The following is a 230,686-nucleotide window of genomic DNA, read 5'->3' on the forward strand; positions in this document are numbered from 1 at the left end:
ACCAGCGTGATCGCGGCTTCGGGCAGGCCGGCTTCGCGCAGGCCCTGCACCAGGCATTCATGGATGGCGCGGCAGGAGCGGAAACTGTCGGAGCCGCCGCGCAGAATCACGGCATTGCCGGATTTCAGGCACAGCACGCCGGCATCGGCGGCAACGTTCGGCCGGCTCTCGAAAATCACGCCGACGACGCCGAGCGGCACGCGTACGCGCTCGATGGTCATCCCGTTCGGCCGCTGCCAGCTCTCGGTGACGATGCCGACGGGATCGGCAATGCCGCGCACGATGCCGATTCCCTCGGCCATCGCTTCGACCCGCGCCGGCGTCAGTGTCAGGCGATCGATGAAGGACGTCGTCATGTTGCTCGACGCGCGGGCCTCCGCGACGTCCTCGGCATTGGCGGCGAGAATCGCTGCAGAGCTCGCGCGGATCGCCCGCTCCATGGCTTCCAGCGCCCGGTTCTTCTGCTCCGGCGGCGCCAGCGCCAGCACGCGCGCGGCGGCGCGGGCACGGGTGCCGAGATCGGTCATCAGCGCCAGGAGATCGCTGGTACGATCGGCGTTGCCATCGACGGCTTTGAGGTGGGCGGCCATAGGAATTTCAACCTTCTGCTAAGGCAGTGTCCTAGCACGGAAATCCCGGGTTTGGCGAGGCTGGGAATCACCCCTGCAGGGGCCGCAAGGCCTCGATCGGGGCTTTGGGTCGCCGGCATCAGGCTCGGTCGGCCGCCAAAGCGAGGCGGGCGGAGCCGGGCGGCTCTGTGCTCCGCGTGCACCAGCATGGAGGAAATCATCGCGTGAGACGCTGAGCGCATTGCCCGCATGGACAACCTGTTACCCCTCGGCGGCGTCTTGCGACGTCGCGTGCCCGACTTGCTGGCAGGCGCTGCAATGCTTCTGCTTGAGGGTCGCGACATTGAGGCCTACCGGACTGCCGCTGCGCTTCGCGCTGCTCGCCACCACGCTCGGTCTCGCCTGCCAGGCAAACGCAGCCACGCTGTTGGTGACGAGCACGGCCGATAGCGGCGCCGGGAGCCTGCGGGCGGCGATTACCAGCGCTGGCAATGGCGACATCATCATGTTCCAGACCGGCGGCACCATCACGCTTGCGAGCGAGCTGCCTGTCATCGCCAGGAATCTGACCATCGACGGCAACGGCAACAACCCCGTCATCAGCGGCGGCGGGATCTATCGTCCATTCTTCATCGGCGATGCCGGGACGACCGGCTCGACCTATTCGGTCACGATCGCGAATCTTTCCATCGCCAACGCGGCGGCGCAGGGCGGCCTCGGCAATGACGGCGGGGGCGGCGGCGCCGGTCTCGGCGGCGCGGTGTTCGTCTCGAGCAACGGTGCGCTGACGCTCAGCAATGTGGGCCTGAGCAACAACCAGGCGAGCGGGGGTGCGGGCGGCGCCTTCACCAACAACCTCGCCGGTGGTGGTGGCGGCATGGGAGGAAATGGCGGAAGCAGCCCAAGCTCCGCGGGCAATGGCGGTGGCGGGCTGGCCGTAGGCAGCAACAGCGTGAGCGGTCTTGGGACCAACGGTGGCGGCGCCAACGGCGGTATCGGCACAGCCCCCAGCGGCGGCACCGGGGCCAACGGAGGGTTCGGTGGCGGCGGCGGCGGTAGCGAGAACAGTCTTACGTCAAGCAACGCGCAGGGTGGCAACGGAGGGTTCGGCGGTGGTGGTGGCGGCGGCGCCAACTTCCTCATTGGTCAAGGTATCGGCGGCGCAGGCGGGTATGGTGGCGGCGGCGGCGGCGCATTCAGCGGAACCAGCGCCGCCGGTGGCAATGGCGGTTTCGGTGGCGGCGGCGCCGCCGCTTACTCGACGACGCGCACCGGCGGTGCCGGTGGCTTCGGCGCTGGGGCCGCGAATGTCAGCCTGCTCGTCGCGGGCGGTGCGGGCGGCGGCGGCGGGCTCGGCGCCGGTGGCGCGGTCTATGTCCAGGCGGGCGGCACCGTCACGGTCACCGGTTCGTTGACCGTCAATGGCAACGGCGTTGCCGGCGGTGGTGGTGGCGGCGGCTACGGCGATCCCGGCAGCGCCTTCGGCTCCGGCATCTTCTTCCAGGGCACCGGCGGCACCCCGACCACACTCGCCTTTGGCGCCGGCAGCCAGTCGATTGCGAACGGAATTGCCGACTACATCGGCTCGGGCGGCACCAATCCCGGCGGCGGCACCAACGCCGCGGACCAGGGCGGCAGCGTCGCGCTCACCAAGAGCGGCGGCGGCACTCTCATCCTTGCCGGTCCCAACACCTATAGCGGTGGCACCACCATCAACGAGGGCACGACGCTCGTCGTCGGCAATTCCGGCGCGCTCGGCAGCGGCGCGCTGACGCTCAACGGCGGCGTCACCGGCGTCACCGTGAACTTCAACGGCAGCTTCACTATCGCCAACGACATCATGGCAACAGGCGATCCGACCTACAACGTTCTCACCGGCAACACCGCCAACCTGAGCGGCGTGCTGTCGGGGTCGGGCGATGTCGTCGTCAACAACCAGAGCGGCTATGCCGGAACGCTCGTTCTCTCGGGCCTGAACAGCTATACCGGCCCGACAATGGTCGAAGCCGGCATGCTGCAGGCCGGCTCGACCAGCGCCTTCGGCAACAATTCCGCAATGACGGTCTTGGGCGGCGCGGTGCTCGACCTCGGCGGATTTTCCAACGCCGTGGGATCGCTGGCCGGCGCCGGCACCGTGACCAACAGCGGCGGCGCTGCCGTCCTGACTGCCGGCGGGGACAACAGCTCGACGGTGTTCTCCGGCACGATCCAGGACGGCACGGGAGCGATGGCGCTGACCAAGACCGGCAGCGGCCTGCTGGTGCTCACCGGTGTCAACACCTACAGCGGGGCCACCGCTGTCGGCGGCGGCGAGCTGCGGGTGAATGGCTCGATTGCGTCGTCGAGCCTGACTACGGTCGGCAGCGGTGCCATCCTCAGCGGCAGCGGCACGCTCGGCAATACGCTGATCCAGGGCGGCGCGCTCTTCGCGCCCGGCTCGGGGACGCCGGGCAGCGCAACGACGATCGTCGGCAATCTCGCCTTCCAGTCGGGAGCGGTCTATCTGGTGCAACTCAATCCGGCCGCTACGACCGGCGCCATCGTCACCGGCGCTGCGACGCTCGCGGGCAGCGTGACCGCAGCGTTTGCGTCCGGAACGTATCTCACCCGCAGCTATTCGATCCTGCATGCTGGGTCGATCAGCGGCAATTTTACCGCCTTCTCCACTGTCGCCCTGCCGGCCGGATTCAGCGCCGGCTTGCGGACCACGGCAACCGACGTGCTGATCGACCTGACGGCGCAGCTCGGTGCGCTCTCCCCCGGCGGGTTGAACCGCAATCAGCGAAACGTCGCCGATGCGCTCAACGGTTTCTTCAACGGCGGCGGAACGCTGCCGCCCGGCTTCGTCGCACTGTTCGGGCTGACCGGCACGCCGCTGGCGGGCGGGCTGACCCAGCTCTCCGGCGAAACCGCGGCCGGCGCGCAGCAGGCGACCTTCGATGCCATGGACCAGTTTCTCGGCGTGCTCACCGATCCCTTTGTCGACGGGCGCGGTTCGCGCGGCGCGGACGCCGATGGTGCGATGGGCTATGCCGCCGCTTCTGGCAAGCGCCGCGGCGCCGAGCGCGAGGCCTACGGCATGATGACCAAGGCGCCGTCGCGCGCGAGCTTCGATTCACGCTGGAGCGTTTGGGCCGCGGGCTTTGGCGGGTCGCAGACGACCGACGGCAATGCGGTGACCGGCTCCAATACCGCCACCAGTCGCATGGCCGGCACAGCCGTCGGTGCGGATGTGTGGCTGTCGCCGCGCACGGTCGCCGGTTTCGCGCTGGCCGGCGGCGGAACGAGCTTCAACGTCGCCGCTGGCGGCAGCGGTCGCTCCGACCTGTTCCAGGCCGGCGCTTTCGTGCGGCATACCGCCGGGTCGGCCTATGTCACCGCGGCGCTCGCCTATGGCTGGCAGGACGTCACCACCGACCGCACCGTTACCGTGGGCGGCAGCGAGCGGCTGCGGGCACAATTCGATTCCAATGCCTTTTCCGCACGCGCCGAGGCCGGCTACCGTTTCGCGACGCGATGGCTCGGCGTCACGCCTTATGCCGCGGCACAGGTGACCGCGTTCGATCTGCCCGTCTATGCTGAGCAGGCGTTGGCCGGCTCCGGCACCTTTGCATTGAGCTACGCGGCGGAGACGGCGACTGCGACGCGCAGCGAGATCGGCCTGCGTACCGACAAGTCGCTCCTGATCGATCAGGCGGTGCTGACCGTCCGCGGCCGAGCGGCGTGGGCGCACGAATACGGCGTCGATCGCAGCATCGTCGCGACCTTCCAGACCTTGCCCGGCGCAAGCTTCGTCGTCGGCGGCGCATCGCCCGGTCCCGACGCCGCGCTGACCAGCGCCTCCGCCGAGATCGCGTGGCGCAATGGTGTCTCGATCTCGGCGTCGTTCGAAGGGGCGTTCTCGGACGTCGTCAGCAGCTACGCCGGCAAAGGCAGCGTCCGCTATGCGTGGTAAGCCATGATCGTCAGATGGGATCGGTCGGGTTCTACCCGCCCATCACCAGATCGTCGCGGTGGATCATCTCCGAGCGGCCGCTGATGCCGAGGATCGCCATCACGTCCGGGGAGGAGCGGCCCTTGATCCGCTCGGCATCGTCGGCGTCGTAGGCGATCAGGCCGCGGCCGACCTCGCTGGTGTCGGGGCCGCGCACGATCACGGCGTCGCCGCGGGCGAACTGGCCCTCGACCTTGATCACGCCGGCCGGCAGCAGGCTGGCGCCGGCCCGCAGGGCCGCGACCGCGCCGGCGTCGATGGTCAGCGTGCCCTTCGGCTCCAGCGAGCCCGCGATCCAGCGCTTTCGCGAGGTGACGGGATTGGCCGGCGTCAGGAACCAGGTGCAGCGGCCGCCATCGGCGATCGCCTGCAGGGGATGCTCGATCTTGCCGGAGGCGATCAGCATATGCGTGCCGCCCGTGGTGGCGATCTTGGCCGCCTCGACCTTGGTGCGCATGCCGCCGCGCGACAGCTCGGACTCGGCGTCGCCTGCTACCGCCTCGATCTCTGAGGAGATACTCTCGACCACCGGAATGAGTTTTGCGTTCGGATTGTTCTTCGGCGGCGCGTCGTAGAGCCCGTCGATGTCGGACAGCAGCACCAGCAGGTCCGCGCTGGCCATGGTGGCGACGCGCGCGGCGAGGCGGTCGTTGTCGCCGTAGCGGATCTCGTTGGTGGCGACCGTGTCGTTCTCGTTGATCACGGGGATCGCGCGCCACTCCAGCAGCTTGCCGATGGTGGAGCGGGCATTGAGATAGCGGCGGCGCTCCTCGGTATCCTGGAGCGTGACCAGGATCTGGCCGGCGCCGATGCCATGCGCGCCCAGCACCTCCGACCATATCCGCGCCAGCGCGATCTGGCCGACGGCGGCGGCGGCCTGGCTCTCCTCCAGCTTCAGCGGGCCGCGCGGCAGCTTGAGCCGGCTGCGGCCGAGCGCGATCGAACCGGAGGAGACGACGAGCACGTCGCGGCCCTCGCGGTGCAGCTTGGCCATGTCGTCGGCGAGTGCGGCGAGCCAGGACGCCCGCACCTCGCCCTTGTCGGAATCGACCAGCAGTGCGGAGCCGACCTTGACGACGATGCGGCGGAATTGGCTGAGTTCGGGGCTGGTCATGGCTGTATGTGTTGGCGCGTGTGACGAATGGCTCTGCACGGAAAGCGGCGGAGCGACAGGCGGCGCCGGTTCAGGCCTGCTTTTGCAGCAGGACGATGGCCGGCGCAAGGCGGCCGGAATGGTAAACGCCTTGTCTTGAGCGCCCCGCCGGTTCTAATGCCTGCAACCAAAAAATGGGGCTGGAGAGGAAAGAATGGATCGCCGCAAATTCATGGCCGGATGTCTGGGGCTGCCGCTGCTCGGGCAGGCGGGAGGGGTAGAGGCGCAGGCCGGGCTGACGAAGATCATCTTCCCGTTCGCGGCGGGGGCGGGCGGCGACACGCTGTGCCGGCTGATCGCGCAGGAGATGGCCCCGGTGCTGCAGCGGACCATCGTGGTCGAAAACCGCACCGGCGGCGACGGCCTGATCGGCATCAAGGCGGTGAAGGGCGCAAGCCCCGACGGCAGCATGGTGCTGGTGACGACGGGTCCGACCATGTACCTGCTGCCGATGGTGGAGACGGCGCCGAGCTTCGATACGGCCAAGGACTTCATGCCGGTGTCGCTGCTGGCGCGGTTCGAGTTCGCCGTCGTGGTCGGTCCGGCGGTCGATGTCGCCGATTTCAAGTCCTTCGTGGCGTGGCTGAAGGCGCATCCCGACAAGACGTCGTTCGGCGTGCCGAGCAACGGCACCATTCCGCATTTCATGGGCTCCCGGCTCGAGAAGGATCTCGGCATTCCCCTGACCCGAGTGCCCTATCGCGGCAGCGCGCCGATCCTCAACGACCTCGTCGGTGGGCACTTGTCGTTCGGCATCGTGACATTGGCCGATGCGCTGCCGCAGCATCGTGCCAAGGGCGTGAAGATCATCGCGGCGAGCAGCGCGGAGCGTTCGCCGTTCGCGCCTGAAGTCCCGACGCTGAAGGAGAGCGGCATCGATCTGGTTGCCGACGGCTGGTACGGCATGTGGCTTCCCGCCGGCAGCCCGCCGGACTTCGCCGGCAAGCTCGGCGCCGCCGCGAGCGCCGCGCTCACCAGGCCCGAGGTGAAGGAGAAGCTCACCGCGATCGGCCTGATCCCGGTCGGCAGCAATGCGGAGGGGCTATCGAAGGAGCTCGCCGCGAACACGGCGTTCTGGCAGCCGATCGTGACGGCGACGGGATACAAGATCGAGAATTGAGTCTTCTCCTTCGCCCCGATTGCGGGGAGAGGGGCGGGGTGAGGGGGAGTCTCCGCAAACGCGGTGGAAGTCGGACTCGCGGAGAGTCCCCCTCACCCGCCGCGCTCCGGACGATACTTCGCATCGCTCGGCGCGCGTCGGCCTCTCCCCGCAAACGGGGAGAGGCGAAGAGCAACTCACATCTTTGCGCGCTGTTCGATCCCCTCTTTGATCGATGCCAGTTCTTGCTCGTCCCAGATGCCGATCAAAATCCCGCCCTTCACCTGGAGCTGGTTGTCGGCATAAGCCGCGATCTTCTCGCGCGGCGTGGTAATGTGGCCGCTCGGATGCAGCGCCCAGTCGAACAGCTCCGCTTTCAACCGCGCGATGATGCCGGCGCATTCCGGATCGTCGCCGCGATCCAGAAATTCGTCCGGATCGGTTTCGAGATCATACAGCATGGGACGGAAGCCGGAGGCGTGGATGTATTTCCAGCGGCCGTCGAACACCATGAACAGGCGGCAGCGCTCGATCGGCGGGTTCAGCTTCAGCCGCACGTCCTGCATGGCATAGTCGTATTCGGAGAACGCGACCTTGCGCCAGTCGCCCGGTGTCGGGCCGCGCAGCAGCGGCAGCAGCGAACGGCCTTCGAGGATGTGGCCCGGCACCTTGCCGCCGAAATAATCGACGAAGGTCGGCGCGAGGTCGATGGCCTCCACCAGCGCATCGCTGCGCGTGCCGCGCGTCGCATCGGCTTGGCTGGACGGATCGATGACGATCAGCGGAATCTTCGCCGACTGTTCGTGGAACAGGTCCTTCTCGCCCATCCAGTGATCACCGAGATAATCGCCATGATCGGACGTGAATACGATCATCGTGGTGTCCAGCAGGCCGCGCGCTTCCAGAAACGTCATCAGCACGCCCATCTGGTCGTCGATCTGGGTGATCAGGCCCATATAGGTCGGGATCACTTTCTCCCGGGCATCGTCACGCGCCATGTTACGGGAGTAGCGCATGTCCATATAGGCGCCGAACACCGGATGCGGATTCTGCCGCTCGCGCTCGGAGCGGATCACCGGGATCATGTCTGATGTCGAGTACATGCTCGCATAGGGCTCTGGCGCGATGTAGGGCCAGTGCGGCTTGATGTAGGACAGATGCAGGCACCACGGCCTGCCGTCGGTCTCGGCCTCGCCGATGAAGTCCATCGCGCGGCGCGTCATGTAGGGCGTCTCGGAATGCTCGTCCGGCACGCGCGCGGCCTTGTCGGCGTGCACCAGCAGCCAGCCGTTGTGCAAGCTACCGTCGTCCGCTGCGCCCGAGTTCGCCCAATGCTCCCAGGGATTGGTGGCCTCATATCCCTGCTGTCGCAGATATTCGTCGTATTTCGGCCGCGGCCGTCCGGTTGGATGCAGGCCGTCGTCGCGCTCGTAAGGTTCGAACCCGCATTCGGCGACATGCACGCCGATCATCGATTCCGGCGGGATGCCGAGCGCCTTCATGCCTTCGAGGTCGGGCGCCATGTGGGTCTTGCCGACCAGCACGTTGCGCACGCCGATTTTCTTGAGATGATCGCCGAGCGTGGGCTCGCCGACGCGCAGCGGCCAGCCGTTCCAGTGCGAGCCGTGCGAGCGCATGTAGCGGCCGGTGTAGAACGACATCCGCGACGGCCCGCAGATCGGCGACTGCACATAGGCCTTGCTGAACAGCACGCCGCGCCTCGCCATGGCGTCGATGTTCGGCGTCTTCAGGGTGGGATGGCCGGTGCAGCCGAGATAGTCATAACGAAGCTGGTCGCACATGATCCAGAGAACGTTCTTCGCGCGCGCCATGCCCTGTCCCTGCCGTTTCTTGATCTTTCAATGCTGCGCTATCAGAGCCGCGATGACAACATGCCAGTGACGCGCGTGCCCTCGGCCTCACACTCCGCTGTCGTCCCCGCGCACGCGGGGACCCATAACCACAGGGAGAGGTTTGGCGAAGACTGGTCACGCGGTACTGTGAGCAACCGCAACGGATAGATCACGCGGTATGGGTCCCTGCGTTCGCAGGGACGACCGCTGAGGGAGTCTAGGCCGACCAGGGCTCCGCTTCAGCCGTGCTCTTGGCCTTGGCGGACACCGGGGCCTCGCCGATCACATCCACCAGCGCGCGTAGCGCTTCCTTGACGCCCTCTCCGGTCGCGCCTGACATCAGCAGCGGCGTCTTCTTGGCGGCGCGCTTGAGCCGGTCCTTCTGTTTCTTCAGCTCGTCCGGCTCGACCGCGTCGATCTTGTTCAGCGCGACGATCTCGATCTTGTCGGTCAGCAGCCCGCCATAGGCGTCGAGCTCCTTGCGAACCGTCTTGTAGGCCTTGCCGGCATGTTCGCAGGTCGCGTCGACCAGATGCAGCAGCACGCGGCAGCGTTCGACATGGCCGAGGAAGCGGTCGCCGAGGCCGGTGCCTTCATGCGCGCCTTCGATCAGGCCGGGAATGTCCGCCAGCACGAATTCGCGGCCGTCGGCATTCACGACGCCGAGCTGCGGATGCAGCGTGGTGAAGGGATAGTCGGCGATCTTCGGCTTGGCGGCGCTGACCTTGCTGAGGAAGGTCGACTTGCCTGCATTGGGCAGGCCGACCAGGCCGGCATCCGCGATCAGCTTCAGCCGCAGCCAGATCCAGCGCTCCTCGCCGGGCTGGCCGGGATTGGCGTTGCGCGGCGCGCGATTGGTCGACGACTTGAAATGCGCGTTGCCGAAGCCGCCATTGCCGCCCTCGGAGAGCACGAATTTCTCGCCGACGTCGGTGAAGTCGTGGATCAGGGTCTCGCGGTCCTCGTCGAAGATCTGCGTGCCCAGGGGCACTTTCAGCACGATCGACTTGCCGTTGGCGCCGTGGCGGTCCGAGCCTGAACCGTTCTCGCCCTTCTGGGCCTTGAAATGCTGCTGGTAGCGGTAGTCGATCAGCGTGTTGAGGCCGTCCGCGACCTCGATGATGACATTGCCGCCGCGGCCGCCATTGCCGCCGGAGGGACCGCCGAATTCGATGAACTTCTCGCGGCGGAACGCCACGCAGCCGTTCCCGCCGTCACCGGAGCGGATATAGACCTTTGCTTCGTCGAGGAATTTCATGGGCCATAGGTAGGCCAGCCGGTCCCGCGCGGCAACCCGGGCTTACCCGTGAATCGGCCGAATTTCCGCGAATATCGGCCCTTGCTTAACCCGGGATGACGTCAGGCAGGCCGGCGCCGGATCAGGAATTTCTGCATCCCCTCCAGCACCAGCTCCTTGCGCTGGTTGAACACGGTGCTTTTGAGCGTCACCACGCCGGTCGTGCGTCCCGGCACCAGTTCGGTGACCTCGAGCGCGGGGTAGATGGTGTCGTCGGCGAACACGGGTTTAAGGAACCGGCTCGATTGCTCGAGGAAGCCGACCAGGGAATCCTCGACCATGAACGGAAACAGGCCGGCGCCGGGCGCGGTGTGGATCAGGGTCTGGAAGCCGTGGGCCAGCAGATGCGGCATGCCGCGGCTGCGGCAATATTCGACATCGTAGTGCACCGGATGGGTGTCGCCGCTCGCGGTCTGGAACGCTGCGAACACCGCCGGGGTCTGGGTGCGGCTCGGGATCACGAAGCGTTCGCCGACGACGAAATCCTCAAACCAGCGTTGCGCGGGGATCATGCGATGCTGGGCAGGGTCGAAGTCGGTCATGTCCATCTCTTTCGTTCGCAGGCGCCTATCGCTACCGCGACGCGAAGAGTGCGACAATCCGTTCAATTCGTCTTGCGTGGGCTTGTCGCGGGCGCCAGCACGATTAAAACGGCGCCAATGCCCCTCTTCAAAAACCTCTCCGCCTATGACGAGCGCTCCGCGCGCCTTGCCGGCATTGCGCTGATGGTGCTGTCGATCTTCATGTTCTCGTTCGGCGATGCCATGGGCAAGTTCCTGGTCGGGACTTATTCGGTGGGGCAGCTCTTGTTCCTGCGCGCCTGCGCGGCGCTGCTGCTGCTGCTGCCGATGATCTGGAAGCAGCGTCATCAGTTCCTGCATCTGGAGCGGCCGCGCCTGCAGCTGTTTCGCGTCGTGCTGTCGACGCTGGAAGTGGCGGCGTTCTTCCTCGCGACGGTCTATCTGCCGCTCGCCGACGTCATCACCTATTATCTCGCCGGCCCCATCTTCGTCACCGCGATGTCGGCGATTGTCCTGCGCGAGAAGGTCGGCTGGCGGCGCTGGACCGCGATCCTGATCGGCTTCTGCGGTGTGCTGATCGCGCTGCGGCCGTCGGCGCAGACCGTCAGCCTGCCGGCCCTGATCGCGCTCGGCGGCAGCCTGTCGTTTGCGACCTTGATGCTGATCACGCGCAGCCTGCGCAAGACGCCCGACATCGTGATGGCATCCTCGCAATTCGTCGGCACGTTCCTGCTCGGCGCCGTGCTGTCGGCCTTCAACTGGGTGCCGCCGACATCCGGCAGCCTCGTGATCTTCGCGATGGCCGGGCTCATTTCGGTCACCGCGCTGTTCTGCGTCAACCGCTCGCTGAAGCTGGCGCCGGCCAGCGTCGTGGTGCCCTATCAATATTCGATGATCGTCTGGGCCGTGATCTTCGGCTTCGTCGTGTTCGGCGACGTCCCGCAGGTCGCCACCATCGTCGGCGCCGCCATCATCATCGGCGCCGGGTTCTATATCTATCTGCGCGAGCGCGATCTGGGACGCCCGAGCGCGGACGTGAATCCGCCGGTGTAAACGCCCCCGTCATCCCGGGCTCGCGACTTCGTCGCGCCCCGGGACGACAGCTGTTTATGTGGCGCGCCTCCGCCTACCTCACGCGCCGCGCGCTGCTCCAGCTCTTCAACGAAGCCCACACCCCGCGTGACAGCCGGAAGCAATCGACCGGCGTCGAGGAGCCCAGCGCCAGGAAGCGGTGCAGCTGCACGCCGCTCCACTGGAAGCCGCACTTCTCCAGCACGTTGCGCGAGGCCGGGTTGGTGACGCGCGCGCCGGCGTAAAGATGATCGTCCTCGAACTCCTCGAAGAAGAAGTCGATCGCGCCGCGCGCGGCCTCGGTGGCGATGCCCTGGCCCCAATGCTCGACGCCGAGCCAGTAGCCGAGCTCGGCATTGCCTGGCGTGGAGCAATCGATGCCGACCATGCCGACCGGCCCGCTGTCGTGCTCGATCAGGAACGCGGTCTCAGCTCCGAGCGCGGCGGTGGCGCGGATGAATACGACGGCGTCGTCCTGCGAATAGGGATGCGGCAGCCGGCGGGTGTTTTCGGCGACGCGGCGGTCGTTGGCGAGGCGGGCGATGGTCCTGACGTCGGCGAGGGTCGGCCGCCGCAAGGTCAGTCGTTCGGTGGCGACGACGCTTGGTCTCGCCTCAGCCAAGGTCGCGCTCGAGAAATCCTGCAACATGTCCGGCTCCGTCAAAGTCACCAAGTCAAAAGTGAACTCGTCAGACGAAAGGGGAGGCCGGTTTCCCTGCCTCCCCTGGAGCCTTCGATCGCTATGATCTCAAGGACTCCGCCGGTTCGGTCTAAGGACCCGGCGGACTCCAAATTTGATCCACCGTCTATTCAGCCGCCTCTGCGAGCGGGAGTACCGATACAAAGGTGCGGCCGTTGGCTTTGGCCTGGAACGTGACGCGACCCTCGATCTTGGCGAACAGAGTGTGGTCCGTGCCCATGCCGACATTAAGGCCGGGATGCCAGGTGGTGCCGCGCTGACGCGCAATGATGTTGCCGGGAATGACGACTTCCCCGCCGAACGCCTTGATCCCGAGGCGCTTGCCCTTGGAATCGCGACCGTTGCGCGATGAACCGCCTGCTTTTTTGTGAGCCATGGCTCGTCTCCAAATCCTGCGTAGTTCTAGATCAATTCCTTGACGGAATCATTTCACAATTTCTCACGCATCAATTCGTGAATTGGCGTGATCAATTTATGCGGCGTCGGCTTCTTCCTTGGCCGTCTCCTTGACGACCTTCTCCCGCTTCGGACGCGGCCCCTTGGTGGGCTTGGCGCCGTCGGTCAGGATCTCGCTGATGCGCAGCACCGTGATCTCGTCGCGGTAGCCGCGCTTGCGGCGCGAATTCTTGCGGCGGCGCTTCTTGAACGCGATGACCTTCGGTCCGCGCTTGTGGTCGAGCACCTCGACGGCCACGGATGCACCGGCAACCGTCGGCAGACCCAGGATCGGCGTGTCGCCGCCGACCACCAGAACTTCAGTCAATTGGATGATCGAGCCGACTTCGCCTTCGATCTTGCCTACTTCCAGGACATCATCCGGAACGACGCGGTACTGCCGGCCGCCGGTTTTGATGACTGCGAACATCGTTGTTTTCCTTCGTGTTCATTCCCGGCCTCGCGACAGTTTGTCGGGGCCGGCTTTTTGTCAGTCGCGATGGGTTTATTGCGAGTTTTGTGCGGGCGGGAGTTATCCCTTTGAAAAACCGCGCAAAAACAAGCGGCGCGAGAAACGCCCCGCGCCGGTTGTGGGACTTATAGCCGCCGATCCCGGGGAGTCAAGGAAAACCGGGCGAAAACGGCCCGGATTTGAAGGATTTGGCCGTCTCTCGGGCCTGCGATCGAATCTCGGTCCGCGCTGCAACCAACGGGTTCCCGCGCCGTTGTCCCGGCCGGAACAGGTAACCGGGCAAGGGCTTCCATGGCAACGGACGAGTTGGTCAAAACGACGACGGGCATCGCCCATCACGGCGCCGAGCGGCTGCCGTCGGTGGACGTCGACAGCTTCAACATCGAGATGAAGGACGAGGATGGTTTTCTCGGTGACCGCGCCAGCAAGGGCGCGTTCCGAAAAATCCTCGACCGCTGGCGCAAGCCGCTGCGCAAGACCGGCGAGGATCCGTTCGGCAAGGAGCCGTCGGACGAGATCAGCAAGAAGACGCTGGACGCCATCCTGGTCGGCGACGACACCGAGGCCTCCGCGGTGGTGCACAGCGCGATCGAGGATTTTGCCCAGGAGCTGGCTTACGTCACCCGCCGCTTCCTCAAGACCAAGGCCTGGGGCAAGACCGAACGCATCGTGGTCGGCGGCGGCTTTCGCGATTCCAGGCTCGGCGAGCTCGCCATCGCGCGGACCCAGATCATCCTGAAGGCCGAGGATTTCAAGATCGACATGGTGCCGATCCGCGCCCATCCCGATGAAGCCGGCCTGATCGGCGCGCTGCATCTGGCGCCGTCATGGATCTTCGAGGCCCATGACAGCATCCTCGCGGTCGACATCGGCGGCACCAATATCCGCTGCGGCCTGGTGGAAACCAGCTGGAAGAAGGCAAAAGACCTGTCGAAGGCCAAGGTCGTGAAATCCGAGCTGTGGCGCCATGCCGACGACGAGCCGACCCGCGAAGGCGCGGTGAAGCGGCTCACCAAGATGCTGAAAGGGCTGATCACCGAAGCCGAGAAGGACGGCTTCAAGCTCGCGCCCTTCATCGGCATCGCCTGTCCGGGCGTGATCAACGAGGACGGCTCGATCGAGAAGGGCGCGCAGAACCTGCCGGGCAATTGGGAGAGCAGCAAGTTCAACCTGCCGGCGAGCCTGATCGAGGGCATCCCGGAGATCGGCGAGCACGACACCGCGATCCTGATGCACAATGACGGCGTGGTTCAGGGCCTCTCCGAGGTCCCGTTCATGCAGGATATCGACCGCTGGGGCGTGCTGACCATCGGCACCGGCCTCGGCAATGCCCGCTTCACCAACCGCCGCAAGGACAGCGGCAATGGCAACGGGAAAGAGTCCTCGGAGAACGGGAAGAAAAAGGGCAAGGAAAGCAGCAAGTCAGACAAGGAGTAACCTTGACTGGTTAGGTTAAGGGACGGATTGCGTTGCGGCGCACAGGGCGCACGCTACGGTCGAACCGTCGCCTCACCTGGCCGGCGAAGCCGCCCTTCCCAGCCAGTATTTCAATGAGCGGCACGGGACCGCCAGTGTTTACCGCGTCTGGCGGTCCCACCCTGTCTTCAGCTCCAGCCGATCCGTTGAAAAAACGCCGCGATCTCCGCGGCCGCGCGATCCGGATCTTCCCGATGCGGGAAGTGTCCGACATCGGGAAACATCGCAACATCGGCATCGCTGAACGTCTCGCCCAGCCGGTCGGTCCAGGCATAGGGAAACAGCGGATCGTGCTCGGCCCAGCGCACGCAGGTTGGCACGTCGATCGGTGGCAGCCTGGGCGCCTCGCCCTTCATCATCGCGACCCGCCCGGCATGGGACGCGCGATAATGCGCAAAGCCGCCGGCGAGGTTGCCTTCTCTGAAGAAATTGTCGGCGAAGTCGTCGAGCACGTCGTCGAAGGCGTTCTTGCGATGCGCCCAGCCCTTGAGGAAGTGGCTGATATAGAGCCGGCAGCTCTCGCGGCTCGCGCCGACAAGCTGCGGCGCCATCTCCATCTGGTGGAAGGACTGGTACCAGATGTGGTTGAGCCGATCAGGCGCCGCCATGCGCGGCCCGATGCCGGGATAGACGAAATCGAAGAAGAACAGCCCCGCCAGCCGCCCGGGCGCCTGCCGGGCCAGCGGCTGAATCACGGCGCCGCCGACGTCGTGGCCGACCACCCCGAATCGCTCGATGCCGAGCCCGTCCATCACCGCCAGCATGTCCGCGGCATGGCCGTCCGGACCAAAAGGCCCATCCGGCTTGTCGCTGTCGCCGAAGCCGCGCAGATCGGGCGCGATCAGCATGAAGCGGTCCGAAAGCCTCGATATCACCGGCTCCCAGGTCAGCCAGAATTCCGGCCAACCATGCAGCAAAAGCAGCGGTTTGCCGCTTCCAGCCCGGACCAGATGGAAATCAGCGCCATTGGCCTTGATGGTCAGGTGCTCCACGGCAGTTCCTCCCGGCTAGAAGCGTTTTCAAGCGAAGTGGACCCCGGTTCGCGCCAGGAAAACGCGTCAAACACGAATTCAACTGGTGCGGGGCTGGAAGGCGGCGGATTTTCCCCTTTCGCGCCTTGTCTGGCCAGCCATCCTCGCCTATTAACGCCCCCAACCACAGGGGCCCTGCCCCTACCATGGCGCCTTCAGGAGAGGTGGCAGAGTGGTTGAATGCACCGCACTCGAAATGCGGCATAGGTGCAAGCCTATCGGGGGTTCGAATCCCTCCCTCTCCGCCATTCAGGTCTAACAGTCGTACAGTTCAGGGCTTCGGACGTGGGTGGTTCGACGGCCCATATTTTCGCCCACGCTTCGCAGTTGATGAAGAAACTGCTTATTTTATTCGCTACCGGTTCGAGTGCGGCCAGCACTCACAGGTTTGCATTGGCTAAGCGGCACGAACATCCGGCTTACCGTCATGCGGCCTAGTGCGCAGCGTGAGCATGCATAGACGCAGAAGCGGCAATGCGAGCGCCGCATTAATAAGATCGATGGTGGCCTACCACTCTTCGTCCGAAGGCGTATGGCCACGCTAGCTCAGCGGCGACTCCAAGAAACTTAGCTATCTCTTGCCGTAGCGCGGCGTGCAGGCGGCGACCGGCCGATATAGGTAGTCGTCATTTATGCTTTGAGCATTGGGGCGAGCAACGGCCTTCACGGATTGCCAAGCCGGCGGCTCGAACACCGAATACGACTCGATGCTCAGAAGCGCTGACCAACGAGTTCGAAAGTTCTCGATTGCGGCAATGACGAGCGGGGCAAGAATTTGAATTGGTATTCCGGCAAAGGACCAACCTAGGACACCGCCGACCGGTCGAAAAGTGTTGCTCAGGCACATAAGTAAGTTCAATAATTTTTAGATAATCTATATATATTAGTATGTTATCGGCAAATTATTCGCAATATATTTCAAATGTTGATAACATATCAGATATTTTGCTAACATATGGCTCAAGATTTTGATTTCTTTTCTATGTAATCAATACCGTTGAGGTTGGCGTGAGCGAAAAGCGCGAAAAATTCGTGAAGCTGGCTGAGGCGCGAGTAAACCGCGCCATTCAGGACATTCGCTTGATCGGCAATCTTTCTAACAGGGGCGCTTACGAGTTTGACGAGAGCGACGTGAAGAAGATGTTCCGCGCGATCCAGAAAGCCACCGACGCAGCGAAACAGCGCTTCGGCGAAGACGGCGGAAGCCGCGACAGTGATTTCAAGCTGGGAGATGATTAATGGCTGACTGGGAATTTGAAGAGTTGCCCGCGTCGCTTGTCGAACAAGAGCCAACGCAGCGCGACCAGTTTAATAATGATGACGTTGAACTGGCGGAAGCGCTGGTTCGGGAGGTGATTCAGAACTCGACCGACGCGCCGGCCGGGGCGGGTGCGGTAAAGGTGCGCTTTGCGATCCGCAGTCTCGGACAGAACCAGACGCAGCAGCTCGGTTCCCTCTTTGCGAACCTTCGCCCGCACCTACAGGTCTGTGGCGTCGACGCCTCCGCCATCGACCAAGCGAGCGTGCGGGTTCTCGTCATCGAAGATTTCAACACGCGCGGGTTGACGGGCAACCCCGAAGCGCTTGATGGAGAAAACTTCCACAATTTCTGGCGGCGCCACGGCAAGTCTGGGAAGGGAGGCAAGCAGGGCGGCCGCTGGGGTCTCGGCAAGCTTGTGTTCTCTACGTCCTCGCAGATCAGGTCGTTTTTCGGACTGACACTTCGCTCGGGTGATGCCGCGCCCCTGTTCATGGGCCAAGCTGTGCTCTCGAACCACGTGTTCGGCGGCAAACGGCGTGCCGCGCACGGTTTCTGGTTCGGTGCACGCGGGATCGACAGGCTCCAGCATCCGGTGAGTGACGCGGGCACGGTGCAGGCGATGCGCGCACTGCTCGGGATCGCGCGGACGACCGAGACGGGTCTTTCGATCGCGATTCCCTATCCCAACCAGGACATCACCGAGCAGTCGATCATCGGCGGTGTGGTGAGGAACTACTACTTTCCGATCCTTGCCGGACGTCTCGTGGTCGAGGTCGGGAGTGTCCTGATCGACGACAAGACGTTTCATAAGGTCGCGGCGGCGACTTCGAGCGGTGGCGGCGCGGCTGGTGCTCGAATTCCTCTCGGCTTCGTTGAAGAAGTCAGCAACAGGCTCGGTGCCACTCCGCCGGTCAACGCGCAGGGTGCAATCAACGGTAACGGGCTGGCAGTTTCAAATTTCGTCGAAGCGGACATCGCGTCGATGAAGTCGGCGTTCGCGGCGCACAAGCTTCTTCACGTGCGAGTGCCTGTCCGCCTGAAGCCGAAGGCCGGTGGTGATGCGAACAGCTTCATCGATCTGTTCCTGAAGCCACTGCCGGACGGCGAGAAGCCGTTTGCTCTGTTCGTAAGAGGGGCAATCACGGTACCTGGCGAGAACAGGTACTTCAGCGGCACACACGCGTACGGGGCCATGGTCGCATCGGACGGCGATATAGTCGACTTTCTCGGCGACGCGGAGAACCCTGCTCATACGGCTTGGAACGCCAATGCCGAGAAGCTTTCGCAGCGGTGGCGTTCGCCAGCGCAGACCCTGCGACATGTCCGTTACGCGCTTCGGGACCTGTATTCCCTTGTTGCCGAGCGCGTCGAGCAGGAAGACCGTGATGCACTTGTCGATTTCTTCTCGCTGGCCGACAAGGCGCGCTCTGTGCAGGGACCGAAGAAGCGCGTGAAAGTCGTCGTGCCGGTCCTTCCGAAGCGGGCGAAGGCAATCAGCATCCAGTCGCGCAAGGGCGGTTTCACGATTGCGCCGGGGCCGGGCGCTTCAGCTTGGACCTACCCGAAGACCGTCGATGTCCGGGTCGCCTACGACATTGTGCGCGGAGACGGATTCAAAGCGCACAGCCGGCTCGACTTTGACCTGAACGAGGGGGAGCTGGAGATCGAGCTGAAGAACGCGGACGTAACGCCCGTGCGTTCGAATAAGCTGCGTCTCCTAGTGGCATCGCCGGACTTCGGGCTCACCGTGTCCGGCTTTGACGAGAATCGCGATCTGCTCGTTGATGCGAGGACTGTCTGATGGCAACTGCAAAAAAGCGTATCAACTCGACTGGCCGCAAGCGGATACAGCGCGAGCGCGTCGATATCCGCATTGCGAACGCCGAGGACGGGGCACCGCAGGCCGCGACGGCCCGCTTCGACCTTCAGGGTCTCGGATTTCCGGATCAGTCCGGAATTGTACTCGAAGCCTATCAAGGGTCTTTTGGGATGCGCTTCAACTGCGGGACGGTCGGTACGCCGAACATCCCAGCCGTGCTGCATCTGAACGAACTGGATCGAGACACCACTACCCTTTTCCGTCTGAAGGTCGTCGAGGCAGGCGGTGGCGGAAAGCTTCTCGGCTCGGCAGACCGCATCCGCTCGGCGGGTAACGACAATGAGGAAGGCAAGCGCAGCATATTTCCGATCCGGGAAAGCGATCTCGGGGATGAAGTCTGGCGCGTGGAGATCGACGACAGCGGTCCATGGCTGCTGCTCAACTACCGTGTGCCGGGCTTCAAGCACAGGCTCTTGGAAAATCCGTTCCTGCGGGGAGCGATTCTGCCCGCGGCGCTCCGGGTGGTGCTTGAGCGGCTGGTTGTTGATAACACCCCAGACGATGACGACGAGGAAGACTGGCGCGGGATGTGGTTGCGGTACCTGCGCGAGAGCTTCGGCATTGACGACGAGCTTTCCGAGATTGGTGATGAGGATCGGGCTAGCTGGGTGGAGGCAACGATAAGGAAATTCTGCGAGGCCCACGGATTTGTTCAGGCCATTCGCACGATGGTCGAGGGAGGTGCATGATGCAACTCAGGCGCTTGAATGAAGAAGGAATCTTGCAGTTCGGCGACTGGATTGCCGGGGGAGCCAGCGGAGCGCTTCCCCTGCATCTCCTGACCAGTCCGGAAACTTCGGCGCCGCTCGGCGCTGCGATCATTGCGGAAAAATTCGTATTCAAGGACAGGTATGAGTTCGGAAAATATCTGAACACACTGCTCGCGTCGTTGGAGCCCGCATCGCTCGCGCGTGATCGCGGTCTCTGGACGGCGCTCGCCCTCCTCTGGTTTGACCAGCTTTGTCCGCCTGACGGTAACGGCCATCGCAAGCCTGAAAAGGAGTACAGGTACATTCTATCGAGGGATTTTCGGCATTACTACCGACAGCTCGTGCGGTCGGCGTGGCAGACTGTCCATCAGCATGGAGAAGATGCGCGGCTATTTCTGCTCGCGTCCAGGGAAGAGGACGATCGCCTCGGCCGTCACGGAGATATCTTGGAACAGCTGGGAAGCCGTCAGTTTCTCGTCGGGAGCCGCCGGACCATTGCCGAAGCCAGCAGGCTCTACTGTGACCCTGTGACGGGGCGGCCGCGAAGGGGCGTAACCGGCGGCAAGAATACCGGTGGAAGCGTCCGCCGGCTTGCAGCGGTCATGCAGCAGTTTGATCTGACTTTCGATTCCGAGAACATGGCGTCGGGCAGTCTTCTGGCGCTGCTGCCAAAGGAGTTCGCGAAGTGGAAAAGCGCGCCGAAAGCAGCGGCGGCGAAGGGTGTTGTGACGGCGGCAGCCGCGCAGCCGTAATGACGTGCTAAGGCGCTCCAAAGTCCATGGCGGCTCCTCTGCTCCCGCAAGTTTGGTGTAGCTGTCGCGCCAACGCCGGGCGGTCTGAACGCGAACGTGCGGGTAGTGCGTGCCGGGGGAGCGCGTACAGCTCGCTGCTAAAGACCGCCGGCATTCGCTCTCCAACAATAATTCTCGTCCGCGCCTGGATAGGGAATCAAGGTGCACCGGTCCAACACCGCCATCGGGCGCCCGGAGCAGCAGAGCCGGGTGGTCCACAATGCGGCTCCTGCAGATGCTGGACAGCCGCCTTTAGCCGCGACGAAAAGCTAGGACGACGACTTAGCGTTGGGCCTTTTCCACCAGATTGACAAACTCGCATAGCGCTAGGAGATATCCTTGCTGAGCCGGTTTGTAGGTTTCATGGAGATTCTTGGGTAGGACGAGCTGCAATGATTTGGTGCGCATCTCCGACGTTTGATTCTCCGAGATTCCTGGCTCCAGTGTCAAAAGATGCTTCCTTTTGATCCGGTTCGCTTCAGTCAAAACCTGACGCCAGCGGTCCTTACAAGTTGACTTCGCTCCCAACATCATGAGACGATTCGCAGAAAAGGCTGATGACGCATATTCTTTTGCACCCGGAAAGAGAAAGTCGGGCTTATTGTTATTCTCAGTCCTTACCCCTCTTTCGAATTTGAGCTTTCTCGCTGTAAAAATGGCGGCGAGATGATTTTCGAGTGCCGACCCGGCTCGTGACTTGCGTCGGTTCTGAACGCTCAAGGAAAATTTGATGAAACCCTCAACATCGGCCTGCTTGCCTGACATAAAGCCGTTGGCCAGTCGCTCCGATACAATGTGCCGTTCCAAGGTGCGGAATAGCCTTTCCTCGAATTCGATCCATGTCGTGAGAGCATGATCGGGATCGTCTCGAACGCTTGTCTCGGGAGCGTGCTTTCTCGCGAATTCGGAGAACAGGCTTGTCGAGGGAAATTTGGAGCCAAACTTTTTTAGGATCGCTTCGAGCCACTCGTCCTCAGTGATAATAGCTTCTATCTCGATCAGCTCGAGAATATAGCGGGCGGTAAAGGACAATTCCTGACCACGCTCTCGACGCAGGTCACGCTTGTTATCGCCGAAACGATCGCCAGTCGCGTGCAGGCCGAAGAGCCAGCAAAGTTGTTGCTCAATTGCGCTGCCCGCGGCGCAACTCATCGCCAATAGTGGACCAGCTTTCGGCTTGCAAAAGAAGAGTGTGTCTCCAGCTCGTGCCTTACGAACCACTTCCTCCGCTGTGGCCGGATAATAGAGCCGATATTCGGGTTCTCGGTGAGGCTGGTTCTTTCGGCTGTTATACCAAGTGCCGTCGAGTTCGAGCCTGAGCGGCGGTTCGTCATCATCCAAACGAATGTACGTAACGTCGATCTTCTTTTTGGTATCGGGTGAGCCAAGAAACTCGCGGAAGGCGTCAACGCCTTGGTATTCGTGACCACGGGAAGTCTCTGGGTCAACTTCGGTCGCAGCCAACGTCTTTGCGGCGACACCTACGAAATACTCCGAAAGATACCCCCGCTTCATCTTCCACGTGCTCCCAGTAGCTCATACGAGCGTCGCTTTGAACGAAGCCAGCTTGAACATCGATCAAGGAGCAAGTCGACAGGCATGGCCTCGCGTCCCTTGAGGCCGCATTCCCAAATAACGCAGTAGCGCCAACCGGCGTCCTTGATGGCGACAATTGCGTTACGATCTACTTGTTGATTGCGGTTGATCTTCTTTTGCCAGAAGTCTCGTCGCGTACTTGGCAATTTGAACAAATGACAACAATGGCCGTGCCAGAAGCAACCGTGGACGAATATCACGGCGCGATGCTTGGGAAACACCAGGTCCGGCCTTCCCGGCAGACGATTGTCGTGCAGAACATAACGAAAGCCCCTTGCATGAAGACCTCGCCGGATAATCAATTCTGGCTTCGTATTCTTGCCCCGGATGCCGGCCATCATCCGGCTTCGCACCGCGGGTGATACGACATCAACCATAGACAAACGCTCGATCTGATTCCTTCACAAAGGGCAATTCCGATTGCTGCGTCGCCTTGCGATGTGACCGATTTTCGACCGCAGCCAGAATGTGAGGCTTCATCAACTGAGCGATTGCCGCGACGACAGGCACTACCACAGCGTTCCCGAATTGCCTGTACGCTTGGGTGTCTGAAACAGGGATCCGATATTCCGACCCGTCCACGTGACGGAAGCCCATGAGCCTTGCGCACTCGCGTGGCGTCAAGCGACGCGGCCGGTTGCCTTGTTGGGCAATCAAGACTTCTGAACCGTCCTTGAAGTATCTGGCTGAAAGAGTGCGGGCGACATCATTTGGACCGAACAGGCTGTAGCCGAATCCGTTGCCTTTCGACTCGTGCTTTTCCTTGTACCCCTTCAGATATCTCCAGAGATGCGCAGTCAGCGTATATTTTGGGTCGACTGCTCCATTAGGGTCTAAAATCGAACCAAGTTTCGGCCCTTCTTCAGGAATGACGAGTCGATCAAAATCGAAATTGCTTTCGGTCTTGAACCCTACAATGAAAATGCGTTCGCGTTTCTGGGGGACCCAAGGAGCAGAGCTGACGACACGATGATGAATTTCGTAGCCCAGCTCGTTTCTGAGGACATTCACAATAGTCGCAAAGGTGCGCCCCTTGTCGTGCCGCTGGAGGTTCTTCACGTTTTCCAGCAAGAAGACCGAAGGCTTATGGTGCGCGATGATCTGCGCGAGATCAAAAAACAGTGTGCCCTGCGTGTCGCAAAGAAATCCGTGCGGACGCCCTAGTGCGTTTTTCTTGGAGACGCCGGCAATCGAGAACGGTTGGCAGGGGAAGCCAGCGAGCAGCACATCATGCGCTGGTATCTGTGCCGGGTCCATTGAATATTCCCTGATGTCTCCGGCGATCGGATGGTCGCTGCCAAAGTTTTCGCGGTACGTGATTTGGCTATACTTGTCCCACTCGGACGTGAATACACACTGCCCCCCGATCGCATCGAAGCCGATCCTCAGGCCGCCGATACCTGCGAACAGATCGATGAACCTGAACGTGGCCGGTCGTCGACGTTTTTCGGGTATCCTTGCCAAGTACTCTTGAAGCCATTTCAAGGCGATCGGAGAAGGACGAGAATCGCCGCTCTCATATCGAATGACGGTCCGCTCCGTGACGCCGAGGAGACTGGCTGTCTCGACCCGTGATAATCCCGTCTTCAGTCGAAGAGCTTCGAATTCGACTGAGTGATGCGAGCGGGGCATGGCTTTTCATCCTGGGACAATCAACTGACAGCTTGTCATCGATTCGTCCCAGAATGTATAGTTGTTCACGGTATGTTCCGTCAAGCCAGCTTGGCCACCGAGCTACCTGATCCAGCCCTCCCCTAACCCATTGATCTTGCAATTCCCGTCTACGATGCATGGGGTTGTTTTCGAATTTTTGTCGTCCGGCCCCCGGGTGTTACGGTGACAGTGCACTAAACTGAACTGTTTGGTGGCGAAAGTCCGGGCAATCAAAAGGTCCGAACTAGCGTCGACCGTGCCACTCTGTCGCCCTCGGGAGGCCGGCGAGAACTCTGCCGATCCGAACGCGGCCGGCGGCGACACGCGGACGGCCGGATCAGACGGGAAGCAACGTATTTCGGAATTTTGGCATAGTGCCACTGTTTTGCCCGACGAGTCAAGCGACGGGCGATGTCATCCGAAACTCGCCGCGACGACGATCGCCGCTTGTCGCTGCCGACCGCCAAAGGGCGCCTGGAAGCCCGGCCGGAGCGTCGGCCATCGCGCGATCCAGCACCGATGCAGACCAATAATCACTCCATGCGCATCGACTCGCCTAAGTCGTTGATCTTGCAGCCGCCGTCTACTGTGCATGGGGTTGTTTTCGACATTTGTGTTATCCGGTCGCCGAATGCTCCCGCAAAGCAGTGCCAGCTTGAACCTGCTACCGCTACGGTCCGACCAACAGCATCCCGCCAGCCGGCTGGGAGCGAGGTAATTCACGACGATGTTCGACAAGACCTACCGGCAGCGCCTCGAAGCTGATCTGGCGCAATGGGAGGCCGATGGCGTGATCGCGCCGGCGGCTGCGCTCTCCATCCGCAATGCGCTGCCGCCGCTGGCGCCCGGCATCAACATCGCGGTGGTCGTCGGCATCGTCGGCGGGCTGCTGATCGCCGCCGCCTTCCTGGCCTTCGTCGCGGCGCACTGGACCGAGATCGCGCGGCTGGCGCGGTTCGCGATCCTGCTCGCAGGGATGGTCGTCGCAGGCACCCTCGGGGCTTGGTTCGCAGCGTCCGGCCGCGATGTTCTGGCCGATCTCTGCGCCAGCATCGGCGCCATCATCTTCGGCGCCGGCATCGCGCTGGTCGGCCAGATGTATCATCTCGGCGACGACTTCGCCGGCGGCATGCTGCTGTGGTCGATCGGAGCGTTCGCCACGGCGCTGCTGACTGGCTCGCGCGGCGCGCTCGCGGTCGGCCTCGTGGCCGCCTGCATCTGGAGCTGCATGCGCATCTATGATGCGCCGGATGTGCTGCATCTTCTGTTCGTGATGGTCTGGCTGATCGCCGCCGCGCTTGCGCTGGCGTGGAATTCCCGCGTCGCCGCCCACCTCGTCGCGCTGGCCGTGCTGCCGTGGTGGATCGCGACGTCGGTTCGCTTCGACCTCGACGGCGCCCAGCCGTCCTTCGTGCTCGCGAACGGCGCGGCCCTGCTGTTCGGTGCCGGGCTCGCGATCGCGGCTGCGCCGTCGCCGCGGACGCTCCGGCTCGGGAGCGTTCTGTCGATCTACGGCGCGTTTGCGCTGGCCGTGGTCGCTTTCCTGGAGGTGACGACGGTCGACGACCTCTTCCGCTTCCGGACCGGCACCGAGTCAGCCCAGCCGTTGTGGGCGATCCTGTGCGGGGCTGCGGGCGTGATCCTCGCCCTCGCGTCCGCCGCGCTCACCAGGCGCGCCGGTGAAGTTCTGGCGGGATGTTCGATCGGGCTCGTCCTGCTCGCGCCGCCGATCTGGCCGGCCTCCGCGGCCGGCGAGCCCTGGTTCGCCTATGCCGCGCTGCTCTGCGCCATGCTGTGCCTCGTCGTCTCCGGCATGCTCGATGATGTCCGTCCGCGCATCGTCGCCGGCTGGCTCGGCATCGCCGGCGTCATCGCTGCTATCACCTGGGCGGTGAAGGGCTCGCTGCTGCGCCGCTCGGCCTTCCTTGCCGCGGCCGGCATCGTCGCCGTCGTGTTTGCCACCGCGCTCAATCGCGCGTTGCCGAGGGCTGAGCGATGAACGAGATGATCGCATCCGTCGCAAGGCTCTGGCAGCGCATCCCGAAAGCCGTGCTGTTCGGCGCCGCCATCCTGCTGCAATGCCTGCTGCTGGTCCTGATGGTCGCCGATCGCATGCAGATCCTGCGCGAGGGACGTGAGGTGACCCTGCAGACGCAGCCGGTCGATCCGCGCGATCTCCTGCGCGGCGACTATGTCGTGCTCCGCTACGACATCTCGCAACTGCCGGCAGGCGCGCTCGCCGGCACGCCGGCCCCCGAGCGCAAGCCAATCGTGTTCGTCAAGCTCGCGCCCAATGCCAATGGGCTTTACGAGGCCGTCTCGGTGCATGCCGCGCCTGTCGCGGTCACGGCTCCTGAAGTGCTGATCCGCGGCCGCGTCAATTATTCCTGCGGGTCCGGTCGCACCTTCTGCGACAAGCTGACGATCAAATACGGGCTCGAAAGCTATTTCGTGCCCGAAGGCGAGGGCAAGACGCTCGAGCAGGCCCGCAACCAGCAGAAGCTGCGGGTCGTCGCCTCCGTGCTTCCCTCAGGCCGCGCCGCCATCAAGCGCCTGCTGCTCGACGGCGAACCGGTGTATGAGGAGCCGTTGTACTAGCGGCCGTTCATTTCGGCCGCGTCTTCAACGCCCGCCGCAGCACGTCCCACATCCGCGGGTCGTTCATGTGCGCGACGTTGAAGCGCATGAACTCCGCCGCAGTCTGCGCCACGCTGAACACGTTGCCCGGTGCCAGCACCACGTCCTCTTCGAGCGCCGTGCGCGCCAAAGCCGTGGCGTCCTGTCCGCCGGTGAGGCGGCACCAGAGGAAGAATCCGCCGCGCGGCATCAACCACGGCTCGATGCCAAGCGCCTGAAGCCTACGCGCCACGTCGCGACGCGTGCGTGTGAGCTTTTGCCGGAGCTCGTCCATGTGCTTGCGATAGCTGCCGCCGGCCAGCACGTTGGCGATGATCTCGGTCGCAACCGGACTCGGGCCGCCGAAGCTGGTTGCGACCTGGAGGTCGACGAGGTGCTCGACCCAGTCGGCGCGCGCCGCGATGTAGCCGCAGCGCACCGAGGCGGACAGCGTCTTGGAGAAGCTGCCGATACGGATCACGCGGTTCAATCCGTCGAGCGCGGCCAGGCGCGGCGAGCGCTCCGGCTCGAAGTCGCCGAAAATGTCGTCCTCGACGATGGTGAGGTCGTGCGCGGCGGCCGCGGTCAGGAGCCGGTGCGCGATCTGGAGCGACAGCGTCGCGCCGGTCGGGTTGTGCAGCGCTGAATTGGTGATGTAGAGCCGCGGCCTCTCATCACGAAGGATCTGCTCGAAGCGCGCGACATCCGGGCCGGACGGCGTGTAGGGCACGCTGACGATTCTGGCCTGATGCGCCCGCAGCAATGCCCGAAAATTGAAGTAGCAGGGATCGTCGACCAGCACCGTGTCGCCGGGGCGGAGCAGGAAGCGGCAGATCAAATCGGTGGCCTGCGTGCCCGATCCCGTCAGCATCAGCTGGTTGATCGAGGCCTCGATCCCGTCCTCGGCGAGGCGGGCAAGCAGCAGCCGGCGCAATGCGAGGGAGCCGGATGTCGAGCCGTAGTTGGTCAGCACGCCGGCATCGCTGCGGGCCAGCGCGCGCGTGGCGCGACGCAGCGCTTCCTCCGGCATCCTCGCCGGTGGCAGCCAGCCGCAACCGGGCTTTGGCACCGCCGCGTCGGTGTCGAGCGATTGCCTGGAGACCCAGAACGGATCGACCGCCCGGTCGCGGCGCGGTTCGACTTCGGTCAGTGCCAGCGGCGGCGTAACGGTTGGCGAGACATAGAAGCCCGAGCCGCGGCGGGCGCGGATCAGGCCCTCCGCGGCGAGGCGATCATAGGCTTCGACCACCGTGGAGGGCGAAACCTTCAGCGTCGCAGCCAGGCTGCGGATCGAGGGCAGGCGGTCACCGGCGCTGAGCGCGCGACCGGCGACCTTGGCGCGGATCGCGCTCATCACGTCGATGGTCCGCGTTCCGCCTCGGCCTCTGGTTTGCGTCTCGCCGTCCAAAGTGTGTGCCCTTCCATACCCATACAGTTTTGCCAGATTGTATTGAATTGTCGCTGGTCCCGCCATCGCCGAAGCCCGACTATCGCGTCTCAAAAAGATCGGGACGGACATGCAATCTGCGGGCGGCGGCTGGGGCAACGGGCTTCTGGGCGTCATCATCTTCAGCGGCTCGCTGCCGGCGACGCGGGTTGCGGTCGGCGGCTTCTCCGCGTTGTTCCTGACCTCGGCGCGCGCGGTCATCGCGGCGCTGATCGGTTTGGCCGTGCTCGGCCTGCTTCGTCAGGTGCGACCGCAGCGGGGGGATCTCGTCTCGCTTGCCATCGTCTCCATAGGTGTCGTGGTCGGCTTCCCGCTGCTGACCGCGCTCGCGCTTCAGCACATCACCTCGGCGCATTCGATCGTCTTCATCGGCCTCTTGCCGCTGTCGACCGCGATCTTCGCCGTGCTGCGCGGCGGCGAGCGGCCGAAGCCGATGTTCTGGCTGTTCGCAATTCTCGGCAGCGCCACGGTGGCGGGCTTCGCGCTGTCGAATGACGGCACGGCCTCACTCACCGGCGATCTCCTGATGGTCGCCGCGATCGTGCTGTGCGGCCTCGGCTATGCCGAAGGCGCCGCGCTGTCGCGCCGCCTCGGCGGCTGGCAGGTGATCTCCTGGGCGCTGCTGCTCGCCTTGCCGCTGATGCTGCCGGTCGCGCTTCTGACTTGGCCGCCGACATGGAGCGGCGTCGGTGCGCCCGCCTGGATCGGGCTCGCCTACGTCTCGATTTTCAGCATGTTCGTCGGCTTCATCTTCTGGTATCGCGGGCTCGCGAGCGGCGGCATCGCCCGCGTCGGTCAATTGCAACAGCTTCAACCATTCTTCGGCCTCGCGCTCGCCGGCTTCCTGCTGCACGAGCCGGTCGCATGGAGCATGATCGCCGCGACTGCGCTCGTGGTGGTCTGCGTCTTCTTCGCGCGGCGATATGCCTGAGGCCGCATCTCACGCCTGTCCCATCACCGTCTTCGTCAGCGCGCCCCTTGCGAACTTCTTCAGCGGCATCGGCTTGCCGAACAGAAAGCCCTGCACGAGGTCGAAGCCGAGCTCGTTCGCGGATACGAGGTCGGCGCGACTCTCGACGCCCTCGGCGACGGCGCGCACGCCGTAGCCATGTGAAAGCTCGACGATGTGACGGCACACCGTGCGCTTGAGGCGGTCACTGCCGCTGCCGGTGACGAAGTGCCGGTCGGCCTTGAGCTTGATGAAGGGAATCTTGTCCAGATCCATCAGCGACGGCCAGTTGGCGCCGAGATTGTCGATCGACAGGCCGATATTGTGCAGGCGCACCTCGCGCGCGACCTCGGCAAGGAGATCGAGATCGCGGATCGCCTCCTCGCTGTCGATTTCGATCGTCAGTCCGCCGAAGGCCGGATGCGTCGGCACGCGGCGGCAGAGATCGCGCACCGCCTGCGGCTCCTTCAGATACGACGCAGGCAGGTTGATCGACAGATCGACCTGGCTCTGCTGCTCCAGCAGATAGTGCCAGTCCTGTACGGCGCGCTCGATCACGAACTCCGAGAGGTCGCGCAGGTGCGGATCGTGCTCCTCAGGGATGAAATAGGCCGGCGGCACCACGCCCCAGGTCGGATGCCGCATCCGCACCAGCGCCTCGGCGCCGCAGCGGATCAGCGTGCGCGCGTCGATCTTGGGCTGGTACCAGAGCTCGAGCCAGCCGGCATGCAGGGCCTCGCCGACATGCACGGCCGGGCTCGGCGCCGGCTCGTCCGGTAGCAGCATCGCGACGCGATCGCGCAGCGTCTCCGCGGCAAAGGGCGTCGTCAGCGGCGGCAGCATCGCAAGGCCATATTCCTCGCCGACCTGCTGCACGGCCCTGACGATGATCGACTCGCGAGCGCCGACGGCCAGAACTTTGCCGTCGAACGCACCCCGGACCAGCGTCTCCAGAAATTGTCCAGGCTCGATGCCGTCGGCGGCAATGCCGAGCAGGATCAGGTCCGGCAGGTCGCTCGTCAGCACGGCCTGCAGCTCGTCGGCGCTGGCGCATTCGCTGGTGACGAAGCCGAGATCCTCCAGCACCTCCGCGAGGAAAGCGCGCAGATGGCGCTTGCCGTCGGCGACGCACGCGCGCGGCGTTACCTTTCGCCGACCGAAGGTCCTGGGCCTTCGTCCGGCGAGCTCAACAATTTCATCGTTCATCGCAAACCACTCCCGTTCCGCGACCGGTGTTAGCGAGGGGAGCAGTTTCAAATATGGAGGGCTTCAGCCGATCGTTGAATTATCTGGGTAACGTTAAAGCCCGCATCACGTCTAAAATTGTCCGGATCTAGTTGCAGAAGTTTTTACGTCTGCCCGCGTGCCGGCGCGCTTGCGTGCGACAACCATACGAGATTTTCGTGCGGCACAGTTTTCGAGCGCGGCCGGGCGGTGTCCTGCAATTGGACGAAGCCACGCGCGCTTCGCCCAATTGAATAACGCGCACCTCAATTGCCTGTGCCTAGTCGTGCGGAACCGTACCGCCTGGCCGCCAGACTCATGTCACGTGATGCGCGCATGCTTCGGCGTGACGCGTGACGGATCAGTGACAACGCATCAGGGCGTGCGGGCGCAAATGTGAAGCACATCACATGCGTATTGCTGCACCTGCGCTAATGCTCCGCGCAGCCGGTGGTGGGCTGTCGAGGATTACAGCTATGTCGATGCGGCGGATGATGCATTGGTGGTTCAGATTCGTGCTGTCAGGGCGATTTCTCGATCGCTTCCTGTGCCTGCCGCGTTAGCCGTGCGGTATCAGGTCTGCCCGATCAATTTGCGAAACGCCGCCGCGCCATCCTGCACCGCGTCGCGTCCCTTCCAGGCCAGATAGGACAGCTTGCCGCCAAGCGTGTCGTGGCTGCGCAGCCGGCGTGAGCCGAGAATGTGTCCGACGTTGGAGGGGAAGCGGCTGACCTCGGCGGACACCAGCGCCGCGATCGCGTCCATCAATCGCTGCAGCCGGACACCCCATTCGCAACTCTCGATGCCGTCGATGCGGACCTTGAGCGCATATTCGGTGTCGTAGATTTCGGCGAGCAGGTCGCGGGCGACCAGCACCCGGTTGTGCCGGAGCGCAACCCTGAGCGCGAGGCGCTTGTCGTCGAGCCGGTCGAGCACCATGGCAACCACGCAGGCATAGGGCGTGGCGGCGACGTCGGCCGCGCTCTTGCTGGCGGCGGCTTTGGTGGCGAGGCGCACCAATTGCCATGACGTCTTCAGTCGCCGCGCCACCAGCGCCAGTGCGAACGGCAGCGCTTCGGGATTGGACTTCTTGAAGGCGTCGAGCTGCGCGGTGATCTGGGCAACCTGGCCGTCGTCGAACTTGGCGATCGTCGCGGGCAGCTTCTCGTTGTACTTCGGCAGCGCGTCGCCGGCGCGCAGCACCTGCTGCATCTTCCTGACGTCGTCGAAGGCGGTGCGCGATGCCGTGTACTGCGCGAGCTTGGCGCGCGCGAACTCGGTGCTCTCCGCTGATGCCAGGGTATTCTCGAGAACCTTGATGACCTTGGTCTGGAAGGTCGAGGCGGTCTTCAGCACTTCCTTCGGGTTGTTGGCTGCGACCTGGTCGTTGATCGCCTTGATGTAGTCGCGCGCCATGGTCGGCAGCAGGTCGCGGCAGATCCACTCCCAGATCGGGGTGAGCGTGTTGCGCGAAATCCGCCCCATGTTGGGATGCTCAGGCGCGCCGTCGATCAGCAGCAGCTCGAGCGGAGCGAAGAAGTAGCGTGAGGGCTGGTGGCGCGCGCCTGGGTCGATCCGTCCTTGCGGAACTCGGCGCGCAAGCGGGCCTGGACGGCGGCCGAGCCCGGCATGTCGATGCCGCACAGCTCGAGCCGCTCGAGCTCGCTGAGCAGACAGCTGCGCGACAGCGGCGTCAGCTTCTGCAAGAATTCCGATAGCTGGTCGATTTCGTTCATGGCACGCAGTCTTCCGCAACGATTCCAGCAGACCTACCGGCCTAATGCGTGGAGGCATTTGCGCGCTCTCAATTGTGACATAGAGAAGCAAGTCGCCGTTAATTTATCCGTAAAATCCGGGGCCCGCGGACTTCCGGTCTGGAGGCGACCGTTAAGGAGGCTTTTGCCTGATTGCGCATAATTTGGGCAGATTTATCAACCCTGACATAGTCAGGGGTGCTGTCACACAAGCACAAATTGTGCCTATTTCAACTTTTTAGCACAAAACTGCCAAAATCACCGTAGTCTTACGGAGAAAAAAGTTAACCACAGAATGCCATGAGTTCCGCTAAACGAGTCACATGGGGTCACAGAACGATACGGCCACTGATTCGCGGCCGTCGGAATGGTTCGAAAGCAGCACCGCTCCGACCGAAGAGCTCGACTACGTTCGCCTGAACGCGGCTCGCGCCAAGGCCGCCGACGAAATGGCCGCCGCCATCGCCCGTGAACTCAACGGCCCCCTGACCGCGCTCCTGCTCTACATGGGTGAGATCAAGCATCACAGCGATCAGCTCGCGCCTGTGACGGGCGACCGTGCCTATCTGCAGCGGGTGATCGAGAATGCGCTGGCGCAGACCGAGCGCGTTTGCGGCGTGGTCAAGCAGCTTGCCGGTCCTCACAAGGCCGGCTTGCCGATCCCGTCCAGAGCCGATGACGCCGAAACGCAGGCCGCCCGTGCGCCGCAGCCGCAGCGTACGCCGAACGCGGAGTTGTCGGGCCAGAAGCGGCTGACCAAGCGCGAACGCGAGGTGCTGAGGCTGATCAGCGAGGGTTACTCGAACAAGCAGGGTGCGCTGCGGATGCAGATCAGTCCGCGCACCTTCGAGAGCCATCGTGCCGAGGCGATGCGCAAGCTCGGTGCGCGCAACACCGCGGACCTCGTCCGTGCGGCGCTGCTCTATTCGATCGACTGAAGGTCTGTTCTTGCGCCGCCGCTGGCGGCGCAGGCCGGCTTCGAGGCCGCTTGCGTTCAGAGATAGTCTTCGGCGAAAGGACGCGCCCGCGAGCCGGGCCGCAGCGGCTTGATCGATTCCTTCGGCGCGTTCGGGATGATCGTGATGGTCCAGCGCGGAGGGGTGCTCGATTCCTGCTCCAGCACCGAGCGCACGAAGCCTGTCACCGTCGACTCGCCTGCCTTCACCGTGGCCATCCGGCCGTTGAACTGGGCGATGCGGAAGCGGCGAACCTCTTTCTGGTCCGCGGTCTCATAGGTGAACATGGAAACCCTCCTGGTTTCCGGTGAATATCGCCGCCCATGATTAGCCATCTGTGAAAATCCCAAACCGTAGAAGTACGGCGGGTTTTGCACGCGTTTCGCTAGGCCTGCGGCTCCTGCACGCGCGCGGCGGCATAGGCGGCATCCATCCGGTCGAGGAGATCGCAGAATTCGGCTTCGCCGATCGCCTCTGCTGATGTCTCCAGCCGCAACGCCAGCGCTGCCAGCCTGAGATAGCCGAACGTCCCGGCAGCGCTCTTCAGCGAATGCGCTTCGCGCGCGATCCTGGCGTGGTGTTGCGCGAGCGAGAGCGTGCGGAACAATTGCAGCCGCGCGCTGGTCTCGCTCCAGAACACGGCTCGAACTTCGCTAGCGCCGTCGTCGCCGATCTCGCGCACCAGCGCCTGGTATGCGCCCGGCTCGCGCGCGGGTTCGGCATCTAGCGCCTTTTGCGCAGGCGCAACGGTCACTTCAAACATGGCTTTGTCGATCTTGATCACGGGTGGTCTGTCGCGCAGCCGGTCCGGCGCGAGGCACGCCTCATGTCTACGGCATTCGGATTTCAGTTCCGGTAGCAGGACAGCAGGTGTTTGCGGGCTCGCGTTAGCTGCCGGTTTACCACGCAGCCGTGGCGGTCAGCGCGCCCCGAGCAGCCGGTCGTACTGGCCCTTCACGGTGGCGTAACATTCGCACGCGGTCTGGCGCAGGCCTTCCAGGTTGAGGATCTGGATGTGCCCGCGGCTGTAGTGAATGAAATTCGCCTGCTGCAACGTATTGGCGACCAGCGACACGCTGTTACGCCGCGCTCCGATCATCTGCGCCATCGCCTCCTGGGTCAGCAGCAGCCTGTAGTCACCCGACAGGTCGTGAGTGTGCAGCAGGCAGCGCGACAGCCGCGATTCCACCGGATGGGCGGCGTTGCAGCCCGCGGTCTGCTGGACCTGTGCGTAGACCGCCAGCCCGTGACGCGTGAGCAGCGTCCGCAGAGTGCTGCTCTGGTCGGCTATGACTCGCAGCCGGTCGAGGTCCATCACCGAGGCGGCGCCGGGAACCAGCACGATCGCCGTGTTCAGCGCACAGGCATCGCCCATCGTCGAGAGCGTACCGAGCAGGCTGTCGCGGCCGACCATGGCGACCTGCACATGTTCGCCCTTGGCGAGTTTCACCACCAGCGAGATGACGCCGCGGTGGGGAAAGTAGGCGCGCTTGAGCGTCTCGCCGGTTTCGACCAGGACCGCTTCATGCGGCAGATCAATTGTGCGCAGATGTGGGCGGATCAACTCGTAGTCGTCCGCCGACAACGCGGCCAGGAATCCGTTGGATGGGCGCACTATCGTTTCCAAAGCTGCCTCCCGTCTCGTCAGCGAAGCGGGTCTGCTGATCCCCCGCGCCGTCAAGTTCCATCATGTTCACGTCGGGATATATTGGCAATTGGTACTTTGTTATCCGGGTAATTACGCAATCGTCAGATATGGCCTGTGTGCACGTCGGCATGCAGCCGGGAGCGTCCTCCGCCAGCGTCATTGCCGGATTCCGATCAAGGCTGCGTGGCGTGCCTTCACGACCGCATGACAATTACAGGACGTCGTCTCCAACGCGCGCAGGTCGATGATCTCGATCTGGCCGCGGGTGTAGTGAATGATTCCGGCGCGCTGGAGTGCGTTTGCGACGAGGGAAATCGCGTTGCGCCGTACGCCCATCATCTGCGCCAGTGTCTCCTGAGTCAGCGGGAGGATTTTGCTGTCGGACAGGTCGCGGGCGCGCAACAGCCAGCGCGCCAGTCGGGCTTCGACCGGATGCAACGTGTTGCAGAGCAACGATTGCTGCGCGTGCGCGAGCATGACTTGTTCATGGCGAACCATCAGGTTGCGAAACTGTGCGCTTGCGGCGGCGACCGCGCGGAAAGCCGCAATTTCCAGCATGGCAGCAGCGCCTGGGAACAGCACGATGGCGTCCGCCGGAGCGACGCCATCGGCGAGTGCCGCTCCGCCGCCCACGACGCTGTCGCGGCCCAGCATGGCAATCTCGATCATCTGTCCCTCGGAAAGGCTCACCGTGATCGAGACGGATCCGCTGTGCGGGAAGTAGACGTGGCGTAACGTCGCGCCCGCTTCTCCCAAGGCAGTCCCCCTGACCAATTCAACCGTCGCAAGATAGGGGCGCAGCAGATCGAAGTGTGCCACGTCGAGCATTTGCAGCAACTGGTTTGGCGGCTGGCTTGCGCTCATGCAGAGATTCATCCGGTGCGTTCATCGACAAATCGATGCCGCGCATCTCTTCGTGATCAAGTTGCACAGCTATTCAACCATATTGTAAAGGTTGTAGTGCCGTTCATATACCCGTTGGAGGGCAGACAGGCCGTCGCATTTACGGCGGAAATGAGAACGGCGCGCTGATCCGCTCATGAACGCGGAGCGCCCATCCCGCTCTGATCGGCGGGACAAAGCGGCAAGGGGGCCATCATGAGCAGGAACCATCGCATCCGTGCCGTCATCGGGCATCGGCCGACATTTGCGGCCATACTTCTCAAGCGAAGCATTTCAATCATCAGGGACTGGTCTGCAACGCGGGTTGTCGGCGCCGCGAATGTCGCATCCCCTCTCCACAATTTCTCGACGCGGCCGGCGACGTTTGCGGCCATCAATGTTTCGATTCCAGCCAGAGGAGAACGGCGTGCCCCACGGTTCAATTTTTGAATCGCCAAAACGGGAAGCTCAAACGGGGACGGGAGATCTGCACCATATTCTGGTTGTCGACGACGATCCGATGGTGTGCATGGCCATCGAGATCTATCTCCAGCGGAATAATTTCCAGGTGACGATCGCCGAAGGAGGAGAAGCCGGATTACGCGCTCTCGAAAACGGGCGGTTCGATCTCATGATGATCGACATTTTCATGCCCCACATGCGAGGTTTCGAGTCGATCCGGATCTTTCACGAACGCGCGCCGGCCATTCCGCTCATCGCGATGTCCGGCTACGCTTTCGCAAATTTGAACTCGCCCGCGCCCGACTTTCTCCGTATGGCGCTGGAGCTCGGTGCGGCGCGTTGCCTTCGCAAGCCGTTTACGCCGGATGCATTGCTCGCCGTCATCAATAACTGCCTCGCCGAGCACCGGGCCGCCGCCGCGCGATTGGGTTAGCGCGTTATCAATCGCGGCTTCGGCGCGACAAGTTTCCGTTTACCGCAATCGCAGGTCCTGCGGACTCTGGCGGGCGAGCAGCAGGCGGTCGTGTGAGCGACCCTGATTGCGCGTGATTTGATTCAATTCGCGCGGTCCGTGCATATGCTGCCGCAATGACAGGAGTTTTCGCGCACGTCGTAACGTCGTTATCGGAGCGTTTACCCAGGGCATCCGATGCGTGAGACGTCGCGGGGCTCTTGCCGGAAAACGCTATCGCATGCGGTCGAACGGCAAACTTCTCTTCAATATCCGTATTAGCACGGAGGCTGAAATTAACGGGACCGTGAAAGGGGATGTCTAACGATCCAGACGAGGACTTCCGTCTGATCCAGCTGCGGCACAGGCATCGAAGTCCAGCTCAGTTAAGGCGTAGCTCATGGATGATCTGTTGCGGGAGTTTTTGACGGAGACCAGTGAAAGCCTGGACACCGTCGACAATCAGCTGGTGAAGTTCGAGCAGGAGCCGAACAACGCCAAGATCCTGGATAACATCTTCCGTCTGGTCCACACCATCAAGGGCACCTGCGGCTTCCTCGGACTGCCGCGGCTGGAAGCGCTGGCGCATGCCGGCGAGACGCTGATGGACAAATTCCGCTGCGGCATGCCGGTGACGGCGGCGGCGGTGACTTTGATCCTCGCCTCGATCGACCGGATCAAGGAGATCCTGGCGGGCCTCGAGGCGACCGAAGCCGAACCCGAGGGCAACGACCGCGATCTCATCGACAAGCTGGAGGCGATGGTCGTGCAGGGCATGGCGGCAATGTCAGCGTCGGCTTCGCCGATCGCGTCAGGCTCGGCGCAGCCGATGCCGGCTGCTGCAGCTGCTGCTCCCGTTGCGGAAGCGCCGCCGCTGGTGCCGGAAGCGCCGGCCGCCGCTGCGCCTGCGCCCGCAAAGGAGATGACCTCGGGCACGCTGATCGACCAGACTTTGGAGCGTCCGCTGCGTCCGGGCGAAGTGTCGCTCGACGAGCTCGAGCGCGCCTTCCGTGAGACCCCGATCGAAGCGCCGGCCCCCGTTGCCGAGGTCAAGGCCGAGCCCGCCGCTGAAGCGCCGGCGCCGGTTGCCAAGGAGGTCGTCAAGGAAGCCAAGGCCCCCAACGAAAAGGCCTCCAACGAAAAGGCGCCCAAGGAAAAGGCCGCGCCGAAGAAGTCGGCGGCCGACGAGGCCGCAGGCGAGGGCGACCGCGTCGCCAACCAGTCGATCCGCGTCAACGTGGATACGCTGGAACATCTGATGACCATGGTCTCCGAGCTGGTGCTGACCCGCAACCAGCTGCTGGAGATCTCCCGCCGCAACGAGGACACCGAGTTCAAGGTGCCGTTGCAGCGCCTGTCCAACGTCACCGCCGAGCTGCAGGAAGGCGTCATGAAGACGCGCATGCAGCCGATCGGCAATGCCTGGCAGAAGCTGCCCCGCATCGTCCGCGACCTCTCGAGCGAACTCGGCAAGCAGATCGATCTGGAGATGCACGGCGCCGACACCGAGCTCGACCGCCAGGTGCTCGACCTGATCAAGGACCCGCTCACCCACATGGTGCGCAACTCCGCCGACCATGGCCTCGAGACCCCGGCCGAGCGGCTGGCGAACGGCAAGGGCGAGCAGGGCACCATCCGCCTGTCCGCCTATCACGAGGGCGGCCACATCATCATCTGCATCGCCGACAACGGCCGCGGCCTCAACACCGACAAGATCAAGACCAAGGCGATCTCCTCCGGTCTCGTCACCGAGGCCGAGCTCGAGAAGATGAGCGAAGCCCAGATCCACAAGTTCATCTTCGCGCCGGGCTTCTCGACCGCGGCCGCCATCACCTCGGTCTCCGGCCGCGGCGTCGGCATGGACGTGGTCCGCACCAATATCGACCAGATCGGCGGCACCATCGACATCAAGTCGGTGGCCGGCGAGGGCTCCTCGGTCACCATCAAGATCCCGCTGACGCTCGCCATCGTCTCCGCGCTGATCGTGGAAGCCGCCGGCGACCGCTTTGCGATCCCGCAGCTCTCGGTGGTCGAGCTCGTCCGTGCCCGCGCCAACTCGGAGCACCGCATCGAGCGCATCAAGGACACCGCGGTGCTTCGGCTGCGCAACAAGCTGCTGCCGCTGATCCATCTGAAGAAGCTCCTGAAGATCGACGACGGCGCCGTCTCCGATCCCGAGAACGGCTTCATCGTGGTGACGCAAGTCGGCAGCCAGACCTTCGGCATCGTCGTCGACGGCGTGTTCCACACCGAAGAAATCGTGGTCAAGCCGATGTCGACGAAGCTGCGTCACATCGACATGTTCTCCGGCAACACTATCCTGGGCGATGGCGCAGTCATCATGATCATCGACCCCAACGGCATTGCCAAGGCACTCGGCGCCGCCGGCTCCTCGGCCCATGACATGGCCAACGAGAACGGCGCGCATCATATCGGAAGCGGCGAGCAGACCACCTCGCTGCTGGTGTTCCGCGCCGGCTCCAGCCAGCCCAAGGCGGTCCCGCTCGGGCTCGTCACCCGCCTGGAAGAGCTCCCCGCCGACAAGATCGAGTTCTCCAACGGCCGCTACATGGTGCAGTACCGCGAGCAGCTGATGCCGCTCGTCGCCATGGAGAGCGTCACCATTGCAAGCCAGGGCGCGCAGCCGATCCTGGTGTTCTCCGATGACGGCCGCTCCATGGGCCTCGTCGTCGACGAGATCATCGACATCGTCGAGGAGCGGCTCAACATCGAGGTCGGCGGCGCCAGCCAGGGCATCCTGGGCTCGGCCGTGATCAAGGGCCAGGCCACCGAAGTGATCGACGTCGGCCACTTCCTGCCGATGGCGTTCTCCGACTGGTTCACCCGCAAGGAGATGAAGCCGTCGATGCACTCGCAGTCGGTGCTGCTGGTCGACGACTCCGCGTTCTTCCGCAACATGCTGGCACCCGTGCTCAAGGCCGCCGGCTACCGCGTCCGCACCGCGCCGACCGCGCAGGAGGGCCTGGCTGCGCTCCGCGCGCAAACCTTCGACGTGGTCCTGACCGACATCGAGATGCCCGATATGAACGGGTTCGAGTTCGCCGAGACCATCCGCTCCGACAGCAATCTGGGCGCGATGCCGATCATCGGCCTCTCCGCGCTGGTGTCGCCGGCGGCGATCGAGCGCGGCCGTCAGGCCGGCTTCCACGACTATGTCGCCAAGTTCGACCGTCCCGGTCTGATCGCGGCGCTCAAGGAACAGACCGCGGGTGCCGCCGGCGCCTCCGAGCTGAACCGGGCAGCGGCGTAAGAGCAGGACAGGGATCAGGAGATACGCCTATGACCAAGAAGACCCAGTCCGCCGAAGGCGCCATGGTCGAATACGTCACCGCGATGATCGGCGGCCAGCTGTTCGGGCTGCCGATCTCCCGCGTCCAGGACGTGTTCATGCCCGAGCGCGTCACCCGCGTTCCCCTGTCCTCGCGCGAGATCGCCGGCGTGCTGAACCTGCGCGGCCGCATCGTCACCGTGGTCGACATGCGCGCCCGGCTCGGCCTGCCCAAGCCCGAGGACGGCAAGACCCCGATGGCGGTCGGCGTCGACCTGCGCGGTGAATCCTATGGCTTGCTGATCGACCAGATCGGCGAAGTGCTGCGTCTCGCCGAGGACGGCAAGGAAGAGAACCCCGTCAACCTCGACCCCGGCATGGCGAAATTCGCCGGCGGCGTTCATCGCCTCGACGGACAGCTCATGGTCGTCCTCGACGTCGACCGCGTCCTCGAGCTCAAGACCGAAGTGCAATTGGCTGCCTGAACTTTCACAAAAGACATTTAAGCGGGAGATCCAAGATGAAGACGTGTTTGGTGGTTGACGATTCCAGCATCGTGCGCAAGGTCGCGCGTCGTATCGTCGAAGCGCTGGGCTTTCAGGTCATCGAAGCGGAAGACGGCGTCGAGGCGCTGGTTCACTGCAAGAAGGCGATGCCGGAAGCCATCCTGCTCGACTGGAACATGCCGGTCATGGACGGATTCCAGTTCCTCGGCACGCTGCGCCGCATGCCCGGCGGCGAGGAGCCCATGGTCGTGTTCTGCACCACAGAGACCGGTATCGACCACATCACGCGTGCGATGGGCGGCGGTGCGAACGAATACATCATGAAGCCGTTCGACAAGGACATCGTGATGGCGAAGTTCCAGGAAGTGGGGCTGATTGCGCTCGGCGAAGAAACTGCTGCCTGAAGTTCATTCGCTAACGCCAAGAGGTCTTCCGTGAACCCGACCGAGTACGAGTACCTGCGTAAGTTTCTGAAGGATAGTTCCGGTCTCGACCTGTCTGCTGACAAGCAGTATCTGATCGAAAGCCGCTTGCTGCCGCTCGCGCGGAAGGCTGGACTCTCCGGCATCGGCGAACTCGTGCCAAAGCTTCAGGCCGGCTCGAGCGCGCTGATCGGCAGCGTGGTCGAGGCCATGACCACCAACGAGACCTTCTTCTTCCGCGACAAGGTCCCGTTCGATCATTTCCGCGACACCATCATGCCCGAGGTGATCAAGGCGCGCGCCGGCAAACGCAGCGTGCGCATCTGGTGTGCCGCCGGCTCGAGCGGGCAGGAGCCGTATTCGCTGGCGATGTGCCTGAAGGAGATGGGCGCGGCCCTCACCGGCTGGCGCGTCGAAATCATCGCGACCGACCTGTCGCAGGAGGTGCTGGAGAAGGCCAAGTCCGGCATCTACAGCCAGTTCGAAGTGCAGCGCGGGCTGCCGATCCAGATGCTGATGAAATATTTCAAGCAGAACGGCGAGACCTGGCAGATCAATCCCGAGCTGCGGGCCATGATCCAGCACCGGCAGCTCAACCTGCTGCACGATTTCGCCCAGCTCGGCACGTTCGACGTCATCTTCTGCCGCAACGTGCTGATCTATTTCGACCAGGACACCAAGATCAACATCTTCAACCGCCTGGCACGCCAGATCGAGCCCGACGGCTTCCTGGTGCTCGGTGCGGCGGAGACCGTGGTCGGCCTGACCGACACGTTCCGGCCGCTCCCTGAAAAGCGCGGCCTCTACAAGCCGAACGACCCGCGTGCGGCCGCGGCCAAGCCGGCTGGCGCCGGTGCCGCGCCGCCGCGCATCGCGGTGATGGCAGGACGATAAGCATGGCCGAGGATGGCAAGGGTGCGGAGCGCGTCACGTTCAGTCGCGGCTATGATGTCTGCATCATGGCGATCGACGGCACGTGGCGGCGCGACTGCAAGCTCAACGCGATCTCCGACACCGATGCGATCCTTACGGTGGAAGGCTCGATCCAGGGATTGAACCTGAAGGAGTTCTTCCTTCTGCTGTCGTCGACGGGGCTCGCCTATCGCCGCTGCGAGCTGGTGCGCGTCAACGGCGCAGAAATGGACATCCAGTTCCTGCGCGGCAAGAACCGGAAGAAGCGCGGTGCCGCCGGCGGCCGAGACGAAGCGGCGTGATCCTGACGCAGTCCGCGTCGCCGCTTTCCGAGACGTTGGTTCACAATTGCTGAAATTTCCGGGCGAATTCGCCGCATCGGCTTTACGTCGCCTAAGCGCGAGCCGTGTATCCTTGAGTGGTCTCAATCCCAGGATACGGAAATGCCCAGAAGTTCCCTCTCCCCCATCCCGTCAAACCTGCCCGACGTCGCCGAGCGGCGCGCGCTTCAGCTGCTTGTCGTCGACGACGACGCCACGCAGCGCAGCCTGATCACCGTCGCCGCCAAGCAGGCCGGCCACGAGGTCACGGTGGCGCCGTCCGTGGCGGAGGCGGTCGAAAAGCTCCGTGCCTCACGCTTCGACTGCGTGACGCTCGATCTCGTGCTTGAGGATGGCGACGGCATCGAGGTGCTGGGCGAGATGGCGAAGGTGAAGTTCGCCGGCGCGGTGATCGTCATCAGCGGCATGGATGGCAAGCGCCGCAGTGCCGCCCGCAGCTTCGCCCGCTCCGTCGGCATCGAACTCCAGAGCCTGCCGAAGCCGCTGGATCTCGCGGCCCTGCGCATCAGCCTCGCCAATCTCGGCAAGACGGCGATGGGCCTTCCGGCGATCCACACCTGGGGCGGCGTCGCCACCGATGAGATCGTGGGTCGGCACCGCGCCTGACTCGCGGAACTGCCAGTCAGCTGCGGCAGATCAGCCGCGCTGATTGCGGCTCAAGCTGAGTTGCTGAATTCCGATAGTTGCTGCAGGGCGCGGCCAAGGCCCGTCCGGCAGACGTTGAGGGTGGCGCTCGCCGTGGCATAGCAGGGCGTCACGTCGTCGAGCACGACCACATCGACGGAACCTGCGGCATTGCCTGTATCGTCCCGCTCCATGGCTGCGTCGATCAGGCGCATGCTGATATCGATGCGCGCGATCAGGGAGCGAAGGCCCGCTGCGATCAACTGACGGCTGTCAGTTTCAGGCGCGACGAGCGAGGGTGTGCCAGCGAAATTTAACATGGATATTCTCCGTGTCCCGCAATTAGACCCCCTGCCGCTACTTGTGCGTTAAGTGCATGTCCCGTACAAATACGGGTGGGCCGAATCTGCGCCGAACGCCATAACGAAAAGGCGCGGACGCGAGTCTTTAATGTCGGATGGACATGGCACATGGTCGAACAATCCTCCCGTGGTGAGATCTTCGTGGTCGATGACGACCCCGCCGTTCGCGACACCTTGTCGATGGTGTTGAAGGCCGCGGGCTATGAAGTGATTTGTTTTGCGGACGGCGCGGCACTGCTCTCCGTCGCGCGAGGCCGCACACCGGCAGCGATCCTGCTTGACGTGCACATTCCCGGAAAGTCGGGTCTCGACATTCTCAAGGAGCTGCACGGCGAGGACTATCCGGCGCCGATCTTCATGATCTCCGGACAGGGCGACATCACGATGGCGGTGGGCGCCATCAAGAGCGGCGCGCTCGATTTCATCGAGAAGCCGTTCCGCGGTAGCGAGATCGTCGCCCGACTCGACGAGGCGATCGGAGCCTATGCACGCAGGCAGGCAGAGAGTGTGTCGCCGAAATTCAACTCGCTGCATTTCCCCGGACGCGAGCCGTTGACGCGGCGTGAACGGGAGGTGCTCGAACAGTTCGCTTCCGGTGCGTCCAACAAGGAGGCCGGCCGCACGCTCGGCATCAGCCCGCGCACCATCGAGGATCACCGCGCCAACATCATGAAGAAGCTCGGCGCGCGCAATGCCGCCGACCTGATCCGCATCGTGATGACCGCGGCCCAGCGCGCGTCGTAAGCGGTTGCTCTCCTCTCGCGCCCCGGACGCAGCGCATCATGCAATGATGCGTTGCAGAGCCGGGGCCCATCTCTCCAATTCAAAGATAGTAACTCTGGGTCCCGGCTCTGCACGGCAGCGCTGCGCGCTGCAGTGCGTCCGGGACACGAGATCGAGACGTTAGCCGCTCAGCGCCTTGCGGATGATCCGCGCCAGATCCGATTTGCGATACGGCTTCGCGAGCAGCAGCACGCCCAAATCCAGCCGGCCGTGGTGGATGATTGCATTCTCGGTATAGCCGGACGTGAAGACCACCCTGAGATCGGGGTGCATCTTCAAGACTTCGTCAGCGAGCTGCCGCCCGTTCATCTTGCCGGGCATGATGACGTCGGTGAACAGCAGGTCGAACGGTTTTCCGCTCGCGACGATCGCGAGCGCCTCTGCGGCGTTCGCCGCCTGCAGGGTGACGTAGCCGAGCGAATGCAGCTGGGCCAGCACGTACTCACGGACCAGCCGGTCGTCCTCGACCACGAGGATGGTCTCGTGTCCACCCTCGACCGCCGCCTGGGTCACGCCTTCGCCCACCGCCGTAGGCGTCTTGCCCGGCGGCAGGTACATCTTGATCGTGGTGCCGTGGCCCTCCTCGCTGTAGATCTTGATGTGGCCCGCGGACTGCTTGATGAAGCCGTAGACCATCGAGAGCCCGAGCCCGGTGCCCTTGCCTGGTCCCTTCGAGGTGAAGAAGGGATCGAACACCCTGGCCAGCATGTTGGCGGGAATGCCGGTGCCGGTGTCGCTCACCGCGATCAGCACGTAGCGTCCGGGCGGGACGTCGTTGGCGCTGGCATAGACCTCGTCGAGATAGGCGGCGCCCGTCTCCACGATGAGCTTGCCGCCGCCAGGCATGGCGTCGCGGGCATTGAGCGCGAGATTGAGCAGCGCGGTGGTGAGCTGGTTGGGGTCGACGATCCCGACGCAGCTCTCGTCCTCGAACACCGATTCGATCTGGATCTGCTCGCCCAGCGTCGGCCGCAGCAGCTTCGCGGTGTCGATGATCAGCGAATTGATGTCGATCTCGCGCGGCTGGAGCGGCTGCTTGCGCGCGAAAGCGAGCAGGTGCTGGGTCAGCTCGGCGCCGCGCCCGGCCGCCTCGTCGATCATCTTCGTGATCGCCACGAGCTCCGGTTCCTTGGCCACCGCCTCGCCGAGGATCTCGATCGTCCCGGTGATGACGGTGAGAATGTTGTTGAAGTCATGCGCCACGCCGCCGGTGAGCTGGCCGACCGCCTCCATCTTCTCGGCATGGCGGATGCGCTCCTCGGACGCGATCTTGTCGGTGAGGTCGCGGTAGAACACGTTGAACAGGACGCCTTCGCGGCGCCGCAGCGCGGTGACGCTCAGCTCGGCCTTGAAGTCCTTGCCGTCGCGGCGGCGGCACATGAGCTCGCGGCGGCGATTGAGTGTCTGGCCCTCCGCGGACTCGAGGAACCGTGCGAGGCCGGCCGTGACCCTTTCACGCTCAGCCTCGGCGACGATGAGATCGATCGCGTTCCTGCCCAGCACCTCGTCGCGGCGCCAGCCGAACAGCTCTTCGGCCCGCGAGCTCCAGTTCAGGATGGTGCTGCGGTCGTCGGTCTGGACGAAGGCGTCGAGTGCGGTCTCGACGATGTTGCGGGCGAGATGCTCGCTCTCACGCAAGGATTCTTCCGCGAGCCTTGCCTCGGTCATGTCGCGTCCGACGAAGAAGAAGCGCCGGGCCTGATCCGACCAGTTGCCGAGCCAGCTTAGCCAGACTTCGTGTCCGTCCTTGTGGAAGCAGCGGGTGTCGGCGAGCTTGGGAGAGCCGCCGTTCCGGAGCGCGCGCATTTCCTCGCGGGATTGCTCGAGATGGGCGGGATGGATGAAATCGACGCCGCTGCGGCCGATCATCTCGTCCGGTCGGTAGCCGAGAATGGTCTCGCTGCTCGGACTGATCTGCACGATATGGCCGCGCGAGTTCATGATCATGATGAGATCCTGCGAGGCGTCGAACAGCTGCCGCCGCTCCTCTAGCTGCTGCTGCAAGGCCCGTTCGGTCCTCCGCTCATCGGTGAGGCGGCGCGCCGAGCCGGACGCGCCGATGATCTCGCCCGAGGCGCCCCTGATCGGTGACAGGCTCACCGAGATCTCGACCGGACTGCCGTCCTTGTGCACCCGCATGGTCTCGAAATGCTCGATGCGCTCACCCCTCGCAATCCGGGCAAGATAGTCCTTGCCCTCCTCGCGGCGATCGGGCGGCAGGATGATCGAGGTCGGTTGTCCGACCGCTTCCTCGGCCGAATGGCCATAGAGCCGCTCGGCCGCTCCGTTCCAGCCGATGATGATGCCGTCGAGCGTCTGCAGGACGATCGAATCGTCGGAGGACTCGACCGCGGCGCTGAACAGGCGTTCGCGGACGGCGAGCTGGTCGCGGGCGGCCTCGGTGCGCCGACGCTCCTCGACCTCATGCTCCAATGCCGATGTCTTCGCCTTGGTCTCCTCGACCATGCGGGCAAACGCCCGCGCCAGCATGCCGGTCTCGCCCGAGGCGTCCATCGGGATGTTCGCGGGCTTGCCGCGCCCGATCGCTTCGACCGCGGCCGTGAGTCGTCCGATCGGCCGGGTCAGCGACCGCGCCAGCAGCACGGCAAGCACGGCCGCGACCATCACCGCGATGAGGCCGATCGTGATGGTGGTTCGTTGGATGATGACGGCGGGCGCCATGAAGACGGCGTTGGGCACGACGCGGATGATGGCGACCCACTGCCCCTCGGCCAGGATCGCGGGCGCGATCGCGGTCCCGCTCGGCTTGCCGTCGCTGTCCGGCACGACCTGCGTAGCTGTCAGCGTCGATCCCGTGGTCGCGGCAAAATAGGGGAAGTCGTCCTGCCAGCGCGTCGGTGTCCCCAGTTGCGAACCGAACTCGCGGGTACGATCTGGATGCACGAGGTAATCGCCGTTGCGGCCGACGACATAGACCGACTCGCCCTGCCGCATCGATATGCGAATGCGATCGAACACCTGTCGCATGTCGATATTGACGACGACGATGCCGAACAGCCGGTGATCGGGCCCGAACAGCGGTCCCGCGACGCGCAATGTCGGAACATGCGGCATCTGAATGACGCCGTCGTCGACGTTGAGGTCGACCGGAGAGACGTAGATCTGGTCCTCGGACAGCTTGATGGCGTCCTGGAAGAAGAAGCGATCGTCCTTGCTCTGCAGAGCCTCGTCGGGAACGATGCGCACCGATCCGCCCGGTCCCGATCGGTCGACGCGCAGATATTCGCGGCCGTCGGCGCCGATCACGCGAAACTTTGCGTAGGCCGGATGGGCCCCGACATCGGCCAGGAGGCGCGTCAGCAGCCGCTCGCGCCAGGTCTTTTCCGAGAGGCGATCGGTCGGATCGACACCGCCGTTGAAATGGGCATCGATCATGCCACGCACGGCGGCATTGGCGCTGAATGTCACGATGTCGGCATGCGCGCCGGCGGTCTGGGCTTCGAGTTGGGAGGCGAGCAGCCGTGACTGGCTCTCGATGCGTTCGAGCACGCGCGGCAGGAAAGCCTGCTCCAGACTGTAATGGCTCAGCCATCCGACGGCGGCGATCGCAACCGCGACCAGCAGGATCATTGCGACGGCCAGTCGGGTTGCGAGAGTCATGTCGGCCTTTGCGCCGCGTCGAGAACAGTCTGGAAGCTTCTGCCACGCTGCAACATGGAGCTTTCAGCTATCAGCAGCCGCAGCCGGCATTGGGTTGCTGCGGGGATGACGATTGCGCCGATCCGAGGCAGCTGTCGACAGCCGCAAGCAATGCCTCGGGCCGAAACGGCTTTTGCAGGCTGGCGACCGCGCCGAGCTTGGTCGCCATCTTCAGGAAGTCCGGTTCGGCATAAGCGTCCGGCGTAACCGAGCGGCCGGAAATGACGATGATGGGAATCGCCGGCCGCCGCGCCCGGATGTGGCGCATCGTCTCGAGGCCATCCATGCCGGGCATGAAGATGTCGAGGAACAGCAATTCGAACTGGCTGGCCTCGAACAGCAGCAGTCCCTTGCGGCCATCGCCGGCGACGGTGACGTGATGACCGGCCCTCTCCAGGATCAGCCGGATCGTGAGCTGCACGGCCGGGTCGTCATCCACGATCAGGATGTTGGCCACGTCTAAAATCCTCCGGGTCGATCGGGATGTCCCGCCGACCCAAATCAAAGTTTCAAATGAGAAATTGTTGCGCGGATTGTGCCCATCCTGCAAGCACTTCGCGGCCGATGCAGCATTCGCCTCGCGCGATTCCGACGGCGGCGCTCATATGCATGTTTACGTGCATATGGATTTCCGGGCGGACTTAGTCGGTCAGGTACTCAGGATGATGGCTCCGGATCTTGTCGAGCTCGCTGAGCGTGCCTGACAGGTGCATGCGCAGATGCTGCTGCGCCGCATCGGCGTCGCCGGCCTCGATCGCGCGTGCGATCAGTCTGTGATGGCGGACGATGTTCTGGGCCTTGCCGGGCGAGGGCAGATGTAGCCGTCGGAGCCGGTCGATATGTCCGCTGCGGCTGCGCACCAGCGTCCAAAGCTCCTGCTTGCACGCTGCGGCGTAGAGCTGGGCATGGAAGTCGTTGTCGCCGGCCATGAACGCCTCGAAGTCACCGGCCTTGGCGAACTGTTGCTGCAGTGCGATGGCCTGATCCAGGCGGACCACCAGCGCGGCGTCGCAGTTGCCTGCGAGCAGGCGCACGATCTCCAGCTCCAGCGCCTGGCGCAGGAAATGCGCCAGCTCGGCGCGGCTGATGTCGATCCGGCTGACCACGGTCGCGTGCTGCGGAAAGACGTCGACCAGGCCTTCCTCTTCGAGCCGCATCAGCGCATCGCGCACCGGCGTCAGGCTGACGCCGAACTGCCCGGCGAGTACGGCGCGTGACAGCGGCGCGCCCGGCGGCAGCTCCAGGGCGATGATCGCATTGCGCAGGCGCTCGAACACCTGCGGCGCGGCCTGGCGGGCGCGATCGAGCCGGGCCGCGCGAGGCGCAGTATGGGTTGCTTCCATGTCGGGTCCCGCGGGCTTGCCTTCGATGCACTAATATATTAGTGCATCACCGGGGTCAACGCGGCGCGACGCTGGCCGGAGGAAACACACAACAATGATCAAGCATCTTCGTAGCAGGCTTGCGGTTGCCGTCGTGATCGCCACGGCCGCCTTCACATTATCCGCGGCACATGCGCAGCAGAAGTCCGAGATCTCACTGTCGCGCCAGCCCGGCATTTTCTACATGCCGAGCCACATCATGGAAAAGCAGAAGCTGATCCAGAAGCATGCGGCCGCGCTCGGCGTGCCAGGCGTCACCACCAAATGGATCACCTTCTCGGGCGGCGGGGCGCAGACCGATGCGCTGCTGGCCGGCGGCGTCGACATCCTCAACACCGGCACCGGCAATCTGCTGCTGCTGTGGGATCGGACCCGCGGCGGGGTGAAGGGCATCGTCGCGACCTCGGCGCAGCCGATGACGCTGATAAGCCGCGATGCCAACATCAAGTCGATCAAGGATTTCGGCCCGAGCGACAAGATCGCGGTGCCGACGGTGAAAGTGTCGACCCAGGCGATCGTGCTTCAGATCGCGGCGGCCGAGGCCTTCGGCGCCGATCAATGGGCGAAGCTCGATACCAACACCGTGCAGCTCGGTCATCCCGACGCCTATGCGGCGCTCGCCAATCCCAAGCATGAGGTGCACACACACTTCTCGATTCCGCCGTTCACCTTCCTGGAGCTGAAGAACGTGCCGGGCGCGCATGTCGTGCTGTCGTCGCCCGACGTGATGGGCGGTCCGCTCAGCCAGGCCCAGTTCTTCACCACGACGAAATTCGCCGATGCCAATCCGAAGATCATCCAGGCCGTGCGCGACGCGACCAGGGAAGCGCAGGACCTGATCCGCAGCGACACCAGGCAAGCCGTCGAGATCTACAAGGAGATCACCGGCGACAAGACCTCGGTGGAAGAGCTGCTCGATCTCCTCAAGGAGCCCGGCATGATGGAGTGGAATCTCGAGCCGCAGGGCACGATGAAGTTCGCGGCGCATCTGTTCAAGACCGGCACGCTGAAGAGCCAGCCCAAGGCCTGGACCGATTATTATCTCCCCGTCGCGCACGATCTGAAGGGCAACTGATGGCGCTGCTCGACGTCAACGGGGTGACGCTGCGCTACAAGACCTCCAGCGCAGTCGTCACCGCCACCGAAAGGGTGAGCTTTACGGTCGACAAGTCCGACCGCTTCGTGCTGCTCGGGCCCTCCGGTTGCGGCAAGTCGACCTTGCTCAAGGCCGTCGGCGGTTACATGGCGCCGAGCGAGGGGCGCATGAGCATCAACGGCCGCGAGATCCGTGGTCCCGGCGCCGACCGCATGATGATCTTCCAGGAGTTCGATCAGCTGCTGCCCTGGAAGAGCGTGCTTGCGAACGTCATGTTCCCGCTGCTGACCGCGCGGAAGCTGTCGCGCAAGGAGGCCGAGGCGCGGGCGCGGTCCTATATCGAGAAGGTCGGCCTCACCCGTGTCGTCGATGCCTATCCGCACACGCTCTCCGGTGGCATGAAGCAGCGGGTTGCGATCGCGCGTGGCATGGCGATGGAGCCGGACATTCTCCTGATGGACGAGCCGTTCGCGGCGCTCGACGCGCTGACGCGGCGGACCTGCCAGGACGAGCTGCTCCAGCTCTGGAGCGAGACCAAGTTCACTGTGCTGTTCGTGACCCATTCGATTGCGGAGGCGATCCGCATCGGCAACCGCATCCTGCTGCTGTCGCCGCATCCCGGCCGCGTCAAGGCCGAGGTGGTCGACGTCGACAAGGTCTCCAGCGACGATGGCAGCGCCGGCCGGCTGGAGAAGGAGATCCACGATCTCCTCTTCGCTGCCGAAGCAACGGCGCATTGAAGGAGCCTCTCATGGGCGAAGCAAGAATATTGCTGCGTGACGCACCGGTGGCCGGCGGCGGTGTCGCCGAGGTCGAGCGCAAGCTCAGCGTGCCTGAAATGCTGTGGAACGACGGCTTCGTCCGCAAGACCGTCATCATCCTGTTTCTCGCCGCGGTCTGGGAGGCCTACGGCGTCACCCTCGACAATCCCCTGCTGTTTCCGACGCTGCACGACACGATCGCCACGCTCTGGGATCGCGTCAGGGACGGCACGATCCCGATGCGCGCCTGGGCTTCGCTCAAAGTTCTCTTCATGGGCTATTCGGCCGGCATCGTGCTCGCCGCCATCTTCACCGTGCTTGCGATCTCGACACGCATCGGGACAGACTTCCTGGAGACGGTCACGGCGATGTTCAACCCGCTGCCGGCGATCGCGCTGCTGCCGCTTGCGCTGATCTGGTTCGGTCTCGGCAATGGCAGCCTGGTCTTCGTGCTGATCCATTCGGTGCTGTGGCCGGTCGCGCTCAACACCCATTCCGGCTTCAAGAGCGTGTCCAACACGCTGCGCATGGTCGGCCGCAATTACGGCCTGCGCGGATTGCCCTATGTGGCGAAGATCCTGATCCCCGCCGCCTTCGGCTCGATCCTCACCGGCCTCAAGATCGGCTGGGCCTTTGCCTGGCGCACGCTGATCGCGGCCGAGCTGGTGTTCGGCGTGTCCTCGGGGCAGGGCGGGCTCGGCTGGTTCATCTTCGAAAACCGCAACCTCCTCGACATACCTGCGGTCTTCGCAGGCCTCTTGACGGTGATTATCATCGGGCTCTTTGTCGAGAACCTGATCTTCCGCACCATCGAGCGGAACACCGTGCAGAAATGGGGCACCCAATCATGACCAAGACCAAGAAGAAGACACCCGACCAGCTCCGCAGCGCCCGCTGGTTCGCGCCCGACGATCTTCGCTCGTTCGGCCATCGCTCCCGCGCCATGCAGATGGGTTATGCCCCGGAGGAGTGGAAGGACCGTCCGATCATCGCGATCCTCAACACCTGGTCGGATGCGCAGCCCTGCCACATGCACTTCAAGTCGCGCGTCGACGACGTCAAGCGCGGCATCCTGATGGCGGGCGGCCTGCCGCTGGAGCTGCCGGCACTGTCGCTGTCGGAATCGCTGCTGAAGCCGACCACCATGCTCTACCGCAATCTGCTGGCGATGGACGCCGAGGAGCTGCTGCGCAGCCATCCCGTCGACGGCGTGGTGCTGATGGGCGGCTGCGACAAGACCACGCCCGCGCTGCTGCTTGGCGCCACCTCGATGAACATCCCGGCGATCTACCTGCCGGCAGGTCCGATGCTGCGCGGCAACTGGAAGGGCAAGACGCTCGGCTCCGGCTCGGACGGCTGGAAATATTGGGACGAGCGACGCGCCGGCAAGATCTCCGAGAAGGACTGGCTCGACATCGAAGCCGGCATCGCCCGCAGCTACGGCACCTGCATGACCATGGGCACGGCCTCGACCATGACCGCGATCGCGGAAGCGATCGGCCTGACGCTGCCGGGCGCCTCCTCGATCCCCGCGGCGGACGCCAACCACATCCGCATGGCCTCCGAATGCGGCCGCCGCATCGTCGAGATGGTGTGGGAAGATCTGACGCCGAAGACGATCCAGACCCGCAAGGCGTTCGAGAACGCCATTGCGGTCGCGATGGCGATGGGCTGCTCGACCAATGCGATCATCCATCTGATCGCGCAGGCCCGCCGCGCCGGCCAGGACATCGGCCTTGACGATTTCGAGGTCGCGAGCCGCAAGGTACCCGTGATTGCCAACGTCCGCCCGAGCGGCGATGCCTATCTGATGGAGGACTTCTTCTACGCTGGTGGCCTGCCGGCGCTGATGAGCCAGATCAAGCCGCATTTGCATCTCGACTGCATCACCGTCACCGGCAAGACGCTCGGTGAGGACATCGCGCATGCGGAGGTGCACAATGACGACGTGATCCGCTCGGTCGACAATCCCATCTACAAGGAGGGCGCGCTCGCCGTGCTCAAGGGGAATCTCGCGCCCGACGGCTGCGTCATCAAGCCCTCCGCCTGCGCGCCGCGTTTCCTCAAGCACACCGGGCCGGCCCTGGTGTTCGACGACTATGCCTCGATGAAGAAGGCGGTCGAGGATCCCGATCTGGACGTCACCGAAGACCACATCCTGATCCTGCGCAATGCGGGGCCGCAGGGCGGGCCGGGCATGCCGGAATGGGGCATGCTGCCGATCCCGACCAAGCTCGTGAAGCAGGGCGTGCGCGACATGGTGCGCATCTCGGACGCGCGCATGAGCGGCACCAGCTATGGTGCCTGCATCCTGCACGTCTCGCCGGAGTCCTATATCGGCGGACCGCTGGCGCTGGTGCGGAACGGCGATCGCATCACGCTCGACGTCGCCGCGCGCGCCATCAATCTCGATGTCCCCGAAGCCGAGCTCGACAAGCGCCGTGCCGCCTGGAAGCAGCCCGAACGCCGCTTCGAGCGCGGCTACGGCTGGATGTTCACCAAGCACATCAAGCAGGCCAATGAGGGCTGCGACTTCGACTTCCTCGAGACCGATTTCGGCGCGCCGATCGGTGAGCCGTCTATCTACTAGAGAACTGTCATTCCGGGGCATCGCGAAGCGATGAGCCCGGAATCCATCGAGCCGCAGTCCGTGCCGCCTGATGGATTCCGGGCTCGCGCCAAGTGGCGCGCCCCGGAATGACGAAAGAGAGAGCACACCATGACCAAACTGTCCGAAGCCACCCGCACCAAGCTCAAATCCGTCTCCACCGCCACTGTCGCCACCGCTTTGTTCAAGCGCGGCCTGCGCATCCAGATGATCCAGGATGTGCATCCCCTGGGCGCGGACCAGCCGACCATGGTTGGGGAGGCTTTCACCCTGCGCTACATGCCGGCGCGGGAGGATCTCAACACGATCGACGTGTTCAAGGACCGCTCGCATCCGCAGCGCAAGGCGGTCGAGGATTGTCCGCCCGGTTCGGTGCTGGTGATGGACAGCCGCAAGGACGCGCGCGCGGCTTCGGCCGGCGCGATCCTGGTGACGCGGTTGATGAAGCGCGGCGTTGCCGGCGTCGTCACCGACGGCGGTTTTCGCGATTCCGCCGAGATCGCCAGGCTCGGCATTCCCGCTTATCACCATCGCCCGTCCGCGCCGACCAACCTGACGCTGCACCAAGCCATTGAGATCAACGTGCCAATCGGCTGCGGTGACGCGCCGGTGTTCCCCGGCGACGTCATCCTCGGCGATGCCGACGGCGTCATCGCGATCCCCGCGCATCTCGCCGAAGAGATCGCCAACGAAACCTTCGAGATGACGGCGTTCGAGGACTTCGTCACCGAGGAAGTCGGCAAGGGCCGCGGCATCTTCGGTCTCTATCCGGCCACAGATCCGCAGACGCTCATCGACTTTGCGGACTGGCGGAAGAAGAACGGGCGGTAGCAGGCGCCGGTCGCGGAACGATCACAGCATCCCGGGCCGGAACAGCTTCCGGTACTTGCGTGTCTCGGCGCCGGAGATCATGAATTCGCCGTCGCCGCGATAGTGGATGGTCTTTGGCAGCTTCGGCGCCGTCGCCACGTGCGCCTTGACCACTTCGAACACGAACATGTTGTACTTTTTCACCTGGCTGGCGTCGGCAAGCTGGCATTCGAAGCTCGCGTAGCACTCGTCGATCAGCGGCGCCCGGACATGCGTGCCCGGTTTGGGCGTCAGGCCGAATTCGCCGAACTTGTCGATATCGCGCCCGGAGCTGTTGCCTATCTTCACGACCGTCGTTGCGAGGTCGGCGGTCGGGATGTTGATCACGCATTGGCGGCTCTTGCGGATCAGGTCGAAACTGTGGTTCGCGCTCGAGATGACGCAGGCCACCAGCGCCGGCGAGAATTCCATCATCATGTGCCAGCCCATCGTCATGATGTTGGTCTCGTCCTTGTGGGCCGAGCTCACCAGGACGATGGGCCCCGGCTCGAGCAGGCGGCGGACGTTCGAGGTCGGAAAATCCCGCTTGATGTAACGTCGCATGCTCGCTCCTGTCGCCCGGATGGAGCGTAGCGCAATCCGGGGCGGTGCTTGTTTTGGATAAGGTCCCGGATTTCGCTTCCGCTCCATCCGGGCTACGAGATTACGCTCAGGCCTGCGCCATCCCCGCCGCCCACAGCGCGAACGCGTAGACGATCGCGACCTCGTCGAGCCGGTCGAAGCGACCAGACGCGCCGCCGTGGCCGGCGCCCATGTTGGTGCGCAGGAGCACCGGGCCGCCGCCGCTCATGGTGGCGCGCAGGCGGGCGATCCACTTGGCCGGCTCCCAATAGGTGACGCGCGGATCGGTCAAGCCGCCCATCGCCAGGATTGCCGGATACTCCTTCGCGGCGACATTGTCGTAGGGCGAGTAGGACAGGATGGTGCGAAAGTCCTTCTCGCTCTCGATCGGGTTGCCCCATTCGGGCCATTCCGGCGGCGTCAGCGGCAGCGTATCATCGAGCATGGTGTTGAGCACGTCGACGAAGGGCACCTCGGCGACGATGCCCGCGAACAACTCGCCGGCGCGGTTCGCCACCGCGCCCATCAACATGCCGCCGGCCGAGCCGCCATGGCCGACGATGCGCTTTGCGCTGGTGTACTTCGCATCGATCAGCGCGCGGGCGCTGGCCGCGAAATCGTCGAAGCTGTTGGTCTTCTTCTCGCGCTTGCCGTCGAGATACCAGCCCCAGCCCTTGTCGGCGCCGCCGCGAATATGGGCGATGGCGTAGACGAAGCCGCGGTCGACCAGCGACAGGCGGTTGGCGTTGAACGAGGCCGGCATCGCCATGCCGTAGGAGCCGTAGCCGTAGAGCAGCAGCGGCGCCGATCCGTCGAGCTCGAGGCCGCGACGATAGAGGATCGACACCGGCACCTCGGCGCCGTCATGCGCCTTCGCCATGATGCGCGTGGTGACGTAGTCGGCGGCATCGTGGCCGGACGGAATCTCCTGGCGCTTGCGCAAGGTGCGCGTCCGCTTGACCATGTCGTAGTCGTAGACCTCCGACGGCGTCGTCATCGACGAATAGGCGAAGCGCAAATTCGTCGTCTCGAATTCGTAGGATCCCATCGTGTCGAGCGAATAAGCCGCTTCGTCGAACGCGATCGCGTGCTCTTCTTTCGTCACGAGATCGCGGATCAAGATCGACGGCAGCGCATTGGCGCGCTCCAGCCGCACCAGATGGCCGGCATAGAGATCGAGATCGATGATGTAGATCCCCGGACGATACGGGATCAGATCGCGCCAGTTGTTGCGCTCCGGCGAGCCAAGCGGCGCCGTGACGATCTTGAAGTCGATGGCGTCATCGGCATTGGTGAGGATGAAGAGCTCGTCGCCGCGGTCGGCCAGCGAATATTGCACGCCTTCCTCGCGCGCCGCGACCAGCCGCGGCGGCGCTTCGGGGTGCGCGAGATCGATCAGCCGCTGTTCCGAGGTCTCGTGGTCGCCGCCGGCGATCACGCAGAAGCGGCCGCTGGTGCTCTCTTGCAGATGGGTGAACCAGCCGGCATCCTGCTCTTCGTAGACCAGCGTGTCGTCGGCCTGCTTGGTGCCGAGCTTGTGCCGCCACACCTGCATCGGCCGGTGATTGTCGTCGAGCTTCACGTAGAAGAAGGACCTGGCGTCCGCAGCCCAGACCACGCCGCCATCGGTCTCCTCGACGACGTCGTCGAGATCCTTGCCCGTGGCCCAGTCGCGGACACGGATCGAAAAATATTCGGAGCCCTTGGTGTCGGCGCTCCAGGCCTGCAGCTTGTGATCGTTGGAGTGGCGGCTGCCGCCGAACTTGAAATAGGTGTGGTCCTTGGCCAGCGCGTCGCCGTCGAGCACGACATGACCCTCGCCGCCGTCGCGCGGCATGCGGCCGAACAGCTCGTGCTGCCCGCCTTCGCGGAACTTGCGGAAATAAGCGAACGGACCATCCGGCGAGGGCACGCTGGAATCGTCCTCCTTGATCCGCCCGCGCATCTCGCGCACCAGCGTCTTCTGCAGGGCGCCGGTGTGGCCGAGCAGGCTTTCGGTGTAGACGTTCTCTTCATCGAGATATTTTCGGATATCCGGATCGAGCACCTTGGGCTCGCGCAACACCTCTTGCCATTTCTCGTCCTTCAGCCAGGCATAGTCGTCGGTCACGGTGATCCCGTGCCGCGTAAAGGAATGCGGCCGGCGCGGGGCGACGGGGGGCTGGGAGGGTGTCTTGGTCTGGGTCACTCGGTCCTCGTTCAGATGTCTGTCCCGTCTTATATCGTCCCGATCTAACGAATTGCCAGCGACCGCGCCAAGTCGCCGGGTTGTTGATGGGCTCCTTGTATGCTTTAGGGACGATATCCCGCCGCCGGTCCAGCCTGATGCTGTTCAATTCCTATCCGTTCATCCTGCTGTTCCTGCCGGTCGTGCTGGCCGGGTATTTCTGGCTCGGGCGGCGCAGCAATCTGGCCCCGGTGATCTGGCTGGCGCTGGCCTCGCTCGCCTTCTACGCCATCGGCAGCTGGCAGTTCGTGGCCCTGTTGCTGCTGTCGATCGCCTTCAATTACGGCGTCGGCCATCTCCTCATCGTGGCGAAGCTCACCCCGCCGCAGCGAAAGGCCGCGCTCGCGCTCGGTGTCGTCGGCGATCTCCTCGTGCTCGGCGTCTTCAAATATGCCGGCTTTGCCGCCGACAACATCAACGCGCTGTTCGGCACGCATGCCGCAGTCCACATCCTGCTGCCGGTCGGCATCTCCTTCTACACCTTCACCCAGATCGCGTTCCTGGTCGATGCGTATCGCGGCCAGGTCGCTGCCTATGCACTGCCGCATTATGCGGTGTTCGTGACGTATTTTCCGCATCTGATCGCCGGGCCGATCCTCCACCATAAGGACATGATCCCGCAATTCGAGCGCGAGGAGTCCAAGCATCCGGACCCGCATCTGATGCTGTGCGGAATCATCATCTTCGCCATCGGCCTGTTCAAGAAGACCTGCCTTGCCGACGGCATCCAGCCGCTGGTCGCGCTCGCCTTCGACGCGCGCGCGCCGAGCTTCGACCAGGCATGGTGTGGCGTGCTCGCCTACACGTTCCAGCTCTATTTCGACTTCTCCGGCTATTCCGACATGGCGGTCGGGATCTCGCTGATGTTCGGCATCTTCCTGCCGGTCAATTTCAACTCGCCCTACAAGGCGACCAGCATCGTCGAGTTCTGGCGGCGCTGGCACATGACCTTGTCGCAGTTCTTGCGCGACTATCTCTATATCCCGCTCGGCGGCAACCGCCACGGCCGCGTGCTGCGTTACGTCAACCTGCTGATCACGATGCTGCTCGGCGGGCTCTGGCACGGCGCGGCCTGGACGTTTGTCATCTGGGGCGCGCTGCACGGCGCCTATCTCTGCGTCAACCATGCCTTCAACGCGCTGGTGCCGAACGTCCCGGCGATCCTTGCGCGGCCGGTTCGTTTCGCCGGCGCCGTGTTGACTTTCCTCGCCGTCGTCGTCGCCTGGGTGTTCTTCCGCGCCGAGCGGGTCGATTGGGCGCTGCGGATCCTCCACGCGATGGCGGATCCCGCGACTATCGTGTTCGGGCGCGAGGAGATCGCGGCACTGGTGATGATATCGATCTACGCGGCGCTGGTGTGGCTGGCGCCGAACACGCAAGCGATCATGGGATATGATCATGGCAATCGCCAGGTCGGCGAGACCTTGCGGGCAGAGCGCATGCGGCCGTTGGTCCTCTATGGCGCATCGTTGGTGCTCGCGCTCGGGATTCTCGGCATCCAGAGCCACAGCGAATTCATCTATTTCCGGTTCTGATGCGCAGCGCCTTCACCAGTCTGAAGCGTCTCATCCTCGCGAGCATCGCCTGCGTGCTGGGCGCGGCCGCGCTCATCTTCGTCGTCGACCCCCTGCAACTGTTCCGTCCCGCGCGTCTCGTCGCAGCCGGTTACTCCGAAGACACGCGCGTGCAGAATGCCGGGCTGATCCGCAGCCAGTCGTTCAACACCGCCTTCATGGGCACCTCGCTCGCGATCCACTTTCGCCAGAGCGACATCGACCGCGCGCTCGGCGTCCGCTCGCTCAAGCTGGCGATGACCGGGTCCAACTCGCGCCAGCAGGGATTCGTGCTAGAGCAAGCAATCGACCGCGGCGCGCGGCGCGTGATCTGGGCAATGGACGATTTCAGCTTCGTCGATGCGGCCGATATCGAGGTCGATCCGTATCTCTCCGTCGATCTCTATCGCAGGACGCCGAAGGGCATCGCGTCCTATCTGTTCAGCGCCGCAATGGCGAAGGAATCCCTGTTCGCGTTGCTGCGATCGGTTCCGCCGCTGCGGGACCCGCTGACACGGGCGGCACCTTATCTTCCCGTCAAGTTCGCGTTGTCCGACGTCGACGACATCTACGCCCTGCCGCGGAATTTCGACGTCGCGCGCGGCTACAATGCGGAGAGGACGCTTGCCGCCTTCGCCTATATCACTGATCCTGTCCGCAGCCGCTTCCTCGGCGAAGGCTATGGCTATGAGGCCATGGTGCGACATTTCGAGCACGACGTTGCAGGCCTCGTCACGCGCCATCCGGACGTGACCTTCGATATCTACTTCCCGCCCTATTCGATCCTGCAATTCGTCGCGATGCGCGATGCCTCGCCGGCGACGCTGAAGATCGTCATCGATCTCACCACCCACATCGCGCAGCGCCTGTCGCAGCTTCCGAACGTCCGCCTGCACGACTTTCGCGCGATCAAGGCGGTGACGCACGAGCTCGGCAATTACAGCGACGTCATCCATCATTCGCCGGTGGTGGATGCGATGGTGCTGGGATGGCTGGCGAGCGGGGAATACCGCGTCGATCCGAAGAAGCCGCTCGCGTCGCTGGAGGAACTGAAGGCGCAGGTCGAAGCGTATCGGGTACCGCAACCGTAGCCAATCACTCCGCTGTCGTCCCGGACAAGCGAAGCGCAGATCCGGGACCCATAACCCCGGGCAGGAGTTATCGCCCGAACTGGCGACTCCGAGTCTTCGCCAAACCACTCCCTGTGGTTATGGGTCCCGGGTTCGCGCCATGCGCGCCCCGGGACGACGGCGGAGTGTGGAGCGTTGGCTTTCGCCCTACGCCGCCACCTCTTCGCCGAGATACGCGACCGCCGCTTCCAGTCCGCCCTTGCCGTGCGGGATCTTCAGCGCGTTGAGGCCGACCTCGATCACTCCGAGCGTGCCGAGCAGCATCGGTGCGTTGACGTGGCCCATATGGGCGATGCGGAACGCCTGGCCCGAGAGATCGCCGATGCCGGTGCCGAGCACGACGCCGCACTTCTCCTTGCAATAGCGTTGCAGCACGGCCGGATCGTAGCCGTTGCTCATGGTCACCGTGGTCACGGTGTTGGAGCGTTCGCTGGCTTCCGCGATGTTGAAGCCGAGCACCTGGCCTTCCGACCATGCGGAGACCGCGCGGCGCGTGGCTTCGCCGAGCAGGCTGTGGCGGCGGAAGGCGTTCTCAAGCCCTTCCTCGTGCAGCAGGTCGATCGCCTGGCGCAGCGCGAACAGCAGATGCACCGGCGCGGTGCCGGCATATTTGCGATAGTGCTCGCTGCCCTCGCGTTCGCTCCAGCTCCAGTAAGGGGTGCTCATATTGGCCTTCTTCTGCACTTCGAGCGCGCGCGCATTGGCGGCGACGAAGCCGAGGCCGGGCGGCGTCATCAGGCCCTTCTGCGAGCCGGACATCGCGACGTCGACGCCCCATTTGTCCATCTCGAACGGCATGCAGCCGAGCGAGGCCACGGTGTCGACCATGTACAAAGCCGGATGGCCGCTCGCCTTGATCGCCTTGCCGATCGCCTCGATGTCGTTCTGCACGCCCGAGGCCGTGTCGACCTGGACGACGACGACGGCCTTGATCGCGTGCTCCTTGTCGCGGCGCAGGCGTTCCTCGACCTCGTGCGGCCGCACTGCGCGGCGCCAGTCGCCCTTGAGCACCTCGACCTCGGCGCCCATCAGGGCTGCGGCATGGCCCCAGCCGATCGCGAAGCGTCCGCTCTCCAGAACCAGCACCTTGTCGCCGCGCGACAGCACGTTGCTCAGCGCGGCTTCCCAGGCGCCATGGCCGTTGGCGATGTAGATGTAGGACTTGCCCTTGGTGGCAAACAGGCCCGAGATGTCGCGGAGCAGGCTCTCGGTCAGATCGGTCATCTGTTTGGAGTAGATGTCGATCGCCGGACGATGCATCGCCTGCAACACGGCGTCGGGCATCGTGGTGGGCCCGGGGATGGCCAGAAATTCCCGGCCCGCGCGAACGGTCATTGCGGTCAGTCCTTGTTGCTTGAGAACAGGGTGGTGGGTCGCTGATTCATGCTTTTACGCGGCGCTGCGATGCAAGAAAAGCGCCTAAAACGCAGGTCTGAGGTAGCTTTTTGTTTTGAGCATGGTCTTGTCGGAAAACCGCTTCACACTTTTCCGGACCATGCTCTATCTCTTCGTTTCGCGGCAGCCGGCGGCCTCAGCCTCTTCCACCGAGCAGAACCAGCGGGTGCCCTTGCTGATCCGCATCTTGATCTGAGAGTACCAGCGGCTGGTCGGCGGGTGAAAGATGCACTCGCCGGCGCTGTTGACGTTGCCCTTGATGGTGCAGTCGGGCGAGGGCGCGACCGGCCCCGAGGCGGAGGCGAGCAGGATCGAATGGGTGCCGTCCGGCGGCTTGGTCGCGCCCAATATGGTCGTCTTCTTGTTGCGCACGCGCCAGTCCCAGGGCGCGATGAAGGCGCCCTGCCACATGCCGGCTTTTGCCTCGCGCGCGGCGGCCTCGTCGGCGTCGTAGTCATGCGAGACGCGGGTGTAGGACAAGGCCCAGCCGCTCCGCACCAGCCATTTCTGGATGTCCTCGCCGCCGACCTCGCAGCGCGCCACGGTGCGGCCGCGCCGGTCGATCGCGCGGGTATGGCAGAGCCAGGTCTTGCCCTCGGCATATTTGGCGAGCTCGTCGCGCGCGGCGACGCCGCAGGTCCAGCGCTCGCCCTTGGTGTTGAGGCAGAGCTGGTCGGAGGACGGCGCGTCGATGCCGCCGAGCCGGATCCGCGTGTTGCCGATCACCACGGAATCGCCGTCGCGGACTTTTGCCGTGCCGGTGACGTCGGCGGCCTCAGCCAGCGAGGGCAAGGTGAGCTGGCACAAGCCGAGCAATGACAGCGCAATCAGGAATTTTCGCAACATGCCGGTCCGCGTGTGAAGAAAATCTCGATAGAGCCCGCAATTGTGGTCGGCTTTTGTCCGCCCGGCCAGCGCCTGCCTGACGATTGACCTTTCAACTTCCCGTCATTGCGCGAGGGTCTTCTCCGCTCTCGTGTCCCGGACGCGGTGCGGCGTGCAACGCCGCTCCGCAGAGCCCGGGGCACGAGACCGGGCTATCCCCGTCCGGCCATCGCTCGCTTCGCCACCGCGAGCCCCATCAGCACGAACGCCGACGTCACTTCCGGTCCGCCCACCAGAATCCGTGTCGGCGTCTTCATCTTGTTCCATTCATAGGCGCGGAACGGCCCGCGGCGGCCGCCTTCGCCGAGGCTGGCGACGATCACGTTCAGCGCCGGTGCGAACGCACGCGGGTCGGCGCCGAGATGGCCGAGCGCGATCAGCGCCAGCGCAGCGTCGAACACGTTCATCTCCGCGGCCATCAGCTCGCCCTTGACGTAGGACAGCACGCGGTGGCGGATGAAGTCGAAATCGCCGTGAGGGTCGATCGCGGCCTGCGCCGCCAGCGGCAGCGCCAGGAAGGCTGCATAGCAGCGGCCGAAATAGGCGCTGTAGAGCTCCGGCAGATAGTAAATGTGCGAGCGCGGATTGGCGAAGGCGCCGCTGGCGGCAAGCCGCTTCTGGAAGCCGATGATGCGATGCACGGTGGCAAGCCGCGCCGGCGTCTCCAGGATCTTCCAGCGCGCAAGGTTACGAAAGCTCACCTCGAGAATGTCGAGATTGAGCGTCGGATCGAGATCGTTGCCGTAGGGCCGCTCACCCTTGAGATTATCGATCCAGGTCGCGACCCCGCCCTCGTAGTCGATGTTGTCGTTGATCGGCACCGTCACGCGCGGCTCGTTGACGCCGGCGCGCACCTGGTAGCCCGAATAGAAATCCAGCAGCGGCTGGTCGATGATCGGATCAGTGCAGCCGGCCTGCGTCGCCGCCGAGATCGAGCACGCGGTGGTGTCGCAATCCGGCACGTAGACGCCGAAGCCGAGGTCCTGCTTGATCTGCGCGAAGAAGCGCGAAAAGCGCGGATGTGGCGCCGGCGCCAGTGCGGTGATGACGTTGAACCGCGCGCCGTCCAGGCCCTCGACCTCCTCGCGGCTGATGTTGACGCAGAAATCCACCATGTCGGCGATGGCGCGCTCTGCCGCGATCTTGTCGACCGGCGAGGCGAGGCCGGTCTCGGCGTAGCTCAGCAGCGCCTCGATGAAGAACGCGTCGTAATAGGCCGAGCGGTGGCGGATCTGCACCGGCTCCCACATCGGCTCGGCGATGCCGGTCCAGGGCGGATTGATGACGGCACGGGCCGGCGATCGCGCGATGAAGACGCGGGCGAGGTTGAACAGCAGCGAGGAGTTCTTGTAGCCGCGCGCGTTCAGCCCCGTCAGCGCCATGATCAGCTCGCGCCCGCGAAAATCGGGGTCGCCGATCAAATTGAAGGCCGCATAGGTCGGCAGGAAGCCGTTCTTGCGGTACGAGCCGAGCAGATGCTGCGCGCAGTCGCGGATCACGCCGTCGATCTGCGCCTGCGGCGGCGCTGAGCCGGTGAACATCGCCGGTGGCGGTTTCGGATGGTCGAGCGCGATGCTGTCGACGAGATCGGCGACGGGCTGGCCGACCGCCGCCCAGTCGGGCTCGGCCTCGTCGCGGGCGTGCGCGAGCGCCGCGCGCAGTTTGCCAAGCTTCGCCTCGTCACGCAGCTCGGGCAGGCCCGCGCGTCGCAGCAGCACCCGCAGTGCGGGATTGCCGAGCGCGGTCTTGTAGAATTTGGCCAGATGCGGATCGCCGCTGGTGGTCGCAGACAATACGGGATCGCAGACGTCATAAAGAGAGGGGCCGTCCTTCGGCGCCAGCAGCGCCCGGCAGGCGGCGCCGGCAAAATAATGAAAGCTCATGAAATACCTGGTCGCGGGGCCTCGGCCGGGGGCCGGCCGGCACGCTCCCACCTGCGTGCCACCCCCTGCAAGTCTTTGAAAAAGCTACCCGGATTCGCAGGAAATACAAATGTGATGATGGTCACGGAAAAAGCCGGCGCGAGGGCTGCATATTTGACTCCCGCAAGGCTACGGGGATGGGAAAAATGCGCAAATCTCGTTCGGCAGATTAACTAATACATTCAGCGGCTTAGCTCAAATTTTGGGCAATCTATTGCCGGGGAGGCGATATCCGGTTAAGGGTTTGTTTGGTGCGGCGCCGCAAATTGCGCGCAATTCGGGGGCACACCCCCGGCCAATCCCTCAAACCTGAAGACGCTATCGCGCTACTTAAACTGTGTGCGCGCGTTTGGCTGGTCTTTGGCACTGACAGGAATGAAGCGAGATGAATGTAAGGCAGCTCGACATTTCCCGACGCACGATCGCGGTGGCCGCAGCCCTTATCGGGACGGTCTCGCTCGTGATCGGCGCCCATGCTGCCCTCAACATGCGCGCGCTCGATGCCGCCAAGGCGGTTACGACCGACCAGGTCACCGGCTCGATCGGCCATGCTTCGCGCCTCGCCCTCGTGATAGGCAATGGACACTATCCCGACGCCGGCGCGCCGCTGACGCAGTCGATCAACGACGCCCGCGCGCTGTCCTCGTCGCTGCGCAAGAACGGCTTTGACGTCGACATGGTGGAAGACGCGACCAAGGACGACATGGTCCGCGCCGTCAACCGCCTGAAGTCCCGGATCAAGCGCGACACCGTCGTCATGCTGTTCTTCGGCGGCTTCGGCGTGCAGGCCGGCCGCCAGAGCTACATGCTGCCGGTCGATGCCGTGATCTGGAAGGAAAGCGACGTCCGCCGCCAGGGCGTCTCCATCGACGGCGTGCTCGACATGATGAAGGAGCAGGGCGCCAAGGCCAAGCTCGTCGTCGTCGACGCCTCACGCCGTAACCCCTACGAGCGCCGCTTCCGCTCCTACAGCCACGGACTCGCGCCGATCAGCGCGTCCGACAACGCGCTGATCCTCACCTCGGCCTCGCCCGGCAAGGTCGCCGACGACGGCAAGGGCGAGCACAGCGTGCTGGTCAGCGAGCTGCTCGGCAATCTCAATGCGCAGGGCAGCGCCGAAAGCGTCTTCAACAAGACCCGCGTCGCTATCTCCCGCGCTTCCGAAGGCGACCAGGTCCCGACCGTCTCCTCCTCGCTGCTCGAAGACGTCCATTTCGACGCAGCCGGCGGCTAGGTTTTCCAGGTCTACGGTCTCTCGTGCCCCGGACGCGGCGCATCATGCAATGATGCGACGCTGAGCCGGGGCCCAGTTTTTTTAAGCTATCGCTGTGTGACGAGAAGGGTCCCGGCTCTGCGCAGCAGCGCTACGCGCTGCAGCGCGTCCGGGACACGCACAATCCTACTTCGCCGCTTCCGCCGCCATCACCGGGCGCACCGGATCGCCTTCGCGGAGCAGCGCGCCGGCGCGGGCGACGACGATATCGCCTTCGTTGAGACCTTCCCGCACCTCGATATTGCCGCCTGACATCAAGCCGATCTCGACGCGCTTGGTCTCGACGCGGTTGCGGCGGATCACCTGCACCACGGTGCCAGCGGTTGAATATTGCACCGAGGTCAGCGGCACCGCGACGTTGCAGCTCTGTCCGGTCTTGATCAGCGCACGTCCGCTCGCATTCAGCAGCAGCCGCTTCTGCGAGGAGATGCCGATATAGACCAGGCCCTGCTGGATGTTGGGCTCGACGGTCGGCCCGATGCGGCGCACCTTGCCGTCGATGTCGCCGGCACCGGCAATGCGCACGGTGGTCGGCTGATTGATCGCGAGCTTGCGAATATCGGTGGTCGCGACCAGGCCGACGAGATCGTATTCGCTGCGCGCCACGATGGTGAACAGCGCCTCGCCCTTGGCCGAGGCGAGGTTGCCGATCTGCGCGGTCGACGTCGCGATCACACCCGCCACGGGGGCGGTGACCTGAAGCGAGCCGCCTTCCGGCAGCGCCAGCCGCGCCAGCACCTGGCCGGCCGTGGTGGTGTCGCCGGCTTCCGCCAGCACGTCAGTGACCTTCAGGCCGGGCCGCTCGGGCCGCACGGAGGTCTCCTCGCGCGCGATGATCGTGCCGGTCGCCTCGACGATGTCCGAGAAGCAGGATTTTGCGACCTTCAGCACCGTGACCGCCGGCCCCTTGGGCGCGTCGTCATCGGCGGCGAGCACGGGCTGGGCGGACAGCAGCAGCCCGGTGAGCGCAATGAGATGTCGGGAAAAGGAACGCGCAGGCAATGGACGCATCGGTCATTCCGGTTGGGGCCTTGACGGCCTCATCGATAGCAGAAGCGACCGCGGCGGGCCATGGTCCGGCCGGATGAGAATGCCGCGGCAGCAGGCGGCGCGATGCCGCCTGTTGGATTAGTCGCCGCCAAGGCCGAGAGGTTCGCTGGAGCGTTTACCCTCCCCTGGAGGGGGAGGGTCAGCTCACATTGAGCGCAGCGAAATGTGAGACGGGGTGGGGTGACGGACTCTCCCCGTCCAACAGTGCCCGAGCGGAGAGATCACCCCACCCCGCTCGCGCTGCGCGCGATCGACCCTCCCCCTCCAGGGGAGGGTAAGCTCACGGCAGGCTCAAGAACTCCACCCAGTTCGGCTTCTTGCCGGTTGGATAGGATTTCAGCCTGGCCAGTGCGCCGCTGCTCTGGTCGATGGCATAGACCGTCATGCTGTCCGACATCTCGCCGACGGCGGCGAGATAGCGCCCGGCGGGATCGATGTGGAAGCCGCGCGGCTGCTTCTCGGTCGGCACGCTGCCGATCGTGGTCAGCTTGCCGCTTGTCGCGTCGACCTTGTAGGCGGTCAGCGTGTTGGTGGTGCGCTCGGAGGCATAGAGGAAGCGGCCGTCCGGGGTGATGTGGATGTCGGCCGCCCAGGGCTTCTTGCCAGGTTCTTTGCCGGAGAATCCTTTCGGCAGCGCGGTGGTGCGCTGGATCTCGTCCCAGGCGCCGCTCCTGGCCTCATAGGCAAACGCCGCGACGTCGCCGTTCAGCTCGTGGACGAGATAGACGAATTTGCCATTGGGGTGGAACACGAAGTGCCGCGGTCCGGATTTCTCCGGCAGCTTGATGACAGGCGGATCGTTCGGCGTGAGCGTGCCGGCTGTCGCATCGAAAGCGAAGGCCAGCACCTGGTCGGAGCCGAGATTGGTTGCGAACACGAAGCGGTTGTCGGGCGAGGGCAGGAAGGCGTGCGCGTTGAGTCCGGTCGGGATCACCTGCTTCGGCTCGCCCACGACGCCCCTCGCCTGCAGCGGATTGAGCGCGACCTTGTTGCCGCCGTAGGAGGCGCTGAACAGGAATTTGCCGCCGCGATCGAGTGAGATATTGGCCATGCTGTCGGCGAGCGGCCCGTTGCCGATATGGCTGAGCCGGCCCGTCCCGGGATCGATCGCAAAGCTCACCGCGAGAAAGGGCTGCGAACGGACGCCGGCGATCAGCACGCGGCGGTCGGGCGTGATCGCGAGCGGCGTCGAGGAGCCGGGCTTCTCGACGCCGGTGAAGGCGGCGGTCTGCACCAAAGTCATCTCGCCGCTTTCGGCCATCTTGAACACGCTGATGTCGTTGCTGTCGGCGTTGCCGACATAGGTGAAGGTGTCGGCCATGCCGGCGCGGACTCCAGGAATGAGGGCAAGGAAAGCGAGGGCGGTGACGATCGCAGCGCGCGATGCGGTGCGGCGTGTCGGTCTGAACATGGACGTCCTCCTTGGGCCGGCGCGGCCTTGTTGTTTTGCCGGGGAGGATAGCGGCAGCCGCGCCGCCGCACCAAATTCCAATTGGGATCGATCGATGCCGAAATCGTATCGGTTGTGAGTGCTAGCGCGCCGCTGCGGTCAAGCCGCGGGACGGCAGATGCGGACCGGAGGGGTGCTCGGGCGGTCCGAGCACGGTCCAAACCGTTACCGCAACCAGGGCCGATGTCAGGATGGTCCAGGCGACGAGTCGGTCCCGCATCAAGCCAAATCCGTCGGTGAAGGCTCGCGCTATCGTGCACTGCAAACAGCGGCGATCCTATGAACTCGTTCACAGCCGAAAACAGCGGAACCGATGCGAACAATTGCCTCGCCGGCGCATTGACCCGGCATGCCCCGCGAGAACGATCTTGAAGGCAAGCCCGACATGGGCGGCAAGCATGGCGGCCAGGCCGGCCAGCCCAAGTCCCTGCCGCGCCCGCGCGAAGGCGCGCGCGATGAAGACGTCGTGGCAAAGCGCCACACCGGTCAAACCGATCGCCCGCCGCCGCCGACCAACACAAAATAGCGCCGCGCTTGGGCCGCACCTCATCGTGCCGGACATTGCGCCGGGAACGGCAGCCTTGCCTTGCCGTTACCTTGATCCCCGCGGGCGGTGGAGATCGAACGGAGGCTGGCAGATGTTTTGGATTTATTGGAACACCGCTTGGTCGCTGATCATCAGCGGCATCATGGTCGCCACCATCATCAGCCACCCCGACGCCGAATTCGCCGAAGTACGCGCCGCAAAGCGGCGGCTGATGTGAACTTCGAGGCCTCCTGAGACGTTAGCTGCTTGATCGCTGGCCTCGCCTTCACGGTGAAGTCACGGTACGAGGTCCGGTTTGGATTCGCCTCCGTTTCCGGGCCTCGTCCCCGCCGGCGTGACGCGAGGGTTTTAGTGACGGCGCGATGCCGCGCCGAAACCCGATCGCTGGGAGGCGATCGGGCGTCGGCCTGAAGTCCGCGACATCGGCCAGTTTCGGCTAGTGGTGATGATGACGCCAGTTGCCGCGTCCCCGGTACCAGCCATAGTGATGTCCGCGATTGCGGTGCCAGCCACCATGGCCGTGACCATGGCCGCCGCGGACCTGGATCACCGCGTCGCTCTGCGTGTCGGTCAAGGTCAAGGGAGCTACTCCCAGCCGTGCCGACGCCGGCGATGACAATGCGATCGTCGCTATCACGGCCGTTGCGGCCAGTCCCAAAAATCTCATGGTTTTTCCTCTCCTGCTCTTCTGATCCCGGATCGCATCGGGGCACGCGGGGCCGGGCCGCCCACCTGCCCGAATTCGGTTTCACCAGCCGCCAGGGAATTCGCGATGCTCGAAAGCCAAACGCCGCTCGAATGGCCTGTGGGATGTTCGGGAGGGGCGGGCAGCGTGCCGTGGCTTGGTGATGTGTTCGGTGACGGTGCGTGCCGGCTGCGTCTCGGGCGTGGGCTCCGGCGCCATCATCGCAAGCGCCTCGCGCGGAGGCTGCTCGTCGTGTTCGACGTCGGCGACAACGGAAGCCGCCGGGACGGACGGATGCGAGACGTCGAACACGATCTTTTCAGGGACAGGGCGTGTCGAGCTGATCCGGATGATGCTTCTGTCCACCTCGGCGGCCGAAATCGGCTCAACGGCAGGCGGAAGAAAATGATCGGCGGCGAACAGCAGCGACAGCAGCAGTCCACCGACGAAGATGAGATATCTGAAGATAGGCATGAACACCCGCGAGCGCGTCCCATGAATCAGGACGCGGCTCTAACGGGAAAAACAGGCAATCGTTCCGATCGATCGCGTCGGAAGGAGCCGATGCGATTGGTAAGCCGTCGATTGGCTGCTCCCGCACCGCCAATTGGAACATTGTCTACAGGTCTGTTGTTGTCAGGAAAAAGATGCAATCGTGGCCTGATCACCATGGCGGGCCGCCGCTCGGCGGGTCCGGCTGGCAGCCATTCTGGTCAACGGACATAAGTTGAACGATGGACGACAAGAAATCGATCGAGGATATTCTTTCGGGCCTGCGGGCCGACTCGCCAGCGAGATCCGTCCAGGCCCTTCCCGCCAGGAATTTCGAGCATCTCAGCGACGAGAGCGTCCTGCGTCTCTATGATGGCATCCGCCGTCAGGTCGACGCCGACAAGGCGCTTGGTGACAAATATCGTCTGGTCGGTCCCGCAACCAGGGAACGAGCGGATCGTCTTTGCGAGGAATTGGTCGAACGAGGGGTGAAGTTCATCCCGATCGTCTGGTAGCCGGCCCCGGGGCTTTCATCGCGACGGGTGAAGCACGTCCGGGTCACGACGACCGGTTGCAGGGCGCGCGCCGCAGAGCGCTTGATCTAAATCATCCGGCAACAGCCGATTTGATGGAAAGTCCCGTCAAACCAGAGAGGTTCACGTGTCCTTTGATCGTTCGCGCATCGCGTCGCCGGCATTTCGCTCGAAAATCATGTCGGCCGATGAAGCCGCCGCGCTCGTGCCGCACGGCGCGAATGTCGGCATGAGCGGCTTTACCGGGTCCGGTCACCCGAAGGCGGTGCCGACGGCACTGGCGCGCCGGATCGAGCAGGCGCATTCGCGCGGCGAACAGTTCCGGATCGGCGTGTGGACCGGCGCTTCGACCGCGCCCGAGCTGGATGGTGCGCTGGCCAAGGTCAACGGCGTCGAGCTGCGCCTGCCCTACCAGTCCGATCCGATCACGCGCGAGCGCATCAATGAAGGCGCGATGGACTACGTCGACATCCACCTCAGCCATGTCGCGCAGTTTGTCTGGTTCGGCTTCCTCGGGCACCTGGATGTCGCGCTGATCGAGGTCACCGCCATCCTGCCGGACGGCAGCCTGGTGCCCTCGAAGTCCATCGGCAACAACAAGACCTGGCTGGACCAGGCCGATCGCATCATTATCGAGGTCAATTCGGGGATGAGCCCGGCGCTGCAAGGCATGCACGACGTCTATTACGGCACCCGGCTGCCGCCGCACCGCAAGCCGATCCCCATCATCGCGCCCGGCGACAGGATCGGCGAGACCACGTTTCGCTGCGATCCCGCCAAGGTCATTGCCGTGGTCGAGACCAACGCCGCGGACCGCGACACCAGCTTCGCCGCACCTGATGCGACATCCGAGGCGATCGCCGGCCACATCCTCGAATTTCTCGGACACGAGGTTCGCCGCGGCAGGCTGCCGCCGGAATTGCTGCCGATCCAGTCCGGCGTCGGCAACGTGGCCAATGCCGTGATGGCGGGACTCGAGAACGGCCCGTTCTCCGGGCTGACCGCCTATACCGAAGTGTTGCAGGACGGCATGCTGAACCTGGTTCGCTCCGGCCGGATGGTGCTCGCCTCCGCCACCGCGCTGTCGTTCAGTGCCGACGCGACCCGGCAATTCGATCGCGACATCGAAAATCTCAAGACGAAAATCGTGCTGCGCACGCAGGAGATCTCCAACCATCCGGAGGTGATCCGGAGGCTCGGCGTGATCGCGATGAACGGATTGATCGAGGCCGACATCTACGGGAACGTCAACTCGACCCACATTCGCGGCACCACCATCATGAACGGCATCGGCGGCTCCGGCGATTTCGCCCGCAACGCCTATCTCTCGATCTTCATGACGCCGTCGACCGCCAAGGGCGGCTCGATCTCGGCGATCGTGCCGATGGTGACGCACGTCGATCACACCGAGCACGACGTGCAGATCATCGTGACCGAGCACGGTCTTGCCGATTTGCGCGGCCTGTCGCCGAAGCAGCGGGCTGCGGTCGTCATCGGCAATGCCGCGCACCCGTCGTTCCGGCCGGCACTGAAGGATTATTTCGAACGTGCGTGCCGGCTCTCGCCGGGAAAGCACACGCCGCATCTGCTGGACGAAGCTTTCCGCATGGTCCAGCCCTTACGCTGAAGAGCGCAGCCGCCGGGGGCGGCTACGTTCAGCTCGCGGGTCTTGCGTTGATCTGCGGCAAGCCGGGCTTGCGCTCCGGAAGCTTCTTTTTCGGCGGCGCGGGAAGCAGGCCTTCCCGGATCAACTGCTTCCGGGCGAGCTTGCGGGCGCGGCGGATCGCCTCGGCTTTCTCGCGCGTCTTTTTCTCGGAGGGCTTCTCGTAGGAGCGCCGCTGTTTCATCTCGCGAAAAACGCCTTCGCGCTGCATCTTCTTCTTCAGAACACGAAGCGCCTGATCGATGTTGTTGTCGCGGACGAGGACCTGCAATTGAGATTCCTTGGCTAGGCTGCGAAATGAGGCAGTCCTGCACGCAGCCGATTGCGCAGGAGTTTCATTGCGATCGTGAGGATGACAGCAACGGCGATCTGGTCCGCCGGCCTCGAACACGCGAGCGACTGGGCATCGCGATACAGTTCGGGGGCGACGTGAACACTCCCGGGCGGCCGTGTCAATCGATAAGGCGGCCCTGGACGTCAATTCGCGGTCCGAAACCCGCGCGGGGCGCGGCGAGGAGCGCGCTAAGCTGCCGCTGCCTGCGCGGCCAGCAATTGCTTCAGCTTTGCCGACGGCACCGCCGGGCTGAACAGCCAACCCTGCATCTGGCTGCATCCGAGCTGCCGCAGCACGTCGCGCTGGGTCTCGGTCTCGACGCCTTCGGCCGTCGTCGCCATGTGGCGGGCGGCGGCCATGTGCACCACCGCCTGCACGATCGGCGACGAATCCTCGGGCTCGCCGATGTCGCTGATGAAGCTGCGGTCGATCTTGATCTTGTCGAAGGGGAAACGGTGCAGGTAGCTCAGCGAGGAATAGCCGGTGCCGAAATCGTCGAGCGCGATGCGCACGCCGAGCTCGCGCAGCTGCTGCAGGATCGTCAGCGCCTCCTCGTCGTCGCGGATCAGCACGGTTTCGGTGACCTCGAGCTCGAGCCGGCCGGGCGCGAGGCCTGATTCCGCGAGCGCGGCGGCGACCTTGAGCGCCAGCGTGCGGGCGCGGAACTGCACCGGCGAGACGTTGACGGCGACATGGATATCGCCCGGCCAGCTGGAGGCTTCGGTACAGGCCTGCTTCAGCACCCATTCGCCGATCTCGCCGATCAGCCCGGTCTCTTCGGCGACCGGGATGAAGTCGGCGGGCGAGATCATGCCGCGCTCGGGATGGCGCCAGCGCAGCAGCGCCTCGCAGCCGGTGACGACATTGGCGGCAAGGTCGACCAGCGGCTGATAGTGGACCTCGAACTCGCCGCGCGCGAGCGCCTGGCGCAGATCGAGCTCGAGCTGCCGGCGCAGCCGCGCTTTGGCGTCGTATTCGGGCACGAACAGGCGGAAGGTGCGGCGGCCCTCGGACTTCGCCGCGTACATCGCCAGATCGGCGCGCTTGAGCAGGTCGTCGAGATTGTCGCCATGGTCGGGCGCGATCGCGATGCCGATGCTGGCGTCGGTCGGAATCTCCTGGCCCTTGCAGTTCACGGGCGAACGCAGCGCCTTAAGGATATCTTCAGCCAATGCCGTCAGTTCAGCCGGGTCGCTGGTTCCGGCCTTGACGATAGCGAACTCGTCGCCGCCGAGACGCGCGACGAGATCGTTGCCGCTGACGCAGGCGCGCAGGCGGTTTGCGACCTGGCGCAGCAATTCGTCGCCGACCTCGTGGCCGAGCGAATCGTTGACGCCCTTGAACTCGTCGACGTCGATATAGAGGATCGCGAACGGCTTGCCCTGGGCCAGCTCCGCCACGCGGCGCTCCAGATGGCCGCGCATCAGCACGCGGTTGGGCAGGTCGGTCAGCGCGTCGTAATGTGCCATGTGCGCAATGCGCTCGTCGGCGCGGATGCGCTCGGTGACGTCGTCATGGGTGGCGAGCCAGCCGCCGGAAGCGCCGGGCTGGTTCTTGATCTCGATCAGGCGGCCGTCGGAAGTCTCCACGATGGCGCTCTGCGTGAGCTCGACCTGGCTCAGGATCCCGTCGCAATAGGCATCGACGTCGCCTTCGAGCGAGCCGGTGTCGTAGCGGTGCTGGATCACATCGCGGAAATAGGCGCCGGGCTTTACCACGTCGGCGGAGAGGCCGTACATCTCGATGTAGCGCCGGTTACAGACGATCAGCTGCTCGTCCTGATCGAACATCAGGAGGCCCTGATTCATCGTGTTCAGGGCGGTGTCGAGCCGCTGCTTCTCGATCGACAGCCGGCGCGTCATCTGGCGGAAGATCAGATAGAGCGTAAGCACGAGCAGGCCGATCGACAGCATGGCGACGGCGACGAAGAATTTCGTTTGGGTGTGCCAGGTCGCGAGCGCCGCGTCCAGCGATCGGGTGGCGACCACGACCAGCGGTTCGCCGGTCAGCATGCGCGAGGCGACGATGCGGTCCTTGCCGTCCATCGGGCTCGCGAGCTGGGTCGTGACGAAGGTGCGCTCGAACACCGCCATCTGCTCGGGCGTGCCCTTGCGGTAGTTCTGCCCGATCATCGCGTCGACATGCGGAATGCGTGCGAGCAGCTGGCCGTTCTGGTGGTGCATCGCGATCGTGGAGTCCTCGCCGAGCCCGCTCGATGCGAAGAAGGATTCCAGTTGCTCCGGCGTGATCGCGCGCGACACTATGCCGAGGAATTCGCCGTGGGGACCGGAGACGCGCCGCGCGAACACGATCGCAGGTCCGTCGCCGAGCCGGCCGGGCACGACCTCGATCTCTTCCTGTGCGGCGGGATCGTTCATGAGCCGGTTGAAATAGCCGCGGTCGGAGACCGAGATGTCGGCGACCGGCCAACGCTTCGACGAATTGACCAGCACGCCTCTGGAATCGAACAAATTGGCGCCGGCGACGTCGGACCAGCCGCTGGCTTTGGCGCGCAGCACTTCGTGCATCGCAAGGGTGCCCATCTCGCTGCGGAAGATCTCGGCGGATTCGATGCCGTGGCTTTCGAGCTCGGCGATGATGCTCTTCTGGAGCACCGCGAAATCCTCGAACTCGCGGTCGAAGTGCCGGGCCAGCAGCCGCACGGCGCTCTCCAGGCTGTCGCGGCCGCTCTCGATCGCATTCTGCCGGAAGCGGTCGACGGTCAGAGCGGTGCCGATCGCCATCGCGACCATCAGCACGACGCCGCCGGCGATCAGCCACGTCAGCGGCGCGCCCTGCCAACGGCGGAGCAGCGCGCGCATGCGCGCGGTCCATCGGATCGATGTGCCCATCCAGCCCTCCCGTGGGATGCAAGATGCAGCAAAACCGCCAAGACCCCGTTACCAGCGAGGGTTAGGAAATGATGAATCGGAGCGGAATCAGCGGGTTGAAGCTCCGGCCGGCGTTCATCGCTTGATCTCCCAATTCAGCGCTTCCGCATTGCCCTTCGCGAACATCGCCGGCACGTCGAACTTGCCGGTCTTGAGGTCGTAACGACATTTCCAGTCGGCCAGCCCCTTCACGGCGACGTTCTTCGGATGCTTGTCCATTTCGCCCGACAGCGAGATCAGCAGGTAGCGGTTGTTGGGCCAGTCGACGCCGAGCCAGCGATAGGCATCTTCGGCGCCCTTCATCAAATTGGCCGAGATGTGATAGTCGAGCTTCATCTTCTTCGTGTCCGGCCGGCTGTGGAAATAGGCCCAGGCGAGATCGCTGAGCGATCTCTTGGTCGCGTTCACGAAGGCGCCGTTCTCGACATGGTAGAGAAACAGATCCTGCTCGCCGGAGCCGGTCTTCTGCATCCGCCCCAGCCATTGCGAGTCGGCGGTGAAGCGGAAGCCGGCGCCATAGCCCTGCTCCGGCTTCAGCTCGGTCATCTGCTCGCCGCGCCGCGCCCAGACCTGCCATTTGACGTCCCAATCGCCGCTGTCCTTCATGTACTGCTCGAGCCTGGTGGCGCCGTCGGGTGAGGTGAAGGCGAGATCGGCATTGTCGGTGAGGACGTAGCCCGGCGGCGGGCCGGACCCGGCAAGCGCGGGGGAGGCGGCCAGTGTGAAGGCGAGCGCCAGCCATGGCGCGGTGCGAAAAAGCGCGGTCACGGAAAAATCCCTGAAAAATGCCGCAGCGCGGCCTCGCTGATTTGACGCCGAAGGGGCCGCGCCGGTTCATCCCATCGACCGTCTTGCTGCCGCAGCCAAATCGGCGCAATTTGCCGCCTTCGGCCGATTTGCCAGCCAAGGTTCATGTCCTGATGATCACCGCGCCCAAGGCCTTCATTGCCTTCTGTCTGCTCGCATTGGTTGGCACCGTGCTGGTTATCGGCCCCACCGAGCTGCGCCGCCTCTTGCCGGGCGGGACGAAGACCGAGATCGCGGCGGCCGCGAAGCCGGAAGTCAGGCCGGAGCCGAAGGCCGAGGCCAAAGTCGAAGCCAAGACGGCAGCCAAACCTGAAGCCAAGCCCGACGAGCCAAAGCTTGCTGCCACGGCGCCGCCCGCGCCATCCGCGTCTCCCGCACCGAAGGCTGATGCGCTGGCCGAGACGCAGAAGCAGGTTACGGCGCTGGCCGATCTCGTGCCGGCCAAGCCGCCGGCGGCCGCGACCGACGCGGGTCCCCGTTTCGACGTTGCGCGCGTCGATGATCATGGCGAGGCCGCGGTGATCGCGGGCGTGGCCGTGCCGGGCGCCAGGGTCGAGCTGCTGCGCGATGGCCAGCCGCTCGATGCTGTGGTGGCCGATGCGTCGGGCCAGTTCGTGATGACCCCGCCAAAGCTTCCCGCCGGTTCCTATGAACTGACCCTGCGCGCGAAATCGCCCGACGGCACCGTCACGCAGTCCGCCCGCACCATGCCGGTGACCGTCGCCGAAGCCGCGCCGCCGCCCGCGCGTATCGCACCGGCCACCCGGCCGGAGGCGAAGCAGGCCGAGAAGCCGGATGAAAAGTCGGATGTCGTCGCGGCTCTTCCGGGGCCGCGCATGTCGTCCGCATCGGAGAAATCAGCGGCGCGGCCGAGGCTGACCGGCGCACCGAAACCGCGGCTGATGGCACATGCGCCAGCCGCGCCGACGCCCACGACGGTCGCATCGGCGTCGCCGGCGGACGTCTTCAACACCGCGCCGGCAGGAACCGGCAGCCGGGTCATCACCCGCGGGGACAGCCTGTGGACCCTCAGCCGGCTCGCTTACGGCGACGGCGCCCGCTACGCCGTGATCTTCAACGCCAACCGCGACAAGATCCACAACCCCAATCTGATCTATCCCGGCCAGACCGTCGTGCTGCCGCAGAAGGCGGAGTGATATTTACTCTCGTCATGCCCGGGCATGACGCCGCTTCGGTCCTCCGCTCCATCTCCGCAATCGCTCGTCATTCCGGGGCGCGCCTCTTGGCGCGAACTATGATGCGCAATTGCGCATCTGAGAATCCATTTAGCCGCGACAATGCTGGCGCGATGGATTCCGGGCTCGTCGCTGCGCGACGCCCCGGAATGACGCCCGCGACGCTTTGACCATCGTGCCCTTCGGAACCTTTGGTTCCGTTCCGAGTCATCTCCCTGCGACGCGATGCGCGCGGAGGGCCAGGACGTGGTCAACTCTTTGGTCAGCTCGATATCACGCATGCGACTGGCGCTGGCGGTTGCGGCCTTCGCGAGTCTGGTCGTGTTGCTGCCTGGCAAAGCCGAGGCGCAGTTCGGGATCCGCGGGGGTCCGCTCGGCGTTGCACGGTTCGCCGTCGGCCATGTCATCGGAATGTCGCGCCTGCGCCATTCCCGCATGGCGGTGCGCAGCGGCCGATACCGCGCCGCCGCGTTGCGGTCGCAGGATCCGCGCGGCGCCGAGCGCGGCCAACTCTCAAATCCATATATTCTGCGCGCCGCGCTCACGGCGCAGGCGGCGCTGTCGGGCTGGCATGGTGGCCGCCGACCGCAGGGCTGGTGGCGTCATCCCGACGGCAGCTATGGCTGGGTCGGCCCGGTGTTCTGGCCGTTCGCGCATGACGATCTCACCAATGCGATCATCCTTGGCGATGCCACCAGCCTCTCGCTCTATGGCTACGGCGACATCTATGCCGCGATCTTTTCGCCCTATGCCGCGACCGAGCTCGCCGCCTACACCGCGCCGCCAACGAGGCGCGGACGAAAGGTCCCGACCCCAGACGCGGTCTGCGACGCCAGCGACAGCGGCGGCCTGCCGGTCGACCGCATCGCCGCCGCCGTGCAGCCGAACGAAGTGCAGCGCGCGGCGCTGGACGAACTCGCGGCCGCGTGGCTCGCGGCGCGCGACGCCATCCGCACCGCCTGTCCGGCCCAGCCGCCGGCAAACGCAACGGAGCGCCTCGGCCTGATGCAGACGCGCCTCGAGGCCATGATCAAGGCGACGGACGCGATCGCCCCGCCGCTGGCAAAATTCGAAGGTCTCCTAGACGATGGCCAGAAGGCCAAGCTCGAGGCGATCTCCAGCGAGCGCCGCGCCGCGCTTGCCGCGATCCAGCGCAAGGACGCCAAATCCACAGCCAAGGCCGCAAGCGCCTGCGATCCCGACAACGATCCCCGCTACGACGTGCAGGCGCAGCGCCAGTACGAACAGCTCGTGCAGCAGCAATGGCCCGCCGCCGAGATCGCGTCCACGCTGAAGCTCGACGAGGTCGCCCGCGCAAGGCTCGACGTGCTCCAGGACACCACGCTGCGCACCATGCAGACGCTCAGCGCCTGCCCGACCAAGCCCGCGGCGACCCCGCAGGCCCGCCTCGCCGCGGTGAAGGCGCGGCTGGAGACGATGCTGCAAGAAGTGAAAGGCGTCGGCGATGCGCTGGACGATTTCGAGGCGGATCTGAGCGACGAGCAGAAGGCGGGGTTCGAGGCGATCGGGCCGAAGCGGGGGGCGTGAAGGAGGGCGCCGCGCGGCAGTCCTTTCCCGACCGGCGATTTAATCGCATAAGACCATTCACAGGAAGTCGTCATGCCCGGGCTCGTCCCGGGCATCCACGTTCTTCATTCCGTCTGGCCACGCGTGGATGGCCGGGACAAGCCCGGCCATGACGCCATGAGGCAAGCTGGGGGCCGATGGCGGCATATGCGGTAGCTCTGCCTTGCCGGAAAGGGACCGACCGCGAAAGCGGAATCAATTGGCCTTGCCGCCTTGCCACCATGCGCCTGATAAGGCACTCCTACGCTCGATCTGACGCTGGGCCACGGGCTTATGAACGCCGTTGAAATCGAAGAGGCCATCTCCGCGCTGGCCGAACAGCCGTTCGATGCTGCGGAGTTCCCCTTCGCCTTCCTTCAAGCCTTTGGCAACAAGGAGACCACTCTCAAGCGTTTGCGCAAGGGCGAGACCAACAAGTCCGACCTCGGCGGCGTGCTCCAGACCGGCAACATCCACATCAAGGTTGCCGCGTCAGGCGAGGTCACGGCAACGCTCGCCGCGTTGAAGGCCAGCCCGGCGACATCGAGGGCCAAAGCCAAATTCGTGCTCGCCACCGACGGCGAGATGTTCGAGGCCGAGGATCTCGCCAGAGGGGAGACCGTCGTCTGCCCCTATCCGGACTTCCCCAACCATTTCGGCTTCTTCCTGCCGCTCGCGGGCATCACCACCGTCAAGCAGATCCGCGAGAACGCCTTCGACATCCGCGCCACCGGCCGGCTCAACCGGCTCTATGTCGAACTGCTGAAGACCAACCCGGAGTGGGGCACCTCCGAGCGCCGCCACGACATGAACCATTTCATGGCACGGCTGATCTTCTGTTTCTTCGCGGAGAGCACCGACATCTTCAACGGCAACGACCTGTTCACGGCGACGGTGACGCAGATGAGCGATGCCACCAACGCCCACGAGGTGATCGGCGCCGTCTTCCGCGCCATGAACGTCAAGATCACGGAGCGCGCGGCCGAAAATCTGCCACGCTGGGCCGACGCCTTCCCCTACGTCAACGGCGGCCTTTTCTCCGGCAGCCTCGACGTCCCCCGCTTCAGCCGCATCGCGCGCTCCTATCTGCTGCATATCGGCAGTCTCGACTGGCGCCTTATCAACCCCGACATCTTCGGCTCGATGATCCAGGCCGTCGCCGAGGACGAGGAGCGCGGCGCGCTCGGCATGCACTACACCAGCGTGCCGAACATCCTGAAGGTGCTCAATCCGCTGTTCCTCGATGATTTGCGAGAGAAGCTCGCGGAAGCCGGCGACAACAGCCGCAAGCTCATCAATCTGCGCAATCGTTTGGCGCGCATCCGCGTGTTCGATCCGGCCTGCGGCTCTGGAAATTTTCTCGTCATCGCCTACAAGGAGATGCGCAAGATCGAGTCCGAGATCAACCGGCGACGCGGCGAGCCGGAGCGGCGAACAGAGATTCCGTTGACAAATTTCCGCGGTATCGAGCTGCGCGATTTTCCAGCCGAGATCGCGCGGCTGGCGCTGATCATCGCGGAGTATCAATGCGACGTGCTGTATCTGGGCCAAAAGGAGGCCCTTCAAGACTTCTTGCCGCTTGACGCTGAGAACTGGATCACTTGCGGCAATGCCCTAAGATTGGACTGGCTAAGCATCTGTCCACCGACCGGAACTGGCGTGCAGCATCATGCCGACGACTTGTTTTACACGCCGCTCGTTCAAGCGCAGATCGACTTCGAAAACGAAGGTGGCGAGACGTACATCTGCGGCAATCCACCGTATTTGGGAAGTACGTGGCAAAGCGCTGAGCAGAAGGCGGACATTCGCACGCTACTCAACGGGCGGACAACGTCGAGTGGCTTTCTTGACTATGTGGTAGGTTGGTTCATCAAGGCGGCAGACTACGGAAAGATCACAGGTTCCGTGGCTGCTTTCGTCTCCACCAACTCGATCTGCCAAGGCCAATCTGTATCGATTCTTTGGCCTGTATTATTTGGGAGCGGCTGCGAGATTCGATTCGCTTGTACGTCTTTCAAGTGGTCGAATTTGGCTAGTAACAAAGCGGGTGTAACCGTCGCTATCGTGGGAATCGGCCCGGCAAAGAATACCCCGTGTCGACTCTATGAGCACGACGAGCAGAACGGCGTCCACGTGCGCGAAGGGACATCAATTACGCCCTATCTTACACTAGGACCTCGGATCATTGTCTCGAAGCGGGATCAGCCGATAGGTGATGTGAGCGTTATGGAGTTTGGCAACAAACCTAGTGACGGCGGTCATTTGCTCTTGCAACCAGCCGAGCTTGATTCTTTAGGCCTCGATGCTGAGCAGCGAAAAAGATTTATTCGGCGGATATTCGGGTCGGATGATTTCATCAATGGCGGTTCACGACTTTGCGTTTGGATAGAAAACCCTCATCTCGCTGAGGCGCAGACTATCGAATCATTGAAAGCGCGCATCGATAGTGTTCGAGCGGTGAGGCTGGCAAGTCGGGATAAGGGAGCCAATGCCCTGGCAAAGCGTGCCCATCAACTTAAACTGATGCGCATAGGAGAGAATAGGACGATCGTCGTGCCAGGGGTTTCCTCGGAACGAAGAACCTATTTGCCTGCGGGCCTCATCGACAATCGAACTACACTAACGAACCTTGCCTTCGGTTTGTATGATGCGCCTATTTGGAATATGGCGTTAGTCGTTTCGCGGCTGCATCTAATTTGGATTGCCACGGTCTGCGGCAAGATGAAGACTGATTTCCGCTATTCCAACACCCTCGGCTGGAACACCTTTCCCGTCCCCACCCTCACCGACAAGAACAAGGCCGACCTGACCAATTGCGCCGAGGACATCCTGCTCGCGCGCGAGGCGCACTTCCCGGCGACCATCGCCGAGCTCTACGATCCCGAGAAGATGCCGGCCGATCTCCGCGAGGCGCATGAGCGCAACGACGAAACGCTGGAGCGCATCTATGTCGGCCGCCGCTTCCGCAACGACACCGAGCGGCTGGAGAAGCTGTTCGAGCTCTACACCAAGGCTGTCGCCGGGAAGACCAAGGACGTCGCCTGATCGCCCCTGCAATCAGCGCGAGAAAGAACTCTGGACGCACGTCTCTTCGGAACATATGATGAACAGCGGAAATGGGGGCGTCCATGGAAGGGTTCTAATGGGACCCCGAGAAGAACATTGCGAACCGGCGCAAGCATGGGCTCTCCTTCGAGGAAGCCGTAGAAATTTTCGACGGACCGGTTCTGACGGCAACGGACGAGAGCACCGGCGAGCCTCGCGAGAAGAGCTTCGGTCTCCTCGGCGGGATTGTCGTGGTCTGCGTCATCCATACCGAGCGAAATGGCAGGATTCGCATCATCAGCGCCCGCAGGGCTACGGCGAGTGAAAGAAAGCAGTTCGATGTCTATCTCAAAAAAGCGCTTGGCTGAGTTGGCAGCCCTGCCGGATGGTGCGATCGACACCTCGGACATTCCCGAGGCGGGAGAGGCGTTTTTCCAGGCGGCAAAGCTCCGACCGGGTACCCCGAAAGCCCGGGCCGGCGTTCCCAGCGTCGCCGTCACCTATGCCCGCACCGGTCAATCCACCCGCGCCAACGCGCTCGGCATGCGGCCGATGCAGGAGCGCGCCTATGAGCGGCGTGGCGAGCAATATTTGCTCATCAAGTCGCCGCCGGCGTCCGGCAAGAGCCGGGCGCTGATGTTCATCGCGCTGGACAAGCTGCACAATCAGAACATCAGGCAGGCGATCATCGTCGTGCCGGAAAAGTCCATCGGCGCAAGTTTCCACGACGAGCCGCTGACGAAGTACGGCTTCTGGGCCGACTGGACCGTCGTGCCCAAATGGAATCTCTGCGACGCGCCCGGCTCGGACAATGGCGGCAAGGTCAATTCCGTGGGCGCGTTCCTGGAAAGCGGCGACAAGGTGCTGGTCTGCACGCATGCCACGTTCCGTTTCGCGGTGGACAAATTCGGTATCGAGGCCTTCGACGGCCGCTTGATCGCGGTGGATGAATTCCACCACGTCTCCGCCAATCCCGACAACAAGCTCGGTCAGCATCTCGGCCAGTTCATCGCCCGCGACCAGGTCCACATCGTCGCGATGACCGGCTCCTATTTCCGGGGCGACGCCGAGGCGGTGCTATCGCCGGCCGACGAGGCGAAGTTCGATACCGTCACCTACACCTACTACGAACAGCTCAACGGCTACGAGCACCTCAAGGAACTCGACATTGGCTATTACTTCTACGCGGGTGCCTATGCCGAGGACATCATCAAGGTGCTCGAGCCCGAAGAAAAGACCATCGTCCACATCCCCAGCGTCAACGCCCGCGAGAGCACCAAGGACAAGATCAAGGAAGTCGAGCACATCATCGAGTCCTTGGGTGAATGGCAGGGCACCGATCCCAGTACCGGTTTCCAGCTCGTGAAAACCCCCGCGGGGCGTGTACTCAGGATCGCTGATCTCGTCGATGACGATTCGGCGAGACGCGACCGGGTGTCCGCCGCGCTGAAGAATCCTGCGCAGAAGAACAACCGAGACCATATTGACATCATAATTGCGCTTGGCATGGCGAAGGAAGGGTTTGACTGGGTCTGGTGCGAGCACGCCTTGACCGTCGGCTACCGCTCGAGCCTGACTGAGATCATCCAGATCATCGGGCGGGCCACCCGCGATGCGCCCGGCAAGATCCGCGCCCGTTTTACCAATCTGATCGCCGAGCCGGACGCTTCAGCAGAGGCAGTCAACGAGGCGGTAAATGACACCCTCAAGGCGATTGCGGCCAGTCTCGTTATGGAGCAGGTGCTTGCACCACGTTTTGAGTTTAAGCCGAAGCATTCCGGAAGCACCGCTGCAGAAGGCTTTAGCTACGGCGAAGGTGAATACGACCCGGCCAAATGCAATGTAGGCTTCAATGAGGGTACGGGGCAGTTTCAGATCGAGATAAAAGGCCTAGTGACCCCTAAGAGCGAGAAGGCCCAACAGATCTGCCAGCAGGATTTGAACGAAGTTATAGCCGCGTTTATCCAGGACAAGCCGGCAATCGAACGTGGCCTGTTTGATCAGGAAGTGGTTGCCGAAGAGCTTACGCAGTTGCGGTTGGGCAAGATTATCAGAGACAAGTATCCAGAGCTGGATGACGCGGATCAGGAGGCCGTTCGCCAACACGCGATCGCTGCTCTAAACCTCACTCAAATGGCAAAGAAAGTTGCTGTTGGGGAAGGCGGAGGCCCGGGTGAACCCCGTCCAAATACAGCGTTTGTGGATGGCGTGCGTAAGTACGTCCTTGATGTGACCGAACTGGACATCGATCTCATTGATAGCGTCAATCCGTTTGGAGAAGCCTATGCCATTCTTTCCAAGCACATGAACGCAACGAGCCTTGAACAGGTCAAAGCAATGATAGCGGCCAAGCGGGTCAGCATGACCATGGACGACGCCCGCGATCTCGCCAAGCGCGCTCTGAAATTCAAGCACGATCGCGGCCGATTGCCCTCGATCACGGCGGGCGACGCCTGGGAGAAGCGCATGGCCGAAGGCGTCGCCTTCCTTGCCCGCATGAAGGCGGAGGCCGCGCGTGGCTGACTTCACCGACGAGGACGACGCGCTGCTCGAGGAACTGGGCGTCGAGGTCGAGACCAGAAAGCAGGGAGGCCGGACGCCGCGCGAGGAGCGGATCATCGCCGGCTTCGAGGACATCCAGCGCTTCGTCGACCAGCATGGGCATCCTCCGCAGCACGGCGAAGATCGCGACATCTTCGAGCGGCTGTATGCGATCCGGCTCGATCGCTTGCGCGATCTCGACGAATGCCGCAACTTGCTCGCGCCGCTCGATCGTCAGGGGCTGCTGGAAAGTGTCTCGACGCCGATGGGCTTCGCAGACCAGCTCGATGACGATCAACTGCTTTCGCAGCTCGGTGTCGAGGGAGTTGGCGCGAGCGACATCACCGAGCTTCGGCATGTGCGATCGACGGCCGAGAAGCGCGCGGCCGAGGAGGTCGCCAATCGGCAGAAATGCGAGGATTTCGGCAAGTTCAAGCCTCTGTTTGAGCAGGTGCAGAAAGATATCAGCCTCGGATTCCGACAGACGCGGCGGTTCGAGCGCAAGTCCGAGATCGCTCGTGGGCGGTTCTATATCCTCGGCGGACAGAAGGCCTATGTCGCCGCAATGGAGGAGCCTTTCAGCAACGAGCATGGCAACATCGACGCCCGGCTCCGGGTAATCTTTGACAACGGCACCGAGAGCAATCTGCTGATGCGCTCGTTTCAGAAGGCGTTGCAACAGGATGCCGCGGGCCGTCGGATCATCGAGCCGTCGGCCGGGCCGCTGTTCGCCGACGACAACGAGGATGGTGACGAGGCGAGCGGCATCATCTACGTGCTGCGCAGCAAATCGGACCATCCGGCTGTCGCCGCGCATCGCAACGTCCTGCATAAGATCGGCGTCACCGGCGGCGACGTCAAACAGCGCGTCGCGAGTGCCAAGCTCGACCCGACGTTTCTCATGGCCGAGGTCGAGATCGTCTCGACCTACGAGCTTTACAACATCAACCGGACCAAACTCGAAAACCTCATTCACCGCGTCTTCGGAGCAGCGCAGCTCGACATCGAGATTCCCGATCGCTTCGGCAACCTGGTCGTGCCGCGCGAATGGTTTCTGGTGCCGCTCTTCGTCATCGACGAAGCCGTGGAGCGCATCAAGAACGGGACGATCACCGAATATGGCTATGAGCCGGCGCAAGCTGCGCTGGTGCGCCTGGACGCAAGCAAGTCTCACCGCGGGGCGCAAGCCAGATGAAAACAACGCTGAAGGTTTTCAAATGGGACGATGATCTGGCTGTCGAGCTTCCCCAGGAGCTTGTCGACCGCCTCTCGCTCAAGGAAGGAGACGAGATCGAAATCGTCGAGGCAGATAACGAGAGCGACGGCCAACGGGATAGAGGCGGGCCGCAGCCATAGCTACGTGCCGGGTCTCGCCGAGAATGCCATCATGCCAGTGTTTTGCCCGACGGGTCAAGGAAAATTCGTAAAAACCGCAAGCGAGCGAAAATCCCCTTTGATATCAGAGCCCGGCTACTGTGCATGGGGTTGTTCTCGACTTTTTATTTTGGTCACCCTCTCCGCCGCGCCGCCGCCGCCGCGTCCACCACGTTCTCCACTTCCTCGCGCCAGTTCAAAATCTCCATCGCCAGTACGGGATGATTGAATCCCTTGAGTTGGAGATCGTCGAGTGCGCGTGCCTCCACCCAGGGCTCGACGATGCCGTAGACGCGGCGGCTGACCACGATCTGGTTGGGCTTGGCCTCGCCGCAGAGGCGGGAGGCGAGGTTGGTGACGCTGCCGATCGCCGCATATTCCAGCCGCTGCTCGAAGCCGACCTGGCCGAGCGTGGCATAGCCGAGCGCGATGCCGATGCCGAACCCCAGGCTATGGCCGCGGTTGCGCCAGCGCTCGGTCAAGGGGCCGATCGCGTCGCGCATCTCCACCGCCATCTTCACCGCGCGCTTGGTATGGTCCTCGAACTGGATCGGCGCGTTGAACAGGATCATCACGCCGTCGCCGGCATATTTGTCGAGCGTGCCCTCGTATTTGAAGATCAGCGTGCCGAGCGCGGCGTGATATTCGCGAAGCACGTTCATCGCCTCTTCCGGTTCGGTCGCCTCGGTGAAGGCGGTGAAGCCGCGCAGGTCGCAGAACACCACGGTCACTTCGCGGCGCTGGCTGGTGAGCAGACCCTCGGGGCTGTCGGAGGAGGCGATCAGCTGCGCCACCTGCGGCGCCAGGAAGCGCTCGAGCTTGCGGATGCGCTCGATCTCGCCGAGCTGGGTTTCGACCCGCTCCTCCAGCGACTTGTTCCAGTCCTTGAGCTGCTCGGTCTGCTCGCGCAGCTTGTCGGCCTGGGCGCGAACGGTCTCGTTCGCGGCCGCGAGCTCGCGGCCCTTGTGGTCGACCTCGGTGAACAGCCGCGCGTTGCGCATCGCCAGCACCGCCTGGTTGGCGAAGGTGCGCATCAGGCCGATGATGCTGGCGGCGAACTCGCCGCTGGCGCGGCGCAGCACCACGAGCGAGCCGAGTGTGCCCTGCTGGTCCACCAGCGGCACCACCAGCACCGAATGGAAGCCGGCCTCGACCGCGACGTCGCGCAGCGGCTGCTCGGCGGCGTGGTCGAGATCGGCCAGCGCGATCGGCTCACCGCTTCCGGCGGCATCGCTGAGGATGTTCTCGCCTTCCTCGATCGTGACATGCGCGCCATCGGCCGATTTGTCGATGCCGTTGGATTCGACCAGGTTGAAGCGACGCGTTCCGGCGTCATAGCCGTAGATCAGCACCGCATCGGCATGGGTGATCTCGATCGCGCGCGCGGCGATGGTCGGCAGCACGGCGTTGAGATCCAGCGAGGAGGCGACGGCGCGGCCGACCTCTTCCAGTACCTTCAGCTCGTTGATCGACTGGGCGAGATCGCGGGTGCGCTCGTCGACCTTGGTTTCGAGATTCGAATAGGTCTCCTGGATCTGGTCGGCCATGCGGTTGAACTGGCCGGCGAGGTCTTCCAGCTCGTCGGAGGTGTGCACGTCGATGCGGTGGCTGAAATCGCCTTCGCCGAGCTTGTGCGCGCCGTCGCGCAGCGCGGTGATCGGGATGATCATGCGGCGGGCGAGCAGCGTGCCGGCGAGGATCGCGACCAGCAGGCCCATCCCGATCAGCAGCGCGATCCGCACCAGCTGGTCGCGGATCGGCATCAGGGCCTGCGTGGTCGGCTGCTCGAACATCACGCTCCAGCCGAGCGTCGGCACGGTGCTGGCGGCGCTCATCACCGCATAGCCGTTGAAGTCGGTGCCCGACGTGTCGGGCGCGCGGCCGGGCGCGATCGCGGCCGCCACCTGCGGCAGCTTCGACAAATCCTTGCCGACATCGGGACCCTTCGACGAGGTCGCCAGCACGCGGCCGCGCGGATCGACCACATAGGCGAAGGCGGCCTTGCCGACCTGGGCGTCGGACAGGAAGTCGGAAAGGAAGTTGAGGTCGATCTCGGCCACGGTGACGCCGGCGTTGAAGCCGGAATGCGCCACCGAGATCGACATCATCGGCGTGCGGTCGGAGAACCAGGCCGGTGCATAGCTGACGCCGCGAGCGACGGTGTCGGTGAAGCGCATGTCGCGGGACAGGTCGGCATTGCCGCCGGTCGTGGTCGACTGGCGCGAGACGCGCAGCACCTCGCGGCCCTCGCCGTTGAGCTGGAACAGCTGGTTGACGACGGAGACCTGGTGCAGCAGCGCGGCGTAGTCGGCGCGGCGCTTCTCCAGCGTGTCCTGGCTCGCCCGCGTCACCCAGCTGATCTGGCGCTCGAGCTCGGAGATCGACTGCTCGATCCGCCTTGCAGCGGCCTGCGCCCTGTCCTCGAGCCCGTCGGTGAGCTGGGTCTTGGTGGCGCGATAGGAGATCCAGGTCTCCATCGCGCCGTTGACGGCGAGCACGAACACGACGAGGCCGACGAGGGAGACGACGTATTTGGCGAACAGGCCCTCGCGCAGAAACCGTGTCTTGTCTTTCGCTCCCGCCATCCGGATCCTCTTGCGCCGCCCTCGACGCCGGCGCTACGGGCCGTAGATGCCCGGCCGCCCTTCTACCATAATTTGAGCCAGTAGACCGTCCCGGACCGGCGGACCGGCCAGCGTGGTTACCCGTTATGGACGCCGGGTGAGGCCGAAACGGTGGTGAATTGTCGCAGTCTCATCCGTTCGGATGAAGCGGCGGGCGGGGAAGCCGATGTAAGGGACTGGCGTGGAGTCCAGCACGTTGGTCCGCCAATCATCGATTGTTAAAGAGCTGCCGCAGCACGTCGTTCATGGGCTGGCTGTCCTGCTGCGCCACCGACTGGTCATCCTGGGCCGGGGGCGCGGGAGAGGCCTGCGGTGCGGGGGTGGACGACGTGGCCGGCAGGCTGCGGCTGCGGCCGGTGCCAGTCGCGGTGTCCGCGCTGGCGCCCGTGCCGCTGGAAAGCCCCTGCTGGATCAGGTTTCCGATCGCTTCGCCCAAGGGGCCGCCGAGCAGATTGTTCTGGCCGGGCTGCTGGGCCTGCGGATTGGCATTGCTGGGAGTGGCAGGGCTGCCACCCGGCGCGGCGGTGCCTCCAAGGCCAAGATTGCCGAGGCTGCCCAGGATGTTTCCGAGCCCGGCGCCGTCGGGGCCGAACAGGCCCTTGCCCATCTCGCGCAGCTTGGCATAGGCGGCGTCCGGATTTTCCAGCATGCCGGCCATGTCGGGGTAGATCCGCGGCTGCGACCAGGCGCCGGTGATCATCACGGGGATGCCGAAGCCGACCGGCTCGGAGGTGCGGCCCTGGCCTTCCGTCGTCATCACCAGCTTGGGCTCGACGCGAAAGCCCATCATCTTGGTGTCGAGCGCGATGGTGCCGGCGCCGGTTACGCGCACCAGCGGGCCGATCAGATTGAGATCGGTCGTCACCGCCTGGCCCTTGTCGATGCGGAAGGACGCCGAGAGCTGCGACAGATCGGTGCTCTGTTCCTGGCTGCTGTTTTGGCTGTCCTGCCAGCCGGACAGCGTGCCCGACGTCAGCGAGCGGATCATCTGCGCGACATTGATGCCGCGGATGGCGCCGTCCTGGAAATTGACGAAAGCCGTGCCCTGCATGTTCGCCATCAGCGCGCGCTGGCTGGTGCCGGCGCTGCGCAGCGCGAGCTTTGCCTGCAGCTTGCCGTCGATCCGGTCGAATTCGGCGAGGCCCTGGAGCAGCGGCAGCGCGCGCACGCCGACGAGATCGGAATGCATCGCAAAGCTCGGTGCTCCAGTGGTCGCGTCCAGGATCACTTCGCCCGAGACCTGGCCGCCATAGGCGCCGAGATTGGCGGTGCCGGCCTTCAGCACGCCGCCGGCGAGCTTTGCGTCGAGCGCGAGCGGCGCGAAGCGCGCATCGCCGATCACAGCCTCGTTCGCGGAGATCCTGATCTGCGCGTCGACATAGTTGAGTCCGGACACGTCGATCGGCGCGTTGCTCCAGGGTTGTCCCGACGCGCCGTCAGGCGTTTTCGCCAGCGGAATCGCCAGACGCTGGAAATCGAGATCGACCTTGACCAGAGGCTTGCTCGCGATGTCGACCGATGCCCAGCCGTTGAAGGCGCCGTCGCCGAGCCTGCCGTTGACGCCGTTGATCATCACGACGTCGCCGTTCAGCCGCATCTCGGCATGACCGGTGAGCTGGGACTTCAGCACGTCGGGCATGTCGATGGCGAATTCCACCGGAACGGTCGGCCGGTCGATCGGCGGCGCCGGCATCGTCGCCTTGATGTCGAACTTGGTCGGGTGCTCGCCGACGCGCGCGGTGCCGGTGATGTTGACCTTGCGGTCGCGGCCGACGATCGCGTCGGCATTGATGGCACTGATGCGGCCCTCGACGCGATCGCGCACTCGTGCGAACGCGACCTCGCCGTCATTGACCTTGACGCGATCGATGCTCGCGCCGTCGGTGTCGAGCGCGAGCGGCTTCGACGAGGCGCCGGCATTCGGCAGGCGCTCGCGCAGCAGCGGCTGGTAGAGCACGGGATGGGTGACGACGAGCTCGCTGATCTTCGGACGGCCCGACCACACGCTCGAGAGCGACATGTCGGCCTGCACGCGATCGACCGTGAGGCGCGTGATGCCGCTGCGGTCCTTGGGATCCTGCAGCGTGAGGTCGTTCAGCGTGACGTTCAGCGTCGGCCACAGGCTGAGTTTGGTGGTGCCGTCGATCGACAGGCGATAGCCGGTCGCGCTCTCGACCCGCGACGTAATCGTCGAGGTCAGGAAGCCCGAGGGGATTCCGATCACCAGCAGGAGCGCGATCACGATGATGATGGCGGCCACAGCCGTGCCGGCGAATTTCACTGCTCTCATGTCGACTTTCCAACGACGGACGAGCGGCATCGAATCCGGCAAAGTGCCGTCCTTTGCATCCGTCCCTTGCGCCTGAGTTTATCCCCGGACGGGAAGCGGCTCCAAGCACGTAAAAATAGTCCGGAGGAGCTGCAAAGTTATGTGACTTATGACACACTTCCACGACGCGGTTTTACGCGATCCTGACGTCGATGGTTCCAAGCGATTTGCCAAGGAGATTGGCCGGGTTCACTGGCCAAGGAAAGTTCACAAGGAAGTTGAAATGAGCAAGCAGGCCGAATTTGCGGTCATCCTGAAAATGAACGCGATGTTCGCGGATCTCGGCACAGACGAGCTCCAGCGGTTGTCCAATCTCTGCCACACCCAGCATCTGGGCAACGGCGAGGTGCTGTTCCAGAAGGGCGATCCGGGCGATGCGCTGTTCGGCGTGCGCCGCGGCCAGGTCCGCATCGAGACCGGCGCCTCCGACGGCAGCCGGCTGACGCTGAATTTCATGGGCCCGGGCGATCTGTTCGGCGAGGTCGCGGTGCTGGACGGCCAGAGCCGCACCGCGGACGCGACCGCGGGCGAAGCCAGCGAATTGTTCGTGCTGCGGCGCGAAGATTTCCTCGCCTTCCTCGAGCGCGAGCCGAAGGTCGCGATCAAGATCATCGCGCTGCTCTGCCAGCGCATCCGCTGGCAGAGCGAGCGCATGGAAGAATCCATGCTGCAGCCGCTGCCGGTGCGGCTGGCGCGACGGCTCTGCGCGCTCGCAGCCGATTTCGGCTCCGAGGTGCACATCTCGCAGGAGCAACTTGGCGTCTTCGTCGGCGCCGCCCGCGAGAGCGTCAACCGCCAGCTTCAGACCTGGCGCAAGGAAGCGATCCTCGATCTCCAGCGCGGCCGCATCCTGCTGCGGAACATGACCAAGCTGACCGCGATCGCGCGGAACGAGTAAGCCGAGCCAATTCACTTCGTTTGGACGGGGAGCATAAGCGAGCGCGCGCTAAGGCCTGCGCCGGCGTGCCTATCGGCCGGCTCGTCCGATTCTCACTCCGCCGCAGGGTGCACGATGCTCTTCGGCGCTGGCAGCGCTGCCGCGGGCGCCGCGCCGACGGGCGGGACCGCGTGATGACCGCCGGTCTCGGCGTCTTCGCTGTGCACGACCAGGCGCTTGCCGAAGCGCCAGATCAGGGCGCCGAGATCGTCCATGACCATGAACATCGCGGGCACGAACACCAGCGACAGGATGGTCGAGAAGATCAGGCCGCCGATCACCGCGAGGGCCATCGGCGAGCGGAACTCGCCGCCGGCGCCGACCGCGAGTGCGCTCGGCATCATGCCGGCGGCCATCGCGATCGTGGTCATCACGATCGGGCGGGCGCGCTTCATGCCGGCGTCGATCATGGCCTCGTCGCGCGGCTTGCCGGCGTGGATCGCTTCGATGGCGAACTCCACCAGCATGATCGCGTTCTTGGTGACGATGCCCATCAGCATCAGGATGCCGATCCAGACCGGCGTGGTGAGCTGCTTGCCGGTGATGAGCAGGGCCGCGATCGCGCCGCCGATCGAGAGCGGCAGCGAGAACAGGATGGTGATCGGCTGCAGGAATGTGCCGAACAACAGCACGAGCACCGCATAGACCATCATCAAGCCGGCCGTGATCGCGGTAGCGAAACCACCCGACAACTCGGCCAGGCTTTCGGCATCACCCGAGGGATTCACCTTCACGCCCGGGGGCAGGCTCTTCTTCACCGGCAGATCGTCGATCATCTTCGTGGCATCACCGAGCGCGGCGGAGCCGACGAGGTCGGCGGCGACGGTGGCCTGTCGTTCGCGGTCGTAGCGGTTGATGCTGGTCGGACCCTGGTCGAGCTTGACGTCGGCGATCACCGAGAGCGGCACGCCACCCTTCTCGCCGTGCTCGCCGAGCGGTACGCGCAGCTGCTCGAGCGTCTTGAGATTGCCGCGCGCGGCATCCTCGAGCTGCACGCGGATCGGCACCAGGCGGTCGCCGACATCGAACTTGGCGAGTGCAGGGCCGACGTCGCCGATGGTCGCGACGCGGATCGTCTGTGACAGACTTTCGGTCGAGACGCCGAGTCGCGCGGCGAGATCGGCGCGCGGCTCGACGCGCAGCTCCGGGCGTTCCAGCGAGGTTTCCGAGATCACATTGGAGATGATCGGGATCCGCTTCATCTGCGTCGCAAGTTCGCTCGCGACGTTGTTGACGATGTTGGCATCGGCGCCGGTGACCACGAGCGCGATCGCACGCAGCCCGTTTTCGTCGAGGAACCAGAAGCGGATGTCGGGAACGTTCTCCATCTCCTTGCTGATCGAGAATTCGAGCTCGCGCTGGGTGATGTTGCGGTCGGCCTTGGGTACGTAGTTGATAATCAAGGCGGCGCGCCGGACTTCCTGGGTCCCCGGTGGAACGCGCCCGCCGTCGACGAAGATGCTCTTGACCTCGGGCCGCTTGCGCAGGCGCGCGACGATGTCCTCGGTGACCTTTTCGGTGTAGGCGAGCTGGGTGCCCGGCGGCAGCTCGAGGGCAAGCAGCGAGCGCGCGCTGTCCTGCGCCGGCAGGAAGCCCTGCGGCAGCAGCGTGATGCTCCAGATCGAGGCGGCGAAGACCCCGAAGCCGATCAGAACCGTGATGAAGTAGTGTTTCACCGACCAGGCCACGATCCTGTGATAGGACCGCAGCACGCGACCGGGCGGCGGCTCCTCATGCGTATGGTGCTTGAGGAAGTAGGCGGCCAGCACCGGCGTGACGAAGCGCGCCGCGAGCAGCGAGAAGAACACCTGCACCGACACGGTGATGCCGAACTGTTTGAAGAACTGTCCGGCGATGCCGGACATGAAGCTCGCGGGCGCGAAGATCGCGATGATGGTCAGCGAGATCGCGATGACAGCGAGGCCGATCTCGTCGGCGGCCTCGAGTGCGGCACGGTAGGGCGATTTGCCCATATTCATATGCCGGACGATGTTCTCGATCTCGACGATGGCGTCGTCGACGAGGATACCTGTCGACAGCGTGATGGCGAGGAAGCTGACGAGGTTGAGCGAGAAGCCGAGAATGTCCATCGCCCAGAAGGCCGGGAAGATCGACAGTGGCAGCGAGATCGCGGCGATGATGGTTGCGCGCAAATCGCGCAGGAACAGCAACACGATGACTACGGCGAGGATGGCGCCTTCGAACAGGGTCGAGATCGCCGCCTCGTAATTGCCCTTGGTGTATTCGACCGAGGTGTCGATCACCTTGAGGTCGACGTCGGGATAGGCGGCTTTCAGCGCGTCGATGCGCTTCTGCACCGCGGCGGCGACCACCACGTCGCTGGCGCCCTTGGACCGCTTGATGCCGAGCGCGACGATCGGTTCGCCGTTGAAACGTGCGAAGGTGCGGCGGTCGGCGATGGTGTCGGTGACGGTGCCGAGATCGTCGATCCTGACCTCGCCGCCGCCGAACAGAGGGATCATGGTGCCGGCGAGATCGCTCAGCGTCTTGGCGCCGGCCAGCGTGCGGATCGCCTGGTCGTTCTTGCCGATCTCGGCGCGGCCGCCGGCGACGTCGACATTGGTGCCGCGCAGGCTCTGGCTGACGTTGACGGCGGTCAGCCCCATCGCCTGCAGGCGGTCGGGATCGAGCGAGACCAGGATCTCGCGCTCGACGCCGCCGATGCGCTCGACCTGGGCGACGCCGCGCACGCCCTGCAGCGCGCGCTTGACCACGTCGTCGACGAAATAGGAGAGCTGTTCCGGCGTCTTGCCGGGCGAGATCGCGGCATAGGTGACGATCGGCAGGCCGATGACGTCGACGCGCTGGATCAGGGGCTCGGTGACGTTCTGCGGCAGGTTGGAGCGCACGCGCGTCACCGCGTCCTTGACGTCGTTGAGCGCGCGGTCGGTGTTGGTCTCCAGCGCGAACTGGATGGTGGTGACCGACAGGCCGTCGGTGATCTGCGAGGTGATGTGCCTGACGCCCTCGACGCCGGAGACCGCGTCTTCAACCGTCTTGGTGACCTGAGATTCGAGCTCGGCGGGCGCTGCGCCGAACTGCGACACCGCGACCGAGATCACGGGAATGTCGGCCGAAGGCAGCCGCGTCACCGCGAGCTTGGTGAAGGACACCCAGCCGAGGATCAGGAGGATGATGGAAAAGACGACCGACGGCAGCGGATTACGGATCGACCATGCCGAGATATTGAGAGCCATCAGCGTACCCGCGTGCGATCGAGTTCATCGGCGAACATGGTCTTGATCTGGTCGCCGTCATGGAGCGAAGAGCCGGCGTCGGCCACGACGATTTCGCCGACGTCGAGCCCTTCCAGAATTTCGGTCGCGCTGTCGGACGACAGTCCGACCCGCACCTTGCGCGTCTCGATCGTGTTGCCTTTGACGACCTGCACGATGAGATGGTCGATCGCGGTCTTGGGGACCGCGACGCCGCAGCTCCGCTTGGCGTCGATCGAGGCACGGGCGAACACTCCGACCTTCAGCGACGGATTGTTGGTGACGCTGATGCGGACGCGGCCGAGCTGGGTGGCGCGGTCGATCTCCGGCGCAACCAGCCGGACCCGTCCGATCAGGTCGGGTGCGTCGTCGCGGCTGATGCGCACGGTCGCGCCGGGGCTGAGCTTGGGCATGTGCACCGCGGGGACCTGGGCGTCGAGCTCGATCTCGTTGTTGACGGCGATGCGGAACATCGGGCCGGCCTGCGGTGAGGCGGGCGCGCCGACAATGGTGCGAACTTCGGTGACGAGCCCCGGCGCAGGTGCCTTCAGCGAGACCGGGCCTTGCGGACCGGGTCGCTGCGGCTGGCCCGGGATCTGCGGCGGCGCCGTCAGGCGCGCCAGCTCCTGATTGTCGGTGACCATGGCGCCCTCTGTGACGAAGAGGTCGGTGACTCTGGAACCTTCCTGGTCGGCGACGACGACGGCCTCGCGGCGGGGCACGAAAAAGCCGGTGACCCGCACCAGGTCGGAGAAGCAGGCATTGGTCGATTTCGTCACGATGACGAGCGCCTCGCCCGGTGTTTCCTTCGCCTCGGGGCGATGCCGATGCTCGAACAGATAATAGCCGACGCCGAGCGCAACGACGAACACTACGGTTCCGGCAGGCTTGAGATATTCGGAGACGTTCATCGCCGGATTGTCCTGGCCTGGCTCACGGCCATCCGCACGAGGCCTGCTGAGAGTGTTTCCCTGAAATGAAGCGGCGTCCCGCAAGGCTGCGGGACGCGCTCCGGTAGCAAGACTTTACACCACATCACGACTTGTCACTTCGATGGGATTTACGTCGTGCTTACTTCGATGCGGTGGTCTTGTTTTCCATGTTGACGACCTGCACGCGGCGATTGACCTCCGCCATCGGCTGGCTCGGGTCCTTCAGCTTGCTCTTGCCGTAGCCGACGGTGACCAGATCGGTTGCCGAGATGCTGTACTTGTCGACGAGATAGCGCTTGATCGAATCCGCGCGGCGCTCGGACAGGTCCTGATTGTAGCCCTCGCCGCCGGCGGCGTCGGTGTGGCCGGCAACCACGAAGGTCGAGCCCTTCAGGTCGGGGCTGGTCAGCGCACGGCCGAGTGCCTGCACCGAAGCCAGCGACTTGGCGCTGATATTGGCCGAGTTGTAGTCGAATGTGATTTCGAGATCGATGTTCGGCTTGTCCTTGGCGGCCGAGGCGATCTCCTCGCGCTCGGTCGACGACAGCGAGCGCGTCGAGCGGCCGCGCACGGCCTGGATCAGCTTGGTCTCAGCCGCGCTCGGCGCGGGATCGGCCTGCGGGGCAATCGAGAGGCCGCGGGTCAGCGGCTTCTTCGGCGGCGGCGCCAGCGCGCGAACGATCTCGTCCTCGGTGACGTTCTTGCTGTTGCCGTCGTCGCCGGCGAATGCGGGGGAGGCCGGCAGCGACAGCGCGGCGCCGATGGCCATGATGGACAGGATTGCGGTAAGTCCTCTTGCAGCCGATCTCATTGCCAGTCCCTCCTGCGCAGCCGACCTGCGCGGTTCTAAAATTCCTGCAATAGGCCCCTCGAAAAGGCCGCCTGCGGCATCCGATTGTTAGTCTTCGCAGGGCCGCCGAGGGTTCGAGGCGTCGTCTGCCTCATTTCAAGAAAAACTAGCGTACTCCGTAGCTTGCGAATTCCTGAACGATGTTCGGGTCCATCGCCTTGGCGTTGGCGATGTCGAGCGCGCCTTCCTGGGCCGAGCCGTTGCGCTGCTTGGCGATTCCCCGCCCGAAGAGCGAGGAGGTCAGGCGCGGGTTGATCCTCAAAGCCGCGTCGAAATCGGCAATGGCGTTCTTGACCGCGCCCGATTTCAGATTGACCAGCCCGCGGCTGTCCAGCGCATCGACGAAATTCGGGCGGAGCCGGAGGGCCTCGTTGCAATCCTTCAGGGCGCCCTGGAGGTCGCCGATCACGGTGCGGGTCCAGCAGCGGTTGTTGAGCGCCTCGACGTCCTTCGAATTGATCCGGAGCGTATCGTCGAAATCCTTGATGGCGAGGTTGTAGGCGCCCTTGCTGGCATAGACCTGGCCGCGCCGGTATAGCGCGTTCACGTCGTCCGGGTTGGCCGCGATCTTGGCCGTCAGGCCCTTGATGGTCGGGTCTTCCGCCAGCGCGGCCGCGCTCGGCCCGCTATCCATGCTTGGAGCGGGGGTGGTCTCGACCGGTTTTACCGGCTGTGGTGGCGGTGGCGGAGGCAGGGCGGCCTCGACCTGCGGTTTCGGCGCCGGGGCCGGTGCGGGAGGAGGGGCAGGCGCCGGTGCGGCGGCCGTATCGGCCGGCTTCGGCGGCGAAGGCGGTGATGGCGGCGCGGCCGGAGCCGGAGGCGGGTTGTTGGCGACGGCCGGCGGTGGGGGAGGCGGCTGTGTCGTCGCCGGTGGGCGCGATCCGCCGGCTCCCGGAATGAACGAGAAGTCTTCCGCGAGCGACGAGGATATCCACGGCACCTGCTCGCCGCGGGAAGCGCGGGTGACGCCCATCTTGGTGCGGTTCAGCGTCTCCTCCGCCATCAGGTCGGGGACGCGGATTTCCTTCAGGAGCTCCTGAACGAACAGGCTGTGGTCGCCGCCGGCGTCGGATACCACCGAGGCCAGCGCCGCCGAGTACATCACCAGCGTGCCATTTGGCGCGATGACGGGGGTCAGGCCGGCCGAGAAGCTGCGGAACCGGCGCTCGAACGGGTTGCGCCTGGAGGCGTCGATCAGCGCGATCTTGACGCCGGCGCCGCGGGTGTTGAGCTCGCCGAGCACGGTTTCGAGGCTGATGCCGTCGCGGCGCACGTCGGATTCGGTCCAGATCTGCGCATCGACCGGCAGCATGTAGCTCTGACGCGCCGACTGGATGCCGAAGCCGCTGAAGAACACCAGCGCAACCGAGCCCGGCTTGATCTTGCCGTAGAGCTTGTCGAAGGCGCGGCGCATGCCGTCGCCGGTCAGGTTTTCGCCGATCTCGACGGAAAAGCCGTCGCGCTTGAGCTCGTCGGCGACGTCGCGCGCATCGTTGAGCGGTTCCTTCAGCGGGGCATCCGCGTCAGGATATTTTGCATTGCCGATCACCAGCGCAAAACGGTCGCTGGCGGCCAGCGACGGCGCAGTCGGAACGAGCGAAACGAGCAAGGGCAGAAGAAAAAGGAAGCGAATTTTCATAATGAGCGCGGTCCAGCCAAAAAGGCGCCGTTACCAGCTTGCGCCGCGGCGACCTTAACTTACGCAATGTGCATTATCAAACCGGGGAAGGGGGGCGTCAACCGCTTGGAGATTCGGCGTTATCGCGACAATTGACCGCGACGCTCGGGAGCGCTGCGAGGAAAATAATAAAGGGATTGTCACGGTTGCACTCGACACGATTGGGGTTGGGTCTTGCGGCGGACCTGCGAGGGCCGCCAAATCTTGAGGCAGTTACGTCTTAGGGCAGTTATGGCGATGCCAGTGTGATTGGTCTCACATTGCAGCTCTGCCTTTGTCGCAACGCGCGGTGTTTGACCTTTGCGGCGGACAATGGCTTGGTGCGCGCGATCATCCCGCAAGATCCAACTTCAGAAAAAGCAAGACCATGGGAAACGCCTACGAAATCTACGCCCTGCGCTATGCGACAATGACGCCGCGCACCCCCAGCATGAATTTCCTTCAGCCCGATCCGCATGACAGCGCAGCGCAGGACCTCGACTACTTCGTCTGGCTGATCCGCGGCGGCGGCCGCGACATCCTGGTCGATACCGGCTTCAATGCCGAGGAGGCGAGCGCGCGGGCGCGCAAGCTGACGCTCAATCCGGTCGACGCGCTGGAGCGCTACGGCGTCGCGGCGCCGGCCATTCGCGACATTATCGTGACACATCTGCATTACGATCATGCCGGCAATCTCGACCGCTTCCCGAACGCGCGCTTCCATCTCCAGGAGCGCGAGATGGCTTACGCGACCGGACGCTGCATGTGCAACGGACTGTTGCGACATCCGTTCTCGGTCGAGCACGTCACGCAGATGGTGCGCCATGTCTATGGCGAGCGTGTCACCTTCTATTCCGGCGACGGCGAGGTCGCGCCCGGCGTCACCGTGCACCGTGTCGGCGGCCATTCGGACGGATTGCAGGTGGTCAAGGTCGAGACCGCGCGCGGGCCGGTGGTGCTGGCGTCCGACGCCGCGCATTACTACGCCAATCTGCAGCGGCGCAGCCCGTTTCCGATCGTCCTTGATATCGGCGACATGGCGCAGGGGTGGGAGACGATCGAACGTCTCGCAGGGCATCCCGACCGGTTCATTCCCGGCCATGATCCGATCGTCACGGAGATCTATCCGCGCGCCAGCGACAAGGTCGACGCCTGGGCGCTGCACCTGCCGCCGTCGCGCTCGTTTGCGAAATGATGGCGAAGCCGTCATTCCGGGCTCGCCGCTTTGCGGCGCCCCGGAATGGCAGCGGAAACTAATACGCCTGCTTGGCGTCCGCCTCTTCGCTGGTCTGGATCAGGTCGAGGCTGTCCTCGATCTTGCCGAGCAGAGCGGATAGCTGCCTGCGCTCTTGCGCGGACAGGCAGGCGAGGATCTCGTCTTCCCGCCGCAGCAATTGCGGGAACAGCTCTTCGTAGAGCGCGCGGCCCTTTGCCGTCAGTTGCAGGCGGAATTCGCGGCGGTCGGCCTCGTTCTCGACCCGCTCGATCAGTTTTTCGTGCAGCAGCGTCGTCACCGCGCGGCTGATGGTCGATTTGTGCGTGCGCGTGCATTGCGAGATGTATTGCGCGCTGCAGGCATCGTTGCGGAAGCCGAGCGTAGCGATCACGCGCCAGGCCGGAATGTCGAGACCGTGGCGCTCCTGATACTCGACCGAGAGCGCGGCGCTCACCTCGGCGGCGAGCCGGTTGAGGCGGAACGGTACGAACTTGAACAGATCGAGCCGGGTTTTTTCACGCGGTGAGGCCTCGCGGGCTTGCCGTGTCTTCAGCGCGATGTCGCTGGATGTCCTCGCCAAGCAGAGCGCTCCGATTCCAGTTGACGGCCGGCCGGCTCCGGTCCAAAATAGTTGCACGTGAGACTATCTAGCAGATCAGTCTTCTTCTGACCAGAGCCGAGGTTAGTGTATGGCGCCGGCCAATACGCATCAGGCCAAAACCCAATTCGGCTATCGCCGCCATCCCGACCAGGACCGTGCCGGCCAAGATCAGGCGGAGCATCCGGTCGTGATCGTCGGCGCCGGCCCGGTCGGGTTGTCGCTGGCGATCGATCTCGCCCAGCGCGGCCAGCACGTCGTTCTTCTGGATGACGCCGACCGCATCGGCGAAGGCTCGCGCGCGATCTGCTTCTCGAAGCGTTCGCTGGAATATTGGGACCGCCTCGGCGTCGGCGACCGCATGGTCGACAAGGGCGTGGTGTGGAGCGTCGGCCGCATTTTTCACGGCGAGTCTCAGCTCTACCAGTTCAACCTGCTGCCGGAGGATGGCCACAAGCGGCCGGCCTTCATCAACCTTCAGCAATATTACGCCGAAGCCTATCTGGTCGATCGCATCAGTGATCTGCCTCCGATCGACCTGCGCTGGCGCAACAAGGTGACGGCGCTCGAGCAGCGCAACGACTCCGTCGCGCTGACGATCGAGACGCCGGAGGGCGCCTATCGCCTGCACGCGCAATATCTCATCGCATGCGATGGCGCGCGCTCCTCGCTGCGGCAGATGGTCGGCGCCGAGTTCGCGGGCCAGGTGTTCGAAGACCAGTTCCTGATTGCCGACGTCAAGATGACCGCGGAATTCCCGACCGAGCGCTGGTTCTGGTTCGATCCGCCGTTCCATGCGGGACGTTCGGCGTTGCTGCACCGCCAGCCCGACGACGTCTGGCGGATTGATCTCCAGCTCAATCGCTATGCCGATCCGGTCGTTGAGAAGAAACCCGAGAATGTACGGCCGCGGATCGCGCGCATGCTCGGCCACGACAAGTTCGAATTCGAGTGGATCTCGCTCTACAAGTTCCAGTGCCGACGAATGGACCGCTTCATCCACGGCCGCGTGATTTTCGCCGGTGATTCCGCGCATCAGGTCTCGCCGTTCGGTGCGCGGGGCGCCAATTCGGGTCTCGAGGACGCCGAGAACCTGTCCTGGAAGCTCGATCGCGTGCTGCGCGGCAAGTCGCCCGCGAGCCTGCTCGAGAGCTACCATGTCGAGCGCAGCATGGCGGCCGACGAGAACATCCGCGAATCCACCCGCTCGACCGATTTCATGGCGCCGAACTCGCACCAGGAGGCGCGGCTGCGCAAGGCGGTGCTGTCGCTTGCCAAGGAGACGGAGTTCGGCAAACGCATGGTCAATGGCGGCCGGCTCTCGGTGCCGTGCAGCTATGACTCGCCGCTGTCATCGCCCGATGCGGATGCGTGGTGCGGCGGGCCGTCTCCAGGACGTTCGATGCTCGATGCGCCGATCGCGGGCGAGCATGCCTATTTGACGGACGCATTCAGCAAGGGCGGAACGGAGTTCACCTTGCTGTCGTTCGGCAATGGTACGGCGATCGAGGCGCCCGATGGTGTCAAGGATATCCGCATCGGCGGCGCAGCCGGGTTGGCTGATCCCTCGGGCTTCGTCGCGAAGCGCTATGACGCCGAGCCCGGGGCAGCCTATCTGCTTAGGCCTGATGGCTACGTCGCGGCGCGCTTCCGTCATCCGACGCGCGAGCTGGTTGCGGCGGCATTGTCGCGTGCGCAAGGTTTGAATTGAGGACTGGCATGCCGCTCTCCACCAACTCCAATTTCGCGCGTCCTGACGATGCCTTTCGCGCCATCGTCGAAGCGCATCGCGGCCTCACCGATGAGCAGAGCGCTGATTTCGACGCTGCCTTGGTGCTGATCCTCGCCAACCACATCGGCGACATCGACGTGCTCCGCGAGGCGATCGGGCTTGCAAAGCGCCGCATGATCGACGGCCAGCAGCAGCAACAGCAACAACAATAACCCAAGACCTAAGGATGAATTGATGGCGAAGAACTTCGCATCCACCGGCGATCTCTCCGAGAAGAAAATCACCTTCTCCGAGATCGGCCCCGATCTCTACGCCTTCACCGCCGAGGGCGATCCGAACACCGCCATCATCGTCGGTGACGACGGCTGCCTTGTGTTCGACGCGCAGTCGACGCCGGCGATGGCCAACAAGGTGATCGAGCGCGTCAAGACCGTCACCGACAAGCCGATCAAATATGTCGTGCTGTCGCACTATCACGCCGTGCGCGTGTTAGGGGCGTCCGCCTACAAGGCGCAAGGCATCGTGGCCTCGCAGGAGACCCATCGGCTGATCGCGGAGCGCGGCCAGCAGGATTGGGATTCCGAGTATGGTCGTTTCCCCCGCCTGTTCCAGGACGCCGCCAGCATCCCCGGGCTGACCTGGCCGACGCTGACCTTCGAAGGCGAGATGTCGATCTATCTTGGAAAACGCGAAGTGCGGCTGATGCAGCTTGGCGCCGGCCACACCTCCGGCGACATCGTCGCCTGGGTGCCGGATGCGGAAGTCATGTTCTCCGGCGATCTCATCGAGTATCACTCGGCCTGCTATTGCGGCGATGCGCATTTGCGCGAATGGCCGATGACGCTGAACGAGATCCGCAACTTCAATCCGAAGGCGATCGCGCCGGGCCGCGGCGATGCGCTCAAGGGCACCGCCACCGTGCGCGAAGCCATTGCGATGACGCGCGACTTCGTCACCTCGCTCTATGGCGCCGCCGAGATCTCCGTCGCCAGAGGTCGGACGCTGAAGGAGACGATGGCGGCGACGCGCGAAGTCATGGATCCGAAATTCCACAGCTTCGCCATCTACGAGCACTGCCTGCCGTTCAACGTGTCGCGCGCCTATGACGAAGCGTCGGGGATCGACGATCCCGTGATCTGGACCGACAAGCGCGACCAGGAAATGTGGGCCGCCCTGCAAGGAGGAGGATAGTCATGAACATCAATACCTCGCCTGATCAGATCATCCGAAGCTCGGCGCAGGTCACGCCGGGCTACATGTCCGGCTTCGGCAACAGCTTCGAGACCGAAGCGCTGCCGGGCGCCCTGCCGATCGGGCGCAACTCGCCGCAGCGCTGCGCCTACGGCCTATATGCCGAGCAGCTCTCGGGCTCTCCCTTCACGGCGCCGCGCGGCACCAACGAGCGCTCCTGGCTCTATCGCATCCGTCCCTCGGTCAAGCACTCCGGCCGGTTCGAGAAGGCCGACGCCGGGCTGTGGCGCTCGGCGCCATGCCATGAATACGATCTGCCGATCGCGCAGTTGCGCTGGGACCCGGCGCCGATCCCGAAGGAGGACACGACCTTCCTCCAGGGCGTGCAGACCATGACGACGGCCGGTGACGTCAACACGCAGGCCGGCATGGCCGCGCATGTCTATCTCATCACCAAGTCGATGGTGGATCAGCATTTCTACAATGCCGACGGCGAGCTGATGTTCGTGCTCCAGCATGGCAATCTCCGCCTCGTCACCGAGTTCGGCCGCATCGACGCCGAGCCTGGCGAGATCGTGGTGATCCCGCGCGGTGTGAAATTCCGCGTCGAAATTCCGAACGGGCCGGCGCGTGGCTATCTGTGCGAAAACTACGGCGGCGCCTTCACGCTGCCGGAGCGCGGGCCGATCGGGGCCAATTGTCTCGCCAATGCGCGCGATTTCCTGACGCCGGTTGCTTGCTACGAGGACAAGGACACGCCGACCGAGCTCTACGTGAAGTGGGGCGGCGCGCTGTTCAAGACGAGTTTGCCGCATTCGCCGATCGACGTGGTCGCCTGGCACGGCAATTACGCGCCTTACAAATACGATCTGCGCACCTTCTCTCCGGTCGGTGCGATCGGCTTCGATCATCCCGATCCCTCGATCTTCACGGTGCTGACCTCGCCGTCGGAGACCGCGGGCACCGCGAACATCGACTTCGTGATTTTTCCGGAGCGCTGGATGGTCGCCGACAACACCTTCCGCCCGCCCTGGTATCACATGAACATCATGAGCGAGTTCATGGGTCTGATCTACGGTGTCTACGACGCCAAGCCGCAGGGCTTTGTCCCCGGTGGGGCCAGCCTGCATAATTGTATGCTACCGCACGGCCCCGACCGTGATGCCTTCGAGCATGCCAGCAACGGCGAGTTGAAGCCGGTCAAGCTGACCGGCACGATGGCCTTCATGCTCGAGACCCGCTACCCGCAGCGCGTCACCGCGCATGCCGCGAATGCGTCGACGTTGCAGGACGACTACGCGGATTGCTGGAAGGGGCTGGAGAAGCGGTTCGACCCGAACAGGCCGTAGCTTGTCTAACCCTCTCCCCTCGTGGGAGAGGGTGGCTCGCCGCGTTGCGGCGAGACGGGTGAGGGGTTCTCTCCGCGAGGCGAACCTCTCGCATTCGAACACGCGGAGAGAACCCCTCACCCGGCGCTTCGCGCCACCTTCTCCCACAAGGGGAGAAGGAAGAAAGGACCGGACCAAAAGTGACGACACACCCCAACGATCCCAGCCTCCGTTCCTTCATCGACGTCGATGCCGCCTCCGACTTCCCGATCCAGAACCTGCCCTACGGCGTGTTCTCGACCGCGGCAAATCCGACGCCGCGCGTCGGCGTGGCGATCGGCGATTACGTGCTCGATCTCTGGGCGCTGGAGCAGGACTCACGGCTCGATGTCGATCCGCTCGGGGTGTTCTCCGGACCCTCGCTCAATCCGTTCATGGCACTGGGGCCAAAGGTCTGGGCCAGGACGCGGGCGCGGATCAGCGAGCTGTTGCGTCACGATCATCCGGAACTGCGCGACAATGAAGAGCTGCGCAATGCGGCGTTAGTGCCGATGCGCGAGGCGAAGCTGCACATGCCGTTCGACGTCTCCGGCTACACAGACTTCTACTCGTCGAAAGAGCACGCCACCAATGTCGGCGTGATGTTCCGCGGCAAGGACAATGCACTGCAGCCGAACTGGCTGCATATGCCGATCGCCTATAACGGCCGCGCCTCCACCGTCGTGGTGTCAGGCACCAAGGTGAAGCGGCCGCGTGGACAACTGAAGCCGCCGAATGTCGAGCTGCCGAGCTTCGCCCCCTGCAAGCGGCTCGATTTCGAGCTGGAGATAGGCGTCGTGGTCGGCCAGCCGTCGGCGATGGGTGGCATGCTGACGGAGCAACAGGCCGAGGAGATGATCTTCGGCTTCGTGCTGCTCAACGACTGGAGCGCGCGCGACATCCAGCAATGGGAATATGTGCCGCTCGGCCCGTTCCTGGCAAAAGCGTTTGCGACCTCGATCAGCCCGTGGGTGGTGACGCGCGAGGCGCTGGAGCCGTTCCGCCTGAAGGGGCCGGAGCAGGAGCCGGTGCCGCTCGACCATCTCAAGCAGACGAGACCTCAGAATTACAACGTCGAGCTCGACGTCTCCTTGCGCCCTGGCGGCGCGAATGCCCCAACGAGTATCAGCCGCACCAATTTCAGATACATGTACTGGTCCTCGGTGCAGCAACTGGTGCACCACGCCTCCTCGGGCTGCGCCATGAATGTCGGCGATCTCCTCGGCAGCGGCACCATCTCCGGCCCGGAGAAGGATCAACGCGGCAGCTTGCTCGAGATCAGCTGGAACGGCACCGAGCCGGTCGAACTTCCCGGCGGCGCAAAGCGTACGTTTTTGGAGGACGGCGACAGCCTCGTGATGCGCGGCTGGTGCCAGGGCGACGGCTATCGCGTCGGTTTTGGCGAGGTCGAGGGGACGATTTTGCCGGCGGAGTAAGTGGTTGTCATTCCGGGGCGATGCGTAGCATCGAACCCGGAATCTCGAGGTTCCGGGTCTGGTCTTTCGGGCCATCCCGGAACGACGAGGCAGTCATCGTTTCTCCGGCGGCACTTCGCGGACTCGTGCGCAATGCGCGGCGACGTCCTCCACACTGTACTTCAAATGCACGCGCTTGTCGGACGGCGCCTGCTTGGTCGTGCATACGCCCGGCCGCCATTCCTGCGTCGGCCGGATCGGGCGCGGCGCAAAGCCGCCGCCGCAGTTCGGGCAGACGTTCGACAGTTTCGTCTCCACGCAGTCCGCGCAGAACGTGCACTCGTAGGAGCAGATCCGCGCATCCGTTGCATCGGGCGGCAGGTCGCGGTCGCAATATTCGCAGTTCGGTCGAAGCTGGAGGGCCATGGCTGAATCTCCGCAAGATGTCCTGATCATCGCAGACGACGTGTGGCTGGCGAAGGCCGTAGTTCCCTCGATTTCAGCCAGCCTTCAAATCCTTCAGCGGCAGCCGTGAGCTCTCCTTCAGCCGATCGAGCACGATCGACGAGCGCACATGCGCCACGCTCTGGTGCGGCATCAAGACGTCATTGACGAGGTTGGAGAGCCCCTTGAGGTCGCGCAGCACGGCCTTCAGCACATAGTCGGCGTCGCCCGTCAGCGAATAGGCTTCCTGGATTTCGTCGATGCGGTTGACCAGCGCGCGAAACCGCTTGGAGTTGTCGGGCGAGTGGGTCGCGAGCCCCACCTGGATGAAGGCGATCACACCGAAGCCGAGCGCTTCGCTGGAGAGATCGGCGTGATAGCCGGAGATCACCTTTTCCTCCTCCAGCCGCATCCGCCGCCGCGAGCATTGCGACGCCGAGAGGCCTGCGATGTCGGCAAGCTCCTGGTTGGTGAGGCGGCCGTCATCCTGGAGCGCGGTCAAAATCTTGAGATCGAAAGCGTCTACCGAAATCATGCGCCATTTGCCCATTTGATGCACAGATCGTGCATATAATAATCAATATGCGCCCCATTTGCACGCTCCTTGCGCGCCCAATGAAGGATAGTTCATCCAGTCGCAATCTGGAGAACACCATGGGCCCGTTCCCGCACGATGCACCGCCGGCCACCATCACCGCCGACAATCCGATGGGCACCGATGGGTTCGAGTTCGTCGAATACGCCCATCCCGATCCGGCAGAGTTGCATGCGCTATTCAAGCTGATGGGTTATGCGCCCGTCGCGCGCCACAAGAGCAAGCGGATCACGGTCTATCGGCAGGGCGACATCAACTATCTCGTCAACGAGGAGCCCGGCACCCACGGCTACGATTTCGTCGCCGCGCATGGCCCTTGCGCGCCGTCGATGGCGTTTCGCGTGGTCGATGCGAAGGCGGCCTACGACCGCGCGATCTCGCTTGGCGCGGAGCCTGCCGATGTTTCATCGGCGCAGAAGACGCTCGATGTGCCCGCGATCAAGGGCATCGGCGGCAGCCTGCTGTATTTCGTCGATCGCTACGGCGCCAAGGGCTCCGCTTATGATTCCGAGTTCGAGTGGCTCGGTGCGCGCGACCCGCGTCCCGTCGGCGCGGGCCTGTTCTATCTCGATCACCTCACCCACAACGTCCATCGCGGCCGCATGGACGTGTGGACGGGCTTCTACCAAAAGCTGTTCAACTTCCGCCAGATTCGCTTCTTCGACATCGAGGGCCGCGCCTCCGGCCTGTTCTCGCGCGCGCTGACCAGCCCCGACGGCAAGATCCGGATCCCGATCAACGAGGACGCCGGCGATTCCGGCCAGATCGAGGAATATCTGAACATCTATCGCGGCGAAGGCATCCAGCACATCGCCTGCGGCTGCCGTGACATCTACGGCACGATCGAGGGCATGCGCAAAGCCGGCCTGCCGTTCATGCCGTCACCGCCCGAGACCTATTTCGAGCGCATCGATGCACGCCTGCCCGGGCACGGCGAGGACATTGCGCGGCTCAAGACCAATGGAATCCTGATCGACGGCGAAGGCGTGGTCGACGGCGGCCAGACCAAGGTGCTGCTGCAGATCTTCTCGGCGAACGCGATCGGCCCGATCTTCTTCGAGTTCATCCAGCGCAAGGGCGACGACGGCTTTGGCGAAGGCAACTTCAAGGCCTTGTTCGAATCGATCGAGGAAGATCAGATCCGGCGCGGGGTGCTGAAGGTGGAGGATGCGGCGTAAGAACGCTGCTGTTGGGCAAACTGCTGTATTACGACAGGTGTCGTCCCCGCGTAGGCGGGGACCCATAACCACAGGGAGGGGTTATGGCGCGACGTGGTAACTCCGAGCCGTCGCCAAACCATTCCTTGTGGTTATGGGTCCCGGGCTCGCGCTTCGCGCGCCCCGGGACGACAGCGGAGATTACTTCCTCAACTTCCACGCAGCCGTGACCGCACCAATCTCCGCTCCCTCCGGCTCACGCACTGTCGACGGCGTGCGTGAGAAGCGCGGCGCCGGTCCGGGCTGCTTCACGCCGTGGCGTTCGATAAACACATTTCGTGCGACCATGTGCGGATGCTCGGTCGCTTCCGACATGGTCAGGACCGGCGCGAAGCAGATGTCGGTGCCTTCCATGATCTTGCACCAGTCCTCGCGCGTCTTGCTCTTGAAGACCGCCTTCAACTTCTCCTTCAGCGCGGGCCAGGCCTTGGGATCCATCTGCGCGTCGAAATCGGCGTCGGTGAGGGCCGCGTGCTCGCGCAGCAGCGCGTAGAACTGCGGCTCGATCGAGCCGATCGAGACGAAATGGCCGCAGGCGCATTCATAGACGCCGTAGAAGTGAGCGCCGCCGTCCAGGAAGTTGCGGTCGCGGCCTTCAGTCCAGCGGCCGAGCGTTTTCATGTCGAAGAAGAACGACATCAGCGATGCCGCGCCGTCGCACATCGCGGCATCGACAACCTGGCCCTTGCCGGACTTCTGTGCTTCGAGTAGCGCTGCGAGCACGCCGACGACCAGATAGAGCGCGCCGCCGCCGAAATCGCCGACCAAATTGAGCGGCGGCACCGGCGCCTCCTTAGGTCCGATCGCAGCGAGCGCACCGGTGATGGAGATGTAGTTGATGTCGTGTCCGGCGGCGTTTGCGAGCGGGCCTTCCTGGCCCCAGCCGGTCATGCGGCCGTAGACGAGTTTTGGATTGCGCGCGAGCACGACGTCGGGGCCGAGCCCGAGCCGCTCCATCACGCCGGGACGAAAGCCCTCGACCAACGCGTCGGCATTCGCCAGCAGGTCGAGCACCTGCGCGATCGCAGCCTTGTCCTTGAGATCGAGCTCGATCACCTTGCGGCCGCGGCCCGCCACCGACTTCATGCTCTTCCTGGCGCCGACGCGGTCGAGCGTGACGACGTCGGCACCCATGTCCGCCAGCATCATGCAGGCGAACGGGCCGGGACCGATGCCGGCGAATTCGACGACGCGGAAGCCGGAGAGCGGGCCGGAGGTGCGGACGGAAGCGGTCTGGGCTGGTTTATCGAGCACGTTGTTGTTTCCTCGGGTCGCGGGCGAATGCCGATGATCCGGCAGTCGCTTCGGACGTTCCTCTGTGGGGCGAGTTAATTGGCTGATTAACTTTTCCCGCCTTCACGTCAGCGAGGCAAGCGCTTTTCATGCATGGGCGCATAATAAAAGCGGCGCGCATTGCTGCGCGCCGCGGAAGATTTGTGTTGAGACGCTAAGGCGAAACGTCAGCCCGCGGCGGTCACGGCGCGCTGCGCCATCACCTTGACGAGGTTGGCGCGGTACTCCGCCGTGCCGTGAATGTCGGCCAGCAGGTTGCTCGCCGAAATGCTGACGCCATCGATCGCCGACGGCGACCAGTTCGCTTTCAGCGCCGCTTCGATCGCGGGCACCCGCATCACGCCGCTTTGCGAGGCGCCGGTGGCGGCAACGCGAACCTCGCCCGACTTCGTCTGCGCGACGAACACGCCGGTCAACGCGAAGCGCGAGGCCGGGTGTCGCATTTTCTCGTAGCCCGCCTTCGCCGGAACCGGGAACGACACGGCGGTGATGATCTCGCCGTCTTCGAGCGCCGTCGTAAACAGGCCCTGGAAGAAGTCCTCCGCCGAGATCGACCGCTTGTTGGTCTTCACGGTGGCGCCGAGCGCGAGCAGGGCGGCGGGATAATCCGCGGCGGGATCGTTGTTGGCGATTGAGCCGCCGATCGTGCCGCGATAGCGCACGGCGGGGTCGCCGAGCACCGAGGTAAGATAGGCGATCGCGGGGATCGCCTTCTTCACATCGGCATTCTGCATGATGTCGAAATAGGTCGTGCCGGCCTTGATGGTCAGCACGTCGCCCGAGAGTTCGACACCCTGCAGCTCCTTGATCTTGCCGAGGTCGATCACGTCGGAGGGGCTGGCGAGGCGCTGCTTCATCACAGGCAACAGCGTCTGGCCGCCGGCGAGGAACTTCGCTTCGCTGCCCTTGGCGAACAGGCTTACCGCTTCGTCGACGGAGGAAGCGCGATGATAAGTGGTCTGATACATCTTTGATGCTCCTCTCAAGCCGCGTGGATCGTGCGCCACACCCGATCCGGGGTTGCGGGCATTTCCAGATTGTTCGTGCCGATCGCATCCGTGATCGCATTGATCACGGCCGCAGAGGCGCCGATCGCGCCGGCCTCACCGCAACCCTTGATGCCCAAGGGATTGCCGGGGCACAGCGTCGTGGTGTGGGAGAGGTTGAACGACGGCACATCGTCGGCACGCGGCATGGCGTAGTCCATGAACGAGGCCGTGACGGGCTGGCCGTTGGCATCGTAGATCGCGTGCTCGAGCAACGCCTGTCCGATGCCTTGAACCAGGCCGCCATGGACCTGACCCTCGACGATCATCGGGTTGATCAGCCGGCCGAAATCGTCGGCCGCGACGAAGTTGACGAAGGAGGTCTTGCCCGTACCAGGATCGACCTCGAGCTCGCAGATATAGGTGCCGGCCGGGAAGGTGAAGTTGGTCGGGTCGTAGAAGGCGCTTTCCTTCAGGCCCGGCTCCATCCCGTCAGGCAGATTGTGCGCAGTGTAGGCCGCGAGCGCGACCATCGGCAGTGCGATCGCCTTGTCGGTGCCGGTCACCTTGAACTCGCCATTCTCGATGACGATGTCGGCTTCGGAAGCTTCCAGCGCATGCGCTGCAATCTTCTTGGCCTTGGATTCCATCTTCTCCATCGCCTTCAGGATCGCGGTGAGACCGACAGCCGCCGAGCGCGAGCCGTAGGTGCCCATGCCGAACTGCACCTTGTCGGTGTCGCCATGGACGATCGAGACCTGGCTGATGGGAATGCCGAGGCGCTCCGAGACCAGCTGGCAGAAGGTGGTCTCGTGGCCCTGGCCGTGGCTGTGCGAGCCCGTGAGGATCTCGATGGTGCCGACCGGGTTGACGCGCACCTCGGCCGATTCCCACAGGCCGACGCCGGCGCCCAGGCTGCCGACGGCCTTCGACGGCGCGATGCCGCAGGCCTCGATGTAGCAGGACAGACCGATGCCGCGCAGCTTGCCGTCGGCTTTCGCCTTGGCTTTGCGGGCAGCGAAGCCGGCATAGTCGATCGCCTTCATCGCGGCGTCGAGCGAGGCATTAAAGTCGCCGACGTCATAGGCCATGATCACGGGCGTCTGGTGCGGGAACTGGGTGATGAAGTTGGTCCGGCGCAGTGCCGCCGGATCGACCTTCAGCTGCCGCGCCGCCGTCTCCATCAGACGTTCGATCAGATAGCTCGCTTCGGGACGGCCCGCGCCGCGATAGGCGTCCACCGGCGTGGTGTTGGTGTAGACGCCGACCACCTCGGCATGAATCGCCGGGATGTTGTACTGGCCCGACAGCAGCGTCGCGTAGAGATAGGTCGGAACCGACGACGAGAACAGCGACATGTAGGCGCCGAAATTGGCGTAGGTCTTCACCTTCAGGCCGGTGATCTTGTTGTTGGCATCGAATGCCATCTCGGCATGGGTGACATGGTCGCGGCCATGCGCGTCGGTGAGGAAGGCCTCGGTGCGGTCGCCGGTCCATTTCACGGGACGGCCGACCTTCTTCGACGCCCACAGCGCCACCATCTCCTCGGGATAGATGAAGATTTTCGAGCCGAAACCGCCGCCGACGTCGGGTGCGATCACGCGCAGCTTGTGCTCGGGGGCGATGTTGTAGAATGCCGACAGCACGAGGCGGGCGACGTGCGGGTTCTGCGAGGTCGTGTAGAGCGTGAAGTGCTCTTCCGCCTCGTCGTAATCGGCGATCGCCGCGCGCGGCTCCATCGCGTTCGGCGCGAGGCGATTGTTGGTGACGTCGAGCTTCACGACATTGGCGGCCTTGGCGAAGGCGGCATCCGTCGCGCCTTCGTCGCCGATCACCCAGTCATAGACCTGGTTACCGGGCGCTTCAGGGTGAAGCTGCGGTGCGCCGGCCTTGATTGCGGCGTGAACGTCGGCGACCGCCGGCAGCTCTTCATAGCCTACGACGACCGCTTCCGCCGCATCGCGCGCCAGATTCTTGCTCTCGGCGATCACGACCGCGACGGCCTGACCGACGAAACGCACCGTCTCCGGAGCCATCGCCGGCCATGCGCCCATCTTCATCGGGCTGCCGTCCTTGGAGGTGATGGCCCAGCCGCAGATGAGGTTGCCGACCTTGTCGTCGACGATCTGCTGGCCCGTGAGCACCGCGACCACGCCCGGCATCTTCAGCGCGGCGGACGAGTCGATCTTCTTCACCTTGGCATGCGCGTGCGGGCTTCTGATGAAGTGGGCATGGGTCATGCCCTGCAATTTGATGTCGTCGACGTAGCGGCCCTTGCCGGTAATGAAACGCTTGTCTTCCTTGCGCACGACTCGCGCGCCGATGCCTTCAACACCCATTGTCTGGTCCTCCCGACCGGAATTGTCTTGACTGCGCTTTCCCTCGAAAGCCGCAGCGATTGTTCTTTTTTCGAGGCGAGCCGCTTTACTCGGCCGCCTGCGAGACCTTCATGCGTCCGGCCGCGTCCAGCACGGCTTTGACGATGTTGTGGTAGCCGGTGCAGCGGCAGATATTGCCTTCCAGCTCCTGGCGGACGGTGGTCTCGTCGAGGTCGCCACCATGGCGGTGCACGATGTCGATGGCCGACATGATCATGCCCGGCGTGCAATAGCCGCACTGCAGGCCGTGATTGTCGCGGAAGGCGGCCTGCATCGGGTGCAGCTCGTCGCCCTTGGCGATGCCTTCGATGGTGGTGATGTTGGCGCCGTCGGCCTGGCCCGCCAGCATGGTGCAGGATTTCACCGCCTTGCCGTCCATGTGGACGACGCAGGCGCCGCACTGGCTGGTGTCGCAGCCGACATGGGTTCCGGTGAGGTTGAGGGTATCGCGCAGAAGTTGGACCAGCAGCGTGCGGTCCTCGACATCGACAGCAACGGCCTTGCCGTTCACTGTCAGCTTGACTGTAGACACGGTGGAGTCCTCCCGGGATTGATTTTGATTGTTTCTAATTAGAGACAGCGACCCGGAACTTTGCAACTAGGATTTTGGTCGCCGCCGTCATTGAAAAGTCATTGATCCCGCCGAGGGCGCAATGACTTGCTCGGGGATTGCCGCCGGAACGGCCACCGGGGGTGGAATGCCAGCCATCTGGACCAGCCGGTAGGCCTTTGGCCGATGGAACCCTGGATTGCATGAACCTGCCGAGTTTACCGCCCTTTATCCATTGTGCCCTAGTTTTGCGCATCCGGACTTGGAGGCGGGCGCCCCCGAGCCACGGCTGAATAGAATAAATGGGGGTTGGGAATGTCCGGGCGTATCGCGTCGCCGTCGAAACGTACAATATTTCCGACTCTCCGGTTCCGCGCCAAGATCATTCTGGGCTTCGCCGTAGTGCTGGTGATCTCGGCCGGCAGCATGGCCTTCGCTTATTTAGGTTTCGAGCGGGTTTCGGCCGGGGTCGGGTCCTACCGCAGCAGCGTTTCGGAGGCCGACCTCGCCCGCAACATCGACCGCGAGCTGCTGGCCTATCGCTCGGCCGTGAAATATTTCGTCGTCACCGGCAAGGAGGACGACGCCAAGGCGGCGCTCGACGCCCAGGCCAACCTGAAGAACGCCATCGACGAGGCCGTCAAGAGCGCCAAGCAGCCGGCGCGGCAGGACGGCATCAACAAGCTCGCCAAGGAGTTCTCCAACTTCTCCACGACCTTCGCCAAGGTCCTCCAGGCCAAGCGCGACAGCACGCTGCTGGTGCAGAACCAGCTCACGCGCAATGCCAACCTCCTGAAATACAAGCTCGACGACATCGGCAACAACGCCTCCGATTCCGAGGCGCAGTCGATCGAGTTCGGCACCAAGCAGGTCAACGCCCAGTTCCAGACCGCGAGCGCCGCGGCAACCAATTTCGTGCTGACGTCCGACCAGGCGATCGCGACCAGCGCGCTGGCGCGGCTGAAGTTCGTCGAGAACTCGCTGGGTGCGGTCTATTCCATGGACGACAAGATCGTTGCCGGGTTGAAGGACGCCAAGGCGCTGCTCGTCGCCTATCGCGAATCGCTGGAGAAGCTGATCGCAAATGCCAAGATGGTCGACGAGCTCGTCAACGAGATGAGCGGCTCGGCCGGTGCGATCCTTCAGGGTGCCACCGCCATGAAGGCGGACCTCGTTGCCGAGCAGCAGCGGCTGGATTCCGAATCGGAAGCGACCATCGGGAAGACCGAGCAATTGGTGCTGATGCTGGCCTTTGGCGGTACGCTGCTCGGCGTGGTCCTCGCCTTCCTGCTCGGCACCGGCATCTCGCGTCCGATGATCGCGATGTGCAAGGCGATGCGCGAGCTGGCCTCGGGTAATTTCGAAGTCGTGCTGCCGGGTTTGGGGCGCAAGGACGAGATCGGCGAAATGGCCGGTGCGGTCGAGGAATTCAAGGTTCAGGCCGTCGCCAAGGCGGAGCGCGATGCTGCCGCCAGCGAAGCCCAGAACAAGGAGGCGAGCGCCGCGCGTCGCTCCGAGCTGATTCGCTTCGCCGACGATTTCGAAAGCGCCGTCGGTGCCATCGTTTCCAACGTCTCCGCCTCGGCCGTTCAGCTCGAATCGGCTGCGTCCACGCTGACCCGCACCGCCGAGACCACGCAGAGCCTGTCGAGCCAGGTCGCCGACGTCTCCGAGCAGGCGTCCAGCAACATGCAGTCGGTTGCGACCGCGACGGAAGAGCTTTCGGCCTCGGTCGAGGAGATCGGCCGCCAGGTTCGCGACTCCAGCCGAATCGCCGAAGCCGCCGTGGTGCAGGCCAAGGAGACCGACAATCGCATCGGCAAGCTCTCGCATGCCGCCCAGCAGATCGGCGAAGTCGTCAAGCTCATCACCGCGATTGCCGAGCAGACCAATCTTCTCGCGCTCAATGCCACCATCGAAGCGGCGCGCGCAGGTGAGGCCGGCCGCGGTTTTGCGGTCGTCGCGAGCGAAGTGAAGTCGCTGGCGAGTCAGACGGCGAAAGCCACCGACGAAATTTCCTCGCACATTACCGGCATGCAGGGCGCCACCGCCGAATCGGTCGCCGCGATCAAGGAGATCGGCGCCACCATCGGCCAGATATCGTCGATCTCGACCTCGATCGCCAGCGCCGTCGAGCAGCAGGGCGCGGCGACGCAGGAGATCGCGCGCAGCGTCCAGACCGTTGCGCAGGGTACCCAGACCGCCGCCACCGACATCGGCCAGGTCAACCGCGGCGCCGCCGAGACCGGCTCGGCCTCGGAAGAGGTCCTGAACTCGGCCAAGACCCTGTCCAGCGAGAGCACCCGGCTGCGCGCCGAACTCGATCGCTTCATGGGGAATATCCGGGCGGCGTAGGGCTGCATTTGACTGCGTCTGCTCCAGCCGGATTTTCACCATTGCTTCGGGGCGGCCCTCCCGCGTCACCTAACCGCAAGTTGCGGCGCCATAAATTTACCGCCGCTTATTCTTTGCCCCTTACCGTGCGTACGAGTCGGGGAGCGCGCTGCTCCCAGGCTGCGCCTGGTTTTCCGCGAATGGAATGGGGTGGGGAATGTCCGCCAAGTCGAAGCCGAACAAATCGAGCCTGCTCACCTTGCGTTTTCGTGCAAAAATCATCCTCGGTTTCGTGGCGGTGCTGGCCATCCTCGCCGCCAGCATGGCTTTCGCCTATTTCGGCTTCGAGCGAATCGCCGGCGCCGTGGCGTCCTACCGAACCAGCGTGGCCGAAGCGGACCTCGCGCGGACGGTCGATCGCGATCTGATCGCTTACCAGGGTCTGTCGCGGGCCTACACGCTGACCGGCTCGGCGGATGACGAGACCGCGGCCAAGGCGGCCGAAGAGAATCTGAAGGGCGCCATCGCCAAGTCGATGACCGCGACCACCGGTGCGGCGCGCCGCGAACAGGTCGGCAAGCTCGAGGCCGAGTTCCAGCGCTTCACGAAGGTGTTCAGCGAGATCATCACGCTGACGCGCGAGAACAACAAGATCGCGACCGACGAGCTCAATAGCGTCGGCAACAAGATCCGCTTCAAGTTCGACGATCTCGCCGATACCGCGGCACTGGCCGGGCTGAACTCGGTTCAGGCCACGGCCAAGGACGTCACCTCGCAATATCTGGCGGTCTCCACCTCGGTGAGCGCCTTCGTCACCAAGCCGGAGCCGAAGACCGCCGACGGTGTGATCGCCCGCATCAAGTTTCTGGAGACCCTGCTGGTCTCGATCTATGCCAACGACCAGAAGATCAGCGACCGCGTCACCGAGATCGGCAATCTCCTGAAGCAGTACCGCACCTCCTTCTCAAAGCTGACTGAGAACGTGAAGGTCATCGTCAAGTTGAATGGCGAGATGACCAAGACGGCCGCGTCCATCCTGAAACTCTCGGCCGATCTCCGGTCGGACCTGACCGCCGATCAGCAGCGCATCGAAGCCAGTGCCAACGCCACCATCGTCGACACCGAGCAGCTGATGCTGATGCTGGCGCTGGGCGGCCTCGCCGTCGGCGCGGTGCTGGCCCTGATGCTCGGCAACGGTATCTCGCGTCCGATGATCGCGATGTGCAAGGCGATGCGCGAGCTGGCCTCGGGTAATTTCGACGTCGTGCTGCCGGGTTTGGGGCGCAAGGACGAGATCGGCGAAATGGCCGGCGCGGTCGAGGAATTCAAGGTTCAGGCCGTCGCCAAGGCGGAGCGCGACGCTGCCGCCAGCGAAGCCCAGAGCAAGGAGCAGGAGGCGGCGCGCCGCTCCGAGCTGATTCGCTTCGCCGATGATTTCGAAAGCGCCGTCGGCGCCATCGTCTCGAACGTCTCGGCGTCGGCCGTTCAACTCGAATCGGCTGCGTCCACGCTGACCCGCACCGCCGAGACCACGCAGAGCCTGTCGAGCCAGGTCGCCGACGTCTCCGAACAGGCTTCTTCGAACATGCAGTCGGTTGCGACCGCGACGGAAGAGCTTTCGGCCTCGGTCGAGGAGATCGGCCGCCAGGTTCGCGATTCCAGCCGGATCGCCGAAGCCGCCGTGGTGCAGGCCAAGGAGACCGATGGCCGCATCGGCAAGCTGTCGCATGCAGCCCAGCAGATCGGCGAAGTCGTCAAGCTGATCACCGCGATCGCCGAGCAGACCAACCTTCTCGCGCTCAATGCCACCATCGAGGCAGCGCGCGCAGGCGAAGCCGGCCGCGGTTTCGCCGTGGTCGCGAGCGAAGTGAAGTCGCTGGCGAGCCAGACCGCGAAGGCCACCGACGAGATCTCCTCGCACATCACCGGCATGCAGGGCGCAACCGCCGAATCGGTTGCCGCGATCAAGGAGATCGGCGCGACCATCGGACAGATCTCGTCGATCTCGACCTCGATCGCCAGCGCCGTCGAGCAGCAGGGCGCGGCGACGCAGGAGATCGCGCGCAGCGTCCAGACCGTTGCGCAGGGCACTCAGACCGCGGCCACCGACATCGGCCAGGTCAACCGCGGCGCCGCCGAGACCGGTTCCGCCTCGGAAGAGGTCTTGAACTCCGCCAAGACCCTCTCCAGTGAGAGCACGCGGCTACGCGCCGAACTCGATCGCTTCATGGGGACGATTCGGGCGGCCTAAGTCGTTCGCCTGAGGCCTCCAGTCGCCTCACACCCCTGTCGTCCCGGACAATCGCGCTCTCAAGCGCGCGCCGATCCGGGACCGATACTGCCGCAAACGCCCGCTTTAGCTCCACCTTCGCGCGCTGCCGCCTTGCGCGAATGTGTCGTCTTTCTGACATGAGCCATGCGTCAACTCCTTGCGGCTCCACCGGAAACGAGCGGACCTGCGACTAGTCCTGCGGGAACCTGCCCTTGCCGCAGACGTTGTCGCAGGTGGCAGGCGGAATGCCGCACCCACGTGATCGGAACAACCCCGTCCACTTCATGTGAAGCGGGGCCGCTTTCATTGGTCAAACCCAAAACGTGATGGAATTGCAGCAAAGCCCGGCGCTGAACTATGGATCTGACGTCTCGATGGCGGCCGCGACCGACCGTATCATCGAGACCAGCATTCCCGCTCGGCTCGATGCGCTGCCGTGGAGCGGTTTTCACACCCGCGTCGTGCTGGCGCTCGGCATCACCTGGATTCTCGACGGGCTCGAGGTGACGCTGGCCGGCGCGCTCTCGGGTGCGCTGAAGCAGAGCCCTTCTCTCCACTTCTCCAATCTGGATCTCGGCGTCGCCAATTCCGCCTATCTCGCCGGCGCGGTGCTCGGTGCACTCGGCTTCGGCTGGCTCACGGATCGCATCGGCCGCAAGAAGCTGTTCTTCATCACGCTCGCGCTCTATCTGTCGGCGACCGCCGCGACGGCGTTCTCCTGGAGTGTCGCGAGCTACGCGCTGTTCCGTTTCCTCACCGGTGCCGGCATCGGCGGCGAATATACGGCGATCAACTCGACCATCCAGGAGCTGGTGCCGGCGCGCTATCGCGGCTGGACCGATCTGGTCATCAACGGCAGCTTCTGGATCGGCGCGGCGATGGGCGCGGTGGCGGCCATCGTGCTGCTCGATCCCAATGTGATCGGCCCCGATCTCGGTTGGCGGCTGGCCTATCTCATCGGCGCGAGCATCGGCCTCGTCGTGCTGCTGATGCGGATGTGGATTCCGGAAAGCCCCCGGTGGCTGATGATTCATGGCCAGCCCGATCAGGCCCACGCGATCGTCGACGAGATCGAGCGCTCGGTGATCGGGCACGACCAGGATGCCGACGAAAGCCGCTTCGCCAAAATACGCCTGAAGATGCGCGACCACACGCCGATCAGGGAGGTCGTGCACACGCTGTTCTCCGCCTATCGCAAGCGTGCGCTGGTCGGCCTCGTGCTGATGAGCGCGCAGGCGTTCTTCTACAACGCGATCTTCTTCACGTTCGCGCTGGTACTGACCGATTTCTACGGCATCAGCGCCGATCATGTCGGCTGGTATCTGCTCCCCTTTGCGGCCGGAAACTTCCTCGGCCCGCTGCTGCTCGGCCGCCTGTTCGATACGCTCGGACGCCGCGTCATGATCATGTTCACCTATGGCGTGTCGGGCCTGCTGCTGGCGCTGTCGGGCTATCTGTTCTCGATCGGCGCGCTGAGCGCGCAGGGGCAGACCATCGCCTGGATGGTGATCTTCTTCTTTGCGTCCCCCGCCGCGAGCGCGGCCTATCTCACCGTCAGTGAGACCTTCCCTCTGGAAGTTCGCGCGCTGGCGATCGCGGTGTTCTATGCGGTCGGCACCGGCATCGGCGGCGTCGCGGGGCCCGCGCTGTTTGGCGTACTGATCGACACGGGATCACGCACCAGCGTGTTCGCCGGCTATTTGCTGGGGGCATTTTTGATGATCGCGGCCGCGATCGTGGCGTGGCGCTATGCCGTCGCTGCGGAACGAAAATCGCTCGAACAAATCGCGCGGCCGCTCGCCTTTATGGAGTAAGCTCATGAAATCGGAACTGGCGGAAATGCCGATGGTCGACGAACAAGCCGCGCGTAACGACAATGAGAGGCCGGAATCGGTGCCGGTGCCGCATGCGTTGGTCCCGCATCTCGACGAGACCGCGATCCTGCTCGACATCGACGGCACGCTGCTCGACCTGATGCCGACGCCGCGCGAGGTGTGGGTGCCGTCGGGCCTGTCAGAGACGCTGAGCCGGCTGACCGAACGCACGTCCGGCGCGCTGGCGATGGTCAGCGGCCGCTCGCTCAACGACATCGACCTGATCTTCGCGCCCGAGGTGTTTCGCGCGGTCGCAGGTCACGGCGCGGAGATGCGCCTGTCGGTGGGCAATGAGGCCGACGAGGTGAACGCACCGCCGATGGACAAGGAGTTGAAGCGGCGGCTCGCTGCGGTCGCAAAGCTCAGCCCCGGGATCCTGCTCGAGGACAAGGGCTATTCGCTGGCGCTGCACTATCGCCTCGCGCCGCATGCGGAGAAGGCGATCTATGAAGCTGTCTCGCTGATACGCGCCGATCTGCCCAACGCGCCGATCGAGGTGCTGCCCGGCAAGTTCGTCTGCGAGATCAAGCATTCCGGTTTTACCAAGGCGACCGGCGTGCGCGAATTGATGAAGCACGAGCCGTTCAGGGGACGTCGTCCGATCTTCATCGGTGACGACGTCACCGATGAAACCGTGTTCGCGATCATGCCTGATATGAACGGGCTCTCGTTCTCGGTCGGCCGCCGCGCGATGGGCGTTGACGGCCATTTCGACGCGCCGAGCGATGTGCGCGCGTTCCTGGCACGGCTGCTCGACGACACAAGGTTGGAATAAGGCGTCGTCACCGCGGGGCCACATTGTCGTTGGCGAAAGTTCCTGCGAGCGCGCAATTCATGCTGTGCATCCCGGCGAGAAAAGCCGCCTTTGTCGAGCGATATCGCCGGGTTCCCGCGATTTAAAACTGGTTCCAACGCGCATGCCTGATTTTGGTTTCAATCGGTAGAAATGATGACAGGAACCATATTGATGAACGGCAGTTAAATGGGGTGGAATGAACAGGAGGGGACGACCTGTGAACTTGATCGTCGTTTCAAATCGGGTTGCGCGCGGTAAACCCAACGAGCCGATGACGGGAGGCCTCGCGGCGGCCTTGCTTCCGGTCGTGGAAAATTCAGGTGCGATCTGGGTGGGTTCCTCCGGCCGCGTCCGTGACGGTCATCAGAAGGAGCCGTTCGCCGAGATCGAAGCGCTCGGCTCGGGCGCGATTGCGACGCTGGATCTGCCTGCGGCGCATTACGGCGGCTATTATGAAGGCTTTGCCAATTCGGCATTGTGGCCGGCGCTGCATTCGCGCAGCGATCTGATCCGCGTCTCGCGCGACGACTATGTCAGCTATCGCGAGGTCAACGCGTTCATGGCGCGCGCCTTGATGCGATTCCGGAAGGACCAGACCGCGTTCTGGGTGCAGGATTATCATTTCCTGGCGCTCGGTGCGGAGTTGCGCGATCTCGGCGTCGATGATCCGATCGGCTTCTTTCTGCACACGCCCTGGCCCGTGGCTGCGGTGATGCAGGGCGTGCCCAATCATCGCGAGCTGATCACGGCGATGCTCGCTTACGATCTGCTCGGCTTCCAGACCGACGAGGATTGCCAGAACTTCCTGGCCTATGCCGGCGGCGAGCTTGGTCTCACCGTCGAGGACAGCGTCGTCATTTCGCAGAATGGCCGCACGCGCTGCGAAGTCTTTCCGATTGGCATCGATGCCGAGAAATTTGCGCAATATGCCGCGAAGTCGGTCTCGCATCCGGACGTGTCGCGGCTGCGCCGCAGCCTCAACGGCGAGCGGCTCGCGATCGGCGTCGACCGGCTCGATTATTCCAAGGGCCTCGTCAACCGCATCAGCGCGTTCGACCGGCTCTGGACCGAGCACCCGCAATTCGCGCGCAGCATCTCGCTGCTCCAGATCGCCAACCCGTCGCGCGGTGCGATCGAGGCGTACGGCAATCTGCAGAACGACGTCGCCCGTCTCGTCAGCGACGTCAACGGCCGCCATGGCGAAGTCGACTGGACGCCGATCCGCTATCTCAACAAGGGTTTTAGCCAGGCCGTGCTCGCGGGCCTCTATCGCACCGCCCAGGTCGGCGTGGTGACGCCGCTGCATGACGGCATGAACCTGGTGGCCAAGGAATATGTCGCAGCCCAGAACCCGGCCGACCCCGGCGTGCTGGTGCTGTCGAAGTTCGCGGGCGCCGCCAACGAACTCGACACCGCGCTGCTGGTCAACCCGCACGACATCGACGGCATGGCGCGCGCGATCGCGGTCGCGGCCGCGATGCCGCTGACCGAGCGAAAGATGCGCTGGGAAGCGATGATGAAGAAGCTGCGCGGCCACACCATCCAGCAATGGTCGGCGGATTTCGTCGCGGAGCTGGAGAAGTGCCGGACCGAGAAGGCCGCAGTAGCTCCGCTGGCCGCCCAGCCGCCGCAAGCGCTACGCTGGCTGAAGTCGGCGATTTCCGGTGTAAGGCTGATTTAGTTCTGGTCTCCCTCGTCCCGCTCTTACGGGGAGAGGGGGAACGAGATCCTCAATAGCAATACGACACGCCGTCCAGGATCGCGCATTGCCGCTTGTTCGGCGCGTTCGGATCGTCCAGCGGCACCATGCCTTTGCCCTGGCCGACGAACACGCCGGGCCCGACATGCACCGAGCTCTTGTTGCCGATGATCACGCTCTGATGCGGCGTCGAGCTCGAGCGCGTCCCGTCCGGCCAGAGGATGGCATCGCCCGAAAGCAACCCGCGCCTCCCGTCGTCGCAGCTCACATCGACACCCTGCCGGGTGCAGATTTGCGCGAGCGCCGGCCCGGCAAAGGCGGAGCCAAGAGCCGAAATCAAGCTCAGGGCAGCGATCGTCTTGCGAATGGTCATGGCGTCCCCGGTCATGGTTGGCGGTCCTCAGTGAATCGTCGCGCCAAACCCGTCACAGGTTCAGCCGACGGCCGGCTCGGACGCCTCGATCGCCGTCATATATTCTCTTTAAAATACAATAGCTTGCGGAAAATTCACCCGATTTCCCCGCGATCCCTTGCAAAATCCCCGGCGCCCCTTCAAGAGAGGGCGCTCCGGAGAGATGGCCGAGTGGCTTAAGGCGCACGCTTGGAAAGCGTGTGTGCGGGAAACCGTACCGTGGGTTCGAATCCCACTCTCTCCGCCAGCCAGCCAAAGTCACTTCGTACTTCGATGTGGAAACAGGCCGAAAATCCGGCTGTTTTCCTGCGTTTTTCCCGCCAGAGAAGTCCCGTCGTCGGTCCAATTAGGCGTTCGATAGTCCCGGAGAACCGAATTTTCTCCGAATCTTCGTACCCCGCGACTCGGTCTAGTACGGCATTTTCCGGCAGACCAAGCGCTTATTGGGGAAGCGGTTTGGATCTCTCTCGCTCAACCAACAAATTGGCCATAGCGGAATTTGCGGGTTCGATACCTGCCGCCCCAGCCAGGCAGTCCGGCGTTTGCCTGGCCGTCACAGCCTCAGCGGAAATGGGCCGGGAATGCGGCCATTTCGCACATTCAACTTTGTCTCTGGACTCTCGATTAGTCGGTCTTGAGGTCGAAATCGCCAAAAGTCTCCGGACCTGCCCGCGAATATTCCCGTTTTGCAGAGACTAATGGCGGAGACCGGTTCGGTCACGACTGCCGCCCGAACTTGGCGCTCCATTCCGAACCGATCTCTGGTCTCAACTGCACCGAAAGGAAGCCTTGGCCCGGACTGTCCAGCGATGAGCGCAGTCCGACTTTCCCATTGATAAGGTTTTGAGAGAAAGCTTATCAGTAGAGGCGGAGTTGATACTCCAGCCTAGCGCTCGCAATTTCTGACAAGCGATGGCCTTCTGACACAAGCAGGACAGGCGTCGAAGATGCGGCCGAAATAGGAAAACTCGGCTAGACTTTCACGGGTTTCATCTTGCTGTCGCGTAATTTAATGGCCGCCTTCGATTTTAGATCAGCTTCATCCAGGCTCGCGATGAAAGCCGCCAGATGCTTCTCGCATTCAGTCGGTTCAGCCAAGGCTCCGCCTTTTCCCATCGGGCGATCATGACCAGTATAAGATGAAACCTCGGACATCCCATAATAGACCTGGCTGACAAGGTCATCGTCTATGACGGCCGCGTTCAGGCGCAATGTTTGCACCTGCGGCTGAAAACGAGAAATGACCTGAGCGAATAATCGCTCCTCGATAAATTTCTCCCAGGTCTCCCTCAGCCGGTCATAGAAGAAGCGCAGCTGCACCTCGTAGTCGGGGCTTGCATCTGCGTGCATCTTCTTCAGCCGGGCTATTTGCTCAGTTAGCCATTGGCGGCGGCCGGGCAAATGCTTGGCCAACCAGGGCTCCCCATCGGGATCGAGTGAGCCGAAGCCATTAGGGCCGCGCCGGATTCCCAGAACGCGGATCGGCGTACCGCTTTTCATCGCGTGGTATCGGGCTTCGGACAGGAAAACTAGATCGTGGGTGAAAACGATCACCTGGCGGTCTTTGGCTTCGGCTACCAGCCGTTCCGCCACTTTCTCCCGGCGTACGTGATCGAGTGACGACACCGGGTCGTCGATCACGATGGCATCTTTGCCGGGGTACATTTTCAGCTCTGCCATGAATGCAGCGAGCGCCACGGCACGGTGTTCACCTTCACTCAGCACGGCGGAAGTATCCGCAGCAAGGGTTGCACCGTTCAGCTTGATGCTGTGTTTGATCACCGCCTTCGACGTTCGGTCGGAGAGGTTAATTGGGATTGACGTAATTCCCAATTTCTTCTGTTCATCGATTAGCGCCGCGGAAAGCGCCTCCGTAACATGGGTTTTAAGCAGCTTGCTGCCCTGATCCGAAATGTCCTTGGTCGCGCATGCCTTCAATGCCGTCTGCAACTTCGCGATCTGTTGATGAATGCCGATGCGGCGTTTCAGCTCGACCTGGTTCTCATGAAGAGTTTTCCGTCCCGACAGCTCGGCGTGCTCTTTGCGAAGCGCATCGGCGGCACCGGTATCGGCGCTTGCGAGTGCTTTGGCATCCTTGGCCGCCGCCGTCAGCGATACGATTTCTGCGCGGAACTGCGCGTCAGGATTCACCGGCAACGCTGCTGATGCGTCCTCATCGTTCAGAAGCGCATGGCGACGCTTGAGGAGCGCGTCCCTATAGGTCGCGCTATCATCGACGAGCTGTTTGACTCTGGCAGTCAGGTTGTCGCGCGCCTCCGCAGTCAGTTCAGTGATCGGAAGGGTAACAGGGCGTATGGCAAGGAGGGCGGCATCCCTTGCGACTTCGGCGGCTGCTGCCTTCGCATTCATCGCGCCCGTCACGAAATTTGCGAACCGCGCAAACCGGTCTTGGGCGTCTGCGTCAAGAGTTTGCTGGCAGAGGACACATTGGGCGTCTGGTTTTACGACGGGAAAGGTTTCGCCTGGAAAGGCGTTTTGCTCGGAATAGGATTTGGCTGCATCGAACATAACGCGCCACGGACCCTCGCCCACGCCCTTCAGGGGGTCTTTCGCAAAGGCGGCAGAGGCACTGGCAGTAGACTGTGCCCGAAGGTCTTGCGCGCTCTTCTTCAGGGCGAGGATTTCAACGGCTTTCGGATCTGCAAGGGCGGTCGAGGCCTTCGCGATGCCGTTTGCATAAGCCTCCAGCGCCACGGCAATGCGTTCCAGACGTTGGGCCTCAGCCATGGGGTCTTTCAGCATTCCGGCGAGATCGATCAGCCGCTTGAGGTCGGCATCGGCCCAGACCGTGGCGGTCGCCAGATCGGCTTCTTTCTTCTTGCCGAGCTCTGCGACGAATTTCTCCGATGCGGTGCCGGCGGGGATCGGCGGCAGGACCCCAAGCAGCTGCTTGTCCAGCGCGTCGCTTTCTTCCTTCAGGCGAACGCGAAGCTTGTCGCATAGCTGGGCCAGTTTCTCGAAGCAGTCCAGATTATGCGGAATGATTTCAAGCCTGTTTTCGCCATCGACATGAATGCTAGCGCATTTGCTATCGAAAATGGCGAGCCTGCTGAGGACGTCTGCGGATGGTTTGCTGTCGTCCAGCCATTGCACCGGAGGTTGGGCTGTGGTGCCTTCATGCAAGGTAAAGCGTGCGCTCGCTGGAGACTTCGCTATGCCTGCCGAATAAACATCGGGAAGGATGCTCTCGTTATCACGGGCGCGTCCGGCTTTCTTGAGTATGCGGATGAACCCAGACTTTCCACTGCCGTTATCGCCATAAATCAACGTCAGGCCATCGGGCGACAGCGAAAGCGCGGCGTCCTTGGAAAGGCGATTTACATTCGTGATCGCGTCCAGCGCTGCGAGCCGCAGATTTGTTGCCGAACTCGATCGAACAGGAAGATGCTTCTTGTCGAGGGGGTCGAGGACCAATGCGGATGTCACGACATTATGTGCAGCCTTGAGTAACTCAAGGCACTCGTCCTCATCGGCTTTCGCAAAGGGCTTGGTCAAGAGCCGGCGCAGGGCATCCTGACGCCAGCCCGGCTGGCCCTTAGCCCACGCGAGGATTTCTTCAGACGGTTGCAGTGTCGCCATGGCCCAAAGAATCCTTCAACAACGAGTTGGTTTAAAATGACAGTGAAATTGACGTGAAAACTCACAATACTTGGCAAGAACTGTTGGAATTTCAGCCTGAAGCAACAGCGACCAGCGGCGCGTTCCGTTCGGCAGCAAAGTTCTGGCCGGGCAGCCTGATTGCAGAAACCTTGGCTCCAAGCGCCTTGTTGGCAATGTCAATCAGATGCTCATGATGCGTGAAGAAGAGAACCTGCGTTTTTCTGGCGAGTTCGCCAAGAACCCGGAAACCTGCAGCAGCGCGGTCATCGTCGAAATTGATGAAGAGATCGTCGGCGATAAAGGGTAGCGGTGGCGCGTGATCGAGATAGTCCTCAATGGCCGCCACGCGTAGCGCCAGATAGAGCTGGTCCGCGCTGCCGGTGCTCATTCCCGTTACTGACACGCTTTTCCCGTCATGACGCATACCTGCGAGACGCGCATTGTCATTCTGGTCGAATTCCAGTTGAAGGTCCGTAAAGGAATTGCCGGTCAGGATTGAGAAAAATTCACCGGCGCGCCGCAGAAGAGGGGCCTGTTTCTCACGGCGGTAGCGGTCGATAGCCCATTGAAGCAGGAGAGCTGAGGACCGAAGCCTGACATATTGCTCGGCGATTTCCTTCATTTCAGCCAGAGCGGATTGTCGGTCCGCAGCAGCACGGGCCGCGCCGTCGTTACCGCCGACGGCCTCGAATGCATGGCGTGCTGCAATCTCGGATTGCCGCGCCTCCATCAGTCGCTCGCGTAAGGATTGGAGCTCCTGCCCGATAGTTTCTTCGCGCGCAGCAAGCTGGTCCGGATTGGCAATCGCACATTCGTCTGTAAGCTCCGCGACAGAGAGTCCGTCACCATCACTGGCAATTGCCTCCGTGGCGGCATCAAGCTCCCGGCGCAAGCTCCGCATTTGATCGGAGCGGCCGATAGCTATGCGCAGGGCTTCAACAGTGCTCACTGCGGCGGCCTCCTGCAATTCATCGATAGTGCGGCGGGCACCGACCCGAGACTTATGGCACTCGTCGACTTTCTGTTGCTGCGCGCCTAATGCGGTCTCCTTGTCGGTGATAAGCTGGCGAACACGCGTAGCATCCTCTACACGACGTTCCAGTTCGAGAACGGCGTCGTCGGGGTCCATGTCCGACAATTGCGCGGCGATGGCTTGAACCAGATCGCTCACATCCTGCTCATACGCCGTTATGTCGCGTTCGATTTTGTCGATGCGTTCCTGCCGCAACTCGGTGATCTTTGCCGCGACCTCGCGCATGTCGTCGAAGACATTGAGCTGGGTGACAAGGCTTTCCGCGGCGGATGCGGGGTTGAGTGCCAGCGCGATGAGTGCGGTTGCAGATTGGTCCTGCCATTCGGAGAACCGGGTCTCCGCAGCCTGAAGGGATTTTCGCTTACGTTCCGTGTCGGCGTTGGCTTTCTTGATGGAGGCTTCAAGAGACCGCCTGTCTTCGGACTCTTTCTCGTGCCGTTTGTGTATGTCGGCAGCAAGCTCGATCAAGATGCGCAGCGGCTTGGAAGCATGTGTGCCCATTTCCATACCAAGGATGCCGAGTTCGTTGGACAGATGCGCTTTGTAGCTTTTCTCTTCGGAGCGATGCGCTGAAGCCTGGCTCGCGGCTGCAACTCCCTTGTCAGCGGATTGAACGATCTGGATCCGTATATCGATCCAGGCAAGCATTTCATCTGGCGAGAGGGGAGACAGGCCCGCGTTGTTCCAAAGGCCCTGCCAAACGCCTTCGTGTTTTTCCTGCTCTGCGACAAGAGCATCATTCTCGGCGCGCAGTACGACCAGAAGTTCCTGCTGTTCCGCAACCTGACGGGAAATCTCAGCCAGACGGGCCGTAGCCTCTGCCTTTTCGTAACGTCTGTCGGCGGCCTCATCGACTTGTTTGATAGCCCCTTCGTAGGCGTTCGATAGCGTGTCCCCGTGTTGATATCCATGAATTTCGGCGTCCGTAATCGGGGCCTGCTCCACATATTTTCGGCGGATGATCGACCAGCCAAGGTCGCGGCGTTCGCGCAATTTCTCGAACTCCTCCGGCGGTACTGCATGCTCGCTCGTGGCAATGCGTGTATAGGCCTTATTATGCCGGGCAAGCTCTTGTTCCGCGGAACGGACGCGTTCGTCGCAGGATTGCTTGCGGCGTTCAAAATCGCGGAGAGTATCGCGGTGAGACTGGACAGCATCCTTATGGGGCACCGTCATAATTAGAAGTCCGTCCACCGTTTCTGCCAACGGACGCAGGGTTTTCAGGAGCCGTTCGCACGCGGCATCCGCATCTTTTGCTTCGCGGTCGGCAGCGGCAATTCTGCCGCTAATGTCTCCCGCTTCGCGGCACGCCTTTATAGCAGCGCCCAGGGTAGAAATATCGACCGACACATCGGCTTCGTCCAACTCGCGCGTGAGGTCAGACGCTTTATCCTCAGCTTCTGCGATAGCCGTTTTGGCACCCTCAACCGCGGAATTCAGTTCACCCCGCAAATTCAACAACGAGCGTGCGCTTGTCAGCTTGGGCCGGGTTGGAATACGGCGCATGATTGCGGCGCTGTCGTCTACGTCCCATTCGAGCTCAGACGCAAGCCGCGCCAAATGGGCCTCCGCGATTGTCAATTCAGTGCGGCGTTTGGGCAGGTCGGTCCTGCCGAGGCGTATTTGAATGCGACGTTCGTGCAGCCGGGCGATGTCGTCCGCCCGCATCAATAGCGGTTCTTCGTAAGAAAGCGCCGACCTTTCCTTCTGCAGCTTCTCGATTTCTTCCGTCAGTGTTTCGATGCGCGTGTTAGCGGTTCCGTCATCTTTGATCGCTTCGTCCAGCGCAGCGGCCGCCCCTTCGGGCAGAAGAAGCGCGGTTCCCAAAGCTTCGATGTCGGCGGCAAGCTGGGCGCGTTTGCGAACATCACGAAACACACGGCGAACGCGGTTGAGTTTACGTAGCTCCGCCGATTTGCCCTCGATGGCTGTCTCGACGCCGCTGTAAGCCGAATTCGCGTCTTCGAGCGCGGTTTTCAGCTCCTGCCACTTGGCCGCCGTTACGGTATGTTCTCGTAGAGCAGCATCCGCGGCCTTCAGCTTGTCGTCCGTCTGATAGTATTTTCTGTGCGCGGCACGGCGGCTTGCCCATAGCGTATCGGCCTCTTCATCAATCGCCTTTCGGCGATCCCGCAAACCGACAATGCCGGCACCAGCCGAGAACAGCATCTGTCCGACATCGTCCTGGGCTTGAAGAATTTCCTGTCCGCCGCTTTTCAGGCGTTCATGATCAAGACAGAACATTCGCGTGAAAAAGGCTTTATCGGCCCCCGCGAGCATACCTGCGAGTGCGGCATCACCCGCAGGGAGAGGTGTGCCGCTCTTGTCGAGAAGCGTGTCGCGATTTCCTTTGCGGCGCCGCACTTCCAATGTTTCTGCACCACTTTCCAGCAACGCGCCCACGCGCATGGAATTATAGTCGTGGAGAAAATTACGGGGCGAATTGTGCGGTATGCCGAAAAACAGATCTTCGATAGCCGAGAGAGCCGTGGATTTTCCGGCCTCGTTCGGGCCGTAGATAACGTGAAGATCCGGCTGGGCAGCAGGCAGTTGAAAGTCGGTATCGGTAAAATGGCCATATCGGAGCAAGTCGAGGCGGCGGATGCGCATGGTTACATCCCTTCCGCTGCAAGGCGGGTTGTAAGGTCGTTGCCGATGCGGTCCATGAGACTCTTGTAATTGCCGTCCGAAACGTCTTTGAGCGCACCATCTTCAAGCTCAACGCGAAGCTCATGAGGCAGCTTCCTGACCAGTTCGCCGATCGCGGTTTCCATTTGCTCGACCAACTGGGAATCGGCTGACGCTTGTTCGATGATCCTTTGCAGATCGCCCAGCGCATCGGCGCGCAAAGCTCCTGCGGAATTGCCGACGGGTTCGGTCTTGATCACGATGCGCTCGATCCAGGCGGCTTCCTCGCCAAGCGATAGAGCCGAGGACCGTGCTTCGGCGGTAATCCGCTCGACCGATGACAATAACGGACCGTGAAGCTCTGTCTTTCCGGTCAACTCAATGCGGCATGCTAGCAAGCGTCCTTCGGCATCGTTCTCCACGGCGTGTACGATAACCGCGCGGATGCGATCGACGAGATCCGAGGCATGATGGCTGCCTTCTGCGGAAACGCGAATAAGCGCCCAGCGCACAACATCCGCATGGATCGACGCGATGTCTTCGATCTGGCCATCCCGCACGGACACGAGCGACGCGCCTTTCGGCCCGGTTTCACGAATATGCCGTCCCTGAAGATTGCCGCAAAAGACGACGTATGGCTCGCGATGAAGGATGGCGGCTTGGTGGACATGCGCGAGTGCCCAGTAGTCGTATCCCTTGTTGACGAGTTCATCCATGCTGCACGGCGCGTAGTTCAAATGACCGCTCATGCCACCGAGGCCAGTATGCAATAGCCCAATGTTGAACAGACCGGGCAACGGCTGCGGGTAGGCCGGCACAAGGTTGTCGCTTACGTCCCTTTGTTTGAAGCTCTGGCCGTGAAGCGCAACGCCAAGATCGTCGATCGTGAATGTCTGAGCTTTGCGTGACGAAAACACCTTCACGTTTTCAGGTAGGGTGAGGCGGCGTGTGATCTGGCTTTCGGCATCATGGTTGCCGTAAATCAGGTAAACTGGGATCTGCGCAGCCGCGAGACGGCCCATCTGCCTGACAAAATACAGTCCAGTCTGATAATCGCGCCAGTCGCCATCGTAGAGATCGCCCGCGATGATGACGAAGGAAACCTCTTCCTTGAGGGCCGCATCCACCAAATTTGCTAGTGCCTGGCGTGTCGCCGTGCGAATAAGTTCCGCTGCCGGTCCTTCCTGCCCGGCCAGACCCTTGAGTGGGCTGTCAAGGTGAATATCCCCGGTGTGCAGGAAACGAAAACTAGGCAATACTCTCTCCCCAAAGATAGCGTCGTATTTTGATTTGCCGCCTGACAGCAGTCCGGCTGGTGACGTGTCCGCCAATGTGTAGCGAACATACGACACAACCTAGCATAAATATGAACGGAAAGGGAACGTGTCGGGGTGTTAAAGTTGAATCCCCCAGGAAATTTTCGCGTTCATTTGCGAGAAACGCTCAACGAGGTTCGACAACGGCTTTTTGGACTGGCGACCGTGGGTCGTCGACGAAGCAGCGAGTCTGGGACTTCGACAATGAGAGGCGGGATCGCTCCGACCAAAGTTCGCTTTGACCGGGTTTGATTGTTTATGGCGGGGATCGATCATCGGCGGCAGGTCGAAGTCGTCACAACTGGTAAGCTTTGGCACCAGTCCGACTGATAGTCGCCAATTGCGTGGACTGATAAGGAAACTAACAAAAGCTTATCAGTCTGGACCATGTTCCATAACATTCGATGTGCGAATCCGCGCCCGCCCTTGTTTCGATTTAGAGGGTCTCAGCGGCGTCTAGCGCTTCCGGGCGGATGAGGTGATCAGAGCTTTCTGCGCGTCCCATTCGGCGGGGATAGATTTCAATAGCTGCGCGAGCTCAAGCCCGTCAGGCTGAAGTCCATTCAAGATGGCTTCGGTGATGGTGGGGGAGAGTAGGGTGAGGCGAAGCACCCGGCAGAGATAGGACTCGTTGATCTTCTCCGCTTTGGCCAGCTCTCGCACCGAACGAAACAGGTTCGATTCCAGCATATGACGCCAGCGATGGGCCCGCACCACGGCCTTGATTAAGGTGTTGTCCGCTTGCGGCTTCGGTGGCGACCAAGCCTGCGCATTCGCAGGCGTGACGACGCGTTTGCGTCCGCCCTGCCGGCGGAATGAGATCGGGATGCTCAGGACCATCGTTCGGCCGTCGCGGCTCAGCTTTGGTCGGCCAACAGGTCCAAGGGTGAGGGTCGTCGTTCGGTTCATTCGGCGGCCTGCTGAAAGGGCGGCGGTTTCAATTCCGAGGAGAGCGAGGTCAGGCCCTGGACCTTCAAGGTGATATCAATCCGGTCCGCATACATGTCGATGCGCTCGACGAGCAGCTCGACAATGCGCGCCTGTTCTGCCGGAAACAGCTCGTCCCAGAGCTCGTCAAAGCCAAGCAGCGCGCTCCGCACATCGCCTTCGGTGACACCAGGATTTTGTTTGCGCAGAGCGCGCCAGGTCTGAACGATGACTTCCGGGGTCTGCAGCAGTTGGCGGACCTGATCGATGATGATGCGCTCGATCTCGGCGGCTGGCACCAGCTTGACAGGGCAATCTGACCGACCCTGCTTCATCGCGGTCTGGCTGATGTAATAGCGATAAAGACGACCGGACTTCCGGGTGTGGGTTGGCGACATCGCCGCGCCATCGGGTCCGAACAACAGCCCCCTCAGCAGGGCAGGGGTTTGTGCCCGGCTATTGTTGGCGCGCTTGCGTGGACTCTGCTTGAGAATGGCGTGGACCTGATTCCAGAGTTTCTGATCGATGATCGCTTCGTGCTCGCCGGGATATGAGGTGCCCTTATGAACAGCCTCTCCGAGATACACCCTGTTGTGGAGGATCTTATAGAGCACCCCCTTATCCAGGAGGTGTCCGTATCGCGTTCGTTCGTTTGCCGCGACAAGCTCTCGCGCCAGGAGGGTCGCAGACTTCAGCTGCACGAATCGCTGAAAGATGGACCGAACCCGCTCCGCATCGGTCTCGTGAATGAGCAATTTGCGATCGCGGACTTCGTAGCCCAGCGGGGTCCAACCACCCATCCATTTGCCGCGCTTGCGAGAGGCTGCGACCTTGTCACGAATGCGCTCTCCGATCAGCTCGCGCTCGAACTGGGCAAAGGTCACCAGGATGTTCAGCGCCATGCGGCCCATGGCATCCTTGGTGTTAAACGATTGGGTGACTGAGACAAACGTCACCCCATTGCGTTCGAACATCTCGACAAGATTGAGAAAGTCGAGCATTGAGCGCGAAAGTCGATCGATCTTGTAGACGACAATGACGTCTATCTTGCCGGTCTGGACAGCCGCGATAAGTCGTTTCAACGCCGGTCTTTCCAGCGTGCCTCCCGAGAAGCCGCCATCATCGTAGCGATCCGGGACTGGTGTCCAACCCTCAGCTCGCTGGCTCGTGATGTATGCCTCGCAGGATTCTCGCTGCGCATCGAGCGAATTGAAGTCCATGTCGAGACCTTCCTCGCTCGACTTGCGGGTATAGACCGCACAGCGGACCTTCCGGACGGAAGCGGGGCTTGGGCCTGCCCTCTCGAAGGCGTTAGCGAACGGACTGGCTCGCCTCTTTGCCGGTTGGCGGGAAGTCATTTGCCCACCGAGTTCTTCAAGCCGAAGAAGACCCAGCCATTCCATTTGGTGCCCGTGATCTGGCGGGCGACGGAGGACAGGGATTTGTAGGGACGGCCGAGATATTCGAAGTCGTCATGGCGGACCGTGACGCAGTGCTCTACGCTTTCCCATTCGCGGATCAGCTTGGTCCCGGCGACAGGCCGCAATAGAGGGCGGGCCTTGCGATCCGCCGGCTTCTGGTCTGCATATTGCCTGGCCATGGCCTTGAGTCGCTCGGTGGTTTCCCGGTTTAGGCCGCCATGGGCCAGTTCTTGAATGCGGTAGGCGAGCCGGCTCTCCAAGAAACGGCGGTTATAGGCCGGCGGCTCGGAATCAAAGAGTTCGCGCCAGCGGGCCTTCAATACGGGGGCAGTGGCGCCCTTAAGTGCGGCCAATTGCGCCAGCATAGACGGTTTCATGGCCCCTCTCCATTCTCCGGAACGGGCCGACCAACGCTCTGCAACGATGAGAAGTAAAGCGAGTTTTCGCCGTTCACTTCCGAAACTTGACTGGACTTTCGATTCAGCAAGCGATCAAGACCGAATGCCAAAATCTCAGCAATTTCGGACAAGCAATTATCAGTTGCGAGGTTGACGGCCGACGCTGAATGACTCCACGGAATCATTGCGAGTGACCACTTGCCGCGGCGTCACAGGCGGCCAACCAGGCATCAATTTCATAAACGAAGTAATAAACCAGGCGAGACCCACAACGATGGTGAGGCGGCCCGACCTTGGCCATACGCCACTTGGCGAGCGTGGATCGGCTTACGCGAAGATACTTTGCTGCTTCAATGGCGCGCAGCCGTTGGCTTTGTTCTAGATGCACTTTCATGCTCCTTGGCGACTATGATTCGTCTTGTGCCAAGGAAGCTGTCAGACGCCGCTTATAGCGTCAGGTGATACAAAGGCGTCCATTTGCTAGACTGACCCCAGCGGCTGGGATGCTCAAGTCCAATGGTCTCAAGAAATTCAGGCTCGAAGAAGAAGTACCGCCAAGACCCTTTCGGGTACGCCATATTGCGCTCGACGCGGCAGTAGCTTGCCTTCATTGCATCTGGCCCGCCAAACGCAGGGGTGTTTTCGAGGATCATCGATGCGCATTCGTAGGCCCTTAGCCAATTATGTCCGTACCAGATTGACATCTTTCTTGGATGCTCGAGCACATTAGGGGGCGCGTCCGCGTCCATTCCGAGCGCTTCCTTAAAGTGTTTTTGCTGAAAGCGCGCGCCTCGAACTGTATCCCAGCGCATCATATCGATCATATCCTGACGGCAGCGGTCCACGACGCCAGATGAGCGGCCTCGGTTCTTGGGTCGACTAGGCCTCAATTGTTGGCAGTAGCCTTGAGCAGCATGACTGACCAGCCAATCGGGAACCGGTACCTTATGGCGGTCGCAGAAGAAAAGCGCGGCTGCTGGCGCGAGTTCGATGCCGGCATCAGTCGCCATTTGCAGTCTATGGAGCTGGCGCTGTTTAGGACCGTCAGTTGCCGAGCGCGTTCGATGCACCGCCATGGCTCAAGACCCTCCTAATGATTCGTCGCCAGGATGATATTCGAAGGCCTTTCAGCAAAATACTCGTTTTACACGGCAGTAGTCGATCTTCACAATTTCCATTCAGCGCAAAGCAGCCTCTGATTGCAACCGTATTGCAGATGGGATTCGCATGCCGGTCACTCCACTTGAAACGCTTCTCGCTCACAAGGTCATAAATTTGGCCGTCGAACTCTCGGGAGCAGAAAAGCGGGTGGCCGGCGCGCTAATTGATCATTTCAACCGTCGCACAGGGCAGTGCGACCCGAGCCTCAATACGCTTGCTGATCTTATTGGCATGAGCCGTCGTACGGTTATGCGTGCGGTCGCCCGTCTGGAACGGTTGGGTCTTTTTCGTAAGGTGCGGCACGGTGGGAAGTTTCACCGTAATAGTTACGAACCAATCTGGTCCTCGTTTAGAGAAGCCGAAGATCGATGGAATGATCGGCGCAGGTCTCGGAAGCAAAAGTTTGCGTCGCTCGGAGTGTCACCTTCGACGGGGCCGACGCGACACCCTGAGGGTGACGGGCATGGCCACCAAACCTATTCTAGCAATCCATTATATAAAACCTTAGCAGTCAAACGCCATGAAGGTTCGATTGCGCGAGTAGCGCCAGTTGCAAGCTCGGCGACGAAGTTGCCCAGGAAGGAGTTTGAAGCATCCAACGCTAGAGCGCCAACGACGTCTTCCGCAGACGTGGCGCGTATCGCTGCCGAACGGCGATGGAGCGACAATCTCCGATGCGAGCTGTCGACGAAAGTCGCGGTGTACGGAGCGATCGTCGATTTCATTGACGAGCCGCTACGCATTGCTGCCACGGAAGCTGAACTCAACTGTCGCGGTGCTGGGCTGCGACTAATCTTGCAGCGTTACCGCGATAGTGCCGCCGAGATAGGTGGCCGTGATGAGTAGGCAGACCCGGGGGGCGGGTGAAAAGTCAGGGGCGTGTGCAAGCACGGACCGGCGCCTCTCTCATTCAGGGATTTTTTTCCGGCGCAGGCGAATTTTCGGGCCTATAGGCGGATGCATTTTCGGCGCCTCACCCTGTCAAGCATCTAGCCGTGCTGCGACCGCCTGCAACGCTTTGAACACGCAGTACAATTTCAACGCGGATGGTTCTGTCGCCCATCGTGTTGGACCTAACCGCGGTAAGCAGCAGGTAAAATCGACCATTATTTTCCTTTGCGCGGCTCGGGATGATCATGCGCGGCTGAGCGCAAAAAGATGAATCAATTCAATAGCGTTGGTTTCGAAAAATTGTCGCGTAATTCCCTAGGGGGAGGGGGTCCAATGACAGGGCAATGTGCAAAGGCCGAGAGATGACACAAGTGACGTACCCAGAAGAAGCGAACGCACGACTTCAGATCGAATACTGGCCGCTTGATCGGCTGATCCCCTACGCGCGTAATGCGCGCACCCATAGCCCCGCCCAGGTCGCTGAGATCGCTGGAAGCATTCGCTCCTTCGGCTTTTCGAATCCGATCCTCGTCAGCGAAGACGCAGATATCATCGCGGGACACGGCCGGCTGGCCGCTGCTCGCAAGCTCGGTCTGACGGAAGCGCCCGTCGTGGTCCTGCGAGGATTGACGGAGGTGCAGCGCCGCCAGTTGGTGCTTGCCGACAATAGGATTGCGCTAAATTCAGGCTGGGACAGCAAGATGCTAAGCCTCGAACTGGCCGACTTGTCTGCGTTGGGTGCCGATCTCGCATCTATTGGCTTCAGCAAGAAAGAGTTGGCGGCCGCGCTGTCACGGGTCGAAAGCGGCTTAACGGACGAGAACGATACCCCCTCAATGGTCGAGGTCGCGGTCTCCCGATCTGGTGACATCTGGCGGCTCGGTCCGCATCGCGTTGCGTGCGGCGATAGTCGAGACGCTGCTCTCGTCCATTCACTGCTGGCTGGTGCCTTGCCTCAATTGATGGTCACCGATCCACCCTATGGCGTCGAGTACGACCCGGAATGGCGTCATCGGCGCGGCGTCAACAATTCGAAGCGTACCGGCAAAATCCGCAACGATGAGATCGCCGACTGGGAGCCTACCTGGAGTTTATATCCAGGCGAGATTGCTTATGTTTGGCATGGAGCTTTACGGTCGTCCATCGTAGCCGAAAGCCTTCTGAAGAGCGGCTTTTCGATTCGCGCGCAAATCATCTGGGCCAAGGACCGCTTGGTCATGAGTCAGGGAGACTATCACTGGCAGCATGAGCCCTGCTGGTATGCGGTCCGGAAGAAGGGCAACTGGACCGGCGATCGCAAGCAAACAACCGTCTGGAATATCAGCAGTGGCGGGCAGGATGCCGAAACCAAGCATTCGACCCAAAAGCCGGTCGAATGCATGCGCCGGCCAATGCTGAACAACTCAAGTCCCGGACAGGCGGTGTACGAACCCTTCCTTGGAAGCGGAACGACCCTGATCGCGGCGCAATCGTGTGGACGCATCTGCTTGGCATCCGAGATCGATCCATTATTCGTCGATGTCGCGATCCGCCGATGGCAAGCCTTCACAGGTGAGAAAGCAATTCGTGAACGAGATGGCGCGTTCTTCGAAACGCTGGAGCAGGAGACTCTATCGCCGGACGGCGCTCGCGATCCCATGGCGTGATCGGAACGGATATGCGTGGCCGTCGTCCAAAACCAACGAGGATCAAGGCTTTGACGGGTAACCCGGGGAAACGCCCCCTCAATGTGCACGAGCCGCGGCCTGAACCCGCGCTACCTGAGTGCCCACCGCAACTCAATTCAGTTGCGAGGGGGGAATGGGCGCGACTGACCGGCGAGCTTTCAAAGCTCGGCCTCATAACTCACCTCGATCGCGGCGCCCTGGCTACCTATTGCGGCGCCTATGCGATGTGGGCAGAAGCGATGGAGCAGATTCAAAAGTTCGGTACGATGGTCAAATCACCGACAGGATATCCGATACAGTCTCCCTACCTGGCAATCGCCAATCGACAGGCGGAAATCATGATGCGCATCGCGTCGGAGTTCGGTTTCACGCCTGCAAGCCGCAGTCGGATAGTGACCCCTCCGCCAGATCAACTGCCGCTCTTCGACGGATTAAGTCGGGAAGACGAAGATGCTAACGATGCCTCATGATGAGGGTTGGTGGGCACGGTCCGCCATTTCTCCTGGAGCCTTCCCCGAATTTAGCCCTATCTGGCAGACAGGGCTAAAGTCGGACAAAGCACGCTGCAGGGAAACGCCCTTAAGAAGCGTATTTCCCTTTGGACGGTTAGGAAATGGGGTTTGTGCGCCATTGATTTATGAACGCAGGCCATACCTAGCCCTGTCTGGCCGGTAGGGCCAAAGTTGACTTGCCATGTAGCCTCTTGGTCGGCCGTTGGCCTGCTTCTTCCATAACCTCTCATACGCGATCGCAGCTGGCTCGCCGGAAGTCGAAGCCGTGTTCTCACGGATCTACTTTGGTCGTGAAAGAGAAGAATTTTCTGGACACAGCGCACGGCCGGATCATAAAAACGGATTAACTAAGGATAACTCGCGGAAAATACTGCGAGAATCTGGGGGCTATGGTGCATTTCAGTCTGGGGTTCTTCGTCTCATTGCCGCGGAGCGCGGCAACTCGGACAGGCTATTGCCCGCTCAACGTCGCGCCGCAGGTTCATTCCATCGGCGGCAAGATCTCGGACCATTAAAGGCTTGTTCCATGGGGAAACCGTCCAGCTCTGACGGACTAGATGCGCTCGTCCGCACTAGAATCGAGAATCTTCGTCCAAAGCTGCTCGATCTGAGCCGCCGTAACCCCCTCATTTCAACCAAACTAGGGCCGCGCTCGAATTCTCATTTGAGGGCCGTAGACGAGCTCCCTGACGTCCTGTTCTTCAAGCTGTGTAATGGAGATCAGCTGCAGTTCGTACCTCTTCCGCCCATCGACGAGGATCCTCGTGACGAGCAGACGGCTACTTTCAGGGACGCGCTAATCAATGCGCGGCTAACAGACGACGCCTATGTCGCTGCCATGGAAGCCGTGGATCGAGACGGCGATGACTATCTCGATAAAACTCGCGCCGCGGAGCGCGACCTCAGAGATCGGCTGCGGCAGCAACTCGGAATGGCCCCTCGTGTACAAAAGTCCGAGGTGAATCTTAGTCAGCATGCCAAGAACAACGGGATACTCCCCTCTTACGATCTGCCGCCGATCGATGCCGAGCATGCCGACGGGCGGCATACTGACGATAAGATTCAGATGCTGTTGCTCCCGTCCGATCTGGAACGCAAGCTGAACGCAATCATTTCTAAGAGCCGGACCTGGCTGCAGGAAACCGGTACGAATGTGCTTCAAGTTGCGTTCGGGTTCTTGGAATGGGCGGAAGTCGAACGGAGCGAAAGTTCGTTCGCGCCCCTCATCCTCCTGCAGGTAGAAGTGAAGCGCACGCGGACGCCGCAGGGGGCCAAATACTTCCTTGCTGGCACTGGAGATGAGCCGGAGCTAAATGCCGTACTCGCCGAGAAGCTGAGGCTCGATTTTTCCGTCGAAATGCCAAAGTTCGAGGGCGCCTCAGTCGAGGCCTATCTAGCCGACATGGGAAAAGTTCTCCCTAAAGGAAAAAAGTGGCGGGTTAGGCGCCAGGTGGCCATTGGTGTCTTTCCCTCTGCTCGAATGGCAATGTATCACGATCTCGATCCCAGTCAGTCGGACTTTCCGCAAAACGAGATAGTGCAGTCACTGCTCGCCGGCTCAGAGTCCGCTGGTGCTTCTCCCTTTGCGGAAGAATATGGGATTGATGAGCCGGAAATCGAGGCCAAAGTACCGTGCCTGGTTATGGACGCTGACTCATCGCAGTTCAGTGTTCTGGTCGATATCGCCGATGGCAGAAATCTTGCTGTCGAGGGGCCGCCCGGCACGGGCAAGTCACAGACCATCGTGAATGTAATCGCAGCAGCTCTTGCAGAGAACAAGAAGGTTCTCTTTGTGGCAGAGAAGCTTGCTGCTCTGAATGTGGTCAAAGCCCGGCTCGAGGCGGTCGGGCTGGGTGAGTTCTTGTTGCCGCTTCAGGCTGAGAAGTCGACGCGCGAACAGGTGATCGAGTCGGTAAGAGCTCGACTTGATATGCAGAAGACGTCGGCCGTTCGGGGCTATGATAGCAAGATCGAAGAATACCGGCGCATCCGGCAAGAGCTTGCAGAGTACATTGAACTTCTGACGACCGAGTTTGATCGATCGGGATTGACGGTTCATGCCATTCTCGGAAAGAGCATTGCAACTAGCGATCGCTTGTCCAGTATTCCGAGTGAGACGCTCGAGCTTTGTAAGCTCCGGCCCGAGATGCAAACAGCGACTGGACTGGCTGGATTCGCTCAGCTCGGCCAACAGATCGAAAAGGCTCATGCCGAAACACTCAATGCGGGGCCGAGTTGGAAGGACACGCGGCTCGTTCATCCGGAGCGGTTCATAGTCGAAGAAGCATGCGCGATTGCGAAACGAGCTTCAGGCGAAGCATTGGAGCTCGCGTCGGCCCTTAAGGCGCTCGAGCCCTGGACTCTTGAAAAGGAGACTCGGCCCAGCTTAGAGGCGCTTCGCAAGTCGCTTGCCGCGTGCCTGGACCACTTGCGACAACATTCGACGGAACTAGTTCGAAACGTACTTGCTGAAGGTCGAGCGGAGCTACTCGCTTCATTTCTCAAGCAATGTGCCGATCTAAGCGCATCGGTAGATCGAATAGGCTCTGAGCTTTCGGAGGTGCCAGACGCGACGGTATTGGAAAAGATTCGGCAGCTCGAGATAATCTGTGAACGCGAGCCGCTCGCTGAAATTGGCGAAGAAGCTCTGACTGAGACGTTACAGGCGAACTTAGAGTCGGCCAAGAGGGCGCGTGAGATTGCGGCCAAATTGGCTCCGCTTGTGGCTGCTTACGAAGCCGCCAAGAACTGGGCGCTAGATGATATCGGCAGGGCGCACGCTCTGTGTCGGGATGTTGGCCGTGAAGCACTCTCCATGCGCAGTGGCAAACTCTCGGAGTACAACGCTCACTATCATTTGCGCAGGTTGTGCGAGGAGGGGCGGCAGCTACAGCAGCAGCGGACGAGCTTGTCGGAGCGCATGTCGCTCTCCGTTGACATTCCAACCGAGCAGCTCATTGCTTGCGCGACGAGCCTCCGAACCGCTGGCCCATTCGGATTCCTCTCGTCCAGGTATCGGGAGGCCAAGCGAATATTCATGGCGATTTCGCGCTCGCCAAAATACTCTAAGATAGATGCGCTCCAAAATCTCGATGAACTTGTTGCATTTCGGCGTAAGTCTGACGACTTCGTCAGGCAATCCGAAGCGACAGGCCTATTTGGGCTTTACTATCGTGGTCTCGATACCGACTTCGAGCCGTTCGGTCGTGCAGCGCGGTTCTTCGAGGTGCTATCTACAGAGTTTGGCGGCCACGAGCAAACCTCGTTGCGCGAATTCTTGCGTGACGGCGCGTTGAATCAGTTGGAACTGCTACCGGCAATTCCAAAGACCGGGATTTCGATCAGTTTCGCTTCTTTGGACGAACGGATTGCTGCTGCAGAGTATGAGGCAGCACGCCTTAAGAACGTCATCGCTGAGCTTAGGCCCGTCGCCAAGGTCGTAACAAATCAGCAGATCGGTCTCGTGGAGATCCGGGATGTTAGGCTGCGATTGGAAGCCCTGCTATCGGAGCGCGAGAGACTAGAGGACCATCAGCCAATACGAGAGCTCTTGAGTGAGAAGTTTGATGGACACAGGACGCGACGAGAGCACCTGGAGGCGCTGAGCGATTGGGCCAAATCGGTCGCGAATCACGTTCCGTTGATTCGGGTCATTCTTGATCGAGGGGAGCCGGCGGAGGTTTCCGACGCGATTGGTGTCGCACTCTCTGCAGACGATAAACTCACGGAGACTCTAACGAAACTAGCCGACGTCGCGAAGATTGAGGTCCTTACATTAACGCGTGGCCGCAGTCTGCCAGAACTGGCCTCTGTACTCGAGCAGGCGTCCTTGGACGGAAATGGCCTGTTCGCCTTCGCGGCCTTTGCAACCGCTCTCACGGATGCTGGTCCCGAAGGCTTAATGCCTCTTATTCAAGAAAAACTAAAGCAAGGCTCATTGAACGGGCTTGGTCTTCAGGCTGAAGCGCTTGCGATGCGCCAATTGGCTAAAGCTGTATTTGTACAGCTGGGCCGCAAGCTTGCTCGCTATCGAGGCGCAAAGCTAGAAGAGCTGAGAGTCGCTCTTGCTGAGAAGGATCGGGAGATTATTCATCTGTCGCGCGCGCAGCTTCGCGCCAAAGTAAAAGCGACCGCTCGCCCGCCTATGGGACATGGAGTGGGCAGGAAGTCCACATGGACAGATATGGCCCTGATCGAAAATGAGATCAGCAAGAAGAAAAGATTTATACCAGTCCGTGATTTGACACAGCGCGCAGGTGAGGCGCTGATCGAGCTTAAGCCTTGCTGGATGATGTCGCCGCTCGCGGTTGCCCAGTACGTGCCCAAAGGAAGCGTTCAATTTGACCTTTGCATTATCGACGAGGCATCTCAAATGCCTCCCGAATCTGCGATAGGGGCCCTGTTGCGTTGTTCCCAAGCGCTCGTGGTTGGAGATACCAACCAGCTTCCGCCGAGCAACTTTTTCAGGTCGGTGATAGAAGACGAGGAGGTAGACGAGGACGAAGCGGTTCTAAACGAGTCGGTCCTGGAAATGGCGAATGGCGCCTTCCGTCCAGCTCGGCGCTTGCGTTGGCATTATCGTTCTCGCCATTCGGGCCTCATCAAGTTCTCAAACAGGTTGGTCTATGATGATGCCCTGATCGTGTTCCCGTCTCCCACAGAGACGAACGCGCGCATGGGGGTGGAGTTTAGGGCTGTGAAAGGCCGCTATAAAGCCGGCACAAATCCCGTTGAAGCGAAGGTGATGATTGACGCTATCGTCGAGTTTATGCTGACGGACCCCGATAGGTCACTTGGCATCGTTACTCTAAATCAGAAGCAGCGCGATCTCATCATTGAAGAGTTCGAGTATGCTATCGCGAACAACCGCTCGGTTCAGAAGTATCTTGACACTTGGAGGGACAGAAACGACGGCCTCGAAGAATTCTTCATCAAGAATCTTGAGAACGTACAGGGTGACGAGCGCGACGTTATATTTATTGGAACGGTTTACGGAGCGGAGGAGCCGGGTGCTCGCGTAATGCAGCGCTTCGGCCCAATAAATGGGCTTGCCGGAAAGCGGCGTTTGAATGTTCTATTCACCCGGGCCAAGCAGAAGATCGTTACCTTCTCGTCTATGACTGCTGCCGATATCGAGGCGGAGGAGAACAGCAATCCTGGCGCGCACATGCTCAAGCGTTGGTTGGAGTATTCCGCAAGCGGTGTTCTCGACGCTGGGGATATTACTGAACGCGAGGCAGATTCGGACTTCGAGATCTTCGTCGCTGATCAGATTCGGGCGATGGGCTGCGCACCAGTAGCGCAGGTGGGGGTGGCTGGCTATTTCGTCGATATTGGCGTCCGCCATCCAGATTGGCCGCACGGATTCGTTCTTGGGGTAGAGTGTGACGGTGCAACTTATCATTCGGCCAAGTCAGCGCGCGACCGTGACCGGCTAAGGCAGGAAATTCTGGAGGGACTAGGTTGGAAGCTTCACCGAATTTGGTCGACCGACTGGTTCAATAATCCTCGACAGGAAGCGGAAAAGCTCCGTGCGGCAATAGCTAGTCAGCTTGCTGCCCTGAAGCTTCGGGAGAAAGAGTTTAGTAAGGCGCTCCAGCCGCTCCGCGATGCAAAAGCCGACGAAGAGGAAGTTGGGCAGCCTGTCAGACAACTGGGCGGCCCAATTGTCGTGCCTAGTTTAAGGGAGCTGCCGAGCCCTAGCAGTGAACGTAGGATTGAGATCGGTGACACCGTGAGATTTCGCTATCTGACTGATGACAAACGGGTCATCAACGTAACAATCAGCCAGGGACAGTCCGACACGTCTCAAGGGATTGTTCATCATCTCACGCCGGTCGCCTCTGCACTGCTGGGCGCGGAGGAAGGCGATGAGATTGAGGTGCTTGTTGGAAGCTATATCCGGCCAGCCATAATTGAGAGCGTTTCGAAGGGAAGTGCGCAGAGGGATACTGCGAACTAGGACGTGAATATGGGCGCGCGAGGGGCGCCGCGCAGTTAGCAGGACGGATATGCGGCTCCTTACCTAGAACTGAGCCGCTGACTGACTTCTTTCATAACATTTGATCGACGAATTCGGTTCGCAGCGAGTGTTCAGAGCAAATATCTGAGCTCGGGCAGCCTTAACGACATCCACGGAGCTCACTTTGGATCGACAACATAGCGCGCCTATTCTTCTCACTGCAGAAGGACACTCAGTTGTTCTTGAGCCTGTCCCGCAGCACGGTTCGGCGGCTACGATGCTTGAGGCGCAGATTCAGGAGTTAGTCCATGCTCACTCGGCGGCTCTGCCAATCGCCGAAATTGACCCTATGTTTGTGGGTGCGATCAGCGTTTGCCGGGAAATGCAGCTTGGCAAGGCTGGACGCGTCGACAATTTTCTAATCACTCCTTCGGGCCTGCCGGTGCTGGTCGAGTGCAAGCTGTGGCGCAATCCAGAAGCGCGGCGCGAGGTGATCGGCCAGATCCTCGACTATGCCAAGGTGCTCAGTCGATGGTCTTTTTCTGATCTCCAGCGAGAAGTCGCGCGCCGCACAGGCATGGGGCCGGACGCACTTCTCCAACTCGTCCGCACCGTAACCCCGAATGTTGACGAGATCCAATTCACCGACGCCGTCACGGCGAACCTGCGCCGCGGTCGCTTTCTGCTACTAATTCTTGGTGATGGAGTACGCGAGGATGTCGAGGCCATAGCAGGCTATCTGCAGATCCATGCCGGATTGCACTTTACGTTCGGTTTAGTGGAGTTTCCGGTTTACCGCTTGCCTAGTGGAGAGCACTTGGTCGCTCCCCGTGTCGTCGCTCGCACAACATCCATTTTGCGCAATGTCGTTGCGGCGCCCGAAGGCTTTATTGTGCAGGATCCGAATGAAGTCGCAGCCGAGGAGGACGCAGAGGTCGATCCAGACCGCGCCGCTTTGGCCGCTACGCAGCAGGCGTTCTGGAAGGAGTTTTTGGACGCTCATTTACAACTAGACGATCGGACCCAGAGCGTTCCCAAGCCTGCGCGTCAGGGCTATTTGGCATTCATGTTGCCGGCCCCCCAGGGCAGCAGCTGGCTCACTGTCTACCGGGACTTACACAAAGGAGAGGTCGGAGTTTTCCTCTCGGCTAGTCAGAACAGCCCGGGCGAGATCGCTATGAATGAAATCGTCGCAAACTGGGACGAAATCAAACCCGCTTTGAACGGCACAGCTCGGCTGACGAACGACAAATATAATCGCACGCGAATCATCGATTCTAAGACGGTAGGCAACCTGAACGACGCTGCAATTCGAAAGGCAGCCTTTGACTGGCTGGCGGAGCGCGTAAATACCTTTGTGAACGTCCTGCGTCCGAGAATTCGCGACGTGGTCGCGGATGAAGCCGGACGTGCCGACTAACACTAGTTAGGCACGCCGCTGTTCTTGGGTTCCTAGTTATGCGGAAGGGAGCTGGGGCCTCTGGCTGACTCTTTCCATAACATCGGATTTGCGAATGTGGGGAAGCTTAGGTCGAAGTGTTGTCCGAGGCGAAATCGGCTTCGAAAGGCTGCGCCGCCTGGATCCTTCGCTTGTCAACTCCTGCCCTCATCTAGATACTGTCTATACTCTATCCGAAAAAGCAGCCTCACAGGCAGCTTAGTCAAATCAGTGTTAGAGACGATATGAACAAACAGGAATTTCTTAACGAAGCGACCATTGTCCAATTTTGCTCTTGGCTCGGTAAAATAATCTCTGGTGATGAGGAGCTTGGTTTTAAGCACCAACAGGGGATCGATCTAAGACTCCATAACGCACGAGCTCGCTATTGCTGGCCACCCAAGAGCGTAGAAATTTCCTCTCCAGTTCGCTCGTTCGCGCTTCGGCGAAACTCGACTCTCGCCGAAAACGCGGAGATTTTGGATGCGATCGGTGCCGGTCTTCGTAAATCTCTAGAGAGCCCGTCTCAAGATTCGCAAGAATTGTTTGAGTGGCTGCAGGCCGTTCTTGTCTGGGGCGGCGTGTACACAAGACGGGGGAATGCGGGGTGGTTGCGTGGTCTACATCGGAAGGCAGCGCTTGGTCAGTACTGGTCACGTGTACTAGACGTTCTGCACCAAGCTGAGGACGACGATGTTGGGTCCAAACTAGAAGATCTACGTTCTAACGCCGGAACCACGAAAGTTCATTCGCTCGTGCTCCCGGAGTGGGTAATCTATGATAGTCGGGTCGCGGCCGCTCTGGCCTGGCTTGTTCATCGATGGTCGGACGGCGATTCTCCGTCGCTGCTGCATTTCGCATGCATGCGGCCGAATACCCGCAAGCCTAAGTCGCGATCGCCCGACGAAACGGTGTTCGAATATTTCTCGCCCAGTGGCGACATTCGAAAGCATCGTGCGCATTTAAAGTGGAACGTGCGGGCAAACTGGGTGCTGAGCCACGCGCTTGCTAATGCTCGGATGGGGAGCCGCGGTCAGGATCCGTCGACATTCTTGTCTTTGCGCGAGGTGGAGGCCGCATTGTTCATGATAGGTGACGACCTCAGCCTAGCTCTGCCTCGTGATTGAAGCTGAACATTTACGGACAAAAATGAGATGAGAATTCTCTACAGATCAGCTGAGTTGAAGCGCTCCATATCAGATTTGCTATCGGACCCGGCGCCGGATGACCGGCGCGTAGTGATGGTGGCGTATGTTGGAGGAAGAGCGCAGGCCTTTTTACCAGACCCTGAGAATCTCGAGATCGTCTGCTGGCTCAAGCCGGGCGCGACAGACCCCATAACGTTAGGACGTTTGCGCAAAAGGGGATCGCGATTGTACAAATCTGATCGTCTCCACATGAAGGTTTACTGGTCAAGGCAAAGAGGATGCGTGATCTGCTCCGCGAATGCATCAGGAGCTGCTCTTGGAAATACCTCCCAAAAGGAAGTTGGAGTTCTTCTCGGACCAGGCGAGGTTAACATAGAACGCCTTTGGTCCTATGCGCAGCCGAAGGAAATTACGCAGGGGCATTTGCGAGAGTTGGCCCGAAAAACGAACCAGCCGAAACCGCCGGGAGAGCCTGGCCCGCGTGACGAAACGCCAGACTTCCTTGAATGGAAGCGTCTTGGGATTGATGAATGGAAGCTAGGGTGGTGGACGGGAGAATCCGGAATTGCCGATACGTCGATCAGCCTTGCCAAGGACCGATACGGTCAAGAACCCAAGGACTATCTAAATTTGCGCGAAGGACAATTAGATCAACATGAATGGGCTCTAAGCTTTCGATTTCCAGAGGTGACAAATGTTGGCTGGTTTTTTGCCGATTTCATCAATGTACTAGATGAAAGCGACAAGGATGCTTTTGACCCAGAGAATTCGTTCCAGGCGGTCCGAGTAAACCCATTGAGAGATTGCCCGCGTCCGCCTTTCAAGATCGATCAGAACTTCAAGAACGCACTGAAGCGCGCAATTAAAATGTATGGTCCACAAAAGATAGAAAGGAATCGTTCTCTTAAGCCGTCTAAGGGCCTCATCGATTTGATCGCCGAAGAAATGGTAAAGTGAGTTCGTTACCGCGATCCACCCAGACCGAGCTACCAATCGAGACTATCAGCGAGCCGAAGTGTTGCGCTTCTAGTCAGCAAGAATACTTCCGGTGGTCATTGCGATGAGCAGTGAACGACCTGCGCCTGTGTACTTGCGATATGCCTCGAGCTGCACCTTGTACTCAGCCTGCGTCGAGTGGCTCATGTTAACGTCGCTTTTCCAGTCGATGATTACTAGGGCCCGTCCGCTCGCATCCCGGACTAGAGCATCCGCTATACCCGAGACCAGTATTTCCCGTTCACCTTCGCGCTGGTGACCGAATACTGTCTGTTCCGGAACAAGATGGGGCCGCAACGCTGCAATCTCGGGGAGACGTAGAGCTCGAAAAATTGTGGAGGCGAGCTCAATAGGCGAAATGCCGTCGCTCGGGTCCTGGCAAGGCTCCACATTCAGCTGGCACAACAGTTCACCGGCCCGCCGCTCAAGCTCTGGAGCCATATCTGGCGTCTCCCCCGTCAATACCTCTTCCATTAACTTGTGCAGAATTGTGCCGCGCGTGGCGCCGCCTAGGACCTCGATTGGTTCTCTCGGCCTCTCTGACTGCTCGGCATCAAAAAAAATGCGATCCGGGTCGTGCTCGAGGCCATCAAATTCGTGGCGACTGGGACGGCGCCAGACGATCGTGTTGTACGCCTCCAAAATCTTCTTGGCTTGATCAGCAAACAACTCGGCGCTCTGATCGTTCTGATCAAGCGTTAATGTTACTGCTTTGGCCGGACCAAGAGCCTCAGTCTCGATTGCTGGCAATACAGCCGGCTTGAAGTCCACAATTTCCGCCCAAGACTTATCCGATAATTGTGCGGAATGGCGTGGCAATACCAGCAGATCGCGAGCTCTTGTCGCCGCGACATACCAGAGGCGAACTCGTTCACGGGCAGATTCCGAGTCATTCAAAGATTGAAGCTGACCGTAGCCGTTTGGTTCAATACCGAGGACGGGTGTAGAGAACTGACCCGATCGTCGGTCGTGCATGAGCCCGACTTCTGATCTTGGTGCCCCAGTCATGTTGATAGGAATTACGATCGGCCATTCGAGCCCCTTGGCCGCATGAATGGTTATGAGAGCTACGGACTCTTCTTTGGCGTCTGGGCGTCCTTCAACTTGGAGAACTTGATCCTCCCAGTTTGCGCGCATATCTCTCGCCAGCGCGCGTAGTCCTCGCACATCGTACGCACGCGACATCTCTAGAAAGAGGTCTAGATTGGCAAGGACGCGATCAGCGCTGGCCGGGAAGCGCTGACGAACCTGTGCACGAATTCCAAGTAGGCCTATGGCCTCCGAAATGAGCGCGTAGGGCGTGGTTGTGCGAACCTTCCGCGCAAGCGACTGCAGGACTTTGATAACATCGCGCGCTAAGACATGATTAATATGGTCGAGTGCGGTCCACAGCGACAGATTTGGCAGGCGGTTCGGACTATCGGGGTCAACGGGAAGACCATCGGCGATATCAAGCAGTTCAGTCTCGGACAGCCCTACCAGCGGACCGCGCAATAGCGCGCCAATGGCGAGCGTATCGCGCGGATCGGCGATGGATCGAGTCAGCGCGATAAGATCCTGAACCTCCTGCCTTCGAAAGAAGCCCTTCCCAGCTTGTGTTGAAACTGGAATCCCTCGCCGCTCCAAAGCCTCCTCAAAGCGCCAAAGCTCGGTACCAACAGGGGCCAGCAGCGCAATGTCGCCGAATCGGCACGGCCTCAAGTCTCCGCGGACCTCTATTGTCAGGTTGCCGACCATTCGCGAGCAGAGCTCTGCAACCCTTTCCGCTTCTGCGTCGCGCAACTGCTGGGCGCCATTCTTGCCATCTTCGACCGAAATATCGAGCGCCGCGACAGCCAGCTCATCTTTGCTTGCTGCGCGGATTGCTGCCAAAGCAGTAAAGCCGGGCTGGCCAGCGGTCGTGGAAAGAGGACCGGCGAACGTGCCATTGACGAATGATAGGATTGGCTCAACGGACCGAAAATTGGCAACGATATTCAGCACCGAGGACGTGCTAATCGCCTCCCGAGCTCCCAGATAGGCATTTACGTCCGCGCCACGAAATCGATAGATAGCCTGCTTCGGGTCGCCGACGAGAAAGAGCGAGCCGGGGCGAAGCGTTCTTTTCAGAGCATCCTGACTGCCATCCTTGGGTGGATTGCCACAGAGGCGCCACAGGATGTCGATCTGTAGCGGGTCCGTATCCTGGAATTCATCGACCAGCACATGCTGATAGCGCTTACTAAGCGCCTGCCGGACATCTTCGTTTTTTGCCAAGAGAGCCTGGGCGGTATGGAGCAAATCGTCGAAATCAAGAAGCGCGGCCGAGCGCTTGTACGTGTGCCATTCGGACAAAAGCCCACCCATGGCCTTAACAATTCGGGCGAGCAGTTCGCTGGCCACCATCGCCGTCAATGCAGCGAAAGCCGTATGGCAGACATCATACCTCGCTGCACAGGTCTGGAAGGCCATCGTGCCCTCAGCCTTGCTCTTGCCTGCTGCACGTGCGGCTTGCTCCCACGCCCCTTTTGTTCTTAGCTGCCTCTTCCCACCGGCTTGCGTGAAGCAAGCAATATGTCGAGGAATGGTCGCTGCTTGGGTAAGCGCGCGGCTATGCGGCTCCCTAGCTGCGAGGGTTTGGCCGCCAAGGGCCTTCGCGATTTCGAGGAATGCCGAGCACGCCTGACCGGTTTGTGCTTCTCGGAACTCAAACTGATCTATCTCTTTCTCGAACGCTGTGGCCGCTGCTGACAAGGTCTTGAGGAGTGAAACTGACCAGGTGCTATTTGCGAGCTTAGCGCCTCGGTTCGTTCTAAGAAAATCTGCGATGGTGCGGATCAAGGCAAGGCCGCGGGATTCGTCAGCAAGCACAAGCTCTGCAATGACGTCGTCGTCGCGCTCGCCCGAAAGATGTTCCTTGAGCCAGGCCTGGTAGCGCTCGCCAAAAGCGAGGTCGCCTTCGGTCGGATCGACAATCTCCGCACCTGGATCAATTCCCGCCTCTGCCGGGTAAGGCTTGATCAAAACCTGAGCGAATCCATGGATCGTGGTGCAGACAAGTTCGTCGAGAGCCTGCTTTGCGCAGATGAGGTTTTGGCGCTGAGTTTTCGAAACGCCGGCTGGGAAAGCGCTCGCGATGTCATCCGGGATGCTGCCTTTCGAAAGGGAGGTGACAAAGCGCTCGATGCGGATCCGCAGTTCGCTGGCAGCAAACTCGGTAAAAGTGATAGCCGCCACATTTTTGGGGCTAATGCCTTGGGCGAACAGGAAGGCTACTCGCCCGGCCATGATTGATGTCTTGCCTGAGCCCGCTCCGGCTTCGACCAGCAAGGATTGGTCGATCCGGGTGAGGGCTACCGTACGGGCGGCGAGATCCGGAAGCTTGCGCACTTTCATTACGGCGCTTCCCAGATCTTGGTGGCGTCGCCCAGGTGCTTGTCCGCATTCGGGCGCTTTCGGGCCAAATAGCTTGGATTGGCAGGTAGCGCGAAAGCGTAGTCGTTGTAGCCGTCGTCAGCGTCAACGCCGGGGAGAGCCAACCCATTTTCGAGATTCCGTCGGGCAGACGCTATTGCAGATGCGAGCATCGCGAGCGCCGCTGGAATGTCAGCTAGAGGAAACAATGCCCGGTCGGCGTCTGCCGCGCGTGGATAGAGCAGGGCAGCATCAACTTTCACTTCGGAGCCAAGTAGCGTTCGGACAGCGAAGGCGTAGAGGCAGCGCTGCAACTCCGTACCGCCATGGACCACCACGTCGGCCATGGTTCGGTTCAGGCGGCCAGTCTTGTAGTCAATGACACGAGCCTGGTGATTGTCGCCAGACAAATCCAATCGATCGATCTGACCCTGAATGATGACTCCCGTGCCCGGGATTTCGACGGGCAGCGATGGATCCCAAGGAAGCTGGCTCCGATCGCTTCCATTTGGCACGCCGAAAGGAACTTCGGTCCAGCTCCTTTGATTTGGGAGCAGATCCAGACGATAAGTCAGAGCGGTAGCAGAAACCTTGCGGGTCAGGTCCAATGAATTCCGCCAAATTTTCGGAGGCGGCACCGGCTGCTCGGCTTCCCATCGTGCGGCTATTGCATTCACGGCATCTTCAACAGCCTGCGTTATCACGTCCAGTTTCGCTCTTCCCAAGCCCCCAGTTGACTCAAGCGTATTCACCGCAATCTGAAGGGTTTCGTGAACGAGAACCCCGAAACTCATCGGGTCCAAGCTAAACGGTTCCTCCGTCTCCTCCGGCTGGCGCCATCCGAGGGCATACCGCCAGACAAAGCGCATCGGATCTCTCAACAGCATCCGCAGGGAAGTTGCGGACATGGGCTGTAGAAATACCTTCTTAAGGCGGGGGTGCTTTGGACGTACGAGCCCATCATGTGCATTGATTTGTGGTGAGTGCCACTCTCGCCAAGCAGCCAGCGCGGATCGGGCTATCGGCATGGTCCCGAACTCTGTTGGGCGCGCGGTCAAACGGTCGGGCTCACTCGCGGCGTGTTCGGGTATCCTGGCATAGCTTAGGTAGGTTTCCTGGAAATCGCCAATCAAGGGCGAGCGCCCCAATAGCCGACCCTCGACGTCACGACGGCTGAACGAAATCGATGCTTGGGTAGAACTACCGATAATAGTCGCGAAATCGCGACGGTCCGCGTCGGCGACCGGTAGAGGGTCTAAGTCTTCGATCGGAATGATATGATGTGGAATGAGGCGGTCTTCGGAAATCCGCCTCGGCCATCTACCGGCATTGAGCGCAAGCAAACGCACAAACGGCCGCGGGGCGGCCGCGAGTGAAAGCGCCGATGTCCAGATTGGATACGACGCGGGCTCAATGCCGTCTGCAATCCGAAGGCGCGCAAGTGTCACGGGGAGTGCCGTAGCTGGGCCATCCTCGAGTGCAAGCCGCCACAGCTTCATTGCCAATCTAGGGAGTAACTCTTCGCCTGCTTCATGAGCGCCTGCAGGGCCTTTTTCGAGAATCTGCAATATGTTGAGCACAAGATTGGACCGATCAACGCCATCGGGCCACGTCGCTGGTTCCACTAAGGAAAAGGCCTGTTTCCAGCGCCCTACGGTGGAGAGTGGAGCATCGGCAGGTAGAACGCGCACCCAATCCCGTGGTAGTCCGGCGATGGATTGGGCGCCGTCCAGCCTAAGCAGGAGTCGGCGCACTCGAGCCTGCGAAACTCCATTGACGAGAACATCGGCGAGAGCTGCAGCAGTCTGCCCTTCGGGGGTATTGACGGCTTTAATGCCCTGCACAAAGTGAACAGGAATGTTTGCCTCACCGGACAGCGCTGACACGTAGTCATCGTAGTCAGCTGGGCTCGCGGCAGCGATGGCGATGTCCTCGGGTTTTGCCTTGCCGCTAGCGAGGAGCGATCGCATCCAACGAAAGGCTTCCAAAACCTCGTGTTGCGGCGTGGCGCATGAATAGACATCTGGACTTGCGCCAGAGGAAGCACCTCGTCGGACTTCAATGCTTGCGCCGGTTATCCATTCTGGCACGGGCCGGGGTCCGGCGATCCATGTGACAGGCACGCACTCTGCGAGTGCCAGCAAAAGCCGCCGCCAACAGACCGGCATTTCGCTGTGGCTTTGAATCTCAATTGGACCCAGGACTGCTGGTGCATGGACAAGGCGGCCAAGTGCGAGATCTACCAAGGTCCGCGGCGTCTTCATCGAGGGGGGAGCCGCTGTAATACTTCAGATTCGAGTGCGGCCAACGCTTGCAGACGAGGGTGTTTGATGGTGGAGAGATCGATGTCTGCGCGCCAGGCCTTATCGAGAGTACCTACTGCGGCGCGGACCATGCCTGGCAAGCCCTTTATGGGCTCGAGTTCTCCCAGCGATATTGTCGGCAAGGTCGTTCGGATCACCTCACGTAAGGCGTCGATATCAATGGGCGTCAGGAAGCCGCCTGCAAGCCGGGCGGCGACCTGAGCCATGCTCATTATCTGAAGGCCGATTTCGCCCCTGCGAGCGGCATCCACCCGGGCCATATGCGCCGCGAGATTGGTTTGGACGACAATTGTTCGGCGTATTGGCAATACTACGCTCACGAGGGGCCCCCACCCAGCAAGCAAACAATCAGAATCAATAGTGAAGCGACTATTGCTCATCAAGGAAGGTGTGCCAATGGGAATCGCTTCGGCGGTAAGTCGAAGTGCGTCCAATTCTGACGTATCAGTGGTAGATAAATCTCGAGCGCATCCTCGATTAGGCGCTCAACTTGTTTGTTATGATGTGTGCAGGCCACAAAGCATCCATACGTATTCCAGCCGAATGGGAGCCTCACGAATGCTGCTGGATGGCCTGGTCTGTTCATCGCGAGTGGGACACGACCGATGCAGCAAGAATCAAGCGCGATCTAGCTAAGGTCATCCACACGATCGCTCGTTTCGAGCCGGTTCGTTTGTTGGCGCCGCCCGGCCGCCAGTTCCGCGAAGCCTGTAAACGCTTTTCAGGTTGCCCCGCGGTGTCAGTAATTGAAGCGCCAGTCGACGATTTCTGGATGCGAGACATTATGCCAACCTTCGCCATCCGCACGACGGGGGCGCGGAGGCAGGTCGTTGCCATCGATTGGAATTTCAATGGCTGGGGCGGTAGTCCAGATCGTGTTGGCCGGCCTGGCGACCAACTTGCTAAGACTGCTGCATCTATCTTTGGCGTACCGCGGGTATCAGCACCGTTCATTGCTGAGGGCGGGGCGCTCGCATTTGATGGTCAGGGGACCCTGATCACCACGCGAAGCTGCCTACTCAATTCAAATCGTAACGGTGCACGCGAAAATCTAGATCAACAGGAGGCGATTGCATCTGAGTTTAGAAAGTTCGGTATTCATAAGGTCATTTGGCTTGAAGGCGATCCGTGCGAGCCAATTACAAGCGGACACATCGATGGGTATGTTCTATTTGCACCGAGAAAGCAGGTCTTGGTGGAAAGCATCGATGATCGAGAAAGCGAACCTCCGTTCTGGCGCGAGCATGACATGCACCTGCTGGGCCGGGCGAAGAATGCCAAGGGGCATAACCTGAAGGTTGTGCGCGTACTTGCGCCGCGGCAGCGATACTTGAGTGGGGATCTGGACAGTTTCGCCGGGAACTACCTAAACGTTTATCTTACCAATGGTGCTGTGATCGTTTCTCAGTTCGGTGATGCCGAAAGGGATGAGCTTGCTCGCAACGCGCTTGCCGAATCATTTCCCAATCGAGAGATTGTGCCCTTACGCATCGATGCGATCGCCCGCGGTGGTGGGGGCATTCATTGCTTAACGCAGCCTATGCCAAAATCCTCAGGACATCAATGACCGACAATACAGAGAAGCATCCTTACAACACGCGGGAGGAAATCCCAATAGGAACGCAAGTGTTGATCATTGGTACAGCGCCTCCGCCGAGATTTGCCGAAGGGCAGTTTTTGGAGGGGGATATCGACTTCTTTTATGGTTCAACGGACAATCAGCTTTGGTCGCAGATCTTTCCGAGGATTTATGGGGAGGAAGTTCAACGCTTATCGCCTACTGAATCTTTGACAGCCTGCAAGAAGTTCTTGTGTGCTAGAAAGATTTGGATGGTAGACGTATTGCAGACCTATTCACGACAGAAGAAGGACGGCGCCGAAGATCGTCATCTTGAGCCGCTCTCCTTTACACAGTTCGACCCCATTTTTGGACAGCATTCCGAAATCGGTACTGTGATCTTCACGGGCGCCAAAGCGGAGCTCTGGTCGGGAGCAGCGTTCGAGAGAGAAGGATTAATAAGGCCAGGAGACTTTAAGAAACTAGAGGGCGGGCATCGCATGCCAAGATGCAGAAAGCTCACCATAGATGTCGGAGGTGGCGTCCGCACGATTGATGCATTCACGCTTCCTTCCCCATTGAGGGCAAGCGATCGGCGTTACAAGAACAGTAAAGTTGGATGGTATGAGGAGGTGCTCATCCGCAAGCGCTGCCCCGCAATTTGAATGTCACCTTATCTTGCCTGACGATTGTGGTGTGATGGATTTCGGAGCTGCTGCACCTCTTTTGGAGCCAGGATCTCGCCCAACCTTGTCGACCTTGCGTATTTGCTCTTGAAGGAGTGCTCTTAATTGGGTGGGCTCTACCACTCGCACTTGGTCGCCCCAAGTGAATAAATGCCAGCACATCTCGAGCGCTCCACCTGCACGAAAGCGGACCAAGAGCGAGCCGTCAGGCTGATCCTCAAAAGCTTGTGCTGGATGGAAGAGATACTGCCGAGCATCGGGTGCGGCTTGGGGAGTGAAGCGCCAAACGACATCCAGTGGGTCCTCCTGAAATACTCCAAATGATCGCTCCGCAAACCCCTGTAAGGAAAAATCCTTGCGTCTGCGAAACGATCCTTGGTGCACTTCGAGTTTCTCTATGTTCGCAAGACTAAACAGCCGGTAGTCATTGACCGTGTCCTCCAAGCTGTAGGCCACGAGATAGTGTCGGTTGCCGTATAGAAATCCATAGGGACACACCAGCTGATGGCTCAGTTTGCCGGTTCCTCTGGCCCGATAGTGAAGGCGGATCTTTTTACAGGCGAGAATGGTGTGGCGGAGGTCCTCAAGGAGGGCATTCGAGATCGCCAGCCTAGGCCCCGGCCGCAACGCTATTCCCTCTGCCTCCATTAGCGCTTCAAGATCCGGACCGATCCGGCGCGCCGATTCGGGCCGGATGAGCGATTTTAGCTTCGCTGCAAGTGTCTCAAGCCTTGCCGAAAGATCTGCAATACTGTCCCGCTTCGCTATATGCGCGGCTGTGCTCAGCGCCGCTAGCTCCTCTGTCGAAATGCCGGCAAGATTGGCAATCGGCCCGGAGCGAATCCGCCACCGCTTGGGGACCTCTCCGGGATTGGCCTGTTCCATCTGCGGGAATACGCGTTCAATGGCGTCCCGCATTCTTTCAGCAGTACGCCGGCTAATCCCATAGCTGCGCTGGATTTCCTCAAGCGAAATGCCTTCGGCGCTCGCCCGCATGTCGAGCGCGACCCGAAGCAGCGCCTCCAACTTCTCATAACGCATTCTGGTCCCCGGAGCCCTGTCGGGGAGGCATACTAGGGGGGTGCAAAGGGATTCGCCAAGCTTGGTCAAGCAAGATCCGGCAGCATGACTTCGTCCGGCGGAGGAGCGGCCCTGGCTCGCCGGCGACGGCGTCGCGGAATGATCGAAAGATCGTCGCTCGCGACGATCTGTGCGATCGACTGGATGACCGATTCAGAGGGCATACCAGCGGCTTCGAACGCGTTCTGGATCTTGTCTAGCTCCGAACGTTCGATATCGGTGTTCTCAGGACCCTTCACCTCATCCAGAAACCAGCCCAGGCGACCGGATCGAGCAACCGAGCATGCAGCTTGGACACCTGCACGTTGCCAAAGGTAAATCGCGCACTGCCCATTCTCCACGTTCCACGCGTAATTTCCCAGGCAGTTACCCCACTTCTTTCCGAGATCGCGCAATTGGCGACCAGAATCGATGCGCTTTGCGTGCTGAACGTGGGCCGGAGGTAAAACATCGGGCAGCGGCAATTTGTCGATAATGGACCTGAGCTTGGCCAGCAGCTGGCTGGGTTGGCGAGCCCGAGCAAGTTCAGAGACAAGCTGATCGAACGTCATGTCGCCGCCACGAAGCGCGATGCAGCGCAAGCCTTCCGAGAAGGAGCTCATATCCCCGATATTTTCGTGAAGAGAGAGGAGCGCGGCGCGCAGCAGTGGCGGAACGTCGTTCATTGTCTTTATTGTGGAATCGCGGATCTCGGACGCGTGATGAAGCAGCTGAGCTGCTTGTGGTTCAGAGAGAAGTTTTATGAGTGTGCGGTAGCTTTCTGCCTTCATCATAAAAGCCGGCATCAGGCGCACCGCGCGTTTGAGACCATGTGGTCGCTGACCAACGCTTCCGTCCAGGATCATTCCTGCTGATCCGCGAAAGAGGATCTCGATGAGGCTTGCATGCGGAATGGCTTCTAGGTGAGCAAGCGCGATTCCGATCAGGTGCATACGCGCCTGGCTGAGGTGGATTAGGTCGGTCAAATAGCTTGGCTGAGCGCGAAGCATGGCTATCACATTCGGAATCGCCCACTTAAACGGCTCAAGCAGGAAACTGGGCGGCTTGCCAATAGAGGGGAGGGGTAGTTGTGAGGCGTTATTCATGGTTGGCTCCAAACCGGAAGCCTAGTTTGCCAGTACGTCAGTTTTGGACGCATAGCGTGTGGGGGCTTGCGCAAGGGCGGCGCGAAACTCTGGGCTTCCGATCGCACTTGGCGCTCAAGCGTCCCGATTACTACCGATGAACAGGCTTCGCAGCTCGGCGCCTGGAAGGACCGACACCGATTGCCGCCTGCCAATTGCGATATGCTGGAACATGCGCAAAAAAGTTGATGGCGGCAGCGCACTGTCATCCTGCAATGGAGCAGGGGCGCCTGACCCACTCTGGAAAATCGGGTTTTGAGCGGGCGCAATCACCGGCCTGACGCGGCCGTTGGCCGACTTCTTCCATAACAACGCATGCGCGAACGTGAGTTAGGCCCATCGTTGGGGCATTCGTGCTGTTGCGACAGAATGGCACATGTGTCTGAAAGGCCACTCTTAACCTTTCTTCGAAAATGTCCGCAACATCTCGAACCCTAAATTGAATCTATGCGGATCGATACTTGTTGGGATTCCCTCCATTGACCTCCACCCCTCGAAGCGCGGTGTTCTGGCTTGTTGCTGAGCCTGGCACCGAGCCGAAGCCCTTAATAGCCGGCAACTTTTCAGAAATTCAGTCGAGTTGGGACTTGTTGCCTGATCGATACGACAACCTCCCGTTCTGGCCCAACGGGCTGTGCGCCACCAGCTTCGTCGGCTTTTTCAACGCGACCCATATTCCGCCCGGCGACGTGAACTGCCGGCCGGATGGGTCGGCAAGTTACCTCGTTGACCCCGCGCTCAACACAAAGGCATTTCGCATAGCGCCCCTGCCGCGCGTCGGGATTCAAGCTCGCAAGACGAAAGTCCAATGATGACCGAAATGCCTTCCGGTTTTCGCGGCCGTATCCACCGCGGAACACAACAGATTGGTGGGACCTGCGTCGAACTTGAAGCCTGCGGGGAGCGCATTCTGCTCGATCTCGGGCTGCCGCTCGATGCCGACGAACTGTCCGAAACGCTCTTGCCGGATGTTGCTGGATTGCGCGGCCCTGATCCGGCGTTGCGGGCGATCGTGATTTCGCACGGACACGGTGACCACTGGGGGCTGTTGCCGCTGTGCAAGCCCGGTGTCCCGGTAGCAATGGGCGCCGCTACCGCCCGGATCATGAGCGCGGCGGCGCCTTTCGTGCCGAACTTCTTCGCACCAGATCCCGCTTTCGAATTGAGCGACCGCAGGCCCATCGATATCGGCCCGTTCCGCATCACGCCCTATCTGGTCGATCATTCGGCCTATGACGCCTACGCGGTGCTGATTGAAGCCGCTGGCCGCCGCCTGTTCTACAGCGGCGACATTCGCGCCCATGGCCGCAAGGGCGCGCTGTTCGAGCGAATGGTGAACCATCCGCCGCAGGGCATCGACACCATGCTGATGGAAGGCTCCAGTCTCGGCCGGCTCGACGCGGACGCACGATTTCCCAACGAATCCGAGATCGAGGCGAGGCTGGTCGAGAGCTTTGGGTCGCCCGGCTTTGTCGCTATCTCAGCCTCGGCCCAGAATATCGACCGCATGGTCAGCATCTATCGCGCCTGCAAGCGCGCGGGCCGGACGCTGCTGCTGGACATCTATGCGATGGAGATCCTCAGAGCCACCGGCAATGCCAATCTACCTGCGCCGGGTTGGCCAAATTTGTCGGTTTACGTGCCAGAGTATCAACGCCGGCAGATCAAGAGAACCGAGCGTTTCGACCTGTTGGAGCCGTACAGGAAGGCGCGCATCTATCGCGAACACATCGCGGAAATCGGCGACAAGACCGTGTTGCTGTTTCGTCCAGCGATGATGCGCGACGTCCAAGCTGCAAATCTCTGGCCGAAGGCTCGCGCGATATGGTCACAGTGGGACGGCTATTTGAAGGATGGCCCGGGATCGAAGCTGAAGGCCGATCTCGCCGAACTCGGCGTTCCTTTCGAAGTCATCCACACGTCGGGACATGCGAGCATAGGCGATCTGAAACGGCTAGCAGGCGCGATTGCGCCAAAGGCACTCGTTCCCATTCATACATTTGAGGGCGATAAGTTCACGAATTTCTTTCAGAACGTCGTCCGGAGGGCGGATGGCGAATGGTGGGGGGTCTAAATGGCCGAGTTCAAGCATGGTATCAAAAACGGAAAATTCATGGACGCGCTGGAGCGGCTCGCCGCGCGAAAGAGCTGGTGGCGGGACGTCCTGAGAGACCGCGAGCTAATTATTGCCGTACGCAAAGAATACCTGAACGTCTATTGGCAGGGGCAATCGATATTTATGGCGAGGTTTAGTGGGGGCGAGGTAGTCGCCTCCACACATCCGAAATACCTCCTGAACCCCGATATCTCCGGCCAAATTGCGCTGCGGGGCGAACTTTTCGACATGAAGACGCTGGAACCGAAGCTGTTGATGCGCAACTACGACTCCGGGGTGACTCTTTCGAAAATGAAAAAGGCTGCAGCCCTGTATTCGGGCGAGGAAAAGCAGGGCGTGCATGTTATTGCTACGTCGAACCCGTCCGTCGTTGACGTCGAGATCGCCTTCAACGCAAACGGCGTTGCCGATGTGGGCTCGATACCTCGACTGGATATCGCAGCCTTTGAAACGGCCGAGGAGGGCGTCGATTTGGTGTTCTGGGAAGCTAAACTTTTCGGCAACTCAGAGGTCAGGAAGGCGGTTGTGAACCAAATCAAGAAATATCAGAAAGTCATTTCCGCATCGAAACCCCAGATACTGGACAGTTACCGCTGTGTCGCCGGCAATCTCGTTCGGTTTGCCGAGATGAGCGAAGGCACGCGCAATGTTAGCAGGGATATCCAGCGCGTTGCCGACAACAAGGCAAAACTATCTGTATCCGAGGCAAACGTTGGCTTGATCGTGTACGGATTTGATGCGCCCCAGCGGGATGGTCTCGGTAAAATAATGAAGGATCGGCTTCAGACCGAGTTGGCCGGATTGAACATCGGAAAACATCGAATCAGGTTCAAAGGCAAACCCAAGGGCCTGCGCTTCAATTGAAGCGCGATCGGGCTGGCATTCCGCTTTTTGCAGTTGGTCATGCCGGACCAGGCAGCGTTTTCGTGAGCTCTCTTTTTCTGACTAGATGTAGGTGGTTTTTCAGTGAGCAGGCAAGCAATCAAGGACAAGAATTTCAGGACAATCGGTTACATCGACACGATGTCAGATGGGAAGCAAAAAGCATTAGATGCCACTTTTCGAACGCTTGGCTACTTCGACCCGAAACGAAACATAACGCAGGATGCGAACTTTCGAACTATTGCTCAGGGAAATGTATTGGCGGGTTTGATCTACAAATGAGAGACAGCGACGGAGGAGCTAGCTCTCGGTCGGCATGACAGGCAACGGGTCGTATCGGTCGGGACAGGGAACGGACATCAATTGATCCATTTGGACGAGGCCCTGAAGCCGGCTCGCCTTCGCTGGCCGTCGGCATCTTCTGGCTGATACCATCTGCGGGTAAGACTGTCCTTTTCACGCAACGAAGCGCTCTGAAAGATGCCGAGCCATACGGCGATTGCCTTCCGGTCGCTCACTACGAGCTTTGCGAGCGTCTCCAGGCCTTGCCCTTCTCCACGCTGAAAAAGCGCGGTCTTCCGGTCGAAATAAAATCGGCCGAATACGACCACTATTCCCGCGGCCGAATCGTCTACGAGAAAGAAACCTTCGGAGACCTTCGTATTCTATGCCGATGCCAGATACCAGCATCCGACTGGGAAGCTCGTAGCTGACCCACTACACACTTTCCGAGGGTTTACCTTGAATTTGATAACGTTTGCGATCGGCGACATTCATGGATGCTTCGACAGGCTGCAGTCACTTCTTGCGGCTTGCGATAGAATCGGTGCTGGACGGAGGGCCCGGTTTATCCTTGTCGGCGACTACATTGATAGGGGGCCAGACAGCAAGCTTGTCCTGGACTTCCTGATCAGGCGGCAGATCAATCGGGGCGATCGCTTCGTCTGCCTGCGGGGCCATCACGAGGAAATGTTGACCCGGGCCGCCGACAAGTATCGCTCTGATCGTGATCTCATGGCGTGGTGGGGCAACGGCGGTGAACAGACACTTGAGAGCTACGGAGTGGATGACCCGAGCGACCTGCCTCCCAAACACCTGGACTGGATGCGCAGTCTGCCCCTGCAGACAATCGATCCGCATCGATTATTCGTGCACGCGGGGATCAGGCCAGGTGTAGCGCTATCATCACAAGCAACAGGAGACCTTCTGTGGATACGAGAGCCGTTTCTGTCTTCCGAAGAAGATCACGGTGTTCTCGTGGTGCACGGCCATACTCCTACCGCTTTCGAAAGCCGGACCTGCGGCCAAACCAATTGAATATCGATACCGGCGCCTGCTTTGGCGGTCCGCTCTCAGCCGCAGCCTTTTCCGACAGAGAAGGCGTTCCGCTATTTTTCATCAGGGATTCAGGCGAAATCTCAACGCCGGGCGAATAGAATCCAATATCACTTGCCGATTAGGTCGCATGAAAAGAACATCCCAACGCTTGAATTTGTCCACGTCAACGCTGCCCTCAGGACCGGAGTGGCCCGTAACGGTATTGCCGAATGGCAGCGGTAAGCGGTGGCTTGCGCAGGGTATTCTTGACCTACTCGCCATTGATCCTGCCCAGCTGACACGCGTGATCGACCGAAGGGTTCACGAGGCGACTCAAACAGGAAAGGTCTATCACGATGCCCAAGGTGCGCGCGCGGCGATGGAGGGCTGGGCTTATCCGCGGACTTGGCTCGACTTCGAGACGATTGGGTTCGCGGTTCCGCGCTGGCGCGGAACGCGTCCTCATCAACCGATCCCTTTTCAGTTTTCCGCGCATGTCGAGCAAAGCAACGGCGACATCGAGCATCAGGAATTCTTGAGCCTCGACGGCACTGATCCACGTCGCCCGTGTGCCGAGGCACTGGTCTATATGATCCCGTCGGTCGGCGCGGTGATCGCCTACAATGCCAGCTTCGAAAAGAGGTGTATCGCAGAATTGGCGACAGCGTTCCCTGATCTGGAGGGGAGCCTTCGCGCTATTGCCGATCGGGTGGTCGATCTGCTGCCGGTGACAAGAGCTAACTGGTATCACCGGGATCAACGCGGCAGTTGGTCGATCAAGGCAGTCCTGCCAACAGTTGCTGCCGATCTCGACTATGCCGGCCTTGAGGTGAAAGACGGAGCCGGCGCTCAGAAGGCTTATCGCGAGGCGATCGCGGCAGGCGCTGGTGAATCGCGCCGGCAGGCCATCGATGCCGCGCTGCGCGCTTATTGTGGGCGCGATACGAGGGCCATGATCGTTCTGGCATCGGCACTGCTGGGGAAGCGGCCAGTAGTCTAAAGCCCGTTGACAAGAGAGATTCGCCGATCGGTACGACTCGGTGTTCCGAAAATGATGAGCCGTAGACGCAACAGAAATGGGGTGGGGTGATGGACTGGTTTGAACGTTTAACAGGATTTCCTGAGGGGGATTACGCGACAACTGTTCAGAATCTGCAAGTTGAAGGTGAGCACCTGCACTCGACAATAAACGGAAAGTCTTATCGCACAGGACGCCTTGAGCTCGCCTCGCTTAAGACACTCCGAGACAGGGTCAGTCAGGCAATCCGCTCACCTGGGCGTTTGAGAGTTTCTGCAGTCGTGGGTGACGTGAGAAGGATGCATCAGGCACCGGAGAATTCGACAGCACTATTTCAGGTCGCCTCGCAGTTCAATCTCCTAGAGATGGCTTCGCCAAAGTTTACGCCAAATGATGGCGTGGGGTGCTACGAGCATGATCGGACCCAGGGACCAGCATGTGCTATCGCCGCGGGCGCGGCCACTATCTATCGCAATTATTTCGTTCCGGTGGATGGGCAGATCGGACAAACGGCCGAGCGCCAAATCAATTGCCTCCACGATGTTGGTGTGACATTGACAGGTATCTTGGGATTGCCCTTGGAGAAGCTATGGGCATTGAGAAATGGATACGCGCTCTGCAGCGAACTGGGGCTTGATGCGATTAGCGAGTGTCTGCAATCGCTTTCGTTGGAAAAGATCGACGAGATCCGAGGTGATCTGAAGGTCGGGGTGCATTCCGACGTAGAGGTCACTGACTCTCGAACGAAGATCAGGCCCGTCGTATCGCAAGTGTTTTGCTCGGCGTTGCCAGTGGCCTATACGAGGATTCCGAGCGAAAGATGGGCGCCATTTGCATCCTTGGTGCTTGAGGCTGCTTACGAAGCCACCCTGCTCGCTGCAATCCTTAATCATGCAAATGGCAATTCGAGCGTCGTGCTGCTGACTCACCTTGGCGGAGGGGCTTTTGGAAACAACCCGGAATGGATCACCCGAGCGATCAGACGCGCATTGGTTGCAGTTTCTGACTTCGACTTGGATGTGAAAATCGTGAGCTTCAGTAGAATAACCACCGATACAGCCGAATTGGTGAACGAGTTTCGCTAAAGCGGGATAACCTTCTTGTTGATATCGGCGGTGGCAACGGGGATCGCTGCGAAGGCCGCTGGCCCGGGCTGGGGCGGATAGGTCTTCCTGGCAAGCAGGCTGATCAAGCAGTCTGCCTCCGGGCGTGCGATAAAGTTCATACTGGCCCAGGCCTGGTCCGGTTGCGCGTCTACGCTTCGTCGTCAGCTGACATCACCGCCCACTTGCGTTTCACCTCGCCACCTTCGCCGGTTGGCCTTTTGGCCCGCCCCAGCGCCCTCTAGGAATGAGCCAGGAAGAACAGGCCATCCGATAAAGTCTCCTTCACTTCCCAGCAGTTCTTTGGGAGCGGGATAGCTTGTATGGAGGTATCAAGATGTAGGCCTGCGGGGCCGCTCCCGGACTGGAGAAGTACTCCGTATGGGGGCCTCTCGCGCAACCGAGAGCTCCTCGGATGCACAAGCAGAGCAAGTTCGTTTACAGATTCTCTCCCTCCGCCATCATCACCCAGCCTCGATCTTTCAGGCCGTCGGCACCGTTCCACCATCAATGACATATTCGGTGCCCGTGATGGCGCTAGCACGTGGCGACGCGAGGAACGCGATGAGGTTGGCAACCTCGCGCGGGCTCGCCGGTCGACCGGGCGGGATGCCGCCTAGCCCTTGCATGACCATCGCTTTGCCGCTTTCGTAGTCCGTGCCGGCCTCTGCGGCGAGACGCTCAACGAAATGGACGGCAGCTTCGGTCTCGACCCAGCCTGGCGAAACGCGAACGACGCGGACTCCCTTTGGAGTCACCTCCTTCGATGACGCGCGCAGCGCGTCGCCTCACTTCAGCACCCTCCACTTCCTATCCCCCGCACGTTTCAGCGCCGGATCGCTCACCCGCACATGCTCCGCAAGAAAATCGATGAACGCGCGGACGCGCGCGGGCAGTGGCGCGGTGTGGCCGACATAGACGGCGTGGATGTCTTCGCGGTCGCCGGGGTTGTAGTTTTGCAGCACAGGCACGAGGCGGCCGGCTTCGATGTCGGGGGCGATGTGGAAGAGGGCGAGGCGGGCGAGACCGACGCCGCCGAGGCAGAGGCGGCGCGCCGCTTCGCCGTCGCTCACGCGCGCGGCCGGCGGCGGCACGGCTTCCTCGGAATGGTCGCCGCGCTTGAACGGCCAGCCGCGGATACTGCGCGGAAAGGTCCAGCCGATGCCGCGGTGATCGGCGAGATCCGCCGGTGTCTTCGGCGTGCCCCAGGGCGCCAGATAATCCGGCGCGCCGACCACGACCATGCGGCTGGAGCCGAGCTTTCGCGCGACGAGGCGTGAGGCGCGTAGCGGTCCAACGCGGGTGGCGACGTCGGCGCGCTCCTGCATCAGGTCGATCAACGTGTCGGTCAGGACCAGATCGATCGTGACGTCGGGATGCTGTTCGAGGAAGCGCGGGATCAGCGGCATTACATGCAGCATGCCGAAGGGGATGTTGCTGTTCACGGTGAGGCGGCCGCGTGGCGTGGCGCCGGAGGCGGCCTCGCGCTCGGCTTCTTCCATCTCGGCGAGGATGCGCACCGCGCGCTGATAGAAGGCCTGGCCTTCCTCCGTCAGCGTGAGCTTGCGCGTGGTGCGGTTGATCAGGCGCGTGCCGAGCCGCGCCTCCAGCCGCGAGATCAGCTTGCTCACGCCCGACGGCGTCAGGCGCAGTTTTCGCGCGGCCTGCGTGAAGCCGCCGAGATCGACGACACGGACGAAGACCTCCATCTCGGCGGAACGGTTGGTGTCGAAACGGGCCATGTTGAATTCATGTCACAAATGATTGGATTGCGGACATTCTAATGGTTTTGCTGCGGCGCGGCTATCTGCGTGGCTCGTCTCATCCCTTGGAGCCACGCATGCCTCCCGCCGTCCTCGCCCTCACCGCCGGTGCCTTCGGCATCGGCACCACCGAGTTCATCATCATGGGCCTGCTGCTCCAGGTCGCCGCCGACATGCACGTCTCCGTGCCGGTCGCGGGCCTGCTCATCTCCGGCTATGCGCTCGGCGTGTTCGTCGGCGCCCCCGTGCTGACCCTGGCGACGCGGCGGATGCCGCGGAAAACCGTGCTGCTGGCGCTGATGGCGATCTTCACGCTGGGCAATGCCGCCTGCGCGCTGGCGCCGAACTACGAATTGCTGATGGTCGCGCGCGTGCTGACGTCGCTCGCTCACGGCACCTTCTTCGGCGTCGGCTCGGTGGTGGCCACCAGCCTCGTCGCGGAGGACAAGCGGGCCTCCGCCATTGCCACCATGTTCATCGGCCTGACGGTCGCAACCCTCCTCGGCGTGCCCTTCGGCGCATGGTTCGGCCTGATGCTCGGCTGGCGCGCGGCGTTCTGGGCGGTGACGGTGATCGGCGTGGTCGCCTTTGCCGTGGTGGCCGCGTTCGTGCCCGGCCATGTCGGCAACGGCGACAAGCCGATCTCGCTCGCCGAAGAAGTGGCCGTGCTCGCCCGTCCGCAGGTGCTGCTTGGCCTTGCCATGACCGTGTTCGGTTTCGCGGGCCTGTTCGTCGTCTTCACCTACATCCAGCCGATCCTGACCCGCTTCACCGGCTTTCCGGAAGCTGCGGTGTCGCCGATCCTGCTGGTATTCGGCGCAGGTCTTGCGATCGGCAATGTCGCCGGCGGCAAGCTCGCCGATCGCGGCCTTGCGCGCGCCCTGATCGGCACGCTCGCGGCGCTCGCCATCGTGCTGCTTGGTCTCGCCGCCGTGCTGTCGGTCAAGATCGCCGCCATCGTGCTGATCCTGCTGCTCGGCATTGCGGCCTTCGCGACGGTCGCGCCGCTCCAGCTTCGCGTGCTCGAAGCCGCCGGACCGAGCGGCCGCACGCTCGCCTCCAGCCTCAACATCGCCGCGTTCAATCTCGGCAACGCGCTCGGTGCATGGGCCGGCGGCGTCACCATTGATCGGGGGTTCGGCCTCGCCACGCTGCCTCTGGTTGCGGCCGGCATCACGGCCATCGGCCTCGCGCTCGCGCTGTGGAGCCTCCAACTCGACCGCAGGCAGGCCGCCGTCGCTGCGTGCCCGGCGGAATAAGCCGCCGCGAATTTCGCCGGGGGACCGGCTGCTGACAATTGTCGCATTGGTGGCTGCCGCCAACGCGCCATGCAGAAACGCACCTGTACACGGTCGCGTGACCTTCATAACCTCCGCCGCGCAATTTCAGGAGATGCGACGTGGCGAAGAAGACGGCGACCAAGAAGAAAACTGCTTCGAAGAAAGCAGTGAAGACCTCGCGGAAGACGAGCACGGCCCGCAAGGGAGCTGTTGCGAAAGCGGCCCGGAAGACGGGCAAGCCCGCGGTGAAGAAGGCCGCAGCGCGCAAGCCGGCCGCGGCACGTCGCCCGAACGGTCCGGCCTGGCAATGGTCGGCGGTGGAGACCGCAGCCGCGATCCGCTCCGGCGCAATCTCCGCGGTCGAAACCGTCGAAGCGCATCTCGAACGGATGCGCGCCGTCAATCCGAAGCTCAACGCGGTCGTCGTCGATCTCTCGGAAGAAGCTCTGGCCGCGGCGCATGCGGCCGATAAGCAGCGCGCCAAGGGCGGCGAGCTCGGCTTGCTGCACGGCGTGCCCATCACCATCAAGGAGAACGTCGACTACGAGGGCCGGCCGAATTTCAACGGCGTTCCCGCCAACAAGGATTTCATCGCCCCCTCGGATTCGCCTGTCGTCCGCAACCTGAAGAAGGCCGGAGCGATCGTCATCGGCCTCACCAACACGCCCGAATTCTCTTTCCGCGGCTTCACCGACAATCCCCTGCACGGGCTGACGCTCAATCCCTGGGATCCGAACGTCACCTGCGGCGGCTCATCCGGCGGCGCGGGTTCGGCGGTCGCCGCCGGCATCGGCACCATCGCGCATGGCAACGACATCGGCGGGTCGTTGCGCTGGCCGGCGCATTGCAATGGCGTTGCCACCATCAAGCCGACGCAGGGCCGCATTCCCGCCTTCAATGCCAGCGCGACGGCCGAGCGGCCGATGCTGGCGCATCTGATGTCGGCGCAGGGGCCGCTCGCTCGTCACGTTGCCGACGTCCGCCTCGCGCTGGAGGCGATGAGCAAGCGTGATCCGCGCGATCCATGGTGGGTGCCGGCGCCGCTGGTCGGCGAGAGGCCGAAGGGACCGATCAAGGTCGCGCTGGCCAAGATCCCCGAGGACATGGACGTCGATCCGTCGGTCCGCGCGGCGCTGCGCCAGGCCGCCGACCATCTGGAGCGTTCCGGTTATCGCGTCAGCGAGGTCGACGTGCCCGATATCAACGGCGTCTGGCAGACTTGGTGCGACATCATCACCAACGAGACGGCGGTGATGCAGGAAGCCGGCATGCTGAAGGTCACCTCCGAAGACTTCCACAAGGCGTGGAACGGCATGAAGAGCAAGGCCAATGTGCTCGACCTGCCGGCGTGGATGCGCGCTACCGCGGCGCGCAGCGGCCATATCCGCGCCTGGCAGCTGTTCTTCGAGGACTATCCGGTGGTGCTGGCGCCGACCACGGTGAAGCCGACGCCGGGGCCGCGCGACGACACCGTCAGCGCCGAGCGCGTGCAGGAGATCTTCTGGGGCGAGATCCGCTTCATCTCCGCGATCAACGTGCTGGGCCTGCCCGGCGCGGTGGTGCCGGTGGCCTTGCATGATGGCAAGCCGATCGGCGTGCAGCTCATCGCCGGGCGCTATCGCGAGGATCTCGCGCTCGATGCGGCCGCCGCGATCGAGAAGCGCGCCGGCGTGCTCACCCATCGCCTCTGGGAGACGATGGTCTAAGGCCGATAGGATGACAGACGTCCCTCCTCCGGCAATGGAGGGGGGACAGACGGAACAGGAGGAACGAACCATGCCGGACGATCTTCCCGTCATTCTGCATCATTTCGACGAGTCGCCCTTCTCCGAGAAAGTGCGTCTCGTCTTCGGCCTGAAGAAGATCGCCTGGACGTCGGTACGCATCTCCAGGATCATGCCGCGCCCCGACCTGATGCCGCTCACCGGCGGCTATCGGCGCACGCCGGTCATGCAGATCGGCGCGGACGTCTATTGCGACACCCAGTGCATCTTCCGCGAGCTGGAGCGTCGCTTCCCCGCGCCGAGCCTGTTTCCCGGCGGCAGCGAGGGGCTGGCCTGGGCCAGTGCGATGTGGACCGACAAATCGTTCTTCCAGAACAGCGTGAACCTCGTGTTCGGCTCGCTTGCCGACAAGGTCCCGCAGAGCTTCATCGAGGATCGCGAAAAACTGCGTGGCGCGAAGTTCGACATTGCGGCGATGACCGCGGCGATCCCGCAGATGCGCGACCAGTATCGCGCCCATGTCGGCTGGATCGAGGCCCAGCTCGCCGGCGGCGGCCCGTGGCTTGGTGGTCACGAGGCGAGCCTGTTCGACATCAACGCCTATATGAACGTCTGGTACGTGCGCTCCAATCTGCCGGTCGCCGACGAATTGGAGGCCGAGTTTCCCAAGGTGCGTGCCTGGGAAGCGCGCGTCCGCGCGATCGGCCACGGCACGCGGACCGAAATGTCGACTGCCGAGGCGCTGGAAATCGGACGCAGCGCGACACCGCAGACCATCGAGGCCGACGACCCGCACGATCCCAACGGCCGCAAGGTCGGCGACCTCGTCGACGTCAGGCCCGACGACTACGGCAGGGTCGCCGTGCGCAGCCGGATCGTCGCGCTGTCGGCGCAGGGCATCGCCATTCGCCGCCGCGACGACCTCGCCGGAGATGTGGTCGTTCATTTTCCGCGGGCGGGTTTTCAGGTGATGCCGGCGACATGAGAGCAATTCATTAATCCAAATTGACTCGAATTTGGGCCAATTCACCAATAACCGTTAGGGTTACTTCCTCGATCTCTAAGCGAATTATTGTCCGCTTTACCACCCGCCTCTAACAGAGGGACGGCGGACAACGCACATGCCTCATACAGGCCAATAAGTGCGGCCCGCTCCACGCGGAGGTGGCACGATGCGCAACGAGACGATCGCTATTCACGCCGGCTACGAGCCCGAGGCCACGACGCACGCGGTAGCCGTGCCGATCTACCAGACAGCGGCTTACGCCTTCGACAGCGCCGATCACGGCGCGGCGCTCTTCAATCTCGAGGCCGAAGGTTACCGCTACAGCCGCATCGCCAATCCGACCAGCGCGGTGCTGGAGAAGCGCATCGCCCAGCTTGAAGGCGGCGTCGGCGCGCTCGCGGTCGCGACCGGGCAGGCCGCATTGCACTTCGCCTTCGTCAACGTCGCCGATCACGGCGGCAACATCGTTTCCGTGCCGCAGCTCTACGGCACCACGCACACGCTGCTCTCGCACATCCTGCCGCGCCAGGGCATCACCGGCCGCTTCGCCGAGAGCGACAAGCCCGAGGCGATCGAGAAGCTGATCGACGAGAACACCCGCGCGGTGTTCGCCGAGACGATCGGCAATCCCGCCGGCAATGTCTGCGACATCGAGGCGCTGGCGAAAATCGCGCACAAGCATGGCGTGCCGCTGATCGTCGACAACACGGTCGCGACCCCGGTGCTGCTCAAGCCGTTCGACTACGGCGCCGACATCGCCGTGCATTCGCTGACCAAGTTTCTCGGCGGCCATGGCACCACGCTCGGCGGCGCCATCGTCGATTCCGGCAATTTTCCGTGGGCGAAACACGCGGATCGCTTCCCCGGCTACAACAAGCCGGACGCCTCCTATCACGGCCTCGTCTATGCCGAGCGTTTCGGCAGGACCGCCTATATCGAGCGCGCGCGCAGTATCTATCAGCGCACCATGGGTTCGGTGCTGTCGCCGTTCAACGCCTTCCTGCTACTCCAAGGTATCGAGACCGTGGCGCTGCGCATGGAGCGTCACTGCGAGAACGCCAAGAAGGTCGCCGAATTCCTGCGCGCCGATCCGCGCGTCGCCTGGGTCAACTACACCGGTTTCCCGGACAGCCCGTATTATCCGCTGGTCCAGAAGTATCTCGACGGCAACGCCTCCTCGCTGTTCACCTTCGGAATCAAGGGCGGCATGGAGGCCGGAAAGACCTTCTATGATGCGCTGAATCTGATCACGCGCCTCGTCAATATCGGCGATGCCAAGTCGCTGGCCTGCCATCCGGCCTCCACCACGCATAGGCAGATGTCGGCGGAGCAGCAGCGCGCTGCCGGTGTCCTGCCCGAGACGATTCGCCTCTCGATCGGCATCGAGCATTCCTCTGACATCATCGAGGACATCGACCAGGCGCTGGAAAAGGCCTGCTCGTCGGCGCGCCTCCAGGCCGCGGAGTAGGCAGCTGCTCCGATGACGATCTTGATCGACAGGGATCAAGGTATTTCGAGCCCGGCGCTGGTGCCGGCCGAGGGCGATCTCGCGCGCGATCATGGTGGCGCGGATCTCAACATCGGCCTGATCAACAACATGCCGGATCCGGCATTGAAGGCGACCGAGCGGCAGTTCATGAAGCTGCTTCAGGCCGCCGCGGGCCCGCGCCGCATCCGCTTCCACTGCTTCTCGCTGCCTTCGGTCAAGCGTTCGCCCGAAGCCAAGTGGCATGTCGAGAGCGAATATTCGGAGCTCACCGAACTCAGGCGACACACATTCGACGGGCTGATCGTCACCGGCGCCGAGCCGGTCGCGCCCGGGCTCGACCAAGAGCCGTATTGGCGCGATCTGACCGAGCTGATCGACTGGGCCAAGGTCAACACCCGCTCGACGATCTGGTCGTGCCTTGCCGCCCATGCGGCGGTGCTGCATCTCGACCGGATCGAACGGCGGCGGCTGCCCGCCAAATGCCACGGCATTTTCGACTGCGAGTCCGTCACGAATGACCCGCTGACGCGCGCCGCGCCGGCCCCGCTCAAGGTTTCGCATTCGCGCCTGAACGAGATCGCCGAGAGCGACCTCGACGCGGCCGGTTACCAGGTGCTGACGCGTTCGGCAAAGGCCGGTGTCGATATCTTCGTCCGGCAATATGCCAGCCGCTTCGTGTTCTTCCAGGGGCACCCGGAATATGACGCGCTGTCGCTCCAGCGCGAATATCTGCGCGACGTCGGCCGCTATCTCGCGCGCGAGCGCGACGATTATCCGCACCTGCCCGTGAGTTATTTTGACGCAGCGACGGAAGAGAAATTGGTCCGGTTCGAGAAGCAGGCGAGACACCAGCGCCATCCGGCGCTCGCCAACGACCTGCCCGCGCTGAACTTGCGCGCCGATATCGCGGCCGGCAGCGCCGCGGCGGCGTTATTTCGCAACTGGCTGCAATATCTCGGCGCGGAGGCCGATGCGGCGGCCCTGGCGCGCTAGGTCTTGTGCCAGGTTCCGAGTTAGGACTAACGAAGTGTGAAGCTTGCCTCGAGCAGCGCGCGAATGCTTCAGTGAAGAGGTCGGTGCAAACAGGAATTGCAGTCGTGTGGTCGGCACTTCAGGGACGCGTGAGCAATCGGCTGGCCCGGCATTTCCGGGCCGCGCCGCATCGGCTGCCTGCGCATGCGCCGATGGTGAGTTTCAGCTTCGACGATGCCCCTGATAGCGCCGCGGGCGAGGGAGCCTCGCTGCTCGAAACGCATGGTGGCCGCGGCACGTATTATATCGCCGGCAGCCTGATCGACCGGCCTTCGGACCATTGGCATGGTCTGTCGAACGACGCCATCGTCCGGCTCCACCGTGCCGGACACGAGATCGCCTGCCACACCTTCTCGCACCAGAGCGCGGCCAATCTCGACGAGGCCATGATGGCCTGCGAGATCGAGCGCAATCGCAATCATTTTCGCGACATCGATTCCTCGATCAAGCTGGAGAATTTTGCCTATCCGTATGGCCTCGCCTCGGTCTGGCGAAAGCCGCAGCTCGCCAAGATCTTCCGGTCGGCCCGCGGCATTCTTCCCGGGGTCAATCGCGACGTGATCGATCTCCAGTTCCTGCGGGCCGCGCCTTTGGTCAATTTCGAGATCGATGCCGCTGGCGTCGATGCGTATTTCGACGAGGCGGTCGCGAGCGGCGGATGGCTGATCTTCTACAGCCATGACGTCGTCGATGCGCCGAGCCCCTATGGCTGTACGCCGGCCCTGATGCGCCACGCGCTGGAATCGGCCCAGCGACGTGGCATGCCGATTGTGACGGTTGCCGAAGCGCTGCGGCGAATCGGGGCGTAGCTCACTAGTCTTCTCCCCCTGTGTGGGAAGGTGGCGCGAAGCGCCGGATGAGGGGTATCTCTCCGCAGTCTTCAACGTGCAATTTGAGTCGCGGAGAGATACCCCTCACCCGACGCGGCGATCCACCCTCTCCCGCAAGGAGAGAGGGGAGGAGTCGCGCCAAGCCCCCCAAACAGTCTTGCCATGCCCGCGCGGTCATGCGACTGGCCTTGTGACGAATCTTCTGGCCCGGTCCGCCACCGCATGTCCGCTTCCTCCACCGCTCCGCTGCCTGCGCCGTCCAACGGCCGCGATGCGCTGTCGGTGCTGCATTCGGTGTTCGGCTTGCCGGGGTTCCGCGGTGCGCAGGGCGAGATCATCCGGCATGTCACGGATGGCGGCAATTGCCTGGTCCTGATGCCGACCGGCGGCGGCAAGTCGCTGTGCTACCAACTCCCCTCATTGCTGCGCGAAGGCTGCGGCATCGTGGTGTCGCCGCTGATCGCGCTGATGCGCGACCAGGTCGCGGGCCTGCTCGAGGCCGGCGTCAATGCCGCGGCGCTGAACTCGTCGCTGACGCTGCAGGAAGCTTCCGACATCGAGCGGCGCCTGATCTCGGGCGATCTCGACCTGCTCTATGTCGCGCCGGAACGGCTGGTGACGCCGCGCTGCCTGTCGATGCTGGCGCAGGCCAAGGTGGCGCTGTTCGCGATCGACGAGGCGCATTGCGTCTCGCAATGGGGCCACGACTTCCGCCCCGAATATGTCGGCCTCTCCGTCATCGCCGAGCGCTTTCCTGATGTCCCGCGCATCGCGCTGACCGCGACCGCCGACGATTTGACGCGCAAGGAGATCGTCGAGCGGCTTCAGCTCGGCGGTTCGCCGCAATTCGTCTCCAGCTTCGACCGGCCCAATATCCGTTACGAGATCGTCGACAAGCGCAATGCGGTGTCGCAGCTCAAGGAGTTCATCCGGGAACGGCATGCGGGCGATGCCGGCGTGGTCTACTGCCTGTCGCGCAACCGGGTCGAGGAAGTCGCTGCCGCGCTCGCGGATGCCGGCATCGCCGCGCTGCCCTACCACGCCGGGCTCGACGGCAGCGTGCGTTCGCGCAATCAGGACCGCTTCCTCAACGAGGACGGCATCGTCATCGTCGCCACCATCGCCTTCGGCATGGGCATCGACAAGCCGGACGTGCGCTTCGTCGCCCATCTCGACCTGCCCAAGAGCATCGAGGCCTATTATCAGGAGACCGGGCGCGCCGGCCGCGACGGCAAGCCCTCCGCCGTGTGGATGGCCTACGGCCTCTCCGACATCGTGCAGCAGCGCCGCATGATCGACGAGTCCACTGCGTCCGATGATTTCAAGCGCGTCTCGATCGGCAAGCTCGATGCGCTGGTCGGGCTCGCCGAAACCGCGCAGTGCCGGCGCAAGCGGCTGCTCGGCTATTTCGGCGAGACCTTCGAGGGCACAAACTGCGGCAATTGCGACAATTGCCTGACGCCGCCGCAGATGCGCGACGGCAAGGTGCTGGCGCAAAAGCTGCTCTCCTGCGCCTATCGCACCGGGCAGCGGTTCGGCGCGATGCACCTGATCGACGTGTTGATCGGACGCCTGACCGAGAAGGTCACGCAGTTCGGCCACGACAAGCTCTCGGTGTTCGGCGTCGGCCGCGAGCTCAACGAGAAGCAGTGGCGCACCGTGCTGCGGCAATTGGTGGCGATGGGCCATCTGCAGAGCGACAGCGAAGCGTTCGGTGCGCTGAAGCTGACGGATTCCGCGCGCGGGGTGCTGCGCGGCGAGACCGAGGTGTGGCTGCGCGAGGAAGCCCCTGGCACCCGCGTTCGCTCAAGCCGCACGAAATCTCGCCGCGGCGATCTCGCGCCTGCGGCGAATGCGCCGCAGGGCGATGTCGATCCCGAGCTGCGCGCGCGGCTGCGCTCCTGGCGCTCGGACATCGCGCGCGAACGCGGCGTGCCGGCCTATGTCGTGCTGCACGATGCCACCATCGACGGCATCGTCCGGGCCTGGCCGACGACGCTGGACGAGTTACGCAACGTGCCGGGCATCGGCGACAAGAAGCTCGAGCATTACGGCGACGAGCTGCTGCAGATCGTCAGGACGCGGTAGGCGCTCCAAAAACTCCGCTGTCATCCCGGACAAGCGCAGCAAAGCGGAGCGCAGATCCGGGATCCATACCGCGGAATCTATCGATTGCGATCGGTAGGAGTACTGAACTGCAAGTCTTCGCCAAACACCTCCCTGTGGTTATGGGTCCCGGGCTCGCGACTTTGTCGCGCCCCGGGACGACAGCGGAGAGGAGGTGAGAGCTACGCAGCCTCACCCGTTCCGGAACGCATACGCATATCCGTTCAGCGCCGGTGCGCCGCCGAGATGGGCGTACAAGATCTTCGCGCCCTTCTCGAAATAGCCCTTCTGCGCGAGGTCGATCAGGCCCTGCATCGATTTGCCCTCATAGACGGGGTCGGTGATCATGCCCTCCAGCCGCGCGGTGAGGCGGATCGCGTCCTTGGTTTCTTCCGACGGCACGCCATAGGCGGGATAGGCATAGTCCTCGATCAGCACGACGTCGTCGGCGAAGAGCTCCTGGCCGAGCTCGACCAGCTTGGCCGTGTTCTGTGCGATCTCGAGCACCTGGGATTTGGTCTGCGCCGGCGTGAAGGACGCATCGATGCCGATCACTTTTCGCGCGCGGCCATCGGCGGCGAAGCCGACCAGCATGCCGGCATGGGTGGAGCCGGTAACGGTGCAGACGATGATGTAGTCGAACTTGAAGCCGAGATCGGCTTCCTGCTTGCGCACTTCCTCGGCGAAGCCGACATAGCCAAGCCCGCCAAATTTGTGCACGGAGGCGCCGGCGGGAATTGCGTAGGGCTTGCCGCCAGCCGCCTTCACCTCGTCGATCGCCTGTTCCCAGCTCTTGCGGATGCCGATGTCGAAGCCGTCGTCGACAAGGCGAACGTCGGCGCCCATGATGCGCGAGAGCATGATGTTGCCGACGCGGTCATAGACGGCGTCCTCGTGCGGCACCCAGGCTTCCTGCACCAGGCGGCACTTCATGCCGATCTTGGCGGCGACCGCCGCGATCATGCGGGTGTGGTTGGATTGCACGCCGCCGATCGAGACCAGCGTGTCGGCGTTGGAGGCGATCGCGTCGGGGATGATGTATTCGAGCTTGCGCAGCTTGTTGCCGCCATAGGCGAGGCCGGAATTGCAGTCCTCGCGCTTGGCGTAGATCTCGACATTGCCGCCGAGATGCTTCGACAGCCGCTCCAGCTTCTCGATGGGCGTCGGGCCGAAGGTCAGCGGATAGCGCGCGAATTTGTCCAGTATCATGGGGCACCCCGATTGGCGTTGCTGTCTGGGGACGTGGCTAGCATTGCTCCCGGAAAATGTGCTCTCGAATATTGCGCTGATGTTGCACGTAATCTTGCACAATGAGCTGCTTGCGGTAATATTCCTTCCGAAATAGTTACTTTGATCGGAAGATTCTTCCATGTCCGCCTGCCTCGACCGCATCGACCTCAAGATGTTGAGATTGCTGCAAAATAACGGCCGGCTCAGCAACGCCGAGCTGGCTGAAACCGTCGCCATCAGCCCCGCCACCTGCCATCGCCGCACCCAGCGCCTGTTCGAAGACGGCTTCATCGCCGCCGTCCGGGCGATGGTGGCGCCGAAGAAGGTGGCCAAGGGCACGCTGGTGATGGTCGGCGTCGTGCTCGACCGCTCGACGCCGGAGAGCTTTGCGGCCTTCGAGCAGGCGATCGCCAGGCTGAAATTCGTGCTCGACTGCCACCTCGTTGCTGGCGATTTCGACTATTTCCTCAAGATCCGCGTCGGCGACATGGAGGATTTCAACCGTATCCACGGCGAGCTGCTGATCGCGCTGCCCGGCGTGCGCCAGACCCGCACCTTTTTCGTGATGAAGGAAGTCGTCGACAACGCACCACTGGAATTCTGAGCCGCAGCTATTGATGCGCAATTCGCATCGTGAGAGATTCGTCCGATGCAGCCGCTTCCCTTCCGTCCGCACGATCCCGCCACGCCGGCCTATCGGCGCGGCTGGGTCGACGAGGCCGTGGCCGCGATCGAGGCCGACCAGTGCCGCACCGCCGACACCCATCTGATCCGGCTGTTCGTGCCGGCGCTCTCAGGCATCGACCTTTATCTGAAGGACGAGTCCACACATCCGACCGGCAGCCTGAAGCACCGGCTGGCCCGCTCGCTGTTCCTCTATGCGCTCTGCAACGGTCATATCCGCGAGGGCACGCCCGTCGTGGAGGCGTCGTCAGGATCGACCGCGGTGTCGGAAGCCTATTTCGCGGAGATGATCGGCGTTCCCTTCTACGCCGTCATGCCGCGCACGACTTCGGAGGAGAAGATCGCCGCGATCAAGCACTATGGCGGCAATTGCCATCTGATCGACGACGGTCGCGCGCTCTATGCTGAGGCTGCTAAGCTCGCGGCCCGGCTGGGCGGTCACTACATGGACCAGTTCACCTTCGCCGAGCGCGCCACCGACTGGCGCGGCAACAACAACATCGCCGAATCGATCTTCACGCAATTGAAGGGCGAGCGGCGCCCGCTGCCGGACTGGATCGTGATGGGCGCGGGCACCGGCGGCACCTCGGCGACGATCGGCCGCTATCTGCGCTATCGCCAGTATCCGACCCGGCTGTGCGTTGCCGATGTCGAGAACTCCGCCTTTTTCGACTGCTTCCGCTCGCAGGACCGCTCCCATGTTTGCGAGCGCCCTTCGCTGATCGAAGGTGTCGGCCGCCCCCGCTGCGAGCCGTCCTTCGTGCCGGGCGTGGTCGACCGCATGATGAAGATCCCGGATGCGGCGACGATCGCAGCGATGAACGTGCTGTCGCGCCGGCTGCGCCGCGCGGTCGGCGGTTCGACCGGCACCAATTTCCTGGCGTTGTGCCGACTGGCCTCCGAGATGCTCAAGGCCAACACGACGGGATCGCTGGTGACGCTGATCTGTGATTCCGGCGAGCGCTACCGGCAAACCTATTATGAAGCCTCCTGGCTCGCCGCGCGCGGTCTCGATCCGGCGCCGTTCGAGGCGGCGCTGGCGTCGTTCCTCGACACAGGACAGCCCTTGGCACTCACGGTCGAAGACGTCGTCAATCCGCAGAGAGCACGAAGCGTTGGGGCCTGATAGCCGACGTCTCCGTGCGGATGCGCAAAATGACACGGTCGTCACGGCAACTTCACTTGCCATGCGCGCGGGCGCGGGCGACCTTTTGTCTTCTCAACGAGGAGACCTCCACCGTGCGCCTTCCCATTCTCGATCCGAAAGATCTGAGCGCCGAACAGAAGCCGCTCTATGACGACATGCGAGCCGGCATCACGGACCACTTCAAGGGCTTCGTGAACATGCGCGACGACGGCGCGCTGCTCGGGCCCTGAAATCCCTGGATCCGCGAGCCGCGTTTCGGCAAGCCGGTATGGGAGCTGGTCAAGGCGATCGCGTCGAACCCGCTGCTGCCGGCGCCTGTGCGCGAGGTCGCGATCCTCGTCACCGGTTCGCATTTCCGCTCGGGCTACGAGCTCTATGCCCATGTGCTGGTCGCCGAGCAGCGGGGTCTCTCCGACGAAAAACTCGCGACCATCGTCGCTGGCCAGCGGCCGGTGGATCTCACCAGGCAAGAAGCGATTGCTTACGACGTGGCGTCCGCGCTGGTGAGCGGCGGCGTGCTGCCGGAGCTGACCTGGCGGGCGGCGGTGAAGGAGTTCGGCGAGCACGGCGCGGCCGAGCTGTCCTATCTCGTCGGGGTCTATTGCATGGTCTCGGTCACGCTCAACACCTTCGACGTGCCGGTGCCGGATTAGTTGCGCACGGCGTAGAGCGGCGTGCGCAACGTCACCTGATAGGACGGCTTCGGCATCCAGGCGATCTGCGCGGTGATGCCGAACAGGCGGTTGTCGTTGTCGTCCATGCGGTCGAGGTCGAGCCGCAGGATCGGCTGGGTGAAGGACTCCGCCAGCGTCCGGCCCGCGATCTGCGCTCCGCCGAACGACTGCACGCCGAGGCGCCCGGTGAATTTCCAGTTGCTCGGCCATTGGTAATAACCGCCGGCATAGAGGATCGTGTTCGGCTTGATGCGGGCGAACTGGCTGGCGATGTCAGTATAGGTATATTGCACGCCGGCGAGCCAGCCGCGGGTCTCGTCCTCGTCCAGCGCGTAGTCGAATTCCAGGATGTTGTTGAACGCGTTCGTCATGCCCTGCTCGGTCGGCACCGACTGGGTCAGGGTCGATTGCAGCGTGATGGTCGGGATCTTGCCGCCGTTCTGCTGATAGAGGTCGGCCTGTATCCCGATGTTCCAGCTGGTGATGTCGAACGTCGACCAGCCGCTGCCGATATCGGTCGTCGAGCCGGATATGCCGCCATAAAGCGAGACGCGCTCGCTGACGTCGACGGTCAGCGGCAGATCAATGGCGATCGATTTCGCGGCCGGCAATCCGCCCGGCAGCGTCGCGCCTCTGCGCGCGGCCAGGGCTTCGAGCGCTGCCGACAGCGATGTATTGCCGAAGCCGAGCGCGAGCGTCCCCGCCGGGATCGTCGCATAGGTCGTACGCAGATCGAGATAAAGGTTCGGCATGGCCGGCTTTGCCGGCGCTTCGTCCTCCCCGTCAGCGGCGAAGGCTGTGCCCGCCGACATCGTCAGGCAAAGTCCTCCCATTGCGGCAGCGCGCAAGGCCTGAAAGGTCGATGGGCTGCGATGGGACACGTGACAATCCGACGCGTGGCGATTTGATGAAAGAGCCGTTGTTAGATGGAACGTGATCATTCGTGTGGTCAAGCGCTATCCGCAGGCGATGGACTGCACGGATGTGTGCGGTTACGCTGCCGTGATAGCATTGACACACTCGACGGCCACAGCGCGCGGGCCGGATACTGGAAGGACAACAGCCATGAACACGTCACGCCGCATCCTGCTCACTGGTCTGGCTGGGCTCGCCGTGGCTCCGGCTGCTTTGGCTCCGACTGCCGTGGCCGCCGCCGTGCCGTCGCCCGAGCCTGGCGACGTGACAGTCGCCGAAGAGCGCTTCGCACGCACGATTGCAGCCGCCCATGCGCCCGACATCAATTGCGCGCGGCAGGCCGAAAATTATGCGGATGCGCATTGGCCCGAGTATGTCGTGGCGGCGCGCGCCGTGATCGGCGCACGCGTCTGATTCCCGCTCTCACCTCTCCACCGCCCGCCTGACCTGCTCGCCGATCTGCGACAGCACGAGCTGCGCCTGCGGCAGGATCGCGCCCATGGCGTGGAAGTTGTGGACCATGCCGTCATGGCAGACGTGCTCGACCGCGACGCCCGCGGCGAGCAGCTTGCGGGCATAGGCATTGCCCTCGTCGCGCATCGGATCGAATTCGGCGGTGTGGATGATTGCGGTCGGCAGGCCCGCGAGCCGAGTCGCGCGCAAGGGCGAGATGCGGGGATCGGCGGCATCGATTCCTTCAGGCAGATAGTCGGCGAGATCCGCCTCGATCGTGGCGCGATCGATCAGATGGCCCTCGGCAAAGGCCTCGCGCGACGGCGAGGTCTCCTCGAAATCCAGCACCGGGCAGATCAGGCATTGCGCGACGATGGAGAGGCCGGCGCTCTGCGCCGCCTCCTGACACACGATCGCGGCGAGCGTGGCGCCGGCGGAATCGCCGCCGATCACCAGACGCCCGGCATCGATGCCGAGCGACGGGGCCTGCCGCGCCACCCATTCGGTAGCGGCGATCGCATCGTCGGCGGCGGCCGGGAATTTGTGCTCGGGCGCGAGCCGGTAGTCGACCGAAACGAGGCGGCAGCCGGTCACATGCGCCAGCGCCGCCGCAATGCGGTCGTGCGTGGCGATGCTTCCGGCAACGAGACCGCCGCCATGAAAGAACACGAAGCCCGGTGCACGCTCGCCGGCAGACGCGGGTGAATAGAGCCGATAAGGCAGCTCGCCGCAGGGGCCGGGCAGCATGCCGTCGGACGTCGTCACATCTCCCGCATCAGCGCGCGCAAACTGCATCAGCTTGGCGAGCGACTGCCGCCGCGCCTCCACACTCGGCCGACTCCGTGCATGCGGCGCAGCCGCAGCCATCATGGTCAACAAACGCTTTGCGAGCGGATCGAGCGGCATGGACCTTTCCTCATCCCACGGGCGGAGAGGGTAACCCACCATTGCTCCGCAGGAAATCCTTTAGAAATTGGGAGAATAGTGCCCGGATAATTTCCAAGGGGAGGCCGGTCGTGGCCAACATCGCAAAACCCATCGACTATTCGCCGAGCTGGACCTTCTTCGAGGGCAAGTGGCACGACGGCAACGTCCCTATCATGGGGCCGCGCACGCATGCAGCCTGGCTCGGCTCGGTGGTGTTCGACGGCGCGCGCGCGTTCGAAGGCGTTGCGCCCGATCTCGACCGTCACGTCGCCCGCGCCAATCAATCCGCGATCAATTTCGGCCTGAAGCCGGTGGTCGATGCCGGCACCTGGCTCACGCTCGCAAACGAAGGCATTGCGCGCTTTGCTGCGAATGCGGAGCTCTATGTCCGTCCGATGTACTGGGCGCAGAACGGCGCGGGCGGCGGCGTGCTGTTCGACCCCGAGACCACCAATTGGTGCCTGTGCATCTACGAGGCGCCGATGCCGAAGCCCGTCGGCAACGCGATTACGCTGTCGCCGTTTCGCAGGCCCACCGCCGAATGCGCGCCGGTCGAGGCCAAGGCGGCCTGCCTCTATCCGAACAATTCGCGCGCGCTCTCGGAGGCAGCTTCCCGCGGCTTCCAGAATGCGCTGATGCTCGACATGCTCGGCAACGTCGCCGAGTTCGGCAATTCAAACGTGTTCATGGCCAGGGACGGCGTGGTCTTCACGCCGGTGCCGAACGGCACCTTCCTCAACGGCATCACGCGCCAGCGCGTCATCAATCTGCTGCGCGGCGACGGCGTCACCGTGATCCAGACAACGCTGCGCTATGCCGACTTCCTCGCCGCCGACGAGATCTTCTCGACCGGCAATTTTGCCAAGGTCGCGCCGGTGATCCGCATCGACGAGCGCGAGCTGAAACCGGGGCCGTTCTACACCAAAGCGCGCAAGCTCTATTGGGAGTTTGCGCATGCGGTGAAGCTGGCGGCCTGACGGAGCTAGCCTCGTCTGCGAAACCGGCTGAACTGGAACGCCTGCGTCGAATCCCAAGGCGTGTGATGTGTCTCGCTCCGCGTTTCGACGGGCTCGAACTCCGGCCCGAGTTCTGCCGCGAGGCTCGCGCTGTCATGTCGCTGCACCGGCAGTCCGCTGCATTTCTCCGGGCCGTCGGGCGCGAACGTCGCGATGATGACCTGGCCGCCAGGTGCAACGGCCGACCGCAGACGGTCGACGTAAGCCGCTCTGTCGCACGGATCGATCAGGAAATGAAACGCCGCGCGGTCGTGCCAGACATCGTAGGTCCTGGCCGGCCGCCATGTCGTGGCGTCGGCAACGATCCAGTCGACCAGTGAAGCGGTCGGACCGATGCGTTTCCTCGCTGCATCAAGCGCGTTGGCTGAGAGATCCAGCACGGCGACATTGCGATATCCGGCCTGCAGGAGCGAATCGACCAGCCGGGATGTACCGCCACCGATATCGATGACGGCCGCGCCATGATCCGGATTTGCAGCGCGGATCATCTCGATCGAGATCGTCGGGCTGTCCTGAAACCAGCTGACCTCGGCCTCGCCTTTGGTGGCGTAGACATTGTTCCAGTGTGAGCTGCGGTCGGACATGGCTTCTCCGGCCCGTATCGGCACCAGGGCATGCAAGTGGTGGCACCCCATACACCGGCAGCTTGCGCGCCCGCCGCGAGCGGACGCGTCGGTACGAACGTAAGGCTCTACTCTTCCTTCTTCGACATCTTCTCGAGGCGTTCCTGCATGTCCTTCATCTGCTGGCGCAGATCGTCGATGTTGGTGTCCTTGGCCGGCTCAGCGCTCGCATCGGGCTCGGCCTCCGTGGTCGCCGTCGCCGGACGGCCCGCGGCGGGGACAAACGGCTTGAACATCGAGAAGGTCTGCTGGAACAGCTCCATGTTGCGGCGGACCTGTTCTTCCAGCGGCGCGAACGGGGTTCCGGAGAGTGAGGTGGCGATCTGCTTGCGGAACTTCTCCTGCTCCTGGGTCAGCGACGCGATGGCCTGCTCCAGATATTTCGGCACCACCATCTGCATGCTGTCGCCGTAGAAGCGGATCAGCTGGCGCAGGAAGGTGGTCGGGAGCAGGTTCTGGCCGGCCTTGTTCTCCTGCTCGAAGATGATCTGGGCGAGCACGGAGCGGGTAATGTCGTCGCCGGTCTTGGCGTCGTAAACCAGGAAATCTTCGCCGTCCTTGACCATGGAGGCGAGGTCTTCCAGCGTCACGTAGGTGCTCGTTCCGGTGTTATAGAGCCGGCGGTTCGCGTATTTCTTGATCGTGGTGGGTTGGTCTGATTTCGCCATGGGCTCTCACTTGCAAACGCTGAGAACGGGAACCTGCCGGGCTATGCCGCAGGGCGGGAAGAGTACGCAACGCAACAAAATAAGCATTTTCAACGGGCTCACGCTACCGTTTTGTGCGCCACGGTTAATTGCACAGCAAAAACGTGCTTGCGAAATCGCCAAGAACGCTATTTTGAATGCGGTGCGGCATGAATTCGGTCACCCGCCAATTGACATGCCGCAACGACGTTAACAGGATGCCGTCCGAGACTGGCGAGCCGTTTCCCCAGCCCCGTCTGCCCCATTCAACCTCTCAGGAGATGCCCATGTCAGACGATGTCGTCATCGTCAGCGCCGCCCGCACCCCGGTCGGAAGCTTCAACGGAGCGTTCGCGACCCTCCCCGCCCACGATCTCGGCGCGATCGCCATCAAGGCCGCGCTGGAGCGCGGTGGCATCGAGCCCGGCCGGGTCTCGGAAGTCATCATGGGCCAGATCCTGACCGCTGCTCAGGGCCAGAACCCGGCCCGCCAGGCCTCGATCGGCGCCGGTATTCCGGTGGAGAGCCCGGCTTGGGGCGTCAACCAGCTTTGCGGCTCGGGCCTGCGTACGGTCGCGCTCGGTTATCAGGCACTGCTCAATGGTGATTCCGAGATCGTCGTTGCCGGCGGCCAGGAATCCATGAGCATGGCTCCGCATGCCCAGTATCTGCGTGGCGGCGTCAAGATGGGCCCGGTCGAGTTCGTCGACACCATGATCAAGGACGGGCTGTGGGATGCCTTCAACGGCTACCACATGGGCAACACCGCCGAGAACGTCGCCCGGCAGTGGCAGATCACCCGCGCCCAGCAGGACGAGTTCGCGGTCGCCTCGCAGCAGAAGGCCGAGGCCGCGCAGAAGGCCGGCAAGTTCAACGACGAGATCGTCCCCGTCACCATCAAGACCCGCAAGGGCGACATCGTCGTCAGCGCCGACGAATATCCGCGCCATGGTGCAACGCTCGAGGGGATGGCGAAGCTGAAGCCCGCCTTCGAAAAGGACGGCACGGTCACCGCGGGTTCGGCGTCCGGCATCAATGACGGCGCCGCCGCCGTGGTGCTGATGACCGCCAAGCAGGCCGCCAAGGAAGGCAAGAAGCCGCTCGCGCGCATCGTGTCGTGGGCGCAGGCTGGCGTCGATCCGAAGATCATGGGCTCGGGCCCGATCCCGGCCTCGCGCGCCGCGCTGAAGAAGGCCGGCTGGAGCGTCGGCGATCTCGACCTGATCGAGGCCAACGAGGCCTTCGCGGCGCAGGCCTGCGCCGTCAACAAGGACCTCGGCTGGGACACCGCCAAGGTCAACGTCAACGGCGGCGCGATCGCGATCGGCCATCCGGTCGGTGCGTCCGGTGCGCGCGTGCTGGTGACGCTGCTGCACGAGATGCAGAAGCGCGATGCCAAGAAGGGCCTCGCCACGCTGTGCATCGGCGGCGGCATGGGCATCGCGATGTGTCTGGCGCGTGACTGAAGACAGCTTGCGTGGAATTGACGCGTGCGCTGCACACAGCAGTGCGTGCTTTGCACGCGACTAAAAAGGCGGCGGTTGCAAATCAAATATTCTTCGCAATCGCGCAGGCCTCGACTAAAGAGAAACGCCCGGCTCAACGCCGGGCGTTTTGTTCTTGATGTCCGTCAAACGTCCCCCATAATCCGTAGCTAAAAACGAAACCCAGAAACGTCCGACGAGTCCAAGGGAAGGAATGCGAAATGGCACGTGTTGCGTTGGTGACGGGTGGTACGCGGGGCATCGGAGCTGCGATCAGCAAGGCGCTGAAGGCGGCCGGCTATAAGGTCGCTGCAAGCTATGCCGGCAACGATGCCGCGGCGGAGAAGTTCAAGGCCGAGACCGGCATCGCCGTCTACAAATGGGACGTCAGCAATTTCGAGGCCTGTGCCGAGGGCGTGAAGAAAGTCGAGACCGATCTCGGGCCGATCGAGGTGCTCGTCAACAATGCCGGCATCACCCGCGACACCGCTTTCCACAAGATGACGCTCGAGCAATGGAACGCCGTCATCAACACCAATCTCGGCTCGCTGTTCAACATGACGCGCCCGGTGATCGAGGGCATGCGCGCGCGCAAGTTCGGCCGCATCATCTCGATCTCGTCGATCAACGGCCAGAAGGGGCAGTTCGGTCAGGTCAATTACTCCGCGGCAAAGGCCGGCGACATCGGCTTCACCAAGGCGCTGGCGCTCGAGAACGCCAAGGGTGGCATCACCGTCAACGCGATCTGCCCGGGCTACATCAACACCGAAATGGTGCAGGCGGTGCCGAAGGACGTCCTGGAGAAGAACGTGATCCCGCAGATTCCGGTCAACCGTCTCGGTGAGCCCGAGGAGATCGCCCGCGCGGTCGTGTTCCTCGCGGCCGACGAAGCCGGTTTCATCACGGGATCGACGATGACCATCAATGGCGGCCAATATCAGGCCTGATATTGCGCCGGGCCTTTGGGCCAAAAGCCTGTAGCTTCGGGCGCGACTAGGCGATAGTGAAGGCGCAAATGCCCGGCCTCGTGCCGGGCATAAGCGTCCTCAGAGCCCTTTGACCGATGACCCCGCGCACCGCCACCCTGATTGGATTGACCGCGATCCTGATGTGGTCGCTGCTCTCGGTGATGACGGTCGCGACCGGAAAGATTCCGGCGTTCCAGCTTGCCGCGATGACGTTTGCGATCGGCGGTCTCGTCGGCCTGCTGACCTGGATCGGCCGCGGCGACGCTGCCAACAGCCTGCGCCAGCCGCCCGTCGTCTGGATCGTCGGCGTCGGCGGCCTGTTCGGCTATCACGCCCTGTATTTCCTCGCGCTGCGCTTCGCGCCGCCGGCCGAAGCGGGTCTTCTCAATTACATGTGGCCGTTGTTGATCGTGCTGTTCTCGTCGTTCCTGCCCGGCGAACGGTTGGCCGCGCATCACATCATCGGCGCGGTCCTCGGTCTCGTCGGCACCGTGCTGCTGTTCGCCGGAAATACTTCCAGCTTCGCGCCCGGTCAGGTGCCCGGACTGGTCGCGGCGTTCATCGCCGCGTTCGTCTGGGCCGCCTATTCGGTGCTGTCGCGCCGGCTCAAGGCGGTGCCGACCGACGCGGTTGCGGGCTTTTGTCTTGCCACCGCAGTGCTCGCTGCGCTGATGCATGGTGCGCTTGAAGCCACTGTGTGGCCGGAAACCACGCTGCAATGGGCCGCCGTGATCGCGCTCGGCATCGGTCCCGTCGGTGCTGCCTTCTACGCCTGGGACATCGGCATGAAGCGCGGCGACATCCGCGTGCTCGGCGCCGCCTCCTACGCGACGCCACTGTTGTCGACCGGCTTCCTCATCGCCGCCGGCTTTGCGCAAGCCAGCGCCAACATCGCCGTCGCCGCGATCCTGATCGCTGGCGGCGGCCTGATCGCGGCGAAGGATATGGTGCTGCGGAAGCGGTAATCGTCATTCCGGGCTCGCCGCTGCGCGCGCCCCGGAATGACGTTGGGCTAGGGCTCCCAGCCCTTCGGCGCCAGCTCGAACTTCGCAAATTCGAACGCAGGCGCCACGGTGCAGCCGACCAGCGTCCACTCGCCCGTCGTCTCCGCCATCTGCCAGGCATTCGCCGGCACGATTCCCTGCGGTCGCTCGCCGCCAGTCAGATTGATGCCAAGCCGCACCTCGTGCTGGGAGCAGCCGTCATGCGCGATGCGCAGCATCAGCGGGCTGCCCGCATAATAGTGCCAGGTCTCGACCGCATCGATCCGGTGCCAGTGCGAACGCTCGCCGCGTGCGAGCAGGAAGTAGATGAGGGTCGAGCGCGAGCGGCCGTTGGCATCGCTGGTCTGGTCGCGAAACGTCTCGCGGTAATGTCCGCCTTCGGGATGCGGGCGGAGTTCGAGGCGTGCGATGATCTCGGCTGCGGTCGGCATCGATCCCCGTCAGGATTTGTTTTTGCGCTCGCGCAGTTCGCCGAACACCGCGGCGGGATCCGCACCCTTCATGTGTAGCCTGGCTGCGACCTCGGGCGCATCAGCCCGCAGGAACACGTTTGCTCGCTTCTCGTCACCAAGCAGTGAGGGGATCGTCGGCTTGTTGTCGGCCCGCAGCTTCGCGACTTCCGCCGCGCGCGCCTGCAGCGCCGCGTTGTCCGGATCGACCGTGAGCGCGAACTTGACGTTGGACGCGGTGTATTCGTGACCACAATAGAGCTTGAAGTCGTCGGGCAGCGCCCGCAGCTTCAACAGCGAGTCCCACATCATCGGGTAGTCGCCTTCGAACACGCGGCCGCAGCCGATCGAGAACAGCGTGTCGGCGGCGAACAGCGTCTTCTCGTTGTCGAACACGTAGGAGATGTGGTCGAGCGTGTGGCCGGGCGTCTCGACGACGCGCGCGAGCAGATTGCCGATCTTGATCACGTCGCCATTGGCGACGCGCAGGTCGACGTTGGCGATCTTCGCCGTCTTGTCATGCGGCGCGACGACGCGGCAATTGTATTTCTGCTTGAGCTCGGCGACCCCGCCGACATGATCGCCATGATGGTGAGTGATCAGGATGTCGGTGAGCTGCCAGCCCTCGCGCTCCAGCGCCTTCAGGATGGGACCTGCCTCCGGCGCGTCGATCGACGCCGTCGCCTTGGTTTCCACATCGTGGATCAGATAACCGAAATTGTCGTTTAAACAGTTGAAAGTACGAATTTCGGCGGCCATGTCATCTCCATCGGGCTCAGCCCCGTCAGACAAATATGGCGTTAACGTTGCGCAGGCAATGCAATATTCCGCGCGCGGCGTTGCCCTTGTGCATGTTACATTGCCGTCATGAGCATCGACGTCGTTGACCTCAGAGAGTTCTATTCCCGTCGCCTCGGCATCGTGGCGCGGCAGATGATCAATCGCGGCATCAGGGAGCGCTGGCCGAACGCCGAGGGCCAGCGCGTGCTCGGCGTCGGCTATCCGACGCCCTATCTCGGGTTGTTCCGCGAAGATGCGGAGCGCTGCATCGCCTTCATGCCGGCGGCCCAGGGCGTTCTGAAATGGCCGACGGGACGGCCGGCGCTGGCCTCGCTGGTCGATGAATTCTCGCTGCCGCTTCCCGACGCCGCGGTTGACCGCATCCTGCTGGTCCATGCGCTGGAGATGTCGGACGATCCGGCCGCGCTCTTGCGCGAGGTGTGGCGCGTGCTGTCGCCGTCCGGCCGCGTCATCGCGGTGATCCCGAACCGGCGCGGGGTGTGGACCCGCAGCGACAACACGCCGTTCGGTCACGGCCGGCCCTATTCCCGCTCGCAGATCACGGACCTGCTGCGCCAGACCTGGTTCACGCCGACCTCATGGGGCGAGGCGCTGTTCATGCCGCCCTATGCCGGCGGATGGGTGCTGAAATCGGCGCAGATGTGGGAGCGCGCCGGCGCGGCGCTGTCGCTGCCCTTTGCGGGCGTGCACATCGTCGAGGCTTCCAAGCAGGTCTACCGCGCGATCCCCGCCAAGCGCGAGCGGGCGCGGTTGATTCCAGCGCTGACCAAGCCGGTGCTGGTGCCGTCCTCGACGACGGTCGGGCGCAACTGAAAACAAAACGTCCCGGCGAGGCCGGGACGTTTGCGGTCGATGAAATCAGAAGAAGAGCCCGGGCCTACTCGCCGGGGGCCACTTCGTCGCTCGAGCCGGCTGGAGCGGCTTCGCGTTCGGGACGCGGGCCATGCGGCCGGCGACGCCGGCGCGGGAAGCGCTCGCCACCGCCCTCGAAGCTGCCCGGAGCACCATTCGCGCCGCCGTTCACCTGCGGCTGCGGGCCGGTGATGAAGGAGGGCAGGCGATCGACGCTGCCGGTATCGGCAACGACGGGCTGGGGCTGGTTCAGCGGCTGCGGCGGCTGATATTGCGGCTGCGGACGGTGGTCGCGTTCGCGATGTTCGCGCGGCTGCTGGTTGTCGCGCTGATAGGAAGGCTGGTTGTCGCGCTGCTGGTGATCGCGCTGGCCGTCACGAACGAAGGGTTGCTGCTGCGGCTGCGGGACGAAGCCCGGCTCCTGGCCGAAGTTCGAGAAATTCTCGCCGTCGTCCTCGCCGTCGTCGCCGCTGTTGCTGCTGATCGGCTCGTCGCCGCGCGGCTGCTGGTTCTGGCGGAACTGTTCCTGGGCCGTTGCGATCAGGCGGAAATAATGCTCGGCGTGCTGGTAGTAGTTCTCGGCTGCCACGGGGTCGCCGGAGGAGCGTGCGTCGCGCGCGAGCTGGAGATACTTTTCAGCGATGTGCGAGGCGGTGCCGCGGATCTTGATGTCGGGCCCGTTGGATTCGTAGACCCGGGTCATCGGGTTCTGGCCGCGCCGGTTATTATTGTTGTTGTTGTTATTATTGTTGCGGTTGCGCATCCGCTGCTTGTTCTGACCGTTTCTCATGTCCTGCCTTTAATTCCAGCCCTAAAGGTTGCACGCGTTACTGATTGCTGAGAGTGACCTGATGACAATGGTTCACATCCCTCGCGCGCACCGCGCACGAGAAGTGGCTTGAACCCTGCCGATGTTTGTCGACCGCCGCGTTCAACAAAGACGCGTTCCCCACCCGCCAGCATCCATCGCCAGCGAACCCGTTCATATTGCCTGCCAAAACAAGCCCTGGTTTCTTGCGTTAGTCTTCGCGCGCAATATCAGGCTTTCGTTCACTTTGCGGTCGGAAAGCAGCGTACCTCAATGGGCCATCGCGCTTAACAGGACCTGCGGCTTGGAACCTTAAATCAGTGAAGCTCTCACTTGAGCCCGGCTTTCGCCCGTAGGTCTACGGGGCCGACACTGATGTGCTGGAGGGAAGGTAGTCGTTCCCAAGGGATATTCCAAGAGGTTTTTACAGGCCAATCCGGCTTTTATGGGGGCATTTTTCGGGCCGAAACCGCCCGCGGAATGCCAGCCAAATCCGCCCTGGGCGGCCTGTCCACCGTCAACCCGGCGGCCGTCATCAAGGCCTCGATATCCCGGGCCTGGCCCTGTCCGGCCTCGACGATCAGGGCTCCGCCGGACGCGAGTCGTTCGGCCGCCTGCGGGATCAACGCGCGATAGGAATCATAGCCGTCATTGCCGCCGTCGAGCGCAAGATGCGGATCATGCTCGCGCACCTCGATGCTCAGGGTCGGAATTTCCCCAGAGGGAATGTAGGGCGGGTTCGACACGATGAGATCGAACGGGCCACGCAGCGCCGCGGCATAGGAGCAGGCCACGAATGCCGAGCGGTCGGTGAGGCCGAGAGAGGCGGCATTGCCTTTCGCGGTTTTGAGCGCTGTGAGGCTGAGATCGGTGCCGACGCCGAAGGCGCCGGGAATTTCATGCAGCAGCGCGAGCAAAATCGCGCCGGATCCAGTGCCGATGTCGGCGATGCGCGGCGGGTGAGGTGTCGTCCGTTCTCGAAAAATCTCGAGTGCGAGCTCGACCACGGTCTCGGTATCAGGACGCGGGACCAGGGTTGCCTCCGAGAGCCGGAACGGCAAGCCCCAGAACTCCCTGACACCGAGAATCCGCGCCACTGGCTCACCGGCGATGCGGCGTTGTGCATGCTGCGCGAGACGCGACGCCTCGGCCCCAGTGAGGAGCCGGGTGGCTTGTGCAATCAGGCCGGTGAGGTCGAGGCCGACGGCCGCGCCGAGCAGGATGCGGGCATCGAGCCCGGGCTCGTCGAGCTGCGCGGCTTTCAACTGCGCGGCCAGTGCGCGGCGCGCGCTCTCGATCGATAGTCCGGTGAAGCGGGTGCTCACGCGCCCGTCACGCTGCAACACCCTGCGCGGCAAGCTGGGCGGCCTGGTGCTCGGTGGTCAGCGCGTCGATCAATTCGCCGAGCGCTTCGCCCGCAATCACCTGCGGCAGCTTGTAGAGCGTCAAATTGATGCGGTGATCGGTGACGCGCCCTTGCGGGAAATTATAGGTACGGATGCGCTCGCTGCGGTCGCCGGAGCCGACCTTCTCCTTGCGTTCGGCCGAGCGTGCGGCATCGAGGCGCTGCTGCTCGGCGTCGTAGATGCGCGAGCGCAGGATGTTCATGGCGGACGCGCGGTTCTTGTGCTGCGAGCGGCTGTCCTGCATCATCACCACGATCCCGGTCGGGATGTGGGTGATGCGGATCGCCGATTCGGTCTTGTTGACGTGCTGGCCGCCGGCGCCTTGCGCGCGCATGGTCTCGATGCGCAGATCGTCGTTCTTGATCTCGACGTCGACCTCCTCGACCTCCGGCATCACGGCCACCGTTGCCGCCGAGGTGTGGATGCGTCCTTGCGTCTCGGTGTCGGGCACGCGTTGCACGCGGTGCACGCCGGATTCGAACTTCAGTTTCGAGAACGCGCCGCGGCCCTGCACCTCCGCGATGATTTCCTTGTAGCCGCCGACGGTGCCTTCGCTCGCCGAGATCACCTCGACCTTCCAGCCCTGAAGGCTCGCGAAGCGCTCGTACATCCGGAACAGATCGCCGGCGAACAGCGAGGCCTCGTCGCCGCCGGTGCCGGCGCGGATTTCCAGCACCACGTTGCGGTCGTCCATCGCATCCTTGGGCAGCAGCGCGACGCGGATTTTCTGGACGAGTTCCTCGATCCTCGGCTTGAGTTCGTCGCGTTCGGCCTCGGCCATGCCGCGCATCTCGGCATCCGTCGTGGTGTCGGCGATCAGCGCCTCGGTGTCGGCGAGCTCCTTGACCGCAGACCGGTAGGTCTTCACCGCCTCGATCAGCGGCGTGATTTCGGCGAGCTCGCGCGTGACCTGCACGTAGCGCTCGGAGGAGAGCTGGCTAAGCGATTCGGCCTCGAGCGAGGCGTGGTGCGCGAGTAGAACGTCCAGTTTGGTTTCGGGGAGTGACGACATCGGTTTGGTCTCAAAAAAAGCGGAGGGAAGCAAGGCGGCGAAGACGAGCGGACAGGCCCGCTACAACGCCAGGCCTTCAGCCTCGGCAAATTCCGTCAGCTTCTGCCGGATCGAGACGCTGCCGGAGGGCGCATCCAGCAGCGGGTCGAGCATCGCCTCGGCCTTTTTCGCGTCGAGGTCGATGACCAGCGCCTTGACCGGGCCGAGCGCGGTCGCCGACAGCGACAGCGAGCGATAGCCCATCGCGATCAGGGCGAGCGCGCCGATCGGTTTCGAGGCCATCTCGCCGCAGAGCGACAGCGATTTCTTCGCGGCGTTGGACTTGCGTGCGATCTCGCGCAGCACGCGCAGGATCGGTGCCGACATGGTGTCGAAGCGCTCGGAGACCTTGGCGTTGCCGCGATCGACCGCGAACAGGAACTGGAACAGATCGTTGGAGCCGACCGAGATGAAGTCGACCTTCTTCAGGAGCTCGTCGAGCTGGTAGAGCAAAGCGGGCACCTCGACCATGGTGCCGATGTCGATTCTTTCAGGCAGCGTGTGGCCGTGCTGGCGCAGATAAGTCAGCTCGCGCTCGACCAGCGCCTTCGCCGAGTCGAACTCGGCGACCTCCGAGATCATCGGGAACATGATGCGCAGCGCGCGGCCGCCGCCGGCACGCAGCAGCGCGCGGATCTGGCCGCGCAAAAGGCCGGGACGGTCGAGCCCGAGCCGGATCGCGCGCCAGCCGAGCGCGGGGTTTTCTTCGATCACGGCTTCCATATAGGGCAGCGCCTTGTCGCCGCCGATGTCGAGCGTGCGGAAGGTGACGGGCTTGGGGCCCGCGGCATCCAGCACGGTGCGATACAGCGCGAGCTGGTCGCTGGTGCGCGGCAGGCTCTGGCCGACCATGAATTGCAGCTCGGTGCGGAACAGGCCGATGCCGGCGCTGCCGGTGTCCTCGATATGCGGCAGGTCGATGGCAAGACCTGCGTTGATCATCAGCTCGACCTTCTGGCCGTCCTTGGTGACGCAGGGCCGGTCGCGCAGCGCCAGATATTGCGCCTGGCGGCGGGCACGGAAGCGCACGCGCTCGGCGAAGGCCGCCTCGACCTCCTGCGACGGGCGCACATAGATCGCGCCCGAGGTGCCGTCGACGATGATGGCGTCGCCGGGATCGGCGATGCCGGGCGCGTTCGGCACTTCGCCGACCGCGGGGATTCCGAGTGCGCGCGCGACGATCGAGACGTGGGAATTGGCGGTGCCTTCCTCCAGCACGATGCCGCGCAGGCGCTTGCGGTCGTAGTCGAGCAGCGCCGCCGGCCCCATCGCGCGCGCGATGACGATGGCATTGTCGGGCAATTGTTCACGTGACGGCGCGTGATCCTGCCCGACCAGCTGCCGCATCAGGCGGTAGCCGAGGTCCTCGAGATCATGCAGCCGGTCGCGCAAATAGGGGTCGGTCGAGCGCAGCATGCGCGCGCGGGTGTCGGACTGCACGCGCTCGACGGCGGCTTCCGCCGTGAGGCCGGTGGCGACCGCCTCGTGCAGCTTGTGCGACCAGCCCTGATCGTTGGCGAACATGCGGTAGGCTTCCAGCACCTCACGGTGCTCGCCGCCCTCGGCAACGTCGCCGCGCTCCAGCATGCGGTCGAGATCGGCGCGCAGCTTGGCCAGCGCGGTGTCGAGCCGCTTGATTTCCTTCGGCAGGTCCTCGGCGATGTAGTCCTTGATGACCACGCGCGGCTCGTGGAGCACGACATGGCCGAGCGCGATGCCTTCCGACAGGATCGCGCCGACCTTCTGCGCCGAATGGCGCGCGGCGGGCTCCTGGCCTGGCTGGGCGAGTGCGGACAATTCGCCGGAGGCGATCAGCTCCGCCAGCACCATCGCGGTGGTCTGCAGCGCCTCGAGCTCTTCCTCGACATAATTGCGCTTGGCGCGGTTCTGCACCACCAGCACGCCGAGCGTGTTGCCGGCGCGCAGGATCGGCACGCCGAGGAAGGAGTGGTAGATTTCTTCGCCGGTCTCGGGGCGGAACGAGAAGGCCGGGTGGCTCTGCGCGTCGCTGAGGTTGAGCGGGGTCGCCTCGCTGGCGACGAGGCCGACCAGGCCCTCATGGGCGCTCAGCACGGTGTGGTGGACGGCCTCGCGGTTGAGGCCTTCGGTGGCGTAGAGCTCGAGCGTGTTGTCGATGCGCAGCACATAGACCGAGCACACCTCGGCCACCATGTTGGCGGCGATCAGCACCACGATCTTGTCCAGCCGCTCCTGGGCCGAGACCTGCTCCGCCATGGTTTCGCGGAGCCGTCTCAACAAGACGCGGGGACCTCCCGACGCGCTCCGCATGAACCGTCAATCTCCTCCGTCTGCCTGGCCCGGCGATATTGGCCGGCGGCTGGCCCAAAATTCCAGAAAAACAATCAAATTGTCTGTCCGGCGCAGGCGCAAACGACCGCTTGCACCGAATCAGCAGCCTGAACTGGGACACAGTCTGCGGCAGCCCACCCTGTTCGCCGTATAGCGAATTGAGGCTTGTTTTGCCAAGCAAAACGCCTGCCAAACGCGAAGGTGTGTATACCTTCGCGTTTGCTGCGACCGCTAAGAGAAAATTAGTCCAAGCATGGTCCGGAAAAGTGCGAAGCGGTTTTCCGGAAAGACCATGCTCTAGCAACAATTTAAAGCGCGACGACGGCCGCGCTTTAGGCCTGATCGAGCCCGTAGAGCGTGTGCAGGGTGCGCACCGCGAGTTCGGTATAGGCAGTGTCGATCAAAACCGAGAATTTGATCTCGGAGGTTGTAATGGCCCGGATGTTGATATTCCGTCCCGCGAGGGCCGAAAATGCCTGGGCGGCGACGCCGGCATGGCTGCGCATGCCGCTGCCGATCACCGAAATCTTGGCGACGTCGGTGGCGGAATCCAGCCTGCTATAGCCGATCTTGGCCTTGGCGGCGGTAATCGTGTCCTTGGCGCGGGTGTAGTCCGCGGCCGGCACCGTGAAGGTGAGGTCGGTGGTCTTGCCGTCCTCGGACACGTTCTGGACGATCATGTCGACGTTGATGTTGGCATCCGCCAGCGGGCCGAAGATCGACGCGGCGACGCCCGGCTTGTCCTCGATCTGGCGCACCGAGATCTGGGCCTCGTCCTTCGAAAAGGCGATACCGGTGACGACGTGGCTTTCCATGATCTCCTCCTCGCTGCAGATCAGCGTGCCGGGCGGCTGGTTGGCATGCGGGTCGATATCCTCGGGCTTGTCGAAGCTCGAGCGGACGAAGATCGGCATATTGTGGACCATGCCGAGTTCCACCGAGCGAACCTGGAGCACTTTGGCGCCCTGGGAAGCCAGTTCCAGCATGTCCTCGAATGCGATCTTGTCGAGCCGCTTGGCCTTCGGCACGATTCGCGGGTCGGTGGTGTAGACACCATCGACGTCGGTGTAGATGTCGCAGCGGTCTGCCTTGACGGCGGCGGCGATCGCCACGGCCGAGGTGTCGGAGCCGCCGCGGCCGAGCGTGGTGATTCGGTTGGTCTCGGGATTGACGCCCTGGAAGCCGGCGACGACCGCCACTTCCTTGCGCTCCTGGAAGCGCTTGATGATCTCGCTGCCGTCGATGTCCTCGATCCGGGCCGAGGCATGGGCGTCGCTGGTCTTGATCGGGATCTGCCAGCCCTGCCAGGAGCGGGCCTGGATGCCCATGCTCTGGAGCACGATGGCCAGAAGGCCCGAGGTCACCTGTTCGCCGGAGGCGACGACGGCGTCGTATTCGCGCGCGTCGTGCATCGGCGAGGCCTCGGTGCACCAGGCCACCAGTTCGTTGGTCTTGCCGGACATCGCCGAGACGACCACGGCCACTTCGTGGCCGGCATCGACCTCACGCTTCACATGGCGTGCGACGTTGCGGATACGTTCGATATTGGCGACGGATGTGCCGCCGAATTTCATCACGAGGCGGCTCATGACGACGCGTGCATTCCTTCATAAGGATCAGTATGGTGACCCGCACCGGACGGGTGCCTGCGGACACCGACCGCGCGTATACATAGCGGCGGGGCCGGGGGCAAGCGGGTTCCTGCGGGGCAGGCTTGAGGTCGCCTTTGGGGTAATGGGTTAACCGGGATCATGGCGCGCTATATCGACGAGATTCTTCAGCCCGGCGAGAAGGTGCTGTATTCGACCAATGCGCACTGGATCTTCTATTTCCCGGCGATCGTGGCCTGGATCTTGGCTATCGTCCTGTTCGTCCTGTCCCGGCAAACCATCGTTGAAGGGCTCGTGCTGCTGTGTCTTGTCGGCTCCGGCCTAGCGGCTCTGGCGGCGCTGTACTGGACCGTAAAGGCCTGGTTCCATCGCTGGACCACAGAGACCGACGTCACCAACCTGAGGGTCGTCCACAAGACCGGGTTTATTACCCGGAAGACCTTCGAAATGAGCCTCGACAAGGTCGAGAGTGTCGACGTCGATCAGTCGATTCCCGGACGTATTCTCAACTACGGCGATGTGACGATTCGCGGGGTTGGCAAGGGTTTCGAGAGAATCAAAACGATCGCTTCGCCGCTGGCCTTCCGTAATTCGATCACCGCACGATAGAGCGGCGCGTCATCATGAGCATGCAGCAAGATACTTCTTCAACCGCCCCCGCCCAGCCCGGCTCGACCGTCGACGCCGCCGAGATCGCGAAATTCTCCAAACTCTCGGCGGAGTGGTGGGACCCCAACGGCAAGATGGCTCCGCTGCACCGGATCAACCCGCTGCGGCTCGGCTATATCCGTGACGCCGCCTGCCGTAAGTTCGAGCGCAACGTGCGCAGCCTCAACAGTCTCGGTGGCCTGCGTGTGCTCGACATCGGCTGCGGCGCCGGCCTGCTGTGCGAGCCGCTGTCGCGGCTCGGCGCGCAGGTTATCGGCGTCGATCCGTCGGCGAGCAACATCGCGGCGGCGAAGCTGCATGCCGACAAGGGCCATCTGGCGATCGACTACCGCTGCACCACGGTGGAGGAGATCGACCCGCGCGAGCGCTTTGACATCGTGCTGGCGATGGAAGTGGTCGAACATGTGGTCGATGTCGGCGTTTTCCTCAAGCGCTGCGCGGCGATGCTGAAGCCGAGCGGCCTGATGGTGGTCTCGACGCTGAACCGGAACTGGAAGAGCTTCGCGCTCGCCATCGTCGGTGCCGAATACGTGTTGCGCTGGCTGCCGCGCGGCACCCACGAATGGAACAAGTTCGTCACCCCCGACGAGCTGACGAAATACCTGCTCGATAACCGCCTCGTCATCACCGAGCAGACCGGCGTCGTCTACAGCCCGTTCGCCGACAAATGGTCCCTCTCGTCGGACATGGACGTGAACTACATGGTGGTGGCCGAAGGCATGGTGTGAGTGCGCGAAATCTAACGTCTCGGGCGCTGTCGTCCCTGCGCACGCAGGGACGACACTGATTTTGAGGCGCGAGCATCGCTCCTATGACCTAGTCGTGATTGACCTCCTTCGCGGCTAGCGGCAGGTTGCCAGCGACTTCTCCTCCCATCGCCCCGCCCCCATGTTCACCATCGCCAGCCTCTGGATTCCCTTCACCGTCATCGCTGCGCTCGGCCAGGTCGCGCGCAATGCGATGCAGCGGTCGTTGACGAAGCCGCTGGGGACGTGGGGGGCGACCAATATCCGCTTCCTGTTCGGCTTCCCGTTCTCGCTGCTGTTTCTGGGTGTGGTGCTGATCGCGACCGGCGATCATCTCAGCATGCCGCCGTCGGTGTTCTGGCCATGGCTACTGCTGGGCGCGCTCAGCCAGATCGTCGCGACCGGCCTGATGCTGCTCGCGATGAACGACCGCTCCTTCGTGGTGACGACGGCGTACCTGAAGACAGAGGCGATCCAGACCGCGATCTTCGGCTTCGTCTTCCTCGGCGATCACCTCACCTGGCTGAAGGTGCTGGCGATCGTGGTCGCGACCATCGGCGTCGTCATCACCGCGCTGCGGCCGGGCGGCGAGAAGAGCTTTGCCGAGCTAAAGCCGACCATCACGGGTCTCGTTGCGGCGGCGGCCTTCGCGCTGTCGGCGGTGGGTTTTCGCGGCGCGATCATCAACGTGCCCGGCGTCTCCTTCGTGACCTCGGCGTCGTTCACGCTGGTGCTCGGCCTGTTCGTGCAAACGCTGATCCTGACGATCTATCTGCTCTGGCGCGCGCCAAAGGTGCTGCAGGCGATCCTGGGACTATGGAAGCCGTCGCTGCTCGCCGGCTTCATGGGCGCCTTCGCCTCGCAATTCTGGTTCCTGGCGTTCGCGCTGACGGCCGCCGCCAATGTCCGCACGCTCGCTCTGATCGAGGTGCTGTTCGCGCAAGGCGTGGCGTACTACTCGTTCAAGCAGCCGATCGCAGCGCGCGAGATCATCGGCATCGCGCTGATCGTGATCGGCGTGGCGGTGCTGGTGGGGGCTTAGCTGGCTGTCATTCCGGGGCGCCCGAAGGGCGAACCCGGAATCTCGAGGTTCCGGGTTCGCGCTAATGCGCGCCCCGGAACGACAGTAGCAGTCAATTCCGGTCTTCCGGCAAGGTCGGCAGCGGCGACACTTCGATGCCCTCATCGATCAGCGACTTTGCCTCGTCCGGCGAGGCCTCGCCGTAGATCGGGCGATGCTCCTTGTCGCCGTAATGCATTGCGCGGGCTTCGTTCGCGAAGCGCTCGCCAACATTGTCGGCGTTCTTCACGATGTGGTCGCGCAGCTCCTTCAGCTTGGTGCGAAGCTCGCGCTCCTGCGCCATCAGCAGTGAGGTCGGTCCGGACGGCGTCGCCTCGGGCGCAGGCGTGGCGGCGGGCTCCGGCGGCGCCGTTGCGGGGCCGCGTCCCTTCTTGCCGACGATGCGCGGCGCCATGATCGCCTTGTCCACCTTGGCCGAACCGCAGATCGGGCAGGTCACCAGCTTGCGCTTCACCTGCGAATCGTAAGCCGACGAACTCTGGAACCAGCTTTCGAATTCGTGGTTTTTGTCGCAGTGAAGCGCGTAGCGGATCATGCCGATCCCCGCACCAGGTGCAGATGGTCGGGCCCGGCCTTGGGATCGGCTACGCCGAAGCGGCGGCCGTGCTGGAGCGAGGGGATGGCGCGGCGCGCGGTCTCGACCTTGGCCGGGTCGATCCTGGCCATGATGATGCCGGGCTCGACATCGCCCTCGGCGAGGATCTCGCCCCAGGGATCGATGATCAGCGAGTGGCCATAGGTCTCGCGCTTGTTCTCGTGGGTGCCGGCCTGCGCCGCCGCGAACACGAAGCAGCCGGTCTCGATGGCGCGCGCGCGCAGCAGGATGTGCCAATGCGCTTCGCCGGTCTTGCGGGTGAAGGCGGAGGGCACCGTGAGGAAGGACGCCCCGCTCTCGGCCAGCGCACGATAGAGCGCGGGAAAGCGCACGTCGTAGCAGATCGTCAAGCCCACGCGGCCCCAGGGCAGGTCGGAGATCACGGCGGTCTCGCCCGGCTGGTAATTGGCGGATTCGCGATAGCTCTCGCCGTCCGGAAGCACGATGTCGAACATGTGGATCTTGTCGTAGCTCGCGAGCACATTGCCCTCGGGCCCGATCAGGAAGGAGCGGTTCACCGCCTTTTCTTCCGAGAACCGCAGCGCGAGCGAGCCGACATGGATGTGAATCTTGAGCTCAGCTGCGAGTGCCCGGTACGCTTTCAGCGAGGTGTCGTCGCCTTCGCTTTGCAGATGCTCGAACAGCGCCGTGCGGTTCAGCTGCATCATGTTGCTGACTTCGGGTGTCTGCACGTAGTCGGCGCCATTGGCCGCGGCCTGCCGGATCAGTTGCGTTGCCTGCGCAAGGCTCGGACCGGGCAGCAGGCCGGTGCGCATCTGGATCATGGCCGCGGTGAAGGTCCTGTCGTCGCTCATGATATTGCCTTCACGCTCTCGAGCATCGCATCGAGCTTGCCCTCGCGGTCGAGCGCGTAGAGGTCGTCGCAGCCGCCGACATGGGTGCCGCCGATCCAGATCTGCGGGAAGGTCGAGCCTTCGCCGGCGCGGTCGTACATCTCGTCGCGCCAGGACGGGTTCTTTGCGACGTCGAACTCGGCGAAAGTCGCCTTTTTGCGGGTCAGCAGCGATTTGGCGGCGGAACAATAGCCGCAGCCCGGCCTCGTGTAGATCTCGACAGCAGCGGTCATGTTGGCTGGCGCTCTCATGTCATGAATTCATTGAATTATATGGGACTTCACCTGATCTCCACAACCCGGGCAAAGACCAGCACGTCGACCTGGGCCGCCCTGGCGCGCAGCAGGGCCCGCGCGCAGGCATCCAGCGTCGCGCCGGAGGTCAGGACATCGTCGATCAGGATGATGCGGCGGCCCTGAATCTCGGCCTGGCGGTCGGGAGATACCTGAAATGCGCCCTGCACATTGGTCGCCCGCTGCGCCCGCGACAGGCCGATCTGCTGTTCGGTGGCGCGCACCCGGCGCAGCACCTCGCCCCGCACCTTGACCCCGCTCTGCTGCGCGATGATCCGCGCGAGCGCCCCGGACTGGTTGTAGCGGCGGCGCCAGGCCCGCCGCCAATGCAGGGGCACCGGCACCAGCATGTCGGCGCCCGCGAGCAGCTCGCCCCCTGCGCGCGCCATCCAGCGGCCCATGGCCGGCGCCAGATCGGTGCGATCCTGGTATTTCAGCGCATGCACCAGCGTCCGCGCGACGTCGTCATAGCGCACCGCTGCGCGCGCCCGCTGGTAAGCCGGCGGGCTGGCGATCGCCTCCATCGACAGCATGCCGGGGCCGGGGTCGTAGACGAAGGGAATGCCGAGCCGCGGACAGTAGGGCCGCTCGATGAACGACAGCCGCGCCCAGCAGGAAGCGCAAACGCCCTCGCCGTCGACCGGCTCGCGGCAGGAGACGCACAAGGTCGGCAGCGCAATGTCGAGTGCGAGCCGTGCTGCCCGCGACAGCAGATGGCGGCCAGCCGTCCATGCTGCACGCAGCGGTGCGGCGATGGAGCGGGTGGGGGCGGCGTCGGCTTCCATGGGGAGAGGCTAGCGTTCCGCGATGATCCGCTCAAGCCACGCGCTCGCGCCCCGGACGCAGCGCAGCGCCACTTCGGCGGTGCGTTGCAGAGCCGGGCCTATCTCTCAGCACCGTGCGGTGTCGCCTTCTGGGTCCGGCTCTGCGCAGCAGCGCCAAGAGCGCCGCAGCGCGTCCGGGACACGAGAGCGATTGCCAGAACGACTTGGATCGGCGTAACCAGCGGCATGGTTCAGACCCCGCAAACCCCGCCCGCTCTGTTCGACCGCGCCTTGCTGCATGCGCGGCAGCGACGTGCGCAGGCGCAGGGCGAGGTAACCTTCCTGCTCGATCGTGTCGCCGAGGACATGTCGGACCGGCTCGCTGCAGTGACGCGCGAGTTTCAGGCGGTAGCCGATCTCTGGACCCCCGGTGAGGGGCTCACGGAGCCGCCATCACTTCAGCGGATCGCGCTCGACGAAACGGGCGCAGAAAAACTGCCATTTGCGCCCGAAAGCCTCGACCTCGTCGTCTCGGCGCTGGCCCTGCAATTCGTCAACGACCTGCCGGGCGTGCTGGCGCAGATCCGCCGTGCGTTGAAGCCGGACGGCCTGCTGCTCGCCGCGATGATCGGCGGCGACAGCCTGACGGAGCTGCGGCAGGCCTTTGCCGCGGCGGAAGCCGAATGCGAGGGCGGCGTGTCGCCGCGCGTCGCGCCGTTCGCCGATCTGCGCGACATCGGCGCGCTGTTGCAGCGGGCGGGCTTTGCGCTGCCGGTGACCGATGTTGACCGCGTCGTCGTGCGCTACGGCAATGCATTCGCGCTGATGCAGGATCTCCGCCGCATGGGTGCGGCCAACGTGCTGATCGAACGGCGCCGCACGCCGAGCCGGCGCGCGACGCTGCTGCGGATGGCCGAGATCTATGCCGAGCGCTTTGCCGATGCCGACGGACGCATCCGCGCGACATTCGACATCATCTGGCTGTCCGGCTGGGCTCCGCATGCGAGCCAGCAGCAGCCGTTGAAACCGGGGTCGGCGAAAGCGAGCCTGGCGGAGGCGGTGAAGAAGGCGGGGAAAGAGTAGCGGTGCCTTGCCGCAAAACACGGCGTCATCCCGAGGTGCGAGCCTCTTCGGCGAGCCTCGAAGGATGCGAACGGCCACCTTGGCGCCGTCGCCCTCGAGGCCTCCGCTTCGCTCCGGCACCTCAGGGTGACGGCGATCTCTATTCACATCAACAAGTCAATCAAATGCGGGATCAGCGGAATGTCCGCCGGGGGCATCGGATAGTCGCGCAGCTTGTTGGCGCGGACCCAGGCCAGGGTCTGGCCTTCGCGCGGCGTGACCGTGCCCTCCCAGCGCCGGCAGATGTAGAGCGGCATCAACAGGTGAAAGGTCTCGTAGCCGTGGCTCGCAAACGTCAGTGGCGCCAGGCACGGCTCGGCGACGGTGATGCCGAGCTCCTCGTGGAGCTCCCGGATCAGGCTCTGCTCCGGTCGCTCGCCGGGCTCGCACTTGCCGCCGGGAAACTCCCAGAGGCCGGCCAGCGTCTTGCCCTCGGGGCGCTGCGCGATCAGGACGCGCTTGTCGGCGTCGACCAGCGCGCAGGCTACCACCAATGTCAGTTTGAGATCGGCCATCGGCGTTTGCTTACGACCTGTAATCCCCGTTGATCGCGACATATTCCTTGGTGAGGTCGCACGTCAGAACGCGGTCGCGGCCCTTGCCGAGGCCGAGCGAGACCTTGATCGCGATCTCCGGCGCCTTCATCGCTTCCGACACCTGCGCCTCGTCATAGGACGGATCGCGCGCGCCGCTCTTGGCGACGCGGATGCCGTTGAAGGAGATCGACAGCTTGTCGCGATCGGCCGGCTCGCCGGCCTTGCCGACCGCCATCACCACGCGGCCCCAATTGGCGTCCTCGCCGGCGATCGCGGTCTTCACCAGCGGGGAATTGGCGATCGACATCGCGATCTTGCGCGCGGAGGCCTTGGTCTTGGCGCCTTCGACGGTGATCTCGACCAGCTTGCGCGCGCCTTCACCGTCGCGGGCGACTTGTTCGGAAAGATTGGCGAGCACCTGGTTGAAGGCTTTGACGAAGGCTTTCAGCCTGGGATCGCTGGCGCGGCTGATTTTCGGGGCGCCGTGCTCGGCGGCGGCGCCCGTCGCGAACGCCAGCAGCGTGTCCGAGGTCGAGGTGTCGCCGTCGATCGTCACCGCGTTGAAGGTGTCCTCGACGCCGGCCTTGAGCAGCGCCTGCAGGGCGGCGGGCGCGATCGGCGCATCGGTGAAGAGGAAGGACAGCATCGTCGCCATGTCGGGGGCGATCATGCCGGCGCCCTTGGCCATGCCGTTGATGGTGACCTTGGCCTTGCCGAGCTTGACGGTCGCGGTCGCGACCTTCGGGAAGGTGTCGGTGGTCATGATCGCCTTGGCGGCGGCGAGATAATCGCCGGCCTCGGCGGTCGCGGCGAGACCGCCGAGCACGCCGTCGAACTTGGTCGCATCCAGCGGCTCGCCGATCACGCCGGTCGAAGCCAGGAAGATTTCGCTCTCGCTGCAACCGACGGCCTTGGCCGCGATCTTCGCGGTCAGCGCGGTCGAGCTGCGGCCGGTCTTGCCGGTGAAGGCATTGGCGTTGCCGGAATTGACGACGAGGGCGCGCGCCTTGCCGCCCTTCAGCTTGGCGCGGCACCATTCCACCGGGGCGGACGGGCATTTCGACTTGGTGAAGACGCCGGCGACCGCAGTGCCCTTGTCCATCACCGCCAGCAGCACGTCGGTGCGGTTCTTGTAACGGATGCCGGCCTCGGCTGTCGCAAGACGAACGCCCGCGATGGTGGGCATGTCGGGAACGTTTTTCGGAGCGAGCGGGGAGACGGAGGAGGACATCGTGGGGCGCCTTGATGAGGTCTGGATATGCAGATGGCCGGGCATTTGCCCGGCCATTGCGACGTTAGATACTATTGGCGTCCGCGAAGTGACAGCGAATTCTTACTTCTTCGCGGGCGGCGCCATCTTGCTGTCGGAAGGCTTGGCATCGGAAGGCTTGGCGGGGTCGGCCGGCTTGGCATCCCGCTTGGCGTCCGGCTTGGCGTCCGCCGCCGGCTGTTCGGTGCGCTCGACCTTGGCTTCCGCGCGCAGCTTGGCGACGTAGTCGGCCTGGGCCTTGCGGGTGACGTATTGCTCGATCTGGGCCTTGACCTGCTCGAAGTCCGGCGCCTTGCGGCTGCGCTTTTCCTCGACCTTGATGATGTGCCAGCCGAACTGCGACTTCACGGGATCGGAGATCTTGCCCGGCTCGAGCGCGAAGGCCACCGTCGAGAATTCCGGCACCATCTGTTCCTTGGTGAAGAAGCCGAGGTCGCCGCCGTCGGCGGAGCCCGGATCCTTGGACTTCTTCTTGGCGAGTTCGGCGAAATCGGCGCCCTTGTCGAGCTCGGCCTTCACCGCCTTGGCTTCGTCCTCGGTCTCGACCAGGATGTGGCGGGCGCGCACTTCCTGCTCGCCGGTGATCTGCTTGGAGGCCTCCTCATAGACCTTCTTCATGGCGTCGGGGGTGGTGGCGGCCTTGCCTTCCTGGGCCAGCAAATTGTCCATCAGCAGGCGGTTGCGGGCGAACGCCAGGCGCTTCTTGAACTCCTCGCCGTCGGCGACCTTCTTGTCCTCGGCGGCCTTGGACACGATCTTCATGTCGATCAGGAACGACAGGACGTTCTCGTCCTTGGTCGCCGGGTCCATCTGGGCGAGGCTCGGTCCGAGTTCCTCTTCGGCCATGGCGACGTCGCTCTTCTTGATTTCCGCGCCATTGACCTTCGCCAGGACCGGATCGTCGGCGGCCCGCCCGGGACCCGCGATCAGCGCCAGCGCAAGGCAGCCCACGAGGGCGGTGGCGAGGCCGAAGCGCAGGCCGGTTTTGGTTACCGGGAACGAGGTGGTCATGGAAAATCCTTTTGTTGAAGCAGGGGGGCTGCTCGAAGCGGGCGGACACTCGCCCAATTCAGGGGGGCTTGGCAACGCGAAAAGTCTGTCAAAATGATGAATTAGCCGCAATGCGGCTGCCGTTGACAAGGCCCTGACCGGGCCATATCTCTGCCCGGTCGCGACCATGGCGATGGCGTTTATTTTGCTGCGTTTTTGGCCGTTGAACCCAGACTTGCCCAATTCCCACCCATATGGCGGATGACCCCCGCAGTCCGGGCTCTGGCGCCATCAGGCGTCACGGTGAGTTGATAGGCAGGCGGGTGACAACTTCTTGGCTGCAACGCGGTTGAATCGCGAACACAGGAACTAGGCATGATCGGCGCGCTCGCCCGCAAGTTTTTCGGCTCCGCCAACGACCGGCGGGTGAAGGGATATCAGTCCCGCGTCAACGCGATCAACGCGCTGGAACCAGAGGTCTCGAAACTCTCGGACGAGGCGCTCAAGGCCCGCACCGCCGAGTTTAAGCAGCAGCTCGCCGAGGGCAAGACGCTCGACGACCTCCTGGTGCCCGCCTTCGCCACCGTGCGCGAGGCCGCCAAGCGCACGCTCGGCCAGCGCCATTTCGACGTCCAGCTGATCGGCGGCATCGTGCTTCACGAGGGCGACATCGCCGAGATGAAGACCGGCGAAGGCAAGACGCTGGTTGCAACGCTCGCGGTCTATCTCAACGCGCTCGCCGGCAAGGGCGTCCACGTCGTCACCGTCAACGACTACCTCGCCAGCCGCGACTCCGGCTGGATGGGCCAGATCTACGGCTTCCTCGGCCTGACCACCGGCGTCATCGTGCATGGCCTCGACGATGCCGAGCGCAAGGCGGCCTATGCCTGCGACATCACCTACGGCACCAACAACGAATACGGGTTCGACTATCTGCGCGACAACATGAAGTACCGGCTCGAGGACATGGTCCAGCGGCCGCACTTCTATGCGATCGTCGACGAAGTCGACTCCATCCTGATCGACGAGGCGCGCACGCCGCTGATCATCTCCGGCCCGCTCGACGACCGTTCCGACTTCTACAACACCATCGACTCGTTCCTGCCCAAGCTCGACAAGACCGATTACGACGTCGACGAGAAGCAGCGCACGGTGACGCTGACCGAAGGCGGCATGGAGAAGATCGAGGGTCTGCTGCGCGATGCCGGCCAGCTCAAGGGCGAGTCGCTCTACGACGTCGAGAACGTCTCCGTCGTGCACCACATCAACCAGGCGCTGCGCGCCCACACGCTGTTCACCCGTGACAAGGACTACATCGTCCGCGACGACGAGGTCGTGATCATCGACGAGTTCACCGGCCGCATGATGGCCGGCCGGCGCTATTCCGAAGGTCTGCACCAGGCGCTGGAAGCCAAGGAGCATGTCCAGGTCCAGCCGGAAAACCAGACACTGGCCTCGATCACCTTCCAGAACTATTTCCGGATGTACGAGAAGCTCGCCGGCATGACCGGTACGGCGCTGACCGAAGCCGACGAGCTGTTCGACATCTACAAGCTCGAGGTCGTGGAAATCCCGACCAATTTGTCGGTCGCCCGCCTGGACGAGGACGACGAGGTCTATCGCACCCAGAACGAGAAATACGCCGCGATCCTGGCCGAGATCGAGCGCGCCAATGCGCGCCTGCAGCCGGTGCTGGTCGGCACGGCCTCGATCGAAAAGTCGGAAGTGATTGCCGAGTACCTCAAGAAGCACGGCTATCGGCAGATCGATTTCGGCAGCGAGAATTCGATGCAGAAGCTGTACGCCGCGGCGCGCGCCAACAAGCCGGCGAAGCTGTTCGCGGTGCTGAACGCGCGCTTCCACGAGCAGGAAGCCTATATCGTCGCCGAAGCCGGCGTTCCCGGCGCGATCACGATCGCGACCAACATGGCGGGCCGCGGCACCGACATCAAGCTCGGCGGCTCGCTCGAGATGCGCATCCAGCAGGAGACGGCCGGCATCACCGACGATGCCGAGAAGGCCAAAAAGATCGAGCAGATCAAGGCCGACATCGAGCATTTCCGCGACATCGTGCTGAAGGCGGAGGAGACCGTCGAGATCGAGCCGGCGAAGGGCTCCAAGCCCGCCAAGACGGTGAAGAAGCCCGGCGGCCTCTACATCATCGGCTCCGAACGTCACGAATCCCGCCGTATCGACAACCAGCTCCGCGGCCGTTCCGGCCGTCAGGGCGATCCCGGCCGCTCGAAGTTCTTCCTGTCGCTCGAAGACGATCTGATGCGCATCTTCGGCTCGGACCGACTCGACAGCATGCTGCAGCGTCTTGGCCTGAAGGAAGGCGAGGCGATCATCCATCCCTGGATCAACAAGGCGCTGGAGAAGGCGCAGCAGAAGGTCGAGGCGCGCAACTTCGACATCCGCAAGAACCTGCTCAAGTTCGACAACGTCCAGAACGACCAGCGCAAGGTGATCTTCGACCAGCGCGTCGACCTGATGAAGGACGAGAGCGTCGTCGAAACCGTCACCGACATGCGCCACGCCTTCATCGACGACCTCGTCGCCAAGCACGTGCCCGAGCATGCCTATGCCGAGCAGTGGGACGTCGCCGGCCTGAAGGACGAGCTGACGCGCGTGCTCGGTCTCGATTTGCCGGTCGACGAATGGGCCAAGGAAGAGGGCATCGCCGACGAGGAATTGCTCTCGCGCATCGAGACCAAGGCCGACGAGCACATGGCGGCCAAGGTGGCGCAATGGGGCCCCGACGTGATGCGTTACGTCGAGAAGACCATTTTGCTGCAGACGCTCGACCATCTCTGGCGCGAGCATCTGGTCATGCTCGACCATCTGCGTCAGGTCATCGGCCTGCGCGGCTACGGCCAGCGCGATCCCTTGCAGGAGTACAAGACCGAAGCCTTCAACCTCTTCCAGGAGATGAGCGCGCATCTGCGCGAGGCGGTCACGGCGCAGCTGATGCGCGTCGAGATCGTCCCGCCGGAGCAGGAAGCACCGGTGCTGCCGCCGATGGAAGCGCACAAGTTCGATCCGAACACCGGCGAAGACGAAATGGCCGTCGCCAACGTCTCGCTGGGAGCGCAGGCCACCGACGCCGCGCAGCGCGATCCGAACAACCCTGCCAGTTGGGGCAAGATCGGCCGCAACGAGGACTGCCCGTGCGGCAGCGGCAAGAAGTACAAGCACTGCCACGGGCGGTATGCGTAAGGCTTGAATGTTTGGTGAGGCGCTATACCAGCGCCTCATTCTCCGCTGTCGTCGCCCGGCTTGACCGGGCGGCCCAGTACGCCGCGGCCTCTCGATTCAATCACATCAGTCTCTGGAATACTGGATCGCCCGATTAAATCGGGCGATGACAGCGAGTATGTAGCTCGCGCCATGCACTCCGCTTCGCTTGTCCGGGACGACGTGCGGAGAGAGTTCGCTAAGCCAACCAGCCAATTCGCGTTGCACGCTCAATTCGAGCTGTCGATCAAGCTCTCCAACAGCCGCTTCAGCTCGCTCGTCGACTTGTCGCCGTAGCTCTCCAGGATGTGCTCTTCCTGGTCCACCGCGAGCGAGTTGAGCTTCCTGCACAGCACCTTGCCGCGGTCGGAGATGAACATCAGGACCTTGCGGCGGTCGTTGGGGTCCTGCACGCGATAGACCAGCGTGTCGGAGACCATGCGGTCGATCATCTTGGTCAGCGTCGGATGATTGAGCAGCACCGCGTCGGCAAGCTCGCCCATCGAATGGCCTTTGCCATCCGACAGCACCTTCAGGATGCGCCATTGTTCGACGGGAACGCCTTCCTTGCTCAAGCGCAGTTCCAGCTGCCGGTTGATCTCCCGGTTGGCCTGCGCGAGCAGGTAGGCGAGGTGTTCGGTGATCGGAGAGTTCGGTTTTGCCACGGCTAAGACTTCGTCTTGACCCAAATGAGTGAATGTCTTGCAATCGATGCTGCTTCTATATGCACTTCAATTCTTGAATATTCAATATTTTCAAAATAGGATAATTGCACAACAAAAGGGCGGAAGCCGCGACCGCCTGCTCATTGTGCTTTCAGCTCTGGTGCCAGACAGGAGTTTGCGTGCGCGCGACGGTAAACTTCCCGGCTCATGGCGGTCCGGCGTTGCCGCCGTCTCTGCTGTTCAGGAATCTGTCGTTGTCGGCAGCGGATTTCGACCTGTCGCCAGTCGATGCGCATTTCATGAAGCGCAGCGGCGCACGCAACAAGCTCCGCATCGGTAATTTCCTCACCTTCACCGGCTCGCCCGGAATCTGGGGCCCGACCTCCACCAACAGCGCGATGCTGGCGGCCGCCGAGATCAACAAGCGCGGCGGCATCCTCGGCCGCGAGCTCGCGAAGAACATCGCGGTGATCATCGTCGAGCAGCACCTCGATCTGGCACGGCGCGTCGCCGACTACGCTTATGTGCTGGACCGCGGACGAGTTGCTTTGCAAGGGCAGGCGGGCGAGGTGAGGGACAATCCGGAACTGGTGCGGTATCTGGCGCCGTAGGATGCGGCGCTGCTGAAGCGCGCCGGCTTTGCTCCGATCTCGACTGTCATGCCCCGCGAAGGCGGGGCATCCAGTACGCCGCGGCTTCCCGGTTCATCACGACCGTCTCTGCGATGCTGGATTCCCCGCCTTCGCGGCGAATGACGGCGGAGGGTGGAGCGCCATCCCCTTCTTTCGTCTTCGATTGTCAAACAGCCACGATCTCGCGATCCCGCGGCGCGATCTGCGCCCGGACTTTGCTTCGCTCGCACGCCCTTCAAGCTGGAAGGGCGCAGGGAAGGCCGGGTACCGGCTGGTACCCGCAAGCCCCTGTGCATGGATGCGTAGGTAGACGCTCACAGGGGAGACACAGGTGCAGCCCGATAACCGGCCTTCCCTGCGCAGTGGTTTGACGGCTTATGTCGCGCTCTCCCCGGGGAGCGATGCACTCTTGCCCCCGTCGCCTCGCAGATCGCTGATATGCACGGCCCGGTCGGACCCCACACATCACCGCGGAGACTTGACGCCAGCCTGCGGGCGCCAGGACCACACGATTTTGCCGTACGCGAGCAGGTTTTCGTCCATGCGCCCGCTGATCGCTCACGGGGACTACCCGCCCTGCGACCGCCCTTGGCGCCAACGCCGCCCGCGTCCACCGCAACCCACCCCACGAACCGTGACGATCGCGACCCGCCCCTTCCGGAGGGATGAGATGCACGGAGGATAGGGGTGTTTCGGGGTTCGGGTAAAGAGAATTATTTTTATCCGAAGGGGTTGAATTCGAGGAAATGGGGTGTTTTGCCCGACGACGCGGAGAAAAGTGGTAAGAACCGAAGGTATCGCTACCGCATTTCCGCCATGTAAGCGCTCGGCGTCATCAGAAGCGCACGCTCGAGCGGTGGCGCTATCTCGAACATCTGTGCGCGGTTTCGAAAGTGGAAGACACGCCGGATCCGGTATCTGTCACTTCGTTCTGCCGCAACATCGACCTCCCGCTTGGTGAGCCAAAATGTCGTACGTTCGTGTCCGCACGTCGTCTTGATTTCCAGTAGCCGTTCCTGGCCGTCAGGCTCGAAGGAGCGAACGTCATAGCCGTAGCCGTCTCCGTCCAGATCGGAAACCCAGCGAACGTCATCCGCGAGGTCTTCTCGTCCGTGGCGTCGCAAACGGTCGCGCTCGAACTGCACGACGAACTTTTCGCCGGCTTTACCCAACTGTTGATTTCTGGCATCTCGCTCGGCGGGGTCGAACTTTCCAACCAATCGTCGCACGGCGGGCGTCAGTGCCTTGTCGAAGCCGGAAATAGATGGTGGTGCAACGAAAACCGAATCGTCATTCAGCGCGAGTGGTTGAGTGTCGGTGGTCACAGGGTAAAGGAAATCTGGCGTCCGTCCGACGTTGCGCTCGACTGCGGCCACCAAGGCATCTTGATAATGCGCTAAAGGCTTGTAGCCGTTGATCCATTGAGCGCCCAACTCGTCCAATACCGCTGATACGTTTTGAAGTTTGCGTTCGATTGATCCTTCAGATCGATGGAGCGTCGTCATGAGTTGACGTCGGCTTCCCGCCTTGCTGTAGGCCTCGCCGGCCCGTTCCGAGGCCAACATCCGGAAATAGCTTTCGACCAGCGCAGAGACCTCACTCTCCGTCCATGGTGTCCCGCTAACTTCTTTGGCTCGCTCCTCGTCCAAGCCTCAGTCTCCAATTATCGGCGTGCATCGGGTGTTATCCATTTTGTTCGCCTGAGCCAAAGACAACCAATGGCAATGCGCAAGGCAAGGAAGGCGAAGCGCCGCCCATTTCGCAGTCGCGCCAAACGGCGTGGATCATCGATGTTTGGCTCCCCGATTTGAATGTGGAAGCGTTATGTTCTGCTAAAGAAGCAATCACTCGTTCCGTACTGGAAGGTTGGAACGGCGGCCCAACTCTGCAGCAACTGCGACGGCGAGTACGCGGGTGTCACAGTCTGAAATCGCCTCAACACCTCCCCACGTGCACCGTCCATAGACAGTCCAAAATTGAGCTAGATTGTCAGGGACTCCGCCGTGAGTGATGTCGCCCTCATCAATACATCCTCCAATCTCCAATGCAGTGAAGCCGGACCATTCCGGTTCTGCATTGTGGGTGTAGCAATTGAACAAGGTCTCGTTGTTCATCGCATCGACCATTTCGAATGTCTCCGGGCCAAGAGTCGGACATGCCTTATGATACGGCTTTGTGAGCGTGGGATCGAACCGGAATCTAGCGGCGGGCGATTGCTCGCCTGTCAAACAGACGGCCAACATTGCAACTGACGCACGCCAACGTTCCGCCGCCTACTTCACCGCCCCAAACCGGCTGTCGAACGAGTTCGACGACACCACCGGCGCGGCGCCCATGATCTGGGTTGCTTCACCGGCGCCATCCGACACCGACGGCTTCGGCGCGGGACGCGTCGCGGCGAGCCGCGTATCGGGCTTCGTCGGCTCGGCCGGCTTGGTTGCAACGGCCGGCTTCGGCGCGTCCTTCGCCGCATCCTTGGACTTGTCATGCCCCGGTACGAACCGGGTCACCGCGGCCTTCAGCCTCGATGCTGCGGTGGTGGGGGTCGTCGACGTCGTGGCCGGAGCGACGGACGCGGTGGCTTGCGGCGGCGGCGTGGTCGCGGTGGTCTCGGCGGCGCCCACGCCCATCTTGCGGCCTAGATTGGAGAAGAAGCCGCCGGACTTCTCGGCTGGCTGAGCCGAGGCAACGCGGGTGCTGGCGGCGGGCGTGGACACCGCGACGACCGGCTCGTCCTGCGGCGAGGCTGCGACCGCATCGAGATTCGGTTTCGGCGGATTAACGTGTCCGGGGATCGTGCCCGGCGCCTTCGCCATCGCCAGCATCTGCAAGGTGGTGCCTTCGGCGCCTTCGGAGAGGCCGGTCGATCCCTCCGGAATCTTCGCGGCAAAGATCTTGTTCATGCCGCCGTCGATGCCGGTGTTCATGCGCGCCACCGGCGTGCCGCGCGAGACCAGCTTGGCGTACTCGGCCTGGTCGCGCGCATCCTTCTCGCGCACGGCGCTGGCGATGTCCTCGGGGATCACATAGGCCGGGCACTTCGCAGAGGCGTCGAACACCGGATCGCGCTTCGCGTCGGGCGCCTTGGCCGCATCGAACACGTATTTCTTCTCGCAGAAATCGACCTTCGGCTCCTGCCGCGTCACCTCGAAATGATCATAGCCTTCCTTGATCATCTTCCAGAACGGCATGTTCGGATTGGTCCGGTGCCTGGCCATGTTCACCGGCGTCATCTTGAACGGATAAGCCTGCAGCTGGAACGCCTTCTGCCCGCCGAAGAACGACTCGCGGCCGAGCGAATAGATCTCCGCGATCTGCTCGTCGGTCATCGCGTAGCAACCGCGCGACGAACAATCGCCGTGCACCATCAGCTGCGAACCGGTGCGGCCGAGCGCTTTGTCGAACGCGTTCGGATAGCCCGTGTTGAATGAGAGATAATAGGCCGACTGCGGATTCATCTGGCTCGGATTGATCGAGTAGAATCCCTCCGGCGCCTGGCGGTCGCCTTCGCGCACCTTCGGCCCGAGATCGCCCGACCAGCGGCAGATCGGATAGGTCTTGAGCAGCGCGAACTGGCCGTTGCGGGCCTGCTTCCACACCTCGAGCTCGGCCTCCTGCTTGAACAGGCGCACCAGGATCGGCGATTGCAGATCCATGTCCTTCTCGACCATCGCGGCGAGAAGCTTTGGCGGCACCGGCTGGTTGGCCTTGGCGTTGTTCGCGAGCGAAACCTGGTCGGTGTCGCAGCCGGCCAGCAGAACACTGGCCGTCATCAGCGCAACCGAAGCCAAGAGCGCGCGAGCAAGCGAACGAGAAATCAAGATGGACCCCACACCGTCCCGGGCATCGCGCGAACCCCAATTCGAAGCATGGACCGACCGGACATCCGGACCCGTTAGCGGCGGGTTTTTCAGACCACGCTCCAGCGCTTATGCCCTGAAGCCATTGATTAAAATTCTAACCTCTGGGTCATGTGGTCGCAACCCGAGCGGGGATCACGAGCCCGTTGGCCCAGTGGCATGGTCAACGAAGACTAAATGGACGCGACTTCAGGCTTTACTTGGGCCTATGGGCCCTAACCGAACTGAGATCGCTGATTTGGGCAAAAAAAGGGTTAACGCGGGGTTACTGGGGGCAGCTGAGTAGGGTGGGTTACGCCTACGGCTAACCCACCCTACGTAGCGGCAAACGACCAAAATCGTCCGAATCAGCCCAGTTTCCGGCCGATATCGAGGAATTTCTGCCGCCGCTGCTTGCGGATGGCGTCGCCGTCGAGGCCGCGGAGCTCGTCGAAAGCCTTGGCGATGGCGTCGCCCGTGGTTGCGATCATGGCGGCGGGGTCGCGGTGGGCGCCGCCGACCGGCTCCTTCAGGATGCTGTCGATCACCCCGAACCGGAGCATGTCCTGGGCGGTGATCTTCATGTTGTTGGCGGCTTCCTGCGCCTTGCTGCCGTCGCGCCAGAGGATCGAGGATGCCGCTTCCGGCGAGATCACGCTGTAGATCGCGTGCTCCAGCATCAGGACCCTGTTGGCGGTGGTAATGGCGATGGCGCCGCCCGACATGCCTTCGCCGGTGATGATGGCGATGTTCGGCACGGTCAGCGCCATGCAGGCATCGGTCGAGCGCGCGATCGCCTCGGCCTGGCCGCGCTCCTCCGCCCCGATGCCGGGATAGGCGCCGGCGGAATCGGCCAGCGACAGCACCGGCAGGCCGAACCGCTCGGCCATCTCCATCAGCCGCACGCATTTGCGATAGCCCTCGGGCCGCGCCATGCCGAAATTATGCTTGATGCGGCTCTCGGTGGAATCGCCCTTTTCCTGGCCCATCACGCAGATGGCCTCGCCGCGGAAGCGGCCGAAGCCGGCGACCAGCGCCTCGTCCTCGCCGAACTTGCGGTCGCCGGCGAGCGGGGTGAATTCGGTGATCAGGCCCTTGATGAAATCGTTGAAATGCGGCCGCTGCGGATGCCGCGCAACCAGCGTCTTCTGCCACGGCGTCAGGTTCGCATAGAGGTCGGCCAGCGCCTGCGCCGCCTTGTCCTCGATCCGCCCGATCTCCTCGCCGATGTCGCTGCCGGAGGCAGCCAAAGTGCGCAGTTCGTCGAGCTTGGAATCGAGCTCGGCGACGGGCTTTTCGAAGTCGAGATAGCTGCGCATCTGGTCTGGCATCAACTCTATATAGGGGGACGGGGCGAGAGAGCGAAGCGAGGTTGGGGTCGCGGAAAGAAGTGTAGCGTCTTCAATGAGTTGGCTTGTGGGCTCTGGGGAGCCAGCCAAATCATGCGTGAGGCCACGGCTCTTTCTGCGGAGATGTGGCCGAAGTCAAGGCGGTTTCGCCCACCCGTTACTTCTCCGCCAGCGGGTGCAGGTCGCGCACCAGGCTCTTCAGCCGCTCCTCGACCACATGGGTGTAGATCTGCGTGGTCGAGATGTCGGTGTGGCCGAGCAGGGTCTGCACGATGCGCAGGTCGGCGCCGTTGTGCAGGAGATGGCTGGCGAAGGCGTGGCGCAGCACGTGCGGGGACACCAGCCGGGCCTGCAGCCCGGAGGCGACCGCGAGCTCCTTCAAGTCGCGGGCAAAGTGCTGCCGCGTCAGATGTCCGCTCTCGCCGAACGAGGGGAACAGCCATTTCGAGGCGGCGAGGCTGTCCTTCTTCTTCTCCGTCTTCGCGGCTTCCGTTGCGCTGAGATAATCCGCCATCGCCTGCCGCGAGGCTTCGTTGAGCGGCACCAGGCGTTCCTTGTCGCCCTTGCCGCGGACCACGATCATGCGGGCGTCGCGCTTGGCCGCCGTGCGCGGCAGCGCCACCAGTTCGGAGACGCGCAGACCCGTGGCGTAGAGCACCTCGAGCAGGCAATAGAGCCTTAAAGCCCGCAGTCGCTGCGCCGGCGAGGCCTCCGCCGCCTCGCTCAATTCCTTGGCGCGGCGGAGCATGCGGTCGACATCCGCGATCGACAGCACCTTTGGCAGGCCGCGGCCGCGCTTGGGGCCGGACAGGATCGCGGCGGGATCCTCGCTGCGAATGCGCTCGTTCAGTAGAAAGCGGTAGAGATGCCGCATCGCCGACAGCCGCCGCGCGACGCTGGTGGATTTGAAGCCGCGCGTGTCGAGATCGGCGAGATAGTCGCGCAGCGTTTGCGTCTCGGCATCGACAAAGCTGTGGCCGTCGCGGCCGAGAAACTCGGAGAAATCGGTGAGGTCGCGGCGGTAGGCATCGAGCGTATTGGGCCCCGCGCCCTGTTCCGCCGCGAGCATGTCGAGGAACAGGCCGGTGAGCTTGGCATCTGAGGGCTTTGCGCGCATGCCCAGGAAGCTAGCCCCTATTTCTTGAGAAACTTATCCGGCGGGATCGTCACCGTCATTTCCCGCGACTTCGGGCTGACGAAGTTCGCCAGCGCGAAGACCACGCCATAGACGATGCCGGCGATCACGGCGACGACCGTCAGGAAGCGGAACAGGCTGGGCATCGTGCAGGGTCTCGGTAAGGCTCTTGGTAAGGTTCTTGGCGGGCAAATAAACCAATGAAATCATCCAACATGTTCGCCGTTTCGTGGCAAGAGTCCTCTGGCGAGGCCCCCTGCGGGGTCGTATAGGTGGCGAAAGGATGCCGCCTTTGGCGGCAGGTTGAGCGAGATCCAGAGCGAGTTTCATGTCCGACGCCGCGTTGCCGATCCAAGCTGCGCCTGAGGCCGACATCCTGTCGGCGCTCGGGTCGCGCTCGATCGTGCTGGTCGGCATGATGGGGGTGGGAAAATCCACCATCGGCCGCCGCCTGGCTCTCAGGCTCAAGCTGCCTTTCGTCGATGCCGACACCGAGATCGAGGCGGCGGCCGGCATGACCATACCTGAAATCTTCGAGCGTCATGGCGAGCCGCATTTCCGCGACGGCGAGGCCCGGGTGATCGCGCGCCTGCTCGACGGCGGGCCGATCGTGCTGGCGACCGGCGGCGGTGCCTTCATGCGCGAGGAGACGCGCAGCCGCATCGCGGCGAAGGCGATCTCGGTCTGGCTCAAGGCCGATCACGACGTCATCATGCGCCGCGTGCGCCGCCGCGCCGACCGTCCGCTGCTTCAAACCGCCGATCCCGAAGGAACCGTCACGCGCCTGCTCACCGAGCGCGAACCGGTCTATGGCAAGGCCGACCTCACCATCGCCTCGCGCGACGTGCCGCACGACAAGATCGTCGAGGAGTGCATCGAGACGCTGCGCGCCCATCTGTGCGGCGAGCAGGCCGCCCAACCACCTGCCGACGTCGCGAGTGCCGTACGATGACCGCCCCCTTGAAACATTCCACCCCTGTCAACGTCGACGTCGCCCTCGGCGACCGCGCCTATGACATCGTCATCGGCCGCGGCGTGCTGTCGTCGCTCGGCGAACGGGTCGCCGCGTTGCGACCCGGCGTGCGCACTGCGATCGTCACGGATCGCACCGTCGCCAAGCATTGGCTGGAGCCGACCGAAGCCTCGCTCGCAGCGAGCGGCATCCCGACCTCGCGCATCGTCGTCGAGGAAGGCGAGATCTCCAAGACCTATGCCGGCCTGGAAAAGGTCAGCGAGGCCCTGATCGCCGCCAGGATCGAGCGCAACGATCTCGTCATCGCGCTCGGCGGCGGCGTGGTCGGCGATCTCGCCGGCTTTGCGGCGGCGATCCTGCGCCGCGGCGTCGATTTCGTGCAGGTGCCGACCTCGCTGCTGGCGCAGGTCGATTCCTCCGTCGGCGGCAAGACCGGCATCAACTCGCCGCAGGGCAAGAATCTGCTCGGTGCCTTCCACCAGCCGATGCTGGTCATCGCCGACACGGCCGTGCTCGACACGCTGTCGCCGCGACAGTTCCGTGCGGGCTACGCCGAGGTCGCCAAATACGGCGTGCTTGGCGATGAGGCCTTCTTCAGCTGGCTGGAGAAGAACCATTCCGACATCTTCAAGGGCGGTCCGGGCCGCGAGCATGCGATCGCGACCTCCTGCCGCGCCAAGGCCGGGGTGGTCTCGCGCGACGAGCGCGAAACTGGCGAGCGCGCGCTGCTCAATCTCGGTCACACTTTCGGTCACGCGCTGGAGGCCGCGACCGGCTTCTCCGATCGTCTGTTCCACGGCGAGGGCGTTTCGATCGGCATGACGCTGGCGGCGCAGTTCTCGGCCAGGCTCGGCATGATGGGCGAAGCCGATGCGGCGCGCGTCGAGCGGCACCTCGTTGAAGCCGGCCTGCCGACGCGCCTGCAGGACATCGCCGGCTTCACGCAGGAAGGGCTCGCCGATGCCGACGCGCTGATGGCGTTGATGGCACAGGACAAGAAGGTCAAGCGCGGCAAGCTCACCTTCATCCTGCTGGAGGCCGTGGGCCGCGCCGTCATCGCCAAGGATGTCGAGCCGGCGCCGGTGCGCGATTTCCTGCAGGAGAAGCTTGCGCAAAAGGCGTGACGCGCGGCTGAACTGAATTTCGCCAAAGCGTTTTCGAGCGAAGTGGGTACCGGTTCGCGCCAGGAAAACGCGTCAAGAGTAACTAGAGTGGTGCATGGACTGGCTCGGCTTCACCATCGTCATCATCTGCCTGCTGGTCTCGGGCTTCTTCGCCGCGAGCGAGACCGCGCTGACCGGCGCCTCGCGCGCCAGCATGTTGCGGCTCTCCAAGCAGGGCAACCGCGATGCCGACGTGGTCTCGCAGCTGCTCGACATGCGCGAACGCCTGATCGGCGCGCTGCTGCTCGGCAACAACATCGCCAATATCAGCGCGTCCGCGCTTGCGACCTCCATCTTCACGGCCTGGTTCGGCGATGTCGGCGTGCTCTATGCGACCGGGTTGATGACCGCCCTGGTCGTGATCTTCGCGGAAGTGCTGCCCAAGACCATCGCCATCAACGCGCCGGACCGCATGGCGCTCGCGGTCGCACGTCCGATGCGGCTGACGATGTACGTGCTGGGTCCGCTGCTCAAGATCGTCGAAGTCATCGTGCGCGTGCTGATGCGGCTGTTCGGCCTTGCCGGCGAGCATCAGGCGATCCTGTCGCCGACCGAACGCCTGCGCGGCGCGGTCGATCTGCTGCATCACGAGGGCAAGGTCGAGAAGCAGGACCGCGACATGCTCGGCGGCCTGCTGGACCTGCGCGAGCTCCAGGTCTCCGACGTCATGATCCATCGCACCGAGATGATGATGATCAACGCCGATCTGCCGGCGGAGGAGCTGGTGCGCGAGGTGCTGGCGACCGAATACACCCGCATCCCGCTCTGGCGCGAGAAGCCGGAAAACATCATCGGCGTGCTCCACGCCAAGGATCTCTTGCGCGCGATCCGCGCCTCCGACGGCGACACCTCGCGCATCGACGTCTCCACCATCGCGCTGCCGCCCTGGTTCGTGCCGGAGATGCGCCCGGTGTCCGAGCAGTTGAAGGCGTTCCGCCGCCGCAAAACCCATTTCGCGCTCGTCGTCGACGAGTACGGCGAAGTTGAAGGTCTGGTGACGCTGGAAGACATTCTGGAAGAGATCGTCGGCGATATCTCCGACGAGCACGATGTCGTCGTTGCCGGCGTGCGCGCCCAGCCGGATGGCTCGGTCGTGGTCGACGGCTCGGTGCCGATCCGCGATCTCAATCGTGCCATGGACTGGCACCTGCCCGACGAAGAGGCAACCACGGTCGCCGGCCTCGTCATTCACGAGGCGCGCTCGATCCCCGATCGCGGCCAGAGTTTCACCTTCCACGGCTTCCGCTTCCGCGTCCTCCGCCGCGAACGCAACCGCATCACCGCGCTCCGTATTTCACCGGTGCCGCGCGAGGCGGAGACGGAAGGGGCCAGGCCGAAGCGGGCCGGGACGTCGTTTTAGCCGCCTGAACAGGTGTCGTCGCCCGCGCAGGCGGGCGATCCAGTACGCCGCAGCCGCTCGGCTCTAGCCGCGCTGTCACGGAGTACTGGATGCCCCGCCTTCGCGGGGCATGACAGCGGTTAGCCTTCCCCCGGCGCTTGCGCATGGATCGCGAGCGCGTGCACGCTGCCGGAGAGTTCCGCGGCCAGCGCCGAATTTATCATGCGGTGGCGATCGACCCGGCTCTTCCCTTTGAAGGCTCCAGACACGATATAAACGCGAAAGTGCGTCTCGCCGCTCGGCCGATGGCCGGCATGGCCCTCATGCAAATGTGACTCGTCGACGACCTCGATGCTTTCCGGGGTGAAAGCTTCCCGCAACTTGTTGCTGATAGTGTCTTTCATAACCATGCGTGCCTCTCCTACGCGTCTCGGTGCCCCGTCAATGCCTGCTCGACGACGCCAAAGTGAAAGCTTTGGCTATGGGGTGGTCGCTAATTGCAATGTCAAGACTTGAAGGTTTTGGCATTGCGTAGTCAAAGTCAGCCATGCCGATCGATTCATCAAAGTTCTTCGACTCCATCCGCGTCAAGCCGAAAGGCAAGCAGGCGGAGGTGAAGCCGCGCGACACCGTGGTCAATTGCGAATGGACCGGGTGTCAGAACAAGGGCGCCCATCGCGCGCCCAAGGGCCGCGAGAATTCGCGCGAGTACTGGCATTTCTGCCTGAACCACGTGCGCGAGTACAACCAGAACTACAATTTCTTCTCCGGCATGAATGCCGACGCCGTTGCGCGCTACCAGAAGGACGCGCTGACCGGCCACCGTCCGACCTGGAAGATGGGCGCCAATGGCGGCGTCAAGAAGGGCGCCGAAGCCGAGATCGACGGCGCCTTCGATCCGTTCAGCATGTTCCAGGAGCTCAACGGCCGCTCCGGGTGGCGCGCCGGCCCGCAGGCCGCGCCCAAGGCCGAGACGCGAAAGATCATGAACGCCGAGCGCAAGGCGCTCCAGGTCATGGGCCTCGGCCCCAGCGCCACGCTCGCCGACGTCAAGAGCAAGTACAAGGCGCTGGTGAAGCAGCACCACCCCGACGCCAATGGCGGCGACCGCTCCACCGAAGACCGCCTGATCGAGATCATCAAGGCCTATAATTATCTGAAGACGGTGGTGCGGGAGGCCTAGGGCCTCTTGCCGCAACCAGCGCTGCACCCTGGGTGTCGTCCCGGACAAGCGAAGCGCAGATCCGGGATCCATAACCACAGGGTTGGGTTTGGCGAAGACTCGCAGTGAAAAGTCATCGCGCGGTACAAGCACCGCCTCTCATCGATAAATCACGCGGTATGGGTCCCGGCCTTCGCCGGGACGACAGCGGAACGGATAGCTCCGTCGCCGCGCCTCACTGTGCATCCGTGATTCCTCACCCCTCCGGCATCGCTCCCACATACGACGAGCTCGGCCGGATCAATCGTCCCGTCCGCTGCTGCTCGCGTGCATGCGCGGTCCACCCTGCTGCGCGCGCCACCGCGAAGATCGGCGTGAAGGCCTGCCTTGGAATGGCCAGCGCATCGAGCAGGATCGCGGTGAAGAACTCCACATTGGTCTCCAGCGGCCGCTCCGGATTCTTCTTCCGCAAGGCGCTGCGGATATAGGCCTCGACCTCGCCGGCAAACGGCAGGTCGGCTCCATCAGAGGCGAGCGCCTCGATCGCGGTCTTGAGCACATCCGCGCGCGGATCGCGCACGCGGTAGACGCGATGGCCAAAGCCCATTAACCGCTCGCCGCGTGCCAGCGCCGCATCAACCCAGGGCTGGATACGCTCGCGCGAGCCGATGGCATCGAGCATTTCCAGCACCGGCTCCGGCGCGCCGCCATGCAGCGGACCCGTCAGCGCGCAATAACCTGCGGTCACGGCGGCGAACAGATCGGCCTGCGTCGAGGCTACCACGCGCGCGGTGAAGGTCGAGGCGTTCATGCCGTGGTCGCTGGCGGTGACGAGATAGGCGTCGAGTGCGGTCACCTCGCGCGTTTCAGGCACGCGCCCATGCAGCATCCGGAGCGTATCGGCGGCATGGCTCGCGCTCGGATCGGGCGCGACCGGATCGAGACCCCTGGTGCGGCGGACCAGCGCGCCCGCGATCACCGGAAACGCGCCGACGATGGTTGCTTCATGCTCCAGCCCGTGCTCGGCGCGAAGTCCGGCGACGGCTGCACGAAACCCGTCGACGATGCCCATGCTGGCGGTCGCCGCCAGCAGCTCCGGCAGGCGTGCGAAGGCGCGCGCGCGAGCTGCGCCCAGGCTGGCCCGCACATCGGCTTCGCTGAGATTGGTTTTGCTGGCGCCGTTCCAGAGCCGGGCAGTGACGCCCTCGAAGCTCGATGTGGCGGCGAGGCGTCCGACATGCTCGCCGGCGATGATCAGCTCGCCGCGCTCGCCATCGACATTGCTGAGCACGGTCTCGGCCGCGGAAATGCCGTCCAGCCCGGTCTGGCTTTTGGTGAGGTGGATGTTCATGGCCCAAATCTCCTTTGCACTGCACCAAGGAAAATTCGAGTCTCTCGACAGATTGATCAATCTTGATTACATAAATCAATATGAAAAATTCCAGTGAGCTCTACCTCTCCGCCCGGGAAGCCGCGGCCGAGCTCGCGATCTCGCCGGCGACCCTCTACGCCTATGTCAGCCGCGGCCTGATCCGCTCCGAGCCGACGCCGGACTCCCGCAAGAACCGCTACCGCGCCGAGGACGTCCGCGCGCTGAAGGAGCGCCGCGTGCCGTCGCCGGAGCCGCGCGGCCTGCGCAGCTTCGATGCCGATTTGCCGGTGATGGATACGGAGATCTCGACCATCACCGAGGACGGCGCGATCTACCGCGGCGTCAATTGCATCGATCTCGCCGAGAACGACACGCTGGAGCACACCGCGACGCTGCTCTGGGACGTCTCCGGCGTCGATCCCTTCGCGCCGGACAATCAGCCCGAGATCTCCGACGAGATGCGCACGATTGCGGAAGCCGCGCGCCACGCAGCGCCAATCGACCGCGCCATCGCCGTGCTGGCGCTTGCCGCGAGCGCCGATCCCCGCGCCTTCACCCGCGCGCACGATGGCCGCGCGCTGGTCGGCGGACGCATCGTCCGGCTGCTGGTGGCGACCATGCTCAACGCCGCGCCGTCGGCCGCGCCGCTGCACCAGCAGATCGCGATGGCCTGGGCGCCTGACAACAAGCATGCGGGCGATCTCATCCGCCGCGCACTGGTGCTGCTTGCCGATCACGAACTGAATGCCTCGACCTTCACCGCGCGCTGCGCGGCCTCGACCGGCCTCAACCTCTATGACTCCGTGATCGCAGGCCTAGCCGCGCTGAAAGGGCCGAAGCACGGCGGCGCCGGCGTGCTGGCCTCGCAACTCGTCAAGGCGTTGGTGGACCGCGACGTCGAGCCGCTGGTGCGCGAGCGTGTCGCGCTCGGCGAGCGTTTTGCCGGCTTCGGCCACGGCGTCTACAAGCGCGGCGATCCCCGCGCGCAGTCGCTGCTGAACGCGCTCGCGCGCGCCGGCGCGCCGCGAAAATTCACGCGCGAAGTGCCGGAGCGGATCGTCGAGGCGACCGGCGAGCTCGTCAATATCGACTACGCGCTCGCGGTGCTCGTGCACGCGCTGCGCCTGCCGGCGGGCAGCGAGCTCGCGCTGTTCGCGATGGCCCGCAGCGTCGGCTGGATTGCGCACGCGAGCGAGCAGTTGCAGTTCGGCAAGCTGATCCGCCCGCGGGCGCGCTATGTGGGACCTGCGCCGGGGCGGAGAGGGACGGCTACCGCTTTCAAGAGCTAAGGAGTGCCGCCCCTGGCTGCCAAGTGCAACGCGAAGGGGGTGGCCCCTCCGTCGTCCCACCCCCGAAAGCTGCAAGATTTTGGGAGCCTTGCGAATTGAACGGCCGCAGCGAACAGCGACGAACGTCGCCGTTGTAGGAATTTCCCCAACGGGGCTAAGCTCGCGGCTTTGCTTCCGCGACGACGCCATTCTGCCGACGGCGATAGTACCAGACCCCCAGGCCGCCGATGATCGCGACGCCGACCACGGTCAGGATCCAGATGTGCTTGCCGACATGCTGGTGGTGCGGCAGCCCGGCATATTCGTGCAGGGCCGACACCGCCAGAACGCCTGGCAGCACATGCGCCGGCGCCCATACCAGGATCGCGGGCAGGTTCACCGCATAGAACCTGGCGGGCGCCATCCCGAGCGCGCCGGCGGTCACGGGCACGAAGGCGCGGATCGGCGGCACGAAGCGGGCGAAGAACACGGCCCAGGTGCCGAAGCGGTTGAAGAAGCTCTCGCTCTCGGCGACCACGCGCGGATAATTCGTCAGCGGCCATGCGTTGAGGATCTCGCGCTGGCGCCGGTGCCCGATCCAGTAGGCCGAGCCGTCACCCAGCACCGCGCCGAGCGCGGCGGCCAGCAGCACCCATTGAAGCTTCAATTCCCCGCCCGGAATCAGGGCGCTCAGTGCCAGGATGAGGGTCGAGCCGGGGATCACCGATCCCACCACTGGAACGGCCTCGAGAAGCGCTGCCAGGAACAGGGTCAGATAGGCCAGCCACGCATGGGCCGAAACGAAGGCTATGAGGGGATCGAGAAAGGACGTCACGTCGTCTCTATGTTGGCGGCGGGCATGGCTTCAGACCCTAGATAAGTAAGGAGCGGGGGTAAAAGTGCCATTCGCGTGGGCAATCGCGCGCCAGGGCGTGAAATTCGAGCGTGATTCGCAGGGCAGCCTTCCAAAAATCGCGTTCCTTGCCTATCTCAATGAAAAGACAACGGAACTTTGATTGAGGGGCGGGCTTCTGCCGGCCCGTTGTCTCTGATAGGTTGATTTTCAGCACCCAGCCGCAGCCAACGTGCGAATAACCGGTTTCGGGACCGCCCGGGACCTCGGAGGATTGATGACGACCGCCGCCATGTCCAAAGTTGAGGAAGTTTCCGGTCTGCCCGACATGAAGGTGTCGGTGCGCCAGGTGTTCGGGATCGACAGCGATCTCGAAGTGCCGGCCTATTCCGCAGTCGATCCTCATGTGCCTGAAGTCGATTCCGACTACCGCTTCGACCGCGCCACCACGCTTGCCATTCTCGCCGGTTTCGCCCGCAACCGCCGCGTGATGGTGACCGGCTATCACGGCACCGGCAAATCCACCCATATCGAGCAGGTCGCGGCGCGCCTGAACTGGCCCTGCGTCCGCGTCAACCTCGACAGCCATATCAGCCGTATCGACCTCGTCGGCAAGGACTCGATCGTGGTCCGCGACGGCAAGCAGGTCACCGAATTCCGCGACGGCATCCTGCCCTGGGCGCTGCAGCACAACGTCGCGCTGGTGTTCGACGAATACGATGCCGGCCGCCCGGACGTGATGTTCGTGATCCAGCGCGTGCTCGAGGTCTCGGGCCGCCTGACGCTGCTCGACCAGAACAAGGTGATCAAGCCGCACCCGTCGTTCCGTCTGTTCGCGACCGCCAACACGGTCGGTCTCGGCGACACGTCGGGCCTCTATCACGGCACCCAACAGATCAACCAGGGCCAGATGGACCGCTGGTCGATCGTCACCACGCTGAATTACCTCAGCCACGACGAGGAAGTGGAGATCGTGCTGGCCAAGGCCAAGCACTATCGCAATCAGGAAGGCCGCGACATCGTCAACAAGATGGTGCGTCTTGCCGATCTCACCCGTAACGCCTTCGCCAACGGCGACCTGTCGACGGTGATGAGCCCGCGCACGGTGATCACCTGGGCCGAGAACGCCGACATCTTCGGCGATATCGGCTTCGCGTTCCGTGTCACCTTCCTCAACAAGTGCGACGAGCTCGAGCGTCCGCTGGTTGCCGAATTCTATCAGCGCTGCTTCAACGCGGAGCTGCCGGAATCCTCGGTGAATGTGGCGCTGAGCTAAGGTTCGAGATGTCGTCCCGGACAAGCGCCAGCGCAGATCCGGGACCCCGGCGCGAGCGCTTCCGCTCGTCGCGAACCACAGGCCGTGGCTATCGCGAAGATCGGGGCCGTCAGTGTGCTCACTAACTGCTCCCTGTGGCTATGGGTCCCCGCCTTCGCGGGGACGACGGTGAGATCCAGATGACCACCTCCAACAGCAAGTTCCGCAACACCAAGGAAGCCCCGACCGAGCCGTTCAAGCGGTCGGTCGCGGCCTGCCTCAAGGCGATCGCGAAATCGCCCGAGCTCGAGGTCAGCTTCGCCGCCGAGCGGCCGGGCCTCGCGCCCGGCAAGGCGCGGCTGCCGGAGCCGGCGCGAAAGATGACCAAGCGTGATGCCGCGATCGTGCGCGGACACGCCGATTCCATCGCGCTCAAGCTCGCCTGTCACGATGCAAAGCTGCATCGCAAGCTGATGCCCGGCAATCCGCAGGCGCGCGGCGTGTTCGAGGCGGTGGAGCAGGCCCGGGTCGAGGCGATCGGCGCGCGCCGCATGGCCGGCGTTGCCAAAAACCTCACCGCGATGCTCGACGACCATTTCCATCGCGGCAAGTTCGACGAGATCACCGACCGGGCCGACGCGCCGCTCGCCGACGCGCTGGCGATGCTGGTGCGCGAGCGCCTGACCGGCCTGGCGCCGCCGACGGCTGCGAAAAAGGTGGTCGATCTCTGGCGGCCGATCCTCGAAGACAAGATCGGCAAGCGGCTCGACCGGCTCGACACCCTGGTCGAGGACCAGACCAAGTTCGGCGATGCCGTGCATGATCTCTTGACGGCGCTCGAGCTCAGCGACGAACGCAACGTCGACAGCGAAGACAATGAGGACAACGACGAGAACCAGGACGGCGACAACGACCAGTCCGGCGCGGAAGGCTCGCCCGATTCCGACGCCGCCCAGGAGATGAGCGCGGACCAGGCGCAAGCCTCATCAGAGGAGATGAGCGACAGCGCGATGGAAAGCGCGCAGGCCTCGACCTCCGACACGTTCGACGACGGCGAGCTCGGCGACGACGAGACGCCTGGCGAGGCGACCCGTCCGAACTCGCACGGCAAGAACGAGCCGCGCGGGCCGGAGTACCACGCCTTCGCGCCGAAATTCGACGAGGTCATCGCGGCGGAAGACCTCTGCGACCATGACGAGCTGGAGCGCCTGCGCGCCTATCTCGACAAGCAGCTCGCGCATCTGCAGGGCATCGTCGCGCGCCTTGCCAACCGGTTGCAGCGCAAGCTGATGGCGCAGCAGAACCGCGCCTGGGAGTTCGATCTCGAAGAGGGCATTCTGGATCCCGCGCGGCTGTCGCGCGTGGTGACGGATCCGCATCATCCGCTGTCCTTCATGCACGAGAAGGAGGCGACCTTCCGCGACACCGTGGTGACGCTGCTGCTCGACAATTCCGGCTCGATGCGCGGACGCCCCATTACGGTGGCCGCGACCTGCGCCGACATCCTCGCGCGCACGCTGGAGCGTTGCGGCGTCAAGGTCGAGATTCTGGGCTTCACCACCCGCGCCTGGAAGGGCGGGCAGTCGCGCGAGGCGTGGCTTGCGGCCGGCAAGCCGGCCAATCCCGGCCGCCTCAACGACCTCCGCCACATCATCTACAAGTCCGCAGACGCGCCCTGGCGCCGTGCGCGGAAGAATCTCGGCCTGATGATGCGCGAGGGCCTGCTGAAGGAGAACATCGACGGCGAGGCGCTCGACTGGGCGCACAAGCGCCTGCTCGGCCGTCCCGAGCAGCGCAAGATCCTGATGATGATCTCCGACGGTGCGCCGGTCGACGATTCCACGCTGTCGGTCAATCCTGGCAACTATCTCGAGCGGCACCTGCGCCACATCATCGAGGAGATCGAGACCCGCTCGCCGGTCGAGCTGATCGCGATCGGCATCGGCCATGACGTGACGCGCTATTATCGCCGCGCGGTGACGATCGTGGACGCGGAAGAACTCGGCGGCGCCATCACCGAGAAGCTGGCCGAGCTGTTCAGCGAGACCAACACCGCGCCGACGCAACCGGCCGGCCGCCCGCGACGCAAACTGCATTCGTGAGCACCCATCGATCCCGCCGCAGCTTCCTTGGTCACGCGGCGGCGGGATTTTCCACTCTCGCACTCTCCCGGCTGGCGCAAGCTCAGGTTACGACCGAGCCGCCGCCGCGCGTCCCGCAGATCGAGCACGCCGTCACCGAGCCGGTCAGCGTCGAGGTCAACGCGCGGCCGATTCCCCATTTCGAGCCGCGCGACCGTTCGCGCGTGCGTTTCGGCTCATTGCAATATCGCAGCGGCCTGGTGCTGACCTCGCCCTATCGCGGCTTCGGCGGCCTGTCCGGAATCCGGCTCGACGCGAAGGGCGAGCGCTTCCTCGCGATCTCCGACCAGGGCGGCTGGTTCACCGGGAGCATCCGCTATTCCGGCGGCAAGATGGTCGGGCTCGACGATGTCGAGGCCGCGCCGGTGCTGGGGCCTGAGGGCCGGCCGATCACGGAAAAGCGCCTGTGGTACGACACCGAGTCGCTCGCGCGCGACGGCTCGACCGTTTATGTCGGGCTCGAGCGCGTCAACCAGATCATGCGCTTCGATTTCGCCAAGGGCGGCACTCGCGCCCGCGGCGAGGTGATCCCGTCGCCGGCGGCGATACGCAAGCTGCCGAGCAACAAGGGGCTCGAAGCGCTGGTGTTCGTGCCGAAAGGCAAGGACCAGAACCAGCCGCTGGCAGGCACGCTGATCGCGTTCTCCGAGCGCGGGCTGGACGCCGACGGCAATCTGGTCGCCTTCCTGATCGGCGGCTCCACGCCGGGCCAGTTCAGCGTTCGCCGCATCGACAAGTTCGACATCAGCGATGCGGTGCTGCTGCCCTCTGGCGAGCTGCTCATCCTCGAACGCAAATTCTCCTGGTTCACCGGCGTCAACATCCGCATCCGCTCGATTCCCCTGAAATCGATCGCGCCGAACGCGCTGGTCGACGGTCCCGCGCTGTTCAACGCCGATCTCGGTCACGAGATCGACAACATGGAAGGCATCGACGCCCACGTCACGCCGGAGGGCGAGACCGTGCTGACGCTGATCTCCGACGACAATTTCTCGCTGCTCCAGCGCACGCTGCTGCTGCAGTTCACGCTGGTGGAGTAGGGCCACGTCGTCGCGACATTCTCCGCTGTCGTCCCGGCGAAGGCCGGGACCCATAACCACAGGGAGCAGTTGTGGAGCGAGTTGGTCACTCCGAGTCTTCGCCAAACCACTCCCTGTGGCTATGGTCCCGGATCTGCGCTTCGCTTGTCCGGGACGACAGCTGAAGCCGCCGCGCGATCCCGTGATCACATGGCCACGCAATGCATCCCCCGCGCGCTGCCATGCCGCTCGCGCAACTGGCAATCCGCTCGTGCCTCACTACACTCCTCCCCATTGCCCCCTCTCATCCTCCGGAACCCCCGCATGAGCGCCCTGTTTTCCCCGATCAAGCTGCGCGGCCTGACCTTGAAGAACCGTCTCGTGGTGTCGCCGATGTGCCAGTATTCGGCCGATGACGGCGTTCCCACCGACTGGCACTTCACCCACATCAACAATCTGGCGCTGTCGGGCGCCGCGATGTTCTGCATCGAGGCGACCCATGTCGAGGCGATCGGCCGCATCACGCCGGGCTGCCTTGGGCTGTACAGCGACGCCGCCGAGGCCGCGCTGAAGCAGATCCTCACCTCGGTGCGAAAGTATTCCTCCACGGCGATTGCGATGCAGCTCGCCCATGCCGGCCGCAAGGCTTCCAGCGCACGGCCCTGGGACGGCGGCCAGCTGATCCCCGAGAGCGCGGGCGGCTGGCAGACGGTGGCGCCGTCGGCGCTGCCGCACAAGGACGGCGAGGCCGCGCCGCTGGCGCTCGATGCCGCGGGCCTGAAGCGCATCCGCGACGCCTTCGTCGACAGCGCCAGGCGGGCCGCGCGGCTCGGCATCGACGCCATCGAGCTGCATGGCGCGCACGGTTATCTGCTGCACCAGTTCCTGTCGCCGATCTCCAACAAGCGCACCGACGAATATGGCGGTTCGCTCGAGAACCGCATGCGCTTTCCGCTCGAAGTCTACGACGCGGTGCGCGCGGTGTTCCCGCACGACAAGCCGATCGGCATGCGCGTGTCGTCGACCGACTGGGTCGAGGGCGGCTGGGATTTGGCGCAGACCATTGAATTTTCCAATGCGCTGAAGGCGCGCGGCGTCGACTGGATCGATGCCTCCTCCGGCGGCGTCTCGCCGCTGCAGAAGATCACGCTCGGCCCCGGCTACCAGGTGCAATTTGCCGACGCCATCAAGCGCGAGACCGGATTGCCGACCATCGCCGTCGGCCTGATCACGGAAGGCAAGCACGCCGAAGAGATCGTCGCGAGCGGCAAGGCCGACATGGTCGCGCTCGCCCGCGGCATGCTCTACGACCCGCGCTGGGGCTGGCATGCCGCCGCCGAACTCGGCGGCGAGGTCGAAGCCCCGCCGCAATACTGGCGCTCGCAGCCCTCGACGCAGAAGGCGCTGTTCGGCAAGACCACGTTCGGGGCGAGGTAAGGGCGAAGCGCATGAGATGCGATGGCGTTGCGGCAATCACCGCTGTCGTCCCGGACAAGCGAAGCGCAGATCCGGGACCCATACCGCGTGATCTCACGATGGCGCGCGGTGTAGTTTGACAACTTAACCAAGAGTCTTCGCCAAACTGCGCCCTGTGGTTATGGATCCCGGATCTGCGCTTCGCTTGTCCGGGACGACAGCGGAATGCGCGGCGCACGCTCTCGCCTTCCAGCCCCTCACGCATCCGTAAATCCCCTTAGCTTCCACCCCCCGCGAAACTGGCCTAACCTCCTTGCACTCGCGGCAATACGGAGGCTGGCCATGCGGTTTCGGGTTCGGAAGGCTGCCCACGTTTTCGAACGCGTGGGTCTTGCGGTCGCGGGAGCGGCGTGCGGTCTGTTCGTCGGCGCCTATGTCGGCTCGGCGTTCGCCGTGCTCACCACGCAGGGCTTTCTGCTGATGATGATGGTGCTCGGCTTCGTCGGCTTCTATCTCGGCATCGACACGCCGCAGCTTCCCTTCGACGAGGCGCACAGCCACATCGACGCCGCGGAATTGCTGAGCTCGGCCGGCACGCTGTGCGCGACCTTCGCCGCGTTCGCCTCCGTTGCCGTCATCGTGCTGCGGCTCGAGCCGCACAGCGCGCTGACCTGGCTCGTCCTGATCGGCTGGATCGGCGGCGTCGCGATGCAGATCGTGGCCGGCGCCAAGGCGCGGATGCGGAAGTAGCTTTCTTCCTTCTCCCCTTGTGGGAGAAAGTGGCGCGTAGCGCCGGATGAGGGGTCTATCTCCGCGAATTCGGCTGCGAAAGATGAGATTGAGGAGGCAGACCCCTCACCCGTCTCGCCGCCATGCGGCGAGCCACCCTCTCCCACAAGGGGAGAGGGTCATACGGCTGACCTTGCTCGCTAGTCTAGAACACCACGCCGACCCGCGTGCCGCGCTTCCAGGCGATGCGGCAGCGCTTCCTGGTGTTGACGTGCAAGAGCTCGAACCGGTCGGGAATCTTGACCTGGCCGCCGAGATCGACGCAAGCCCCGCCCGGCGAATAATCGACAAGCGTGCAGATGATCACCGGCGCGCTCTTGTCGGTGATGATCTTGGCCTGGCGGGACACCAGGCCTGCCGGTTTGACGCGGGCATGTCGGCGCGGATGCATTGGCACTCTCCTCCAATTCCGCGGATCGCGGCGGGCTTGAGGGCGATGATGCGGGGCAGATGATGCGATCCGGCTAAAGCGGGGGTGAGAATTTTAATGAAAA

189 protein-coding genes, 2 tRNA genes and 4 pseudogenes (1 of these 195 cut by a window edge) are annotated in these 230,686 nt (G+C 63.0%); 101 read left to right on the plus strand and 94 right to left on the minus strand.

What is annotated here, in order from left to right; all coding sequences use genetic code 11:
* A protein-coding gene (locus tag F8237_RS16445; protein WP_151646226.1) for a glutamate-5-semialdehyde dehydrogenase crosses the window boundary here: on the minus strand, window positions 1-590 show its beginning. 718 nt of this gene lie to the left of the window's left edge; the window shows 590 of its 1,308 coding nt (coding positions 1-590); the start codon lies at window positions 588-590; the stop codon falls past the left edge of the window.
* 322 nt (window positions 591-912) lie between these two features.
* On the opposite strand from F8237_RS16445, the gene F8237_RS16450 reads away from it, so the two are divergent.
* Window positions 913-4,524 (plus strand): autotransporter domain-containing protein, encoded by a 3,612-nt coding sequence (locus tag F8237_RS16450; protein ID WP_151646228.1) that lies wholly within the window; start codon window positions 913-915, stop codon window positions 4,522-4,524.
* Window positions 4,525-4,555: 31 nt separating this feature from the next.
* On the opposite strand, the gene proB is transcribed toward F8237_RS16450, so the two are convergent.
* Complete coding sequence (proB, locus tag F8237_RS16455; protein ID WP_151646230.1) at window positions 4,556-5,677, minus strand: glutamate 5-kinase; 1,122 nt, start codon at window positions 5,675-5,677, stop codon at window positions 4,556-4,558.
* A gap of 193 nt (window positions 5,678-5,870) precedes the next feature.
* Between proB and F8237_RS16460 the strand changes: the two genes are divergently transcribed.
* Window positions 5,871-6,836, plus strand: a complete 966-nt coding sequence (locus F8237_RS16460) for a Bug family tripartite tricarboxylate transporter substrate binding protein (RefSeq protein ID WP_151646232.1) — start codon at window positions 5,871-5,873, stop codon at window positions 6,834-6,836.
* A 176-nt stretch (window positions 6,837-7,012) separates the two neighbouring features.
* Here the strand turns inward: F8237_RS16460 and F8237_RS16465 are convergent, their stop codons facing one another.
* The 3 genes from F8237_RS16465 to F8237_RS16475 all read right to left on the minus strand — a co-directional run bounded on the left by F8237_RS16465 (window position 7,013) and on the right by F8237_RS16475 (window position 10,507).
* The gene (locus F8237_RS16465) at window positions 7,013-8,647 is read right to left on the minus strand and encodes an alkaline phosphatase family protein (RefSeq protein WP_151646234.1); all 1,635 of its coding nucleotides are present in this window, start codon (window positions 8,645-8,647) and stop codon (window positions 7,013-7,015) included.
* A gap of 238 nt (window positions 8,648-8,885) precedes the next feature.
* Complete coding sequence (obgE, locus tag F8237_RS16470) at window positions 8,886-9,926, minus strand: GTPase ObgE (RefSeq protein WP_151646236.1); 1,041 nt, start codon at window positions 9,924-9,926, stop codon at window positions 8,886-8,888.
* 101 nt (window positions 9,927-10,027) lie between these two features.
* Entirely contained in the window at window positions 10,028-10,507 is a 480-nt protein-coding gene (locus F8237_RS16475; protein WP_162006076.1) for a MaoC family dehydratase, read from the minus strand.
* A 117-nt stretch (window positions 10,508-10,624) separates the two neighbouring features.
* On the opposite strand from F8237_RS16475, the gene F8237_RS16480 reads away from it, so the two are divergent.
* The gene (locus F8237_RS16480) at window positions 10,625-11,539 is read left to right on the plus strand and encodes a DMT family transporter (protein WP_151646240.1); all 915 of its coding nucleotides are present in this window, start codon (window positions 10,625-10,627) and stop codon (window positions 11,537-11,539) included.
* Between the two features lie 73 nt (window positions 11,540-11,612).
* On the opposite strand, the gene F8237_RS16485 is transcribed toward F8237_RS16480, so the two are convergent.
* From F8237_RS16485 to rplU, 3 genes are all read right to left on the minus strand, one after another.
* Window positions 11,613-12,206: a GNAT family N-acetyltransferase gene (locus F8237_RS16485; protein ID WP_162006077.1), complete on the minus strand. Its 594-nt coding sequence runs from the start codon at window positions 12,204-12,206 to the stop codon at window positions 11,613-11,615.
* Window positions 12,207-12,363: 157 nt separating this feature from the next.
* Complete coding sequence (gene rpmA, locus F8237_RS16490) at window positions 12,364-12,633, minus strand: 50S ribosomal protein L27 (RefSeq protein WP_008137923.1); 270 nt, start codon at window positions 12,631-12,633, stop codon at window positions 12,364-12,366.
* 96 nt (window positions 12,634-12,729) lie between these two features.
* The gene (gene rplU, locus F8237_RS16495) at window positions 12,730-13,122 is read right to left on the minus strand and encodes a 50S ribosomal protein L21 (RefSeq protein ID WP_151646242.1); all 393 of its coding nucleotides are present in this window, start codon (window positions 13,120-13,122) and stop codon (window positions 12,730-12,732) included.
* A gap of 333 nt (window positions 13,123-13,455) precedes the next feature.
* Between rplU and F8237_RS16500 the strand changes: the two genes are divergently transcribed.
* Complete coding sequence (locus F8237_RS16500) at window positions 13,456-14,601, plus strand: ROK family protein (RefSeq protein WP_151646244.1); 1,146 nt, start codon at window positions 13,456-13,458, stop codon at window positions 14,599-14,601.
* A gap of 167 nt (window positions 14,602-14,768) precedes the next feature.
* Here F8237_RS16500 and F8237_RS16505 read toward each other — a convergent pair whose 3' ends face one another.
* On the minus strand, window positions 14,769-15,632 hold the full coding sequence (locus F8237_RS16505; protein WP_151646246.1) for an alpha/beta fold hydrolase: 864 nt from the start codon (window positions 15,630-15,632) through the stop codon (window positions 14,769-14,771).
* 197 nt (window positions 15,633-15,829) lie between these two features.
* Here F8237_RS16505 and F8237_RS16510 point away from each other — a divergent pair.
* From F8237_RS16510 to F8237_RS16530, 5 genes are all read left to right on the plus strand, one after another.
* Window positions 15,830-15,919, plus strand: a tRNA-Ser gene (locus tag F8237_RS16510).
* Between the two features lie 760 nt (window positions 15,920-16,679).
* Complete coding sequence (locus F8237_RS16515; protein WP_151646248.1) at window positions 16,680-16,910, plus strand: hypothetical protein; 231 nt, start codon at window positions 16,680-16,682, stop codon at window positions 16,908-16,910.
* Window positions 16,910-18,733 (plus strand): hypothetical protein, encoded by a 1,824-nt coding sequence (locus F8237_RS16520; RefSeq protein WP_151646249.1) that lies wholly within the window; start codon window positions 16,910-16,912, stop codon window positions 18,731-18,733. Before F8237_RS16515 ends, F8237_RS16520 begins: the two co-directional genes overlap by 1 nt.
* Window positions 18,733-19,500: a hypothetical protein gene (locus F8237_RS16525; protein WP_151646251.1), complete on the plus strand. Its 768-nt coding sequence runs from the start codon at window positions 18,733-18,735 to the stop codon at window positions 19,498-19,500. Before F8237_RS16520 ends, F8237_RS16525 begins: the two co-directional genes overlap by 1 nt.
* Window positions 19,497-20,273, plus strand: coding sequence for a hypothetical protein (locus tag F8237_RS16530; RefSeq protein ID WP_151646252.1), 777 nt, complete (start codon window positions 19,497-19,499; stop codon window positions 20,271-20,273). The genes F8237_RS16525 and F8237_RS16530 overlap by 4 nt, the downstream gene beginning before the upstream one ends.
* Before the next feature lie 321 nt (window positions 20,274-20,594).
* On the opposite strand, the gene F8237_RS16535 is transcribed toward F8237_RS16530, so the two are convergent.
* From F8237_RS16535 to dcm, 3 genes are read right to left on the minus strand one after another with little or no spacing between them, the layout of a single operon-like run.
* A complete protein-coding gene (locus F8237_RS16535) occupies window positions 20,595-21,827 on the minus strand; it encodes a type II restriction endonuclease (protein ID WP_151646253.1) in 1,233 nt (410 codons plus the stop codon).
* Window positions 21,824-22,285, minus strand: a complete 462-nt coding sequence (locus F8237_RS16540; RefSeq protein WP_151646254.1) for a very short patch repair endonuclease — start codon at window positions 22,283-22,285, stop codon at window positions 21,824-21,826. The genes F8237_RS16535 and F8237_RS16540 overlap by 4 nt, the downstream gene beginning before the upstream one ends.
* Window positions 22,278-23,540: a DNA (cytosine-5-)-methyltransferase gene (gene dcm, locus F8237_RS16545; RefSeq protein ID WP_151646255.1), complete on the minus strand. Its 1,263-nt coding sequence runs from the start codon at window positions 23,538-23,540 to the stop codon at window positions 22,278-22,280. Before dcm ends, F8237_RS16540 begins: the two co-directional genes overlap by 8 nt.
* Before the next feature lie 748 nt (window positions 23,541-24,288).
* Between dcm and F8237_RS16550 the strand changes: the two genes are divergently transcribed.
* Both F8237_RS16550 and F8237_RS16555 read left to right on the plus strand, forming a co-directional pair.
* Window positions 24,289-25,560, plus strand: a complete 1,272-nt coding sequence (locus tag F8237_RS16550; protein WP_151646257.1) for a DUF2157 domain-containing protein — start codon at window positions 24,289-24,291, stop codon at window positions 25,558-25,560.
* Window positions 25,557-26,159 (plus strand): GDYXXLXY domain-containing protein, encoded by a 603-nt coding sequence (locus tag F8237_RS16555; protein ID WP_151646259.1) that lies wholly within the window; start codon window positions 25,557-25,559, stop codon window positions 26,157-26,159. Before F8237_RS16550 ends, F8237_RS16555 begins: the two co-directional genes overlap by 4 nt.
* A gap of 7 nt (window positions 26,160-26,166) precedes the next feature.
* On the opposite strand, the gene F8237_RS16560 is transcribed toward F8237_RS16555, so the two are convergent.
* Window positions 26,167-27,531, minus strand: coding sequence for an aminotransferase-like domain-containing protein (locus tag F8237_RS16560; protein ID WP_162006078.1), 1,365 nt, complete (start codon window positions 27,529-27,531; stop codon window positions 26,167-26,169).
* A 163-nt stretch (window positions 27,532-27,694) separates the two neighbouring features.
* Here F8237_RS16560 and F8237_RS16565 point away from each other — a divergent pair, with 163 nt between their 5' ends.
* Window positions 27,695-28,555 (plus strand): DMT family transporter, encoded by an 861-nt coding sequence (locus F8237_RS16565; protein WP_151646263.1) that lies wholly within the window; start codon window positions 27,695-27,697, stop codon window positions 28,553-28,555.
* A gap of 9 nt (window positions 28,556-28,564) precedes the next feature.
* On the opposite strand, the gene F8237_RS16570 is transcribed toward F8237_RS16565, so the two are convergent.
* Both F8237_RS16570 and F8237_RS16575 read right to left on the minus strand, forming a co-directional pair.
* Entirely contained in the window at window positions 28,565-29,779 is a 1,215-nt protein-coding gene (locus F8237_RS16570) for an EAL domain-containing response regulator (RefSeq protein ID WP_151646265.1), read from the minus strand.
* 591 nt (window positions 29,780-30,370) lie between these two features.
* A pseudogene (locus F8237_RS16575) lies at window positions 30,371-31,533 on the minus strand (hypothetical protein).
* A 341-nt stretch (window positions 31,534-31,874) separates the two neighbouring features.
* On the opposite strand from F8237_RS16575, the gene F8237_RS16580 reads away from it, so the two are divergent.
* A complete protein-coding gene (locus F8237_RS16580) occupies window positions 31,875-32,489 on the plus strand; it encodes a helix-turn-helix domain-containing protein (protein ID WP_151646267.1) in 615 nt (204 codons plus the stop codon).
* A 56-nt stretch (window positions 32,490-32,545) separates the two neighbouring features.
* Here F8237_RS16580 and F8237_RS16585 read toward each other — a convergent pair whose 3' ends face one another.
* The 4 genes from F8237_RS16585 to F8237_RS16600 form a co-directional block, all read right to left on the minus strand.
* Window positions 32,546-32,794, minus strand: a complete 249-nt coding sequence (locus F8237_RS16585) for a hypothetical protein (RefSeq protein WP_151646269.1) — start codon at window positions 32,792-32,794, stop codon at window positions 32,546-32,548.
* A gap of 98 nt (window positions 32,795-32,892) precedes the next feature.
* Window positions 32,893-33,270 carry an Hpt domain-containing protein gene (locus F8237_RS16590; RefSeq protein ID WP_162006079.1) on the minus strand — a complete coding sequence of 126 codons (378 nt, stop codon included), beginning with the start codon at window positions 33,268-33,270 and terminating at the stop codon, window positions 32,893-32,895.
* Window positions 33,271-33,426: 156 nt separating this feature from the next.
* A complete protein-coding gene (locus tag F8237_RS16595; protein ID WP_244626145.1) occupies window positions 33,427-34,125 on the minus strand; it encodes a Crp/Fnr family transcriptional regulator in 699 nt (232 codons plus the stop codon).
* A 186-nt stretch (window positions 34,126-34,311) separates the two neighbouring features.
* Complete coding sequence (locus F8237_RS16600; protein ID WP_151646275.1) at window positions 34,312-35,019, minus strand: Crp/Fnr family transcriptional regulator; 708 nt, start codon at window positions 35,017-35,019, stop codon at window positions 34,312-34,314.
* A 445-nt stretch (window positions 35,020-35,464) separates the two neighbouring features.
* Between F8237_RS16600 and F8237_RS16605 the strand changes: the two genes are divergently transcribed.
* The 7 genes from F8237_RS16605 to F8237_RS16635 all read left to right on the plus strand — a co-directional run bounded on the left by F8237_RS16605 (window position 35,465) and on the right by F8237_RS16635 (window position 42,026).
* Entirely contained in the window at window positions 35,465-35,932 is a 468-nt protein-coding gene (locus F8237_RS16605; protein ID WP_151646277.1) for a response regulator, read from the plus strand.
* A gap of 418 nt (window positions 35,933-36,350) precedes the next feature.
* Window positions 36,351-39,221 carry a hybrid sensor histidine kinase/response regulator gene (locus tag F8237_RS16610; protein WP_151646279.1) on the plus strand — a complete coding sequence of 957 codons (2,871 nt, stop codon included), beginning with the start codon at window positions 36,351-36,353 and terminating at the stop codon, window positions 39,219-39,221.
* A 29-nt stretch (window positions 39,222-39,250) separates the two neighbouring features.
* Window positions 39,251-39,724: a chemotaxis protein CheW gene (locus tag F8237_RS16615; RefSeq protein ID WP_151646281.1), complete on the plus strand. Its 474-nt coding sequence runs from the start codon at window positions 39,251-39,253 to the stop codon at window positions 39,722-39,724.
* A 35-nt stretch (window positions 39,725-39,759) separates the two neighbouring features.
* Window positions 39,760-40,149 carry a response regulator gene (locus F8237_RS16620; RefSeq protein ID WP_014439077.1) on the plus strand — a complete coding sequence of 130 codons (390 nt, stop codon included), beginning with the start codon at window positions 39,760-39,762 and terminating at the stop codon, window positions 40,147-40,149.
* 30 nt (window positions 40,150-40,179) lie between these two features.
* On the plus strand, window positions 40,180-41,061 hold the full coding sequence (locus F8237_RS16625) for a CheR family methyltransferase (protein WP_151646283.1): 882 nt from the start codon (window positions 40,180-40,182) through the stop codon (window positions 41,059-41,061).
* 2 nt (window positions 41,062-41,063) lie between these two features.
* The gene (locus F8237_RS16630) at window positions 41,064-41,381 is read left to right on the plus strand and encodes a hypothetical protein (protein WP_008565131.1); all 318 of its coding nucleotides are present in this window, start codon (window positions 41,064-41,066) and stop codon (window positions 41,379-41,381) included.
* A gap of 141 nt (window positions 41,382-41,522) precedes the next feature.
* Window positions 41,523-42,026, plus strand: coding sequence for a response regulator (locus F8237_RS16635; RefSeq protein WP_151646285.1), 504 nt, complete (start codon window positions 41,523-41,525; stop codon window positions 42,024-42,026).
* Window positions 42,027-42,076: 50 nt separating this feature from the next.
* On the opposite strand, the gene F8237_RS16640 is transcribed toward F8237_RS16635, so the two are convergent.
* A complete protein-coding gene (locus F8237_RS16640; protein ID WP_151646287.1) occupies window positions 42,077-42,364 on the minus strand; it encodes a hypothetical protein in 288 nt (95 codons plus the stop codon).
* 150 nt (window positions 42,365-42,514) lie between these two features.
* Here F8237_RS16640 and F8237_RS16645 point away from each other — a divergent pair, with 150 nt between their 5' ends.
* Entirely contained in the window at window positions 42,515-43,150 is a 636-nt protein-coding gene (locus tag F8237_RS16645) for a response regulator transcription factor (RefSeq protein WP_151646289.1), read from the plus strand.
* A 159-nt stretch (window positions 43,151-43,309) separates the two neighbouring features.
* Here the strand turns inward: F8237_RS16645 and F8237_RS16650 are convergent, their stop codons facing one another.
* From F8237_RS16650 to F8237_RS16660, 3 genes are all read right to left on the minus strand, one after another.
* Window positions 43,310-46,810, minus strand: a complete 3,501-nt coding sequence (locus F8237_RS16650) for a PAS domain S-box protein (RefSeq protein ID WP_151646291.1) — start codon at window positions 46,808-46,810, stop codon at window positions 43,310-43,312.
* A 70-nt stretch (window positions 46,811-46,880) separates the two neighbouring features.
* Window positions 46,881-47,306 (minus strand): response regulator, encoded by a 426-nt coding sequence (locus F8237_RS16655; RefSeq protein ID WP_151646293.1) that lies wholly within the window; start codon window positions 47,304-47,306, stop codon window positions 46,881-46,883.
* A gap of 184 nt (window positions 47,307-47,490) precedes the next feature.
* Entirely contained in the window at window positions 47,491-48,192 is a 702-nt protein-coding gene (locus tag F8237_RS16660; RefSeq protein WP_151646295.1) for a GntR family transcriptional regulator, read from the minus strand.
* Window positions 48,193-48,286: 94 nt separating this feature from the next.
* Here F8237_RS16660 and F8237_RS16665 point away from each other — a divergent pair, with 94 nt between their 5' ends.
* The 5 genes from F8237_RS16665 to F8237_RS16685 all read left to right on the plus strand — a co-directional run bounded on the left by F8237_RS16665 (window position 48,287) and on the right by F8237_RS16685 (window position 53,527).
* The gene (locus F8237_RS16665; RefSeq protein WP_151646297.1) at window positions 48,287-49,306 is read left to right on the plus strand and encodes an ABC transporter substrate-binding protein; all 1,020 of its coding nucleotides are present in this window, start codon (window positions 48,287-48,289) and stop codon (window positions 49,304-49,306) included.
* A complete protein-coding gene (locus F8237_RS16670; RefSeq protein WP_151646299.1) occupies window positions 49,306-50,067 on the plus strand; it encodes an ABC transporter ATP-binding protein in 762 nt (253 codons plus the stop codon). Before F8237_RS16665 ends, F8237_RS16670 begins: the two co-directional genes overlap by 1 nt.
* 11 nt (window positions 50,068-50,078) lie before the next feature.
* On the plus strand, window positions 50,079-50,939 hold the full coding sequence (locus F8237_RS16675; RefSeq protein WP_151646301.1) for an ABC transporter permease: 861 nt from the start codon (window positions 50,079-50,081) through the stop codon (window positions 50,937-50,939).
* Entirely contained in the window at window positions 50,936-52,678 is a 1,743-nt protein-coding gene (araD, locus tag F8237_RS16680) for an L-arabinonate dehydratase (RefSeq protein ID WP_151646302.1), read from the plus strand. The genes F8237_RS16675 and araD overlap by 4 nt, the downstream gene beginning before the upstream one ends.
* 129 nt (window positions 52,679-52,807) lie before the next feature.
* Entirely contained in the window at window positions 52,808-53,527 is a 720-nt protein-coding gene (locus F8237_RS16685) for a ribonuclease activity regulator RraA (RefSeq protein WP_151646304.1), read from the plus strand.
* Window positions 53,528-53,548: 21 nt separating this feature from the next.
* Here the strand turns inward: F8237_RS16685 and F8237_RS16690 are convergent, their stop codons facing one another.
* Window positions 53,549-54,109: a flavin reductase family protein gene (locus tag F8237_RS16690; RefSeq protein WP_151646306.1), complete on the minus strand. Its 561-nt coding sequence runs from the start codon at window positions 54,107-54,109 to the stop codon at window positions 53,549-53,551.
* 106 nt (window positions 54,110-54,215) lie between these two features.
* Entirely contained in the window at window positions 54,216-56,315 is a 2,100-nt protein-coding gene (locus F8237_RS16695; RefSeq protein ID WP_151646308.1) for a S9 family peptidase, read from the minus strand.
* A 137-nt stretch (window positions 56,316-56,452) separates the two neighbouring features.
* On the opposite strand from F8237_RS16695, the gene F8237_RS16700 reads away from it, so the two are divergent.
* Together F8237_RS16700 and F8237_RS16705 are read left to right on the plus strand one after the other, a co-directional pair.
* Entirely contained in the window at window positions 56,453-57,889 is a 1,437-nt protein-coding gene (locus tag F8237_RS16700; protein WP_151646310.1) for an MBOAT family O-acyltransferase, read from the plus strand.
* Window positions 57,889-58,998, plus strand: coding sequence for a hypothetical protein (locus F8237_RS16705; RefSeq protein WP_151646312.1), 1,110 nt, complete (start codon window positions 57,889-57,891; stop codon window positions 58,996-58,998). The genes F8237_RS16700 and F8237_RS16705 overlap by 1 nt, the downstream gene beginning before the upstream one ends.
* Before the next feature lie 186 nt (window positions 58,999-59,184).
* On the opposite strand, the gene F8237_RS16710 is transcribed toward F8237_RS16705, so the two are convergent.
* From F8237_RS16710 to F8237_RS16720, 3 genes are all read right to left on the minus strand, one after another.
* Entirely contained in the window at window positions 59,185-60,372 is a 1,188-nt protein-coding gene (locus tag F8237_RS16710) for a pyridoxal-phosphate-dependent aminotransferase family protein (RefSeq protein ID WP_151646314.1), read from the minus strand.
* A 165-nt stretch (window positions 60,373-60,537) separates the two neighbouring features.
* Entirely contained in the window at window positions 60,538-61,278 is a 741-nt protein-coding gene (locus F8237_RS16715) for a thermonuclease family protein (RefSeq protein WP_151646316.1), read from the minus strand.
* Between the two features lie 191 nt (window positions 61,279-61,469).
* Entirely contained in the window at window positions 61,470-63,200 is a 1,731-nt protein-coding gene (locus F8237_RS16720) for a hypothetical protein (protein ID WP_151646318.1), read from the minus strand.
* 424 nt (window positions 63,201-63,624) lie between these two features.
* Between F8237_RS16720 and F8237_RS16725 the strand changes: the two genes are divergently transcribed.
* Window positions 63,625-64,473, plus strand: coding sequence for a caspase family protein (locus tag F8237_RS16725; protein WP_151646320.1), 849 nt, complete (start codon window positions 63,625-63,627; stop codon window positions 64,471-64,473).
* A gap of 165 nt (window positions 64,474-64,638) precedes the next feature.
* Here the strand turns inward: F8237_RS16725 and F8237_RS16730 are convergent, their stop codons facing one another.
* The 3 genes from F8237_RS16730 to F8237_RS36630 form a co-directional block, all read right to left on the minus strand.
* Entirely contained in the window at window positions 64,639-65,523 is an 885-nt protein-coding gene (locus tag F8237_RS16730; protein WP_151646323.1) for an efflux RND transporter periplasmic adaptor subunit, read from the minus strand.
* Window positions 65,524-65,842: 319 nt separating this feature from the next.
* On the minus strand, window positions 65,843-66,973 hold the full coding sequence (locus tag F8237_RS16735) for a lactonase family protein (protein ID WP_151646325.1): 1,131 nt from the start codon (window positions 66,971-66,973) through the stop codon (window positions 65,843-65,845).
* A 121-nt stretch (window positions 66,974-67,094) separates the two neighbouring features.
* The gene (locus F8237_RS36630) at window positions 67,095-67,232 is read right to left on the minus strand and encodes a hypothetical protein (RefSeq protein ID WP_154696361.1); all 138 of its coding nucleotides are present in this window, start codon (window positions 67,230-67,232) and stop codon (window positions 67,095-67,097) included.
* Between the two features lie 129 nt (window positions 67,233-67,361).
* On the opposite strand from F8237_RS36630, the gene F8237_RS36360 reads away from it, so the two are divergent.
* Both F8237_RS36360 and F8237_RS37225 read left to right on the plus strand, forming a co-directional pair.
* Complete coding sequence (locus F8237_RS36360) at window positions 67,362-67,538, plus strand: hypothetical protein (protein ID WP_154696362.1); 177 nt, start codon at window positions 67,362-67,364, stop codon at window positions 67,536-67,538.
* Window positions 67,539-67,650: 112 nt separating this feature from the next.
* Complete coding sequence (locus F8237_RS37225) at window positions 67,651-67,776, plus strand: hypothetical protein (RefSeq protein ID WP_259174431.1); 126 nt, start codon at window positions 67,651-67,653, stop codon at window positions 67,774-67,776.
* Between the two features lie 219 nt (window positions 67,777-67,995).
* On the opposite strand, the gene F8237_RS16745 is transcribed toward F8237_RS37225, so the two are convergent.
* Together F8237_RS16745 and F8237_RS16750 are read right to left on the minus strand one after the other, a co-directional pair.
* Complete coding sequence (locus tag F8237_RS16745; protein WP_151646327.1) at window positions 67,996-68,226, minus strand: hypothetical protein; 231 nt, start codon at window positions 68,224-68,226, stop codon at window positions 67,996-67,998.
* An 81-nt stretch (window positions 68,227-68,307) separates the two neighbouring features.
* Window positions 68,308-68,718 (minus strand): hypothetical protein, encoded by a 411-nt coding sequence (locus F8237_RS16750; protein ID WP_151646328.1) that lies wholly within the window; start codon window positions 68,716-68,718, stop codon window positions 68,308-68,310.
* Window positions 68,719-68,978: 260 nt separating this feature from the next.
* On the opposite strand from F8237_RS16750, the gene F8237_RS16755 reads away from it, so the two are divergent.
* Window positions 68,979-69,251, plus strand: coding sequence for a hypothetical protein (locus F8237_RS16755; RefSeq protein WP_151646330.1), 273 nt, complete (start codon window positions 68,979-68,981; stop codon window positions 69,249-69,251).
* A gap of 196 nt (window positions 69,252-69,447) precedes the next feature.
* Window positions 69,448-70,896 carry an acetyl-CoA hydrolase/transferase family protein gene (locus F8237_RS16760; RefSeq protein WP_151650572.1) on the plus strand — a complete coding sequence of 483 codons (1,449 nt, stop codon included), beginning with the start codon at window positions 69,448-69,450 and terminating at the stop codon, window positions 70,894-70,896.
* A gap of 28 nt (window positions 70,897-70,924) precedes the next feature.
* Here the strand turns inward: F8237_RS16760 and rpsU are convergent, their stop codons facing one another.
* From rpsU to F8237_RS36080, 3 genes are all read right to left on the minus strand, one after another.
* Window positions 70,925-71,203, minus strand: a complete 279-nt coding sequence (gene rpsU / locus F8237_RS16765) for a 30S ribosomal protein S21 (protein WP_151650573.1) — start codon at window positions 71,201-71,203, stop codon at window positions 70,925-70,927.
* Between the two features lie 251 nt (window positions 71,204-71,454).
* Window positions 71,455-74,118, minus strand: a complete 2,664-nt coding sequence (locus tag F8237_RS16770) for a bifunctional diguanylate cyclase/phosphodiesterase (RefSeq protein WP_151646332.1) — start codon at window positions 74,116-74,118, stop codon at window positions 71,455-71,457.
* A 114-nt stretch (window positions 74,119-74,232) separates the two neighbouring features.
* Entirely contained in the window at window positions 74,233-74,925 is a 693-nt protein-coding gene (locus tag F8237_RS36080) for a hypothetical protein (RefSeq protein ID WP_162006081.1), read from the minus strand.
* A gap of 152 nt (window positions 74,926-75,077) precedes the next feature.
* On the opposite strand from F8237_RS36080, the gene F8237_RS16780 reads away from it, so the two are divergent.
* The 7 genes and pseudogenes from F8237_RS16780 (at window position 75,078) to F8237_RS16810 (ending at window position 84,668) form a co-directional block, all read left to right on the plus strand.
* Complete coding sequence (locus tag F8237_RS16780; protein WP_151646334.1) at window positions 75,078-76,121, plus strand: LysM peptidoglycan-binding domain-containing protein; 1,044 nt, start codon at window positions 75,078-75,080, stop codon at window positions 76,119-76,121.
* Window positions 76,122-76,439: 318 nt separating this feature from the next.
* Window positions 76,440-77,708 (plus strand): Spy/CpxP family protein refolding chaperone, encoded by a 1,269-nt coding sequence (locus F8237_RS16785; RefSeq protein ID WP_167527477.1) that lies wholly within the window; start codon window positions 76,440-76,442, stop codon window positions 77,706-77,708.
* A gap of 312 nt (window positions 77,709-78,020) precedes the next feature.
* Window positions 78,021-80,771 (plus strand): class I SAM-dependent DNA methyltransferase, encoded by a 2,751-nt coding sequence (locus F8237_RS16790; RefSeq protein WP_151646338.1) that lies wholly within the window; start codon window positions 78,021-78,023, stop codon window positions 80,769-80,771.
* A gap of 110 nt (window positions 80,772-80,881) precedes the next feature.
* Window positions 80,882-81,139, plus strand: a pseudogene (locus tag F8237_RS16795) (BrnT family toxin); the annotation flags it as partial.
* Window positions 81,111-83,294, plus strand: coding sequence for a DEAD/DEAH box helicase (locus F8237_RS16800; RefSeq protein WP_244626129.1), 2,184 nt, complete (start codon window positions 81,111-81,113; stop codon window positions 83,292-83,294). The pseudogene F8237_RS16795 and the gene F8237_RS16800, both read left to right, overlap by 29 nt.
* The gene (locus tag F8237_RS16805) at window positions 83,287-84,507 is read left to right on the plus strand and encodes a GIY-YIG nuclease family protein (protein ID WP_151646340.1); all 1,221 of its coding nucleotides are present in this window, start codon (window positions 83,287-83,289) and stop codon (window positions 84,505-84,507) included. Before F8237_RS16800 ends, F8237_RS16805 begins: the two co-directional genes overlap by 8 nt.
* Entirely contained in the window at window positions 84,504-84,668 is a 165-nt protein-coding gene (locus tag F8237_RS16810) for an AbrB/MazE/SpoVT family DNA-binding domain-containing protein (RefSeq protein ID WP_244626130.1), read from the plus strand. Before F8237_RS16805 ends, F8237_RS16810 begins: the two co-directional genes overlap by 4 nt.
* 152 nt (window positions 84,669-84,820) lie before the next feature.
* Here F8237_RS16810 and F8237_RS16815 read toward each other — a convergent pair whose 3' ends face one another.
* Both F8237_RS16815 and F8237_RS16820 read right to left on the minus strand, forming a co-directional pair.
* Window positions 84,821-87,271 carry an adenylate/guanylate cyclase domain-containing protein gene (locus tag F8237_RS16815; protein WP_151646342.1) on the minus strand — a complete coding sequence of 817 codons (2,451 nt, stop codon included), beginning with the start codon at window positions 87,269-87,271 and terminating at the stop codon, window positions 84,821-84,823.
* A 247-nt stretch (window positions 87,272-87,518) separates the two neighbouring features.
* Entirely contained in the window at window positions 87,519-89,600 is a 2,082-nt protein-coding gene (locus tag F8237_RS16820) for an AsmA family protein (protein WP_151646344.1), read from the minus strand.
* 262 nt (window positions 89,601-89,862) lie between these two features.
* Here F8237_RS16820 and F8237_RS16825 point away from each other — a divergent pair, with 262 nt between their 5' ends.
* Window positions 89,863-90,537 carry a Crp/Fnr family transcriptional regulator gene (locus F8237_RS16825; protein ID WP_014439115.1) on the plus strand — a complete coding sequence of 225 codons (675 nt, stop codon included), beginning with the start codon at window positions 89,863-89,865 and terminating at the stop codon, window positions 90,535-90,537.
* A 92-nt stretch (window positions 90,538-90,629) separates the two neighbouring features.
* Here the strand turns inward: F8237_RS16825 and F8237_RS16830 are convergent, their stop codons facing one another.
* The 4 genes from F8237_RS16830 to F8237_RS16845 form a co-directional block, all read right to left on the minus strand.
* Window positions 90,630-93,794 carry an efflux RND transporter permease subunit gene (locus F8237_RS16830; protein ID WP_151646346.1) on the minus strand — a complete coding sequence of 1,055 codons (3,165 nt, stop codon included), beginning with the start codon at window positions 93,792-93,794 and terminating at the stop codon, window positions 90,630-90,632.
* Window positions 93,794-94,723, minus strand: coding sequence for an efflux RND transporter periplasmic adaptor subunit (locus F8237_RS16835; protein WP_151646347.1), 930 nt, complete (start codon window positions 94,721-94,723; stop codon window positions 93,794-93,796). Before F8237_RS16835 ends, F8237_RS16830 begins: the two co-directional genes overlap by 1 nt.
* A 160-nt stretch (window positions 94,724-94,883) precedes the next feature.
* Window positions 94,884-95,555, minus strand: a complete 672-nt coding sequence (locus F8237_RS16840; protein ID WP_151646349.1) for an OmpA family protein — start codon at window positions 95,553-95,555, stop codon at window positions 94,884-94,886.
* A gap of 145 nt (window positions 95,556-95,700) precedes the next feature.
* Window positions 95,701-97,233: a caspase family protein gene (locus F8237_RS16845; protein WP_151646351.1), complete on the minus strand. Its 1,533-nt coding sequence runs from the start codon at window positions 97,231-97,233 to the stop codon at window positions 95,701-95,703.
* A 406-nt stretch (window positions 97,234-97,639) separates the two neighbouring features.
* Between F8237_RS16845 and F8237_RS16850 the strand changes: the two genes are divergently transcribed.
* On the plus strand, window positions 97,640-98,446 hold the full coding sequence (locus F8237_RS16850; RefSeq protein ID WP_151646353.1) for an N-acyl homoserine lactonase family protein: 807 nt from the start codon (window positions 97,640-97,642) through the stop codon (window positions 98,444-98,446).
* Between the two features lie 58 nt (window positions 98,447-98,504).
* Here the strand turns inward: F8237_RS16850 and F8237_RS16855 are convergent, their stop codons facing one another.
* Window positions 98,505-99,047, minus strand: coding sequence for a MarR family winged helix-turn-helix transcriptional regulator (locus F8237_RS16855; RefSeq protein WP_151646355.1), 543 nt, complete (start codon window positions 99,045-99,047; stop codon window positions 98,505-98,507).
* A gap of 109 nt (window positions 99,048-99,156) precedes the next feature.
* Between F8237_RS16855 and F8237_RS16860 the strand changes: the two genes are divergently transcribed.
* The 5 genes from F8237_RS16860 to fahA all read left to right on the plus strand — a co-directional run bounded on the left by F8237_RS16860 (window position 99,157) and on the right by fahA (window position 104,791).
* The gene (locus F8237_RS16860; protein ID WP_151646357.1) at window positions 99,157-100,776 is read left to right on the plus strand and encodes an FAD-dependent oxidoreductase; all 1,620 of its coding nucleotides are present in this window, start codon (window positions 99,157-99,159) and stop codon (window positions 100,774-100,776) included.
* 8 nt (window positions 100,777-100,784) lie between these two features.
* The gene (locus F8237_RS16865; RefSeq protein ID WP_151646359.1) at window positions 100,785-101,009 is read left to right on the plus strand and encodes a DUF2783 domain-containing protein; all 225 of its coding nucleotides are present in this window, start codon (window positions 100,785-100,787) and stop codon (window positions 101,007-101,009) included.
* Window positions 101,010-101,031: 22 nt separating this feature from the next.
* The gene (locus F8237_RS16870) at window positions 101,032-101,988 is read left to right on the plus strand and encodes an MBL fold metallo-hydrolase (RefSeq protein ID WP_151646361.1); all 957 of its coding nucleotides are present in this window, start codon (window positions 101,032-101,034) and stop codon (window positions 101,986-101,988) included.
* Between the two features lie 2 nt (window positions 101,989-101,990).
* Entirely contained in the window at window positions 101,991-103,337 is a 1,347-nt protein-coding gene (hmgA, locus tag F8237_RS16875) for a homogentisate 1,2-dioxygenase (RefSeq protein WP_162006082.1), read from the plus strand.
* Window positions 103,338-103,516: 179 nt separating this feature from the next.
* Window positions 103,517-104,791, plus strand: coding sequence for a fumarylacetoacetase (gene fahA / locus F8237_RS16880; protein WP_151646365.1), 1,275 nt, complete (start codon window positions 103,517-103,519; stop codon window positions 104,789-104,791).
* 93 nt (window positions 104,792-104,884) lie between these two features.
* Here the strand turns inward: fahA and F8237_RS16885 are convergent, their stop codons facing one another.
* Window positions 104,885-105,196, minus strand: a complete 312-nt coding sequence (locus F8237_RS16885; protein ID WP_151646367.1) for a DUF1272 domain-containing protein — start codon at window positions 105,194-105,196, stop codon at window positions 104,885-104,887.
* Window positions 105,197-105,269: 73 nt separating this feature from the next.
* Window positions 105,270-105,749: an Lrp/AsnC family transcriptional regulator gene (locus F8237_RS16890; RefSeq protein ID WP_162006083.1), complete on the minus strand. Its 480-nt coding sequence runs from the start codon at window positions 105,747-105,749 to the stop codon at window positions 105,270-105,272.
* A gap of 119 nt (window positions 105,750-105,868) precedes the next feature.
* On the opposite strand from F8237_RS16890, the gene hppD reads away from it, so the two are divergent.
* Entirely contained in the window at window positions 105,869-106,987 is a 1,119-nt protein-coding gene (gene hppD, locus F8237_RS16895; RefSeq protein ID WP_151650576.1) for a 4-hydroxyphenylpyruvate dioxygenase, read from the plus strand.
* 180 nt (window positions 106,988-107,167) lie between these two features.
* Here the strand turns inward: hppD and F8237_RS16900 are convergent, their stop codons facing one another.
* The 4 genes from F8237_RS16900 to F8237_RS16915 all read right to left on the minus strand — a co-directional run bounded on the left by F8237_RS16900 (window position 107,168) and on the right by F8237_RS16915 (window position 112,215).
* Window positions 107,168-108,280, minus strand: coding sequence for a CaiB/BaiF CoA transferase family protein (locus F8237_RS16900; protein ID WP_151646370.1), 1,113 nt, complete (start codon window positions 108,278-108,280; stop codon window positions 107,168-107,170).
* Between the two features lie 206 nt (window positions 108,281-108,486).
* Window positions 108,487-109,287: an FAD binding domain-containing protein gene (locus tag F8237_RS16905; RefSeq protein ID WP_151646372.1), complete on the minus strand. Its 801-nt coding sequence runs from the start codon at window positions 109,285-109,287 to the stop codon at window positions 108,487-108,489.
* A 14-nt stretch (window positions 109,288-109,301) separates the two neighbouring features.
* Complete coding sequence (locus F8237_RS16910) at window positions 109,302-111,644, minus strand: xanthine dehydrogenase family protein molybdopterin-binding subunit (protein WP_151646374.1); 2,343 nt, start codon at window positions 111,642-111,644, stop codon at window positions 109,302-109,304.
* A gap of 85 nt (window positions 111,645-111,729) precedes the next feature.
* On the minus strand, window positions 111,730-112,215 hold the full coding sequence (locus F8237_RS16915) for a (2Fe-2S)-binding protein (protein ID WP_151646376.1): 486 nt from the start codon (window positions 112,213-112,215) through the stop codon (window positions 111,730-111,732).
* 333 nt (window positions 112,216-112,548) lie between these two features.
* Here F8237_RS16915 and F8237_RS16920 point away from each other — a divergent pair, with 333 nt between their 5' ends.
* The 5 genes from F8237_RS16920 (at window position 112,549) to F8237_RS16940 (ending at window position 121,190) form a co-directional block, all read left to right on the plus strand.
* Entirely contained in the window at window positions 112,549-114,588 is a 2,040-nt protein-coding gene (locus F8237_RS16920; RefSeq protein ID WP_151646378.1) for a methyl-accepting chemotaxis protein, read from the plus strand.
* Window positions 114,589-114,784: 196 nt separating this feature from the next.
* Complete coding sequence (locus tag F8237_RS16925; protein WP_151646380.1) at window positions 114,785-116,818, plus strand: methyl-accepting chemotaxis protein; 2,034 nt, start codon at window positions 114,785-114,787, stop codon at window positions 116,816-116,818.
* A 347-nt stretch (window positions 116,819-117,165) separates the two neighbouring features.
* The gene (locus F8237_RS16930) at window positions 117,166-118,653 is read left to right on the plus strand and encodes an MFS transporter (protein ID WP_151646382.1); all 1,488 of its coding nucleotides are present in this window, start codon (window positions 117,166-117,168) and stop codon (window positions 118,651-118,653) included.
* Between the two features lie 4 nt (window positions 118,654-118,657).
* Window positions 118,658-119,488: a trehalose-phosphatase gene (otsB, locus tag F8237_RS16935; RefSeq protein WP_151646384.1), complete on the plus strand. Its 831-nt coding sequence runs from the start codon at window positions 118,658-118,660 to the stop codon at window positions 119,486-119,488.
* 238 nt (window positions 119,489-119,726) lie between these two features.
* Entirely contained in the window at window positions 119,727-121,190 is a 1,464-nt protein-coding gene (locus F8237_RS16940) for a trehalose-6-phosphate synthase (RefSeq protein WP_162006084.1), read from the plus strand.
* Window positions 121,191-121,239: 49 nt separating this feature from the next.
* Here the strand turns inward: F8237_RS16940 and F8237_RS16945 are convergent, their stop codons facing one another.
* The gene (locus tag F8237_RS16945) at window positions 121,240-121,581 is read right to left on the minus strand and encodes a hypothetical protein (protein ID WP_151650577.1); all 342 of its coding nucleotides are present in this window, start codon (window positions 121,579-121,581) and stop codon (window positions 121,240-121,242) included.
* Window positions 121,582-121,777: 196 nt separating this feature from the next.
* On the opposite strand from F8237_RS16945, the gene F8237_RS16950 reads away from it, so the two are divergent.
* Window positions 121,778-121,867, plus strand: a tRNA-Ser gene (locus tag F8237_RS16950).
* Window positions 121,868-122,592: 725 nt separating this feature from the next.
* On the opposite strand, the gene F8237_RS16955 is transcribed toward F8237_RS16950, so the two are convergent.
* From F8237_RS16955 to F8237_RS16990, 8 genes are all read right to left on the minus strand, one after another.
* Complete coding sequence (locus F8237_RS16955; protein WP_151646388.1) at window positions 122,593-125,220, minus strand: AAA family ATPase; 2,628 nt, start codon at window positions 125,218-125,220, stop codon at window positions 122,593-122,595.
* 91 nt (window positions 125,221-125,311) lie between these two features.
* Window positions 125,312-128,884, minus strand: coding sequence for an ATP-binding protein (locus F8237_RS16960; RefSeq protein ID WP_151646390.1), 3,573 nt, complete (start codon window positions 128,882-128,884; stop codon window positions 125,312-125,314).
* Between the two features lie 2 nt (window positions 128,885-128,886).
* A complete protein-coding gene (locus F8237_RS16965; RefSeq protein ID WP_151646392.1) occupies window positions 128,887-130,158 on the minus strand; it encodes a metallophosphoesterase family protein in 1,272 nt (423 codons plus the stop codon).
* A gap of 516 nt (window positions 130,159-130,674) precedes the next feature.
* On the minus strand, window positions 130,675-131,058 hold the full coding sequence (locus F8237_RS16970) for a hypothetical protein (RefSeq protein ID WP_244626131.1): 384 nt from the start codon (window positions 131,056-131,058) through the stop codon (window positions 130,675-130,677).
* A gap of 65 nt (window positions 131,059-131,123) precedes the next feature.
* The gene (locus tag F8237_RS16975) at window positions 131,124-132,548 is read right to left on the minus strand and encodes a recombinase family protein (RefSeq protein WP_445432973.1); all 1,425 of its coding nucleotides are present in this window, start codon (window positions 132,546-132,548) and stop codon (window positions 131,124-131,126) included.
* Window positions 132,500-132,943: a DUF2924 domain-containing protein gene (locus F8237_RS16980; RefSeq protein ID WP_151646397.1), complete on the minus strand. Its 444-nt coding sequence runs from the start codon at window positions 132,941-132,943 to the stop codon at window positions 132,500-132,502. Before F8237_RS16980 ends, F8237_RS16975 begins: the two co-directional genes overlap by 49 nt.
* Window positions 132,944-133,145: 202 nt before the next feature.
* Window positions 133,146-133,358, minus strand: coding sequence for a helix-turn-helix transcriptional regulator (locus F8237_RS37450; RefSeq protein WP_151646399.1), 213 nt, complete (start codon window positions 133,356-133,358; stop codon window positions 133,146-133,148).
* A 52-nt stretch (window positions 133,359-133,410) separates the two neighbouring features.
* Window positions 133,411-134,040, minus strand: a complete 630-nt coding sequence (locus tag F8237_RS16990; RefSeq protein ID WP_151646401.1) for a hypothetical protein — start codon at window positions 134,038-134,040, stop codon at window positions 133,411-133,413.
* Between the two features lie 151 nt (window positions 134,041-134,191).
* Here F8237_RS16990 and F8237_RS16995 point away from each other — a divergent pair, with 151 nt between their 5' ends.
* The 7 genes from F8237_RS16995 to F8237_RS17025 all read left to right on the plus strand — a co-directional run bounded on the left by F8237_RS16995 (window position 134,192) and on the right by F8237_RS17025 (window position 146,700).
* Window positions 134,192-134,971: a helix-turn-helix domain-containing protein gene (locus F8237_RS16995; RefSeq protein WP_151646403.1), complete on the plus strand. Its 780-nt coding sequence runs from the start codon at window positions 134,192-134,194 to the stop codon at window positions 134,969-134,971.
* Window positions 134,972-135,378: 407 nt separating this feature from the next.
* On the plus strand, window positions 135,379-136,662 hold the full coding sequence (locus F8237_RS17000) for a site-specific DNA-methyltransferase (protein ID WP_151646405.1): 1,284 nt from the start codon (window positions 135,379-135,381) through the stop codon (window positions 136,660-136,662).
* Window positions 136,659-137,153, plus strand: coding sequence for a phage terminase small subunit P27 family (locus tag F8237_RS17005; protein WP_244625912.1), 495 nt, complete (start codon window positions 136,659-136,661; stop codon window positions 137,151-137,153). The genes F8237_RS17000 and F8237_RS17005 overlap by 4 nt, the downstream gene beginning before the upstream one ends.
* A gap of 244 nt (window positions 137,154-137,397) precedes the next feature.
* On the plus strand, window positions 137,398-143,157 hold the full coding sequence (locus F8237_RS17010; RefSeq protein ID WP_162006085.1) for a DUF4011 domain-containing protein: 5,760 nt from the start codon (window positions 137,398-137,400) through the stop codon (window positions 143,155-143,157).
* A 277-nt stretch (window positions 143,158-143,434) separates the two neighbouring features.
* A complete protein-coding gene (locus F8237_RS17015) occupies window positions 143,435-144,577 on the plus strand; it encodes a hypothetical protein (RefSeq protein ID WP_151646408.1) in 1,143 nt (380 codons plus the stop codon).
* 263 nt (window positions 144,578-144,840) lie between these two features.
* Complete coding sequence (locus F8237_RS17020; protein WP_151646410.1) at window positions 144,841-145,722, plus strand: hypothetical protein; 882 nt, start codon at window positions 144,841-144,843, stop codon at window positions 145,720-145,722.
* A gap of 27 nt (window positions 145,723-145,749) precedes the next feature.
* Window positions 145,750-146,700, plus strand: a complete 951-nt coding sequence (locus tag F8237_RS17025) for a hypothetical protein (protein WP_151646412.1) — start codon at window positions 145,750-145,752, stop codon at window positions 146,698-146,700.
* A 69-nt stretch (window positions 146,701-146,769) separates the two neighbouring features.
* On the opposite strand, the gene F8237_RS17030 is transcribed toward F8237_RS17025, so the two are convergent.
* From F8237_RS17030 to F8237_RS36885, 3 genes are all read right to left on the minus strand, one after another.
* Entirely contained in the window at window positions 146,770-150,114 is a 3,345-nt protein-coding gene (locus F8237_RS17030) for a UvrD-helicase domain-containing protein (RefSeq protein ID WP_244625913.1), read from the minus strand.
* On the minus strand, window positions 150,114-152,222 hold the full coding sequence (locus tag F8237_RS17035) for a PD-(D/E)XK nuclease family protein (protein ID WP_244625914.1): 2,109 nt from the start codon (window positions 152,220-152,222) through the stop codon (window positions 150,114-150,116). Before F8237_RS17035 ends, F8237_RS17030 begins: the two co-directional genes overlap by 1 nt.
* Window positions 152,223-152,392: 170 nt before the next feature.
* Window positions 152,393-152,662, minus strand: coding sequence for a hypothetical protein (locus tag F8237_RS36885; RefSeq protein WP_244625915.1), 270 nt, complete (start codon window positions 152,660-152,662; stop codon window positions 152,393-152,395).
* A 296-nt stretch (window positions 152,663-152,958) separates the two neighbouring features.
* Here F8237_RS36885 and F8237_RS17040 point away from each other — a divergent pair, with 296 nt between their 5' ends.
* Both F8237_RS17040 and F8237_RS17045 read left to right on the plus strand, forming a co-directional pair.
* Entirely contained in the window at window positions 152,959-154,023 is a 1,065-nt protein-coding gene (locus F8237_RS17040; RefSeq protein ID WP_259174468.1) for an agmatine deiminase family protein, read from the plus strand.
* Window positions 154,020-154,679 carry a uracil-DNA glycosylase family protein gene (locus F8237_RS17045; protein ID WP_151646416.1) on the plus strand — a complete coding sequence of 220 codons (660 nt, stop codon included), beginning with the start codon at window positions 154,020-154,022 and terminating at the stop codon, window positions 154,677-154,679. The genes F8237_RS17040 and F8237_RS17045 overlap by 4 nt, the downstream gene beginning before the upstream one ends.
* A gap of 3 nt (window positions 154,680-154,682) precedes the next feature.
* Here the strand turns inward: F8237_RS17045 and F8237_RS17050 are convergent, their stop codons facing one another.
* Window positions 154,683-155,741, minus strand: coding sequence for a helix-turn-helix transcriptional regulator (locus F8237_RS17050; protein ID WP_151646417.1), 1,059 nt, complete (start codon window positions 155,739-155,741; stop codon window positions 154,683-154,685).
* A 65-nt stretch (window positions 155,742-155,806) separates the two neighbouring features.
* Complete coding sequence (locus F8237_RS17055; RefSeq protein ID WP_151646419.1) at window positions 155,807-156,865, minus strand: hypothetical protein; 1,059 nt, start codon at window positions 156,863-156,865, stop codon at window positions 155,807-155,809.
* A 518-nt stretch (window positions 156,866-157,383) separates the two neighbouring features.
* Between F8237_RS17055 and F8237_RS17060 the strand changes: the two genes are divergently transcribed.
* The 6 genes from F8237_RS17060 (at window position 157,384) to F8237_RS17090 (ending at window position 163,322) form a co-directional block, all read left to right on the plus strand.
* Window positions 157,384-157,716 carry a hypothetical protein gene (locus F8237_RS17060; RefSeq protein WP_151646421.1) on the plus strand — a complete coding sequence of 111 codons (333 nt, stop codon included), beginning with the start codon at window positions 157,384-157,386 and terminating at the stop codon, window positions 157,714-157,716.
* Window positions 157,713-158,978, plus strand: a complete 1,266-nt coding sequence (locus tag F8237_RS17065) for an MBL fold metallo-hydrolase (protein WP_244625916.1) — start codon at window positions 157,713-157,715, stop codon at window positions 158,976-158,978. Before F8237_RS17060 ends, F8237_RS17065 begins: the two co-directional genes overlap by 4 nt.
* Window positions 158,979-159,884: a hypothetical protein gene (locus tag F8237_RS17070; protein WP_151646423.1), complete on the plus strand. Its 906-nt coding sequence runs from the start codon at window positions 158,979-158,981 to the stop codon at window positions 159,882-159,884.
* 759 nt (window positions 159,885-160,643) lie between these two features.
* Window positions 160,644-161,219, plus strand: coding sequence for a metallophosphoesterase family protein (locus F8237_RS17080; RefSeq protein WP_244625917.1), 576 nt, complete (start codon window positions 160,644-160,646; stop codon window positions 161,217-161,219).
* A gap of 148 nt (window positions 161,220-161,367) precedes the next feature.
* A complete protein-coding gene (locus F8237_RS17085) occupies window positions 161,368-162,219 on the plus strand; it encodes a DUF2779 domain-containing protein (protein ID WP_151646427.1) in 852 nt (283 codons plus the stop codon).
* A gap of 89 nt (window positions 162,220-162,308) precedes the next feature.
* Window positions 162,309-163,322 (plus strand): hypothetical protein, encoded by a 1,014-nt coding sequence (locus F8237_RS17090; RefSeq protein WP_151646429.1) that lies wholly within the window; start codon window positions 162,309-162,311, stop codon window positions 163,320-163,322.
* 500 nt (window positions 163,323-163,822) lie between these two features.
* Here the strand turns inward: F8237_RS17090 and F8237_RS17095 are convergent.
* Together F8237_RS17095 and F8237_RS17100 are read right to left on the minus strand one after the other, a co-directional pair.
* Window positions 163,823-164,116, minus strand: a pseudogene (locus tag F8237_RS17095) (SDR family oxidoreductase); the annotation flags it as partial.
* 12 nt (window positions 164,117-164,128) lie between these two features.
* Window positions 164,129-165,082 (minus strand): LysR family transcriptional regulator, encoded by a 954-nt coding sequence (locus F8237_RS17100; protein WP_151646431.1) that lies wholly within the window; start codon window positions 165,080-165,082, stop codon window positions 164,129-164,131.
* 98 nt (window positions 165,083-165,180) lie between these two features.
* On the opposite strand from F8237_RS17100, the gene F8237_RS17105 reads away from it, so the two are divergent.
* From F8237_RS17105 to recQ, 7 genes are all read left to right on the plus strand, one after another.
* Entirely contained in the window at window positions 165,181-166,362 is a 1,182-nt protein-coding gene (locus tag F8237_RS17105) for an MFS transporter (protein ID WP_162006087.1), read from the plus strand.
* Between the two features lie 140 nt (window positions 166,363-166,502).
* Window positions 166,503-168,089: an amidase family protein gene (locus F8237_RS17110; protein ID WP_151646434.1), complete on the plus strand. Its 1,587-nt coding sequence runs from the start codon at window positions 166,503-166,505 to the stop codon at window positions 168,087-168,089.
* 70 nt (window positions 168,090-168,159) lie between these two features.
* Window positions 168,160-169,092, plus strand: coding sequence for a glutathione S-transferase family protein (locus F8237_RS17115; RefSeq protein WP_151646436.1), 933 nt, complete (start codon window positions 168,160-168,162; stop codon window positions 169,090-169,092).
* 187 nt (window positions 169,093-169,279) lie between these two features.
* Window positions 169,280-170,581, plus strand: coding sequence for an O-acetylhomoserine aminocarboxypropyltransferase/cysteine synthase family protein (locus tag F8237_RS17120; protein WP_151646438.1), 1,302 nt, complete (start codon window positions 169,280-169,282; stop codon window positions 170,579-170,581).
* Window positions 170,582-170,593: 12 nt separating this feature from the next.
* On the plus strand, window positions 170,594-171,595 hold the full coding sequence (gene metA, locus F8237_RS17125) for a homoserine O-succinyltransferase MetA (RefSeq protein ID WP_151646439.1): 1,002 nt from the start codon (window positions 170,594-170,596) through the stop codon (window positions 171,593-171,595).
* Between the two features lie 104 nt (window positions 171,596-171,699).
* Window positions 171,700-172,443: a polysaccharide deacetylase family protein gene (locus F8237_RS17130; protein ID WP_151646440.1), complete on the plus strand. Its 744-nt coding sequence runs from the start codon at window positions 171,700-171,702 to the stop codon at window positions 172,441-172,443.
* A 243-nt stretch (window positions 172,444-172,686) separates the two neighbouring features.
* Entirely contained in the window at window positions 172,687-174,552 is a 1,866-nt protein-coding gene (gene recQ, locus F8237_RS17135) for a DNA helicase RecQ (protein ID WP_151646441.1), read from the plus strand.
* Window positions 174,553-174,762: 210 nt separating this feature from the next.
* Here recQ and F8237_RS17145 read toward each other — a convergent pair whose 3' ends face one another.
* Window positions 174,763-175,776 (minus strand): 1-aminocyclopropane-1-carboxylate deaminase, encoded by a 1,014-nt coding sequence (locus F8237_RS17145; protein ID WP_151650581.1) that lies wholly within the window; start codon window positions 175,774-175,776, stop codon window positions 174,763-174,765.
* Window positions 175,777-175,939: 163 nt separating this feature from the next.
* On the opposite strand from F8237_RS17145, the gene F8237_RS17150 reads away from it, so the two are divergent.
* From F8237_RS17150 to F8237_RS17160, 3 genes and pseudogenes are all read left to right on the plus strand, one after another.
* Window positions 175,940-176,404, plus strand: a complete 465-nt coding sequence (locus F8237_RS17150) for an Lrp/AsnC family transcriptional regulator (protein WP_151646444.1) — start codon at window positions 175,940-175,942, stop codon at window positions 176,402-176,404.
* Window positions 176,405-176,449: 45 nt separating this feature from the next.
* Window positions 176,450-177,610, plus strand: coding sequence for a PLP-dependent cysteine synthase family protein (locus tag F8237_RS17155; protein WP_151646446.1), 1,161 nt, complete (start codon window positions 176,450-176,452; stop codon window positions 177,608-177,610).
* Between the two features lie 113 nt (window positions 177,611-177,723).
* A pseudogene (locus F8237_RS17160) lies at window positions 177,724-178,284 on the plus strand (carboxymuconolactone decarboxylase family protein).
* Here F8237_RS17160 and F8237_RS17165 read toward each other — a convergent pair.
* Window positions 178,281-179,153: a hypothetical protein gene (locus F8237_RS17165; RefSeq protein ID WP_162006384.1), complete on the minus strand. Its 873-nt coding sequence runs from the start codon at window positions 179,151-179,153 to the stop codon at window positions 178,281-178,283. The pseudogene F8237_RS17160 and the gene F8237_RS17165 sit on opposite strands and share 4 nt — an antisense overlap.
* Before the next feature lie 217 nt (window positions 179,154-179,370).
* On the opposite strand from F8237_RS17165, the gene F8237_RS17170 reads away from it, so the two are divergent.
* Window positions 179,371-179,634 carry a hypothetical protein gene (locus F8237_RS17170; RefSeq protein ID WP_151646448.1) on the plus strand — a complete coding sequence of 88 codons (264 nt, stop codon included), beginning with the start codon at window positions 179,371-179,373 and terminating at the stop codon, window positions 179,632-179,634.
* A gap of 9 nt (window positions 179,635-179,643) precedes the next feature.
* Here the strand turns inward: F8237_RS17170 and F8237_RS17175 are convergent, their stop codons facing one another.
* Window positions 179,644-180,579, minus strand: a complete 936-nt coding sequence (locus F8237_RS17175; RefSeq protein ID WP_151646450.1) for an alpha/beta hydrolase — start codon at window positions 180,577-180,579, stop codon at window positions 179,644-179,646.
* 110 nt (window positions 180,580-180,689) lie between these two features.
* Between F8237_RS17175 and F8237_RS17180 the strand changes: the two genes are divergently transcribed.
* Window positions 180,690-181,577, plus strand: coding sequence for a branched-chain amino acid aminotransferase (locus tag F8237_RS17180; RefSeq protein WP_151646451.1), 888 nt, complete (start codon window positions 180,690-180,692; stop codon window positions 181,575-181,577).
* A gap of 5 nt (window positions 181,578-181,582) precedes the next feature.
* Here F8237_RS17180 and F8237_RS17185 read toward each other — a convergent pair whose 3' ends face one another.
* Window positions 181,583-182,200: a class I SAM-dependent methyltransferase gene (locus F8237_RS17185; RefSeq protein ID WP_151646453.1), complete on the minus strand. Its 618-nt coding sequence runs from the start codon at window positions 182,198-182,200 to the stop codon at window positions 181,583-181,585.
* A 107-nt stretch (window positions 182,201-182,307) separates the two neighbouring features.
* The gene (gene phaR / locus F8237_RS17190) at window positions 182,308-182,907 is read right to left on the minus strand and encodes a polyhydroxyalkanoate synthesis repressor PhaR (RefSeq protein ID WP_151646455.1); all 600 of its coding nucleotides are present in this window, start codon (window positions 182,905-182,907) and stop codon (window positions 182,308-182,310) included.
* Window positions 182,908-183,212: 305 nt separating this feature from the next.
* On the opposite strand from phaR, the gene F8237_RS17195 reads away from it, so the two are divergent.
* The 3 genes from F8237_RS17195 (at window position 183,213) to yddG (ending at window position 186,342) form a co-directional block, all read left to right on the plus strand.
* Window positions 183,213-184,391 carry an acetyl-CoA C-acetyltransferase gene (locus F8237_RS17195; RefSeq protein WP_151646457.1) on the plus strand — a complete coding sequence of 393 codons (1,179 nt, stop codon included), beginning with the start codon at window positions 183,213-183,215 and terminating at the stop codon, window positions 184,389-184,391.
* Window positions 184,392-184,630: 239 nt separating this feature from the next.
* On the plus strand, window positions 184,631-185,356 hold the full coding sequence (phbB, locus tag F8237_RS17200) for an acetoacetyl-CoA reductase (RefSeq protein WP_151646459.1): 726 nt from the start codon (window positions 184,631-184,633) through the stop codon (window positions 185,354-185,356).
* A 116-nt stretch (window positions 185,357-185,472) separates the two neighbouring features.
* Entirely contained in the window at window positions 185,473-186,342 is an 870-nt protein-coding gene (gene yddG, locus F8237_RS17205) for an aromatic amino acid exporter YddG (protein WP_151646461.1), read from the plus strand.
* 47 nt (window positions 186,343-186,389) lie between these two features.
* On the opposite strand, the gene F8237_RS17210 is transcribed toward yddG, so the two are convergent.
* Both F8237_RS17210 and gloB read right to left on the minus strand, forming a co-directional pair.
* Window positions 186,390-186,812, minus strand: coding sequence for a cupin domain-containing protein (locus F8237_RS17210; RefSeq protein WP_151646463.1), 423 nt, complete (start codon window positions 186,810-186,812; stop codon window positions 186,390-186,392).
* Window positions 186,813-186,821: 9 nt separating this feature from the next.
* Window positions 186,822-187,589, minus strand: a complete 768-nt coding sequence (gloB, locus tag F8237_RS17215) for a hydroxyacylglutathione hydrolase (protein ID WP_151646465.1) — start codon at window positions 187,587-187,589, stop codon at window positions 186,822-186,824.
* Window positions 187,590-187,697: 108 nt separating this feature from the next.
* Here gloB and F8237_RS17220 point away from each other — a divergent pair, with 108 nt between their 5' ends.
* Window positions 187,698-188,444 (plus strand): methyltransferase domain-containing protein, encoded by a 747-nt coding sequence (locus F8237_RS17220; RefSeq protein ID WP_151646467.1) that lies wholly within the window; start codon window positions 187,698-187,700, stop codon window positions 188,442-188,444.
* A 64-nt stretch (window positions 188,445-188,508) separates the two neighbouring features.
* Here F8237_RS17220 and F8237_RS17225 read toward each other — a convergent pair whose 3' ends face one another.
* The 5 genes from F8237_RS17225 to F8237_RS17245 all read right to left on the minus strand — a co-directional run bounded on the left by F8237_RS17225 (window position 188,509) and on the right by F8237_RS17245 (window position 195,647).
* The gene (locus tag F8237_RS17225) at window positions 188,509-189,273 is read right to left on the minus strand and encodes a DUF4167 domain-containing protein (RefSeq protein WP_151646469.1); all 765 of its coding nucleotides are present in this window, start codon (window positions 189,271-189,273) and stop codon (window positions 188,509-188,511) included.
* 461 nt (window positions 189,274-189,734) lie between these two features.
* Window positions 189,735-190,616 (minus strand): peptide chain release factor N(5)-glutamine methyltransferase, encoded by an 882-nt coding sequence (gene prmC / locus F8237_RS17230; protein WP_162006088.1) that lies wholly within the window; start codon window positions 190,614-190,616, stop codon window positions 189,735-189,737.
* 7 nt (window positions 190,617-190,623) lie between these two features.
* Window positions 190,624-191,709 (minus strand): peptide chain release factor 1, encoded by a 1,086-nt coding sequence (gene prfA / locus F8237_RS17235; protein ID WP_151646471.1) that lies wholly within the window; start codon window positions 191,707-191,709, stop codon window positions 190,624-190,626.
* A 60-nt stretch (window positions 191,710-191,769) separates the two neighbouring features.
* Complete coding sequence (ptsP, locus tag F8237_RS17240; RefSeq protein ID WP_151646473.1) at window positions 191,770-194,037, minus strand: phosphoenolpyruvate--protein phosphotransferase; 2,268 nt, start codon at window positions 194,035-194,037, stop codon at window positions 191,770-191,772.
* 353 nt (window positions 194,038-194,390) lie between these two features.
* A complete protein-coding gene (locus F8237_RS17245; protein WP_151646475.1) occupies window positions 194,391-195,647 on the minus strand; it encodes an aspartate kinase in 1,257 nt (418 codons plus the stop codon).
* 162 nt (window positions 195,648-195,809) lie between these two features.
* Here F8237_RS17245 and F8237_RS17250 point away from each other — a divergent pair, with 162 nt between their 5' ends.
* The 3 genes from F8237_RS17250 to F8237_RS17260 all read left to right on the plus strand — a co-directional run bounded on the left by F8237_RS17250 (window position 195,810) and on the right by F8237_RS17260 (window position 198,125).
* Complete coding sequence (locus tag F8237_RS17250) at window positions 195,810-196,277, plus strand: PH domain-containing protein (protein WP_151646477.1); 468 nt, start codon at window positions 195,810-195,812, stop codon at window positions 196,275-196,277.
* 14 nt (window positions 196,278-196,291) lie between these two features.
* Window positions 196,292-197,065 (plus strand): bifunctional 2-polyprenyl-6-hydroxyphenol methylase/3-demethylubiquinol 3-O-methyltransferase UbiG, encoded by a 774-nt coding sequence (gene ubiG / locus F8237_RS17255; protein WP_162006089.1) that lies wholly within the window; start codon window positions 196,292-196,294, stop codon window positions 197,063-197,065.
* A 160-nt stretch (window positions 197,066-197,225) separates the two neighbouring features.
* A complete protein-coding gene (locus tag F8237_RS17260; RefSeq protein ID WP_151646479.1) occupies window positions 197,226-198,125 on the plus strand; it encodes an EamA family transporter in 900 nt (299 codons plus the stop codon).
* 91 nt (window positions 198,126-198,216) lie between these two features.
* On the opposite strand, the gene F8237_RS17265 is transcribed toward F8237_RS17260, so the two are convergent.
* From F8237_RS17265 to F8237_RS17280, 4 genes are read right to left on the minus strand one after another with little or no spacing between them, the layout of a single operon-like run.
* Entirely contained in the window at window positions 198,217-198,699 is a 483-nt protein-coding gene (locus tag F8237_RS17265; protein WP_151646481.1) for a DUF1178 family protein, read from the minus strand.
* Window positions 198,696-199,574 (minus strand): carbon-nitrogen hydrolase family protein, encoded by an 879-nt coding sequence (locus tag F8237_RS17270; RefSeq protein ID WP_151646483.1) that lies wholly within the window; start codon window positions 199,572-199,574, stop codon window positions 198,696-198,698. The genes F8237_RS17265 and F8237_RS17270 overlap by 4 nt, the downstream gene beginning before the upstream one ends.
* Entirely contained in the window at window positions 199,571-199,846 is a 276-nt protein-coding gene (gene grxC, locus F8237_RS17275) for a glutaredoxin 3 (protein WP_014439224.1), read from the minus strand. The genes F8237_RS17270 and grxC overlap by 4 nt, the downstream gene beginning before the upstream one ends.
* A 47-nt stretch (window positions 199,847-199,893) precedes the next feature.
* Window positions 199,894-200,691: a ComF family protein gene (locus F8237_RS17280; protein ID WP_151646485.1), complete on the minus strand. Its 798-nt coding sequence runs from the start codon at window positions 200,689-200,691 to the stop codon at window positions 199,894-199,896.
* Between the two features lie 225 nt (window positions 200,692-200,916).
* On the opposite strand from F8237_RS17280, the gene F8237_RS17285 reads away from it, so the two are divergent.
* On the plus strand, window positions 200,917-201,753 hold the full coding sequence (locus tag F8237_RS17285) for a methyltransferase domain-containing protein (protein ID WP_162006090.1): 837 nt from the start codon (window positions 200,917-200,919) through the stop codon (window positions 201,751-201,753).
* Between the two features lie 143 nt (window positions 201,754-201,896).
* On the opposite strand, the gene F8237_RS17290 is transcribed toward F8237_RS17285, so the two are convergent.
* The 3 genes from F8237_RS17290 to F8237_RS17300 all read right to left on the minus strand — a co-directional run bounded on the left by F8237_RS17290 (window position 201,897) and on the right by F8237_RS17300 (window position 204,609).
* Window positions 201,897-202,307, minus strand: a complete 411-nt coding sequence (locus F8237_RS17290) for a (deoxy)nucleoside triphosphate pyrophosphohydrolase (RefSeq protein ID WP_151646487.1) — start codon at window positions 202,305-202,307, stop codon at window positions 201,897-201,899.
* 10 nt (window positions 202,308-202,317) lie between these two features.
* Window positions 202,318-203,559: a bifunctional glutamate N-acetyltransferase/amino-acid acetyltransferase ArgJ gene (gene argJ, locus F8237_RS17295; protein ID WP_151646489.1), complete on the minus strand. Its 1,242-nt coding sequence runs from the start codon at window positions 203,557-203,559 to the stop codon at window positions 202,318-202,320.
* A 102-nt stretch (window positions 203,560-203,661) separates the two neighbouring features.
* Window positions 203,662-204,609 carry a peptidylprolyl isomerase gene (locus tag F8237_RS17300; RefSeq protein WP_151646491.1) on the minus strand — a complete coding sequence of 316 codons (948 nt, stop codon included), beginning with the start codon at window positions 204,607-204,609 and terminating at the stop codon, window positions 203,662-203,664.
* Between the two features lie 354 nt (window positions 204,610-204,963).
* Between F8237_RS17300 and secA the strand changes: the two genes are divergently transcribed.
* Entirely contained in the window at window positions 204,964-207,804 is a 2,841-nt protein-coding gene (secA, locus tag F8237_RS17305; protein WP_151646492.1) for a preprotein translocase subunit SecA, read from the plus strand.
* 248 nt (window positions 207,805-208,052) lie between these two features.
* Here secA and F8237_RS17310 read toward each other — a convergent pair whose 3' ends face one another.
* Complete coding sequence (locus F8237_RS17310) at window positions 208,053-208,487, minus strand: MarR family winged helix-turn-helix transcriptional regulator (RefSeq protein WP_151646494.1); 435 nt, start codon at window positions 208,485-208,487, stop codon at window positions 208,053-208,055.
* 299 nt (window positions 208,488-208,786) lie between these two features.
* Here F8237_RS17310 and F8237_RS37355 point away from each other — a divergent pair, with 299 nt between their 5' ends.
* Window positions 208,787-209,098 (plus strand): ABC transporter substrate-binding protein, encoded by a 312-nt coding sequence (locus tag F8237_RS37355; protein WP_338025200.1) that lies wholly within the window; start codon window positions 208,787-208,789, stop codon window positions 209,096-209,098.
* An 821-nt stretch (window positions 209,099-209,919) separates the two neighbouring features.
* On the opposite strand, the gene F8237_RS17320 is transcribed toward F8237_RS37355, so the two are convergent.
* The 5 genes from F8237_RS17320 to F8237_RS17345 form a co-directional block, all read right to left on the minus strand.
* Window positions 209,920-210,768, minus strand: coding sequence for a protein NO VEIN domain-containing protein (locus F8237_RS17320; protein WP_151646496.1), 849 nt, complete (start codon window positions 210,766-210,768; stop codon window positions 209,920-209,922).
* A 624-nt stretch (window positions 210,769-211,392) separates the two neighbouring features.
* Window positions 211,393-212,892 carry a L,D-transpeptidase family protein gene (locus tag F8237_RS17330; protein ID WP_244625919.1) on the minus strand — a complete coding sequence of 500 codons (1,500 nt, stop codon included), beginning with the start codon at window positions 212,890-212,892 and terminating at the stop codon, window positions 211,393-211,395.
* Window positions 212,893-213,326: 434 nt separating this feature from the next.
* On the minus strand, window positions 213,327-214,289 hold the full coding sequence (locus tag F8237_RS17335; RefSeq protein WP_151646502.1) for an acetyl-CoA carboxylase carboxyltransferase subunit alpha: 963 nt from the start codon (window positions 214,287-214,289) through the stop codon (window positions 213,327-213,329).
* Between the two features lie 175 nt (window positions 214,290-214,464).
* On the minus strand, window positions 214,465-215,424 hold the full coding sequence (gene xerD, locus F8237_RS17340; protein ID WP_151646504.1) for a site-specific tyrosine recombinase XerD: 960 nt from the start codon (window positions 215,422-215,424) through the stop codon (window positions 214,465-214,467).
* A gap of 17 nt (window positions 215,425-215,441) precedes the next feature.
* Window positions 215,442-215,588 carry a hypothetical protein gene (locus F8237_RS17345; RefSeq protein WP_014439243.1) on the minus strand — a complete coding sequence of 49 codons (147 nt, stop codon included), beginning with the start codon at window positions 215,586-215,588 and terminating at the stop codon, window positions 215,442-215,444.
* 182 nt (window positions 215,589-215,770) lie between these two features.
* Between F8237_RS17345 and F8237_RS17350 the strand changes: the two genes are divergently transcribed.
* The 3 genes from F8237_RS17350 (at window position 215,771) to F8237_RS17360 (ending at window position 218,938) form a co-directional block, all read left to right on the plus strand.
* Window positions 215,771-216,394 (plus strand): shikimate kinase, encoded by a 624-nt coding sequence (locus F8237_RS17350; protein WP_151646506.1) that lies wholly within the window; start codon window positions 215,771-215,773, stop codon window positions 216,392-216,394.
* Window positions 216,391-217,539: a 3-dehydroquinate synthase gene (aroB, locus tag F8237_RS17355; RefSeq protein ID WP_151646508.1), complete on the plus strand. Its 1,149-nt coding sequence runs from the start codon at window positions 216,391-216,393 to the stop codon at window positions 217,537-217,539. Before F8237_RS17350 ends, aroB begins: the two co-directional genes overlap by 4 nt.
* A gap of 94 nt (window positions 217,540-217,633) precedes the next feature.
* Window positions 217,634-218,938 carry an HlyC/CorC family transporter gene (locus F8237_RS17360; RefSeq protein ID WP_151646510.1) on the plus strand — a complete coding sequence of 435 codons (1,305 nt, stop codon included), beginning with the start codon at window positions 217,634-217,636 and terminating at the stop codon, window positions 218,936-218,938.
* Between the two features lie 119 nt (window positions 218,939-219,057).
* On the opposite strand, the gene F8237_RS17365 is transcribed toward F8237_RS17360, so the two are convergent.
* Window positions 219,058-219,327, minus strand: a complete 270-nt coding sequence (locus F8237_RS17365; protein WP_151646512.1) for a BolA family protein — start codon at window positions 219,325-219,327, stop codon at window positions 219,058-219,060.
* Between the two features lie 137 nt (window positions 219,328-219,464).
* On the opposite strand from F8237_RS17365, the gene F8237_RS17370 reads away from it, so the two are divergent.
* The gene (locus tag F8237_RS17370; protein WP_151646514.1) at window positions 219,465-220,100 is read left to right on the plus strand and encodes a J domain-containing protein; all 636 of its coding nucleotides are present in this window, start codon (window positions 219,465-219,467) and stop codon (window positions 220,098-220,100) included.
* Between the two features lie 235 nt (window positions 220,101-220,335).
* On the opposite strand, the gene F8237_RS17375 is transcribed toward F8237_RS17370, so the two are convergent.
* On the minus strand, window positions 220,336-221,430 hold the full coding sequence (locus F8237_RS17375; protein WP_151646515.1) for a citrate synthase/methylcitrate synthase: 1,095 nt from the start codon (window positions 221,428-221,430) through the stop codon (window positions 220,336-220,338).
* Window positions 221,431-221,510: 80 nt separating this feature from the next.
* On the opposite strand from F8237_RS17375, the gene F8237_RS17380 reads away from it, so the two are divergent.
* Entirely contained in the window at window positions 221,511-222,740 is a 1,230-nt protein-coding gene (locus tag F8237_RS17380) for a citrate synthase family protein (protein ID WP_151646517.1), read from the plus strand.
* A 154-nt stretch (window positions 222,741-222,894) separates the two neighbouring features.
* Here F8237_RS17380 and F8237_RS17385 read toward each other — a convergent pair whose 3' ends face one another.
* Complete coding sequence (locus F8237_RS17385) at window positions 222,895-223,554, minus strand: DedA family protein (RefSeq protein ID WP_151646519.1); 660 nt, start codon at window positions 223,552-223,554, stop codon at window positions 222,895-222,897.
* Between the two features lie 310 nt (window positions 223,555-223,864).
* On the opposite strand from F8237_RS17385, the gene cobS reads away from it, so the two are divergent.
* The 5 genes from cobS to F8237_RS17410 all read left to right on the plus strand — a co-directional run bounded on the left by cobS (window position 223,865) and on the right by F8237_RS17410 (window position 230,153).
* Entirely contained in the window at window positions 223,865-224,848 is a 984-nt protein-coding gene (gene cobS, locus F8237_RS17390; RefSeq protein ID WP_374761633.1) for a cobaltochelatase subunit CobS, read from the plus strand.
* Window positions 224,849-225,027: 179 nt separating this feature from the next.
* Window positions 225,028-226,929, plus strand: coding sequence for a cobaltochelatase subunit CobT (cobT, locus tag F8237_RS17395; RefSeq protein ID WP_151646523.1), 1,902 nt, complete (start codon window positions 225,028-225,030; stop codon window positions 226,927-226,929).
* Window positions 226,926-228,008 (plus strand): esterase-like activity of phytase family protein, encoded by a 1,083-nt coding sequence (locus tag F8237_RS17400; RefSeq protein ID WP_151646525.1) that lies wholly within the window; start codon window positions 226,926-226,928, stop codon window positions 228,006-228,008. Before cobT ends, F8237_RS17400 begins: the two co-directional genes overlap by 4 nt.
* 303 nt (window positions 228,009-228,311) lie before the next feature.
* The gene (locus F8237_RS17405; protein WP_151646527.1) at window positions 228,312-229,424 is read left to right on the plus strand and encodes an NADH:flavin oxidoreductase/NADH oxidase; all 1,113 of its coding nucleotides are present in this window, start codon (window positions 228,312-228,314) and stop codon (window positions 229,422-229,424) included.
* 321 nt (window positions 229,425-229,745) lie between these two features.
* The gene (locus F8237_RS17410) at window positions 229,746-230,153 is read left to right on the plus strand and encodes a hypothetical protein (RefSeq protein WP_151646529.1); all 408 of its coding nucleotides are present in this window, start codon (window positions 229,746-229,748) and stop codon (window positions 230,151-230,153) included.
* A 184-nt stretch (window positions 230,154-230,337) separates the two neighbouring features.
* Here the strand turns inward: F8237_RS17410 and F8237_RS17415 are convergent, their stop codons facing one another.
* Complete coding sequence (locus tag F8237_RS17415) at window positions 230,338-230,583, minus strand: PilZ domain-containing protein (RefSeq protein ID WP_162006093.1); 246 nt, start codon at window positions 230,581-230,583, stop codon at window positions 230,338-230,340.
* Between the last annotated feature and the right edge of the window lie 103 nt (window positions 230,584-230,686).

The organism is Bradyrhizobium betae (genome assembly GCF_008932115.1).
GTDB lineage: Bacteria > Pseudomonadota > Alphaproteobacteria > Rhizobiales > Xanthobacteraceae > Bradyrhizobium > Bradyrhizobium betae.

What these genes read in the sequence shown, in the direction of transcription:
- F8237_RS16810 (WP_244626130.1), top strand. Translation starts at nt 84,504, where the DNA reads ATGAAAACAACGCTGAAGGTTTTCAAATGGGACGATGATCTGGCTGTC.
- F8237_RS17020 (WP_151646410.1), top strand. Translation starts at nt 144,841, where the DNA reads ATGAACAAACAGGAATTTCTTAACGAAGCGACCATTGTCCAATTTTGC.
- otsB (WP_151646384.1), top strand. Translation starts at nt 118,658, where the DNA reads ATGAAATCGGAACTGGCGGAAATGCCGATGGTCGACGAACAAGCCGCG.
- F8237_RS16730 (WP_151646323.1), bottom strand. Translation starts at nt 65,523, where the DNA reads ATGCGTCCATTGCCTGCGCGTTCCTTTTCCCGACATCTCATTGCGCTC.
- phbB (WP_151646459.1), top strand. Translation starts at nt 184,631, where the DNA reads ATGGCACGTGTTGCGTTGGTGACGGGTGGTACGCGGGGCATCGGAGCT.
- F8237_RS16960 (WP_151646390.1), bottom strand. Translation starts at nt 128,884, where the DNA reads ATGCGCATCCGCCGCCTCGACTTGCTCCGATATGGCCATTTTACCGAT.
- F8237_RS17415 (WP_162006093.1), bottom strand. Translation starts at nt 230,583, where the DNA reads ATGCATCCGCGCCGACATGCCCGCGTCAAACCGGCAGGCCTGGTGTCC.
- F8237_RS17055 (WP_151646419.1), bottom strand. Translation starts at nt 156,865, where the DNA reads ATGAATAACGCCTCACAACTACCCCTCCCCTCTATTGGCAAGCCGCCC.
- F8237_RS16785 (WP_167527477.1), top strand. Translation starts at nt 76,440, where the DNA reads ATGCGACTGGCGCTGGCGGTTGCGGCCTTCGCGAGTCTGGTCGTGTTG.
- xerD (WP_151646504.1), bottom strand. Translation starts at nt 215,424, where the DNA reads ATGCGCGCAAAGCCCTCAGATGCCAAGCTCACCGGCCTGTTCCTCGAC.
- F8237_RS16975 (WP_445432973.1), bottom strand. Translation starts at nt 132,548, where the DNA reads ATGGAATGGCTGGGTCTTCTTCGGCTTGAAGAACTCGGTGGGCAAATG.
- hmgA (WP_162006082.1), top strand. Translation starts at nt 101,991, where the DNA reads ATGAACATCAATACCTCGCCTGATCAGATCATCCGAAGCTCGGCGCAG.
- F8237_RS16885 (WP_151646367.1), bottom strand. Translation starts at nt 105,196, where the DNA reads ATGGCCCTCCAGCTTCGACCGAACTGCGAATATTGCGACCGCGACCTG.
- F8237_RS36360 (WP_154696362.1), top strand. Translation starts at nt 67,362, where the DNA reads ATGCCCCGCGAGAACGATCTTGAAGGCAAGCCCGACATGGGCGGCAAG.
- F8237_RS17260 (WP_151646479.1), top strand. Translation starts at nt 197,226, where the DNA reads ATGTTCACCATCGCCAGCCTCTGGATTCCCTTCACCGTCATCGCTGCG.
- rpmA (WP_008137923.1), bottom strand. Translation starts at nt 12,633, where the DNA reads ATGGCTCACAAAAAAGCAGGCGGTTCATCGCGCAACGGTCGCGATTCC.
- F8237_RS16550 (WP_151646257.1), top strand. Translation starts at nt 24,289, where the DNA reads ATGTTCGACAAGACCTACCGGCAGCGCCTCGAAGCTGATCTGGCGCAA.
- rplU (WP_151646242.1), bottom strand. Translation starts at nt 13,122, where the DNA reads ATGTTCGCAGTCATCAAAACCGGCGGCCGGCAGTACCGCGTCGTTCCG.
- F8237_RS16780 (WP_151646334.1), top strand. Translation starts at nt 75,078, where the DNA reads ATGATCACCGCGCCCAAGGCCTTCATTGCCTTCTGTCTGCTCGCATTG.
- F8237_RS17015 (WP_151646408.1), top strand. Translation starts at nt 143,435, where the DNA reads ATGCTTGAGGCGCAGATTCAGGAGTTAGTCCATGCTCACTCGGCGGCT.
- F8237_RS16990 (WP_151646401.1), bottom strand. Translation starts at nt 134,040, where the DNA reads ATGGCGGTGCATCGAACGCGCTCGGCAACTGACGGTCCTAAACAGCGC.
- F8237_RS16670 (WP_151646299.1), top strand. Translation starts at nt 49,306, where the DNA reads ATGGCGCTGCTCGACGTCAACGGGGTGACGCTGCGCTACAAGACCTCC.
- hppD (WP_151650576.1), top strand. Translation starts at nt 105,869, where the DNA reads ATGGGCCCGTTCCCGCACGATGCACCGCCGGCCACCATCACCGCCGAC.
- F8237_RS17185 (WP_151646453.1), bottom strand. Translation starts at nt 182,200, where the DNA reads ATGTCCGACCGCAGCTCACACTGGAACAATGTCTACGCCACCAAAGGC.
- F8237_RS17065 (WP_244625916.1), top strand. Translation starts at nt 157,713, where the DNA reads ATGATGACCGAAATGCCTTCCGGTTTTCGCGGCCGTATCCACCGCGGA.
- F8237_RS17335 (WP_151646502.1), bottom strand. Translation starts at nt 214,289, where the DNA reads ATGCCAGACCAGATGCGCAGCTATCTCGACTTCGAAAAGCCCGTCGCC.
- F8237_RS16770 (WP_151646332.1), bottom strand. Translation starts at nt 74,118, where the DNA reads ATGGGCACATCGATCCGATGGACCGCGCGCATGCGCGCGCTGCTCCGC.
- F8237_RS17210 (WP_151646463.1), bottom strand. Translation starts at nt 186,812, where the DNA reads ATGCCGACCGCAGCCGAGATCATCGCACGCCTCGAACTCCGCCCGCAT.
- F8237_RS16555 (WP_151646259.1), top strand. Translation starts at nt 25,557, where the DNA reads ATGAACGAGATGATCGCATCCGTCGCAAGGCTCTGGCAGCGCATCCCG.
- F8237_RS17170 (WP_151646448.1), top strand. Translation starts at nt 179,371, where the DNA reads ATGAACACGTCACGCCGCATCCTGCTCACTGGTCTGGCTGGGCTCGCC.
- F8237_RS16560 (WP_162006078.1), bottom strand. Translation starts at nt 27,531, where the DNA reads ATGAGCGCGATCCGCGCCAAGGTCGCCGGTCGCGCGCTCAGCGCCGGT.
- F8237_RS16995 (WP_151646403.1), top strand. Translation starts at nt 134,192, where the DNA reads ATGCCGGTCACTCCACTTGAAACGCTTCTCGCTCACAAGGTCATAAAT.
- F8237_RS17195 (WP_151646457.1), top strand. Translation starts at nt 183,213, where the DNA reads ATGTCAGACGATGTCGTCATCGTCAGCGCCGCCCGCACCCCGGTCGGA.
- F8237_RS16635 (WP_151646285.1), top strand. Translation starts at nt 41,523, where the DNA reads ATGCCCAGAAGTTCCCTCTCCCCCATCCCGTCAAACCTGCCCGACGTC.
- F8237_RS17380 (WP_151646517.1), top strand. Translation starts at nt 221,511, where the DNA reads ATGAAAAATTCCAGTGAGCTCTACCTCTCCGCCCGGGAAGCCGCGGCC.
- F8237_RS16760 (WP_151650572.1), top strand. Translation starts at nt 69,448, where the DNA reads ATGTCGGCCGATGAAGCCGCCGCGCTCGTGCCGCACGGCGCGAATGTC.
- F8237_RS16980 (WP_151646397.1), bottom strand. Translation starts at nt 132,943, where the DNA reads ATGAAACCGTCTATGCTGGCGCAATTGGCCGCACTTAAGGGCGCCACT.
- F8237_RS16825 (WP_014439115.1), top strand. Translation starts at nt 89,863, where the DNA reads ATGAGCAAGCAGGCCGAATTTGCGGTCATCCTGAAAATGAACGCGATG.
- F8237_RS16710 (WP_151646314.1), bottom strand. Translation starts at nt 60,372, where the DNA reads ATGACCGTTCGCGCGGGCCGGGAATTTCTGGCCATCCCCGGGCCCACC.
- F8237_RS16480 (WP_151646240.1), top strand. Translation starts at nt 10,625, where the DNA reads ATGCCCCTCTTCAAAAACCTCTCCGCCTATGACGAGCGCTCCGCGCGC.
- proB (WP_151646230.1), bottom strand. Translation starts at nt 5,677, where the DNA reads ATGACCAGCCCCGAACTCAGCCAATTCCGCCGCATCGTCGTCAAGGTC.
- F8237_RS16580 (WP_151646267.1), top strand. Translation starts at nt 31,875, where the DNA reads ATGGGGTCACAGAACGATACGGCCACTGATTCGCGGCCGTCGGAATGG.
- F8237_RS16865 (WP_151646359.1), top strand. Translation starts at nt 100,785, where the DNA reads ATGCCGCTCTCCACCAACTCCAATTTCGCGCGTCCTGACGATGCCTTT.
- F8237_RS16520 (WP_151646249.1), top strand. Translation starts at nt 16,910, where the DNA reads ATGGCTGACTGGGAATTTGAAGAGTTGCCCGCGTCGCTTGTCGAACAA.
- F8237_RS16850 (WP_151646353.1), top strand. Translation starts at nt 97,640, where the DNA reads ATGGGAAACGCCTACGAAATCTACGCCCTGCGCTATGCGACAATGACG.
- F8237_RS16615 (WP_151646281.1), top strand. Translation starts at nt 39,251, where the DNA reads ATGACCAAGAAGACCCAGTCCGCCGAAGGCGCCATGGTCGAATACGTC.
- F8237_RS16820 (WP_151646344.1), bottom strand. Translation starts at nt 89,600, where the DNA reads ATGAGAGCAGTGAAATTCGCCGGCACGGCTGTGGCCGCCATCATCATC.
- F8237_RS17175 (WP_151646450.1), bottom strand. Translation starts at nt 180,579, where the DNA reads ATGCCGCTCGATCCGCTCGCAAAGCGTTTGTTGACCATGATGGCTGCG.
- F8237_RS16685 (WP_151646304.1), top strand. Translation starts at nt 52,808, where the DNA reads ATGACCAAACTGTCCGAAGCCACCCGCACCAAGCTCAAATCCGTCTCC.
- F8237_RS17000 (WP_151646405.1), top strand. Translation starts at nt 135,379, where the DNA reads ATGACACAAGTGACGTACCCAGAAGAAGCGAACGCACGACTTCAGATC.
- F8237_RS16540 (WP_151646254.1), bottom strand. Translation starts at nt 22,285, where the DNA reads ATGGTTGATGTCGTATCACCCGCGGTGCGAAGCCGGATGATGGCCGGC.
- F8237_RS16930 (WP_151646382.1), top strand. Translation starts at nt 117,166, where the DNA reads ATGGAATTGCAGCAAAGCCCGGCGCTGAACTATGGATCTGACGTCTCG.
- cobT (WP_151646523.1), top strand. Translation starts at nt 225,028, where the DNA reads ATGACCACCTCCAACAGCAAGTTCCGCAACACCAAGGAAGCCCCGACC.
- araD (WP_151646302.1), top strand. Translation starts at nt 50,936, where the DNA reads ATGACCAAGACCAAGAAGAAGACACCCGACCAGCTCCGCAGCGCCCGC.
- F8237_RS16725 (WP_151646320.1), top strand. Translation starts at nt 63,625, where the DNA reads ATGAATGTAAGGCAGCTCGACATTTCCCGACGCACGATCGCGGTGGCC.
- F8237_RS36630 (WP_154696361.1), bottom strand. Translation starts at nt 67,232, where the DNA reads ATGCGGGACCGACTCGTCGCCTGGACCATCCTGACATCGGCCCTGGTT.
- F8237_RS17030 (WP_244625913.1), bottom strand. Translation starts at nt 150,114, where the DNA reads ATGAAAGTGCGCAAGCTTCCGGATCTCGCCGCCCGTACGGTAGCCCTC.
- F8237_RS16660 (WP_151646295.1), bottom strand. Translation starts at nt 48,192, where the DNA reads ATGGAAGCAACCCATACTGCGCCTCGCGCGGCCCGGCTCGATCGCGCC.
- F8237_RS16830 (WP_151646346.1), bottom strand. Translation starts at nt 93,794, where the DNA reads ATGGCTCTCAATATCTCGGCATGGTCGATCCGTAATCCGCTGCCGTCG.
- F8237_RS16750 (WP_151646328.1), bottom strand. Translation starts at nt 68,718, where the DNA reads ATGCCTATCTTCAGATATCTCATCTTCGTCGGTGGACTGCTGCTGTCG.
- F8237_RS17405 (WP_151646527.1), top strand. Translation starts at nt 228,312, where the DNA reads ATGAGCGCCCTGTTTTCCCCGATCAAGCTGCGCGGCCTGACCTTGAAG.
- F8237_RS16650 (WP_151646291.1), bottom strand. Translation starts at nt 46,810, where the DNA reads ATGACTCTCGCAACCCGACTGGCCGTCGCAATGATCCTGCTGGTCGCG.
- F8237_RS17025 (WP_151646412.1), top strand. Translation starts at nt 145,750, where the DNA reads ATGAGAATTCTCTACAGATCAGCTGAGTTGAAGCGCTCCATATCAGAT.
- F8237_RS16640 (WP_151646287.1), bottom strand. Translation starts at nt 42,364, where the DNA reads ATGTTAAATTTCGCTGGCACACCCTCGCTCGTCGCGCCTGAAACTGAC.
- F8237_RS16745 (WP_151646327.1), bottom strand. Translation starts at nt 68,226, where the DNA reads ATGAGATTTTTGGGACTGGCCGCAACGGCCGTGATAGCGACGATCGCA.
- F8237_RS16735 (WP_151646325.1), bottom strand. Translation starts at nt 66,973, where the DNA reads ATGTTCAGACCGACACGCCGCACCGCATCGCGCGCTGCGATCGTCACC.
- F8237_RS17100 (WP_151646431.1), bottom strand. Translation starts at nt 165,082, where the DNA reads ATGGCCCGTTTCGACACCAACCGTTCCGCCGAGATGGAGGTCTTCGTC.
- F8237_RS16720 (WP_151646318.1), bottom strand. Translation starts at nt 63,200, where the DNA reads ATGAGCTTTCATTATTTTGCCGGCGCCGCCTGCCGGGCGCTGCTGGCG.
- dcm (WP_151646255.1), bottom strand. Translation starts at nt 23,540, where the DNA reads ATGCCCCGCTCGCATCACTCAGTCGAATTCGAAGCTCTTCGACTGAAG.
- F8237_RS17365 (WP_151646512.1), bottom strand. Translation starts at nt 219,327, where the DNA reads ATGGTTATGAAAGACACTATCAGCAACAAGTTGCGGGAAGCTTTCACC.
- F8237_RS16465 (WP_151646234.1), bottom strand. Translation starts at nt 8,647, where the DNA reads ATGGCGCGCGCGAAGAACGTTCTCTGGATCATGTGCGACCAGCTTCGT.
- F8237_RS16945 (WP_151650577.1), bottom strand. Translation starts at nt 121,581, where the DNA reads ATGACCATTCGCAAGACGATCGCTGCCCTGAGCTTGATTTCGGCTCTT.
- F8237_RS17040 (WP_259174468.1), top strand. Translation starts at nt 152,959, where the DNA reads ATGTGTGCAGGCCACAAAGCATCCATACGTATTCCAGCCGAATGGGAG.
- F8237_RS16620 (WP_014439077.1), top strand. Translation starts at nt 39,760, where the DNA reads ATGAAGACGTGTTTGGTGGTTGACGATTCCAGCATCGTGCGCAAGGTC.
- recQ (WP_151646441.1), top strand. Translation starts at nt 172,687, where the DNA reads ATGTCCGCTTCCTCCACCGCTCCGCTGCCTGCGCCGTCCAACGGCCGC.
- F8237_RS16630 (WP_008565131.1), top strand. Translation starts at nt 41,064, where the DNA reads ATGGCCGAGGATGGCAAGGGTGCGGAGCGCGTCACGTTCAGTCGCGGC.
- obgE (WP_151646236.1), bottom strand. Translation starts at nt 9,926, where the DNA reads ATGAAATTCCTCGACGAAGCAAAGGTCTATATCCGCTCCGGTGACGGC.
- F8237_RS16530 (WP_151646252.1), top strand. Translation starts at nt 19,497, where the DNA reads ATGATGCAACTCAGGCGCTTGAATGAAGAAGGAATCTTGCAGTTCGGC.
- F8237_RS16910 (WP_151646374.1), bottom strand. Translation starts at nt 111,644, where the DNA reads ATGGGTGTTGAAGGCATCGGCGCGCGAGTCGTGCGCAAGGAAGACAAG.
- F8237_RS17410 (WP_151646529.1), top strand. Translation starts at nt 229,746, where the DNA reads ATGCGGTTTCGGGTTCGGAAGGCTGCCCACGTTTTCGAACGCGTGGGT.
- F8237_RS37355 (WP_338025200.1), top strand. Translation starts at nt 208,787, where the DNA reads ATGAAGCGCAGCGGCGCACGCAACAAGCTCCGCATCGGTAATTTCCTC.
- F8237_RS17375 (WP_151646515.1), bottom strand. Translation starts at nt 221,430, where the DNA reads ATGAACATCCACCTCACCAAAAGCCAGACCGGGCTGGACGGCATTTCC.
- F8237_RS17265 (WP_151646481.1), bottom strand. Translation starts at nt 198,699, where the DNA reads ATGATCCGCTACGCGCTTCACTGCGACAAAAACCACGAATTCGAAAGC.
- F8237_RS16690 (WP_151646306.1), bottom strand. Translation starts at nt 54,109, where the DNA reads ATGCGACGTTACATCAAGCGGGATTTTCCGACCTCGAACGTCCGCCGC.
- F8237_RS16460 (WP_151646232.1), top strand. Translation starts at nt 5,871, where the DNA reads ATGGATCGCCGCAAATTCATGGCCGGATGTCTGGGGCTGCCGCTGCTC.
- F8237_RS16815 (WP_151646342.1), bottom strand. Translation starts at nt 87,271, where the DNA reads ATGGCGGGAGCGAAAGACAAGACACGGTTTCTGCGCGAGGGCCTGTTC.
- F8237_RS16870 (WP_151646361.1), top strand. Translation starts at nt 101,032, where the DNA reads ATGGCGAAGAACTTCGCATCCACCGGCGATCTCTCCGAGAAGAAAATC.
- F8237_RS17155 (WP_151646446.1), top strand. Translation starts at nt 176,450, where the DNA reads ATGCAGCCGCTTCCCTTCCGTCCGCACGATCCCGCCACGCCGGCCTAT.
- F8237_RS16845 (WP_151646351.1), bottom strand. Translation starts at nt 97,233, where the DNA reads ATGAAAATTCGCTTCCTTTTTCTTCTGCCCTTGCTCGTTTCGCTCGTT.
- F8237_RS17220 (WP_151646467.1), top strand. Translation starts at nt 187,698, where the DNA reads ATGAGCATCGACGTCGTTGACCTCAGAGAGTTCTATTCCCGTCGCCTC.
- F8237_RS17370 (WP_151646514.1), top strand. Translation starts at nt 219,465, where the DNA reads ATGCCGATCGATTCATCAAAGTTCTTCGACTCCATCCGCGTCAAGCCG.
- F8237_RS17290 (WP_151646487.1), bottom strand. Translation starts at nt 202,307, where the DNA reads ATGGCCGATCTCAAACTGACATTGGTGGTAGCCTGCGCGCTGGTCGAC.
- F8237_RS17045 (WP_151646416.1), top strand. Translation starts at nt 154,020, where the DNA reads ATGACCGACAATACAGAGAAGCATCCTTACAACACGCGGGAGGAAATC.
- phaR (WP_151646455.1), bottom strand. Translation starts at nt 182,907, where the DNA reads ATGGCGAAATCAGACCAACCCACCACGATCAAGAAATACGCGAACCGC.
- F8237_RS16645 (WP_151646289.1), top strand. Translation starts at nt 42,515, where the DNA reads ATGGTCGAACAATCCTCCCGTGGTGAGATCTTCGTGGTCGATGACGAC.
- F8237_RS16955 (WP_151646388.1), bottom strand. Translation starts at nt 125,220, where the DNA reads ATGGCGACACTGCAACCGTCTGAAGAAATCCTCGCGTGGGCTAAGGGC.
- metA (WP_151646439.1), top strand. Translation starts at nt 170,594, where the DNA reads ATGACGATCTTGATCGACAGGGATCAAGGTATTTCGAGCCCGGCGCTG.
- F8237_RS17085 (WP_151646427.1), top strand. Translation starts at nt 161,368, where the DNA reads ATGAAAAGAACATCCCAACGCTTGAATTTGTCCACGTCAACGCTGCCC.
- F8237_RS17090 (WP_151646429.1), top strand. Translation starts at nt 162,309, where the DNA reads ATGGACTGGTTTGAACGTTTAACAGGATTTCCTGAGGGGGATTACGCG.
- F8237_RS16610 (WP_151646279.1), top strand. Translation starts at nt 36,351, where the DNA reads ATGGATGATCTGTTGCGGGAGTTTTTGACGGAGACCAGTGAAAGCCTG.
- F8237_RS17105 (WP_162006087.1), top strand. Translation starts at nt 165,181, where the DNA reads ATGCCTCCCGCCGTCCTCGCCCTCACCGCCGGTGCCTTCGGCATCGGC.
- secA (WP_151646492.1), top strand. Translation starts at nt 204,964, where the DNA reads ATGATCGGCGCGCTCGCCCGCAAGTTTTTCGGCTCCGCCAACGACCGG.
- F8237_RS16925 (WP_151646380.1), top strand. Translation starts at nt 114,785, where the DNA reads ATGTCCGCCAAGTCGAAGCCGAACAAATCGAGCCTGCTCACCTTGCGT.
- yddG (WP_151646461.1), top strand. Translation starts at nt 185,473, where the DNA reads ATGACCCCGCGCACCGCCACCCTGATTGGATTGACCGCGATCCTGATG.
- F8237_RS16700 (WP_151646310.1), top strand. Translation starts at nt 56,453, where the DNA reads ATGCTGTTCAATTCCTATCCGTTCATCCTGCTGTTCCTGCCGGTCGTG.
- F8237_RS16800 (WP_244626129.1), top strand. Translation starts at nt 81,111, where the DNA reads ATGTCTATCTCAAAAAAGCGCTTGGCTGAGTTGGCAGCCCTGCCGGAT.
- F8237_RS17050 (WP_151646417.1), bottom strand. Translation starts at nt 155,741, where the DNA reads ATGCGTTATGAGAAGTTGGAGGCGCTGCTTCGGGTCGCGCTCGACATG.
- F8237_RS16890 (WP_162006083.1), bottom strand. Translation starts at nt 105,749, where the DNA reads ATGATTTCGGTAGACGCTTTCGATCTCAAGATTTTGACCGCGCTCCAG.
- F8237_RS37450 (WP_151646399.1), bottom strand. Translation starts at nt 133,358, where the DNA reads ATGAAAGTGCATCTAGAACAAAGCCAACGGCTGCGCGCCATTGAAGCA.
- F8237_RS17250 (WP_151646477.1), top strand. Translation starts at nt 195,810, where the DNA reads ATGGCGCGCTATATCGACGAGATTCTTCAGCCCGGCGAGAAGGTGCTG.
- F8237_RS16500 (WP_151646244.1), top strand. Translation starts at nt 13,456, where the DNA reads ATGGCAACGGACGAGTTGGTCAAAACGACGACGGGCATCGCCCATCAC.
- F8237_RS16715 (WP_151646316.1), bottom strand. Translation starts at nt 61,278, where the DNA reads ATGTTGCGAAAATTCCTGATTGCGCTGTCATTGCTCGGCTTGTGCCAG.
- F8237_RS16860 (WP_151646357.1), top strand. Translation starts at nt 99,157, where the DNA reads ATGGCGCCGGCCAATACGCATCAGGCCAAAACCCAATTCGGCTATCGC.
- F8237_RS16755 (WP_151646330.1), top strand. Translation starts at nt 68,979, where the DNA reads ATGGACGACAAGAAATCGATCGAGGATATTCTTTCGGGCCTGCGGGCC.
- ptsP (WP_151646473.1), bottom strand. Translation starts at nt 194,037, where the DNA reads ATGCGGAGCGCGTCGGGAGGTCCCCGCGTCTTGTTGAGACGGCTCCGC.
- F8237_RS17070 (WP_151646423.1), top strand. Translation starts at nt 158,979, where the DNA reads ATGGCCGAGTTCAAGCATGGTATCAAAAACGGAAAATTCATGGACGCG.
- F8237_RS17345 (WP_014439243.1), bottom strand. Translation starts at nt 215,588, where the DNA reads ATGCCCAGCCTGTTCCGCTTCCTGACGGTCGTCGCCGTGATCGCCGGC.
- F8237_RS17115 (WP_151646436.1), top strand. Translation starts at nt 168,160, where the DNA reads ATGCCGGACGATCTTCCCGTCATTCTGCATCATTTCGACGAGTCGCCC.
- F8237_RS16835 (WP_151646347.1), bottom strand. Translation starts at nt 94,723, where the DNA reads ATGAACGTCTCCGAATATCTCAAGCCTGCCGGAACCGTAGTGTTCGTC.
- F8237_RS16600 (WP_151646275.1), bottom strand. Translation starts at nt 35,019, where the DNA reads ATGAGCGCAAGCCAGCCGCCAAACCAGTTGCTGCAAATGCTCGACGTG.
- F8237_RS16920 (WP_151646378.1), top strand. Translation starts at nt 112,549, where the DNA reads ATGTCCGGGCGTATCGCGTCGCCGTCGAAACGTACAATATTTCCGACT.
- F8237_RS16525 (WP_151646251.1), top strand. Translation starts at nt 18,733, where the DNA reads ATGGCAACTGCAAAAAAGCGTATCAACTCGACTGGCCGCAAGCGGATA.
- F8237_RS36885 (WP_244625915.1), bottom strand. Translation starts at nt 152,662, where the DNA reads ATGGCTCAGGTCGCCGCCCGGCTTGCAGGCGGCTTCCTGACGCCCATT.
- F8237_RS17350 (WP_151646506.1), top strand. Translation starts at nt 215,771, where the DNA reads ATGTCCGACGCCGCGTTGCCGATCCAAGCTGCGCCTGAGGCCGACATC.
- ubiG (WP_162006089.1), top strand. Translation starts at nt 196,292, where the DNA reads ATGAGCATGCAGCAAGATACTTCTTCAACCGCCCCCGCCCAGCCCGGC.
- F8237_RS16570 (WP_151646265.1), bottom strand. Translation starts at nt 29,779, where the DNA reads ATGAACGATGAAATTGTTGAGCTCGCCGGACGAAGGCCCAGGACCTTC.
- F8237_RS17120 (WP_151646438.1), top strand. Translation starts at nt 169,280, where the DNA reads ATGCGCAACGAGACGATCGCTATTCACGCCGGCTACGAGCCCGAGGCC.
- F8237_RS16535 (WP_151646253.1), bottom strand. Translation starts at nt 21,827, where the DNA reads ATGAAGCGGGGGTATCTTTCGGAGTATTTCGTAGGTGTCGCCGCAAAG.
- prfA (WP_151646471.1), bottom strand. Translation starts at nt 191,709, where the DNA reads ATGTCGTCACTCCCCGAAACCAAACTGGACGTTCTACTCGCGCACCAC.
- F8237_RS16665 (WP_151646297.1), top strand. Translation starts at nt 48,287, where the DNA reads ATGATCAAGCATCTTCGTAGCAGGCTTGCGGTTGCCGTCGTGATCGCC.
- F8237_RS17270 (WP_151646483.1), bottom strand. Translation starts at nt 199,574, where the DNA reads ATGAGCGACGACAGGACCTTCACCGCGGCCATGATCCAGATGCGCACC.
- F8237_RS17280 (WP_151646485.1), bottom strand. Translation starts at nt 200,691, where the DNA reads ATGGAAGCCGACGCCGCCCCCACCCGCTCCATCGCCGCACCGCTGCGT.
- F8237_RS16675 (WP_151646301.1), top strand. Translation starts at nt 50,079, where the DNA reads ATGGGCGAAGCAAGAATATTGCTGCGTGACGCACCGGTGGCCGGCGGC.
- F8237_RS17150 (WP_151646444.1), top strand. Translation starts at nt 175,940, where the DNA reads ATGTCCGCCTGCCTCGACCGCATCGACCTCAAGATGTTGAGATTGCTG.
- F8237_RS16485 (WP_162006077.1), bottom strand. Translation starts at nt 12,206, where the DNA reads ATGTTGCAGGATTTCTCGAGCGCGACCTTGGCTGAGGCGAGACCAAGC.
- aroB (WP_151646508.1), top strand. Translation starts at nt 216,391, where the DNA reads ATGACCGCCCCCTTGAAACATTCCACCCCTGTCAACGTCGACGTCGCC.
- F8237_RS16565 (WP_151646263.1), top strand. Translation starts at nt 27,695, where the DNA reads ATGCAATCTGCGGGCGGCGGCTGGGGCAACGGGCTTCTGGGCGTCATC.
- grxC (WP_014439224.1), bottom strand. Translation starts at nt 199,846, where the DNA reads ATGACCGCTGCTGTCGAGATCTACACGAGGCCGGGCTGCGGCTATTGT.
- F8237_RS17245 (WP_151646475.1), bottom strand. Translation starts at nt 195,647, where the DNA reads ATGAGCCGCCTCGTGATGAAATTCGGCGGCACATCCGTCGCCAATATC.
- cobS (WP_374761633.1), top strand. Translation starts at nt 223,865, where the DNA reads ATGTCCAAAGTTGAGGAAGTTTCCGGTCTGCCCGACATGAAGGTGTCG.
- F8237_RS16705 (WP_151646312.1), top strand. Translation starts at nt 57,889, where the DNA reads ATGCGCAGCGCCTTCACCAGTCTGAAGCGTCTCATCCTCGCGAGCATC.
- F8237_RS16475 (WP_162006076.1), bottom strand. Translation starts at nt 10,507, where the DNA reads ATGACCGACTTCGACCCTGCCCAGCATCGCATGATCCCCGCGCAACGC.
- F8237_RS17285 (WP_162006090.1), top strand. Translation starts at nt 200,917, where the DNA reads ATGGTTCAGACCCCGCAAACCCCGCCCGCTCTGTTCGACCGCGCCTTG.
- F8237_RS17300 (WP_151646491.1), bottom strand. Translation starts at nt 204,609, where the DNA reads ATGACCACCTCGTTCCCGGTAACCAAAACCGGCCTGCGCTTCGGCCTC.
- F8237_RS16840 (WP_151646349.1), bottom strand. Translation starts at nt 95,555, where the DNA reads ATGAGATCGGCTGCAAGAGGACTTACCGCAATCCTGTCCATCATGGCC.
- F8237_RS17225 (WP_151646469.1), bottom strand. Translation starts at nt 189,273, where the DNA reads ATGAGAAACGGTCAGAACAAGCAGCGGATGCGCAACCGCAACAATAAT.
- F8237_RS17360 (WP_151646510.1), top strand. Translation starts at nt 217,634, where the DNA reads ATGGACTGGCTCGGCTTCACCATCGTCATCATCTGCCTGCTGGTCTCG.
- F8237_RS17330 (WP_244625919.1), bottom strand. Translation starts at nt 212,892, where the DNA reads ATGACGGCCAGTGTTCTGCTGGCCGGCTGCGACACCGACCAGGTTTCG.
- gloB (WP_151646465.1), bottom strand. Translation starts at nt 187,589, where the DNA reads ATGGCCGCCGAAATTCGTACTTTCAACTGTTTAAACGACAATTTCGGT.
- F8237_RS16585 (WP_151646269.1), bottom strand. Translation starts at nt 32,794, where the DNA reads ATGTTCACCTATGAGACCGCGGACCAGAAAGAGGTTCGCCGCTTCCGC.
- F8237_RS16905 (WP_151646372.1), bottom strand. Translation starts at nt 109,287, where the DNA reads ATGTATCAGACCACTTATCATCGCGCTTCCTCCGTCGACGAAGCGGTA.
- F8237_RS16590 (WP_162006079.1), bottom strand. Translation starts at nt 33,270, where the DNA reads ATGTTTGAAGTGACCGTTGCGCCTGCGCAAAAGGCGCTAGATGCCGAA.
- F8237_RS37225 (WP_259174431.1), top strand. Translation starts at nt 67,651, where the DNA reads ATGTTTTGGATTTATTGGAACACCGCTTGGTCGCTGATCATCAGCGGC.
- F8237_RS16790 (WP_151646338.1), top strand. Translation starts at nt 78,021, where the DNA reads ATGAACGCCGTTGAAATCGAAGAGGCCATCTCCGCGCTGGCCGAACAG.
- argJ (WP_151646489.1), bottom strand. Translation starts at nt 203,559, where the DNA reads ATGTCCTCCTCCGTCTCCCCGCTCGCTCCGAAAAACGTTCCCGACATG.
- F8237_RS16970 (WP_244626131.1), bottom strand. Translation starts at nt 131,058, where the DNA reads ATGGTCCTGAGCATCCCGATCTCATTCCGCCGGCAGGGCGGACGCAAA.